Genomic DNA, 230,686 nt, shown 5'->3' on the forward strand with positions numbered 1-230,686 from the left:
AGATCTCGGCTTCAAGCTCGACAAGGTCACCCTCGAGCAACTCGGCACGGCAACGCGCATCGTCGTCGACAAGGACACGACGACGATCATCGGTGGCGGCGGCACGCCACAGGCCATCAAGGGACGCAGCGACCAGATCCGCAACGAGATTGAAACGACGACCAGCGACTACGACAAGGAAAAACTGCAGGAACGGCTTGCCAAGCTTTCCGGCGGGGTGGCCGTGATTCGTGTCGGCGCTCCATCGGAAGCGGAGGTGAAAGCCAAGAAAGATGCCTTCGACGATGCGATCAATGCCACCAAGGCCGCGGTCGAGGAAGGCATCGTCCCCGGTGGCGGGCTCGCGCTGCTGCGATGCATAAAAGCTATAAGCCAGGAAGAGGAAGCCTGCGAAGGGGATGAGCGAACAGGCGTTCAGATCCTGAAGCGTTCGCTCGAAGTTCCGGCGCGGCAGATCGCCGAAAACTCGGCCGTGGACGGCGGAGTCGTTGTTGCCAGGATGCTCGAAAGCGAGGGAGTCGTGGGCTTTGATGCCGCCCGCAATCGCTACGTCGACCTCCTGCAGGAAGGCATTATCGATCCAACCAAAGTTATACGCGTCGCACTTGAGAACGCAGTCTCTGTTGCCAGCATATTGCTGCTGACCGAGGCGACGATGACGGAGATCCCCGAGCCACTCCCACAGCCGGCTCCGCCACCGATGGAGATATAGACCCAGGGGTCGCCGATAGTGTCCCTTTCGTCTGCGTGCTTGTGTCCGGCTGTCAGGCGAGCGCGTCGTGACGGCACATCCGCATGACACCCTTGTCACAATGTGGACAGAACGATTGAGCGCCGTTCGCTAGCGAGAAAGTTCGATGCCGGTTTTCTTCGATAAATTAAAGCATGAAAGCTGAATATTTGACTCAGCTCAAATAACGCCAATAGCCGATGCATTAGGATGGCATAGTTCTAGCAATGGAGACTACAATGAATGAACCACGTTGGCAGAACTGGCTAAGTCTTATCCTTGGAATCTATATAGTCGCAGCGCCTTGGGTCGTTCCCATTTTTCTACCTCAGACTTCGGCGTCGACGATGATAGAGGTTGCCGGATCGATCGCCGGACTGGCACTTGCGATCGTCTCAATGTCCGGAATTTTTGATCCGGAGATCTGGACTGATTGGGTGAAGGTCTTGTTAGGCATGGTGCTCCTTGTAATTCCGTGGGTCGCTGATTTCAGTGACAACATTACCTTCACCTACAACTTTGTGCTGGCCGGTATGGTTCTCATCATAATAAGTGGATTGGCCTTTGCCTCAAGGCGCCCGAAGATTGGACGCGACTGGCAAGAATGATGGCTTCGAGCATAGATCGCGCCAAATAGGCCGGACATATGACTGCACCGTGGCTGCAGTGATCATGTCGTTGACTCGACGGCGAGCCGCCCGAGCAAGGCCTCCTCGGGTGGGCTGGATCAGCTCATGGCTGGTACGGTCTAACAAGCGGGCCGCGATACGATGAATTCCCGATTCGAGCAGCAGTGAATCGTCCGGCTCGCCGCGTGTCGCTGCAACGAAGATTTGCATCGCCGCCGCCTGTAGTTCGCTATCATGAGAATTGAACAACGCCCGACAGGAAAATTGCCCTTCCACCGCCCCATCTAGAAATGATTCACGAAGAAATAGTTGCAAGAAGTCTGTCTTGCCTCGCACGGCAATCTGGGTGCGTTGGTGTACTGGCACTACTGAGACGTTGCCGACCGCCGCAATATTGGAACGGGGCGGAACGTTGCCCGTATCATGGTGGACGGGGACGCCATCTTGTAGATTGATCGTAACCCGCACGATATCGGATGCAGCAATGTCGAGGTCACCGCCGTTGTGACAAAATCGAGCAACCACCGCTTTCGGTGAGGGCACTTCTCTCACGGAATGTAAGAATATTGGTTTGCCTACTGCAGCAATCGTCTCGCTCAGCGGTCTCATAATTCGTCTCCAAATGCAGGTAAGATAAAATCCCTCCGCAGTTGGCAAACACTTTCAAAGGCCGGCAACACTATCAATTTTCTGATAAACTGCATGCCGCTGACTCTGCTGCATTTCCCGCGATTTAAATATTTTCTCCAAAATAATATGCCGGACGAATTGGGCCTTACGCGGGGGAGGTGCGCCGAAAATCCGCGCTGCCAGCTGGCCTGTGGGTAGGTTTCGCGCAGCTAAGCAACAGAACTTGGCGATGCTCTACGGGTGTCCAATGATGGGCTTGAGATTGTTCGGGCCGATAAGATTACTTTCTCGCGTTTCGAGAAGGCCTTCCGCCCAGTCCTTACCGGCCGTCTTTGCGGATCGAGCGTTTGTCGAGGCCCATCCAGGTTCTAGGTTGGAGCGCGACCTTCCAGCAAAGCCATGCACCGATATTCTGTTGGGGTCGACAGCAGCAGTATGCCATCACCGTTCGAGATGGCAAGCTGACGAAAATCCGTGAGTATATCGATACGCAGGCACTGGCACGGGCCTCCGAGACGGCCGCGAGCCCCAGATCCTGAGCCTCAGGATGGCGAGGCAGCACAACCGGCAGCGGCTGCTGATGCGCAGCGCGCTGTTGCCTATCTCCACAATCTCCAGTCGCAGTTATTTTGCTCTCAACAACATTCACAGGAGGCGCGTGTCGGCCGGCTCGTGCTCATAGTCATCGTGGCGGCCATCGACATGTTTTATCGACTTGGCAATTTGGTCGGTGTCCTGCCCGATATCGTCCAACGCGGCGATAGACACTGCGTAGAATCTGCCGAGTGATTCCTTGTCTCCCTGTCCAAATGTGCGGACACCACAGGTCTCGCAGAACCGATAGTGAAGATTTGCCTTCGATTTGCCGGGCGGAATCCACGTGTAGTCGGACAGGTTATCCTCGCCCTTTTCTATTTTGAAGTCATCGGCCTGCAGGATCGCGAACCAGAATCGTGCCTTGCTGCATATTGAGCAGTTGCAGCGCGTCGTTCCTTTTTCGAAATCAATCGCGGCTTCAAATGCGACGGCACCGCAATGACAGGAGCCGTGGTAGGTCTTCTTGGTCATCATATTCTCCTCAGTACGCGTTGAGTAGTCTCCACGGCTGGAACAAAGGTAGATCTTCTACGGTTGCGCAGCGGGCGGCCTGTTCCCGTTTGGCTGAGGGCGAGCATCGACCGTTAGATGCGGACGTTGTTCAATACACTGCCTTCTCAACATCGTTGCTCGAAGGATTTGCCAGGATGGCGCTCGCGACAATGTGAGTGAGATGGTCGGCCCGAGGCGCAAATGAAGGTAAGTCGACGAGCCATCCGAGCGCCGACATCAAGCCAAACAGATCGTCCCCATTCATGTCGGCGCGCGCCCTGCCTTCTCCCTGAGCACGGGCCAGTAATCGCGCGCTCGCTGAGTGCACCGCAGCGCATGAAGCATAAAGGGCGGAATCCGGGTTCGTATGTGCGGCCGCCATCATTGCGACAACGCCCTTCTGGCCTTGGGCGAATGCTATCCATTCGCGAAACCAAGACAGGAGTGCTTCGTCAGGCCGGGCTGACGTTTCGAGCTCGTCTGCCTTCTGCGTCAGTGCGTCCAGCTTCGTACACACCAACGCTTCAAACAAGGCTTCCCGCGTCGGGAAATGACGAAGCAGCGTGGCCAGCCCGACGCCGGCGCGGCGGGCAATATCGCGCATGGACGCGTTGACACCGTGCTCTGCGACGACGTCCCGCGCGACCGCGAGAATATGGTCGTAATTTTTCCTAGCGTCGGCTCGCATATCTCGCCCTGATAAAAGGATCGGTGATCCCTATATTTGGATCAGTGATCCGATAGATATAGTGGATGTTTGCAAATGGCAACAGAGGCGCTGTTCGAAAGCGTGGAAGTGGAAGCCACGGGAAGCACCAACCGGCCGCCTGCGCACTAGTGACCCGAGCGCGTCGTATTGCTGAAGAAGCGGGAGCGTTCCGCGAACAAGCACGCGGCCTAGCCAGCGGCCTGGAGGCCGAGTTGAGAATCGTGCTCGACGCGCTTTATCCGATTCCTCAGATATTTGATGCGCTTCGGGCCTTCACCGAACAATTTCCGACAGTACCGCCGCGCCTCTACGTCGCGTCACTGGGTGCCGCTGCGAACCTGGTGACCGACGGGGGATGCACCATTTAGCCGGCAGATTAATCTTCTACCTCACGCATTCTGCAGACTGATCGCGGTTCGTCGGTGGCTATCGAGTTTGGACGATTGATCCTGGCGAGACGTGTCGCCTGCAAGAACACCTGCGTGGGCACGCAGTCTCTCTGATATGAACTCCGTGAACAGGCGGACACGCTTGGTCTTTCGCGTTTCGCCCTGTGTCAGCACCCACAGCGTTCCATGAGGGCCGAGACGTGTGCCGGGAACTCGGACGAGCAACGGTTCAGCATCTCCGACGAAGCTTGGAAGCGCCGATATCCCCAGGCCCAGCCGCATCGCCTCGAGATGGGCTGCATCTTCCGGGACCCGGAACGGGGCTCCGGTAATTTCGACGACATCGCCCTGGGCCCACTCCGGCACGCCCTCTATGTTTTTCGATATCCATCTGATGTTGCCAGACTTGCCGTCTTTCCAAGCCGCAAGAAGGTCCTGAGACATATAGACACCCACGGAAAGGTCGGGACCTTTCACGCCGTGAAGGTTTTGCGGCAAAGAGTTGCGATCAAAAACGACTCTCAAGGCCACGTCGGCTTCGCGATTTGTCAGGTTGGCATTTTCTAAAGAAGAGTGGATCTCCATTTCGATCTCTGGGTGCTGTCGTGTAAAGGCGGCAAAGTCAGGCATCAACAGGTGGGTCGCCAGGGTGGGCGCCATTGTGACTCGCAGGGGACCACGCACGGCCTGATCACGGCCGGACACGCGGCTCACCAGCAAATTAGACGAAGCCTCCATCTGTTCTGCCAGTTCCTGGACCTGTTCGCCAGCTTCGGTGAGGCGATAGCCTGCGGGCAACTTTTCGAACAACTGCGAATGGAGCTGGGCCTCCAGCTGCGCGATGCGCCTCAGGACCGTCGTGTGATTGACTTCAAGCTGGGCCGCGGCCGCACGGACGGAACCATGTCGGGCCACGGCGAGAAAATATCGAACATCATCCCAGTCGATCGTCATTGTGTTCCTGGCCAAATCGCAATGCTGATGTCTTGAAGCGGTGCTTTAGCACAATTCCCCGCGATGCAGGCGGTGTGATTATGCACCACGCTTGTGCAATTTTCCACACTGATAGCGTGGAGCGCGGCCTCCTACCTCAATGGAGCAAACAAAGCGGGTCGGCGCGCTGACCCTAAACGTTTCTTTATTCCGCGCAACCCCAACGAAGGATGCATGACATGACTAGACTGAATGGAAAGACCGCCGTGATCACCGGTGGTGCTACCGGTATCGGCCGCGCCGCTGCAAAACGCTTCATCGAGGAGGGCGCCTTCGTCTTCATCTACGGCCGCCGGCAGGAAGCGCTCGACGCCGCGGTGGCCGAGCTCGGACCCAATGCCCGCGCGGTGAAGGGCTCGGTCTCGGATGAGGCTGACCTTGATCGCCTCTACGCGGCGGTGAAGGCAGAGCGCGGAACGCTCGACATCGTCTTCGCCAATGCCGGCGCGGGAAGCCCGCTTCCGCTCGGTAAGATCACCGCCAAGCACATAGACGAAACTTTCGACACCAATGTGAAGGGTACGATCTTCACGGTCCAGAAGGCGCTGCCGCTGATGGGCAACGGCGGTTCGATCATCCTGACCGGATCGAGCGCCGGCACCACGGGCGCTCCGGGATTCACTGCCTACAGCGCAAGCAAGGCGGCGGTGCGCAACCTCGCGCGGACCTGGGCCGAGGATCTGAAGGGCACCGGCATCCGGATAAACGTGCTGTCGCCCGGGGCGACGGCGACCGAACTCGCGAAGGAGGCGCTGGGCGAGGAGGGTCAGAAGGCCTACGGCGCGATGACTCCGCTCCAGCGCATGGCCGATCCGGCGGAGATCGGGGCCGTGGCCGCCTTTCTCGCGTCGTCGGACAGCAGCTTCATGACCGCCAGCGAAGTCGCCGTCGACGGCGGCCTGGCACAGCTCTGACGCACCACGCCACGACCTTCGGCGCTCCATTCGATCATTCGGGGCGCCTTGGGCGCACGGTAAACCAAAGGAGATATTATGAGCTACGCAATTATCGGCTTCGGCAATATCGGCCAGGCCCTGGCCAAGGCGTTTGCCCGCAAGGGCATCGAAGTATCCGTCGCAACCACGCGCGACCCGGAGAGCTTTGCATCTGCCGCGGCAGCGATCGGCCCCACAATCATTCCCAAGACACTCGCTGAAGCCGTCGAGGCGGACGTCGTCTTCTTGGCTGTCCGTTTCGAGTCGCTTCCGGATGTCGCGAAGGCGCTTCCCACCTGGAAGGGGAAGACGATCATCGATGTGACCAACGCCTACGGCGTGCCCCCTGAGGAACTGGGGGGACAACCTTCGTCCAAGTTCGTCGCGCACGCCTTCACTGGCGCGAGACTGGTCAAGGGCTTTAACCATTTGGGTGCTGCCTCCCTTGCCCAAGATCCAGCCGTGCATGGCGGCAGGAGAGTCGTGTTTCTGGCGAGCGACGATGACGCTGCCGCAGACGAGATTGGTGCGCTCGCGGAAAATCTCGGTTTCGCGCCGATCAAACTTGGCGGGCTTTCGGAAGGTGGGCTGCTGGTCCAGGCGCGCGGAAAAAGCTGGGGGCAGCTGATCTTCAAGGACTTGGTCAAGTTCGACTGATGGGCGGGACGCAAATATCGATATGATCCCGCCTCGTGGAACCCCAACGTGTCCGACTAGATCGGGCACGATCTGCTGGTCTTGGTTGCAGACGATATTAAGTGGATCATTCCGGGCGGGGACTGGCCGTTGGCAGACACCCACCGCGGGCGTGGGGAATTGGCAGCAGTGCTTAAAAGGGCGGTCGAAGAGGTGGAAATAACATACCCGAAGCCCCGAACTCGTGGCGCAGGGGTATCGGGTAGTGGTGGTAGGCGTCGCTACGGGAAAAATCGACGCGACGAACAAACCTTACAAGGACGATTGGGTCTTCGCCATTACCGTTCGAGATGGCAAAGTGACGAAGATCCGGGAGTATTTCGACATACAAGCACTGGCGCGGGCCTCCGAAATGGCCGTGAGCCTCAGACCCTGGGCTTCGCGATAGAGCGAGGCCAATTGCAGCACAACCAGCGGATCGACTGCCTCGTGATCGGCGGCGGTTCCGCGGGGATTGACGGCCGCGCTCTACCTGGCGCGGTTCCGCCTGACCGTTCAGGTGGTCGACCGAGGCGCGGGGCGGGCCGCATCGATCCCGCTAACGAGGATCTATCCGGACTTCCCCGATGGCATCACCGGCCGCGACCTCGTCCAACGCATCGGAGAGATCGCGGGCTCGTGAGGACGTGGTGTCGGTGATTCAGCCGATATCGACGGTCATGGCGAAGTCCCAGGTGCCGGCGCCATTTTTGGCGAGGCCAATCATCATCAGGCCAAGTGCCTCGAGCGTCTGGGCCATGTGCAGGCCGCCGACATCGAACGGACGCAGCCTGAGGCTCTCGAGGAAGGCCGAGACGCGCCTCTTCGCCTCCGCGTCATCGGCTGCGATGAACGCGTCGAGGCGTCCACCCTTCGCAAGGACGTGACCGAAGATCGTGTTGAAGGCCTTCACGACATGCGCGCCTGCGGGCAGGCCGTTGGCGGTCTCCTGTGCGCCTGAACTGCCATGGGGCGTTACGAGGCCGGAGAGGTCGGGTGCGACGGGGTTGGCGATGTCGATGATCACCTTGCCGTCCAGCGCTGGCCCGAAGTCGGCCACCGCTCCCGCCGCACCGGCGTATGGCACGGCGAGGATGACGATGTCGCCCGCAGGTGCTGCGCCGTAAGTTCCTGTGGTGGCTCCGGCTCCAAGTTGGTCGGCAAGCGCCTGCGCGTTTGCCACGGTACGGCTGATTACCTCGACGGTGTGTCCAGCCTTTGCGGTGCGGCCGGCGATTGCCGCCGCCATTTTTCCTGAGCCGATGATGCTGATAGTGCTCATGTGCAGTCTCCTTTTGAATCGTGGGGTATTGCTCGTCTTCCCTGGACGGATCACGCCATCACGACGTTGCTGTCCTCCAGGCGCGGCATGACTAGCCGGCCTGTCGTCACCTCATCGGTCGGCGGGGAAGTAATGGCCGTCGTCCAAGTCGGCGAACAGGCCGGGCTGAGTTGGTTCCCAGCCAAGGGTCCGGCGGGTGATGGCGTTTGAGGTCGGCGTGTCGAGCGTGACCAGATTCGCAAGGAACCCAAAATATCCCGGCAGCATCAGCACGTCTGCAGGAATTGGCATAGCCGGCAGCTTCAAACGCTCGCCAATGGCCTCGGCGATCTGGCGGTACGGAACGGCCTCGTCGGCAACCGCGTGCCAGTTGCATCCGGCAGGCCCCTTCTCCAGCGCCAAGCGAAATACGGTGGCAAGGTCGCGGGCGTGCACGGCCCCCCACCGGTTCGTACCGTCTCCGGGATAACCGACGACACCCTTTTCCTTCGCCAGCCCGATCAGCAGCGGAAGGAAGCCGGCCTTGTCGGTCGAACTGTGCATGATTTCAGGAATCCGCACGATTGAAGACCGCACGCCCTTCTCGGCGAGGCCAATCACCGTGGTTTCCACGATGTTACGAACCCGCAGGGTGCCCTTGTAGGGATCGCCGCCAGGAAGGGGCGGATCCTTCTCGGTGGCTGGCCGGCCCAAGCCTTCCCACCCAGGTGAGCCAATACTTCCTGACGCGACCAGCGGCTTTCCGCTTCCCGCCAGTGCCTCGCCATAGGCGAGCATGATCTGGAGTTCGGCGGCGGCTACAGCGTTGATCCCACCTGTTGGAATCAGGTCTTGCCGGTGCGCGACATGGATGACGCCGTCCGAGGCCGCGGCCGCCTCCATGAGACCGTCGATATCCTCGAGGCTGCCGCGACGCACCTTGGCGCCGAGCGCGGACACTGCCGCTGCGGCCGCGTCAGAGCGTGCCAAGGCGGTGACCGCGTGGCCAGCGGCGATGAGATCGGAAATGATGTACGGACCGGAATGGCCGGTGCCGCCAGTAACAAATACGTGCATGTAACTGCTCCTTGTGAGCGATTTGAGGTGAGGGCGTTGGTGCGAGTGCACTCAGCCGAGAAGGCTGATGCCGATTGCGATGTTGGTGTGCTTGATGAGGAGAGGCTCACATCAACTCAAGCGGCAGGGAAGTAATGGCCGTTGTCCATGTCCTCGATCAGGCCGGGCTGGACAGGCGCCCAGCCGAGTGCCTGTCGCGTGATGGCGCTCGATGCCACGAAGTCACCGGTGACCACCGCCGACAGGCCGCCGAAATATCTCGGCACCATCATCTCATCGGCGGGAACGCTCTTGGCGGGCAGGCCGATGCGCTTGGCGACGGCCTCGGCGATCTCCCGGAACGGGACGCCCTCGTTGCCCACCGCGTGCCAGGTCTTTCCCGCAGCGCCCTTTTCGAGTGCAAGATGGAACAAGGATGCCAGGTCGCGCGCATGTACGGCAGGCCATCGGTTCGCGCCGGCTCCAGGATAGGCGACGAAGCCTTTCTGCTTCGCGAGCCCCGTCAGCCCGACGAGAAAGCCCGCACGATCGGTTGGGCTGTGCACGATGAGAGAAATCCGGACGACCGAAGACCGCACCCCCTTCTCGGCAAAGCTTAGCACGATGGTTTCCACGATATTGCGAGACACCAGAGTGCCTTCGTCCAAGGGGCCGCTCGGCAAAGCAGGGTCATCCTCCGTCGCAGGTCGGCCGAGGCTGATCGGCGCACCGATGCGGCCAGCACGGCCTGCGTTCGAGGGCGCGCCGATGCTGCCCGCCACGATCAGCGGCTTATTCGTGCCGGCCAGCGCATCGCCCAATGCCAGCACGATCGCGAGCTCAGAATCGCGCAGGGCGGTTAGCCCTCCGGACCGGAGGAGGTCGGCCCTGTAGCCGAGGTGGATGACGCCATCGGACTCCGCTGCTGCCACCTTCAGCACATCGAGATCGGCGAGGTCGCCACGACGCACCTTGGCACCGAGCGCGGACACTGCGGCGGCCGACTCGTCCGATCGCGCCAGACCGGTGACCTCGTGGCCGGCCGCGATAAGTTCCGGGACGACGTACGAGCCGGCGTGGCCGGAGGGGCCGGTGACGAAGACGTGCATGGCAATGCTCCTTGCGAAAAATGGGATATTAGGGCGCTCAGTCGAGGAGTTTGACGCCGATCGAGAAGTTGGTGTGTTTGACGGCATGGGTAACGAGCCCGAGCACAAGCATGCAGGCGTGTTCCAGCGCCCGCGCCATGGATAGCGGCCCGGCATCCATCGAGCGCAGTCCGAGGCTCTCGACGAAGACCGAGACGCGGGCCTTCGCCTGCACGCCGTCTCCAGCAATGAACACGTCCAACGGGTGGCCCTCGACTGGGCCAGCGGCGAGGACGTGGGCATTCAGGGTGTTGAACGCCTTTACGATTTCCGTATCGGCAGGCGCGGCCTTGGCGATCTCCTGCGCGCCAAAGCTGTCGTCAGGGGTCAAGAAGCCCGAGAAATCGGATTTAATGGGGTTGGTGATGTCGATGAGGATTTTGTCAGAAAGCTTCTCGCCATAGTGCTTCACGATGTCCAGAACCGTCGTGTAGGGAACGGCGAGGATGACGATGTCCCCGGCCGGGATGGCGGCGAACGTTCCTGTCGTTGCACCGGCGCCGAGCGCATCGGCCAACGTCCGCGCTTTGGCGGTGTCGCGAGCCATCAATTCGACCGTGTGTCCGGCTTTGACGGCAAGGCTCGCGATCGCTGCAGCCATGCCGCCTGAGCCGATTATACTGACAGTGCTCATGTTCGTGTTCCTTGCCGGTTTTCTTAATGACATCTCGTTACGCGTCGGGCGGGTGTCTGTTGCCGTTCACGCGCAAGCGTTGCGTCTACTGGATCGCCGATCCATTTATTATTCGGATCACTGATCCAAATATACGGACCGCCGATCCATTTATCAAGGTGCTTCATGAGGGCCGACGCAAAAAAATTACAGCCACCCCCTCGCAGTCGCGCGTGACGTCGTTGCCGAGCACGGGACCGATGTATCGATGCGCGGCTCAGGCCGAGGGGACGGCGCGCATCGATATGACAGGTGGAAGGAGAAGTTTGCCCCCTTTTCGACAGGGCGCAACTTATTGATTTTCATTCGTAAATTGATGTAGCGTCGGCCACGACCGGCGTAAGTCTTGACCCCCGCTACTTTTTCAATATCTTCAACGTTTTCAGATCGTTGTCGCGGATTCCAGCGGGGTCGATCTTCGGCTCCGGGTCACACACTAAAGGACCATTGGACCAACCGGAGTATTTGACGATGACAGCCGTACTTCAATCGATCGATGTTGCTGTCGGGCCAATGCCGGACCGACGTTCCATTCTCCTGCGAATGTCCGCGGACGCGATCTCCAGCGCAGCATGGGGTGCGCCTAGCTCCGCGCCAACGCTGGTGTCGCGCATTTTCAATACGCCGCGTCACACAACGCACTACCTCGAGTGCGGACCGGCCGACGGACCGTTGATGTTCTTCCTGCATGGGTTCCCGAGCATCAGTTTGATATGGCGGGCCCAGATGGAGGCGTTCGCCGGCGGCGGCTGGCGCTGCGTCGCTCCCGATCTGCGCGGCTTCGGCGGCTCTTCTGCCCCGGCAGCCAAAGACGCTTACTCCATAAAGGAAATCGTGGCGGATATGACGGAGCTTCACGACCACCTTGGCGGCAAACCTGCGATCTGGGTTGGCCACGACTGGGGCAGTATCGTGGCTGGGGCATTGGCCGCGCATGAGCCTGAGCGCAGCCGTGGCGTTGTGCTGGCGTCGTGGGCGTATTTTCCTGAGGCGAACAGCCTGCCCACGCTCGTGTCGCTGGTTGATCGAACGATCTATCCGGCTGACCAGTATCCGGATGGCCAGTGGGACTACGTCCGCTACTACATGACGAACTTTGATGGGGCAGTCGCTGATCTTGAAGCAGACCATGCAGCATATCTTGCCTCGGCCTATCAACCCGGCAGTCCTGACGTCGTTGGAAAGGTTTCGCCGATGTCGATCGTAACGCGCAACGGAGGACGCTTCGGCGCTGCACATCGTGCCCCGCCGACTAAACCAAATCCCGCGCTGTGGCTCCCAGCGGACTTCGAGGTGCTGGTACAGTCGTTCAAGGCTCATGGCTTCCGCGGCCCCTGCGCGCTGTATACAAACGATGACGCCAACATCGCCTACGCCCGCGAAGCGGCCAATGGCGGGCGCCTCTCGCAGCCGATCCTTTTCGTTAACGGTGATTTTGATCAAATCTGCACCATCGCTGGAAATCGCCAAGGCGACCCGATGCGCGCGGCCTGCACAGACCTTACCGTGACGAGCCTGCCCGCCGGACATTGGCTCCCGCTTGAATGCAAGGCGGAACTCATCCAGGTCATCCGCAGCTGGCTTCAGAGCAAGAAGCTCTGATGACGGGATGGGAAAGTGGAGTCTCCAACGTGGAGCGGTCGGCCTACGATGGGTCAACCACGCCAGGTTTCGCGTTGAACAGGCCAATCAAGATGCAGTGCGACTTTAACCACCTATAAAGTCTATCCTGTGTTGGATACGAACCTTCATCGAGACTGACCGCCGATGAGCTGACCCACCGAGAGTTTTCGAAGCCTCGCGGATTCAGGCGTTCCAATAACACGCCATACGGCGTCAGAACTCAAAGAGGTGACGCGACCTTGGGCAATGCCCCTGCAAGTGCGTCGATAGCGGACCGCACGCGGGTGGGCAGATGAGGTCCCTCGGGCCAGACGGCCCACACTTCCGATGCGTGAGAAGACATCTGGCGCATTACTCTTACGAGTTCTCCGGACTCGATACGTTTCCGAACGAGCCAATGGGGCGACCAGGCCATCAATCGCGCAGCCAAATCCGATTTATCCGTTGCGCCTCTTAATCCGCTTCGCTGTCACCGATCCCATTACGGCTGCCGCGATGGCAGCAGCGTCACGATCTGATGCCGATCGTCTTGATCGACGATATCCAACGCCACCAAGGTCCCATCATCTTCCCTGATGGAAATCGCCTTGGGGCAATTGATGATGTGTTCGAGGCCGTCCAAGGAGATCTCAAGCGTATTCTTCTTCGGTTCGTAGGTCATTCCCAACAGTGGCGATGACGAGGTAAGGACCTGATCGCCCAAGGTAATCCCGACCACTTCAACCCGAACGTGCTTACCGCTGAGGGTCTTTACAAGGCTTTTGAAATAGGCTTGCCATTCTGCTGGAGCGATGGTCTTGCTCATCATGGTCTTCGTCCTTTTGAAAGCATTAAACTAAGACCAGGTATCGCTGGAATGATATGATCTGAATCAAGGATATCCTTATTTCTTGAGAAATGGTCAGAACCACGAGATTGTTGCATGGCTGCCGTCGTAAGTGCGCAGTAGAAAACACGCGAATTCCGCGCGATCATTCCGGAGTTCTCCCTCTAACCGGCCCCTCGTCGCAAATAGATCGGGGAAAATAACCGGTCCCCATTTTTAGCTTCCAACAGCCGATCCAATGCGGCCATGAACTGTGATCTAGTTGCCGTTCTATATGCGGCCATAGCGAGGATTTGATCTGCATCAATGTGGCAGATCACTGACTAGACATAGTGTTTTTATGGTCAAATCATATTACCAGTTTAGCGACAGGTCCGATGCAGGCCGTCAGTTGGCGGCCAGATTGGTCACGCTCGCCCCTGATCGTCCGGTCGTTTACGCCTTGCCGCGCGGTGGCGTGCCGGTGGCGCTGGAAATCGCACGCGCGCTTCGTGCGCCGCTCGATCTCGTTTTAGTGCGCAAGATCGGTGCGCCGGGCGCTCCCGAAGTGGCGCTCGGTGCCGTTGTCGAAGGCGAAAGCCCTCAGACAGTCATCAACGAGGACGTGCGACTGGCGACCGGTGTCGATGACGCCTATCTCGAGCGCGCGCGGCAGCGGGAACTCACCGAACTCGAGCGCCGCCGCGCACTCTACCTTGGTAACCGCGCGCGACTGGAGCCGACCGGACATACCGCTATCATCGTCGATGATGGACTTGCCACAGGGGCTACAGCCAAAGCCGCGCTCATCGCGATTAAGAGCCAAGGTGCGGCCAAGACCATCCTCGCCATCCCCGTCGCACCGGAAGAAACGCTGGCCGAAATGCGTCAGCACGCCGACGTTGTCGTGTGTCTGAATCCCGCCAGGAATTTTCAAGGGGTAGGCGGATTCTATCGCGATTTCCACCAGCTCACCGATGAAGAGACGATCGGGCTGCTGAGACAAGGGTGGGCCGAAGGCGCTGACGCTGCGCCCGATCACTCCAGGCGCCGGATCGCAGTTCCCCCGCTCGGTCTGGTCGGCGATCTAAGCGTACCGCCGGATCCACGAGGCATCATCCTTTTCGCCCATGGCAGCGGGTCGAGCCGACTCAGTCCGCGCAACATTGCCGTTGCCGACCGGCTGAATGCCGAGGGCTTCGCGACACTTCTTCTGGATCTGCTGACGGTGGATGAGGCGAGAGACCGCCGCAATGTCTTCGACATTCCATTGCTCGCGGAGCGTTTGCTTGAGGCCGCGATCTGGATCGGGGCGGAGCCGGACATCGCCGATCTGCCGCTTGGCCTGTTTGGCGCGAGCACCGGGGCCGGGGCAGCAATGCTGGCGGCAGCGGAGCTTCGGGGCCGCGTGGCGGCGGTGGTCTCGCGTGGTGGTCGCCCCGATCTGGCCAGCCCACGGCTGGGCGACGTGGAAGCGCCGACCCTGTTCATTGTCGGCGGCGACGATCAGCAGGTTCTTGCACTGAACCGCAAGGCACTGGCTGCCCTCACATGTGACAAGCTGCTGAGGATCGTCCCCAACGCCACCCATCTGTTCGAGGAGCCTGGCGCACTTGAGACAGTGACCGAAATGGCAAGCGCCTGGTTCCAGCATTATCTGTCTCCGCCGGTGCAAAGCCACGTGCCGGCGCCCGCAGGAGTTCAGCCAATGTCGCCGGTGTCGGTGGCGGCCTTGCTGCGGGCCGCGGCTGAACCGTTGCCTTCGCTGGATGATCCTGCCTTCCCCGCTGCCTTCGACCGGTTTGCTGATGCACGCGTGGTGTTGCTTGGCGAGGCCTCTCACGGCACCTCGGAATTTTACCAGGCCCGCGCCGCCATCACGCGTCGGCTGATTGAGAAACATGGTTTCACGATCGTTGCAGTCGAGGCCGATTGGCCAGATGCCGCCGCGGTTGACCGTTATGTGCGACAAAGCCCACATCAGCCGATGAATTCAACGCCGTTCGCCCGATTCCCGACCTGGATGTGGCGCAACAAGGACGTCGATGCATTCGTCAGCTTCCTGCGCAATCACAACGCCACAAAATTGCCCAACGACAAGGTCGGCTTCTACGGCCTCGACCTCTACAACATGACGGCATCGATCGCCGCGGTGCTCGCCTACCTTGACCGCGTCGATCCAGAGGCTGCGGCGGTGGCGCGCGGGCGCTATGCCTGTTTGTCGCCGTGGTCGCGGGAGCCGGCGGCCTATGGTCGTGCATCACTGACTGAAGGTTATGCGCTATGCGAGCGGCCGGTGACGCGCATTCTCGTCGATCTCCTGCAAAAGGAGTTCCAATACGCCAAAACGGATGGCGCTGAGTTCTTCGACGCCATGCAGAATGCTCGTCTTGTGGCCGATGCGGAACGCTACTATCGGGCCATGTATTACGGCGCTCACGAATCGTGGAATCAGCGTGACCAGCATATGTTCGATACCCTCCGGAATATCCTCGCATGGGCAGGTCCAAAGACAAAGGCTGTCGTCTGGGCTCACAATTCCCATATCGGGGACGCGCGATTCACCGATATGGGCATGGAGCACGGCGAACTGAACATTGGCCAGTTGTGCAGACAGGCCTATGGACACGACGCTGCCCTGGTCGGCTTCGGCACCCATACCGGGACCGTTGCGGCGGCCTCGGAATGGGACGCGCCAATGGAGATCAAGGCGGTGCGGCCATCTCGTCCCGATAGTTACGAGGCCTTATGCCACGACGTCGGTACTGAACGTTTCCTGTTGGACCTTCGCGCCGGACAGCACGAGGATCTCCGTCGCGGCATGGCTGAGCCGCGACTCGAGCGCTACATTGGCGTCGTCTATCGCCCGGAAACAGAGCGCTGGAGCCATTACAGCTACGCATCGCTGGCCGATCAGTACGATGCTTTCGTCTGGTTCGACAAAACAAGTGCCGTGGTCCCCTTGCCGACGCAGGTGGCTATCGGCGAGGATGAGACTTATCCATTCGGCCTCTGATCCAGAAGCACGCAACCGTTGTCCAAGTTGTTCCGCATGTCAGAATAGGTCAGCGGTCATTGCCATCTTGCATCAACGAGCGCTGATCATCACCTGCACCCGTTCGCGCAGTACGATGGACATCATTCTCCAGGACTGATCGACAAGTTTCAGGCGGTACAGCAATGGGCGGCAATGTCGTCGCAGTCCTTAAGGTGCGGTTTGACAGCCAGTTGCCCTCATAAGCCGCCAGCCATTCTCGACCGGGTTCAATTCCGGCGATCTCGGCGGAAGGATGATCGGGTCGCCTGATCGAGAATGAGCACAACGTGAGAACCTTTATCGACCGCATGGCTGATTTTCTCGCCGAATCCGGCTACCGTGGCGGACTTACGGCTCCATAGCTGCCCAGCAGCAAAGCCGATCATCTCGCGCAACAAATCTGCATACACGCCGTTCTCAACAAGCGAGCGCAGGTTCATGATGTCATTGTTCACCGGCGATCTTTCCATCAGCTTGGTCTTCGACAACACGACCCTACTGGAAAGCACTGAAGGCCTCCCGCAAAGCCGACCACCCGCTCTTCACCATGAAACGCGCGGGCATTCAGCGTTGCTGTCTGCCGTCGCGTACAGCACCTGCCGGGCGCACAGTCGGGCGGAATTTTTTTGCCCTTTTGCCGCTCATATTGATTTGCCTCAATGCGCTAACGCCACAGCAGAACTATCGTAAGATTGTTCGATAATGTATGCTCATTCAGGAGCGATGCTATGCTGAGAGTAAAGCGCGATAGTTTCGGAGGCCCGGCTGGTAACGCTGTGCCGTCGTTGGGTGAAATTGGGGGGCGAGTCTTCGTTCTTGAAGCTGTGGCGACCACCGCTCTAACAAGGCTTTTGAGGCACTGTGCTGCAGATGGTCAAACCGAACACATAGAAGCACTCCGGCGCGCAATCGAAAGGAAATGTCGCGAGGCAAACCTGCCCGAAGCTCAGATTGCGGCTGCGTCGGAATATGCTCAAGAGTTGTTTAAAGACGCAATGGAGCGGGCGGGGAAAACTCCAGTTATAGGGCAATGAGATCCAGAACGACGGTCCTTCGCCGTGGGAACTATTTGCATTCGCAGCGGCGTGCCTTCGTGATCTTTATGCGCGCATTCGATTGCCGAAATGGAAGGTGCGGCGACGTTATCGTGTTGTTGATGGAAGATTCGCTATACCAGTGAGGAGTAGCAATGAACATCCAAGAGATGGCATACGAGGATTGTATTGCCCTCGTAAAAAAACAATGGCTTGCGAGATTGGCCTGCGCGAACGCAAATATCCCGTATGTCGTCCCTGTTCAATATGCGTGCGCCGGTGACAGGTTATACGCATTTACTTTGCCAGGTAAGAAGCTGGATATCATGAGAGGGAACCCCAATGTATGCGTTCAAATTGACCAGCTTAAAAGCAAGCACTCTTGGAAAAGTGTAATTATCGATGCGAGATTCGTCGAGCTTGATGGCGATGAAAGTCGCGAAGAAAAGCATCGGGCCTGGTCCCTGCTAGCGCAACACCTTGATTGGTGGGAGCCTGGTGCTTTGAAACCATCCTCCAGATTGGCGGATGCAACCCCAAAAACACACACTTTCTTTGCTCTCGATATGATTGACGTAAGTGGGCGCGCCACGGCGAGCTAGGAAACGAGGAACTTCCAAGGTGCGAGGAGAGCAAAAAGTCGCTTTCGTCTCCTCATAAGGATTTTCGCCATGCCAAAAATCGACGGTAAAAATTCAAGTGACAAAGGCAATGCAGTAGCGCCAACGATTGGGGAAATTGAAGGTCGTTTTCTTGTTCTTGAGCTTGTCGCTTTGAGTTCCATGACAAGATTGCTTCGTCTCCACGACGAACAGGAAAAAGCAGACCTAATTGCAGAGATACGGCACGATATCGAAATTAAAGGCCGCGATTGTGGACTTCATTTTCGAGATATAATCGACGCGCAAAGCTACGCCGAAGATTTATTGAGGGACGCTCAAGCTCAAGCGGACGGTCTCGATGACATTAAGCATGCATTCCTGAAATCAGATAGGGATGAGTAAATGCTAGCGGGTAGTGGGCTCCCCATCGCTTTATGGTGAGTCCGGCATCACATTCAGGTCGATGTTTTGCGGGCATTGATGCCAGCAGATGGTCAAACAAGCACGAAGCGGGCGGATTGCTATCCAGGTGGTTCACACACTCATCACAACTTGCATGATTGTCGGACCGATTGGAGGAATATGTGTGCTGACCAGCTGCGTTGTTGAGCCTTGACACCTACCCGCGCGCCATCCTCAGCCATTCCGCTTCAGACAGAACCGTGACCCCGAGCCTTTTTGCCTCGGCAAGCTTCGACCCGGCGCCTGGGCCGGCAACGACAAAGTCGGTTTTCCCCGAGACCGAAGTTGCGGCTCTGGCGCCAAGCCGTTCCGCCTGCTCTTCCGCCTCTTCGCGCGTCATCGATGTCAGCGATCCTGTAAAGACGACGATCCGTCCTGCCACGGGCGACAGAATGTCGGATCGCGGCATGTCAAGGATAACTACTTGCCCGATGAGGCGCCGGACGATGTCGAGATTGTGAGTCTCACCAAAATAGGACGCGATGCTGTCGATGACGGTGTCGCCGATTTTGTCGAGCGCATTCATTTCCTGTCTCGCTCCCGCATCGCCCGCCGCGATTTTCAAACATGCGGCTTCAAATTGGCTCCATGAGCGATAGGTTCTGGCCAGGACCAAGGCTGTCGTCTCGCCCACATGGCGAATGCCCAGCGCATAGATGAAGCGATCAAGGGCAATACGGCGGCGCATCTCAATCGCGCGAAACAGATTTTGAGCGGACTTTTTACCGAAACCCTGCTGGCCTGCGAGGCCGATGTCGCTGGCGCGCCCTGCCAATGTGAAGATATCGGCGGGCTCGCAAATCCAACCATGTTTGAAGAGGAATTCTATTTTCTGTTCTCCGAGACCTTCGATATTGAAGGCGTGACGGGATGCCAGCAGCTTGAGATGTTCGATCTTTTGGTAGGGGCAGGCCAATTCTCCCGAACAGCGCAGATGGGCGCCTTGCTCCCCGGAATGTGTCAACTCTCGCACGACCTCCGTCCGCAGGAAGCACGGGCATGTCGTTGGAAAATCGTAGGGTTGGGAGGTTTTTGATCGCTTTTCCGGTAAGACGTCAACAACTTGCGGGATCACGTCACCGGCGCGTTCGATGACGACTGTATCATTGATGCGAATGTCGCGTCCCCCACGAATAACCTGTCGGTTTGCGCTGATGCCTGCGATGTAATCCTTGTTATGAAGCGTGGCCCTTCTAACGACGACGCCCCCAATATTGATTGGCTCAAGCTTAGCAACTGGCGTCAGGACGCCCGTGCGCCCCACCTGCATCTCTATATCCGTCAGGACGGTTACGGCGCGTTCCGGTGGAAATTTGTGAGCGATCGCCCAGCGTGGGCTACGTGCGATCGAACCGAGCTTGTTTTGCCAGTCGATCCTGTCCACCTTATAGACGACGCCGTCGACATCGTAGTCGAGTTTCGCCCGAATCTCCTCGACTTCTTGATGAAACGCGAGCAATTCTCGATCCGAATGACAAGTCCTGGCCAGAGGGTTCGTTTTAAATCCGCAGGAAGCAAACCAGCGCATCATGTCGGATTGAGTAGCCGCCGGCATCCGGCTCATTTCGCCCCAGGCATATGCGAAGAAACCGAGGGGACGAGAGGCGGTAATCCGCGGATCCCTCTGGCGCAAGGAGCCGGCTGCCGAATTGCGCGGATTGGCGAAGGTTTGCTTGCCGGCCGCCACCTGAGCTGCGTTGAGTTTCAGGAAATCGGTCTTGGTCATATAAACCTCTCCCCGCACCTCACAAATATCCGGCACGTTGCCGCCACGCAGCCGCTGGGGTATTTCTGTCACCGTTTTGATGTTGGCAGTAACGTCTTCACCTTCGGCGCCGTCACCACGTGTGGCGCCAGTGACAAGGGCACCCTTCTCGTATCGCAACGATATCGAAAGACCATCGATCTTTGGTTCCGCGCTGAAGGCGATGGCTTCCGTTCCCCGAATTTTGAGCGACCTGCAGATCCGGTCGAAGAAATCGCTGACTTCTTCATCGGACATGGCATTTTCAAGGGAAAGAACCGGCACGACATGGTGGACTTTGCGGAATTCGGTCGCCGATGCGGCGCCAACCCTCAGGGACGGGGAGTCGGCGCGTAGCAATTGTGGAAATCGTTGTTCGATCGCAGCGTTGCGGGCGCGAAGCGCGTCGTATTCCGCGTCGGTGATTGTTGGCCGATCCTCTTGATAATAGCGCTGATCGTGAGCGGCGATTTCCTTTGCAAGCCGTTCGAGTTCAGCAGCGGCTTGTGCGGTGGTGAGATCGTCAGCAGCAATGTCGTTGGTGTTTTTCACTGTCGAACTCAGCCCTGGTGTTGCCGGAGGTAAGCATGTCAGACCCAATCCGAATCCCGGTTGTGGATGCCGCCGAGGCATCGACTCTTGCCTTCAGGCTTGAATCGGCGAAGGCATCGAGGGCTCCAGGCCGCATCTCATTTGTAACAGCTGGAGCAATCGACACGATGATCTTGATCAATCACAGTCGATCTGGCGCCAAATTCGCCGTCTTCGCAGTTTGATTGCGCGCAATGCGCTGCCAAGGCTGCTCGTTCAGAATGCATTCGTGTGGAGCGGTCGATTTCGCGCGAGAATCCGCCAATGTCGAAAGAAATGTCATTTGAACCGCGCTTTATGGCGGGCGACCAGCGGCGATTTTGCGTTTATTCTCAGCGACTTCGCCCTCTCCAGCCCTGCCGATTCTTTAAGGAGAATGACGTCGATGCCTTACAATTCGATAGGAGAATTGCCTCCTTCCGTTGGCAATCATCTGCCGATCCATGCTCAGGAAATTTATCGGGCAGCGTTCAACAATGCATGGGAGGAATATGCCGACCGCGGCAGGGTGCGGGAACAGATTGCACACCGTGTTGCTTGGGCAGCCGTCAAACGGCTTTACGTCAAACAGCGGGACGAGTGGATCTCCCGAGCCTGATGGGTATCTCTCCCATCATTCGTCTCCGGTTCCCTGGTCTTCCTCAAAGTAAACCGATCCCTCATGTGGTCGCGGCAACAATGAGACAGTTCGGCCTCCGTGCAGAAACGAACCATGGTCACGCGTTTTGATCCACATCAATGAAGGAGTGCTTAGAAGAGCGTTCTCTAAAATTCCTGCGGGATCGAGCCAGATTAGGTGACGCGACGCAAGATGAAGCGTCCCTGACGCATCGACAGAGTCATGAACCTGTATTGGCAGTGACATCCGGCAGGCAGGATTTGCCGCCCTTTTGCTTTTGCGCCTTCGGGAGAACTTAAGGCGGAAGAGCAAGGATTGGCGGTGCCTGTAGGGATTTGTCCAACTCCAGGAGATGAGCCATGGCTGACGCCGTTACAAAACTGCCTATCCAGAAATCCTCTGTGCCTGCAAAGGCTGAACAATGGGCACCGTTTGAGACCCTGCGTCGAGAAATCGACCGCGTGTTCGACGGCTTCCGTCCGTTCGATTGGCGTCTGCCGTCGAAAATGCTCGATTTCGAAGTGCCCCGTATCTCCCGCGCCGAATGGCAGATCGCTCCAGCCATCGATCTCGTCGAGAAAGATGGCGGCTACGAGATCACGGCGGAGCTTCCCGGCCTTGATGAAAAAAACGTCGAGGTCAAACTTTCCAATCACACATTGACGATCACGGGAGAGAAGAGCGAGGAAAAGGAAGACAAGCGGAAGGATTACTATCTGTCCGAACGCCGCTACGGTTCCTTCCAGCGCAGTTTCCAACTTCCTGAGGGCGTCGATGCCGACAAGATCGACGCCCAGTTCGCCAAGGGCGTGCTGACGGTCAAATTGCCAAAGACCGCCGAAGCAAAGAAGGCGGAAAAGAAGATTACCGTCAAGACGGCCTGATGTCCCGCGAGTCGCCTTCGGTGCGCCATCCGTTGTGGCGCACCATCGGTATGTCGGTTTCAGCATGTTCTGCGTATGCAGAAAGCGACCCGGATGAAACGCTATCAAAAAAGGCGCTGATGGGAGCCCTCACGCTCTATCTCGATTTTATCAATCTGTTCGTGATGCTCTTGCGGTTCACCGGTCAACGACGGGCATAGCGATTGATTTGGCGCCAGGAGTGAGCCACCGGGCAACTGCTTCTGTTGCGCTGATGGCCGGCGACCGAGCCGTTGGCGCCGGCGCCGCAGCCAGCCTGCACTTCATGCAGTTTCCGGGCAAGAACAAGTCAGGAAATCCGTATTGGAAGAGCAATAATTTGATTCAAATCAACGTCGTAGTATTCTGATTTTGCTTACTATTTGCAAAAATCAATCTGAAGAGCCCTCAGGTTTCCGCGGGGTGCTTGGTGTTTTTGCGAACGCCCTTTCTTTATTTCTGATGGAGAGTAAAGATGAAGATATTAACGGCAATTGCGGTCTCTTCTATGGGCCTCGTCGGCCTGATGACCGGTAATAATGGCAGCGATGCGGTTACCAAGGGCCCGCGAATTACACACCTGGCCGTTATCTCCGCAGAGCGAATCCGAATTCAGCAATCGCGTGCACGGCTAGATGCCTTGCGTGGGGCTTTGCTCCAGCAGAAAGCCCGACTGCGCGCGAAATCCGCAAACGACGGCGTCGTGCTTCCGGTTTAAACGGGGGCGCCTTTCGTCGATTGCTTACAAGTCCAGAAGAGCTGAAAGGAGCAAGTCATGGACGATATCACCCTGAGACAAAACATTCTCGATGAACTTGAATTCGAACCGAGCATCGACGCCGCGAGTATCGGCGTCGCTGTCGACAATGGCATCGCAACCCTCACTGGCCATGTCAGCTCGTATTCCCAAAAGGAAACCGCCGAACGGGTCGTGAAGCGAGTGAAGGGCGTTCGCGGCATTGCCGAGGAGATCGAAATCAGGGTTTTCGGCACTTATGAAACGGAAGACGAAGACATCGCCAGCCGGGCCGTGAAAATGCTCGACTGGAATGTGTCCGTTCCGAAGGGCGCTGTCCAGGTCAAGGTCCAAAAGGGCTGGGTCACGCTCACAGGTAAAGTCGAATGGCAGTATCAGAAGAACGCTGCGGCTGATACCGTTCGCGACCTTGCTGGGGTGGTTGGTCTATCCAACATGGTGGAGATCACCCCACGCGTCAGTGCCAATGATGTGAAGAAGCGGATCGAGGACGCATTCAAACGGGACGCGGGACTCGAATCCCAACGCATCAGCGTTGAAGTTTCCGGCGGCAGCGTCACTCTTAAGGGTAAGGTTCATACCTGGTCGGAACGGACAGCGGCGGACCGTGCGGCCTGGTCCGTTCCGGGGATCAAGAACGTGATTGATCAAATCGCGGTCGGGTGATCTCATTCGACGAAGAAAGGGATTTGGTGCGACGTCAAACGTGTCGCACCAAATCTTCGATTCAAGTCCGTGGGCCTGCACAGACACCAGATACGAGCTGCGCCACCGATCCGGGCCGTCCTGGTCTACCACCGATCTTAACGGCCCATTGCTGCTCGTTGCGGATGAGGTTCCGTCCGCCAATTTTGACGCGGATCAATGTAGTTCTCTGCAATGCTGTTAGGTTTGGTTCGCTAGTTCAATAGGCGTTTGTATCGGCGTGCTCTGCTCGATCGCAGATTTGCAATATCTGGGCGATCGACAAAAGCCGTATTCCAATGAAGCGCGAGGCGAGCCCGAGGAGGCGACCCATGTCTCTACTATTGATAGTCCTGAGATAGTCCTGATCCTCTTCTTGCTGTTCGGCGGCGGCGGATACTATGGCTATAGTAGATATGGCGGAAGGGGATTGGGCGGTGTCGGTCTTCTGCTTATCGTCGTCCTGGTTATTTTGTTGTTTGGTGGACACATGGGACGCTTCTAAAGCAGCGATTTGTCCGGTTACGCGCCGTTTGCAAGTCGTGCCACGAATTGTCGGAGTGTCAGCTCACGGGCAAGAGAAGATCAGGCTGGATGCATCCCCACTGTTGCAGAAGCGGCTACATACCACCAGGGAGCCTCTGCGTTGCAAAAGCACAACCCGCCTCCACCAAGAAATGTCGAAGCGTCGGTCCGAGAGACGGCCCCAACAGCAGGTTTTCCGGTGGATCGCCGACGCGCGTTGGTCAGCCGCTTCTGGCGGAGTGCGTCGGGCTTCTGGCGAGGCCCAAAGGCCTTAACGGCATGGTTGCCGACTGCGGCTCTCTTAGCAAGCGTGTTGCTGCAATTGCTGATCCAATATCGCCTGAACTATTGGGGGCGCGATTTTTTTGACGCTTTTGGGCGTCGTGACAGCGCCGTCCTGAGAGCCCAGGCACTGCTTTTCTTGCCGCTTGCCGGTGCAAGCATTCTTGTTGCGGTTCTTGGTGTCTGGTCGCAGATGACGACGCAGCGACGATGGCGTGCATGGCTGACACAGCATTTGATTGATCGTTGGCTCGCCAATGACCTGTTCCGAAAACTTCCATTTGCCGTCGGCGAGGATCAGAACGCTGAATATCGGATCGCGGAAGATGCCCGCGTTGCAACTGATGCCCCAGTCAGCATGGCAGTAGGCTTGCTGAAGGCGGTACTCAGTGCGGGAATCTTTATCGGCATACTTTGGAATGTCGGTGGCGACCTCGTCATCGGCGTCGTCGGACATGAATTGACGGTGCCCAAATATTTGGTCATCGCAGTTGCGACCTATTCGGCGCTTATGACTCTCGCAATGACCATCATCGGTCGTCGTATGGTGAAAATTATTGCCGGCAAGAACGCTGCCGAGGCGCAGTTTCGTTCGATTGGCTCGAATTTGCGTGAACGCGACACGGCGGCGGCGAGATCGCAAGGAGAGATTCAACAGCAGCACTCGCTCAGTCTAGCGCTAGATGACGTAATAAATCGTTGGCGTGAGCTGTGCGCCCAGCTGATGCGTACGACCCTCGTATCTCAGGGAAACGTATTGCTCGCCCCGGTCATCGGCTGGGTCCTATGCGCTCCGAAGTATTTGGTTGGGACGATGTCACTGGGTGAGGTCGCCCAGGTGACCGCAGCGTTCGTTATTGTCCAGGCGGCGCTCAATTGGCTGGTCGACAACTATGCGAGTTTGGCGGACTGCCTTTCCTCGATCAATCGCGTCGCTTCGTTGCTCATGGTGCTTGATCAGCTTGATAGCGAAGGGCGCGATTAAGTTCGCCACGCAGTCGGCGTCACAGAAAGTCGGGTCAAGGCTCGGAAGCAACCCATTCCAACCATGTGTGGGCAATGGACTTTGTCCACGCCCAGTTGGCCACGGCTCCGTCCCGTGTCCATTTTTTAACGGCGATGCTCAGGCATGTCCTTAAGCTGGTCCTTGGTCCAGGTCGTGACCGCATGGACCTCGCAATCCTCATCACCCATGAAGTCAAGGTCCGTCAACGGAACCGCAACCGGCTTGGCGCCTATTCTGAGAAACCCGCCGACGTCGATGATCGCCTGGCTGCCGGCATCGTGGACGTGCGTGCAGCTTGCGGCCTTGTGCAGGATTTGAGGCTTCTTATCTTTTAACTAGTTCTACAGGCAATTCTGCAATGGATCGAATGGTGCCCAATATGCTGTCCGAAAGCTCAGTCGAGATACTGCCGCCTGTGCGCGAAGACACGCCCGGACCGGATAGGGTTACGTGCCTTTGCTGTCATAAAGCCCGATCGTTATCCAGCATGGATGACGATGGTTGCGGGATATGCGACGAGTGCCTCGCTCCATGACCGACGAAGTACTAGAGAACACTCCCGCGCCGGCCTCGACGCTCGCACGTTCTCTCGCCAAGTTGCCACACGGCTGTCTCGAGTCGCGACGATCGAAAGCATTGGATCGTCGATCCGTATTGAGGGCGCCAAATGAAGGGACCGCGACGTCGAACGACTGCTCTCGAACCTCCGTCTCGGCTCGTTCACCAGCCGAGACGAACGGGAGGTCGCAGGCTATGCCGAGGTGATGGAAACGATCCTCTCCTCCTTCGACGCGATCCCGCTTAACGAAAATCACATCCGCCAACTCCATCTGCTCGCTCACTCGAGCCAAGACTGATTGCATCGAAGGCCCCGCCGAAAGGCGAGCCTTCCCTTTTGAGGATCATTTGTTCAGTGCATCCTTGAGCGCCTCCGCAGGCGCAAATATCAGCTTCTTCGAAGCCCGGGATGGAGGTCTCAGCGTCGGAGCCGGCAGCTTCTGCAATTGCCTTGAACACGGCTTCGACGATGCCTTTGGCCTGGACCTTCGTCAGGCTGTTGTCGGCCGCGATCTTGTCGGCAATTTCATTGGTGGTGGTCATGGAATTCCCTCGCATAATTTATGAAGACGGAATCCCTGTCAGCTTGCGATGAGTTTATCATTGACGCGCTGCGAGGACGAATGCCGGATAGTCCGGATTTCCACAGCTGGTTTTGGTTTGTAGCCTCGATTTCGTTTTTTGCGGAGAAGCTCGAGGAACAGCTCAACAGCATGCTTCTCTTCATTAAAGACGTGCACCTTCTGCTGGCCGTGTGTCCCGATCCTCCCCCAACTGCGCACCAGCGACACTTCTCCAAAGAGTGTCGGTTGGACGGCAAGCGCATAGAACCGTGCCATATTCTTCTCAGGCTCGATACGCTCGATATAAAGGTGATAGGGTTGAACGATCATCTACGCAGAATCGCGCGTTCGGATTCCGGCGTCCAATCAGAGTTTTGAATCGTTCGATGCGCACGGATTCATTTTCGTGATCTCAGGTTGCCGCCGACGCTGACTTGCCGCTGGTGGTGACGAAGACGGTATCTGGTGGGGCGCTAGTCATCGTCACTCACGTCGTTTCATACGTTCGACGTTCCTGTAAAATCGGCTCTCGCCGACAGATGCTTTCATGTCGTCGCCCCGGAACTAGATAGCCCGCCCGCACCTGAGCGGCGGGTTGCCGGCGGTGAACACGATTTGTTCGTCGCCGCGCATGCGCAGAACCTCATGCGGAAGGATCAGTGGCCGACGCGTGAGCCGCTTCGAGCGTATCCGCGATGATCCCGACATCTGCGACGAACGGGGAGGCCCAAAGGTTTTCGTACAATCACGATATGCAGCCGTTATAGCGTTCCGCAGTGAACCAACTCGTTCTTCTGCTTGGCGCTGACTGGGCCGCGCTCGAGACAAGGCAATGAAAGACTTTACCTTTCATGACAGTCGCAGGGTCACGACCAAAATGGCAAACTTGGTGGATTTTGCGCTGAACTCCATAATGTGCGTCGGTCAAGGCACGGCTAGATGCTCTGAAGATCTCTCCGACTGGTCGAAGCTACGAACTGGAACAATCTGCCATGCTGTCGGATTGGAATCGAAAGTCATCGTGGGCTCCTCAGGCGGGTTTCACCATGTCACGGGCATAGTCGAGCCCAATGCCATAACCGCCGCCGTGGTCAACAACGATGCTTCGTGCGGCCTCGTACGTGTCGTGCCTTGTCCAGTCCCGCTGCATCTCAAGCAGAAACTGCAGCCACGAAGTTATGATCGCGCCTGCCTGCTCCAATCGTCGAAGCGCTGCATCGTGGCTGGACGACGTCAGGCCGCCGCATGCGTCGGCGACGACGTAAACCTTGTAGCCATCGGCGAGCGCCGACAGCACGGGAAAGCTGACACAGGCCTCGGTCAGCAGCCCTGCGAAGACAAGCGTCTCGCGGCCTGTGGCGACGATTGCCGCCTTGGCCGCTTCGTCTTCCCAAAGATTCATATTGCGTCGCTCGATTGGGGTTATATCGGCTAATACGGCCCGCAGAGGCGGCATGAGCGGCCCGCTGTAGACCTTGGATGCAGACGTGCTGACGACGACGGGTATCGAAAAGGCTGTTGCCGTTCGCGCCAGGGCCACGGCGTTGCTGCGCAAAAGCTGCCGGTCCGCTGAACCGGCTGCAAAGGCAAGGCCTGCCTGTTCATCAACCAGGACCAGAGCGCAATCAGCGGGGGTGAGAAGCGGAATTTTGGCCATGACGGATCTCCGTGGGATTGTAAGGCATGATGTCGAGCGGAGAATAAGATCAGAGCGTCTGCATTATCTTGTCGATTGCACTCGAACTTGTCGGAATGCCCTCAGATCGGCCACGAACATGGTTGCGACCTGGTTGCTTGCGCGGTCGGTTTGGCCGGAGGTGGGAAGGAGCGCTCTCGTATCGGATCGCATCAGATGGTGATTGCGAGCGTGCCAGGAATGAACACTCGCAGAATGGCTGCCGGACGCTCGCGACAGCCTGATTGGAGAGGCTGGAGAGTAAATAGGGTTTCGCGCTCGATGGGCGAAATCGGCAGTGCTTTTCTCCAACGCCAGCGCAATCGTCCAATCTCGCTGCCAGTATTTTCTTTACGTCTTGCACCATGCGACTTGGCCCGGCTGAAGTTGCTTGGACGAATTTCCGGTGCCGTAGCTAAAGGCTAAGTCAAACTCGAGCCCACATGTCAGTTGAATCAACATACGAATTTCTAGTTCTTCTGCTGATGGCGACGATCGTGCTCGAGCTTATCGCTCGCCGTTTGCGTTTGCCGCCAGCGGCAGCGCTCATCGTCGGCGGCGTGGTTCTTGCGCTAATGCCAGGCGTTCCAACGATCAAGATCGATCCAGAAATGATCATGCTGATCTTCTTGCCGCCTCTCTTGATGAGCGGCGCCTATTTCACGGTCTGGCACGAGTTCAAGAAGCATTTCGCGGAGATTGCCTCACTGGCACTGGGCGCCGTTGTATTCACGACACTGACCGTCGGAACCGTCTTCCATCTCCTTTTACCCCAATTGCCATGGGCCGTGGGGTTCTCATTGGGCGCAATCGTCTCGCCACCGGACGCCGTTGCCGCCGGAGCAGTTCTCGAGAGGCTCCGCCTTCCTAGCCGGATTTCCGCACTTCTCGAAGGCGAGAGCTTGGTCAACGACGCCAGCGGCCTCGTCCTGCTGCGGTTTGCCGTGGCCGCGGCCCTGACCGGGAGCTTCAGCATTCCCGAAGCCATCGGCGCCTTCACGTGGGTAACGGCCGGAGGGGTGATCATCGGCCTTGTTGTTGGTTTGGTAGGGGTTTGGGTAATCCGCAGGCTACGCGACAGCGAGCTGATCATTACGGCAACGCTTCTCCTGGCCGCGCTCTCTTATATCGGGGCTGAACGCCTTGATAGTTCGGGTGTTCTGTCGACCGTTACGACTGGGCTGATTCTGGGATTTCATCAGCATGAAACCTTTTCGGCTTCGACCCGGGTGCGAGCTCAAGCGTTCTGGAAGGCGCTGGTCTTTCTGCTGGAGTCCCTGCTTTTCATCCTGGTAGGCCTGTCGTTGCGAGGTGTGCTTGACCGAATAGGTGGTGCAGAGAAGGGGATCGGCGATCTAATCCTTCCGGTTTCCGCCGTCGTTCTGACAGTGATACTCGCGCGGTTTGCATGGTTACTCGCAACAGGGACACTGAAACGCCTTTTGCTGCTTAGAGGTCACACGCGCGAAAAACCGTCCTCGCTGGCAACGGCCACGATTATCAGTTGGGCTGGGATGCGCGGTGTGGTGACGCTTACCGGGGCTTTGTCGCTTCCAGAACATATGCCCGGGAGAGACGTCGTCCTCATAGCGGCGTTTGCGGTCATCATAGTGACAGTGCTCGTGCAAGGCTCGACCCTTGCCCCTCTTGCAGCCTTGTTGCGAGTGGCTAGTCCCGACGAAGAGCAGCATTTTCGGGAGAACGAAGCTTCGGCATGGAGGCGCGTGGCGGAATCTCAGTATCACGCCATCCAAGAGTGCTCACGGAAAGAGGATGGTGGCGAAAAACATCCTCGGCTACTCGAACAATACCGGCATCGGGCTGAGGTTGCCGCTCAGTACGAAGCTGACCGTGACACACACGAAAGCATCAAAGTGGCCCACTTCAAGGCGGTTCTCGTCGCGCTTCAAGCTGGCCGTGCCGAAATTCTGCATATGCATAGGGCAGGCGAAATCCAAGACCGCGTAATGCGCGATCTCGAACATGAGCTGGATCTGCAGGAAATAGCCGCCGAGAACCGATTGCGATCCGTAGCGCTGCCGGTCGGTTATAAATCCGGGTCCCCGCTGCGTTCCCTGGGATGAGAGACATGCATTGATGCGGGCCGCTATTCCTCGGTGTTGGACAGTTATTAAAGCCACTTTTGCGGATTCGAGACCTTTGCGACCGTGGGCGTAAGATTGTACAAGATAATTTCATTGGTTGCGGTGAGGCTGGTTCTCACCGAGGTTGAAATCTGAGTTTCGGTGGGATGACCGTTGCGTACCTATGCGGTAGAGAATTATATGGTCTGTGGGGGCAATTGTTTTTTCGCGGGTCTCGCGAACACGTGAAAGCGTCTTGGAGGAGCGGGATTGAGCCTGGCCTATCTTGAATTGAACACGCTAGGTCCGTATTTCGGCCTTCCAGAGGCCGCCTCGCTGAACACCGTGCCTGTCAGGTCTTCATCTATTTGCGTGACGAGAATCGCCAAGGATGTCGCTGACGGCGAGAGGCCGATTGTCTGCCTTCCCGTTTGCGATGCCTACTTCCTGATGGTGTACACCAAGGAAGCGCATCATTGCGATATCTTGCCGGATGGAACCAGGACGCTGCCCCGCAGATTTGAGCGAGGATCGGTCTGCCTTGTTGACCTCTCCGAAGGAGCATCCATCGTCTTACACGCAGACCTTCATTCCGCTACTTTTTTTCTGCCAAAGACACTTATCCAAGAGGTCGGGGAATTATCCAGAGCGAGCACGACAATCCAGCTGCGGTGTCGAAGGGGCGAGAGGGATCCGGTCTTAAGCAATCTCACCGACATCGTTCTCTCGCTCTTTGATCGACAGACTGCGTCGTGGGAGTCACTCCTGAAACACCTGGCAATTGCGATATGCTCTCATCTGATCGAGGACCTCATTGGGGAGACGGAGGCTGGCCTGGACGACGCGATCCTTCCCTATAATCGCGAAGCCGCGGCAAAAGAATTCATGAGGAAAAACCTTGCGCGTGAATTGTCCGTCGCGGAAATCGCTGCCGCGGCTGGCCTCTCCGCTAATCATTTCTCACAGGGATTTAAGAAGGTGACCGGCGTCACGCCCCATCAATGGCTGATGCATGCGCGCGTGGAGGCCGCAAAGGAGCTGCTGCGCGGAAGCGAGGCATCACTGAAAATGATCGCTGACGCGTGTGGCTTCGTGGATCAAAGTCATTTTACCAAGGTATTTTCCCGTGAAACCGGCGTAACGCCGGCAGTTTGGCGAGCCGGCTACATCAACTAGGGCTAACCAACCGGAACCGTTTTTTCGTAAAAAAATCGTTGGATTTTACCAGAGAAATACCGTAGCGTCGCGGTCGGTGAGGGTGGGTTTGCCGGAGTGGACATTGGAAAGAGAATCCGAAGGCGTAGATTCGCCTCGAATACCAGCTCCCAATCGATGGACGATGAAAGCGTCGGCCATCACCGTAACGCGCTTGAGTTACGACCGAGACGATCTCCCGATTGCTCCACCGAGCAAACGTGATGAAGCGGTGTCTGTCATTATCCAATTGACCGATTTCAAGATGCATCGGCTTTGGAAAAATAATGTGCTTATTTTCGAAGGCGGTCATCCGAAGGGCGCGATCGCGATCACCGATCTCAGAGACGAGTGGCAATGCCATCATCTCTCGCCATTCGATAACTTGCGATTCAACATACCCTTGTCATTTGTTCGCTCGTTCCTGGAGGATATCGGCCGTCCGCAATTCGACGGGTTCGATTGCAGGCCCGGCACGAAGGACGATGTTATTCTTGGCCTTGCCCAGGCTGTTTTGCCCTATCTGGTGCGCCGCCATCAGGCCAATCAACTATTTTTCGAGCAGATCAGTTTAGTGTTGTTGACGCATCTGACGCAGACCTATGGCAGCCAGTATTTTTCGACGAAGAAGAACGGTGTTCTCGCGCCGTGGCAAGAGAAGAGAGTACTCGAATTCCTGACCACAAACGCCTTTGCACAAGTTTCGGTCACCGATCTTGCTCAGATATGCGGCTTGTCACGCAGCTATTTCATCAGGGCTTTTAAGGAAACATTCGGCAGAACGCCGTATCGCTGGGTGATGGAGTATCGCATTTCGAAGGCGAAAGACCTCCTGCTCTCCGATCTGTCAATTCCAGAGGTGGCAGTTGCATGCGGCTTTGCCGACCAGAGCCATATGACGCGTGCTTTTTCCGATATTGCCGGCCATCCGCCTGCAACGTGGCGGCGGCAGCACCGACCGAAATCAGTTGATAAGCCATCGTAAAAATTTCTGAATACGTTCGAGGCGGCGCCTCTGAATAGGCGCGAACGCTTTTGCGCCCGAGATTTTACTGGCCCCCGCCAGCTTTTCAGTGTCGGGATCCGTGGACTCCGAAACAGTCCGAACATCCAAATCGTCCTTCTAAGCGACAAGAAGATTGTTGCGGCAGCGGGCATCATCCTCTCCGTCAACGCAATTTTGCTGAATGCCGACGCAGTTCAGCTCAACGCTTTTGAGGAAATACGATGACTGTAAATGCGACACCGACGCCGGGCTCGAAGCTTCTCACTCCGAAGGATCACACGCTGATCATGATCGATTTTCAGTCGCAGATGTCTTTTGCGACGAAAAGCATCGATGCTATCAATCTGCGGAATAACGCGGCTCTCGTTGCCCACGGCGCCAAGGGCTTTGGCGTCCCCACAATTCTGACGACGGTCGCCGAAAAGAGCTTTTCTGGCCCAATGTTCTCCGAGATCACCGATGCTTTTCCCGAGCAGAAGCTCTTCGACCGCACGTCGATGAACACCTGGGAAGACGCTGAGGTTATTAGAGAAGTCAACCGTATCGGCAAGAAGCGCATCGTCCTCTGCGGCCTGTGGACCGGCGTCTGCATCGTCGGACCTGCACTGTCGGCTATCGAACAGGGCTTCGAAGTTTTCGTACTGGCGGATGCCTGCGGCGACGTATCCGACGAAGCTCACAATCGGGCCATGGACCGTATCGTTCAGGCAGGCGCACAGCCGATGACGTCGCTTCAGTATCTGCTCGAGCTGCAGCGCGACTGGGCACGCACCGAGACCTACGACATGACCACGGGTATTGCCAAGAAGTTCGGCGGTTCCTACGGCCTCGGCATCATCTACGCCAAGACCATGTTCGGCGCCTCCGAAGCTCATTGAGCGGAGCAACCTGCCGCGACTTCCGAAAAATAACGTCGTCGCGGCCAAATCCCTGCCTTGCTCCGTGGTGCGATTTTTCTGCACCACGGTACGCCCAATCCGTTGTGACTCAAACGCAAGGAGCGAACCATGAACGCTTCACCGTCGAATCGCGCCACTGTCGTCCTCGTGCATGGGGCATGGGCAGACGCATCCAGTTGGCGATCCGTCATTTCCCGCCTGCAGAAGCAGGGTGCCTCTGTCGTTGCCGTCCAAAATCCGACGACGTCTCTATCGGCCGATGTCCAGGTCGTCCGCCATGCCTTGAACGGGATCGACGGACCCGTCGTTCTCGTCGGGCATAGCTGGGGAGGGACGGTCATTACCGAAGCGGGCAACGATCCCAAGGTGAAGGCTTTGGTCTATGTCGCCGCTTTCGCGCCGGATGTCGGCCAGTCGACGGGCGATCAGGTCGCTGCCTATCCGTCGCCTCCCGGCCTGGGGAAGATAAGTCTCGACCGTGGCGGCAGCTACATGATGAGCGTGGATGGCTGGATCAATGACGTCGCCCAGGATTTGCCCGAAGAAGAGGCGCGTGTCCTGGCTGCTGTCCAGCCGCCGCTTGGCGCTGGAACGTTTTCCGACAAGGTGACCGAGGCGGCCTGGTCCGATCGCAGGAACTGGTACGCTGTCTCGACCGAAGACCGCGCCGTCAGCGTCGAGCTTCAACGGGCATTAGCCAAAAAGCTGAAAGCCCGCACAACAGAACTCAAAGCCAGCCATATGTCGTTGCTCTCTCAACCGGACGCGGTTGCCTCCGTCATTCTCGAGGCGGTTTCCGAGACATCCGCACGCTAGACGCCAACGCGCTAACCCCACAGGACAGATACTCGTGAAAATTTACCTTCTCTCACTCGGGGCGGGCTTGCTCGTCGGTATCGTTTATAGCCTGCTGAACGTCCGTTCGCCGGCTCCGCCCGTCATCGCCCTCGTCGGTCTCCTCGGTATCCTCGTCGGAGAGCAAATCATTCCCTTCGCCAAGACCCTGATCAACAAGGAGCCGGCCGCCGTCTCCTGGATGCATCAGATCAAGCCGCACGTGTTCGGCCACCTGCCGAAAGGCGATCGGCCCGCCGATACGACGCCTTCCGATAAGGCCTGATGCCCTTTCCAACCGAGGACGAAGACAATGGAAAATACGACCGCCGACCTCATCCTGCATCATGGCCTGATCAAGACGCTTGATCGCACAAATCCAAGTGCTAGCGCCGTTGCAATCAAGGACGGCAAGTTTCTCGCCGTCGGCCACGACGCCGAGGTCATGGCGCTGGCCGGTCCGGCGACGCGGGTGATAGACCTCAAGGGCAAGCGCGTCTTGCCGGGCCTGATCGACAACCACACGCACGTCGTTCGCGGCGGCCTGAACTTCAACATGGAACTGCGCTGGGACGGCGTGCGCTCGCTTGCCGACGCGATGAACATGCTGAAGCGGCAGGTGGCGATCACACCGCCGCCGCAATGGGTTCGCGTCGTCGGCGGCTTCACCGAGCACCAGTTTGCCGAAAAGCGCCTGCCGACCATCGACGAGATCAACGCGATCGCACCCGATACCCCGGTCTTCATCCTGCATCTCTATGATCGCGCGATCCTGAATGCCGCGGCTCTGCGTGTTGTCGGCTACACCAGGGACACGCCGAACCCGCCTGGCGGCGAGATTACGCGCGATGCCAATGGCAATCCGACTGGCTTGCTGCTCGCCAAACCCAATGCCGGCATCTTATATTCCACGCTCGCCAAGGGGCCGAAGCTACCCTTCGACTATCAGGTCAACTCGACCCGTCATTTCATGCGCGAGTTGAACCGTCTCGGTGTGACCGGTGTCATCGATGCAGGCGGTGGCTTCCAGAACTATCCCGACGACTATGCCGTCATCCAGAAACTCGCCGACGAAGATCAGATGACGGTGCGGCTGGCTTACAACCTCTTCACCCAGAAGCCGAAGCAGGAGAAGGAAGATTTCCTCAACTGGACGAGCTCCGTAAAGTACAAGCAGGGCGATGACTATTTCCGCCACAACGGCGCCGGCGAGATGCTGGTCCTTTCCGCGGCTGACTTCGAGGATTTCCGTGAGCCGCGTCCCGACATGCCGCCGGAGATGGAAGGCGAACTGGAGGAGGTCGTCCGCGTTCTTGCCGAGAACCGCTGGCCTTGGCGCATGCATGCCACTTACGACGAAACCATCAGCCGTGCCCTCGACGTCTTCGAGAAAGTCAACCAGGACATCCCTCTCGAAGGTCTGAACTGGTTCTTCGACCATGCCGAGACGATCTCCGATCAGTCGATCGATCGCATTGCCGCTCTGGGCGGTGGCATCGCCGTCCAGCACCGCATGGCCTATCAGGGCGAATATTTCGTCGAACGCTATGGTCATGGCGCAGCAGAAGCAACGCCACCGATCGCCCGCATGCTGGATAAAGGCGTGAAGGTTTCTGCCGGCACCGATGCCACCCGCGTCGCCTCCTACAACCCCTGGGTGTCGCTTTCCTGGATGATCACCGGCAAGACGATTGGCGGCATGCAACTTTATCCTCGTGCCAACTGCCTCGATCGCGAGGCGGCGCTGCGAATGTGGACGGAGAACGTCACCTGGTTCTCCAACGAGGAAGGCAAGAAAGGCCGCATCGAGAAAGGCCAGTTCGCCGATCTCATCGTGCCGGACAAGGATTTCTTTGCCTGCGCCGAGGACGAGATTTCCTTCCTCTCCTCCGAACTCACCATGGTTGGCGGAAAGATCGTCTACGGCGCTGGCCCCTTCGCCGAGCTTGATGAAAACCCCGTTCCGCCCGCCATGCCCGACTGGTCGCCGGTGCGCAGCTTCAAGGGCTATGCCGCCTGGGGTGAGCCGGAGGGTGCGGGAAGAAATTCGCTGCATCGCCGCCTGATCGCCTCCTGCGGCTGCGCCAACGACTGCAACGTCCACGGTCATGCCCACGCCAATGCCTGGACGTCGAAGTTGCCGATCTCTGATCTCAAGGGCTTCTTCGGAGCCCTCGGTTGCGCCTGCTGGGCAGTATGAGGAGGAACGAGATGCACGCTCTTGAAAGCAAATTTGCTGGGATAGCGCGCCCCGTTTTCGGGGCGCCATGGATGCGCTTTGTCGCCTATCTCGGCCTCTGTGCCGCCTATCTGCAGGGGGGTCTCGACAAGCTCACCGACTTCAATAGCGCGATCGGCGAAATGAACCATTTCGGCCTGTCTCCTGCACCCGTTCTCGCGGTTCTGGTCATCATCCTTGAACTTGTCGCCTCGGCAATGATCCTCACCGGGTTCTTTCGCTGGCTGGGTGCGCTTGCGCTCGCCGCCTTTACGCTTCTGGCCACTTTCCTGGCGCTTCGCTTCTGGGAGCTACCTCCCGGAATGGAGCGCTTCATGGCGGCCAATTCTTTTTTCGAACATCTTGGTCTTGTCGGTGGCTTCCTGCTAGTAGCCTGGCTCGATCTCGGTCGGGATATCTCAATGACTATGGAGGCTTAAGACATGCTTACCCGTTATGCTTACACGATCGGACTTCTGACCGCCCTTGTCTTGATGCCGACTGGTGCCGTGCTTGCCCGGGCCACACACCCGCAGCTTGGCGTCGGTTCGCAATATGACACCTCGCATGTCTACGTCGATCCAGACAAAGTGGACAGCTTCGTCAGCAGCTTTCTTGGTACCTTTGGTGGCACCAGCACCAAGCAGGTCGTCGCCACGGTGACGCCGACACCGAGCAGCACGAGCTCGCAGCTCCTGCAGACGCCGGTCGGAACCGTGTCGCTCTTCGGCTTCAAGACGCCGATCCCTTATCCGTTCGGCTATGAGCGAACCGGATATCTGGTTACAGACATGGATCAGGCGATCGCTGCCGCCCGCGCCGCCGGTGCTTCGGTCGTTGTCGGCGTCTTCCCCGATCCGATCGGCCGCGATGTGGTCGTTCAATGGCCGGGCGGGGTCAACATGCAGCTGTATTGGCACACGAGCAAACCGGCTTATGCCGCCTTCGAGACGATTCCGGAAAACCGGGTCTATGTGTCTCCGGATGTCGTCAGCAATTTCGTCAAGGCATTCCTTGCTTTCTCTCAAGGCAAGGTCGTCTCGGACGACAAGAAAGCCTCGGGCATCGAAATCGGCCGCCCCGACGACACGTTCCGCCGTATTCGCATCGAGTCTGTTTTCGGCAAGATGACCGTGCTTGTCACGGACGGGCATCTGCCGTTCCCCTACGGTCATGAGACGACGGGATACCAAGTATCGGATCTCGCAGCGACGCTCGACAAGGCCAAGGCGAACGGAGCGACGGTCCTGATCAATGCCTACAGCTCCGACAAGCGCCAGGCCGCGATGGTCGAGTTCCCGGGCGGCTATGTTGCCGAGATTCATTCGCTTTCATCGCAGTAATCTCTAAAGGGGGTCGTCACGATCCCGGTGCATCTCGGTTTCGGAGTTTGATATGCGCGCGCAATGCGTCTTGATCTTGATTGCGGCGGCTGCCTCGTGCGTGTCGTCGGCAGCGTCTGCTGCCGACAAGCCGGAAAAGCAGAAGCGCCCTTCGATCCAATCCAATCGCTGGCAGGAGAATTGGTCGGTGCTGGTAGATCCGACGCTCAGAACGGCACCGCTTGATGCACTCAAGTATGTTCCGCTGTCGGGAAGCCAGTCTGGGACCTATGTTTCGTTCGGGGCCAACCTGCGCGAACGTTTCGAGAGCAATCGCTCGCCGGCCTTTGGAATAGGCGGTGTCGAGCGCGACAATTATGTCATTCAGCGTGCACAGTTCCACATCGACCTGCATCTTTTTGACGATTGGCAGGTTTTCACGCAGTTCGAAGACGATCGCGCCTTTGGCAAGAAGGACCTCGGTCCGGCTGATGCCGACAAGGTAGATCTTCGTCTCGCGTTCGTCAGTTACTCTCATACATTCGACGCAGGAACCTTCAAGGCCCGGGTCGGCCGGCAGGATTTCGCGTTCGATCTGCAGCGTTTCGTCTCGTCGCGTGACGGCCCAAACGTCCGCCAATCCTTCGATGCGGTGTGGGCCGATTGGGAGTCGGACCCCTGGCGCTTCATCGGCTTCGTCAGCCAGCCCGTGCAATACAGGAATGAGAGGCCGTTCGACGACACGTCCAATGGCGATTTCCGTTTCAGCACCCTACGCATCGAGCGTCAGGTGTTCGACGGCAACGAGCTGAGCGCCTATTATTCGCTCTACCAGCGCCGGAATGCGCATTATCTCGACGCTTCAGGCGATGAGGATCGGCACATAGTCGATGCCCGCTTTGCCGGCAACCACAGCGCGGTCGACTGGGATATTGAAGGCATGGGGCAGTTCGGTACGGTCGGCGACAAGGACATAAGAGCTTGGGCATTCGGCGCCCGCGGCGGCTATACCTTTGAAGATGTTGCTTGGACGCCCCGCATAGGCCTCCAGTTCGATATCGCCTCCGGCGACCGTCATCCCGGCGATAACACCGTCGGCACATTCAATCCGCTGTTTCCAAACGGCTATTACTTCTCGCTTGCCGGTTACACAGGTTATGCCAACCTCATTCACCTCAAGCCTTCGGTCACCGTGAAGCCGAACGACAAGCTGACGCTTACCGGCGCGGTCGGTTTGCTATGGCGGCAAACGACGGCAGACGCGATCTATGTCCAGCCCAGCCAGCCGCTGCTCGGAACCGCCGGTCGAGGCGGCGCTTGGACGGGAGCCTACGGGCAGATCAGGCTGGACTACACGTTCACGACCAACCTCACCGGTGCGATCGAAGCGGTTCACTATGACATCGGCAATGCCATCCGCCATGCCGGCGGCCGCGACGGCAACTATCTCGGAGCGCAGCTGAGTTTCGCCTGGTGACACCGGGTCGAGGGGTTGAGAAAAGTCGTGAATGCCAAGCTCTCGTCACCTTAGCTTCGTCCAAACAACGCGACTATCAGACAAGAGTGGGGCGCTCTTCACAGGCTACTTCATGGGTGTGTAATCGAAGAGGAACGCCTATGTCTCACGACCCGGAAGTGATGATGTTTTCCCGCCGGCAGACACTGCTTGCCGGTGCAACGCTTTCCGCCGCAATGGTGATGCCATCGCTCGCCCTTTCCAAAACCAACTCCGCACAGAAAGAAGGACTTCCGCCAATGACCACCAGTTTCATCGAAACGAAAGACGGCGTGCAGATCTACTACAAGGACTGGGGTCCGAAGGACGCCCAGCCGATCCATTTCCACCACGGCTGGCCGCTCTCCTCCGACGACTGGGACACCCAGATGATCTACTTCCTGCAGCACGGCTTCCGTGTCGTTGCACACGACCGCCGCGGCCACGGCCGTTCGTCGCAGGTCGCAGAAGGCCATGACATGGATCACTACGCTGCCGACGCCTCCGCCGTCGTCGAGCACCTGAACCTGAAGAATGCCGTTCATATCGGCCACTCCACCGGCGGCGGCGAGGTTGCCCGCTACGTCGCGAAGTTCGGCCAGCCGCAGGGGCGTGTCGCCAAGGCTGTTCTCGTCAGCGCGGTTCCGCCGCTGATGCTGAAGACTGAATCCAATCCGGGCGGCCTGCCGATGGAAGTCTTCGATGGCATCCGCAAAGGCGTCGCAGAAAACCGCGCACAGCTCTTCGTCGATTTCCCCACAGGTCCGTTCTATGGTTTCAACCGTGAAGGCGCCAAGATCTATCCCGGCGTGATCCAGAATTGGTGGCGCCAGGGCATGATGGGCAGCGTCAAGGCCCACTATGACGGCATCAAGGCCTTCTCCGAAACCGATCAGACCGAAGACCTCAAGAAGATCACCGTGCCGACGCTCGTGATGCATGGCGATGACGACCAGGTCGTTCCGATCGCCGACTCCGGTGAGCTTTCCGTCAAGCTCGTCAAGAACGGTACGCTCAAGGTCTACAAGGGTTATCCGCACGGCATGCTGACCACTCATGCAGACGTCATCAACCCGGATTTGCTCGCCTTTATCAAGGCCTGACGGTCTGAAGCCGGCCTGCGGCTACGCCTTTGCGCAGCCGCAGGTCTCCCGATCGAAGCACTGCTCAGAGCGCCAGATCACAGGCTGGATTTCCAACAGGGCTCAGTTAATGAAAAATATCCCTCTTCCCCTTCTCCTCAGCTTCAATGGCGGCTATGTCGACACTGTCGGCTTTCTGGCGCTTGGCGGATTGTTTACCGCCCACGTAACCGGCAATTTCGTGACCTTGGGCGCATCGATAGCGCTGGGCACGGGTGGCGTGCTGTCAAAGCTTCTCGCTCTTCCTGTCTTTTGTGTCGTCGTCTTTGCATCTCGGATAATCGGAATTGTGTTGAGGCGAAGCGGGCGGCCAGTGCTGCGGTCCCTGCTTTTGGGCAAGCTGGTTCTGCTTCTCGCCGCGTTTGCCGTCGCCCTAATCTATGGGCCGTTCAACGATCCAAACAGCCCGGCAGCCTTCGCTATGGGCATGGTCCTCGTCGCCGCCATGGCGGTGCAAAACGGCATCCATCGGGCTCACCTCCCAAAGTCTCCGCCTTCGACCCTCATGACCGGAACGACGACGCAGATCATGCTCGATCTTGCAGACATCGCCGCAGGGGGCAAATCGGAGAACACGACGGTTGCTTATTCGCGTCTCAAGCGGATGGTTCTGGCAGTTGTCATTTTTGCGCTGGGCTGTGGGACGGGAGCACTGGCATACATCCTCGCCCCCATATGGTGCTTTGTCGTCCCCGCCATTCTCGCCGTCTGTGCTCCCCTTGCCCAGATTGAAACGCCAGAGGGCGATTAACTCGTCTCTGATTGGCCCTGCATATCGAGCGATGCTCCGGCAAATGCGGGGGCGGCAAAATCCGACTCGCGTCAATTCCGGGAAGTCGATTTCAAAGCGACTTCCGCCCATCTCGTCAAAGGAGATTGAAATGTCTGATCGTCAAATGTCGGATTCCAGCTACACCCATGTCATCGACGTTGGAATCGAGAATGTCGATATAGCCGAGTGGCTGTTCAGCCTGCCCGATGCGGAATATCAGCGTTGCTCCCCCGACCATATTGCCGCCGGCGCCACCTGGGCGGATGATGGCCGTCGGATGTCGATTAATGTTGAAACAATCGGCGGTAGCCTGGTGATCCAGCACTACATTGCCGAGGTTGCCCGGCCCGACTATTGCAAGATGGTCTCCATTTCGGACGTCATGACCGCTTACGGTCGGACCAAGGTGCAGGTCATTTGGGAATTGAGCGCCAAGGCGATCGACGCCGGTCGTTGCGAATACACCAACCATGTACGGGCATTCGCCACGGACGAATTTCTTGCATTCTGCGAGAAGAACAACATCAATTTCGCCGATGCCGCGAAAGCCCGCCAGGAAGCATCGTCGGCGCACAATAAAGGCGAGACGCCGCTGTTTGCGGAGAGCATTGCGAGGCGTGCAAGGGAAAAGCATAATGTCGCAGCCTAGGGATTTCCCTGCGCCGAACTACACAGATTATCTCTGAGCAGCCCCTCCAGCGTTGGTAGCGATGGAGGGACGGTTTTTTTTACTTAACTTTCACGACCCGGCGGCACTAACGATTTCATCAACAATGGAACCTCACTGGCAATGGGGCGTTCAATCATGTTCGATCCATTTCGCTATCCGCAGTTCGCCGTTTTGATGCGGGCTGCATGTTCAAGTCTGAATGCAGATATTCAAGACGTTCGGATCGGGCGAAAGGATGATTGGCGAAAGGATCGAATTTTGAAAAAGGACGTCTGAATGGTCGAAAAGAAGAGGATCGCCGATGCCCATGTTCGCGACGGTATTGCGAGCCTGCCGGAAATGGAAGACCTTTCGCTCGAGGTTCCCGTTACGAAGACATCGACCGAAGACAACGGTCTGGACGGAGCGCTTCCCAAGGGCGACGCGCCGGCCTCTGGCCGATTGGACTGATGTTGCAGCCATGTCGATGGACCCGTAGCCAGCCCTGAAGGCATCGATCAAGCCGTCGCTGAATGCGGCAGCTGGAAGAGATGGCGGATCCGGTTGGCCAATGTTTGCGCATGCTGCGCATGCATGTCGCCGACGCCCTGAAGACGCCTTTCCTGCTCAAGGCGATCGGCAAGCGTCAAGCCGATATCTTCCGCAAGAGCCGGACGATCCCGCAAGATTTCGCAAAGCTGATCTCGGCCTATCTGACGGGTGACGACCGGTGTGAGCGCGACGATGCGGCCGGGCTCCTCCGCCCCGATCAATAGACCGCGCTCGCCGAAGAAATCGCCAGGCGAAAGCCGATTGAGCTCGATGTCCCCTCCATCCTCCTGCCGCACCACCATCACCACTCCGCTCTCGACGAGCATCAATGCCGGCGAGCGTTCCCCCTGAGACAGGATCTCGGCACTCTTTGCATAGGTTCGCCGAACGGCCGCGTTCGAGAGGGTTTCGCGCTCCTTTTCGGTCAGTGCCAAAAACAACGGCAGCGTCTTGATGAGTTGCGATGACGTCTCAGGCGGTGCCTCTGATGCCGTCGCGAGCTGCAAGAGGGAGGGTGCAACGAGCGTGTTGTCACTGGCAAGCGATATCCCCGCCGCCTGTGCGTGCCGGAACACCAGATCGTAGATCTCGTTCTTTGCGGTGAGTGTCTCAGATATGCTGCCGAGACGAAACGCCAGTTCAAATTCTATGGCCTCCTTGCTGAGGTTGACGATCGAAACCGTCGGTGCCGGAGCGCGCAAAATATGGTTGCTTGCCAACATGACCGTATCGAGCAATTGCGCCATGGCTGCTGGCGGTCGTATCGGCGCAAGCCTGATCGACAGCGTAATCCCATGGGTTTCGTCGGGACTGTTGAGATTGACCAGTTGCGATTTTGCTAGCGCGCTGTTCGGGATGACCACGAGGTCGTTTGCCGCGTTGGACAGATGGGTGGCTCGCCAATTGGTCTCGATCACGCGACCTTGGACCCCGTTTTCGAGAATGATCCAGTGACCGACGCTATATGGGCGTCCGAGGTTGAGTGCGATGCCGGAAAAGACATCGGATAGCGAGCTTTGCAGCGCAAAGCCGAGGACGATCGCAAAGGCCCCTGATGTTGCGATCAGCGTGCCAACCGGCACGCTGAACACATAGGCCACCACGGAAAGGACTGCCCCCACATAGATGATCCCGGCGATCAAGTCCTGGACGAATCGGGCTTCGCGGGGGCGACGCTCGAAGATCAGGAATAATCTGATGCAACTGACGAGCATCATCGCGCCACCGAGCCACCAGATCGTCTTTGCGAGACCATAAAACAGCCGGTGCCACAAATCGGAAGCGTTGACCACCGCCGAATAGGGAGCAACCCCATTCGCCAAAAGAACAGCAGTCAGGGTTGCGAAGAAAGCGACATCGACGGCGAAGCGTACCGCCTTGTGCCGTGGCAGGGCAGAATGCGCCACTGTCAGCATGGCGACGAGAAACACAAATTGTACAATGGGATCAGATAGATATTGCATGGCGCGTTCCAGACTGCAGCCCACCAGCGGTAGACCATTGCCTAGGCGATGTCTTGGCGATTCCAATTGAATTTGGCGCCCCATCGTTCAGCGATAGTGAACAATGCTTAGCCTCTGTAGCCAATTTCAATCTCGATCGAATTCGCCGACATCTGGTTCATGGAAACATAGGAGTTTGGCAAATGAATAAACCAATGACATTTCACAGCTTCAAGCATGGTCTCTTTGATGTCACGGTGCTGTCCGACGGACCGATCGTGCTCGACGGTGAAATTTTTGCGCCCCAGGCGACCGATGGTGAACGAGAGGAAATCGTCGTCCGGCTTGCCGGAGCCGACAACGTCGCGGAAGCGCAGTCCAACATTCCCCTGATCATCGCGGCAAACGATGTCATTCTTGTCGATGTCGGTGCAGGGTCGCTTTTCCAGCCGGGCGAGGGGCAACTCGAAGGCAATCTGAACTCCGTTGGTGTAAAGGCAGGGGATGTTACAAAGATCATCCTCTCGCATGCCCATCCCGATCATATATGGGGCATGATACGTGAGGACGGAACGCTGCGTTTCTCCAACGCGCGCTATTACATCACGCGCTCGGAATGGGAATTCTGGATGGGAGAAGAGGCAAGCGCCTTGCCAGAGGCAATTCAGCCTTTTGTCACCGGCGCTCGCCGCGACCTTCAAGCCATCGCGGATCGCGTGACATTCGTCGAAGATGGCGACGAGATTATACCCGGTCTCAGGGTTCTCTCGACGCCTGGCCACACGGCGGGACACATCTCGCTCGTGCTGGACGGCGACGTGCCGTTGATCATCACCGTCGATGCGACCGCCAGCCAGATCGTTTCCGTTGAACATCCCGACTGGAGCTTCGGCTTTGACATGCATCCCGAAACGGCGAGAACCACGCGCCGCGCATTGCTGGAACGAGCCGCACGAGACAGTGCCATTCTTCTTGGCTACCACTGGACCTATCCCGGTGTCGGAAGTGTCAGCAAGGAGGGCGAGACCTTCAAATTCAGTCCTATGACGGAGGCACGATCATGAGGCGTAAGGTTCTCGGAAGAAAGGCGAGCTTCCTGACGGCTGCGGCCGTCGTTGCTCATACGATCTGGACCAGTGCCGCTCCTGCCCTGACGTATCCGCTCTATGCGCAGGAATGGCATCTGACGACCTTCACGACCACGGCGATCTTCGCCGTCTATCCGGTCTTTGTCGTCCTCATGCTCGTAGTCTTCGGCAATGTGTCGGACTATATCGGGCGCAGGGAGGCAATGCTGCTAGGTCTTGCGGCGTCCCTGACGGGCACGATCATGTTTGCGCTTGCGCCGGATGTGGACTGGATCTTCATCGGCAGGGCCTTCATGGGCGTCGGCGTGGGTCTGTCCGCTGGGCCGTCTGCTGCAGCGGTGGTCGAGTTCAGCGCGCCCGGCCGGACCGCCCAAGCCGGTAGTGCGACGGCAGCCGCCCAGGCGTTTGGCATGATCGGCGCAGCTCTGGCCGGCGGCGCATTGATCGAATATGCGCCTCTGCCGACGCGATTGAATTTCGTTGTCCTGACTGCGGTTCTTGTCGTCGTTATGGTTGCAACCTGGATGCTGCCGAACCATACGGCGTCGCGGCCAGCCGGCCGCTGGCGGCCGAGGTTGCCTTCCATCCCAAACGGCGTATTTGCGACGTTCGTGACGGCAACGGCCGCCGTGACGGCCTCTTATGTGCTCGGAGCCATGACGCTTTCTCTTGGCGCGCAGGTGGCGCGGGATATCATTGCGTCGCAGAACGCGCTCGTCAACGGCGGCACGATCGCTCTCTTTGCGATTTCCTCCGCCATTGCCACTCTTCCGGCGCGAGGCGCCAAGCCTGGCAGGGTCATGCTCGCGGGTAGTGTTATCGCCATCGTTTCCTCGGGATTGCTGGCGCTCGCCGGGGCCCTGCACTCGCTGGTCTTCTATACAATTGCCCAGATCGGCAGCGGGATGGCCTACAGCCTGCTCCTTCTTGGGGGGCTTTCGTTGGTCAACGCCGCAGCTCCCGTAATGCACAGAGGCGCAACGCTCTCGGCGCTGTTCCTCGTTGCTTATCTGGCCCAGGCCGTCGTCGCACTGTTGCTGGGTAAGATCGCGACCTGGGCGAGCCTCTCGTTCGCGGTGGATATCGGGGTGGCGACCGTCGCAGTGCTGGCATTGGTGACGCTCCTTCTCGACGCCGTCAGAAGTGCCGTCGCTAGCCGCAGCACTCGTAAGGTCCGCGGACACTGACCCCTTTCGCATGGGTGCAATGCAGAGCGGACCGTAAGGCGCGCCCTGCCATTGTTCTTGAACAGGGGAAGGGTTTGAGGATCAATCGATTTATCCAAAACGCCGGGCGTCGCGACAAGACGCGGCAGAGGCCGAGGCCGATGAATGAAATAAAAGCAACGTTTACCAGAGCGAACCGCCCTCATGAAATTTTCGAAGCGATATCTGGCAATCGGAGCCGCGTTCGTGTCGGCTGCGATCGTTACCGGACTCGGACTGGCGGCATGGCTCGTCTACGAGCCGCCAATTGCCAAAATCCGCCGCCCGTCGGCATCAGACTTCGATCGCAACCTTGTGGTCAGGGGTGAGCAGCTTGCCACCGTCGGTGATTGCATCGTCTGTCACACCGCGCCGAACGGCGCTCCCTTCGCTGGCGCGCGCGCCCTGCCGACGCCCTTTGGGACGCTTTTTTCGAACAATATCACTCCTGACGAGAAGACGGGGATCGGCACCTGGTCGCTTGCTGCCTTCAGCCGCGCCATGAGGCAGGGCGTCGCTCGGGACGGAAGCCATCTCTATCCGGCTTTGCCCTACGAGCATTTTACCCATGTGAGCGACGACGACCTCGAAGCCATCTATGCGTTTCTGATGACCCGCCAGCCGGTCGCGCGGCAGGCGCCGGAAAACCAATTGCTTCCGGGCCTTGGGTTTCGGCCGTTACTGGCCGGCTGGAAGCTGCTCTTCCTGAGGCAGACGGAATTCCAGCCTCTGGCGAGCGAAAGCGCCAGTTGGAACCGCGGCAAGTATCTGGTGGACGGCCTTGCCCATTGTGGCGGCTGCCATACGCCGCGCAATCTCGCCGGCGGCGAGGAGAGCGGACGGGAATTCGCCGGCGGCGTGGCGGAGGGCTGGAATGCGCCCGCGTTGGACGAGACAAACCCTTCCGCGGCCAGATGGAACGTTGCCTCCCTTTTCGCATATCTCAAGAGGGGGTCCGATAGCGGCCATGGCGCGGCAGGCGGACCGATGGGGCCGGTAGTCGAAGGGCTCTCCCGCCTCAACGACGCGGATGTCGAGGCGATCGCCGTCTATATCGATTCCCGGATGCATCCCGCTCCGATATCCGGTGAGCGGGCGGTTGATGCGGAACCCGCCATGGATAACCGTTCCGCTGCTGCCGCGGCGCATCCCGATGCCGATCTTCTTTTTGATGGTGCATGCTCAGGCTGTCATGCGCCGCGTGCGCCGATGAACCTCAACGGGCGACCGCTGCTTTCATTTACGACCGACCTGAAGGCCGACGATCCGCGAAACTCCGTGCAGGCATTGCTGCAGGGTATCGCGGCGCCTGGGGAAACGGGGCCCTACATGCCGTCCTTTTCCGGCACCGTGACCGATCGGCAGCTAGCGGACCTGCTCGCCTATGCTCGCGCCCGCTTCACCGATAAGCCGGCATGGCGGGACCTGGAAGCGACCGTTGCCGACATTCGAAAGGAGAACGCGGAATGACCATCTCGATCAATGTCAATGGCAAGGACCACGTCGTGGAAGCCGAGCCGGATACGCCGCTTCTCTACGTGCTGCGCGACGATCTGGAGCTGAACGGCGCCAAATACGGATGTGGCCTCGGACAATGCGGCGCCTGCACGGTGCATATTGACGGCAAACCCATTTTTTCCTGCCTGACGCCCGTTGGCCTCCTTGACGGCAGGAAGGTGCGGACCATCGAGGGACTGGGCTCGGTCGAGAAGCCAAACATTGTCCAGAAGGCGTTCCAGGACGAACAGGCTGCCCAGTGCGGCTATTGCATCGCCGGCATGATCATGCGCGCGCAGGCTCTTCTTGACCGAAATCCTTCGCCGAGCGAGGAGCAAATTCGCGTGCACATGCAGCCCAATCTCTGCCGTTGTGGAACGCACGCACGAATATTGAGGGCGGTACATCGGGCGAGCCGTGAGATCTCCTCTGCCACTATGGACGGAGGTGCGCAATGAACGCCAGGCAGAACATGGGGTTGACCCGGCGCTCCTTTCTCGGTGCGAGCGGCATCGCAGTTGCATTTGCGCTTACTCGGCCGGCATTTGGGCAGCTTGCTGGCGGGGGCGAAGGAGGTGCCGGTCCGGAAGTCGTCGCTCCCGGACTTCCAGGAAGCCTGAAGTCGTGGCCGTATCTCGACTCCTGGATCCAGCTCGATAGTAAGGGACATGCGACTGTCTTCACCGGCAAGGCTGAACTTGGCCAGGGCATCAAGACCGCACTGTTGCAGGTTGCTGCGGAAGAGCTCGATCTGCCACCCGCGTCGGTAGCGCTCGTAACGGTCGATACGGCGAGAACGCCCGATGAGGGGCTGACCGCGGGTAGCCATTCGATGCAGGATAGCGGCACCGCGATCCGCAACGCATCGGCCAATGTCCGTATGCTGCTTCTGCAAATGGCAGCGGAGCGATTGCAGGTCGAAGCCGGACAATTGTCCACGAGCGGCGACGGCAGCATCCTCGCGCCCGATGGTCGCAGCGTCTCATACGGCGAGGTCGCGGCTACGCTCTCACTTCATGTCGAGGCGATCGCCGACGCGCCGTTGCGGAAGAAGGCCCAGTTCCGCACGATGGGCACGAACCTTCCTCGACTCGATATTCCCGCCAAGACAACCGGTGGGCAGGCATTCATTCACGACATGCGGCTGCCGGGTATGCTGCATGCTCGCATGCTGCGCGGGCCGAGCGAACGGACGCGTTTGAAGTTGCCGCCAGCCGCCGAAATCGAAGCGATGCCGAAGGTCTTCAAGTTCGTCCAGAACGGCGATTTCGCCGCTGTCGTCACTGAGAGGGAATGGGACGCGATCAAGTTGATGCGAAAGCTCCAGGCGTCCGACTATGAGCCAGCCGGAGCGCCGTTCCCGACAGGCGATGTGACCGACACGTTGAAGGCGCTTCCGGCCCGCGACATCGTCATCCTCGATGTGGCCCATCCCGTTGCCGCGCCCGTCAAGACGGTATCGGCGCGCTACACGCGCAGATGGATCAGTCACGGTTCCATCGGCCCCTCCTGTGCGATCGCCTTGTTCAAGGACGATCTCCTGACAATTTGGACCCATAGCCAGGGTACCTATGACGTGCGCCGCGTCGCTTCGGAGTTGCTCGGACGGCCGATCGGCAAAATCCGCGCGATCCACGTGGAGGGTGCAGGCTGCTATGGTCAGAACGGCGCGGATGATGTCGCCGCCGAGGCTGCCTATATCGCCATGTCCGTTCCCGGCCGGCCGGTCCGTCTGCAATGGATGCGGGAGCAGGAGTTCGGATGGGAGCCGCTCGGTCCAGGCATGGTCACGGAGGTCGATGCCGGCCTGGATGCCTCCAACCGCATCGTGGCGTGGAAATACGATGTCTGGAGCAATCCCCATAATAACCGCCCGGTCGGCGCCGGCGGTGTGCTCGTCGGCAACGAGGTCGTGCCCGGATTTCCGCAGCCGGAGGGCAAACCGATCCCGATGCCGGAGGGAGACGGAAGCCGCAACTCCAACCCGCTTTACGATCTGCCGAACATGAATGTGCTTTATCACTTCATCAAGGACATGCCGATCAGGGTCTCGGCGTTGCGTTCGCTGGGGGCGCATCTCAACGTCTTCTCGATCGAAAGCATGTTCGACGAGCTGGCGCTTGCCGGCAATATCGATCCTCTCGAGCTGCGGATGAACCATATGGCCGATACTCGCGCACGGCAGGTCATGCAAACCGCGACCGATGCCTTCGGGTGGCGCAAACGGCAGAAGAGGGGACCTTTCCACGGTTTCGGCATGGCCTTCGCACGATACAAGAATCTGGGCGCCTACTGCGCGGTCTGCCTGGAAATCAGCGTCGACCAGAATACCGGCCGCATCACCGTCCACCGAGTGCAGGCCGCCGCCGACTGCGGCGAGGTCGTCAGTCCGAACGGTGTTCAGAACCAGATCGAGGGTGCCATCATCCAATCCCTCAGTTGGTGCACGCGCGAGGAGGTGACGAATAACGAAACGATCCGTACGAGCTTCGATTGGAGCGCCTATCCGATCCTGCGTTTCGTCGATATCCCGGAAAAGATCGATGTGATCGTCGAAGAACAGCCGGGTCAACCGTTTCTGGGCGTGGCCGAATGCGGGCAGGGACCGACCTCGGCGGCACTTGCCAATGCGTTGGCTGACGCGACCGGCATACGCTTCCGGGACATGCCCATGACGCCGGAAAGGGTGAGGGCGGCGATCGTCACTCTGTAGTTCCTTCAATACCGGCCTCCGCCAGCGCGGTACGCAAAGCTGCAATGAAGACACGGACCTTCGGCAGCACCAAACGTGTCGTCGGATAGACGGCCCAGATGTTGATCGGCTCTGGTTGTGCGCCTGGAAAATCGATCGGCACCAGGCGGCCGGCTTTGATGTCGTCGGCGGCATACCAGGTCGACAACAGGGCAATACCGGCTCCGCCAAGGCATGCCGTGTAACAGCCTGCGATGCTGCTGCAAGAAAAGCGTCCATTCAGTCTGGCATGCCGCTCATCGCCGTGTTCCCGGAACGTCCAGTGGGTGGCGCCGGCAAGCGACAGGCAATCGTGATTGGCGAGGTCGTCGAGAGACAATGGCACGCCGCGACGGGCAAGGTAGCGGGGGCTGGCGACGATGACCCGAGGATTGTCAGCGAGCTTGCGGGCGATAAGGCTGCTGTCCCTGAGGCGGGCGATCCGGATTGCGAGGTCCGTACCGGTCGTCAAGAGATCGGGCAGGCTGTCGGTCATATCGACGGAGATTCTCAGATCAGGATTGTCTTCCAGGAGCCGTGGCACGATCGGCATGATGAACTTCAAGCCGAATGAAATTGGCACGGACATGCGCAGCAGCCCCGAGGCGCTTTCCGTTCCGGAATGCAGGAGCGCCATCGCCGCCGCCTCGTTGTCGACGAGAGCCTGGGCGAACGGCAGGAAGCTTTCGCCCTCCGGCGTCAGCGAGAGCGATCGCGTGGTGCGATGTAACAGCCTCACGCCGAGCTCAGCTTCCAGCCCGGCCAGTCTGCGGGTCGCGACCATGGGGGTGACGCCAAGGCGCCGGGCCGCGGCGGCGAGGCTGCCGCTGGAAACCGCGGAGGTGAAGACCAGAACGTCATTCGTGTCCATTATATCGAAAACCGTTACACAGGCCAATCATTCAAGATGACTAAAACGGTTTTCGATAAAAAGCTAGATATCTGCATACTTCTTCAGCCAGAAAGGCAAGGACCATGGACACGATAAGTCAACACCGGCCGGCAGGTTCAAAACAGCTTTCGAAGCCGGCCCTATTCGCGATGGCAGCAGCCAGTGGCATCGCCGTGGCGAATATCTATTATAACCAGCCAATGCTCGGGATCATCGAAAACGAGTTCCAGCACCAGCCGATCACGGGCTTCATCCCGACAGCTACTCAACTGGGCTATGCGCTGGGTCTATTCTTCCTGCTCCCGCTCGGCGACCTCGTGCACCGGCGCAAGTTGATCATCAGCCAGTTCATCGTTCTTGCCGTGGCTCTCGCGCTTGCAGCCGTCGCGCCTTCGGCCTGGTCGCTCGTCGCGGCGTCACTCGTTGTTGGCGCCAGCTCCACGGTCGCCCAGCAAATCGTTCCCTTCGCCGCCTCGCTCGCCTCCCCCGACAGGCGCGGATCCACGATCGGCACTGTCATGGCCGGCGTCCTGTCCGGAATTCTGTTCAGCAGGACCCTGTCCGGATTCGTTGGCGAGCATGCGGGCTGGCGTCAGATGTTCTGGATCGGCGTGCCGTTGGCGCTTGCCGCGGCGGCTCTAATGTTTTTTGCGCTGCCTCACCACCGGCCAACATCCCGGATGGCCTATCATAATGCCATCAAGTCCCTTGCCCATCTGTGGAGGCGGGAACGCGCGCTGCGCACGGCGGCGCTGATGCAGGCCGCGCTCTTCGGCTCCTTTACGGCCTTCTGGACGATTCTTGCACTCTACCTGGCAACACCGCGTTTCCATCTCGGCGCAGACGTGGCTGGTCTCTTCGGCATCGTTGGCGCGGCCGGTATCTTTGCGGCGCCGCTTGCCGGTAAGATCGCCGACCGTCGCGGACCCGATTTCGTCGTCTGGATGGGCGCCTTGCTCACTCTGGTCGCTTGGGTCATCTTCGGTCTTTGGGCTTCGCTTACGGCACTCGTGATTGGCGTGGTCATTCTTGATTTCGGCATCCAGAGTGCGCTCGTATCGAACCAGCATATCGTCTATGCGCTTGATGCCGACGCTCGCAGCCGTCTGAACACGATCTTCATGACCGCGATGTTCCTTGGTGGGGCGGTCGGTGCTGCCCTGGCGACCGCTGCCTGGAGTTATGCCGGCTGGTTCGGCGTCAGTGCTCTCGGCGCCCTGCTTGCTCTTCTCGCCTTGGTGGTTCGCGCCGCTGGACATCGTACCCGTTCGACAACCGCCGCTCAGGCTCGATAGGAGAATATCATGAAGCGGTTGCGTATTCGGATCGTCGGAGGATCGCTTGCCGGCTTGTTCGCCGGCATCCTCCTCCAGCGCGATGGCCACGACGTCAGAATTTACGAACGCTCTTCGTCCGGTCTTGCCGGGCGGGGAGCAGGGCTCGTTGGCCAACGGGATCTTTTCCGTATCCTGCGTGTGATTGGATGCGAACATGTAGCTCGCGTCGGCGTGGTCGCCGACGAGCGGATCTACTTCAACCGGGATGGAAGCATTGCCGAACGTCTCGCGACGCCGCAAATGCAGATTTCCTGGGATTTTCTGTATTCGACCGTCGCATCACATATGACCGCCGATAGCTATATGATCGGACATCCCATAGACAGCGTGGTCGAGAGCCCTGAGGGAGCGCAGATCATTTTCGCCGATGGCGGGCGTGAGGAAGCTGATTTGGTCATAGGCGCCGATGGACTTGGTTCGGTCGTTCGCCCTCTTCTGAACCGGGACGCTAGCAATCGTTTCGCCGGTTACGTCGCCTGGCGCGGTCTCGTTCCCGAGACAGCATTGCCACAGGAGGCCGCGATCCTGCTGGACCGTTTTGCCTTCTATATCACCGGCGGGATCCACGTGCTTGGCTATCTGGTGCCTGGCCCACATGGCGAAACCGGGCGCGGCGAGCGCAGGTACAACTGGGTCTGGTATCGACCAGTGGCGGGGAACGATCTGCGGGCGGAATTCACCGCCGCGGATGGCAGGATATTTGATTATTCGCTCCCGCGCGGTGCCCTGTCCGACGAGCGCCTGCAAATCCTGCAAAAGGATGCTCTTTCGATGCTGCCGCCGCAGCTTGCCATGGCCGTCGAAGCGGAACCCCAGCCCTCCATCCAGGGTATCTTCGACTTCGAAGCTGCGAAGATGGTATCTGCCCATATGGCCTTGGTCGGCGACGCGGCCTTTGTCGTTCGGCCGCACACGGCCATGGGTGTCTCGAAGGCCGCGGGCGATGTCCTCGCACTTCGAGAGGCCTTGATGCGCTCAGATGATCTGCCGGAAGCACTTGCTCGATACGAGCAAGAGCGCCTGCCTGTGGGCAAATATATCGCGGATTATGGCCGCCAGCTAGGCGCCTCCGCCCTTTGAATCAAACGCGCCAACTCTGAGCACGTCCTGGAAAGAGACCGCCTGTTGTTTGCCGTTTTGATCCCTTGGAATGCTGCAGCTCCCGCCGACATAGGCCAAAGGCGAAACGTCCATGGAGCATAGAAACAGACAATACTGATCGGCTGGCCTCTCCTACAATAACCGCATACCTTAGCATCAACCCATGGAATGACGATGAAAGAAGAAAGCGCACCGATGCATCTGACTTATCACATTGGCCGGCATGACGGCGGCTGGGCCTATCGACTTGGCGACGTCTGGTCCGAGCCATATGCCAGCCACTCCGATGCGCGAGCCGCGGCCCATCGTGCTGCCCGCAGGCAACAACTCGAAGGCCGGGACGCCGAGATCCTCTTTCAATCCGAGGATGGCTCCTGGCACCGGGAACATGTCGAAGCAGGGGATCGTCCGGAAGTCGGTGTGGCCGATGAGTAGCATGCGGCTGGTGAGGGATATGTTCCCTCACCGGATGCACCCGAACGGACGGGCTTAGCAGTACGACTCCGCCAATTGACGCCTCAGATCCCGGTTCTGAACAAACGGCGACGCTGCGCAAGTTTGCACAGCGCAACGAACCGACATGTCCTCTTGCACAAGGAGAAACGTATGAAACGTAGACTTTTCCTCGGCGGTCCCGATGGGCGATCGCGATGGGCCGCGCGCCGAGCCTTGAATGTGGTTTTTCTTGTTGCCTGCTCGATTTTTACGGCAATGTTGTTTGCCGGACACGCTCTTGCCGCAGCCCCTCAAGTTGGTACCCAGGCGCCCGGCTTCTATCGCATGATGCTCGGCAACTTCGAAATCACGGCCCTGTCCGACGGCACGCATCCTTTCCCGGTCCACAAGGTTTTCACGAAGTCGTCGTTGGCCGATGGGCAGAGTGTGCCGCTCGATCAATCATCACCGGGAGAAGCAGATGCACTGCTTGCCGAAAGCAAACTTTCCGTTCCTGTTGCGGGATCGATCAACGCGTTTCTGATCAACACCGGATCAAAACTCATCCTGATCGATAGCGGTGCAGGGAGCCTTTATGGTGACTGTTGCGGCCATCTCATCGCGAATATGCGGGCAGCCGGTTACGCTCCGGAGCAGGTCGATGAAATCTATTTGACCCATTTGCACGCCGATCATGTCGGGGGCATTGCCCCCAATGGGAAAATGGCGTTTCCAAACGCCGTGGTAAGGGTAAGCCAAGCCGATGCCGACTACTGGCTCAAGGACGCCAACGAGGCTGCGGCACCGAGCCTGTTGAAATCGATGTTCGAAGGCGACAAGGCATCCTTGAAGCCCTATATCGACGCCGGGCGTTTCAAGCCGTTTTCCTACGGCGACGAGCTGGCACCTGGTATCAAGCCTATCGCCGGCCCCGGTCATCCCCCTGGTCACAGTTTCTTCGAGGTTGAAAGCAACGGCGCGAAGCTGTTGCTGTGGGGGGATGTTGTCCACGTCGCTCCGATGCAGTTTCCCGACCCGGCGATAACGGTTGCCTATGACAGCGATGCCGGCATGGCTGAAAGCGTGCGGCTCGCCGTCTTCGCTGACGCGGCGCAAAAGGGTTACTGGATTGGCGCGGCGCATATCTCGTTTCCTGGACTTGGGCATGTCAGCGCGAAGGATGGGCATTTCTTTTGGGTTCCCGCCAACTACGACGCAGCGCCTGGAACAGGGAACTGAACCGGATCGTGTCCAGCATGAAGCTCAGAAAATCTGCGCGCGGGCTCTTCAAGCGAGGCAGGATGTTGTAGGCCTACAACATCCTGCCTTTTGGCCGGGGAGTCTGCTTTTTCTGGGCACCCTTGCGGCCTCTTCCGCGTGTTCCAATTCCCCAGCAATAATACTTTGGTATGGTCTGCTAGCACGCACGTGTACCGGAACCGGATCAGTGTACGATTCCGCGAAGATAGCATCGGTCTCAAAATGGACCCCATGAAAGAATTCAGGGTCACTTGGAGATAGACGATGCCTGCAACCGCTGCTGTTCCCGCCCGCGATACGTCCCCCATCGCTTTCAAGAATGTCACGACGGAAACTGCAGAAGAGGTATCCTCGCTTCTACTTTGCGCGATCCGCTGTGTCGAAAATGACGAGACAATCGCCATCGATCTCATGAAGCAGGCTTCCAATTTGCTGAAGCCTTTCTCCGTTCATGCCGAGCCGATAGAGCGCCAGAGGAGCAGTTCGGGAGGCCTTGCGCCCTGGCAGATCAATCGCGTGAAGAGTTACATCGAAGATCGCATATCCTATTCCATTGCGCTCGATGAACTTGCCGAGGTTGCCAAGCTTAGCACGAGTTATTTCTCGGCGGCATTTAAGGTCACCTTCGGTATTTCACCCCATAATTACGTCGTCGAACGGAGGGTGGAATTTGCCAAGTATCGAATGCTGAACAGTGACGCTCCTCTGTGCGAAATCGCACTCGATTGCGGATTGGCTGATCAAGCTCATCTCTCGCGAATTTTCCGTCGCGTTACGGGGACGACCCCCAGTGCCTGGCGTCGATATATGGCGACCCCCGGCAGCCGATCAGCTGCCGCCTGAAGAGCGAATTATGTCGACTGAGGCTAATTTGATGCGAATCAAGGGCGAAATGAATGGACGAGCTATGGAACCTTTGCTTTCTTGCCTTGTGATTGCCTCGCTGCCGGGCAGTCTGGAACTTATGACTAGATGAATTAAGGATACGAATGTCCCGTGATGCTTAGCCGAGAGGCATCCTAGATCGACGCACATGAAACAAACTGAGATGCCGCCAACCGCACTTATTGGAATTGTCGATGATGACGCAGAGTTCTTGGCCGCTTTGAGCAGCCTGGTTCGCTCGTTTGGGTGCAAAGTTGAGAGCTTCAGTTCCGCCGAACGATTGATCAACCGAGCGAACCTTTTGGACTTTGCCTGCGTCATAAGCGACATCAACATGCCCGAGATGAATGGCCTTGAGCTGACGAGTATTCTCCGACGTACTCACACGGATCACCAATTGCCGATCATTCTGATGACCGGGCGTGATGCGCCGGAATTGGAGAGGAAGGCTCACAATTTCGGTGCATCCGTCATTGTTGCCAAACCATTTGGCTTTGATGAGTTGGCCACGAGCCTAAAGCAAATTGGGGTCTTGCCCCGGTGATGCCGGCTCATTTCTCGTTTAATTTGAGTGCTTCCGACATCTTGATGAGGTCGGCCAGAGTACGGGCATTCATCTTGCGCATCGCGGACCCGCGGTGGATTTTTACCGTAACTTCGCTGAGGGATAGCCGGCCGGCTATCTGCTTGTTCATAAACCCCGATGCAACGAGTGTCATCACTTCCTTTTCGCGCACGCTGAGCTCCTCATAGCGGGCCCTCAGAGAGGAAACTTCCAATTCCCTGGACCTTTTTTGGCGATCGATTTCCAAGGCCCGAGAGACAGCGTCTAACAAATCCTGGTCTCGAAACGGCTTGGGAAGGAAATCGACTGCTCCAGCCTTCATCGCCCGAACCGTCATTGGAATATCGCCGAAGCCAGTCATGAAGATCAGCGGGATGGACTTTTCGCTCATTATGAGCTGGTCCTGGAAATCGAGCCCGCTGAAGCCCGGAAGGCGCACGTCGACCAGTGCACAACGCGGGCCATCCGAGGTCGTGAAAACAGCGAAATCCGGAACTGTCTCGTGAAGCACGGTTTTCAAGCCGACGGACCGAAGTAAGCTATCAAGCGAAAGACGTAGATCCAGGTCATCATCAATGACATGCACAATGGGTGTCGAATTCATATTCATATCAAAACCGAATTGAGATGTAGGTCGATTTGCCGCGAGTACCGTCCTGGGAGCGGTTCATCACCTTATCCATCGGTCTGCACCTGTTCTGTCGGCAAGGCAAAGCTGAATCGCGCGCCCAAATGAGGGGTCGACTGGAGCTCGATTTGGCTACCATGTGCTTCTATAATCGAACGGCAAATGGCAAGGCCCATGCCGATGCCGGTTTCCTTCGTTGAAAAGAAGCTTTCAAAAAGCCGTTCGCGAACATGGGCGTCAATGCCAGGTCCACTATCCTCGACCTCCACGGCGACATCTGCGATACCGCGCCGGGTGCGAATGCATAAGGTCCTATTCCACGCATGCCCGTCCGACATGGCTTGCGCAGCATTCAATGCGAGATTTACGATAACCTGCAATATCTGCGTTTTGTCGGCTTTTACCGACGGCAGGTTCGACGAAAGATCAAGGCGTAGCGTGATCTGACGTTTGGCAAGATCGGTTCGCAACAGAAGGATCGCTTCCTCGACAACAGAATTGATGTCTGCCGGCAGGCGCTCTGACTTTTTGTTGCTCGCCAACGCCCGCATTGTCGTTATGACGCCGGCTGCTCGCTTGCCATTTTTCGCAATGCGCTCAAGCAGCTGCTGAACTTCAGCAATGTCGGGTTCATCTCTGGAGAGCCATCGCAATCCGGCCTCAGCACTCGCAACAATGGTGCCAAGCGGTTGATTGACTTCATGAGCGATCGAGGCTGTCATCTCTCCTAGCAAGGAGATACGGGCAGAACGGGCGAGGTCGCTTTGGAGACCATCCTTGGTTTGCTCGAGGGATATTCTCTCGCTGATACTCCAAAAGCTGAGATAGACGTCGTCCGGCGAGACATCGCTTTCGCCCTGCCAAAGGTTAAAGGCAACCTGGTGCTCACCTCCGCCGGCGATGGTTAAGCTGCCGTCATAAGCAATCGCCTTTTGCCCCTGAAAGAGTCGATATAGACCATCTGCAAACAGCCTGAGCGTGTCTTCCGGGAAGACAGATGCAACGGGAGCCATTGCGATGGTAGCTGGATTTTCGATGCGCAGCAGCGCACAAGCACTTGGGTTTGCATCTGTAATCAGGCAGGCGTTGCCGAGCGTACAACTGACGTTCTGGCTCAGCTCGATCGCCTCACCATGGCTTTCCGAAGGAGTAAGTTCGGCAATGAGCTCCCATGCCCCTTTGACGGAAAGACGGAAAATTCCCATCGGCAAGGAGCGGAACAGATTTTGATCGCCGGTGTAACCCAAGGACGCACCGTCGCTCATTGCTGCAGAAAGCCAAGCAAGTCTTCGTTCAGCCTGTCCTTATGCGTAAACAAAAGCCCATGCGGAGCGCCTCCGTAAACCTTGAGCACCGCATCGGGCATCAGCCGAATTGCTTGTTCGGCGGTTGCCTTGAATGGGACGAATGCGTCGTCTTCTCCGTGAATGATCAACACGGGAACGTCGAACTTCTCGATGTCGCCGCGATAATCCGTCGCTGCGCAGGCGGTAATCGCGTCGTGTGCCGCCTTCAGCGACCCTTGCATAGCGATCTGGTGCAACTGAATCATGCTTCCTTCGGAAACCGACGAGCCGTCCCGGTCCGCTCCAAAAAACAATCTTGCGAAACCGCGCATGAATTCCGCCCTGTCGGCTCTCAAACCAGCACGGACCCCTTCGAAGACAGGCTCCGGAACGCCACACGGATAGTCCGCGCTTTGCGCAAGCTTCGGAGTGGTTGCGCCGATGAGGACAACGCGGGAAACTCTTTCGGTTCCGTGCCGGCCGATATAACGGGCGATTTCGCCACCACCCATAGCGTAGCCGACAAGCGTGACATCCCTTAGATTGAGCACTCGAATAAGCTCGTCCAAGTCGTCTGCGAAAGTATCGTGGTCGTAGCCATGCCAGGGTTGATCCGACCGGCCAAAGCCCCGCCGATCGTGCGCCACAACGCGATAGCCCTGGGATGCCAGGAACATCATCTGATTTTCCCACATATCGCTGCTAAGAGGCCATCCGTGGCTGAAGACCACCACCGGCCCGGTGCCCCAATCCTTGTAGTAAAGACGCGTGTCATCTCGGACAGTCAGCATAGGCATCCGTCTAAACTCCATTGAAAAAAGCTAAGAATTTCGAATTTATCGGACGGTAGCACAGCGATTTCTGCCGTACCATAGTTGGATTTTACAAGACGGAGCTATGAGGCAAAGGGCGCGCCTTTCGTTCAAAAGGGTCTGGAATTTCCTGAAGGATTATCCGACAGCGAACGATTTAAGACGGCTTGGCCATGGAGGGATTGGAATTTCGGGGCCGCCTGTTTGTGGACCTAGGCGGCCTGTTTCATACGTTGAAATCAGCGAAGCTTGTTGGTGGCTCGTTTAATCCTTTCTTGCTCCAGCAGGATAATGTGCTCGCGCTTCGATGAAGGTTCGCCAGCAGATCTTGAGCGTTTGGGAATAGTCGATGAGGTGGCAGGCCACGAACGTGATCGAGTTTTCGGCCGTAGGCGATATCTAGCGATTCTTGCTCAAGGCACCCATCGAGCTATTTACGTGTCTACAATTCAAATTCTTTCAAAGCGAGCGCTGTCGGCCTGTGTAATTTACTCCTCGGAACAAATTCGAGCGAATGCACTTCATCCCCGTTGAAATCCGGATTGATGGGCGGTGAGAAGTTGACGGGCGGTTGCAGTCAGCCGTCTGCCGCCCTCTGGCGTCACCACGACCGTCTCGCTGAAACCCAGCCGGGCAGCTGTTGCATAGACGTGGAAAACCATGCCTTCTTCAAGCGGCCAATCAGCGTCGGGCAAGAAAGCCCGGGAGAAATCGCTGGTGCGCGGCGTGCGAGTGTAAAGGCCGAGTGTGTAGGCCGTCACATTGTCATAGCGCGGCCTCAAGCCGGACGCGATCAGACCCTGGCGCGTGATGGCATCGACGTCGCGAGCCAAGGCGCCGGGTTTCATGGCCTCGATCTGTTCGTCCTGCACGGCGATGATGCGCGCGGCGATATCCCGAAGCTTGACGGTCGTGTCGCCGATGGCGATGGGCCGCATCAGGCGGGCCCCATAGCCGTCGACCCGTGGAATAAGCTCAACATGCAGAATATCACCGACACCGAGCAGGTCGCCTTTGAAGGCGCCGTGCAGAAATTCATGGTTGCCACTGGCTTTGACGATCGGGCCGGTCTCGCCGCTATCAGCGCCCTCGAGCAGGAAAGTCGCCGCAGCAGTCGCTGCGGCAGCGCGCGTCGAAGAGCCGACGCGGACGTTCTGCGCAATTGCCCGCATGGCCTTGTCGGCGATGGCAGATGCATCCTTCAGAACCATGATTTCACGCGGCGATTTGATCCAGCGCAAGCTGTCGCTGATGCCGGGAAGGGCGATGAATTCCGCCCGCGGCAGGCATGCCTTGAGGCGGGCCGCCGTATGGGCGCTGAAGCTGTAGGCGTTGACATCGGCGCCGATGCGGGCGTCAGCGAAGCCATGGGCGCGAATGCTGTCCGCGACGGCCTGATGTGGATCATCGATATCTGCAAAGCCGATCACATCCGCGATCCAGGTCTTTTTTCGGCAAGGCGCCTCGTCGAGTTCGCGAAGTACGAACCACGGCTGTCCTTGGCGTGGAAGCAGGGCGGCGCGGTACATGGTTTCGGAAACGGTATAGCCCGTCAGCCAAGCCAGCAGCTCGCCGCTGTCGATCAGAAGGAGATCGATGGCTGCGGCATCCATTGCGGCATGTGCCTTGGCGATCCGCCAGTCATATTCGTCACGAGGAAACATGCGGCCTCAGATCATCTCGCAGATGTCAAGAATGGTGAGCATGTAGACGCGGATCATGTCGAGATAGTCGACGATATCGACCCGCTCGTCCGGCATGGTGTTGTAGCGCCCGCCGGGACCGCAGACGATGCCTTCCATACCGAGCTCGTGATAGAGGTGACCGGCATCCGTCCCGTAAAAGCGGGTCGGGGTGATCGCACCGGTCGGCTGCTTTTCGCCGCGCACGGCCTCATAGGCCGCATTGATCGATGTGACGATGCGGGAGGTCGGCGACACCTCGAAAGGAGGCATCAGCGGCCGCCCCTCGATCATCTCGGGAACCAGCTTGGCCTTGAGCCCCGGAAAACGCTTCTCAAGTTCGACGAGTTCGCCGGCGAGATCGGCAAGAACGCCTTCCTGCGTCTGGCCGGGCGCGTAGCGGGCCGAGCCCCGGATGCGGACGAAATCGGAGACTTGTGGCGGCCGCCATTCCTGGAGATCGCGACCGAGAGCGCCATGGACGACGCCGACATGGCCGCGATTGATGGAGCGATGCACCTCACTTTTCGCGCCGCTGAAGGTCATCGCGTTGATGCGCGGAATGATGTCGCAGGCGGCAGCGATGGCATCGACGGATTGCTCGCGCTTGGAAAGATGTCGGGTGTCGCCGGTAAGCTCGATGACAAAACTCAGCGCTGCCGCATGCATCGTCACGGCTGCAAGGTCGCTCGGCTCGCTATTGATGAAATAGTCGGCCTTGATGCCGCCGCGGATCGCGGCGAGCGTGCCGACGCCGCCCTGCAGCTCACCCACGACATAGGTCAGGATGATATCGCCCTTGAGTTTCACACCGGCATCCAGCAGCGTTTTGACGGCGCAGAAATAGGCCGCGTCGCCCGCCTTCATGTTGGAGACGCCGATGCCATAGATGAACTTGTCATCGACGAGGCCGCCCCAGGGATCGACGGTCCAGCCTTCTGTTACCGGATTGGTGTCGAGATGGCCGTTGAACAGCAGGCTCTTGCCGCCGCCCGATCCCTTCAACCGTCCGATGGCATTGAAGCGCTGGCCGTCCTCGAAAGGCTGCAGCTCGGACTGGAGACCGATCGCTGCCATCTCGCGGGCCATGATGCGGGCGAGTTCGCGCTCGCCATCGGTCTGGGAGTGGCTCTTCTGGCGTACCATGTTCGACAGGAAGTCGAGGCAGCTCTTCTCGTCGATCGTGCCGACGAGCGATTTCGGGTCCATTGTATGCTCCTTGCTCTGCAATTCTAGAAGGATGTGCCCGCGAGCGCCGGAACCGCCGCGATCAGCTGGCGGGTATAGTCGGCGCGGTCAGGGCTGGCGATTTCGTCTGATGGTGCGACCTCGACAAGGTCGCCGCGGTACATCACGGCGATACGATGGGCGATCTGGCGAACGAGATTGAGGTCGTGGGTGATGAAGAGAAAGGCCGTGCCGTGCTTGCGGTGCAGTTCCAGCAGCAGCTGCACGATCGAGGCCTGCACGGAGACATCCAGCGCCGAGGTGATCTCGTCGCAGATGACGAGCTTCGGTTTCGAGGCGAAGGCGCGGGCAATGGCGACGCGCTGCTTCTCCCCGCCCGACAGCTGGTGCGGATAGCGGTCTGCATGGGTGCGCGGCAGGCGAACCTGTTCCAGCAGGTCGCCGATCCGGTGCGACAGGGATCCGCCGTCACCCGCGCCGTAGAGTTTCAGCGGCCGCGCCAGGATTTCATGAATCTTCTGCCGCGGATTGAGCGAGGCGTCGGGATGCTGGAAGATAAGCTGGACATCCTTGCGATAGGACCTATCCATATCGGCAAGTCCGGCGATCGTCCGTCCGGCGAAGGTCATCCTTCCCTCGAACGGGTTGAGCCCGGTCATCGCCTTGGCCAGCGTCGACTTGCCCGAGCCGGACTCCCCGACGATGCCGAGGATTTCGCCCGGCTGCACAGTGAGGCTGATGGCGCGATTGCCGGTGAAGCGCTTGAAGGCGCGGCCCGTCAGCGCCGAGAGAAACGGCTTGCGGCCGTAATGCACGCTGACGTTCTCGACCTCCATCAGCGGCTTGGCCTGATAGGAGGGGCGCGTCTCGACCAGCCGTTTGGCGGGTTGCGGCACGGCGGAAAGTAGCTCCCTCGTATAATCCTGGCGCGGCGCTCGGAAGATATCGTCGATCGTGCCTTGCTCGACGATCTCGCCGCGCCGCATCACCGCCACGCGCTTGGCCGTCCGGGAGAGCAGCGCCAGATCGTGCGAGATATAGAGCGAGGCGACGCCGGTCTCGGCCTGAAGATCGAGAAACAGATCGAGGATCTGCCGTGAGGTGATCACGTCCAGCGCCGTGGTCGGTTCATCGAAGATGATGCATTGCGGATTGCAGGCAAAGGCGGTCGCGATGACGACGCGCTGCTTCTCGCCGCCCGATGCCTCATGCGGCATGCGCTGCATCATCTGGGTCGGGTTCTTTAAGCCCACGCGGGCAAGCATGGCTTCCCCTTCGCCCCATGCCTGCCTTTTCGTCAGGCCGCGATGGCGTCTCAGCGCCTCCGTCAGCTGCGTGCCAAGCGAAAGGGTAGGGTTGAGCGAAGTGCCGGGGTCCTGGAACACCATGCTGATCTGCTTGCCGCGCATGCGGCCGACTTCGGCCGGCGATTTCGCCGCGAGATCTTCGCCCCGCAGCCGGATGGCGCCGCCGACCTCGCGGGCATTGTCGGGCAGGTAACGCATGATCGACCAGGCAAGCGAGGTCTTGCCAGAACCGGATTCGCCGACGAGACCGAGGATTTCCCCGGCCGCGATCTCCAAGTCGATATTTCTCAATGCGTGGAAGACGCCGTTCACTGTCAGATAGTCGAGCGAATAATTGCGGATCTGTAGAACACTGTTTTGGGCGGGTTCGCTCATCTCATCCTCCCGTGCGCGGGTTGAGGGCATCGCGCAGGCCATCGCCGAGCAGATTGAAGCCGACAGCGACGATCGCGATCGCCAGGCTCGGCCAGATGAGGATGCCGGCGCTGATATGCATGTATTGGCGCGCTTCGGAGATCATCAGTCCCCATTCCGTTGCAGGGGGTTGTGCACCGAGCCCGAGGAAGCTGAGCGTCGCGAAGAGCATCACCGCGAAGGAGATGCGGATGGTGGTCTCGACGACGATCGGGGCGATGACGTTGGGCAGCATTTCGCGCAGGATGATGTAGGACGAGCTTTCGCCGCGGGCTATGGCGGCACTGACATAGTCCTGCTTGCGGATGGAAAGAGCGACGCTGCGGGTAATGCGCGCCATGCCGGGCGCGAAGGCGACGGCGACCGCCACCAGCGCATTGACGCTGCCGGAGCCGAGCAGATTGACGATCAGAAGCGCGAACAGAAGGTTCGGGATCGACATGATGGCATCGATCGTTCGCATGATCATCTCATCGGCGCGACCTCCGAGATAGGCCGACACCGTACCGATGAGGGCGCCGGCAAGGGTTCCGGCGAGCGTCGCGACGACCGCCGTGATGACGGTCGCACGGGCACCGATCAGCAGCCGGCTTAGGATGTCGCGGCCATATTGATCCGTTCCGAGCAGGAAGGTCATGCTCGGCCCCTTGTAGCGAGCAAGGATCGACATGGCTTCGGGATCGCGGGGGGCGAGCCACGGGCCGAATGCGACGACAATGAACACCAGAGTGATGAGGATCAGGCCGGTGGCGCCCTGCGGCGTACGCAACAGCCGCTTGAGAAGATCAACCATATTGGATCCTCTTGTCGAGCCAGGCATAGAGAAGGTCGGCCGCGAAATTGACGATGGAATAGGTGGCCGCCATGAGGAGGACGCCGGCCTGGATGGAGGGTAGGTCGCGCGTCTGGATGGCGACGATGAGCTGACGCCCGATTCCGGGAATGGCGAAGATTTCTTCGACGACGATGATACCGCCGAGCAGATAACCGACATCCAGCGCAACGACAGTGATGGTTGGCAGCAACGCGTTGCGAAGGGCATGGCCGAACAGAACGCGTGAACCGGAGAGGCCCTTCAGCCGTGCCGCGCGGATATAGTCGGTATGCAGCACATCGACGAGTTCCGAGCGGACCATGCGCGAGACATGGGCGATGAGGATGATGGAGATGACGCAGACCGGCAGCGCCAGATGTGCGAGGCCGTCGTGGAAATTCTCGGTGAGCGGCACGTAGCCGGTCGCGGGAAGCCATTTGAGCCAATCGGAGACGACCAGCACCGCCACCGTCGCCGTCACGAATTCAGGTAGCGAAACGCCCGCATAGGATACGAGGCTCACCAGCATATCGGTCAGGCGGCCGCGCCGCATCGCAGCGATAACGCCGAGCGGAATGGCGAGGACCAGCATCAGGCCGATCGACAGGCAGGCGAGCAGTAGCGACCGTCCCAACGCTTCGAACAGCACCGGGCCGACGGGTTGGCCCGTGCGCAGCGACTGGCCGAAATCGCCGTGCAGAATGCCGGTAAGCCAGTGCAGATATTGCATCCACACAGGGTCGTTCAGCCCCATTTGCTGGCGCAGAGCGTCCAGGGCCTGCGCGGTGGCGTTTTCCCCCAGCATCATCACCGCGGCGTCGGCCGGCAGGACCTGGGTAATGGCGAAGACGACGAGCGACACGACGAAGAGCGTGTAGACGATCATCAGCAGTCGCTTGATGAGATAGTGCGGTGACAAAGACTTGTTCCCCGGCGTTCCTGCGGCCGGCTGCGGATGGCGCGGCCGGCCTTTGGGCTGCGTTGCGCGTCCAAAGACGACGCGCAACGCCTATGTCGACTTGACCGAGAGGTCAGCTCCGCTTCGGCGCCTTGTCGGTCAAGGCGGTGTAATCGAGGCGGAAGACGGATGCGCGGGGATGGACCTCATAGCCCGAGACCCAGTCGCGTTTAGCCGCGAGCACGTCGAAGAAGGCGGGGATGATCGAGGGGACTTCCTCGTTCATCAGCTTTTGCGCCTCCGCATACAGTGCCTTGCGCTTGGCCTCGTCGGTGATCCCGCGTGCTTCGTTGACGACCTTGTCGAAGGCCGCGTTGTTCCAGCGCGTCTCGTTCCAGGCCGCGTCGGACGTGTAGAGAAGCTTGAAGATGGCGTCGGCCGTCGGCTGCATATTGTAGAAGCCGACATAGAAGCTGCCCTTCTTCCAAACCTGATCGAGATAGGTGGCATGCGGCATCGTTTGGACGTTGATCCTGATGCCGGCTTCCTTGGCCATTTCGCGAAGCGCCACGGCAAGCTGCGTCCGCTGGCTCGGCTTGTCGGAAGCGATCAGAGTGGCCTCGAACCCGTCGGGATAGCCTGCCTCGCTCAGCAGCTTCTTTGCTTCCTCGATATTGGCCTGGCGCAGCGGCAGGTCCGTGTAGAAATGGTAGGAGGAGTTCAGCGGCGTGTCGTTGCCCGGTGTTCCGAAGCCTTCGGTCACGAAGTCGACCATGGCCTGCCGGTCGACGGTCAGCGCCAGGGCGCGCCGGACGCGAGGATCGTTGAAGGGCTTGGTGTCGCAGCCGAAGTTGATGTTGCAGAACTGGCCGGAGGGAACGCGCAATACGTTGACACCCTGGGCGTCCTTCATGCGCAGATATTCGGTGGGCTGGACGGTGGAGACGACGTCGATGTCGCCGGCCAGAAGTGCGGAGGTTTGCGCCGAGATATCCGGGAAGATCTGGATTTCCACGCGGTCGAGATAGGGACGCTTCGGGTCGTAATAGTCCGGATTGCGCTCGACGACGATCAGGCGGTCGGGCTCATAGGACACGAGCTTGAAGGGGCCGGTGCCGTTCGCTGTCGTCGAAAGCTTCTTGAAATCGCCGGTCGCGATCGAGGCGGGAATGATGCGGGCCACCGTATACGCCATGGCGACCGGGAAGTCGGCATAGGGACCGGAGAGCTTGAAGACGGCGGTCAGAGGGTCGGCGGCCATGACATCGGCGATCGGGCCGACATTGTTGCGGGCCGGAGACGCATTGCTCGGGTTGAGGATCGCCTTGAAGGTCTCGACGACATCCGTCGCGGTGAAGGGCGAGCCGTCATGGAATTTCACACCTGCGCGAAGCTTGAACGTCCATTCGGTCAGCGCATCGTTTGCGCTCCAGGATTCGGCAAGGTCCGGCTCGATGGTCATGTCAACCTTCAGCCGCGTCAGATTGCTGTAGAGCAGCTCGGTGACCATATATTCGGGATTGACGCGGGTCAGAAGCGGATGGATCACGCTTGCCGCCTGGTCGACGGAGATCCGCAATGTCCCGCCCTTGGCGGGCGCGGCGGTCTGGGCAAGGCTGAGAGACGGCGCGGTCAGGAGCGCCGCCGTTCCGGCGAGAAAATGACGTCGGTTCAACTTCAGCATCTGGTGTTCCCCTTATTTTGACACGGAATAATCTGGAATGAGATCGGCGGAAAAATCGCGCGCGAGATAGGCGAGAATGCTTTTCGCCAGGGCGATGATATCCGTCGTTGTCGTGTGTTCTTCCGGGCTGTGAATGCAGCTTTCGGGGCGCCCGAGCCCGCCAAGCAATATCTCCCGCATCACGCCTGCCTGCTGGACGTAGCCGAAATCCGAGCAGCTGGCGGCGCCCCACTTGCTGAAATCATCAGGCTGGTAGCCGAAGCCGAGGCTCAATGCCTTCTGCCAGCGCGGCCAATGGGGGCCATCAGGATCTGCCGTCGGGATCAGGTGGCCGACGAGGTCGATCTCGAAGCTGAGGCCGGGCGTTTGCGCCACGCATGCGCGTACCAGATCCTCGAGTGTGGTACGCGCGGCTTCATAGCTCTCTTCCGGAGCATAGCGACGGCTGACGAGGATCTTGATCTCGGCTGCAACCTGCCCGCCTGAGGTGCCGCCATTGACGGCGGATATGGACAGCTGCGGCCGCAGTGGACCGCTCGCATGGGGCGGTGGCGGCAGTTTGGACTCGAAAGCAGCGATCTTCGGCTTCAGCGCATGAAGCGCATTGAGGAGGGGAAGGGCGCCCTCGATGGCGTTGACGCCCGAGCCGGTACGATTGCCTTCGCCCGCATGAACGGCGTGCCCCCTGATGGTGATCTGCAGATGAAAGACGCCGAAGCAGCCGGCCCAGATGCGCGGCGCGGCCGAACCGTTGAAATTGACGATGTGCCCCTTGAGCATGCCCTGTTCGGCAAGATAGCGGATACCGGGATAAAGCCCGCCTTCCTCGTCTGTGCACAGCAGCAGCATTGGATCGTAGCCAAGCTCGACGCCGTGCTCCTCCGCAGCGCGCAGCGCAAGCAATGTTGCGGCAATCGTCCCCTTCATGTCGGCGGCGCCCAACCCGAAAAGCTGGTCTCCCTCGCGCGTCAGGCGCAGCGGATGACGCTGCCAGCCGGGAGACACAGGAACGGTATCCACATGGTAATAAAGGCCGCAGACCGGCTTGTTTGCCGGACGCTCGGCGATGAGATTGACGCGCTCTCCACAAGCCGGGCCATTGGCGACACGCCACAGCGCATCCGGTACCGTGACGCGTCTGGTATCAAAGCCCAACGGCTTCAACAGCTCTTCCATCAGCTCCGCGAAGGCAGGATAACCTGTGCCCGGGGGGAAGGAGGTGTCGATGGCGATCATGCGCGCCAGATCCTCGACCGCTTTTTCGACATCGCGTTCGACTGCTTCCAAGGCATTTGCAAATGATATCGCCTGGGGTGATAAGGCTTGATTGCTCACGTTGAGTTCCGAAAAGATGTGCGAAATGGAGGTTTGCTCTGCTGTCTTATTCATATAAACTATATAGTAATGATGCTTCCTCGCCTTCCGCGAGTCAACTCCAAATAAGAGGCAATTAATTGCGCGAAATGCCCAATTTTTTAGCGGATACATCGCGAGCGGCGGAGTTTTCCCTGCCGCTCTACGAGGTGGTCAAACGACAGATCACGGAAGCGATCATGATGGGCAAATGGCCCGCTGGAACCGTTTTGCCGAGCGAGATCGCGCTATCGCAGATGTTCGGAGTGGCGGTCGGCACCGTCCGACGGGCCTTGGCGGATTTGACCAATGAGGGATTGTTGAGCCGCCGGCGCAAGACGGGGACGGTGGTGACGGGGCGTACGCCGCAACACAGCTTGCGCTTCTTCTTTCAGTATTTCCGTCTTCATGGCCTCGACGGCTCGCTGCAGAATTCCACCTCGGAAATCCTGTCCCTTGAGAAGCGCCAGGCGAGCCAGGACGAGAGCACGAGCCTGCAACTGGAAAGTCCGACGGAGGTGATCAGCTTTCATCGCCTGCGCAGCGTTGGCGGGGTGCCGGTCATGCATGAGATCATCACGCTTCCGGCGCACTTGCTTCCGGGGTTCCCCGAGAAGAAAGAGGACATTCCAGCGCTGCTCTATCTGTTTCTTCTCGATCGCTATGGCATCCGCATTTCAGCGGTTCGCGAACAGATCGCGGCGACGCTTGCGACGGAAGACGATGCCCGCCTGCTGAAACTCACTTTGCCGGACGCCGTGCTGACGATCGATGAGGTGTCCTACGATCAGTCCGCCGCCCCGGTCCTCGTCGCGCGTCATCGGGCCACAACGAGAAGCCACCGCTATGTGCATGAGGTGCAATAGCGCTCCGGACAAAAATCTCTCCGACACTCCGGATTTGGCGAACTTGTCAACGTGTCGAATACAAGAATTTCTCTCGGTCAATATGACGCCGGCGAAACTGCGCCTTGCTCAAGCCTCAATGAGTTTACGCACAGCGATCACGCATGCGGGTGCTGTGGCGACCAGCGCGAAGACTTGGCCTTCTTGTCGACTTTAGGAATTTTGGAAACGCGCCTATAGCAGGCGAGCAGCCCTGCCGCTTCGGCGCGTGGCACTATTGTAATATGCCGATGCCTGCTGCACGGAGCGATGTCGTGATTGCTCCATCGCCTCAGGGAGGGGAATGCCACGAGCAGCGAAGTGCCCTAAGAGGACTTGGTTCGCCGGTAGGCTGGGTAAGCATCTACAACGAATTAATGTCGGGTTTCTATAGCTAGCTACGGCAGCAGCTAGTTTTGGTTGATCACTCAGTTATTCCCGCGTGTATCCGCCAATCTAAACGAGAATGCGAACACAGCAGCCGCCATCGCAGAAGCAAGTCCGGCCGTAACGACCAAGTGGCTCGACCCTTGAGCATAGAGAAATCCAGCTGCAACGGGACCACAAGCGAGCCCCAGTTTTGAAGCTAAGCCGCCCAGGACGGTACCACGCCCGCCTTTGTCGTCCGTCGCGCAGGCTGCAAGCACATAGGGTAGCGCTACCGCCATGGTAAAGTAGATGGAAGATACCGAAAGCGCGAAGGCGGCAGGAGTCGTTCCAACGAGCACGAGTGTCTTAGCCACGCCGGCGATGAGCAATGCGGGGGCCACGGGCCGCCATCCCAACTTTCGACTCAAGAGGATCATTAGCAGCGATCCCGGAATTCCGGCAGTCAAGCCCAAGCCCACCACAAGGCCTGCGAAGGCGCGAGATTGCCCAAGATCCGCAGCAATCCCGATCATAAAAGCGCCGAGCCCGAGGTTGGCTGCTTGAAAAAGAAAAATCCCGCAAACCTTCAATATGAGCGGTAGTGTCAACCACTCCGTCAAGGCGGCAGAGCGAGATCGTGATGAAGGACCCGGCTGTCGAAATTGGGGGAGCAGGGGCACTATTACGGCGGCGATCATTCCGAAGGCCGCCAGAATACCGAAGACGATACCACTGTGCATCTTGCCGGCGAAGAACGACGACATGGCTATACCAATACCACCAAAGCCAAAGTGGAAGACGAACAGCACGCCAAAGCTACGCCGGGTGTCAGCGGTCCGAGACATCAGCGCGTAGGCAACGCTCGCAAGCAGGCCGCCGGCAAGTCCGTGGATGAAGCGAATGCTGAGCATCCAATAATAGTCGTAGACTGCCATCGTCGCCAGATCGGCAACGATCAACGTCGCGAGAAGCCCGATCAGAAACGCGCGCCATGGGACGCGTGATACGAGAAACAAGGCCAGCAACGCGCCAAGCATCGAGCCATAGCCATTCGCACCGGCCACGAAGCCTGCCTGATCCGGGCGCAGGCAGTATTCCGAACGAAGGGTCGCGATGATGGCCGGCATGATATCGACATAGAGCGGGCCGGCCATTGCAACCAGGGCCAGAATGATGTCGACCGAAAATGTGCCGCGCCGGACTGTTGTACTCGCGGCGTTCAGCGAAGCGGTTGCAGAGGATTGTTCGGTCACGGCATCTCCTCTATGGGACTTGTCCGGCAGGGCGGCCTTCAGGGGTGAGCGACATCAGCGATGTCGTCTCCTCACAGCGCGTTTGCCACGCGACCATCATGTTTTGCTGCGCGATCAATTTTGCTTGCTGCAGTAATGTGAACGCCGCTTCAGGGGACACCCGGTGCAATAGCTCGGCCTTCACCCGCAAAAGTTCGGGCAGGTGCCAAGCCTCGCCGCTTGCAGCGCACATCGCAAGGGCATCCTCAATGCATCGACCCCCTTCATCAAAGCGACCATGACTATTGAGCGCCTGAGCAAGAATGCTCAAAAAAAATGTCCGTCGGACCGGCCATCTGGTGCGGGTCAGTTCCTCGAGCCCAATCGAAAGCTGCTCGATTGCCGCCTCCAACCTGCCTCGCCCGAATGAGAGAGCGCCACGGAAACAACCGCCCCATGCTCGCCAGGGTCCAAAGGTCTGTCTTCCGGCAATCGATTGAAGCAGGTCCACTCGCTCTTCCATAATCTCAAGGGCGCCGCTGTAGTACGGCACAGGACACCCGGCTTCGACCAGGACAAGAGAAAGGGAGGTCGTATGCCCGCGCAACCGGGCATCCTCGACGCAGCTGGCAGCTGATGCTAAGGCTGCGTCTTGTCGGCCAAGTAGCCACATCGTCATGGCGTGGTAGGCCCGTGCGCTTGCGCTTTGATCGTATTGCATCCTTACGATTGGGCTCAGCGGCGGGGACTGGCTATCAATATAGGCTTCCAGGCTTTCACAAGCATCGGAAACTTGCCCGACGTAGAGTCGCGAAACACCCAGCAATCGATCCCCGATCCGAACTGCTGCTCCCGGGATATTTTCGGCCTTGGCGTGGGCCAAGACCCGGAACGTTTCGGCCGTTGCAAGCGATCTGCGATACTCACCCCCAGCTATCTCAGAAAGCCATGTGCCGTAAAATGCATCGAGCATGAGTGAGGGGTCACTGGACGCTTCAGCAATCCGCGCGGCCTTGGCCCAAAGTCGGTCCACTTCGGGTCCGGGGCCGATCGTGTAGATCAGGGCCGTACCCAATGAACTTAACAGCGATATCACCCGGGCGGGGTCGGTCTGGCTGGTTGGCTCGAGTGCGGCGATCGCCTGCTCGAAATAAATGCGGGCCTCGCTGACAAGCGATAGCTCAAACCAGACGGTCGAGGAGGCGATCGCAAGCTCGACACCCAGTTCTGTGTCGCCATTCGGGCCAAAGCACCAAGCCAGGCAAACACGAAGATCATCGACCAATGTGGCGAAGGCACTTATACGATCAGGGCTTGCTGTATGGCCCTTGTCTCGACCGATTTTCTCTAGCCTCGCCTGAACCAATATTGCATGGCGTTTGCTGAGACGGTCGAACTCGCCACGCTTTCGAAGTTTGGCCCGGGCATAAACTCGCGTCGTTTCCAGGAGACGGTAATGCGGCATTTCTTGCGTGAAGTCCGCGTTCACCAGCGACTTCATGACCAGGCTCGCGATGTCGTCGGTCGTGCTCCAAATCGGTTCCGCGATCGATGCGAGCTCAGCGCCGGCATCAAGAGAGAAAAGGCCCGGGAAAACCGAAATTCTCGCAAGGGTCGTCTTCTCGCTGTCCGAAAGCTGATCAAAGCTCCAATTCAGCGTCGCCTGCAGGGTCTGATGGCGAGGAAGAGCTGTGCGCCGACCGGTCGTGAGCAACTGAAACGCGTCATCGAGGCGCTGACCAAGGCCTTTGATCCCATAGGCGTCGACACGGCCGGCAGCAAGTTCGATCGCCAGTGGCATTCCTTCAAATCGCCTGCACAGCTCAATAATGATCGGAATGTCCGGCGGCTGGGGAACATAGTTTCCAAGGACCGATGCAGCGCGCTCTACGAAAAGACGAACCGCCGCAAAACTAAGCGGGTCCACCAATGAGCTGCCATCGTCGACAGGCGGCACCTTTAGACCGGAAAGGCGAAAGACCAGTTCGCCGGCAGCGCGCAGTGGTTCGCGACTGGTCGCCAGGATTTTTGCTTCCGGTGAATTGCGCAGAAGCTCTTCCGCAGCCTCCGCTGTTGCTTTCAGGAGATGCTCGCAATTGTCGAGGATGATTAGAGAGGAGGGGATTGGCAGCGGCTCCGATAATGGCTGCTGCTGGATCATTAGAGTTGAGGATATTGCGGCTTTGATAGTGCTGGCGACATGTGAGGCGTCGGTGACGCGGGCGAGGTCTACGACGATGACGGCGTCGTGCTCGTGAAGCAGGGCCCGTCCAACTTCAATCGCAGCTGTCGTCTTCCCAACACCACCAGTCCCCGCAATCGTCACGAGGCGCCTTCCGGCCAAATGCATGACCAACTGAGCGACGACTGTTTCACGGCCGATTACGGATTGCAGCGGGCTGGGGAGGTTATGAAATGTCGAAAGTCCTGGCTGCTCCTGCGCATCTCCCCCAGTCTCTGATCCGGAGAACTGAATTCGGCCGGAAAAGACATAGCCTTGCCTTGCAACGTTTTGGATAAAGGCCTGACCGTCGTTGCCGTCGCCCAGAATGCGCCGAAGAGCAGTCACCTGCACCCGAAGGTTAGCCTCCTCGACGAAGACCTTGGGCCATGCGCTCGCGATCAGATCCTGTTTCGAAACAACCTCGCCAGCGCGCTCCACCAGCGCGATCAGGATCTCGAGCGCGCGGCCACCCATCGTGACTGGGGCCCCTGATTTCGTAAGCTGTCTGTTCGTTAGCGATAAACGGAAAGGGCCAAAGGACGCTACCGAGCGATCGCCATTGTCGTCTGGGAAAGGGGGCACTTGGGCGTCGCATCCTGATTTTTTGTATCCTTGTCAGATATGATATCGGGGCGGCACTATACGTAAGTATAGGTTCCTGGATGTATGGAGGCCGCAGCTAGGCCGTTGAAGGGGCGCAGCGCCGACCGCCGAGGTGTCGGAATTGGAGGTTTCGAACTTTTCAAAAGCAGGGGCAAGCGATCTATCGCCTGAGTGATTGCATGTTATGCGGGAGTGCATTGGCCGCCGATCGCCCATGGGATGTGAAAAATTTACAGTTTTTTGCACCTTTGTCCGACGCACCCGAGCTATTCTCTCCTCCAGCCAGCTCTGACGGAGATTGCCATGAGTGAGACGGATTGCAATCAGTTGATCCAGAAGTTGCAAGATCAAGATGGAAGTTGCGCAACGATCGATGTGCGGGGATACCGGTTAATCCGGCAAGCTCTTAGAGAGGTGGCTTCCTTAGGAACTGACTGCGAGATTGAACAAATGGTGCGGGCACGAAACGTTCCTGCAAGCCGCCAGCGCGTGCAAATTCAGCTTGAGCATGATGCGTCTGGTGCGATTACAGCGGTGCGGGTGACATTCGAGGAGGACGGCGAAATCCTTCGCAACTGGTCGACACTTCAGCACAGCGAAATTTTCAAACTACTCGCGGACAATCAAGGAACAGATATCGGCGAACTCACAGATCGCTTTACCGCGCTTTACATAAATTTGCATACGGCCCGCCAATACATCTGCCTGCAGGATATCGCGGAAGCCAAGAAGATATTCGACAGAACGATTCCCCAGATGTTGGCGTTCTGGCATCAATCGAGAGACTACAATCTAGTCCGGGCCACCGCAAATCCAAATCCGGCAATTGACCAATAGGCCGCAAAGCGCTGGTCTGTCCCGGAATTCACTTATTTCTTCGGCGCCCTTCGTCATCGAAAAGCTTGCGGCATCTCATTTTGCGGCGGGCTTTTTTGTCAGGCTGCTTCAATTCTCGCAAAGCCTTTAGAGACAATCGAAATCTTCAAGCCTACTGGCCGACGATCAGTGGTTCTTCGCCAAGTGACATTCTGGCCAGTGACCTTTCAGCAGTCGCTTCTCAATGACACTTCGAGAAATGATACGGAGACCAATACCCATGAAGCGACTTTTCTTTCTGGTAACTTCCGTTGCTGCGATCGCAGCATCGACCTCGGCCTTCGCGGCCGATGCCGTGGACCAGATTCCTACCGCTCCTGTGGCTGTCGATGCAGCCACACCCTTCGACTGGAGTGGCGCATATATCGGCGCCCACACCGGCTATGGCTGGGGTACAGGCAAGACCAAGGGTCTCGGCTCCGACAGCTTCGATGGTTGGCGGCGAGGGTAAAATCCGGTGCAGTGCTTTCTGCCGGCAAAGGTTTGGATTTTGTCGCGGTCATGGCGGTCTCTTTTGATATCGGGATAAATTGGGCAATGGGCGCATTTTTGAGATGCGCAGAATTTGCTGCTCGTACCGCAACGTTCCACCATGCGCGTGCGAGCCGCACTATACCTAAGTGTTGCTCAGCAATACCTCAGGACAGTGTGTGCGGTTCGGCACCGATCTGGAAATGAGAGGATCAACGATTGCGACGCGCGATAGCCCAGGAGACAGCCGTAGTAATGACTACCACGGCGAGAATCATGAGGAGGTCAAGAAAGCTGACCCGGTCGAAGCCATCATTTCGGGAGAGAACGAAGCCGGCAATTGTCAAGGCGAAACAGACAAGCCCGGTGTAGGCGACGCCGGCGGCAGAAAACACCAGGATGGAAAGCAGGATGAGTGGCACGTAAAGGGCGCTCGAGAACGGCGACATCGGCCCGAGAATATCGAGTAGGAAGATAGCCGATGCGCAAAGCGGCGTGATGAGCAGGAGTATGCTGGGTGCGCGTTCGTTGATGATCATGATCGCATTCCTTCTGGCATGCCGGTCGTTCCGCATCAGGCCTTGCATCGGCAGCAGGGAAGACCGGATTGGGTTCAAACATGCTCTGAAGCTGAAAGCGGTTCGGCGATTGGTGGCCTTGTTTGGGCCTCCGACGGATCACTGCTTCAGAACTGTTCGCTTCGCCGTGAAAGATACGATTTGGATGGTGTCGGCGGAATCGCCCGATGGTGTAACGCTATGGCACCTTAGTATAGGCCGATCTGACGCGGCCGTGTTCAGGGCGAACGGTCGCCCGTGCATCGTGCCCCGTCGAAAGGGAAGTCTTGACACGCCAATCTGCCCCAAATGCCGGACCGGTCGATGCGCGTGCCTGAGAAAGTCTCTGAACCACTCGCTCGGCGGATCGGTCAACAAGGCTTTCGGATCGCCGTCATGGATCACACGAATTCAGAGCTGACTTGAGGGGAGGACCAAGCGCTTGCGGTGAGCGTAAGGAGGCTTCAGTTCGGACGGGCCGAACGCCCGTATTGATGGGCAATATGGGCACAAAAGGCCAAGGCGATATGGGGCAGTGAATGTCTTTCCGCCCCGCCGCTCGAGTGACAAAGGGGGATTAGCGCGGCTCCAAGGTCTGCAATCGTCTGGTCTTCGATCCCCCTGCAAGTCGCCAAGTCGTCGACAGGGGGCTGGCCGGCTCGCTCAGTCAGTTCGATGAGGTTCTGGCGGGGAATGTGGAACACGATAGCTTCAAACCGTCCTCGGATCGCGATCGCGGCCCCCTGTTTGAGACTGATCAAGCATATTGAATCCTTCGGATACCGTTTCAAAGGCGCGGCCGGACGATCTGGAAAAAGATCGCGATGCTCAACATCTATGAGGTAAAGGACGACGAGAAATGCGTCATCGGAAGGCAAGACGACCGGCGGATCATCTTCGTCGTAGTCACGCGATAGATGCGTGATGGCAAGTTCTGCGCCCTGCAACGGCCTAGTCACAAGAGAGCGGGCATTGTTTGCACCGAAACAATCGGCGACTTCTTCACCTGTTGCCAAAGTTCTTCTCACTAAAATCCCGTGGCCATCATTCCAATTCGCAACAGTCTGTCCAGCGCCGATTTGTATATTATTGCCGCGTTTTTCGCCTTATCCCTTTGTCGCTATGGCGTCGAAGAGCGAAATCGGCCAACATATAGCGGTTGGCCGTTCCTATCGGACGATATCTGATCGGCCCCGTCCTAGAACAAAGAGAGCTAAGCGATTTGGACCATAATCCCGCCATTGGGCCAAAGGCGCAGGCCGATCAGGTCAAGGACAGCTTCGGTTGCCCCTTCGACAAGCTTTACAAGAACCAGACCGTTCAGGGCGCCGATATAAGATTCTTCCGCAAGGGTACGAAGGAGCTAACCCTTGATCAGGTGACGACCGCAGCCAGCGATCGTGGTTTCGTCATCGGGATTTCGACAACTGGTGGCCATTCCCGTCGGATTTTCCACGAGCACCATGCCACGACTTACGAATTTGCGGAAAATTCGATGTATATCCGCAATCTTGCCGACCCTTACAAGGCCGACCTCTGGGGACCCTTCGACTTCCTGTTGCTCGAGATTTCGCCAGCCTCGTTGCAACGCATCGCCCAGGAGAGCGACCTCTCCGGCGTCTTTTCTCTCGATGTCAAGACGGCATACAGCGATCCAGTCCTTGCCAATCTGGTCAAGACTTTGATCCCTGCGCTGGAGCGGCCGGAACGGGCCAGCCAACTCTTTGTCGATCAATTGGCTTCCGCGATCGGCACGCACATAGTGCAGGAGTATGGTGGGAAACTGTCGTCCGTGAAGAGCATCCGGAAGCTATCCCGTGCCCATGAGGCCCTGGCGAAAAATATCCTGCTCGAAAATCTGAAGGGGGATATCTCGATCCTGGACGTTGCCGAGGCTTGCAATCTCTCGCGCGGATATTTCATCCACGCGTTTCGCGAGACGACCGGGATGACGCCCTACAAATGGCTGCAGAGCGAGCGGATTTCGCGTGCGTGCGAATTGCTTCGTACCACCGAACTGCCGTTGTTGGACGTCGCGACAGCATGTGGTTTTGCCGATCAGAGCCACTTCACGCGCGCTTTCACGACTGCCGTCGGTGTGTCACCTGGGACGTGGCGTCGCAATTCCTGACCGAAGGCTATCGGTCTCTGCTTGGCACCTTGTGACCCCTCGATTGCCGGTTATTCGGGTCGGCTGATTGTCGCGCGCTACCGCAATGGCCCCTGCGAACCCTACCATACTTAGGTATCACTGCCTCACATTGAGAGCTACCTGACATGTATCTCAGTTGAGTTTCGATGCATCTGCGTGACCGGCACTATCGCTCCCATCAAGTGCTTCATCAGTTGCATCGGAGATCGATATGCCGTTCCAGACCATCATCGCTGAGCGCGTCTTAAACTTTTCCAACGTCGGCGGAATTTCCGCGAAGGGCGCATTCCCGGAGGCAGTGCCGTATGTATCTGAGATAAGGCCGGAGCAGGTCACCAAGCCGACGCCGGGTGGGCTGGCGCCCTGGCAGGTCAAGCGCGTGACCGCCCATATCGATACGCGTCTGTCTGAAAAGCTTTGCCTCGACGGGCTTGCGGAACTGGCCAAGTTAAGCACCAGCTATTTCTCTGCAGCCTTCAGGTGTAGCGTTGGCACCTCCCCACACGTGTATATCACTACTCGTCGTGTTGAGCGGGCAAAGCAACTGATCGCAGACGGCATGCCGCTTTGCGAAGTCGCACTCGAATGCGGCCTTGCCGATCAGGCGCACCTGTCGCGCGTATTTCGCAGGGTGGCAGCGACAACGCCGACAGCCTGGCGTCAAAAGCAGAAGCGTCTGGCTGCGGCGCGCATCGCAGCTTGATGGATGTCCGGGAAGGCTGCGGTGTGTCCGGACGCGTTAGCGGCGGATCACCGGCCAGTCGATGGCCTGGGGCGCCCTTTCGAAAAGCGCGAGAATATCTGGCAGGAACTGGCGCTGGCGTCGCATTTCGGAGAAGACGGTCAGGTGGCGGTCATCAAGGACACCCTCGCGCAATTCGGTCAGTTTCTTCGCGCCTGCGCCATTTTCTTTCTCTTCGACATATTCGCGGAGGCGCGCCCGAAACCCGGTGTAGGCGCTCTTGCGGGCTACGCGCATGATCTCCCGATTCAACGTCAAGACATCGATCGTGAATTCTGCCCTGGCCAGATCTGCCGGAGCGAGAGTGTCAACTGCCAGGAAATTGAACGTGCCTTCGAGCACGGTTCCGTCTGGCGTCGTCCCGCCAAGGTCAAGCTCGGGATATACGGTTGGATCTTCCTGTCGTGGATCAATGCATCCTGCAGGACCGGCGGGAGGAGGAACGACCGGCTCCAAGGCCGCGTCCGAAATTGTTATGTGCTTCGGCCTAGGAAGCGGTGGCGACAGCCGTGCCGGCGATCGTCAAGGCGACGAGACCTACGGTGACAAACTGACGAGTGCTCATCATCATGGTCGTGATCCTTTCGAACGGTCAGCTGCTATGTCTGATATGCATGACCGTGGGTGGGACATAAGCTCTGGGTTGATTGCCGCAAATTTTCCAAACAGTTAAACGTTGTTAACTTTTGGACAATCCGCTTGTGATTGCAACCTTAGTGCGCGTAATTGCTTGCTTTCCGGAAAGTTGTGTAGACAGTCGCTGGACGAGTATCGTGATCTAATTGCGGCGCTGCAAACCTGGCTACTTTGCGGCCGTCTCTCCACCTGGAGACGGCTGCATTTGCTGTAACTGATCGATCAGGCGCCGGCCAAGCCGCTGCCAATCATGTTTCCGGGAACGATAACCTTCTCATACTGCTCTTCGGTCACGAAACCGGATGAAAGCGCGGCCGCCTTGAGGGTCGAGCCGGTCGCGACGGCATTTTCGGCAATATGGGCGGCCTTCTGATAGCCGATAACCGGAGACAGCGCGGTGACCAACATCAGATTATTATCGACATAGGACTGGATCCGATCCCGGTCGATCTCCGTGCCTTCGACCGAATAGGTGCGGAATTTCTCGCAGCCGTCGGCCAGAATTGCCGCCGAGTGCAGGAAATTATTGATGATGATCGGCCGCATGGCGTTGAGCTCAAAATTGCCCTGACTGCCGGCGAATGCGGTCGCGGTGTCGTCGCCGATCACCTGGATCGAGATCATTACCATCGCTTCGCATTGTGTCGGGTTGACCTTGCCGGGCATGATGGAAGAGCCCGGTTCATTGGCCGGCAGTTTCAGTTCGCCAAAGCCGCAGCGCGGGCCGGAGGCGAGCCAGCGCATGTCATTGGCGATCTTCATGAGGGAGACAGCGACACCGCGCAGCGCGGCCGAGGCGCGAACCATGGGATCGAGCGAACCCTGCGCCATGAACTTGTTGGGTGCAGTTACGAACGGCTTTCCGGTGAGTTCTGCAATCTTGTTCGCGACATTGACCGAAAAGCCCGCCGGCGCATTGAGGCCGGTACCGACGGCCGTACCACCGAGTGCAAGCTCAAGCAGGCCCTCGCGTGCATGCTGGATTTCGGCGATGACTGCGCGGATTTGGGCGGCCCAGCCGGACCATTCCTGCCCGACCGACAGCGGTGTCGCGTCTTCGAGATGGGTGCGGCCAACCTTGACCACGTCCATCCATCCAGCTGCCTTCTTCTCGATCGTCGATGCCAGCTTCTCGAGTTCGGGGATGAGCCGATCGTCGATCGCGGTCACTGCGGCGATATGCATAGCCGTCGGAAAGCTGTCATTGGAAGACTGGCCCATATTGACGTCGTCGTTCGGACCGACCGGATGCTGCGAGCCGAGGGTTCCGCCGAGCAGCTGGATCGCTCGGTTCGACAGGACTTCGTTGACGTTCATGTTGGACTGAGTTCCGGAACCGGTCTGCCATACGAAGAGGGGGAAGTGCGCATCGAGATCACCGGCGATTGCCTCGTCGGCGGCCTTTACGATGGCGTACATCTTCCAGCCGGGGAGCTTGCCGGATTGGCCGTTGACGAGAGCCGCCGCCTTCTTGACGACACCGTAGGCATGGTAAACGGCCTTCGGCATCCGATCGCCACCGATATTGAAGTGAAGCAGGGACCGTTGCGTCTGAGCCCCCCAGTAACGATCAGCAGGGACCGTTACTTCGCCCATGCTGTCGAACTCGGTGCGTTCGCCCGTTGCAGCGAGGCCGATCGGAATGTCCTTCATCACCGGATGGCTGCTTGTGGTGTCATTCATGGTCTTGGTCCTTTCGTGAGTTCGCAGGTGAAGACTCGTTCGGGAAGCCCGAGAGCGGCAACGCCAGGCCGATGGCAATGGCGATGGTGGTGATTGTCGTGATGATGGCGAGCGAGAATGTGTTGGCGACGAGGTCAAGCGGAGCTTTGGCGCCCAGAGACATAATCTAGAGGCCGCCGATACCAGCGCGGAAGCCGAATGATCCGGGGATCATTGCGACGACGCCTGGAAAGGCAAACACCACGGCGGGCACCTGGTGAATGGATGCCGCCAATCTCGCGATCAGTGCGGCAACTATGGCACCAATCAGCGAGGCGATCGGGAGGTTTATGCCCAGTTCCTCCGGGCCGGTGCGCAGTCCGTGGCTTGCCATTCCTGCGATGACGCAGAAGGCGATGCCCCGAACAGGAACGTTGAAGAGCAAGGCAAAGCCGATGGCTGCGAGTGCGGAGAACAAGAGATCTTCGGGGACCGGGAGCATGCCCGGCCCCACATCGACCGGCAACTTGGCGCCCGTGACAACACCCACCACATAGAGCGCGAAGCCGATCGTTAGGACGAGGGTTATCCCCGTTGTCAGCCGGGCAATGCCGTTTCCGGCGTGGCCCGTGGCAATTTCTCGAATGCCGTTGATGAGGGGGACACCCGGAACGAGGATCATCCCGGCTGCCGTCAGCGCAAGGATCGGCGATTCCTCCGGCCGCAGCCGTAATGCAAAGACTGCGACAAGGCCGCTGATGATGGCCACAGCGAAAGTGACCGCGAAGGGGTTCGGTAGAAGCTCCGGCAGGCGCCGCCTTAGAAGGGTGCTGACCAAGCCTGTTACAAAAGATGCCAGCGCCACCGTCCAGGAAGAACCGAACAACATGGCCAGGGAGCCGGTCGTCACCGCTACACCCAGGATGACCACATACTCGGGATAGCCATGACTATTTCGTTCGGCGTCATCGATCCGACGCTCGATCTCGAATGAGCCATCTCGGCGCAGGAGGATATCATCGGCGATTTGCTGGATCTCCAGCAACTTGCCCATGTTCACACCGGTCGTGGCTACTTCGTGGCCGAGTTTGGTGCTGAACTGCTCCTCGGTTCCAACGGTAACGAGGATGCCCTCCGGGGTGACCAGGGCGTGGGCAGGATGCCCAAGGTGTCGGGCAATCTCGGTGACGTTATGTGCGACATGCCGCGTATCGGCCCCATTCATGTAGAGAAGGCGGCCGATACGCGCGGCAAGGTGGGCCGCGCGAGCCGCCGGGACAGAGGCCCGGGGCTCTACGGCTTGTTTGTCCCGGGCCATATCCATATCAGATCAAACGAATTCCAGACCGAGCACGGAGGCGGTCTCTGATCTGATCTTGCGGCAGGCATCAGCGTCCGTCTTGAGGTCGATGCCGTAAGTCGGGATGACTTCACTCAGGCGTGGCAGCCAGGCGTCTTCGGTCAGCCTGTCGGCAAAGCACTTTTCGAGGACTTCGATCGCGATGAAAGCCGCCGTTGAAGCACCAGGGGAGGCACCGAGGAGTACGACGAGGGAGTTATCGGCGGCAGCAATCAGCTGCGTGCCGAATTCCAGTTCGCCACCCACATGTCCCTTCGGCTTGATGATCTGGACGCGCTGACCGGCGACGGCTTCGGTCCAGTCTTCTTCCTTTGCCAACGGGAAGAAATGCTGCAGCGTTTCGAACTTTGCGCGGTCAGTCGCGACGACCTGGCCGACGAGATATTCCTCGAGCTGCAAGCTGTGGAATGCCACATCCAGCATCGGCAGAATGTTGGCCGGACGGATCGAACCGAAGAGATCAAGATATGATCCCTCCTTCAGAAACTTGGTCGAGAAGCCGGCATAGGGGCCGAACAGGACCGAGCGCTTGCCGCCGATGATGCGAGTGTCGAGGTGAGGCACCGACATGGGCGGAGAGCCGTGTGCCGCCTTACCGTAGACCTTGACATGATGGCGGCTTGCAACGGCATCGTCGTCACACCGAAGCCAGATCCCGCTAACTGGGAAACCGCTATAACCGTGACCTTCGGGAATGCCGGATTTCTGGAGGAGCTCGATGGACGCGCCGCCGGCGCCGATGAATACGAAGCCAGCAACGGTCGAGGACCTGTCACCGCTTGTGACATCCTCCACCTCGACGCGCCATTTTCCGTCCTCGGTCCGCGACAGGTCCGTGACGCGGTGCTTAAAAAACACCGAGAAGCCGCTCTGCGCCGAAAGCTGGGCTATCAGAAGATGGGTGAGGGCACCATAGTCGACATCCGCACCGCTGACGATGCGGGTAGCTGCAACCGCTTCGCCATTGGCGCGACCTTCCATGACGAGCGGCGCCCACTCTTCGATCCTGGCCGAAGCGTCCGAGAACTCCATGCCATGGTAGCAATGGCTTTTCGTCATGGCAGCGAAGCGTTTGCGAAGAAACGCGACATTGGCGTCCCCGGTCACGAAGCTCATATGGGGGCAGGCATGCAAGAAGGCGCCCGGATCCTGGATCGCGCCCTTGCGGACGAGATGTGACCAAAGCTGCCGCGAGACGTCGAATTCGACGTTGACTTCGAGGGCCTTGTGGATATCGACGGTGCCGTCTGCGAGCTGGGGCGTGTAGTTCAGTTCGCAATTGGCCGCGTGGCCCGTACCGGCGTTGTTCCAGCCATGGGAGCTTTCGAGCGCGCAGTCCTCAAGCACTTCGAAAGCAACCATGGACAGCCCAGGTTCAAGCTCCTTGAGCATGGTCGCCACGGTCGCGCTCATGATGCCGGCGCCGATGAGAACGATGTCGGCTTTCTCGTTGACGTTAGCCATGCACCTGCTCCTTGCTCTGCGACGACGTGGTTGCGACGAACCCGGCGCTGGCAGCGTTTGCCAGGATCACATATGCGCGACGCCACGGATCTTCCCCGAGCAGCCGCCAACGATGGCCTGTGCCCGTTGTGTCCTCGGCAAGTAGAATGTCGCCCGGATGAATGGTGAAGCGCTTGCCGCTTTTGGTTTCGAACTCGAGCGTGCCGCTCAAGGTGAGAACGAACTGGCGGATGGGGGCAGGATGCCAGGCATATTCTCCGCCAGGCCCGGTCTCGCGAAACGAGATGGAAGTGCTCTTGAACACCGCACTTAATGTGTCTCCGCGTTCACCCTTCGGGAGATCGATGACCCCCTCCTCGAACTTGGAATTGCCCTCGCTGTCGGTCCAGATTCGGACGCATCGAAACATGTCTTTCACCTCACTTTGGCTCAGACACCCGTTGCATTTTCGGGCCTGATCTGTTTGCAGTGAGGTGCAGCCTAAGCTGCTGGCGATCGGCGGCGATACCACGCTTAGGTATAGATTTGACCAGACTTTAGCCTATCGAGGATTGGTCTTGTCAGGCGTAAGCTATTGAAAATCAATAAATTTAAATAATATAACCCTGTTCCCCTCCAAAGCACTAGCGCGCATCCTGTACTGCCCAAGGCAACGGATGGGATAGACCTCCACGTAGCGGTTTAGATTGCTGTCAGTCTTTCGGAAGAAACGATCTGAGACCACGTAAGGAAAACTTGGAGCTCCATTCCGACAACGCGCGTAATCTCGTTTACGGTCCGGTTGGCGAGAAGTTGCCGCACGCCGCAGTAGATCATCATGGCGTGGAGTCGCCGGATCGCTTCGGCTTATATCGGCAAGGCTTGACCGTTCGTCGGGTCTTCTATTCATCAGGCCGCGAAAGAGGGCCCAGCATTTCTGTAAGCTTTTCGTCAAGCGCTTCTATGAATGCTCTTACTTTGGGCAGAAGCATGCGTGTCGTGGGATAGACAGCCCCGACAGCGAGTGGCTCGGGTTCCACCCCTTGGATCTTGATTTGGACGAGGCGGCCCGCACGCACGTCATCGGCCACATTCCACCGGGCAACAAGACCTGCAATAGACATTTACCGGGCAATCCGGACGGTCTTCTCGGTTCTCACTTGCACGAGGCGAACTTTCCGACCTGCGACGCAGGCTGTTGCGTGAGGATGCAGCAAGGCTTCTTCCGCCACAGTTCATCGTGGCGATCGATGCGGAGGAGGCCCCGTCCGTCCAGGGCATTTTCGATTATGAGGCGGACCGGATCAGCGGGACTTCAACCGCTCTGATCGGAGATGCGGCGTTCGTGGTTCGCCCCCATACAGCAATGGGCGTGGCCAAGGCGGCCGGCGACGTCCTGTCGCTTCGTGCGCATCTTCGGCGGGCAACAAACCTTGTGGCGGCATTGCGTGGTTTTGAAGCGGAGAGGATCGTGGTCGGCCGCGAGATTGCCGCATACGGGCAGCAACTCGGCCGTTCGTCCATGCGATAACGATGTTCACCTTGCCGGACTAGCCTGCGGAGCACGCAGAAAACGATACCATAGGGCTGGTCCCCTAAACGTACGTATGGTTCAGCCATGGTGCGATGAGGGCTACGGTTCGACAACTCAAATGTTACGCCCGGATGGGCGCGAGAGGTCGAACGATGTACGAAGATTCCGTCAACAGTTTCGCGGAAGCTGGCGTCCACAAGGCGCAAGTCGTTAAAACCCAGTTTTTTGCTTTCGTGATCGGCGCAGCAATGGCCGGAGCCTATATCGGCTTCGGCGATGTTCTAATGTTCACCGCCGGTGCTCACGTCGATCCTGCTTGGGCCCATCTGGTCATGGGCATCGTCTTTTCGTCTGCTTTGACGATCGTCGTTTTTGCTGGCTCCGAATTGTTTACGGGAACAGCCATGTACATGACGCTCGCGGTTCTGACCCGGCGGGCGACAATCGGTGATGTCATTCTGGTTTGGTGTGCGGCGTGGATCGGCAATCTGGTCGGCGCAGTTATTCTTGCGGCGCTCATCCATCTTGCAGGTGGCGGCGTCATCCTTGGTGATGGCAGCCAGACATTCTTCAGTATCGTCTCTGCAAAGATGTCGGCTGGCTCTGCAGCACTTCTGGCGCGAGGGATCCTCTGCAACTGGCTTGTATGTCTGGCTATCTGGATGGCCGGCAGAACCGACAACGCCGCGGCAAAGGTCATGCTGATCTTCTGGCCAATCACGATTTTTGTCGCCGCCGGCTTTGAGCATTCGGTGGCAAACATGTTTACCTTTGCGGTCGCGCTCATCGGTGATCATCCACCAAGCGTGACGTTCGCTGGGGCCATCCACAACCTCGTCTGGGTGACGCTCGGCAATCTGATTGGCGGCGCCGTCTTCATGGCGCTTGGATACTGGGCCCAGTTCTATAGCAGTGGCCGCGTTTCCTTTGCGCCATCAGCTGTCCCCTCTCAATCACGTATCAAGGCAACGTGGGGTGACCAGTGATGTCTCCGCCAACCGAACCCGGCGAGAACAATGGCGCCGCACTCCAGTTGGCGTTCCCCAGTGTCCGGCCCGATGATGCCGGCGCCCAGATGAAGCATCTCAAATCCATGACCGCTCATGCGCGCCATGGCATCGTCATAGGCCTTTGTGCCAAGCTCGAAGAAATGTCGCTTGTGGCAAGGGCGAGGGCAATGGCAGACCTAGAGGTGATGCTGGCAGACCTATCGCAATCAATACGGCTTTCCGCCGCCGAGATCTCTGACGCCACCTTTGGGCTCGCATTAATAGGAAAAATGTCCGCTTCAGTCAGCCGGATCGAACAGAATTTCACTGGATGACGCTCGCGAGATCGGATGCTTTGAGGCGCCGCTTTTCTGGCGCCAATTCTAGAATCGCCAGGACGCGAAGCCCGCGACACAATCGTGGGAATGTCCTCAAATGCCGTGGGCGCGTGCGCGAACGTATATGGTCGGCGACACCTAAGTATAGTTACGTTCATTCGAACAGCCCGCTAATCTGGCACTCGTTACCTCGATCGCCGCCCGTCGACGAGGCCGGCAGCGCCAAGGCGCTGCAAGGTCCGAGCAACCCTCCCCTCGGACCGACTGCGGACCACCGCGATCCGCAAAGGCCGCCTTCCACTGCCGGGAAGGTGGCCTCTTTTATTTGGCGACTCTGCCTCGAATTCCCTCGTTTCGAAGGGTTCCCGTAATGAGCAACTAGACCATTGTATAGGTCCGGCGGACGCCGCGAAAAGCTATCCTTCATCTCAAAGATATGGAACCGCCCATGACACAGGTGCTGGAATTGAGATTGGCAAGGTTGGAAGCAGGTCGATACGATCTGATCTTTGGTAGTACAGCCCTGCTCGTGGCTGCGGCGGTTTTTGCCGTCGATATGTTCTCCCAGATCGAGGGTGCGATAGCCGTTCTATATGTGATTGCGCTTCTGCTGGCAGCTGAGTCCGTAAACAGGCTTGGTCTGATCATCGTCACGGCGCTCTTCATGGTAGGCGCGTTGACTTCATTTTTCGTGACACACGCGTCGGATCCTGACTTTCCGACTTTCCTGCGCCTTTGTGTAGCACTTGCCGCTCTAGCAGTGACAGCAGCGTTGCTGTTGCGAACAGACCAAGCCAGAACGGCGCTTCTTCAGACAAACTCTGCGTTGCGCGCTAGTGAAGCCCGCTATCGTGCGATTTTTGATCGCACTCGGGTCGCCTTGTGGGAGTGGGATTATTCGAAATTGCGCGAATTCCTGATGAGTCTAAAATCTCGCGGCGTGACCGACGCGAAGGCCTATGCGCAGTCGAACCCCGGCTTTTTGAAGGATTGCGTCTATAAGATTGAAATCGTTGATGCCAACGAGGCGGCGGTTGAGCTCCTTGGTGCATTTGCTGCCGATGTTCCAGGTGGCATCATGCACCGGATCATCCCGAAGGATAGCGATACGTTCACGGCCCTGCTGCAGGCTATCATGGATGAAGCAACCTATTTCGAAGACAATGCAGAGGTGTTCAACGAAGATGGCGAACCGAGAATCGTTCTTCTCGACATCAGCTTTCCGAAAGATCCATCGGCGTTCAGTCGTGTGATCGTCAGCATGGTTGATGTGACGCAGCGAGAGGAAGCACGCAAGGCGCTTGCCGATGCACAGGCTGAACTGAGCCGTGCTTCGAAAGCGGCGACGGTCGGTGCGTTGTCGGCGTCGCTCGCCCATGAGCTCAATCAGCCACTTGGAGCAATCGCAGTCGCTTCGCAGACCCTTATTCGCTGGCTTGATCGGACACCGCCGGACATTGAATCGGCAAAGCGATCTGCAGAACGGATCCTACGCGACAGTAATCGGGCGAGTGACATTTTCAAGAACACACGTGTCATGATGCTGCCGACACCAAAGGAGAATGAGACCGTTGATCTGGCGAGTTTGGTCAACGACACACTCACGCTGATGGACCACGATCTGCAGCGCGAACAAACGGATGTGGAGGTCGTCCAAAAGACGAAACTTCCAGAGGTTGCCGGCATTCGCGTCGAGATGCAGCAGGTCCTGATAAATCTGATTTCCAACGCGGCGCAGGCCATGACGGGATCGGATGCCTCCAAGAAACTGGTGACCATCACGCTGGATGCGCCAGCCGACGCAACTCACGTCTCAATCACGGTTCGGGATACAGGGCGAGGACTTGATGCCGATGCTCAGCAGAACCTGTTCAAGCCTTTCTTCACGACCAAGGAAAACGGCATGGGGATCGGCCTTTCTATTTGCAGAAGTACCATTGAAGCCATAGGCGGCTCGCTTGATGGGCACAATCATCCCGATGGCGGCGCGATTTTTGAGATCAAATTACCGAAGGAGAAAGCCGATGCTTGAAATGAAGACCAGCAAGCGGAACCCGGACTCCCCCGTCATCTATATTCTCGATGACGATCTTTCGATGAGGGAGTCCCTGATCGACCTCTTTCGCTCCATGCAGTTCGAGGCTGAGGCCTACGCAAACCCGAACGAGTTTATGGGGATGGCCGATCTCAATCGCGCGGGTTGCATCGTTCTTGACGTTCGCTTGCCTGGCATCAACGGCCTGGACTTCCAGACCCATCTCGAGCGTGCCGGTAGCCTTCTCCCCATCGTCTTCATGACCGGATACGGCGATATCTCCATGAGCGTCCGTGCCATGAAAGCGGGCGCCGTGGATTTCCTGGCCAAGCCATTTCGCGATCAGGATATTCTGGATGCCGTCCTTGCTGCAGTCGAACGCGATGCAACCCGCCGACGCGAAATGCGCCGCCACCAAGACGTCGCAACCCGCTTCGAGACCTTGACAGTTCGAGAGCGTGAGGTGATGGAGGCAGTTGTCGAAGGTCTAATGAACAAGCAAATCGCCTTCAGGCTCGGTATAAGCGAGATCACCGTAAAACTGCATCGAGGAAACGTCATGAAGAAGATGCAGGTGAAGTCGGTCGCAGAATTGGTTCGCGCGACTGAGCATGCCACTGAACATCTGGCACGATCGGCAAGTCCCACGCTCGTCCGCGTTGCCTAAGACCAATAAGAAAACAATGAGAGTCGGAATAAGTGTCCCAATCTTCCCTAATCGCCGTTGTCGATGACGATCTGGCAATCCGCGAAGCGCTCGATGACCTGATCAAATCGCTCGGATATCAAAGCAAGCTGTTCGAGTCTGCTGAGGCCTTCCTCGCATTCAAGCAGCGCTCTACCGTGGACTGCATGGTCGTTGATGTGAAAATGCCCGGTCTGAACGGTATCGAACTTCAAAGTCGTCTGAATCAGGACGGAGACCGTCCTCCCATGATCTTCATGACGTCTTATCACGACGAATATACCCGAAGCGCAGCGCTTGACGGTGGTGCGCTAGCCTTTCTCGGCAAGCCGGTTGATCTGACCAAACTGATCGAATTTATCGATGTGGCGCTGGCTTTACCCAAGCGCGCCTGACCAAAGATCCGTCGTTCAACGACCGTCATTATCCAAATGCCAGGGAGACGGAGAAGGCCTCGCACAGCGGCTTTCCCAGAAGCTGTCAGTTAAGGCGATGGAGCACCGGAGGAGGTCGTCGTTGTTGAACGCGACTGATAGATCCTTTTACCAAACGTGGCTCAACCACCGGTCATGCTCATATGCCGGGCGACGCTCGGACGATTGTTCGAGCGGTCGATGATAAAATCATGGCCTTTCGGCTTGCGACTGATCGCTTCCGAAATTGCTGTATCGATGGCCGTGGCGCTTCCATCAGTGCGCAGTACAGACCGAAGGTCCGCGGCGTCGTTCTGGCCGAGACATAGGTAAAGCGTACCTGTGCAGGTCAGCCGAACGCGATTGCAGCTTTCGCAGAAATTATGGGTCATGGGCGTGATAAAGCCCACACGACCACCTGTCTCCGCAACCTTCACGAAGCGCGCCGGACCACCGGTGCGATACGTCAAATCGTGAAACGTGAATTGTTGCTCCAGATCGGAGCGCAACTTTGAAAGCGGCAAATATTGCTCAGTGCGGTCTTCGTCGATCTCTCCCATCGGCATCGTTTCGATAACGGTGAGGTCCATTCCGCGACCGTGAGCGAACTGGATGAGAGCTGGCATCTCGCTGTCGTTAAAGTCCTTGAGGGCAACGGTATTGAGCTTGATCGCGATCCCGGCCTTCTGCGCAGCGTCCAGCCCTTCCATGACACGGTTGAAATCACCCCACCGAGTGATCTTACGGAATTTCTCCGGGTCGAGCGTGTCAAGCGAGACGTTGATCCGCCGCACGCCGCAGTCGGCGAGTTCTGAAGCGTACCGCGCCAGCTGGGAGCCGTTGGTTGTCAATGTCAGCTCGTCGAGCCCCTGACCGATATGTCGGCCCAGCTGGCGGACCAGATACATTATGTTCTTACGAACCAGTGGCTCTCCGCCCGTCAACCGAAGTTTGCGGACACCTCGCTCAATGAAGGCAGAGCAAAGCCGATCGAGCTCGTCGAGTGACAACAGATCCTTTTTTGGAAGGAACGACATGTTTTCTGCCATGCAATAGGTGCAACGGAAATCACACCGGTCTGTCACGGAGACGCGCAGGTAAGTAACAGCTCTGCCGAACGGATCGATCAATCCGTTTTCGACTGGGGTTTCAAAGCTCTGCGCAGTCTGAAGAACTGTCATCTGTCTCACGGTTCCTTCCGATTTCGCATGAAAATCCAGCACACGAAGCGCCAGGACAACCATACTTATGTATAGGCTAATGTCCTGCGCGTGTATCACGCAGTGGACGTCACTCGTCCGCGACGAGGTCGCTCGGAAAGTTGATTAAGACGTCGGTTCCCAGTGTGGGGCGTTCCAATCGACGCCATAAGCGCTTTCGTGAAGGCGACAACCTTGGCACTTGGGCTCTGAAGGGTCCGTAGAAGGTAAATACCGGGCGGATCGTCGTTCCAACAGCCGACGGCGTGACGGCACGTTTGCGGGCTGTTCCGGAGAAGCTTCCTTCCTGGACGACACCCACGAATGTGGGAAGAAACTCAGCTTTCATCTTTGCATTCCCGGCAAAACCGTTCTGAGGAGATTTGGGCTCATACCTGCGGCCTGTAGGGTCCAATTTCCTGCTTGCCAGAAAACCTCAGAAACAAGCGTTTTCGCTGTATTTCCCTGCATTCTGCGCAAAAAAACCGGACTTTCCTCCAACACCTTTGCCGGTGGCGAAGGCGAGAAGCCAAGACCAAAGGATAGGGTCGAGACTAATCAGTATAATTGAGGCCAAGCCCGTCGAATGCCAATTTCACCCCAGAGCAGACAACGGGTTGCTCGAAAAGATCACCGCAAGAGCGCCAGGAACTTTGCCGGAAAGGCCTTGGGTTCGGGTGCAAAAAACAGACCGAAAGGATAGAACCATGAAAGTCATCACCGACAAGCTGCTTTCGCTCTCCGCTTACTCGCACGAGATCGACGTCCCGCTCGACCAGATCGATATCGCCGATTGGCTCTTCAACCTGCCGGAAGCGGAATATCAGCGTTGCTGCGTGCCGGATCACGTCTCGTGCGGCGCCACCTTCACCGATGATGGCCGCAAGATGTCTATCAACGTCGAGAAGATCGGCACGGGCCTGGTCATCCAGCACTATGTCGCCGACGAGGCCACGCCGTCCTATTGCCGCATGAATTCCATCTCCGACGTCTTCACGCCCACCGGCGAGCGCACGCAGGTCAATGTCATCTGGGAGCTGATCGCGGAAGCGATCGATGGCAACCGCACCCGTTACACCAACAAGGTTACCTGCCACCCGACCGACGCCTTCATGGCCTTCATCGAGCAGCACGGCCAGTCGTTCGAAGATGCTGCAGCTGCCCGCCAGGCTGCCGGTGGTGACCACAACCATCGCGAAACGCCGTTCTTCGCCGAAAGCATTGCCCGCAAGGCTCGCGCTCGCGCCGCCGCCAAGGTCGCTGCAGAGTGAAGGCGATCGTCTATGACAACTTCGGCAAGGCAGATGTTCTCCGCCTTGACGAGGTTCCCAAACCGGAGCCGCGCCCAGGCGACCTCCTTGTCGAGGTCAAGGCACTCGGTGTTAACCGCGCCGACCTGCTGCAGCGCCAAGGCTATTACGGCACCCAAACCTATGGAGAAAGTGCCTTGCTGGGATTAGAGCTGTCGGGCAGAGTTGTTGCCGTCGGATCCGACGTGACGGACGTGGAGCCTGGCGATCACGTCATGGCTATCGTCGGCGGTGGCGCCTATGCCGAGTATGCGCGTGTCGACCGAGGCATGGCAGTGGCCATTCCTGAAGGTTTCGGCTTCGTCGAGGCCGCAGCAATCATGGAATCCTTCGTCACCGCCTGGGAGGCGCTCGTTCATCTTGGCGAGATCGCGCCTGGCAGTTCCATCCTCATTCATGCGGCAGCTGGTGGTATCGGCTCGGCGGCAGTCCAGATCGGCAGTGCTCTGGGAACACGCGTCTTCGCGACCGCGTCTGCGTCGCGACGGGCGGAAGTCGAGGCACTCGGTGCGGAGCGTGTCTTCGACTACAACTCCGAGGACTTCGAGCTCGGCATCCGTGATGCCACTGATGGCCAGGGCGTCGATGTGATCGTCGATTTCGTAGGTGGCCCTTATCTCGGGCGCAACCTTCGCAGTCTGCGTCCCGGCGGCCGGCTGGTCCAGGTTGGGCTACTTAGTGGCCAGGACAACACAGACATTTCATTGGGCCTCGTCCTCCACAACCACCTGAAGATCATCGGCACGGTGATGAAATCGCGCAGCGCTGAAGAAAAGCGCGAAATGGTCCGCCGGTTTACCGAAGACGGTCTTCCCATGTTCCGCGATGGCCGATTGCGGCCAGTGATCGGGCAGACTTTCCCGCTTGCTCGCGCCTCTGCTGCCCACAGTGCAATGGAAACAGGTGGCGGCTTCGGGAAGATCGTTCTCACGATCGATAACGAGGACTGATTCCCACGGTTACCGCCGCTTGGCGGTGACCGCCGATTTTTGAGACCGCAATCGCGGCGAAAGCCGTTCACAAGCGAGCGTAGCGATGGACTACTATAAAAATTATGCCGTGAAATACGGTCGCCCTGTCGCTGATGCCGTTGCGGATCGATATGGTGACGCAGATAGCCTCGTCCGATCCGGCAATCCCATCATCGATCATATGTTGATGCATCGAAGCATTCGCCGGTTTACATCCGATTCGGTGGCCGAAGGCGATGTGAGGACTGCGATTGCCGCCGCCCAGTCGGCAGCGACGTCGTCCAACCTTCAGAGCTGGAGTGTAATCAAGGTGTCGGACCCGTCGCATAAGCAGGAGGTCAATCGCCTTTGCGGCAACCAGGGCCAGATCGACGATGCGCCCCTGATGCTCGTATGGCTAGCCGATCAGAGCCGCAACTATGCGATCGGTGAGGCTTACGACACACAGCTTGAGGCCTTCGACTATCTCGAATCAACGATGCTCGGCATGGTCGACACCTGCATTGCCGCTCAAAATGCAGCATTGGCATTCGAAGCGCTTGGCTACGGCACCTGCTTTATCGGAGCCGTGCGGAATAACGCCGAGGCGCTGGCGGCGCTCCTGCAACTTCCCGCACGGTGCGTTCCGGTCATCGGTCTCGCCGTCGGGCGGCCGCATCCCCGGCACGACAGCGACATCAAGCCGCGCTTGAGTCAGGACATCGTGGTGCATGACGAGGTCTATCGCGTTGCTGAAGGCCAGGAGATCACGGCCTACGATCGCGTCATGACAGAATTCCAGGGCAAACAGGGAATGGCTCCTCACGGATGGTCAGGGGCTGTTGCCGTCCGGCTGGGCACAAGAAGTGCGCTCCATGGCCGAGATCGGTACATGGAATTCCTTCGTGTAGCCTATATGGGGACGCGGTAACGCCTCCTCAGCCGGCGCCACAGACACGAGCAGAACGCAACATTTGTGCCGGTTCGCGACGAGCCATCTGATCGGCAGGCCGGCTCTCGCGACGAGAGAGTTCTGCCCTGGCGTAAGCGTCAAACCGGTTGGTTTCTGGGTCGATCGCGCCGGTCATACGCAGCTGAAATAGGTCCAAAAGGTCCTACGAACACGACCCGTGGTGCCGGCCTCGCTGGCGCATCCTGATCTGCGAGCCTGCCGACATGTCTATCGAACTCGACTACGAATTTCTTGTCGGTCTGCTGATGGCGGTGCTCGTTTTGGCGTTCGCCGCCAAACACCTTCACTTACCCTCTGCTGCCGCCCTGATTGGCGGCGGAATCGCGCTTGCCTTCATCCCCGGAATTCCTGTCGTCGCGATGGATCCCAATCTCGTGATGGTCGTGTTTCTGCCGCCGCTTCTTCTCAGCAGCGCGTATCAGACCGTCTGGCTCGACTTCAAACAGTATTTTGCGGCGATCTCGTCGCTGGCCGTGGGCGCCGTGGCGTTCACGACACTATCTGTGGGGGCGATGGTCCATTGGCTGCGCCCGGATATTCCCTGGTCTGCTGCGTTTGCATTGGGTGCCATCGTATCGCCCCCGGACGCAGTTGCCGCGCGCGCCGTGCTCGATAAATTGCGACTACCCACCCGTGTGACGACGGTCCTGACTGGCGAGAGCCTGGTCAACGATGCGAGCGGCCTTGTCCTCTTCCATTTTGCCGTCTCTGCAGCGGTGAGTGGCACTTTCGACGCGCCGGTGGGAGCCGCGACTTTCTTCGTGGTGTCGCTTGGCGGCGTGATGGTCGGTGCGACGCTCGGTTGGGTGGCCCTGCGGCTTTTGCGACATTTCCAAAGCAGCGAGTTGATCGTCACAGCCACGCTGCTGCTTGCAGCCGTATCCTATATGATCTCCGATCGACTGGGCTTTTCCGGTGTCCTTGCCACGGTGACGACCGGCCTGATGTTGGGATGGCAACAGCACGAGATCTTTTCCGCAGCGACACGCATCAGGACGCAGGCATTCTGGCGTGTCCTCGTGTTTCTGTTGGAATCTCTACTGTTTGTGCTGATAGGTCTGTCTCTGCGCCAGGCACTCAATCACTTTGAGAGCGTCGGTGACGGCATTCAAACATTGGGGATTCCTGTTGCGGCCGTCGTCGTCACCGTGATCGTGACGCGTTTCGTGTGGCTTGTCGGATCGGATATGATTTGGACAGGGCTATCGCGGTTCGGAATACACCCCAAGCATCTTCCATCGCTCCCCGCGACCGTTATCCTAAGTTGGGCTGGTATGAGGGGTGCGGTGACACTGGCAGCCGCGCTGTCGCTGCCGATGGAATTCCCGGGACGCGACCTGATATTGGCATCCGCCTTCGGAGTGATACTGGTCACCGTGCTGTTGCAGGGCACGACACTGCCGCTCGTCATCAAACTGTTTCCTTCGATCACGCCGAAAAGCAATGCTCAACTGGCAAGGGATGAGACTGGAATACGCAAGAAGATTGCCGATATTCAGTATCAGGCAATGCTCGAATACCTCCATACGAGTCGGGCGCGGGGCCTGCCCCATATGTCGGATCGCTACCTCTTCAGTGTCTTATCAGCCCCGCATTTCAACATAGCGCCAGAGAGAAAGAAGTCGCTGTCTGCCGAGCATTTCGAGGCAATCCTGGCGGCAATTCGAGCGGGACGCGCTGAAGTTCTGAAATTGTATAGGACTGGTCACGTCACTGACCGGGTCATGCGGAATATCGAGCAGGATCTGGACTTGCAAGAGCTCGCCACGCTTAGGCGACGCGACGAGCGCGTCGTCTGACATTCATACCTGATCTGTGCCAGGACGCGACCCACCGCGGATCCACCCAAAATGAACTTTCAAGATGCAAGGGTAACTCGTTTGGGATAGTGGCGGAGCTTGTGGACCACTCCGTCTCAGTCGATTGCCGCAAAGTCGTTATCGGTCGCTTCGAGGACCTCAACTCGGGCGGGATCTCTCAGAATCTTTGCGAACTTGGATTTGAAGGCGCCACTGGAAAGTCGCGCCCGATCTCAGTGCCTACTGAGGGAAGCGCTCAGCCAACGCGGCAAGGGTAGATTCGCGGTTCGGCGCCCGGTCCGCTGGCTGCGAAGAATAGGCCGACACCACCGGATTTATCATCATCTCCGACACGCCGAGATCGGCAGCAAGATTTGCAACTCCTTCGGCGGCACGGTCCGGCGATCCGATGATCCAGGATCGACGAAACATCTGCACGAGACTTTCGTGGCGAGATGGAAACTCCTTTCCATCGGCTTCCTCGACCAGCATTTGCGACTGCACGGGCTCGCCCGATCGGAATGATGACATGAAGAACAACTGCGGGCGAGCCAGCCGCTCTGCTTCTTCGTCGGTTTCTCCGATCACCACGATCGCCGAAACGAGGACCTTCGGCTCCGCCAGATAGGCGCTGGGTTTGAAGCGTTCCCGGTAGAGCGCGATCGCTTCCTTGGCGCCTTCAGCTCGGATGTGATAGCCGAAGGCATAGGGCAAACCGAGCTCCGCGGCGAGCTGCGCTGAATACCAGGATGTCCCCAATATCCAAGGCGCCGGCGCACTTGAAGCGTTGGGGACCGCCCTGAAGGTGAATTCGCGGTCATCCTGCGAGACAGTGAGACCTTCTGGCCGATTGAGGGCAAGCAGATTGCGCAGGTCGCCGATCATCGCTTCATCGGATTTCATCTCGGTGCCGCCACGCAGAAGCGAGCTCGTCGCCCAGTCGGCGCCGGTCGAGCGGCCGATGCCAAGGTCGACGCGGCCGGGATAGCAGGCCTCCAGCAGACCCATCTGTTCTGCGACGAGCAGCGGCGGGTAATGCGCCAGAAGCACGCATCCACCGATCCGGATGCGCGCCGTATGCGCTCCAATGACTGGCGCAAACGCGGCCGTATGGCTGGCTGCGACGGCCGCGACGTTGTGATGTTCCGCCAACCAGTAGCGGTGATAGCCGAGCTTCTCTCCAAACTTAGCCAGTTCAATCATGGAATTGAAGCAATCCGTCGCCGTCTGGTTCGAGCGGATCGGGCCGATGTCGAGGATGGATAGGGTCAGCTTCTCGCTCATGTCGGTCAGCTCACAATTCTGTCGGCGATCTGGTGGAAGGCGCGGATCTTGTCCTCGATGTCGAAGCACATCATGGTCAGCATGATTTCATCAGCATCATAGGCGGCGCCCCGCGCCGAGATTTCCGCCACGGCATCATCGATCAATCCGATGACTTCGCGGTTGGCGATCTGATCGAGATAGGCTTTCTGACTTGCGGAGAAGTCGATGCGATCGAGCGTGTCCGGTGATGGGACGGCCTTCGGATAGTTGCCGCTATCGCGCATCAGCCTGAAATAGTCGGAGGCCTTCTTCAGTTCCGCCAGTTTCGCCGGCGTATCCGCGCCGACGAAGTTAAGCGCGATCAGGACGCGCGGCTCGGGGAATTCAGGCGAAGGTCTGAAATTGCGTCGATACAGATTGACGGCTTCTCGCGTCGCCGCCGGATTGATGAAGAGCGCGATGGCAAGGCCCATTCCCTTTTCGGCCGCCATGCGCCCGCTCTCCGGATGAGAGCCGGCAGAGAGGAGCCAAAGCGACGGGGCACCGTCCACCTTGGGCATTGCAATCGCCTTCTGGTGCTCGTCGTGGAAGAAGCGCTCGAGCTGACCGACTTGCTGGGGAAAGTCGATCCCTTCGGGAGGGTTGAGGAGAGTGGTGGAATAGGGATCTCCGCCACTCGCACGTCCGATACCGCAATCGATACGGCCGGGAAACAGGGCTTCCAGAACCCGGAAATTCTCAGCCACCTTGTACGCGGAATGGTTCGGCAGCATAATCCCACCCGAACCAAGCCGAATACGGTCAGTCTTGGAGCCGACGGCGGCCAACAAAACCTCCGGGGACGAGCCCTGTAGAATGCTCATGTTGTGATGTTCTGAAAGCCACAGCCGCTCGTAGCCGGGATAGTCTGCCTCCCGCGCCAACCACACCGTGTTCTGGATCGCATCTGCCGGAGAGCTATTTTCCGAAAGGGTCGACTGTTCGAGGATGGAGATTTTCACCGCTGTTCCTTTGATGAAGGGTGGCTACCCTTCTCATGCTGTCGGTTCGCATGCCGGCAGGGACATTTTGAGAGAGTACGCCTGCGTGAGTATTCGCGAGCTAGATTGTCCGGGCGAGCCGTTTAAGCCGATTACCGCCGGTTGACCGTGGGTACGCTAGACGAAGGTGTGTGGGCCCGTAACTATACGAGAGTGTAGGGACGGTTATTCCTAGATCCAGTGGCTGAGACGGCCTGCATTCCGGGGGTGGAATGCCAGGGGAGGATCGCGCGCGGTGTCTCAAATGCACGCTTGGGCATCAGACTGGGCTACCGCTCGTATGGGCTAACCTAGCCCTACGTATAGTTCAGACGCGTTGCCGATCGCCGTAATCTGCAGTTGGCTCGAGATCTGGAAGGTGGACATGGCAGAAGGACGTTTGGAGAAAGATTTCCCTGGCCGACCGGTTCGCCGATCGGTGCTGATCGCAGATCCAGTGCTGGCCCTCGACGCCGAGATCGCTCAACGCCTCGTTCGCGAAGGCTTTGACGTCATGGTGGCGAGACGCGTATCGGACGCCGCAAGCCAGATGGCCGCAGCGGAAATCTCATACTGCATGACTGAACTGAGGTTCTCTGACGGCACGGGCTTCGACATCTTGCGCATGATCGCTGGACATCATCCATCCTGCAGAACCATTGTTCACAGCGGCCACTGCGATATCGCCACCGCGGTTGCGGTCGCGCGCGCTGGCGCAGCTGACGTCTTGCCGAAGCCGATGACAACCGATTTCCTTCTGGCGGTCTTGCTCGACCGGGACTTGAGACACTCGGGCTGTATGGAAACCTTGCAAGGCCCAAACGTGGTCCGCGAGGAGCATATCCGGCAGGTTCTGATATCTTGTGGGGCCAATGTATCACGCACCGCTCACCGATTGTCGATGCATCGGCGCACCCTTCAACGGATGCTGGAAAAATCGCCATCTCTTCGGGCGCTGGTCCGATGACCCTTCTTCGACCGACACTGCAATCGACGCCAAGCCGCTCCGTCAAAAATACCCATTTCGAGCGAAGCACCGTCCGCCTCGTACCTGAGGAGGTCCCGGTCGCGATCTCTTATGCTGGCTCCTCGCATGCCGTTTTGATGGCCACGCCGGATGATCTCGTCGACTTTGCGATCGGCTTCAGTCTGACGGAAGGGATCGTCCAGAGTGCTTCGCAAATCCGTTCGGTTGACGTCGTCGAAGGCGAGCTCGGGATCGACGTGCAGGTCTTTCTCGCCGACGATGTGTCAGACCGGCTGCGCGCAAGAAAGCGCAGCATGGCCGGCCCCGTAGGCTGTGGGCTTTGCGGTATTGAGTCGATCGATCAGGCGATGCGTACCCTACCTGACCTGTCTGCGGTCGAACTCCGGATGTCGCATGCCACTATTGTGGCGGCGACGGCGGAGCTGGCCAGGGCACAGGACCTTCATCGCCAAACCAGGGCAGTTCATGCAGCTGGTCTCTATGTTGAGGGGAGGGGCCTCGTCGGAGCGCGCGAGGATGTCGGTCGCCACAACGCTCTGGATAAACTCTGTGGCTTCGTGTTCAGGTCATCCATTGCGGCGGAAAAGGGCGCTGTCGTCGTTACCAGCCGCATATCGGTCGAGATGGTGCAAAAGACCGCCATGCTGGGCTGTGCGATGCTGATTGCAGTATCTGCTCCGACTGCGCTCGCCATCCGAACGGCTGAAGCGGCCGGCATCACCCTGATTGCGCTTGCGCGTGGTGAAGACTTCGAAATCTTCTCGAATCCCCATCGTGTTGGCCCATAACGGGGTTATTTCCTCGTCACCAAGCCTACCAACCAGCGCTTGCGAATTCAGGGCTGCTTTCCGTAGCCGAGCGCCTCGCCGACCCGCACAAGATCGGCAAGTGAGCGCACATCCATTTTGCGCATCACGTTTCCCCGGTGGAGTTTGACGGTTACCTCAGTAATACCGAGTTCGAAGGCGATCTGTTTGTTCATCAAACCGCGCACCACAAGCTGCATGACCTCCTGTTCCCGCGGCGTAAGTGTCTCATAAAGGGCCGCCGCCGCATCGATTGCCGTGTCGCCCTGACGGATCTCATCGTCACGGGCCAGCGCGACGTTCACGGCCTCGATCAGCGCCGCCTGATCGAAGGGTTTGGTGAGGAAGTCGGATGCACCGGCTTTGATCGCCTTCACGCTCATTGGGATATCGCCATACCCCGTCATGAAAATTATCGGCATCTTGTTGCCTTTGGCGTTCAGATGCGCCTGCAGTGCCAGACCGTCAAGATCTGGTAACCTGACGTCGAGCAGGATGCAGCCTGCTCCAGGCCTCGCGGCGGCCAGGAACGTTTCCGTATTTTCAAAGGCAACGGCGTCGATTGAAAGGGAATGGAAGAGGTCGACGAGCGATTCTCGCATGGAGAGGTCGTCGTCGACGATATAGACGACCGGACCGGGCGGACGGGCAGGGGGCTTTCGAGAGGCGATCATGAGATCAGTCTTTCCAACTCCTGCTCAAGCCATGTCAATGCCTGGGATCGCCGTCATGCCGCCTCTGCGCGGACAATCTTCACCGGAACGCCCTTATAGGCCGGCGTGCCGGACTTTCGGTCGTAATGGCTGAGTGCCACGATGGCATTCATCTCCGGATAATAGCCGCCGACTGAACCCTGCGGAAGATCATATGCGACGGCAGTATAGCCACGGACCGAGCGCTCGAGACCGTTTTCCGCCACGGCATGCACATCAATCCGGTCGCCTTCCTTCAGACCGCGGGAGGCAAGGTCCGCGGCGCTGATGAAGATGACATCGCGCCGCCCGAAAACGCCGCGGTATCGATCATCCAGACCGTAGACGGTGGTGTTGTACTGGTCATGACTGCGCATCGTGGCCAGCACGAGCGTATCCGGATCTTTCAGTCTCGGGTCCTCGTCGAGACCGCAGGCAATCAGAAAATTCGCCTTTCCGGTCGATGTCCGCCATTCGCGATGGGAGGCCGGGACATTCAGCCGGAAGCCGCCGCGCACCCTGACCCGCTTGTTGAAGTCGGCGAAATCGGGGAAGACGATCTCGATCTTGTCGCGAATGCGGTCATAATTCTCGATCATGCCGAGCCAGTCGATCCCATGCCTGTTGCCGACCGTGGCATGGGCAATGCCGGCGAGGATGGCCGGCTCCGACTTTAGGAACGGGCTCGGCGGATTGAGGAATCCGCGCGAGGCGTGAACCATCGACATGGAATCCTCGACCGTGACCGATTGCGGTCCGGATGCCTGCGTATCGAGGTCGGTGCGACCGAGACAGGGCAATACGATGCAGGTCTTGCCGGTCAGAAGGTGCGAGCGATTGAGCTTGGTCGAAATGTGGACGGCGAGATCGAGCTTGCGCATGCCGGCGAAGGTAATCGTCGGGTCAGACATTGCCACGGCCAGATTGCCGCCGAGGCAGATAAGTGCCTTGGAGCGCCCTTCGGCGATGGCCTCGATCGCTTCGATCGCATTGTGACCCTTGTCGCCCGTCGGGCGGAAGCCGAAGGCACGTTCCATACCGTCGAGAAGGGCGGTATTGGGGATTTCGGTGATGCCGACCGTGCGATCGCCCTGGACGTTGGAGTGGCCGCGAACCGGGCAGATGCCGGCGCCCTCGCGTCCGATATTGCCGCGAAGCAGGAGTAGATTTGTGGCCTGCTGGACATTGTGGGTGCCGTTGGCATGCTGGGTTAGACCCATGCCGTAGCAGAGAATGACATTCTTGGCCTTGAGATAGACGTCGACGGCGCTTTCAATCGATGCGCGCGACAGGCCGGAATAGTGGAGGATATTGTCCCAGCTGGTCGCTTCCACGTCGCGGCGCAGGTCTTCAATGCCGACCGTGTGTTGCTCGATAAAGGCCCGGTCGAGGACACCGCTGCCGCCATTGGCCAGATCCAGCGCATCCCTTTCGAAGATCAACTTCATCATGCCCTTGATCGCAGCCAGATCGCCGCCGGTGCGGACCTGATGGTAGGCCGAGGCAATCTCGGTCGAGGAGAATGTCGCCATCTCGATCGGGTCCTGCGGCGCCGCGAACTTTTCCAGCGCCCGCTCCTTGAACGGATTGAAGACAACGATCGGCGTACCCCGGCGCGACGCTTCGTGCAGCGTGGTCATCATGCGCGGATGATTGGTGCCGGGATTATGGCCGAAGCTGAAGATCGCATCGCAATGATCGAAATCTTCAAGCGTGACCGTGCCCTTGCCCACGCCGATCGATTCCGGCAGCCCGACGCTCGTCGCCTCGTGGCACATGTTCGAGCAGTCCGGAAAGTTGTTGGTGCCGAAGGCGCGCACGAATGCCTGATAAAGGAAGGCGGATTCATTGGAGGCGCGGCCGGACGTGTAGAATTCCGCCTGATGCGGACTTTCCAGTGCGTTGAGCTCCTTGCCGATAACGGCGAAGGCGTCGTCCCATTCGATTGGCTGATAGCGGTCGCTTGCCGCGTCATAGATCATCGGATGGGTGAGGCGCCCCTCGTTTTCCAGCTCGTGATCCGTCCAGGTCCACAGTTCGGAAACGGTATGGGTGGCGAAGAATTCCGGGCTGACGCGTTTGGCGGTCGATTCCCAGGTGATTGCCTTGGCGCCGTTCTCGCAGAATTCGAAGGACGATGTGTGCTTTGGATCGGGCCAGGCACAGCCAGGACAATCAAAGCCTTCCGGCTGGTTCGCCTTCAGAAGCGTCGCCGTCCCTTGGGCGACAACCTGCTGCCGGGCGAGTGTTTCGGCAACCGCCTTGAGGGCTCCCCAGCCGCCAGCTGGTTCGTTATACGCCTTGATGCCATCGGGCCGCTTCTTTGTCATCGGGGTCTCCACGGTTCGTATGCGGATAGCCTAGCAGCGAAAGGAGATGGCCGAAGCTATACAGAAGCATAGGTCGGCTCCTAAAAAACGAGATGCTGGAAATCGACGCCGGATAACATCGAGACATTTCGCCGAATGAGGCGTGCTGCTTCCCGCCAATCACCTCGCTCGTGAGGCAGGGCGGACCAAGACCCTCGTTTGGCCGACCTATATTCATGGATGATAGCCGGGTGAACCTTCGCGGCGTTACGACTTCATGGAAGCGCGCCGGCATCGGTCCGCAATCCAGCAGCGCGACAGCGGAGAAAGCTATGAATTGTATTTCGAAGATCGCAGTGGTGACCTTGTCCACGATGGTGGTCCCGCAATTGGGCCATGCCCAAGCTGCGTCAGGACCTTCAGCCGGAATGCTCGTCTGTGTGGTCGATACCCGAAAAGATGAAATGAGCGACCCTGATCAGGATGTCGTTTGCGATTTCATTTCGGCAAGTGACGGAAGCCAGACCCGCTACTATGGGACGATCAAGGACTTGGGAATCGACGTTGCCGAAATAGATGGCGGGCATATGACCTGGCTCGTGCGTAATCCTGCATCCATCGCCACAATCGCGGGTGCTTACGGGGCATCGCCTGCCGCATCAAATCTTCAGCTCCCTCCACATGCGATGGTTTTGTCCGGCGAAGGTGGGACGGGGATCGTGCTGCAACCCGCAATGCTCGAAGGCTATGGCCTGAATTTCGCAGTCGGCGTAAAGGCTCTCACACTCACCAAGTCATGAAGTTTAGCTCGCCCCATACGAACGCATAGGGCGGATGTCTACCCGTATGATTTTCGAACGGACGAGAACTGACGAAACTCCCCTCGTCAAATCCCCAATGGAGAGTGGAAAATGCCCTTCAAGAAACTTGCACCAAGCAATCGGCGTCTCGGTTTTGCAATCATCACCATGGCCGGCCTATCACTGGCGCTGGCATCCTGCGAAACGGTATCGCAGACCGTTCAGTCTAAAGAAGATAACCTCTCTGCCGCCGGCTTCGTTGTCCGCCCCGCAAACACGCCGGCTCGCGTTGCAATGCTGAAGCGCTTGCCTGCGAACAAATTCCTCATGCGCAGCCGGGGCAACACGGTGAGCTACGTCTATGCCGATCCGATCAACTGCAACTGCCTGTATGTCGGAACACAGAAGGCCTACAGCCAGTACCGCCAGACGCAGGCTCAGGAACGGATCGCCAATAGGCAACTGCTGGCGGCTCAGACCTACGCCGACGCGAAATGGGATTGGTCCGGCTGGGGACCTGACTTTCCGGAATTCTATGGTCCCTTCGGTGCAGGCTACGGCTGGTGATCAATCGGTATTCTGACACGCGCTGTGGCAGCAACGACATAGGCTCATCACCAGAGAACGTTGCATAAGGCTGCTTGATTGGGCCTGACCTCGGCGTGCCGAATGAATGCGCGGTTCCAGAAATGGAGCCGCGCATTTTTAGTTCCTGAATGACCTCGGTCCTGTTCCCACTTCCGATTGCCCTCTCGACCGAAAACGGAGACCTCAGCATAGCCCGTCCATACCTTCGTGTAGGGTTCAGGTTCCATGAGTATGATTTTCCCAGGCCGATCAAGTCCGTAACTTTCGGGTCGTCGCCAAAGAGCGGCGATAGGGGAGCGCTTTCGCATCGGCGTCTCGTCCCCAATGTCTACCGAAAGGAATATCTCATGAACCGCGTTTCGAAACTTGCCAGCGCTGCAATCCTGCCCTCCATGTCGTTTGCCGGCGCAAGCTATGCCGCCGATAGCCTGAAGATGAACTGGGAGCCCGAGCTCGAAAAGACCCTCACGACGTTCAAGGCGCCGTTCAACGTCGACTACACCGATGATTACAATCGCGGCGATGACGATACGAAGCCGGGCCGCTGATGGCAGCGTGACTTTCTGGTTGTAGTAATCGACCGGCCCGGGCCGGTCTCCGGCCCACCCATTCCCTTCTACGGTTCGTGGTTGTCCAGCACTCCTATCCACCCGCTGGCACGACGGCCGCCACGCGCTCCTTTCCAAGGATCGCCCTCCCTCGAATGATCCTTAGCTTGAAAGGACCCAAACTATGCGCAAACAACTTCTCTTCTCCGCAGCAATTGCCGCCCTGTCTTTCATCGGGGCTCAGTCCGCCTCAGCTGTCGAGCATGTCGAAGCCGGCCGCCTCGACTGTGACGTCTCTGCCGGTCTTGGCGTGATTGTCGGATCGCAGCAGGACATGAGTTGCGTTTTCACGCCCAGCGACGGTGGTGCGAAGGAAGACTATACCGGCAAGATTACTGAGTTCGGGATCGATATCGGTGAAGTCAGCAAGGCCAAACTGGCATGGCTGGTCTTCGCGCCGGCCTCCCGTGAGACCTCCGCGCTATCCGGCACGTATACCGGCATCACCGCTGATGCGGCGCTCGGCGTCGGTGTCGGCGCCAAGGTTCTCGGTGGCGGCCTGCATGGCACCATCGCCTTGCAGCCGATCGCGCTTCAGGCCGAAGAAGGCGTCAACGTCGCGGCCGGTATTACCGCCTTGACACTTCACACCAAGAACTAAGCGGAAAGCCCCGGCATGTGCGGCACCATGCGTGGCGCACATGCCGATCGTCGAGACATGAGGGGCATGTTTGCTCCTGGCATATGAGTATTGGGGATCAGTCGCGTGAACGCGCCCGTAACACATACCGCAAGAGCCAGCACAGGACGATCGCCGAAGGGAAGCAACCTGATTGCCAACCGGCCGATTGATGCCGTAAGTGGCGTGCTGTTGAGACCAGGCCACGAATGCCGCATCGATGAGCTACGGCCCGGGCTTGCCGACTACCTGCGCCGCCGGTACCCCTCGCTGAGACCTGATGACTATATCGATAAGGCCAGCATCGAAGAGTTGCGACGTCAGTCCATCCTTGATTTGCTACGAGAAGATCGCGGCGAACTGACGTCGATCGAGAACGAAGTCGCCGAAAGCATTGCGTCACGCGAAACTCTAACGGAAAACCCCGAAACCGAGTTTGACGATCGCGAGAGCCTCGGCAGCCGGGTTGCCGATCTCGTCGCAGACTTCGGCGGCAGCTGGCCGTTCATCATCGGCTTTGGCGGCTTCCTTGCGCTTTGGATGATATTCAACACGCTGGCCGGCCCCCGCGACATCTTCGATGCCTATCCATTCGTTCTTCTCAATCTCGTTCTATCGACGATCGCCGCTTTCCAGGCGCCGGTGATCATGATGAGCCAGCGTCGGCAGGAGGCCAAGGACCGCCTTCGCTCCACGAACGACTACAAGGTCAACCTTAAGGCGGAACTCGAAATCCGGCGGCTTCACGAGAAGGTCGATCATCTCATTCGGAAACAGCGCCGCTCGCTAGACCTGGCAGAGCGCCGAGAGACCAGATCGAACGTCGGGGCCGCCGGCAAAGTCCATCGGGTCAAGCCGGCCCGAATGACATCGTCGAAGGCGCGCTCGCCGTCGCTACGAAGGTCGATCACCGTAAGCCGAACTGAACTTACCCAATAACCCAAAGACCAGCAGCACCACAGTCGAGACCAGACCGACGTGATGAGCCCTTCCGATTTACCACCCTGTTTAGGAGCCGAACATGACCACCATCACCGCAAATTCCAATTTGAGCGCTGCGCTGAAGACCGGCCGCACCAGTTGGGTATGGTATGTGATCCTCGGAGTTGCCCTCATCGCCGTCGGCTTATTGGCCAGCATCAATCTCTTCGCCACAACCATCGTCTCGGTCATATATATCGCAGCCATGATGCTCGTCGGGGCTGTCTTCCAGATCGCTCACGCCTTCGCTGCCAGGAACTGGCGCCGACGCACGTTTGACCTGATCAGCGGCCTCTTCTACGGGGCGGCCAGTGCCATGTTGATCTTCGATCCCATCTTGTCAGCCGTCGATATCGCGCTTGTCATCGGAGCGCTGCTGATCGCGGCGGGCATCTTCCGGATCGCGACGGCTCTCCGAGATCGTTCCAGAACGGGGTGGGGTTGGGTGCTCTCGAGCGGGATCGCCACAGTCGTTGTCGGTTTGCTGATCGTTCTGACATGGCCAGCGGTCGGATTGGGCTTGCTCGGCGCCATGTTGACGATCGACCTATTGTTCCAAGGGTTCGGATTTCTCGCGTTCGGTATCGTCTTGCGGCACCTGGCCAGCTGATCTCCCAACGGCGCCGGGCGGCGGAGAACGACTGTCCGGCATGCCAGCGACGCGCAAAGAGGAGCGATCGATGTCATCCCAGGACTGCATCAGGGATTTGGGGGATGGGGGTAGGCCGGCTGGTCGAGGCATTGCTGAGCTTTTGCGAGTCTACATGCCGGGGACCTTGATGCCTCACCTGCGCTTGCTTTTCTATGCACTGCTCTGCGGGTTGCTATCGGGCCTTGGCGGCCTGTCCCTGGCGCTTCTACTTCATGCCATCCAGCATATAGCTTTCACCTACAGTCCTGGTGAAATCATCGGGTCCGAGAGCTTCCTGCAGGGCGTGTCAGCTGCCACGGCCGAGAGACGTATCCTGATCCTTTGCATTTGCGGGCTCGTCGCCGGTCTAGGGTGGTACAGTCTTGCCAGGTATGGTCGGCCGCTCCGTTCGGTCAATGCCGTGGCGAAGGGGGCAAGGTTGCCGCTGCTCGAAACCGCAGTCCACGCATTACTGCAGGTCGTCACGGTTGCCCTTGGCTCACCCTTGGGGCGTGAGGTGGCTCCGAGAGAAGTCGGCGCGCTCCTTGCCCAGCGGCTATTATCAGGCGCTGCCCTTGCCCCTGAGCAATGCCGCCTCCTGTTGTCGTGCGGGGCAGGCGCCGGTCTCGCCGCGGTTTACGATGTCCCCGTCGCGGGGACGGTATTCATCCTCGAAGTGGTGATGAAGCAGGCGCGTATTGCCGTCATATGGCCTGCCGCCGTCGCGAGTTTCACAGCGGCGATCGTCGCACGCTCGGCTTTGGGTGACGCGCCTCAATATCTGATACCCGACCATCACGTGACGTTGACGCTGGTGGTCGTCAGTGCTTTGCTGGGGCCGTTCTTCTCCGGCCTTGGCGCGGCCTTCAGGCGCCTGACAGCCTCCGTCACGCGAGACGCATCGCCGAGCCTTCGCGGGATATTTTACGCGCTTGCAGCCTTCGCCTTTATCGGGCTGTTGGCGGCCAAGGTGCCGGCACTTCTGGGAAACGGAAGAGGGCCGGCCGAACTCGCGTTTTCCCAGGAGATTTCCTTGCAAGCGGTTGCATGTCTAGTCGTCATGAAACTCGTGGCGATCGGGCTAGCCTTGAGGGTCGGTGCGAAGGGCGGGCTGCTAACGCCAGGATTTGCTATCGGGGCACTTATCGGTCTTCTTGCGGGCGGATCGCTCGCGGTTTGGTTTCCAGCTGTCGAGCCTGGAGCACTGGCGCTGATCGGTGGAACGTCATTTCTTGCCGCATCAATGCTGATGCCGATAACAGCTGTCTGCCTGGTGATGGAGTTTACCAATGCTCCTCTTGATATGGTGATCCCGATCGCAGCCGCGACAATCATGGGAGAGCTGTGCAGGCCTTGGATCAGGCGCGGAATTGCGCCGTTGCGAATCAAGTTCGCCGTGACCTGATACGTGTCACGGTTAGGACGACCTCGATAAATCCATGGGATTTCCGGCTGTGTTTGGCCGCACTGAGTTCTTCGGGGCGGCGAAAACGCGGTATTGATCATCGCGCGTAAGGCTCGGATTGCCGCGAAAATCCCGAGGCCACCTATACGAAGGTGCAGGCCGTCCGATACTTCAATCGGATATGAAGAGTCAGACAGTTTTCGTAGCTTCAGTCAGGTTTTCCGCAAGAGCGGCAACCAGTATTCATCCTGGAGATTGTCATGACCAGTCCGTCACTCGCCACACGGCGCCTTTCGCCGCTCACCACTCCCACCGACCTTGGTGCGATCGCTCGCCAGGAAATCTCGGCATCTCTGACCGCTCTGCTAGCGGATGTCTTCGCGCTCTATCTGAAGACGAAAAATTTCCACTGGCATATGTCCGGTCGCAACTTCCGTGACTATCACCTCCTTCTCGACGAGCACGGCGCAGAGCTCTTCGCGCTCACCGACGTGATCGCCGAGCGGGCCAGAAAGGTCGGCGGCACCACCTTGCGCTCGCTCGGTCATGCAACACGGCTTCAGCGGATCGCCGACAACGATGCCGACTTCGTCACGCCTGACGACATGCTGGCAGAGCTTCGCGAAGACAACACGCAGCTGGTTTCCATCCTGCGTGCGCTGCACGGCACGACCTCCGAGCATAACGATGTCGCAACGACGAGCCTGATCGAGGGCTGGATCGACGAAGCCGAACGCCGAGTCTGGTTCCTGTTCGAAATCTCCCGCAACGTCTGATGCGGTCGCCCTCCATGATCAGCAACTCTCTCCCGATCAATCGCCGCAACGTCCTGATTACAGGCGCCGCGACGGCCGCCGCAATGGCCCTTCCCTTTTCGTCCGCAGCGCAGGCGGCCACGAAGAAGCACCTGAAACAAGGAAATATGACAATGAGCTACGTTACCACCAAGGATGGCGTCGAGATCTTCTACAAGGACTGGGGTCCGAAGGATGCACAGCCGATCCACTTCCACCATGGCTGGCCGCTGTCGTCTGACGACTGGGACACCCAGATGCTGTTCTTCCTCTCCAAGGGCTATCGCGTCGTAGCACATGACCGCCGTGGCCACGGCCGTTCGAGCCAGGTCTCGGAAGGTCACGACATGGATCACTATGCCGCCGATGCCAATGCCGTCGTCGAACACCTGAACCTGAAGAACGCAGTCCATATCGGTCATTCGACCGGCGGCGGTGAAGTCGCCCGCTATGTCGCGAAATACGGCCAGCCGCAGGGTCGTGTGGCGAAGGCGATCCTGGTTTCCGCTGTTCCGCCACTGATGGTCAAAACGGCCTCCAATCCAGGCGGTACGCCGATTGAAGTCTTCGACGGCTTCCGCGCTGCGCTTGCCGCCAACCGCGCCCAGTTCTTCCTCGATGTCGCCTCCGGCCCGTTCTATGGTTTCAACCGTGCCGACGCGAAGGTCTCTCAGGGTGTTATCGACAATTGGTGGCGCCAAGGCATGATGGGCGCAGCCAAGGCTCACTATGACGGCATCAAGGCCTTCTCGGAGACAGATCAGACCGACGACCTAAAGAAGATCACCGTTCCCACGCTGGTCACGCAGGGCGATGATGATCAGATCGTGCCGTATCAGGATGCTTCCGAACTGCAGATCAAGCTGCTGAAGAACGGCACGCTGAAGATCTACAAGGGCTATCCGCACGGCATGCTCACGACCCATGCGGACGTGATCAATCCGGACCTCCTGGCGTTCATCAAGGGTTGATCGAGAGCAACAGTATGGCCGGCTGATTGGGCCAGGCTCTACCTCTTCACCCATACACATGGCGACCCGATGGTCGCCATGTGCGGAGCCTTCTTCGTGATAGATACAAGTGGGATCGAACAACGGAAGGGAGGGCCGAATTTCAACTTGCCTATATCTTCGTATGATAACCCGGAGCCGCGCCTGCAGCTAGAAGGTCATACACCACAGTCATCCCGACACGACCTTGGAGGCAAACGACGATGGACGAAGAGCTCACAATGTCCGAGATCCTGACCGATCCGCTCATCCGCGTGATGCTCACGGCCGACGGGATATCACTCACGGACTTTGCCGACTTCCTTCATGAAGCCGCGTTGAGGCTGCAGGCTGACACGTATGTATCTGCAGCGAAGGCGCATTCGCTTGAAGCTGACCCTATCAAGATTACGCCCACAAACCCTTGTGGCGCCGTAGCTTCCTTCCCGCGTTGTACGGTCCAGAGAGGTATTGGATTGGCATTCGCGTAGATTGGGGCGGTGCTCAATTCGAGCCTTCGGTGACATGACCCACCGTAGCTGCCGCCATTGCAGTGTCGCGGAAATCTTACAGACTGTCCGATTAACGCGATAGTTGTTTTGCCGATTTTGCGATGTTGTAGAATATGATGTTCTGCAGCAACCACTGGAATCGCAAACTGCGCCTTCCGCGACGAGGGGCTGCTGGTTTAGCCGCTACACGTCCCATAACTGGACCACATCGACGATATCACCCTGCTGCACGTCACCGCGGTTGCTGTTCAAGACGATCAACACTGTCGCATTTGAGATCGACTGGAGACTCGCAGATCCGCGCTCGTCATGCTTCTGACAGGGTCGATGACAAGCCGGCCGGGAAGGATTTGAGTGCGCCCCAGTGGTTTTGAAAAGGAGCGTGAAATCGGCAGCCTCAGGCGGTCGCTCTCAACGATCTAGCAGCCCGCCAACCGATAGACGAGTGTGCGACCCAGAATTGCGCATCCTGCAACTGCCGCGAGCGGGTTGCCGGGAAGGATGAGGATCGGGCAATGATCGACATCGCCGAAGCCGATTGGCTTGCCCGGCCGCATGTCGAGCCTCCAGAATTCCAGATGCCCGCGCTGAGAGACCGCTTGCGTCAGATGATCGGCAAAGCCGGCCGAGGCTCCCCCCGACGTGACGATCAGATCGTGGTCGCCTGCGGCGCCGACGAGGGCCGCGAGGAGCTGATCCATGCCGGTACGCCGGATATGAGGCTTATCGCTGGCTGATGTGAAAACGCGAACTCGATCGCCATTCATCCGAGCATTTTCCTGAACGACAACGCGATCTGCGCCCTTCGGAATCATCGCCCCAGTCATGATGCGCGCTGCTTGACCGGGTCCGATCTCATGGAAGCCTATTTCACCTGCAGCGATTACCGCCGTGACCTTGAGATCCGAACCGGTCTCGCCGGCGGTAAGATCTGCTGAGCGAACGGCGAAACCATCCATGGCGGCGTTGTCGAAACGGGGTAGCCCTGCCGGTGCTGTCGCATCACGTGCAAGAACGCTGCCGATTGCGTCACCCAATGGCATTTCCTGGGATCTCGGGAAGACCTCGAGATAGCTGGCAATGAACTCGCACGCCTCTGACAGGGTCTTGGGTATGGGATTATCAGTGCTCATGCTTTGCTCGTTGGCTGCCAATCCGCAGATACGCGGCCTGAATATCGCGACGAACCGGTGCGCCGTCGTCTGCTCAGTGACAGGGAACGCACGCAGCGATCAGCTTTTGGGCGCCTCAGGTGGGGGCGGCTTGAAATCCGGATGGAGAGGACCATAAGGCATCGATACCATAACCGCTGCAATAGCAAGACCAGCAATAGCCGCCCAGAATGACAGGACGAAAAGATCGCTGTAGGCAAGCACGGTTGCCTGGCTCCTGATCTGGGTTGCGACAACGGATAGGCTTTCAAGGTGGGCGCGTGTACCGGCGCCGAAAACATGCTGTAGCTTGCCAAGAAGCACATGTAATTGCTGCGACGTGGCCGAGATCGGGCTATTCAGGATGTCCGAATGATACTGTTCTCGGTGCCTCTGCAGTGTTGCGAGAATGCTCGTGGCGATTTCGACGCTGCCAAGCCGGACGACCTGAATATAGGCTGATACTGCTGTCGAGCGTGACGGATCTGAATTGCCGATGAGATAGACTATCGTGGCGAAGAAGGCGAAGGACTGGCCGGCTGTATGAAGGATGACTGTCGGGAAGAAGTTCCACGGCGCCCAGGATATCGTCAGTTGCGATCCAAACTGTGAGCCGAGAGCCATCAGTCCCAGGCCGAGCACGATGCACAATCGGGCGTCGAAGCGCCGCAGAAGCAGGCCGGCGAGTGTAATGAATAGAAAGACCGGGATGACCGCTCCGGTGAGATAGAGGCCTGCGATAGATATAGGCCTCAAGCCAACGACGTTTTGCAGGAAGCCTGGAATGGCAATCGATGCACCGGCGCTCGAAAGCGCGTAACAGATAATGATCGCATATCCGAGGCCGATATTACGGGTCATGATCACGCTGAAATGCGCCCAAGGATGCGTGACCAGGCTCTCGTTAATCAGAAACCCGATCGCCAGGATAAAACTGCCGGCGAGAAGCGCGATGATCGTGCCGGACTGCAGCCAGTCAAGGCGGTTGCCCTGGTCGAGCGCGACGTAGAGCATGGTCATGGATGATCCGAGCAGCATCATGCCACCCCAGTCAGCATTTTCCAGCAGGTTGACGTTGATCTGCTCCTTTGGCGCCGCGATGCACAGCAGAAGCGCGATCAGCGGCGCAACGATGACGTCCTGCCAGTACATCCATTGCCAGCCAAGATAGTCGCCGTAAAAACCGACCAGCACGAAGCCGAGGTTCTGCGACAGAGGGACCCGAAGAGAGTAGATGGCGATGCCGATCAGCCAGTATTTCTTGTCGAGGTTGCGAAAGATGACCATGATTGTCGCCGGAATGAACACCCCGAGCAGCAGGCCCCTGATCGCATGAAGGGCAAAGAGCAGCGGCCCGTCATTGACGAGCGGGATTTCCAGCGAGACGACGGAATAGACGAGCGCCGTCGGGATCATGATCCTGCGGACGCCAAAGACCGTCGCAAGCCAGGCGACGCCTGAGGCGATCAGGATCTGCGGTGCATTGGCGATGGTGCTGAGCCAGGATGCTTCATCGACACTCAACGAATAGGCCGCGCGCAAGTCCGGCAGACCCACCACGAGGACGCGTGTGTCAAACCCGACGACAAAGGAGGCGAGCATCAGGGCGGCGACGATCAGGATCGGTCGCGTGACCGTGGTGCCGCTGGTGATCGGACCGAACGAGCGAATAACCGTCGTCATGGACGTGCGCTGTCGGGCGTTTCGACTGTGACGGTAGCAGACATGCCGGGCCGAAGGCGGTCCATCAATGACTGGCCTCCGTCAATCGCAATCTTGACTGGAAGACGCTGGACGACCTTTGTGTAATTTCCCGTCGCATTGTCGGGGGGAAGAAGTGCGAAGATCGATCCGCTGGCTGGAGAGAGATCGATAACGGTGCCGCGCAGCAGCTCTCCCGGAAAAGTGTCGATCCGGATTTCGACCTTGTTGCCGGCGGACATGCGTGACAGCTGTGTTTCCTTGAAGTTTGCGGTGATATAGACGTTTGGTAGCGGGACCTCGGCCAAGATCCCCGCTCCGGCGCTGACAAAATCGCCCTCATGAACGAGCTTTCTGCCAAGCATCCCGTCGAAAGGCGCATAAATCCGCGTATAGCCCTCGTTGATCTTCGCCGTATCAAGATTGCCCTTGGCGGCATCGACCTGAGCCCTGAGCAATGGTTCCTGACCCTGCAGAACTTTCAATTGGGCCTGCTGTTGCGCAATCGCGGCGGCCGTCGATCGAACGGACGCGGTCGCCTGAAGCGCGGCAGCCTGTGCTTGTTGCAGAGCCTGTTGTGTCGTTGCGCCGCCGAGGTCGCTTTGGCGTTGATACTCTTCGACCGTCTGCGTCTGCTGGGCGAGGGCCGAGGTGTGCTGTGCTTCTGCCGCATCGATCGCGGCCTTCTGCAGCTCGATCTGGTTTGCCAGGTTTGCAAGCGTGGCATTTGCGGAAGCGAGATTGGCTGTGGAGACGGCGACCGCGGCTTCGTAGCTACGGGGGTCGATCTGCGCGAGCAGCTGCCCTTTCGTTACTCTCTGATAGTCGGCCACCGGCATGCTGCTTATCGTACCGCTGATCTGGGCACTCAGCGTCGAGATATCAGCGTTGACGATCGCGTCGTCGGTTGTCTGGCGAGAGGCACCAGCAACCCAGCTGTTCCAATCCAGCATGGTCGATGTCACTGCACAGGCAATGACGACGACTGCGAGAGCGGGGATTGCGACACGCTTGATTGTTGCCAAGACAGGTGAGGGGGCTAGCGCTGCGGAACTGCCTGTCCCTGTTGTGGTCTGATCAGTCATCTGTAGTGGAGCCTGTCCTGCGAGGTGTGACGAAAATTCTCGCGCGCAGGGTAACAAGTGGCAACGAGGCCGGACACTATACGCATGAATAGGTTCAGTGACCGTCGGTAGGGGGCAAATAGTTGCAGCTTGCGATCAGGCGGACTTCCGCAACGCGCCCAACGGAGCCGCCTCGACCGATGTCCCGATTGCGATCGTGCCGTCGACCGGCTGGGTTGATCCCCTATCCCTTCGCCAGATGGAGGGGGGAACGCCTTTGGTATTTCGAAACACCCGGGCGAAGTGTGCTTGATCTGCAAAGCCGCATTGTGCAGCGATTTCGCTGAGCGGAAGCAGCGTGCTTGTCAGAGTTTGCGATGCTTTCTCTATCCGGTGCTGGGCAAGCCACCTGTAGGGAGAAAGCCCGGTGGAAACTTTGAATGCCCTGGCAAAATATGTCGAGGATAGGCCGCACTCGATTGCGATCTGCGACAGGCTCATGCGGTTGGTCACGCTGCTTTCGAGAAGGGCGATGGCACGGCTAAGTCGCAGTGGCGTCAATCCGCCACGGTTAATTTCCGACATTTGCCTTGCGCTGCCTTATTTCGGTTGATCGTCATATTCGAGACGATGACAACTGCAGCGAAACCAGTCGGGCAATAAGCCATTATTTGGTCGAAACCGTTTTGCGTAAAAAGCAAAGGCAAAGCAGGTGCTTACTTTGGCTCTCGCCATTGTCGAGTTGTTGCGTCGCCGTTGTCGCACAGGGGTGCATGGTCTGCACGCCGCATATCCCATCGGCGTTGATCACGGGCGTGGTACGCGGACGGTCAAGAACCGACCGTCAGTCAGGGCGGAATTTCGGAGAGACCTGATGCATGCTAAAGGAAGGCGTGAGGATGATGTTGCGTCGCCAGGCGGCGGGCGGCATCCCTTTGGCCTTACTGAAAGTCCTGGAAAAATGCGCCTGATCGGAAAAACCGCAGGCGATCGCGATTTCCTTCAAGGTTAGCGAGGAATTTCTCAGCAGATCTGACGCCTTGTCCAGCCGCCGCTGAGCAAGCCACCGATGTGGTGTTCCGCCGGTGGAGACCTTGAACGCTCGCGCGAAATAGGAGGATGAGAGGCCGGATTCTCGCGCAATATCGGACAGATTCAGCCGACCATGCAGGTTGCCATCGAGTAGCGCGGTCGCGCGGTTGAGCTGCATCGGAGTTAGCCCGCCGCGACGGATATGTGATTGGCGGTGAATACTGCCGTAAGTCGATGCAAGGTGGACCAGAAGACCGGTGCCGACATAATCCAAGAGCAGCTGGTTGGTGTCAAAGCGTCCGTCGAATATCGGGATCAATGCGTTGACGATGTTATGGACGACCGGGTCGTCGATATCTGCCCCCGGCGCAACGTTGAACCCTTCAAGTGGCTTGGTGCCGATCTCCTCCTCCAAAGAGTACAGTGCTCGTCTGGAGATGTAGAAGTTCGTGCAATCAAACGGTGACTGCAGGTCCGCTCGCCAAACTCTCGAGTAATCGTAAAGAGTGAAATTTCCCTGCCTGCTCCCGCGAAAATCGACCTTTTTCCCGTCGACCCACATCGCACCCTGGTAGTCGCGCTTCTGGAGAGAAAGCATGAACGCGTCTTCCAGTACGTGATCGTCGGTCATGCCGTGACCTGGCGTATCCCGCTTGATCCTGGATGCTGAAAGTAGCCCACCCGTTAAAGACGACGCAACGATATGCGGTGTCCGCAGTACCCGTAGATATTCCATGTTGCGGTTGTCTGACGTGTGGTCTTTCGACAATCGAGCCTCTCCATCCGCGCTGCGGCAAGTAGCAATTCAAAGTCTGTGTCACATATTTTCAGCATGTGCCACGGATCGACAAGCGTTAAAAGTATCCTGGCGAGCGGTCTGGCCTTAGCGGCAATTTGAAGAGCATCGTGGTTCCTCGATCGTCAGACCGGGCGATTTCGAGGTTTCCGCCATGAAGCTGAGCGATGGTACGTGCGATCGCGAGCTTGATGCCACGGCCGCCCTGCTTCGAGGAATAGGACGGGTCAAAGATCGCGTCCCGTGCCTCAAGCGGAATGGATTGGCCACTATCAGAGAGCGAAATGACCAGTTCATTGTCAAGCATCGTGCTTGAGATGTTCAATCGGCGTGGCCCTTGAACCTTCTTCATGGAGTCCAGGGCGACGCTGACCAGAGTGGTGATAGCTTGTTCGATCTGCTTAGCTTCAGCCAAGACGGCGGCTCCTTGTGAAAAATCGCATTCACTCTTGACATCCGCCTCAATCAGGTCGTCGGCAAGAATTTCGAGTGCGGCCTGTACACATGAGCTGACATCAATCAATTCTAACGCGGATCCGCCGGATCCTGTGGCAGAGCGATAACTCCCCATGACGCTTCCGACCGAGAAAGTCGATGCTGCGATCTTGCGCAACGACCGCCGAGCCTTCTCGACTTTCGGTGGGTCTTGGTTGAGCCAATGCAGGCCGGCACTGGCATGGGCGACCACCGCGGAAAGCGAATCGTTGATTTTGTGCGCGATTGTTTCCGCAACGCCAGCCAACGTGATTGGATTAATGTTTTCAAACATCGGATAGGGAATAGTCCGGACGGCCGAGCCTGTTTCGGGAAGGCTACGGGCGACCTGCGCCGATCCAACGGCAGCTTCCTGCAATCTCAAAACCTGCTCAAAAGCTGACGCGTAAAGCTCGATAGCCTGAACGGTGGATGCGGAGAACCCGTTCACATCGTCGGCCATTTCCAGATAGAGTATCGATGAAACAAGACTTGTCTGGCCCATCGGAACAGCGAGACAAGCTGTCGCGACTGCGGGCGCCTCACCCTGATGAGCGCACACGACGCTCGCGCCCAGTGAGGTAGCCTCCATAGCTGCCTTGGTTTGATGTGGCATGGGCATGGACGAAGGTATTCCGATGAAAGGCGCCTCGTTGCTGCCGCCCACAGACGTATGAATGAACAAGCCTTTATCGCCTGGGCAAAGTAGAAGCCCTCTGGCAGCACCGGAAAACTGGACGGCCGCATCCAGCAGTGCGACGATGCTCCCATCTGTCCTTCGGAGTCCGCCCATTGGTTCTACTCCCAAGCCAGAAAATGCGTCGACCATACCCAACACCGTGTCTAAATGTTCGTGCAGCGGGCATCAAAGCCGTTGACGCGCATGCTCGTCAACTTGGGATCGCTGCAGGCCCCCTTTTAGGGCGAGACTATTCAAATTGAGCCGACTTGAACGCCGTATTGTTCAAAATCACAGATCGGTGGCAGGAGGTTAAACGTGGCCGTAATCACGAGCCGCTGCAAAATGCGGCCTGGATGAGGGCCAGCCAGCATTCTTAACCGAGGGCGCTGCAGCAGTTTCGGGCTGTCAGTTTGCCAACATGCTCACGGCCATGTCTACAAAGGCACGTAGACGTGCTGATCGCCTCACGTCACGATGATAGCCCATCCAGATCTCTCTTAGGGGAGGGTCCTCACCGAGATCGACCCGCTTCAGTCGCGATTGCTGGTCGCCGACCGGACGGGGCAAGACCACTATTCCGACACCGGCACAACTCATTTGCGCCTGGACGTTCCGATTGTTCGATTTCAGAGCCACTTTCGCACCCGGCAGCTTCTGCTTCAGCCAATCGATATCGGGGAAGGCGCCGAGCGACGTGTCCATTGTTACAAGGGAGAACCCTTCGCCTTTTCCAGGTTCAGGCGTGTCGAGGTCCCTGTTGATGTAAACGCCATACGGCATCTGTATCAGCCGCCGCTGGACAATATCGGCTTCCGCGAAGGGCAGAATTCGGAAGGCGACGTCGGCTTCTCGCTGCGCCAGGCTGAAGAGGCGGGTTCCGGTCAGGACTTCGATATCGACATCAGGATGGGCCTTCGAAAATCTCGCCATGACCGGTGGTAGCACCCAGGCGCCGAACCAGTCGGGAGAAGAGATGCGTAGCGTCCCTTCAAGCTTCTGGACGTCACCGGCAAGCCTGCGCTCCATCGCAAGCGCCGATTCTTCCATGTGCTCCGCCATGGTCAATACCGCAGCACCTTCCTCTGTAAGGACATAGCCGTCGGCGGTGCGTTGAAAAAGTGTTTGACCAGTAGCCTCTTCAAGCGCCTGCAGCCGGCGACTGACCGTGGGGTGGCTGATCTTCAAAAGCCTGCCGGCGGCACCGAGCGTGCCACTACGCGCGACTGCCAGGAAAATACGAACGTCACTCCAGTCCATCTTCACCCCGTTCAAAACCGTACCGTGACTGTGCAACATCGTCGATTGAGGAACAAGGTCGTTCGGAAGATAAGACTTTCCATTCTTCCACGAAAGGAGGTCAGAGATGGCTTTCACCACTCAATCCACAGCGGTTGCCCCGAGAATGACGACACCGCTGACTTTCGCGATGGCACTTGCCACAGGCGTCGCTGTCGCGAACATCTATTACAACCAACCGATGCTGAAGATCATGGCGCACGAGTTTCCTGGCGCTGCCAGCCTCGTGTCTCCCGTCACCCAGCTCGGATACGCCGCCGGCCTCTTTTTACTGGTTCCGCTCGGCGACATTGTTGAGCGTAAGCGTCTGATCGTCGGGCAGTTTGCTGTTCTCGCGGTCGCACTGCTGGCGCTTGCATTCGCTTCGGGCACGGCAACTGTGCTGATCGCTTCCGTGTTCGTCGGTTTTACGGCGACGGTGGCACAGCAGATTATCCCGTTTGCTGCTCATCTCGCTTCTCCCGATCGGCGCGGCGCAACGGTTGGCACGCTGATGTCCGGATTGCTGGGTGGGATCCTGTTGAGCCGAACCGTTGCCGGCTATATCGGCGGCGGCCTCGGCTGGCGCGAGATGTATATGATCGCCGTGCCGGTGGCGATCCTCGGTGCCATCGGCATGTGGGCGGTTCTGCCGTCAGCGGCGCCATCGAGCCAGCTTCGCTATCCGGCGCTTCTCGCATCGATCCGCACGCTTTGGAAGGAGTTGCCGGAATTGCGTCGGGCGGCTTTCACTCAGGCGCTGTTGTTCGCAGGGTTCTCCGCCTTCTGGACTGTTTTGCCCTTCCGTCTGGCTGAACCGCAGTTTGGAATGGGGGCCGGCATGGCTGGCCTGTTCGGTATCGTCGGAGCGGTTGGTGTGATCGCGGCGCCGCTGGCAGGCAAGATCTCCGACCGACGCGGCCCTGCCATCGTCGTGAAGCTCGGGGCGATCATCTGCCTTCTGTCCTGGGTTCTGTTTGCGGCTTCGCCTACCATCACTGCTCTCGTCATCGGCGTCATAACCCTCGACTTCGGCATCCAGTCGGCGATGGTTTCGAACCAGTCGATTGTTTATTCTCTGCGTCCCGAGGCTCGCGCAAGGCTCAACACCGTCTTCATGGGTTCGATGTTCCTTGGTGGTGCTGCAGGTTCGGCGATCGGCACGGCTGCCTATAATCATTCCGGTTGGACGGCCGCGACGCTCGTCGCCTGCGCAGCCAGCGCGGTTGCCGTCGGTCTTCAGTTGAGCAGGCGGGCTCCTGAATGACCAAAGCGATGCGGCGGAGATGATCTCCGCCGCATCGTATCCTGCAAGTCGCCGCGATCGCGGATGCCCCGCCGCCTCGCGGCAGAGCCGGGTTGGCACCTACACCTTGGTATAGGGGCGCTACGCTTAGGTCTCAGTTCTTCGAGACTGTATTCATTCTAAAATAATGCGGTCATTCACCGCTCATTTCCGTATCAGACATCCGATACGAACATCGAAAGCTCCCCCTCATGGCGATATCTGCAACCGTGAACGGCAGGGCCGTTCAACTCGACGGCCCTCCGGACATGCCGCTTCTATGGGCCCTGCGAGATCTTCTTGGCATGACCGGAACAAAATTTGGCTGCGGTATCGGCCAATGCGGTGCCTGCACGGTGCAGGTCGACGGCAAACCGGTCAGGTCCTGCGTGCTGCCGATCGGCGAGCTGGACGGCGCGATTACGACAATCGAAGGGATTGGCGAGACCGAGGAGGGGCGCAGAATCCAGAAAGCATGGCTTTCACTCGAAGTCGTGCAATGCGGATACTGTCAGTGCGGTCAGATCATGGCAGCATCGGCGCTGCTTGCGCGCGACCCGAAGCCGGATGATGCGGCAATCGATGCGGCCATGTCAGGCAATATCTGTCGTTGCTGCACCTATCCGCGCATCCGCGACGCGATCAAGGAGGCTTGATATGGGGCTCTTTGGATTGCTCGACGACAATCGTCTCCCGACTCTCGGTCGCCGGAAGTTTCTCGCTGGCAGTGCGCTGGTCATAGGTTTCGCCTTCGCCAACTCTGCGCGCGCGCTTGTACCCACAACAGGCCTCGGTCGCGCGGGTGCTCTCGATGCTGCGGCAACCGGGTTCGATGGTTTCGTACCGGATGGGTTCATACGCATCGGCACGGACGGGCAGATCGTTCTTGTCGTCCCGAGCGCGGAAATGGGCCAGGGGATTGCAACAACCGAAGCGATGCTGCTTGCCGAAGAACTGGAAGTCGGGTTGGATCAGGTGGAAGTCGCTCTCGCACCGGCCGATCCGACCGCGTACAATCAGTCTATTCTGAAAGGCCAGATTACCGGCGGATCGACCTCCGTGCGGGCATTCTACCTGCCTTTGAGACAAGCGGGCGCCGCCGCGCGCACCATGCTCGTCAATGCTGCCGCAGGTCTCTGGCAGGTTCCGGCCGCCGAATGCAGCGCAGCAAGAGCGGTCATCACCCATAACCCGACGAGGCGGGCAGCCTCTTATGCTTCGGTTGCCGAAGCCGCCCGTTCGCAGCCCGTCCCTAAGGATGTTCAGCTGAAGAATCCGGGCGAGTTCAAGCTGATCGGCAAACCGCTGAAGCGGGTCGATACACCGGAGAAAGTCACCGGTGCGGCAAAGTTCGGCATCGATGTCATGGTCGAGGGTATGCGTTACGCCGCGATCACGATCTGTCCCACCATTGGCGGGAAGGTGAAATCCGTTGACGATACTGCGTCGCGGGCCTCGCCAGGCGTTGTTGATATTCTGCGGATCGAAGACGCCGTTGCGGTTGTCGGCGAGACCTATTGGGCCGCCAGGAAGGGCCTTGATCTGCTCGCGGTCGAATGGGACCTGGGACCGAACGCGGATATGTCCTCCGATGATTTGTGGGACGGGTTGCGCAATGCCAAGGCCACGCCGATCGTCGGCAAGGTGGTCGGAGATCCCGACATCGCCCTTGCTTCAGGCGTTCGGATCGAATCCACCTATGAGCTTCCCTACCTGGCACATGCTGCTCTGGAGCCGATCAACACGACCATTCACATGCAAGGAGATCGCTGCGACATCTGGGTGAGCACCCAGGTGCCCGAAATCGCCAGGGTCGTTGCCGCGGAGATCCTCGGATTACCGATCGAAAAGGTGACGGTGCATCCGCATCTGATCGGCGGCGGCTTCGGTCGCCGTCTTGCCGTCGACACGATCCAGCAGGCAGCCCGGTTCGGCAAACTCGCAAATTATCCAGTGAAGATCATCTGGACCCGCGAGCAGGATATCATGCACGACTATTTCCGGCCCGCCTATTTCGACAGGGTCACGGCAACGCTTGATCCGAAAACGCGCCTTCCTTCTGCGTTCCATCATCGCACGACCGGCTCGACCGTCAGAACCTATTACGATCGAAAGCCCTGGCCGGAAGGCAAGCTCGATCCCGATACGCTCGGAGGGTCGGTCGACATGCCCTATGCAATCCCGAACGGGAAGTGGGAATGGGTTCGTCAGGACAGTCCGGTTTCGTTGAACTGGTGGCGCGGCGTGGGTGAGGGTCACAACGTCTTCGTCATCGAAAGCTTCATCGATGAGCTCGCGCTGGCGGCGGGCAAGGATCCGATCGAATATCGGCTTGCCATGCTGCAGAACAACCCGCGTGCCATTGCGGTGCTGAAGAAGGTCGCCGACGCCTCTGGCTGGGGGGGAAAGCTTTCGGCTCGGCGCGGCCGCGGGGTTTCCTTGCACCACAGTTTCGGAACGTTCGCTGCCCTGGTGATGGAAGTTGAAGTCGATCGCTACGGCGAGGTCTATCTCAGGAACGGGACGATCGCCGTCGATTGCGGTCAGCCGATCAATCCGGACGGCGTCGTTGCCCAGATGACCGGTGGCACGCTGTTTGGCCTGTCGGCGGCGCTCCACAACGGGGTGACCTTCAAGGATGGCCGCGTTCAGGAAAGCAATTTTCATGACTACCGGCAGATCCGCATGAACGAGGTGCCGCCTTTCCAGGTCTTTGTCATGCCCAGCACCGAAAACCCCGGCGGCCTTGGTGAAGTCGGGACCGTCTCGGCGCCGGCAGCGCTCACCAATGCGATTTACGCCGCGACCGGTGTGCGGCTGCGTTCGCTGCCGATCGACCGCAAACTCTTGATGGAGAAAGGGCATGGCGATGAGGTCGCCGGTGCCAGCTACCAGTCGAAGACGATCACCAGTCAGCGGGGAGTGGCACAATGAGATACTTGCCCAAATTCCTCTTCGTCATTTCTGGCTTGGTCGTCGTCGTCGGGCTCGCGGCACTCGCCTTCTTTTTCTGGCCGCATCGACTGCCACAGGTGACCGCAAGTGCCTCTCAGCCGCATGGTTCGGAACTGATTGCACGCGGGAAATATCTGACCACCGCTGCCGACTGCGAAGCCTGTCACACCGCCCCCGGAGGCAAACCCTTCACCGGTGGGCTCGCCTTCAAGCTTCCCTTCGGAACCATCTATTCGCCCAACATCACACCCGACACGAAGGATGGTGTCGGCTCCTGGTCGGATGCCGAGTTCGTCCGCGCGGTTCGCTCAGGTGTCGGTAGGCATGGTGAAGATCTCTACCCTGCCTTCCCCTACACATCCTACGCACTCCTCTCGACCGACGACATCCTTGCCATCAAGGCCTATATCGAAACGCTCAAGCCCGTGTCCGGTTCGGCGCCTCAGAATGAGCTGGCCTTCCCGTTCAATCAACGCTGGACGCTGCGGTCGTGGAAGCTGCTCTTCATGCCTTTGGGGCCTTTCGAGCAGGATACCTCAAAGAGCGAGCAGTGGAACCAGGGCGCCTATCTCGTCGAGGCTTTGGCACATTGCGGCGAATGCCACACGCCGCGCGGCCTGATGTTCCAGCGCGAGCAGGGCGAAGCCCTGTCTGGCAGCCTCGTTGACGGCTGGAAGGCCTGGAACATCACCTCCGACAAGGAGACGGGTCTCGGCAAATGGTCGGACGAGGCGCTCGCCGCCTACCTGTCGAGGGGCTACGCGGCAGATCATGGTCCGGCTGCCGGGCCGATGCGGCAGGCAATAGATTTGAGCCTGAGCAAGCTGCCACAGTCTGATATCCAGGCGATTGTCACCTACCTGCGCACCGTTCCGGCGAAACCAGCAAGTTACGAAGGTCCGCCGGTCAACCCGGTCGCCCCTGCTGCCCAAGCGTCGAAACCATGGACACCGGACGAAGGCGGCAACGCTGTTGGCAAACGAATATTCGAAGGTACCTGCGCCAGCTGCCACGGCTTTGATGGCTCAGGCCAGAATATCGCCCGCGCAGCCTTGTCCGGCTCTCATTCCGTCAATGACCCGAGTGGTTCAAACCTTGTCAGGGTCATCCTGCAGGGGACCGTGGATCAAAGCGGAACGTCGACGACGGCGATGCCGGCATTCGCAAAAGGATACTCCGATGCAGAGATTGCTGCGCTGGCGAATTATGTGATCGGTCATTTCGGTGGCATGAAGGGACAGGTCACACCTAACGTCGTCTCGGCCGCTCGATAACAGCCTACCGATGCGCGTGGCGAGCAGGCGCCCGGTTTCCAGAAGGGAACCGGGCGTTTTGCCATGGCTATCAATGAGGCCGGCTCGCCTTTGCCTCGGTCGCTCAAACGCACTTCGAATTTGAATATTGCAACACAAAACGCCCTATCCATTGGCATATCTATGCATAGCCCAATCTATACCTACGTTTAGTTGCGACCAAGTCTCCCAACCGCGAATGTCATGGCAGACGCTCCGACTACGAGTGTCACGCAATCGAGCAAGCATTGCTCGCCATCGAACCATTCACGCGAAGGAGAGCCTCGATGCTGGGTTTCAGCGCATTGGAACTTGCGCGACTACAATTCGCTTTCACCGTCTCGTTCCACATTATCTTCCCTGCCATCACGATCGGCCTAGCCAGCTATCTGGCCGTGCTTGAGGCACTGTGGCTGATCCGTCGAAATCCGGTTTACGTAGAGCTCTATCACTTCTGGTCGAAGATTTTCGCCGTCAATTTCGGCATGGGCGTCGTCTCGGGCCTCGTCATGGCTTATGAGTTCGGCACCAACTGGAGCGGCTTTTCGCAATTCGCCGGCGGCGTCACAGGCCCGCTCCTCACCTATGAAGTGCTGACGGCCTTCTTTCTTGAGGCGGGCTTTCTCGGCGTCATGCTTTTCGGCTGGAACAAAGTCGGCCCCGGCCTGCATATGTTCGCGACGGCTATGGTTGCCATCGGCACGCTGATCTCCACGACCTGGATCCTGGCGTCGAACAGCTGGATGCAGACCCCTCAGGGTTTCGAGATCATCGATGGCAGGGTCGTGCCGACCGACTGGCTGGCGGTGATCTTCAATCCTTCCTTCCCCTTTCGGCTGGCTCATATGACGCTGGCAGCCTACCTCTCGACAGCACTGTTCGTCGCTGCTGCTGCAGCATGGCACCTGCTGCGGGGCCGCTCCACGCCGGCGATCCGGAAGATGTTTTCAATGGCGCTCTGGATGCTGCTTTTCGTTGCGCCGGTGCAGATGTTCGTCGGCGACGCCCATGGCCTCAACACACTCGAACACCAGCCCGCCAAGATCGCTGCGATCGAGGGGCATTGGGAGAATGATCCGAACGCCACCAGCCTCCCGCTGATCGCCTTCGGTATTCCCGACATGAAGGCCGAGGAGACGAAATACGCGATCGAGATCCCGTTCCTTGGAAGTTTGATCCTGACCCACAGCCTGCATGGCAAGATTCCCGGCTTGAAGGAATTCGCGCCTCAGGATCGCCCGAACTCGACGATCATCTTCTTCACCTTCCGCATCATGGTCGGTCTTGGCATGGCGATGCTCCTGCTCGGCGTCTGGGGTGCTTACCAGCGTTGGCGCGGCAAGCTGTTCGAAACCCGGCTCTTCCTGCTCTTCGCCCTCTGTATGGGGCCGACTGGGTTGATCGCGGTGCTGGCCGGCTGGATCACCACCGAGGTCGGGCGTCAGCCCTGGGTCGTCTACGGAATCCTGCGCACTCAGGATGCGGTCTCCAACCATTCGGTCCTGGCCCTCAGCGTTACGCTGGTCATGTTCATCGTCATGTATTTCCTCCTCTTTGGAACAGGCATCGGCTTCATGTTGAGGATGGTTGGCCAAGGTCCGGAAGAAGGCCGCGGCAGCATGGCGCCATCCCAGGATGGTCAGGTCCGTAGACCCGCAAGACCTTTTTCCGCCGCTCCCGACAATATCAATTCAACGCCGCTGCGCGAAACCACGGAGGTTTAAGATGGGTATCGATCTTCCCCTCATCTGGGCTGTCATCATCGCCTTCGGTGTTATGATGTATGTGATCATGGATGGTTTCGATCTCGGGATCGGCATCCTCTTCCCGTTCGTGTCCGATCGGCAGGAGCGGGACGCCATGGTCAACACCGTGGCGCCGGTCTGGGACGGCAACGAGACTTGGCTTGTTCTTGGCGGAGCCGCCATGTTTGCGGCCTTTCCGCTTGCCTACGGCTTCCTGCTCAGCGCGCTTTATTTGCCGCTGATGTTCATGCTCGCCGGCCTGATCTGGCGTGGCGTTTCCTTCGAGTTCCGCTTCAAAGCGGCCGATCGCCACAAGCCTTTCTGGGATAAGGCCTTTGCCGGTGGTTCTTATGTCGCGACCTTCTCGCAGGGCGTGGCGCTCGGCGCATTCATCAACGGTTTCGAGCTTGACGGTACGACATTCACCGGCACGGCGCTGGATTGTTTCACGCCATTCAGCATTTTCACCGGCTTTGCCCTCATGGTCGCCTATGCGCTTCTCGGCTCGACCTGGCTCATCATGAAGACGACCGATGACCTGCAGCGCCGCATGCGCGATCTGGCCCAATGGATCTCGATTGCCCTGCTCGTGGCCATCATCATCGTCAGCATCTGGACCCCGATCATGCATCCGCAGGTGGCGGCACGCTGGCTGAGCTTCCCCAACCTCTTTTTCTTTGCGCCTGTGCCGCTTCTGGTTTTGGGGGTGACCTGGCTTCATCTGCGTGTCCTGCGCAGCCGCGCGGTCCATGTTGCCCCCTTCATTCTCGCGCTGATCATGATCTTCCTTGGCTACACCGGCCTCGCAATCAGCATGTGGCCCTACGTGATACCGCCCTCGATCACGATCTGGGCGGCAGCGTCGACGCCGGAAAGCATGGGCTTCGCGCTGGTCGGAACGCTGCTGATCATTCCAATCATCCTCGTCTACACGTCCTGGTCCTATTACGTGTTTCGCGGCAGGCAGGCTGTGGGTGAGGGGTATCACTGATGGCGTTCCGGAGCCTCGCTCACGGTCCCGCCAAACGGGTCGGATGGTTGGTCGCCATCTGGTGCCTGTCGGTGATCGGTCTCGGCGTCTTCGCCATGATCTTCCGCTTCATCATGTCCCTGGCGGGACTGACCGAATAGGCCCGCCAGCTTCATTCAATCAAACCAATTCCAGCTTTGAACACTGCCATTGAGGCTGTTCGCCTTCGCAACTGACGCAGTCAGCGATCCATCAAGGAGAGTACCATGAGCAAGAAAGCAGCAGACGTCATCACCGAGATCCTTCACGCCGCCGGCGTGCGCCGCATCTATGGCGTCGTTGGCGACAGTCTGAACGGGCTGACCGAATCTCTGCGCGTTCGCAAGGATATCGAATGGGTCCACACAAGGCATGAAGAGACCGCAGCCTTTGCCGCCGGCGCCGAAGCGCATCTGACCGGCGAGCTTGCCGTCTGCGCCGGTAGCTGCGGACCGGGCAACCTGCACCTCATCAATGGTCTCTTCGATTGCCACCGTTCTCGTGTTCCGGTGCTTGCCATCGCCGCTCAGATCCCTTCGGCGGAGGTCGGACGCGGCTATTTCCAGGAAACCCATCCGGATCAGCTATTCCGTGAGTGCAGCCATTTCTGCGAGATGGTGAGCCACCCGGATCAGCTTCCCGGTGTTCTGGAATCGGCGATCCGCGCAGCCGTCGGCAAGCGTGGCGTGGCGGTGATCGTCATTCCAGGCGATGTGGCGCTGTCCGAGTTCACGGGCAAGATCTCCCAACCGGCGGCATTCGCTCTGCCGCAGCCGACAGTCACGCCCCAGCCCAGCGAGATCGTCCAGTTTGCCGACATTCTCAACAGCAGCTCCAAGACGACGCTGTTTTGCGGCCGCGGTTGCCAGGGCGCCCATGCCGAGCTGCTGAAGCTGGCCGAGAAACTTAAGGCTCCGATCGTCCATGCACTTGGCGGCAAGGAACATGTCGAATGGGACAATCCCTTTGATGTCGGCATGACCGGCCTTATCGGCTTTTCTTCCGGCTACGCCGCGATGCAGGATTGCGATACGCTCGTCATGCTGGGTACCGACTTTCCCTATCGTCAGTTCTTCCCCTCACATGCCAAGGTCGTCCAGGTTGATCTGCGTCCGGAAAATCTCGGGCGCCGTGTCCCCCTCGACCTCGCCCTTGTCGGCGACGTCAAGTCGACGATCGAGGCCGTTCTTCCGTTGGTCGAGGCCAACCCGAACACGTCGTATCTCGACTTCTGCAAGAAGCGGTATGTGAAGGCGCGGGCCGGACTCGATGAGCTGGCCACCGGCAAGGCGGGTCGGACGATCCATCCGCAATATCTGGCCAAGCTCGTCAGCGACCATGCAAGCGAAGACGCCGTCTTCACCTTCGACGTCGGCACGCCAACCATCTGGGCCGCGCGCTATCTGAAGATGAACGGCAAGCGCCGGATCATCGGTTCTCTCGCCCACGGTTCCATGGCCAACGCCATGCCGCAGGCAATCGGCGCGCAGTCCGCTTATCCCGGCCGTCAGATCATTAGCCTGTCCGGCGATGGCGGCTTCTCCATGCTGATGGGCGATTTCCTGACACTGGTGCAGCAGGATCTGCCGGTCAAGGTCATCATCTTCAACAACTCGACCCTCGGCTTCGTGGCCATGGAAATGAAGGCGTCCGGCTTCCTTGAAACGGGGACCACGCTGAAGAACCCGAACTTTGCCGATTTCGCCCGGTCGGTCGGAGTCCATGCGCTTCGGGTCGAGGATCCTTCGGAGCTTGAAGGGGCGATCAAGGACATCCTGGCGCATGATGGACCGGCGCTGCTCGACGTCGTCACCAATACCCAGGAACTGTCCATGCCGCCGCAGATCAAGGCGGAACAAGTGAAGGGCTTCAGTCTCTGGGCCCTGAAGACGGTGATGAACGGTCGCGGCGACGAACTGGTCGACTTGACGCTGTCGAACTTCCTAGAGCGCTGACATGATCCTTGAAGCTGCACTTGAACGCCTGGTCAAGATCGGACCGTTGACCGTGACCTTTCCCGATGGATCGGTGAAAGCCTTCGGCACGGGAGAGGAGCCGCGTGCCTCTCTTGCAATCCGGAGCACATTGGCCCAGCGCCGGCTGGCAAGAAACCCGGCGCTTGCGCTCGGCGAGGCCTATATGGACGGAGAAATCGAGTTCGGAGACGGCGACCTCTTCGGCACGCTCGATTTCCTCGCCATGAACTCGATGGAGGGCGGCAGCCATCCCTTCGACAAGCTGATGGAGAAGGTCCGCCGGCTGCGTCGCAATCTCGACCAGTTCAACACGACCGGGCGCTCCAGGCGCAATGTCGCCCACCATTACGACCTCGACGATCGCCTCTATTCGGTCATGCTCGATCATGATCGGCAATATTCCTGCGCCTATTTCCCCGACGGGGACGCGACGCTGGAAGACGCCCAGCTGAAGAAAAAGGTTCACATCGCCTCCAAGCTGATGCTGGACCGGCCGGGTCTTGAGGTTCTGGATATAGGTTGCGGTTGGGGCGGCATGGCCCTGTTCCTGGCAAGGGAATACGGCGCCCGCGTAACGGGGCTGACCCTTTCCCAGGAACAGCTTTCCGTGGCTCGTCGACGGGCCTTCGAGGAGGGTTTGAGCGATCTCGTCTCCTTCGAACTGATTGACTACCGCAACTGGGATCACAAGGTCGACCGGATCGTGTCAGTCGGCATGTTCGAACATGTCGGCATCAATCACTACAAGACCTTTTTCGACAAGGTGAAGTCGCTTCTGCGCGACGACGGTGTGGCGGTGATCCATGCGATCGGGCGGGCAGACGGGCCGGGTAGCACCAACCCCTGGATCGCCAAATACATCTTCCCCGGCGGTTACTCGCCGGCAGTGTCGGAAGTCATGTCGGTGGTGGAGAAGTCGGGCCTATGGGCAACGGATATTGAAATCCTGCGCCTGCATTATGCCAGGACGCTTGAGCTGTGGCGCGAGCGTTTTGACCGGCATCGTGCCGCCCTGACGACGGTTTATGATGAACGGTTCTGCCGGATGTTCGAGTTCTATCTCGTCGGATCGGAACTTGCTTTCCGCCGCTGGGGTCACATGAACTGGCAGATTCAGCTGACGAAAGATGTTGCAACCGTGCCTTTGGCTCGCGACTATATGGCGGCAGCGGAACGGCGAAAACTAGCGTCCATGACATCACGGGATGCGACGCCGATACATGCGGTGCCATTGAGAGCCAGCCATGGGCGCTCAGAGCAGATAGCTCAATAAACGAAACAGGGGAAGGAAGCCTATTTGGATTCATTCCTTGCGACCCTTGGCCGGTGGCATTTTGGCGACCGCCAAAGGTCTTTACCGCGGAAGAAGGGCGCTCGTTCCCGAACACAGCTCGATCGTCTCCAGCCGACCCGAAATAGAATGACGTGAGAAGCAGGCAATCCACCCCACCTTCAATGTCGGGTCCAGAACCAAATTCGTGTTTACCTGCCCCTGCTGACTTGGATCCGCCTATTCGGCAGCTGTCTGGCCGCCGTTGGGGGGGGCTTGTGTCAAAGGAAGGCGGAAGATCATAGTTGTGCCTGCAGCATTCGAGTTTCCGATGCCAAGGCTGCCGCCGTGGACTTCTGCGATCGTCTTGCAAATTGCAAGACCCATGCCCAGACCCTTGTCCTTGGTCGTAAAGAACGGGTCGAATATTGACTCACGTGCGGAAGCCGGAATTCCGGTACCCGTATCTGTGACAGCTAGAACAACGAATGCATCGCGTATCTCGCTTTCAATCTTCAGTCGGCGCCCGTCCGCGCGAGGGTCCATTGCGTCGATTGCGTTGGTCATCAGGTTGAGAACTACCTGCTGGATCTGGATCGGGTCGGCAAAAAGCTGCCCGCCTTCAATCAGGTTGCAGTCAATCTCGACGCCTTTTGTTCGCTCGTCTGTCTCTACAACCGACAACACGTCGTTTACCACGTCTTTGATGTCGATAAACTCGAGGTTGGCGGGGGCCTGTTTTACCAGAGCACGCAGGGCCGATATGATATTGCTCGCCCGTACACCTGATTGTTCGATTTTACTAAAATTCGTTATCGCATTTTCGATCTGTGGGGTCGGCTGCTTCAGCCAGCGAATGCCCGAGTGCGCGAACGTTACGATGGCTGACAGCGGTTGGTTCACCTCATGAACGATCGAAGCCGCCATGCTGCCAAGAACTGTAACATGTGAGTTTTTAATCAATTCTGCGCGCGCGCTGACAAGCTCGGTTTCGCGGAATTTCCGGGCGGTATTGCCACGCAATTGTTCGTGCAATTGTGCTTTGAGACGAAGAGATTCGGTCGTTGCGATAGCGAAGAGTTCGATCGCCTGTTCGATCTCGAGCGAGAACGCATCGCTCATGGCGTTGTTCTCGAGATACAGTACCCCTATCACTCTGTCCTTATCCATCAACGGAACGCAGAGTAATGAACGCGCAGGGCATTCGCGCAGGCTCTCGGCGTGGATATCGCCAGCTTCGGTCACCGCGTTGCCGTAGCGCAGACTATGTGCAGATTTCACGACCATGTTGATGATGGATACCGGGGCCATCTCGCCAGTCATGAGGCAGGGCTCGGTGGTGAAGCTCGTCATGCCGTCGCGAAACCGTGTGCTGGCAACAATAGACAACTGAACCCCATCCACGGCGATCAGTTGTCCGCGCATTGCGCCGGAATAGTCTATGGCTGCGGCAACCAGGTCGTTGATCAGCGAATCGGCACGCTCGATTGGTGGAATGCTCTGTTCGGGCAGTTCGACATCGACGGGCACGGAGAATATGTTTGCGAATTCGATGCGCAGCCGATCTGCCTGTTGCTCTGCACCCCACTTATGGAAATTCTCCTGGGCGTGGCGGATATGGCCAAATGCGGAGAAGGAGAGGCCGATCTCAAGAGCCAGGCGACCTACACGCTCGTGGACGAGGGCAAGCTCGTGCAGAAAGCCTGCCGCCTTTGCGGCATTGATGGATAGCTCGTACTGACGCAACGCCTCAATCGTGTCGCCCGAGGCACGGGCTGCTTCTGCATTGATGAAGGCAAGCTTGTTGGCGAAGGTGGTCGGGTTCTGCTCTGCGAGGAGGCGAAGAATATCCAGCCCTGCTGAATTGGGTGTTCCGCTTCCGAGCATCTGCTCGCACAATGCCGTGTAGAAATGAAGGTCCGCAAGGTGGATATGTGCCGGCGTTGTCCATTTCCATGTGCGCGCCTCTGAAAATGACTCCGCAGCAGCTGCCAACTTCCCGTTGTAGAATTGGGAAATCCCTTCAAACAAATGACCCCAGAAGATCAGCGGCGACATCTGAGAAGCGGCGTCTGCCGTCGCGATTGCCAAGATCGTTCCAGGCTCTACGGCGCAGTCTTTCAAACTGTCTACAAGGGCGAGCTGAACCCGAAGGATTCGCACGACCTCCTCGAACCCGACGCTTCTCGCCATAGCAATCCCGCGATTGGCCTCGTTGCTGACCACAGACAGCGGCGCTCCCATGGCGAGCAGATCTGACACGATATGGTTCGTCGCGTAGCAGGCCATGCTGATATCGCCGCTGTTCTTGCCATGCTCAAACGCTTCCTTGGCGCGCGAAAGCGCATAAGAAAGTGGCTTCAGCCACACGGAAACCTGGTCCAAAGCAACAAGGGCCGAGGTTCGATATGCCTGGAAAGAATGAGCATGAGAAAGCGTCACAGCAGCTTCGGCCATGGCCAGAGCGCTGTCGAAGTCGCGGTAGTCACTGGCGATGCATACGCCGCACCATGCCAGACCGTAGCATGTCGCTTCGCTCACACCGTGAGCAGCGGATAGCTCGACAATCTTTGCGGTATGAAGGAATTTGAGGCCATCGTCGGAGAAAAATGAAGACTGCAACGTCGCGAGGAGATCCATGGCGACGATGATGGTTTCCTCCGTTAGGGGAGGCTGCGCAGAAATCGCGGGGAAATTGAGCGCCTCGATCGCAGAATAAACAGCGCTGCGGGCACATTCCAGCTCTGAAGGGGACGGTTTCCTTGTAAGTTTGATATCGAGTAGATCCAAACCGACCAGTGCAACGTCCATTGCCTGCTCGAATTGCCCGCGCAGGATCAATACCGCCGCGCGCAGACGCGCGGCTCGAGCGCGCTCATGCGTCGAGTTCGCATGGGCGATCAGTCGCTCCAATTCGCTGTCGTCAATCGCGGCACCATCACGCTCAACTAGGATGGCGCAGCGCAGCTCTGCGAATTCCCAATGATACCGATCCGAGGCATCCAGGAGCGAAACGAGTTCTATCCCCTTTTCCGCATAACGAAGTGCGCCTTCGAGCGACCCCACTGCCTTGGCAATCTTGGCGGCCTTGTCGAGAGCGGCAAGAGCTGGGCCGAGGCCTTCAAGGAGGAGCGGGTGATGTTTTGCCTTGACGATCTGCTCCGCTGCAGCCAGCTGCTGGTCGGTCGCAGATGCATTGAGTGTGAACATTGCTCTGGCAATCTTGGCATGCCGCTCGGTACGTTCATCTTTGTTCAAGCTTGCGCGAATGTGCTCGCGAACCGCATCGTGCGAAAACTGCCATCCGTCGCCCTCCGTCTTGAAAAGGCCGAGCAGTAAGGCAGGTTCGATCAAACGGTGAAGGTCTTCGAGGTCGATGGAGGTCGTCGAGGTCAAAAGGGCGTTTGCGCCTGTGAACCCAATACAGGCGGCAGATTGCAGGACATTTCGTGTCGCGTCCGGCAACTCCGTGATGATGCGGGTCAAAAGCGCGTCGAGGCTCCAGTTTTTCTGGTGAGAAACGAACTGGGCGAGGTCAGGAGCTGTTTCGGCGCGATCCAGGACATTCAATATCAACTGGATGTGAAAGGGATTGCCGGCGGCGACCGATTGGACCAAACGGGCGAGCGGACCCGTCGTTTCTCCGAAGCGCTTCGAAGACACCAGTCCTTCCACAGCTTCATACGCTAATGTCTTAAGGACTATGTCCGTGACGCGCACAGCGGTGTCGCCGAGGAAGCTCGCCAGACCCGTGTCGCCGAAGTCAGTCCGGTCGTCGTTTCGATAGGTACCGATCACCAGAATGTCACGGAATCCACGTTCCGAAAGCGCGCGCATCAATTGCATCGAGCTTTCGTCGAGCCAGTGGAGATCGTCTATCAGAAGGACCAGTGGAGATTTGGGGGATGTGCTGGATTGTATGGCTTCAATGAGCCGGTCTTTGACCCGATTTACGGGACCAGGTGTGCTTGCATCACGAACCGATGCGATCTCTTCGAGTTCTCGGGGCGAAAGTAGCCGAGCGAGAGCCTTGAGGATAGCGCTATATGGTACATGCCGAAACGCCTCGTCCGCCTTGCCGATAGCATGCCTAATCGTGTGTTGAGCGGTAAGAAATGCATTGACCACCGAGGTCTTGCCGTAACCGGCGGCACCGCCGATCAAGACGATCTCGCCATATCCGCTCTGGATCACGCGTTCATAGGCCTGGCGAAGGAGTTCGAGTTCAGCTTCCCGACCAAAAATCTGTCGGTTTCCAAAAGCGTAGTTCATGATGTACCGCCGAGGGTTCGCTTGCGAACGACACGAAGAGCATCGGGGTCAGGCGCTGTCAAAACGATTCTGCAGTGCAGCAAATCTTTAGGTGATCAATATTCAAAATACATGCATTTTAGACAATACGGAGGGATTTTAGTGGGTTAGCCTGCGGAGGTCGATCAAGGGTCGCTCTGCAGCTGCACGGTTGGCGTCTTCGATAGTATCAATATCGAATGTGGCGGCGCTTGCTATGTCGCACAACTGCTGTGCGACTGAGGATTGACGCAAGATATTCTGCGCGCCCACGTCGCCGTCAAGATCTTTCATATTCGAGAAAAGTGATTTAGGTACAATCACTGGATGACCAGGCCTTTTGCCATTGCTCGCGCGAGTGATCACCCTCGCCGTTTTCCCGAATGTCGCGAGTCTGGCTGCGCTCACGTCTGCAAGGACCGACAGTTCCAAGGATTTGGCATCCTTGGTCGGCCCAAACAACCCGATGGGTGCTTTGATCTTACCAATAGCTTCGTCAGAGAAGCCTTCCGCCAGCAGCCACTCGCGACGCTTCTTATGGGTTCTGCTGCTTCCGAGTGCGCCAAGATAAAAAGCCTGTGAGGCGAGCGCTTTCGTCAGGATGGGCATTTCAGCATCGAGGTCGTGATGTAGAAGTGCCACAGCGGTATGAGCGTCAATCAGGCTGTCGAGCTTATAATACTGGGTAGGTTGGAGCAGCACCACATCGAGCTCCGCTGCTGCGGCCAAACGGCTGACCGTTAGCGCCTCGATTGAGTAGCTTGAGATGATTAGCCTCAATGCTGGGCGATATATGGTGACGAAGTCGTTTCCGATCCATCCCGACCGTGTTGGGGACTCACAAACAAGGAGTTGTTATGTCGCGGGAATGTAGCGTATCGCCACCTCTCTGCGATCAGCCAAACTATCGAGCGCGTATCGCAACGGGGTTACGTCGCGCAATATGTGAATCGAGACGCTTATGCCTCCCCCACAAGGAAGTACGATATCGAAGAATGGAGATCCCATGCCGAGGCGCACGTTGCGGTCTTCTCCCCGAGCCATGGCATCCAGGGCCTCAACTGCGACAGCTGCCTCGATGCATCCACCCGAGACATAGCCGCAAAAGCTACCATCCTCGCAAATGGCAATCTGCGCGCCGAGAGCGCGCGCAGCGCCACCCCCGATCTCCACGGGGGTTGCAAGGGCTACTCGGCAGACGGCAAATGCCTCAACCGCGAACCTCAGTATTTCGACAGGATCGTCGCTCAGCTTCGAACGGTGCGGGGTTGCAAGCAAGCTGTCGTTGTTCATCAGCACAGAGCTTCACCCTTCATGGGTCATGGCGGGCACGAGAGTGGTTCGCTCGCATTGTTCGAATACGCACTGCGTCGAGCAGCAATGTGATGACAGCCAGTACCGCTATGAGGGCCACCCCTGTAACAACAGCGTTTGCCAGCCCTGCAGTAGTCGCGATACGCCCGAGTGAAAGGGCGACTACCGCTTGGGCGAGATATGCGACAAGGAATAATGCAGACAGGGTCGCTGCTCGATGCGTTTTCGAGGCTCCTTCATTGATCAAGGACAGCCCTCCCAAGAGCAGAAGGCTATAGGCCACTCCAGCCCCAATTTGAGCGGATGCGAAGACAATGAGGAGTTGCTCCTCTGCGGCGATAGCCAGACAGCCCACCGAAAGCAGCCCGATGACAGCTCCGATCCGCAATACGCTGCCTGGAGACCTACCGCGGACGGGAGCGGTTGCAAAGGCAGACGATACCGCAAAGATCGTGATAATCCCTCCGTTCATCAACGCGTTTGTCGAAGCGACCACGTCATGTGCAACCTGAGCACCAAGGGAGAGCGTCATTGCGCCCAACACATAGGCGGTTGTGACCGCAGCAGTGGCCGATACAAACGGTGCAAAGAACCCATTGGGGATAGACGGAATGCCTGGTCGCCACTTTCCATGAGGTCGCGATGCTGTGCGATTTGGCAAATGCCAGGTTGCGATCGTAACAAGCACCAGGATGCCGGTCAGGACTGCAAAGTTCAGCCGGGAAGGGAAGGGGGCGTATTGGATCAAGGCGCCGCCGACGAGCGCCGCGCCCGACATGCCGATCGCTTGCGCGACCGCCGTGACGCTTCCTGCCTGCTTGAGCTTGTCGGGGGCGCTGAACTCTAGAACAGCCGCGGCCGAGGGGCCGGCCGATAGACCGACACCTATCCCCATGAACGCTCGCCCAACAAAGATCCAGTAGATGTCAGGCGCGATCGCAAAGATCAACGATCCGATCGTCGACGCAAAGAGACCAATCAACATGGTTTCTCGGCGACCGATATAGTCCGAGAGATTGCCGAAAAGCACGAGGACCAAAACGACGAACACCGGATAGACCGCGAAAATTGCGGTCGTCGAAAAGGTCGAGAGGCCCCACTCATGCGCGTATATCGGATATGTCAAAACCGGAGCGGCGCTCGTCCAGATCGTGTGGGCGACAACGGCAGCAGCGGTCAGGAAACTTGCCTGCCGCCCAAATATCTTACGTCTCATCGGGTGACCTCCGGCACACGGCGAAGCCGGAAAGCAGAGCCTAGGCGCTCGGCGCGCCCGACCCCGGGATATCGCCATCGAAATCCGAGGAGCTTTGCCCGCTCTTCTTCCGCCTGATTAAGGATTTGGCGTCGCGTGGTAGCCGCCTGTCCCGCATCAATGTCAAAGCCAAAGCTCCAATCGGGATGTTCGAATGAAACAACGTCGCTGGCCACCGCATCGCCTGTCACGATGAGCGGCACGTCGCTTTCGAGAATCACCGCGATGTGACCTGGAGTATGGCCGCATGAGCTGAGAACCCGCAATCCGGGTATGATCTCGTCACCATTTTCAACCAGCGTCACGCGCCCGAGGATCGCGGAAAGAGTTTTTCGCGTGTGGGACCGGCTCATACGCTCATATTCTGTTGTCGGTTCATCGTTGTCCGTCATCCAGAATGACCACTCGGCTTCGCTCATCACATAGCGCGCATTTGCATACCGCAGTGACCCGTCCGGCCGCACAAGGCCCCAGATGTGACAAGGATGGGCATGCGTAAGAACGACAAGGCTGATGTCGGCCGCATGGACGCCAATCGCTTCCAGATTGGCTTCCAGAAACCCTGTTTTCTCGCTTTTTCTTTCGCCGGCACCGACGTCGACGAGGATCATCTCATCCGCGGTCACAAGGAAGGGTATGTTTGATGGCGCAAGACAAATCTCGTCGGAGCCACTGTCCTCACATTGAGATCCGTCCGAAGCTGTATGAACGTTTTCCCCCAAAGGTCCGAAATCGGAGCTTTCAGCTGGTGCGTCCGAGAGGACGGTGACGTCAAATGCACCATGGCGGAAGCTGTAAAAATCTCTCATCGATGTCATGACTATTCCAATCTGTTCGATAAGGCACAGATCGGGTGTCTGAAGTGCGAATGGAACTGACGATTCCGGACAGTCAAAGTTCAAAAGTGAACCGGACATCCTGTGCGATGATCGGTGGAGCGTCATTCACCGTCAAGCGTCCCGAGAGCCTCATTGGCGATCGCCGAGGCACTGATTGCGGCAGGGAAGCCGCCATAGAAGGCGAGATGGGTGATTGCTTCACTGATTTCCTTCTTGCTCAGTCCGTTTTCGACGGCGCGGCGAAGATGCGGGGCGAGCTCGTTCGGCCGGTACATCACCACAAGGGCAGCGACAGTGATCAAGCTGCGGTCACGCTTTGAAAGGCCGTCACGTTCCCAAACTTTGGAAAACAGAGGGTCATCGACAAAATCGGCGAGCGCTGGCGTGAAGGCTCTGGCCCTATCACGGGGGCAGATTTGGTCGGGCATCTGATTGTCTCCAGGGGATTGAGGCATTCCATGACAATACTGATCGCCATCCCGATGGCCCATCGCGCAAAAGTCTGGTCTGACCAGACCTTTGTATAGGTGACGGCCGCAGCTGAGGCCGCTAACCTAGCTCCACAGTCGCTGATCTGCGATGGCGTTGGCGGCATGGCGGACAGACGGGACAATTGGATGGGCTTCGCGCAGGCAGAATTTCAGACGGCACGTCATGGAGAAATCCCGACGCCCCGGCTTCCGACCCCAGTTGCAAAGGCCGGCCCGCTCTTTTTCAGCCTTAACAGCTATACCAAGATGCGAGGCTTCTCTAACGCGACGCTGGCGCAGGCGGGAATGTTGCTGCTCCCCATGAAGTTCAATGATGCATCGGATCGGTTCGATGCCATTGAATGGGGGCATTGCTTTCATCTGATCGCGCAAAAGCTGCACGCGCGCGAGTCTTCGCCTTTCGAATTGGGAATGTCACCGGGCATATCGTTTGTATTCGACGCTTGTGGTGATGTGGAAATCATAGACAAGCCCCCCGTGGCAGCCGCATCTGACAAGCTGAAACGCCAAGCCAGACACAATGCCGGCAGCAAGCCGGAGCTTGTGGTCCATCTTGTGTCGTCGCTTCGTCGCGAACATCTCGTCCTCGGAAAGGACACACTTTTGCTTCCTTGCCTCGAACCAGCGCAGGGTCGCGGCGGCTCAGTGGCGGATTTCCTTCGCGCCGACGGATGCTGGGCGCTTCCCTCTACGGTCCTGTGCCGAGAAATCGCCTCGCGAATACAGGCGTTCTGCTGACGGGCCTTGGGGTAGGCTAGAGGGAAGGGCGGTAGCTCGTCGCCACCGCCCCGCGGCAATCAATCCCAGGGGAGGTTCTGTCGCAAACTTTTGGAAAGGTTGCGGCGAATTGCTGAAATACGGATTGGCCACTTGTTGGAAATTGCCGCTTGCGGATCATATGCGCCACTTCGATGCCATCCAGTGTTGCTGACGCAGACTGATAGGATTTGAAGCCTTTCATCGGACGTGTCAGCTTCTTAATAAACCGGTGGTCTTGCTCGATCATGTTGTCGAGGTATTTGACCTGCAGGATCTCGATCAGCCAGAACCATCCCTGCAACAGCAGCAGCCAGTTAATGTTTTGCAAACCTGCCAGGTTCGCACCGCTCTTGTCGATGACGACCTTTTCAGGCCAGCCGTTGTTCTCGATCGTGCGGGCGAAGAAGGCGCTGGCCGCAGCCTCATCGCGGTGTTCAGACAGCATGAAATCAAGGGTTTTGCCGAATTTGTCGACAGCCCGATAGAAATAGGTCCATTTGCCTTTGACCTGGATATAGGTCTCGTCCATCCGCCAGGAACTGCTGGTAGCGGATTTCTGGCGCTGGGCCCGGCCGGCAATCAAGGGCGAATATTTCACAACCCATCTGTTCAGCGTCGCGTCGTCAACGACAACACCACGCTCAGCCATGATCTCTTCCAAATCACGATAGGAGACCGCATATCTGATGTAGAAAAACACCGCGTATAAGATCACGTCTTTCGGGTAGTGACCGCCTTTGAAATCGATCATGATCGGGGAACCCAACAATGCCTGCTCATCTTCAACCCAGATCTATGGCATGACCATACAGGTTGCAAATCCGGTGAAAAGTTTGCGACAGAACCTCTCACAAAGGGCTGAACAATCGGGCGGAGAATTCCCATCAACCCATCAGACGGCGTGAGCGGATCATGAAACGCTTCAAATCATCACGACAGCTTCAACGCTTCGTTTCCATCCACGACCCGATCGCCAACCTATTTCTTGTTCCGCGCCAAGACACTCCTTCTGCCCATTGTCGCGAGCTGCCAGCGGCCGCGATGCAGATGTGGAGCGAGATCGCCCATCTGCAGGTCGCTTGATCACAGACCTCGTGCCGCACTTTAACCCAAGGCCGATAACTTTACAGTGCCCGGCATCGCCCATTCCTCAAGACAGCATGGAACCGGTCTCGATGAACCGCTGGTGCCAGGACAGTGCTTCGCCCAGTAACGACGGCGACTGCTGGCCATAGGAATGTTCCTTGGCTCGCCGGAAATAATCGAGCAGTGCCGGTTTGTAGTCGGGGTGCGAGCAGTTCCTGATGATCACTTCGGCACGCTGCTTGGGCGAAAGGCCGCGCAGGTCGGCCAGCCCCTGCTCGGTGACGATTACCTGCACGTCCTGGGTGATGTGATCCACGTGGCTTGCCTGCGGCACGATTGCGGAAATCTTCCCGCCCTTGGCCGTCGAGGGCGTCATGAAGATGGAAACATAGGCGTTGCGTGCAAAATCGCCTGACCCGCCGATGCCATTCTGGATCCGCGACCCCATGATGTGCGTGGAATTGACATTGCCGTAAATGTCGGCCTCGATCAGCCCATTCATCGCGATACAGCCCAGACGCCGGATCAGCTCCGGATGATTGCTGATTTCCTGGGGGCGAAGGATCATCTTGTCGCGGAAGCGCGCCATGTCGCCATTGAGCCGTGCTGCAGCCTCGGGGCTCAGCGAAAACGCCGTGGCGGAAGCCATGCGAAGTTTGCCCGCCTCTAGCAGGTCCAGCATGCCGTCCTGGATCACTTCCGTGTAGGCGGTCATCTCCTCAAACGGCGCGTCAACAAGACCGCCGAGCACGGCGTTGGCAATGTTGCCGACACCCGACTGGATTGGAAGCAGGGAGGCGGGAAGCCTCCCCTTTGCCACCTCATGACGAAAGAATTCCAGCAGATGCCCGGCGATGGACCGCGCCGCCTCGTCCGGCAGCGCGAAAGGAAGGTTACGGTCCGGCGCGTGGGTCTCGACGATTGCGACGATCTTTTGAGGGTCGCAGCGGAAATACGGCTCGCCGATGCGCTGGTCGGGGCGAACGAGTGGGATGGGGCGGCGGTCGGGCGGCAATGCGGTGCCGTAGTAAATGTCGTGCATGCCTTCGAGGGCCGCATTCTGCCAGTTGTTGACCTCGAGGATCACCTGGTGCGCGCGATCGAGCCAAGTCTTATTATTGCCAACCGAGGAAGACGGGATAAGCGAGCCGTCGGGCCTGATCCCAGTTATTTCGATCACGGCCGTATCGAGCGGTCCGAGAAAACCTTGCCACGCCATGGGTGCGACCTGGCTCAGGTGCATGTCAAAATACTCCATCTCGCCGCGATTGATCATTTCACGGGCGACCGGATCGGAATTATATGGCAAGCGAAACTCTATGCCGTCGGCCGTGGCAAGGGCGCCGTCCAGTTCTGGTCCGGTTGAAGCGCCGGTCCAGACGCGTACCCGGAAAGGGTTGCCGGCTGCATGCTCGGCTTCGATCCGCCTGGCCAATGCGAGGGGGACGGCTTTGGGATAACCGGAGCCCGTAAAGCCACTCATTCCCACGGTACTTCCCGAAGTGATGAATGAAGCTGCGTGCTCGGCACTCGTGATCTTGGCGCGCAATCTGTCGCAGCCGATGCGTTGGCGATCCACCGTTCCTATCTCCCTTTTCATATCAATTCGCTCGTCGTCGCTTGCCGGCCGCAACTGGCCGAACGATTGTCGGCCAGTTGATAGGCCTTTACTGCAATGAGCATGACCTGTTAGCGACCCAATCACAGATCAAATACCATCTCTCTAGCGGCGTCACCTTGTTCCACGTCAAGGCAGATTGGTTGACGGTGTTTCCAGCCTGATGACTTTCGGTATTGAGGGTGCGCTCGACGGTCTTCTCCAACGCTTTCGTCAAGGTCAGCTCCAGCGTCCGGATCGCAAGGTCCGCCGCCGATCGCCAACACGACTGTCGTGGTTCGTTCATCGGAATAATTTATAAGGACGGTGTCAACCGTGGGGGTGCCATGCAAGTTGATATGTCCGACCTCGACCAACTTCAAAGCGCGTACAAAGCAGCCGTAGGGGAGTGGATCGCGGCGATAATGCAGGAGGAGGAACTGGCCTCGGTCAATCACTCTGTCGCAGACGTCGACAAATGGGAGGCGGCGCATTTCAAGGAGGATGACGTGCGCGGCAAGGCGCTTCCCTCGAATCTCAAGATTGCGACCGCTCCGAAAGATGTCGATGTTCAAAATGAAGTCGGCTTTTACACGGCCAGGTACGAGAAAGAAGACGACCGCCTTGTCGTTCGCCGCCGCCTGGTCCTGAAAGCCAGAGAACTGAAAGCCGCGGACTATATGGATCTTGAGAGGCTAATCTACGCGGCGCAGAACGACTTTACCGCGATAGTGACGACGAGCACTACGCAGACCGAAGCGCAGCCGGCACATGTGGACGTCGACATGGGCAAAAGCCATTCGTGAGACGCGCGCTCGCCGATGAAGGTGCGGAGCTCGCGGTGGCTTCGCCGTGACAGGCAGAGCGGGGATGGCGGTAGATGCAGCAACCGAGCTTTGAAATTCAGCGAAAATTAAGAGATCAGATGGGGCCATCCGCGCACGATCGTAACCTACCTTGTAGCGGGATTGCGTAATCGGATCAATACGTTGAATTTCATCTACAGGGGGCGAATCTGAATGAGCCAGAATAGTGTTGATTTGGCTGTGGCTAACATGGCGGTCGTCGGTGATCAGGTGACTGGCCGTCTGAGCACCAACGTCGATTGGACTGCTCGACGGCGACGCGTCATCGTGGCGGCGGGTATCGATTGCGCCTGTATAGCGCTGAAGAAGCATGCCATGCACCTTCATCACCCGATAGACACGTTTAGCGTTTGGCCACGAGCGGCTTTCACTGCAAGCGTTACGGCGCAGGATGGCGTGAACCCGGCGATATCCGTAGGTTGGCATATCGGCGATGATCGCTTTGATCTTGTGCCGTCGTAAGCAGCGATGTAGGGACGAGGGGGTCAAATGCGGGATCGTAGCCTGCAGGACGTAGAGGCAGTCATCCAGCGGCAGCAGTGTGTGTCGGCGGAAGGCAACGATGATCGCCTCTTCCTCGATTGAAAGTGTCGCCGCGCCCTCAGCTATCATCTATTGACGAGGAAGGGGTTTTGGCAACGGCACTTCAGTGCGCCCCAGCCACCTGCTGACGATGCGTAGCGCTCGATCCCATCCGGTCCTTCTCGCTCATCGCAATTTCCCTTCGTCGTATTCGCTGGATCTAGCATGGAACCCATCGATGCGAACCTAGATCGATGTATAGGTCTGGGTAGACGTCCATTCGATGTGCGTGCAACGCCGTTGGACATACCTTGCTCAGATCAATTGGCGATGGAGCAGGATGATGGAAGACACAGGACAGATACAGGCCGGGGCGGCAAGGGCCGCCCATGATGATGCGATCGGACAACCAGCACTGCTGGCCATGGCCGTCGCGGGCGGCATTGCCGTCGCGAACATCTATTACAATCAGCCGATGCTCGGTCTTATCGAGGCGGATTTCAGCCAGCAGCCGATCACCGGCATGGTGCCCACGGCGACCCAGCTCGGCTATGCGCTCGGGTTGTTCTTGCTGCTGCCGCTCGGCGACCTCGTTAATCGCCGCCGCATGATTATCGGTCAGTTGGTGGTTCTGGCGGCAGCGCTGGCGCTCGCGGCACTTGCGCCGACCGCCTGGATGCTGGTCGTAGCCTCCGTCATCGTCGGCGCGTGTTCCACCGTCGCCCAGCAGATCGTACCCTTTGCCGCATCTCTGGCAGCGCCGGAAAAGCGCGGCGCCACGATCGGAACGGTCATGGCAGGGGTACTGTCGGGTATATTGTTCAGCCGCACCCTCTCCGGTTTTGTCGGTGTGCATGCAGGCTGGCGCGAGATGTTCTGGATCGGGGTGCCGCTTGCCCTTTTCGCCGCAGGTCTCATGTTTGCTGTCCTGCCCCATCACCGGCCGATATCGACTTTGCGCTATCATCGGGCTATCCGGTCGCTCGGCCAGCTGTGGAAACGGCATCCGGCATTGAGGGCTGCAACGATCATTCAGGCATTCCTGTTTGCGTCCTTCACGGCCTTCTGGACCATTCTGGCGCTCTATCTCGCCGGGTCAAAGTTCCAGCTGGGGGCGGACGTTGCAGGTCTGTTCGGTATCGTGGGTGCAGTCGGCATATTTGCGGCGCCTCTCGCAGGCCGGATCGCCGACAGACGGGGACCACACTTTGTGGTCTGGATGGGCGCGGGCCTATCGATCGCCGCCTGGCTGATCTTCGGCGTCTGGGCATCGGTCGTTGCCTTGGTTGTCGGCGTCATCGTGCTCGATTTCGGAACACAAAGTGCGCTCATTTCCAACCAGCACATTATCTATGCGCTCGATGCGGATGCCCGCAGCCGGCTCAACACGGTCTTCATGACCGGTATGTTTCTCGGTGGGGCGGCAGGCTCTGCACTGGCGACGTTGGCATGGGGCGAGGGCGGCTGGCTCTTCGTTAGCCTGCTTGGCGCGGCACTTGGCATCGCAGCGTTCTCTGTGAAAATCTTTCATCATCGCCGGCATTCGCCAACGGTTGTCGGACACTGAGGTCGGGACCATGAAACAGCTTCGTATCAGAATCGTCGGCGGTTCGCTCGCCGGCCTCTTCGCCGGCATTTTGTTACAGCAGGCCGGCCATGATGTTCGCATCTACGAGCGATCGAAGAACGGTCTTGCCGGCCGGGGAGCGGGCCTGGTCGGTCAGAGCGACCTGCTGCACATTCTCCGGCTGATCGGGTGTGAACATGTTGCCCGTATCGGCGTGGTGGCGAAGGAACGCATCTATCTCAATCAGGATGGTAGTATCGCCCAGACCGTTAACATGCCACAGACGCAAATCTCCTGGGATTTCCTGTTTGAAACCGTCGCGTCGCGTATCGCGCCCGAAACCTATTTCTTGGGCCGGGACGTCGTCGAGGTGCTGGACGGCGGGAGCGGTGCGGAACTGATTTTTGGTGACGGTGCGCGGGAGAGAGCCGATCTTGTGATCGGCGCCGATGGCCTCGGTTCCGTGGTGCGCGGGGCGGTCAATGCCAGGGATAATCAAAATCGCTATTCCGGCTATGTCGCTTGGCGTGGGTTGATTCCGGAAACGAGCGTGCCAGCGGCCGCCGCGCTGCTTCTCGACCGGTTTGCCTTCCATGTCCGCCCAGGCGTGCACGCTCTCGGCTATCTTGTTCCAGGTTCGAAAGGCGAGTTGAGCAGGGGCGACCGTCGATACAACTGGGTCTGGTACCGCAAGGTGCAGCCAAGCGCACTTGCCGGCACGTTCACCGATCTCGATCAGCGGACGCATCCGTTTTCGCTACCGCGTGGCGGCTTGTCGAACGACCGCCGGGAAACTTTTCGCGCCGATGCCAGGCAGATGCTTCCGCCGCAATTCGCGCTGGCGGTGGAAGCGGAGCTCAGCCCGTCGATACAAGGGATTTTCGACTACGAGGCACCCCGCATGATCGGCCGATCCATCGTTCTGATCGGTGACGCCGCATTCGTCGCGCGACCGCACACCGCGATGGGCGTGTCGAAAGCAGCCGGCGATGTCATGGCGTTGAGCAACTGCCTGGCGTCTGCGGTTGACCTTCATGCCGCCCTGCAGCGGTTCGAGACTGATCGCATCTCCGTTGGCCGGGAAATCGTTGCTTATGGCCGGCAGCTTGGTGCATCGGCAATTTGAGCGTCGACTGATCGTCTATCACGTCAGAGAATGACATTTCGACCCGTTGGTATCCGCCAGCGGGTCGTTTGATTTGGAATATTGGCGGGCGTTTCAGTGCGAGGTCTTCATCAGGCTGAGCGCAGCGTGGATCTGGGAGACAACGGCGGCACCTTCTCCGACTGCGGCGGCCACCCGCTTGGTCGATCCGGCCCTGACATCGCCGATGGCGAAGACATTCGGTAGGCTGGTTTCCAGCGGCAGGGGACTGCGGGTGAAACTGCACAGTGCATCGAAGGATTGTCCGGTGACGATGAAGCCCTTGTCATCGGTATGGACGCGGTCGCTGATCCAGCCGGCATTCGGATCAGCGCCGATGAAGAGGAAAAGATGATGAAGTGACAGCTGTCGTTCGCTGCCATCAAGCCGATTGCGCAGGGTCGCGGATTTCAAGCCGCCTGTGGGATCGCCGTCGATCGCATCCACTTCGCAGTGCATGTGCAGTTCGACATTGGGAAAAGCCCTGATGCGGTCGATCAGATATTGCGACATCGTCTCTTCGAGCGCGCGCCGGACGACGAGATGCAGTTTCCTGACCTGAGGTGCGAGAAAGGCAATGGCCTGGCCGGCCGAATTGCCGCCCCCAACCAGGGCGATCTCTTCACCGGTGCAGAGTTTTGCCTCGATTGGCGAGGCCCAATAGGAGATGCCATTGCCCTCGAAGCGTTCGATGTTGGCGATATCTGGGCGCCGGTAGTGCGCACCGGAAGCAATGACGATCGTACGCGACGTCACGTCTTTACCGCCGGCAAGATTCAATGTCAGCACACCGGCATCGCGCGCGGGCGCGATCAGGCCTTCGACCGCGACCGGCAAGACCATTTCCGCGCCGAATTTGAGTGCCTGGTTATAGGCGCGCCCGGCCAGCGCCTGGCCGGATATGCCGGTCGGGAAGCCGAGATAGTTTTCGATCCTCGACGACGCGCCCGCCTGTCCTCCTACCGAACGTTCGTCGATGACGATGACGTCGAGCCCTTCGGAGGCGGCATATACGGCGGTGGCGAGGCCAGCCGGCCCAGCGCCAACAACGGCAACGTCATAAAGCTTGCCGGGTGTGAGTTCCGGCGTCATGCCAAGGCAAGCGGCGGCTTCCATGTCGGTCGGGTTTTTTAACACCGTTCCATTGGGGCAGACCATCAGCGGCAGTTCGGACGCGAGGATGCCCAAGCGTTCGGTCAGAGCACGGCCTTCGCCTTCGCTGGCAGAATCGAGCACGATATAGGGAAAGGCGCTGCGGGCAAGAAATCCTTGCAGGCGTGACAGCGCTGCATTCCCCGGAACCCCGATCAGAACAGAACCCGCGCCGGAATCGATCAGACCAACGCGACGCAGGATAAAAGCCCGCATGATAATCTCGCCGACATCCGCCGAGCCGATCACCAGGGCGCGAAGATGGGCTGCATCGAAGGCAACCGCGGTGCAGCCGTCGGAGCCAGCCCGTGCCCCGGCCAGTGTCGGACGGCCTGAAAGTTGATTGACTTCACCCGACAACTGACCGGCACCATGGGTGGTGATTGGCGCCTCATGCGACAGGCCTTCATGGCGAAAGACATCCATCGAACCTTCAAGCACGAGCCAGGCAGGTGCCGCGTGATCGCCGACCTTGTAGATAAATTCCCCGGGTTCAAAATGCTGCGGCTCGCCACTGGCAAAACGTTTGGCCGTCTCGACCTGACGAGGGCTCAGCTCCGGAAACATCTGGTGCTGTCTTGCACTGAGATCCGCCACCAATTTTTCTCCTGGCTTGAAACGTGTCGGAAATGGCGTCGAGGATTTGTGGTGGTCTAGTAATAGCGAGGTATGGGGCCACGCTGCGGGGTCTGGTCCGGCAGTTCAACCATGGTCTCGTCGACAAAACACCATCCCCACCCTTCCGGCGGATCGTAACCTTCTATGATCGGATGCTGTGTGGCATGGAAATGTGCGGTGGCGTGGCGACCGGGGGACTGGTCGCAGCACCCGACGTGGCCACACTCGCGGCAGAGCCTCAGGTGAAACCAAGCCTGTCCGGTTTCAAGACATTCCTCGCAGCCCAGCGTTTTTGGGGGAACCGAGCGGATCGTCGATGTGTGCGAACAACCGTGCGACATGGATTTACTCCTCGTTGGCGTGGATCAGTGCTTCAGCGCCTGTTCGAGACACTGGAGCAGTTGGTTAAGATTCACGGGCTTGCCGAGAAAGGCAAAAGCGCCGCCGCTCATCGCCGCCGCCCTTGTTATACTGTCGCTATAGGATGTCATGAAGATCATCGGCGGTTTCAGCGTATCCTGTTTGTTCAGCACAGCCTGTAGCTCGATTCCCGTGAGACCGGACATTTTGACATCCACGAGCATGCAGTCGATTGAGGCGCGATCCTGGTCGGCAAGATACTCTTCCGCGGACGCGAACAGGCGGCTCTGGTAGCCGCAGGACAAAATGAGATCGTCAAGCGCTTCGCGGATCGACCGATCATCGTCGACGATGGCTATGACTGGTGTTTTGTACAATTTCTTTGGGCCTTGCCGTATTGGATCAACAACCCGGTATATGCTCCTTCCAGGCCGGTCCTTGTACCATACAAGGGTCTAGGTTTTGCCTCTCACAGCCCAAGCAGCTCGGCTTTACGGACCAGATCTGCTACCGAGCGTGCCTCCATTTTGCGCATGACATTGCCGCGATGGAGTTTGACGGTGATCTCGCTGATGCCAAGGTTGAAGGCGATCTGTTTGTTCATGAGGCCCTGGACGACAGCCGCCATGACCTCGTGTTCGCGGCGGGTCAATGTCTTGGCCAGTTCCGTAACGGCGCCACTGGCCGCAGACTGTTGGCGCAGGTCCCGGTCTTTCTGAAACGCCACGGAGACAGCATCGAGGATATCCTGATCCCGGAACGGTTTTGCCAGGAAATCCACCGCGCCGGCCTTCATCGCCCGCACGGTCATCGGTATATCGCCATGGCCGGTCATGAAGATGATCGGCATCTGGTTGCCGAGTCTTTCCAGATGAAGCTGGAAGTCCAGGCCATTGGCGCCGGGCAGCCTTACGTCGAGCAGTATGCAGCCTGGCCGCTTGAGATCGGCATTGTCCAGGAAATCCTGAGCGCTTTCGAAGGCTTGCGCTTGCGTTCGGATCGATAGGAAGAGATCGACAAGCGCCTCTCGGATCGATGGATCGTCATCCACGACGTAAACGACGGGCGTATTGTTGCTCGTGGTTTTGGCGAGTTTTCTGACATCATTCATTGGATAGCCTCCATCGGCACGATCATTTCGAACAGCGCGCCGCCTTCGATGTGATTACTGGCGGTCAGGGAGCCACCACGGGCTTCGAGCATGCTGCGGCAGATTGCTAGCCCCATGCCGAGGCCGGTTTCCTTGGTGGTGCAAAACGGCTTGAACAATTTTTCGAGAATGCCGGCGCTCAGGCCAGGCCCACTGTCACAGACACCGACCCGGACGCTCCGTCCATCCGCCGGATTGATCGATACCGAGATCCGTCGAAGATCTTCCGGCGTCGCGGCCATTGCCTGAATGGCGTTGGTTATTAGGTTGATCAGCACCTGCTGCAGTTCGATGCGGACAGCACGGACGCTGGTGATGCCGGAAGTCTCGCTCGTTTCGAATATAATCCGGTTCCGGGAAAGTTCGCTCTCCATCAATGTTTGTGTCTCGCTGACGAGATCGGCCAGTGACACTGGCTCAATGACTGGCGAGCGCTCGGTCAGCATCGACCGGGTGCTCTGAATGATGTCGCTGGCACGCTGGCTGTCGCGGACGATGCGTTCAGCAGACCGGGAGACCGCAGCCAGATCCGGAGGGTCACGGTCTAGCCAGCGCTGAAGGGTTTGTGCATTGACGACAATTGCGCCGAGTGGCTGGTTGAGTTCGTGGGCCAGCGATGCAGACAGGGCGCCGACGGTGGCCGCGCGTGAGGCCAGTGCGAGTTCAGCCTGGGCCTCGAACAACGCCTTCTGGGCCAGTTCCCGCTCGGTGATATCGAACATGCCGACAATGACGCGGTTGAAATTGGCCACGTCCGCTGGAAAGCCGACCGTCAGCAACACCAGCTTGGTGGTACCATCGCTGGTGATGATCGTGCCCTTTCCCTCGAAATAGCTTTGGTTTTCGAATATTGCCGCCATTAGCCCGAGAAAGGTGGCGTCATCCTGCGCGATGTAGCGGCGCATCGAGCCGCCGTTCTGTGCACTGACATTGCCGAGAAGCTCCAGTGCCGCGGCATTGGCGGCGACCGTGGGGACGCTCGCAATACAGTTTGAGATGAAGTCCGGATTGTCTCGCGCGTAGGCACGCAGATCGACGACACCCTGCGTCTTCAGTTTCATCAACAACGCGCGCACCTCAGAATAATCACGCTCCCACAGGGCGACGCGGCTCTGCTCGAAAATCGTCCGGTAGCGTTCCTCGCTACTCTGCAAGGCGACATTGGATTTTATCAGATCATGACGCGCACGGTGGTTCCTTATGATCAGCGCACAGGTAATCAATATGGCCGCAACGGCCACAGCCAGGCGCAATATTGCTGCAAGGTCGGTGTCTGTGCCGTGGGCAGCCACGTAAGATAACATTGAAAGACCAACACAGACCGCCGTCAGCAGCAACGTTCCCTTTTCCGTCAGCGTTTCCGCCGACAGTAGGAGTGTGATGACATAGAGCGTGGCGAGCGCGCTGTGAATGTCGGTGAATGTATCAAGATAGAAGACTGTTGCCGCAAGAGCGAATGCGAACGACAGAATGCAAGTTTCGTAGCGTGCTGATAGCCGTCGTTTTGGGTTCACAAGTTCAAGCGAAGGCATGCCGGTTCCCACCTGGATGTCGATCGCGTCATCAAGCCATCCCGTTGGAGAAAACGCAATTCCAAAATCCGCTATTCGCGTGTGAACTCAATCTGATAGGCGGTAAAAAAGAAAGGCCATCCCAGGGCGGCTGGGATGGCCTCGATCGGATCGCGACATCCGCAGGTTCAGGGGGAGGGGCCGCCTGAACCGTCAGGGCCTCGGTGCCCAGCATGTCTTCTTGGGAGGAGGTTGAAGACATTCGATATCTAACCTCAGCCGCAGCGCTGCGAAACTATACCAAAGTGTGGGTTCGACTAGCCAAGCATTGGATGTTGCGGGCGCGGGGCCTGGTCTAAAAAGTCTCCAGCAACCCGCTCAACCCAATGGAGATCATGATGGACCGCACACTCGCTGAAAAACACCGCAAGTCGCCGCTTGCAACACAGACAACGCTTGGCACAAACGCGACTGCCGATATATCCGGCGCACTGACGGCGCTTCTGGCCGATGTCTTTGCCCTTTACCTCAAGACCAAGAATTTCCATTGGCACATGAGCGGGCCGCATTTCCGCGACTATCACCTGATGCTCGACGAACAGGGCGAGCAGATTTTTGCGATGACGGACGATGTCGCCGAGAGAGCCCGCAAGATCGGCGGCACGACGATCCGCTCAATCAGCCATATTTCCAGGCTGCAGCGCCTGCTCGACAACGATGCTGATTTCGTCACGCCGGCCGACATGCTGGCCGAACTTCGCGACGACAATCTCACGCTGGTGTCGTTGATGAAGGAGACCCACAATCTCTGCGACGAGCACGGCGATATCGCGACCGCCAGCCTGATCGAGAACTGGGTCGACGAGGCCGAGCGCCGCGCCTGGTTCCTGTTCGAAAGCACTCGAAGCGCCGAGTAAGCATATCGGCCCGTCGATGGTCATGTCGGCCAATATGGACTTGGCCGGCTCAAAATCTCGGAGATATCTCATGACCAGCGAATTTTCCCTTTCCCGTCGGCAGGTTCTACTGACCGGCACTACTATTTCATTGGCTCTGGCTATTCCGGCTTTCGCTTCTGAAAAGAAAATTTCCCCACATCAGCGAGGAATTGAACCGATGACCCATAGTTACGTGACCACCAAGGACGGCGTTGAAATCTTCTATAAGGACTGGGGTCCAAAGGATGCGCAACCGATCGTATTCCACCATGGTTGGCCATTGTCGTCCGACGACTGGGATGCGCAAATGCTATTCTTCGTCAGCAAGGGCTACCGCGTCGTCGCACATGATCGCCGCGGTCATGGCCGCTCGTCACAGGTGAGCGACGGTCACGACATGGATCATTACGCCGCCGATGCCTCCGCCGTGGCTGAGCACCTGAGCTTGCGCAACGCCGTCCATATCGGCCATTCGACAGGCGGCGGCGAAGTCGCTCGTTACGTCGCCAAATATGGGCAGCCGCAGGGCCGTGTCGCCAAGGCTATTCTTGTCAGCGCCGTTCCGCCGCTGATGGTCAAGACCGCAGCCAATCCTGATGGCACACCGATCGAAGTATTCGATGGTTTCCGTAACGCACTCGCAGCCAATCGCGCGCAGTTCTTCCTCGACGTTGCCTCTGGCCCATTCTACGGCTTCAACCGCGAAGGCGCGAAGGTTTCGCAGGGCGTGATCGACAATTGGTGGCGCCAGGGCATGATGGGCAGTGCCAAAGCCCACTATGACGGCATCAAGGCCTTCTCGGAGACCGACCAGACAGAAGACCTTAAGGCAATCACCGTACCGATGCTGGTCACACAGGGCGATGACGACCAGATCGTTCCCTACAAGGACGCCGCGGAACTTCAGGCGAAGCTGCTGAAGAACAGCACCCTAAAAATCTACAAGGGCTTCCCGCACGGCATGCTGACCACGCATGCCGACGTGATCAATCCGGATCTGTTGGCGTTCATCAACGCCTGATTGTTCCCTATCCGAAGGCGTATGCAGCGTCCACCTCATGGCCGGAGCATACGCCATTCCCCACGGGGCGGCCCAATTCACGCAACTCGCGATCCAGTAGCTGCAATGTTAGTTCCAAGTCGCGCGAGGAACAGAGCCGCATTGTGCGGGAGAGCGACATGAGGTTACAGGGCTTCCTAGATGTCCACGCGCTTGGAATAGCAGGGTCAGTGGTTCGGATCCGTTCAAGAGCCACGACAAGTCATATCGTTTTCCAGCTCACAGATCTCCATGCCGGGCGGTGGGCTTAGTCTCCGCTCTCAGCTGAAGGTAATGCGCTTTCAGGCGATCCAGGCTGAAAGCTCTGTTGAGCCCGCTGGGGTTAGGCAGTACCCAGGTTTGTGCTCCGGCAAAAAAGTCGCTTTGCTTGCCCCAGTCGCAGTCGGGCTTGGATGTGATTGCTGCAAAGGCCGCTTTGCCGAGAAAGGCGAGGTTCGCGGGCGCGAACTTCCTCATCTTTGCTTCAAAGAGAGGTGCTGCCTCTTTGTAGTCGCTCGTCGTTATCTCAATGGCACTCCTGGTCGCGCGGGAGACAACGGCGGTAATGCCGCATCCGTACTGGAGAAGCTCCTGCTCTTCTTCGGCCTGCAGGAGTCGCGGCGTGAAGCCGGAAAGATGTAGCACCTTCCAAAATCGGTTACTCGGAGACGAGAAGTTGCGCCCGTCCCGGACAGCCGTCAAGGCGGGGTTCAGGCCGCAGAAGACGACCGAAAGACGGAAGTCAAGAACGTCAGACAGCCCGACTGCCGCCTGCTCCGCATTCTGATGACGAACCATATCCGAGGACATCGGTTACGTTCTCCTGTCGATTGGTTACGCCGATTAATGCCGATCATTGCTTCGGGCGGCTGGAAAGGCCGGCAATCTGCATCATGACGGGGCTTATAACCTCCTCCTTATGGAGTTCGCCAATCAGCAGTTTGAGCCAGCTGAAGCCGACCCATAACGAAATCTTGTCATCAACCTCGTGCGCCTGCAGTTCGCCCCGGTTTGCCGCGTCAGTCAAAATTCGTCTGACGTCGGCCGTCCGTTCGGGAAGGAACCTGTCACGCAAGGCGCTGAGGGCTTCCGGAGTGCCTTGCGCCTCGGCGATCAGTCCGCGCAGCGCGGCTCCTGCCGGATGCGCTGCCCAGAAACGCCAGAGGCTTGTCGTGTATTGCACGAGATCAGCAACGAGGTTTCCGGTGTCGGGAACAGGCACGGAAGCCGACCGTTCGGTCGTATAGATGGCGATGAAGAGGTCGGCCTTCGTTGGATACCAGCGATAGATGGTGGTTTTTCCGGCACCGGCGCGTCGTGCGACCTCATCGACCGAAAATCCCGCATAACCCCTCTCCGAAATCAGGTCTCGGGCGGCGGCAAGCACCGCCGCTTCGGCGTCGGGGCTGCGGCGCGATCCGATCGAGGTTCGTTTCTTTGCTGTCGAGGTCTTTGTCTTCGTGGTCATCACCAGCACCTATCCCGACTCGCCACCACCGATCAATGGCGCGTGTTCTATCTTTCAACCAAACGTGCCCAGGAGGGCGAGGGGGCGAACTGCTCAGTGAAGTATTGCGTCTCTCTAGCGACGAGCCTGTTGTGAAATTCCATGATGCTCACCGCATAAGAGGGTTTGCCGTCATAGGTCAGAACGAATTCTGTGACCCATAGGCTACTGCTGCCGGTAATCCGGCGAACGCTAAACCGCTTCTTGTTGGGCTGGGCGAAGCAGCTTTCCCGGTTCTTGCGGCGACATGGATCCGATCGCCGGACTGCGGATATTCAAGCAATGCATCGTCGTGATAGATTTCATGCTCGACGTCAAAATCGCCGGCGTCTGATGCGGCCCAATGCCGTTCGAGCGCCAATCTCACTCTCTGGTCTTCCATCTTGGCCTCCTATAACTGCCGTCGTACGAACTGAAACTGAAGCTCCGAGGGCGATCGAAGCCTGGCGGCGCGCCGGAGAAGCATTGACGGTGGCCTTGCCCCTCCGGGAGAGCTTAACTTGCGATCTACGTCGATTTCACCCGAGGGATGAAACCGGGAACGCCTGTCTCGACGACGCTGTTGAACCGAACGCTCGTCGATATGTCGGAACGGATCCGTACCATTTCCTGATCTGGAAGCGCCGAGATTGCGAAATTTTCCTCGATGCGAAGCGGTTTGATCGACGTCGTCAGGAAGCCGGTGCCGCGCTGTACGGCCCAGGCAAGGGCCACCTGCGCCGGCGTCTTATTGACGCGGTCGGCGATCCCGGTGATGACAGGGTCTGTAAGCAAGTTGGGCTCCATCGCGTGACCCAATGGCGCAAATGCCAGCAGCACGATCCCATTGGCCTGACAATAGTCGAGCAGCTCCCATTCGGGCAAGTAGGGATGGGATTCCACCTGTACGATGGCGGGCGTGACGCGCGCGTTCGCGACGATCTCCTTCAGCTTGTCCAAGGTGATGTCAGATAAGCCTATCGACCGACAACGACCGCTTTCCACGAGCGCCTCGAGCGCGTGCCAGGTTTCGATCAAGCTGATCCCGGCATCATAGATGACCTGACCGTTCTCGTCTCGCGGATCCAGTTCGTCGCCCGGAAGAAAAGCATAAGGCGTATGGACAAGATAGGCGTCCAGGTAGTCGAGCTTAAGGCGTCGAAGGCTTGCTTCAAGCGCCGCTTTCACCCGTTCCGGGCGGTGGTTTGTATTCCATAGCTTCGTTGTGACGAACAGATCCTCGCGCTGAACCGACCCATCCGCGATCGCCTCGGCAATTGCCTCGCCGACTGCCTCTTCGTTGCGATATCGTTCAGCGCAGTCGAAATGGCGAAACCCAACAGATAGGGCCTTTGCAACGGCCCGCTTCGTCGTAACCGGGTCGGGGATGAGGGTACCGAACCCAACGGCAGGCATTTCTTTGCCGCCTGTGGCAAGGGGGATTGTCCTGTGGCGCAGCATATAGGGGGCTTCCATCGGCCTACTCCTTTGACTTGAGAACAAAATTGAATGGCTGTGATCGTTTGCCGCTCTGCAAGAGCTGATCAAATAACGATCGCATGTTGAGATCCTTTGATTGGAGAGCGATCGGCTATTGGCCAACTGTAACACGATATCGACGGGTCTTGACGTCACGTTCGAAACCGAGGCGCTACGCGCCGCGATCGGCAAATTGTCGTGACCTTACATCACGCGGTCAGCGGATGCGCAGGGGAGGGCTTCATGAGGGCAACTACGATCAATCCAGCGACCGCGGCCGCGAACGTAATCCAGTACCCGTCGATATAGGCCGCGACATTGGCTTCGCGCTGCACGATCGTGGTTAGAACGCCGATCCCGCGCTTGGCAACGTCTGCTTTCGATTCCATCCCCATGCTGGACGCAAGTTGCGACAGCGTGGTTCCCCATCCGGGCGTCGTCCCGGTGACGTGGAGGCCGATAAGATAGGAATGCAATTGCTCGCGCTGTCTGATCCAGGTCACCATGATTGCCGCCACGGTTTCCGAACAGATCAATCTCATAACCTGCACGTAGGCCGTCAACGATATGGCTCGCGCGGGGTCTACGTTGCTGAAGAGGGTTGCGACGGCTGCAAGGAAGACGATTTCCTCTCCGAATGTCTGGAGGATCGTGATCAGTCGAAATTCGGGCAGTGACCACTGGCTCGTCAACTGGGTTCCAATCCAGGCGGACAGCAGGAAACATGTAAAGCCTATCGTTAGGGCGGCGCGCTGCTTGAGTTTCCGCACGAGCGCCACGGCAGTGAAGGTCGCGCCTGCAAGCAGAAGGATCGCATACGGCGCCTCGAAATCCCCAATCTGCTCAGGCCGCAATCGCGCCACCGAAGCAAGGAAGTTCGGCTCGATCAGCGAACTGCCGAGGCTTGTTGTCATGAAACACGCAATGGCGGCGAACCCGAGCGCTATGTTTCGCGTGCGAAGAACCGAGACATGGGCCCAGGGATGTTCGACCCGAGACTCGTGCCACAGAAACGCGCATATCAGAAAAACAGCCGAGGCAAGCAAGGACACGATGAGGCCAGACTGAAACCAATCAAGCCGATTGCCCTGATCAAGCGCGAAATACAGCGTCGTGAGCGCCGAGCCGAACAGTGCCATACCGCCCCAATCAGCACGCCTGAGAAGGGCATGGTCGATTCCAGCCGGTTTGGTCCCATACCAGAAGAGAATGCCGATCATCGGGGAGACAATAGCACCTTGCCAGTACAGCCATTGCCAGCCGATCGTCTGGGAATAGCTGCCGGCCGTATAGAGGCCGAGATTTTGCGCGAACGGGATCCGCAGGACGTAGAAGGAAAGAGCGATGATCCAATACCTGCGGTCAAGATTGCGGAAAGCAGTTAGCAGCGTTGCGCCGACGAACATGCCGAGGAAAACGGCCCTTAAAGCATGCAGCGCGACCAGGACATTGAATCCGTGGACGAACGGGATGACCACGGAGATCGCCGAATAGAGTATGGTCGGAGCGACCATGACCCGCTTCACCCCGAACACCGCAATCAACCAGCCGATCGACGGGGCCACAAGGATCTGTGGCGCGGTTGCGAAGGTGCTCAGCCACGCGCCCTCATCGAAGCCGAGCCCGAAGGCGCCACGCAGATCCGAGAGCCCAATGCCGGCAGTGCGGACGTCGAACGCTGTCAATATCGATGCCATGATCATCGCCACGGCGATGTAGCCCTGACGAGAGAGGTCGCGCCGATGTAAGTTCTCAGACATGGTCTTCGCCCTTGGTGGCGATGCGCGTCGTGACCGACATACCAGGCCGCAGCCGATCGAAATTTGGCTGATCCGAGTCGAGTTCGATCCGAACGGTGAGACGCTGCGCGACCTTTGTGAAGTTGCCGGTCGCGTTGTCAGCGGGCAGCAGAGCAAAGGTTGACCCAGCCGCAGGGGATATTTTCGATACCGTTCCATGGAGTGCCGTACCCGGCAGCAAATCGACAGAGATATCGACCGACTGCCCTTCGTGAACCATGGACAGCTGGTTCTCCTTGTAATTCGCCAGGATGTAGATCTTCGGGAGCGGGACGATCGAGATCAGGGGCGTGCCCGCGGCAACATAGTTCCCGACCTGCGCGTTTCGTCTGGCGACGATGCCATCGACTGGCGCCCGTACGTTCGTGTATCCGAGCTCCAGTTCGCGGGCGGCAAGATCTGATGCTGCGGTATCGAGATTTGCTTTCAGTATGTCGCGCTGTCTGGCGAGGACGTCGAGCTTGACCCTCTGAGCGGCGACGTTGGCACGCGCTACATCCAGGTTTGCAAGCGCCCGCTCGTGAGCGGCGGTCGCCTTTTCGAAGCTCTGAACCGTACTTACCCTCCCGTCGATGCCTAGCCTCGTCTGTCGCTGGAGCTCCTTCTCCGCCTCGACCTCTTCAGCGGCAGCCGCCTGTTGCTGGGCAACGGCCACGTCGATCTGCGTCAGTTGAAACGTGTGCTGGGTGTCGTTATCGCCAAGTTGAGCGTTGACGGCAGCGAGCCTCGCTTTCGCGCCACGAAGTGCGACCTCATAGGGCTTTCGGTCGATGGTGAATATCGGATCGCCCGCCTTGACCCGGGCGTAATCTTCGACCGAGATGGTCTCGACAGTGCCGCTGACGCGGGCGCTGACGGCGGAAATATCCGAGTAGACCGCAGCGTCGTCTGTGGATTGAACGCTTCTTGTCGCCACCCATGTATCCCAGCGCGTCGACGAAGCACCGACCGCAACGAACGCAATGATAATAGCGGTTGCCGGGACAATTAACGCCCGCAAATTTGCCGTTTCCTGCGGAGCGGACCGCGGTGCGCTCGCTTGCGAGTTGGCCGGTGCCGTCATGACACGCTCTTCCGGCCGTTCATCTCTTTGGGTCCTATTCAGTAACCTGATCATGTTCTCCACCATACCCCCGGCTCATCGTCCGCTATAAAAACGTCGCTGCATGCTTAGTCATTGCGCCTCCAGGCGACTGACGTGTGAGTGCTATATAAACGATACGTATCGTTTATACAAGCGGCACGTCGGATATTGGTGTTGGGTAGGCGGACCAATATAACGCTGATCCGACGCAGCGGACCTAGGTCCGTGGCATAATCTCATTGATGCCGCAAAAGCGTTTGGCAGCCGGGGACTGTGGAGCTTCGCTGCGATGCGAACCACACCACGCGGCGTCAGTTCGCGGAGAATCGCGGGGACCTTTGCCGCTTAAAGGCTCCGTAGAAAAGTTGGTCGCGACCAACTCTGCTAAACCTTTGTAGTCGTTAGGTTTTTGAATTTCGATATTTTTGAGCGAAATCACCAGCTGGAGGAACGATATTCGAGTGGACCGAGGTGATCTCCGATAGGCAGCAGCGCCGGTCGGTGGGAGAGGCGAGCCAGTCGTCGGATCATCGATCCTGCGGATCGGCCAAAGGCGCATCATCGTGTGAAGAGGCGCTCGATCTCCCCACGCTGTTTGGCGTGTTTGACCGGATTGTCGTTCCTTAGTTTTTGCAGGTTGAGGATCTTCCAGCGGACGGCCGGCAAGGCGAGGGCGTGCGTCAGGCCGATAACCTCGAAGTCGGGATCGCCATCGTGAAGGGACAGAAGAAACGTCCGGGGCCGGCAAGAAGACTTTATAAAAGTGGAGAAATGTCCGTTTCAAACGGACTTTCACACCCGATCATGCCGCGGCGCAACCTACCCGTCATCGTTCGTCTTGAAGCCATTTTGCCCAAAGCTGCAGGAAAGCGCGGTAGTTCTTCATGCCCGCGCGCAGAAAATGCAGGCTTTCGACCTCGCCGCTTTTCACGTTCGTACTCAGCCTCAAATGCAAGTCCAGGTCAAAGCGCTGTGAAACGGAACACCTCTGGCGCCTTGCAGCGGTTCAGGGCATCCTATGAAGGCTGAAAATTATGTTTATGGCAGTTGGAGGAATGCCTATGCGCTGCTTTACCGTGCTTGGACCCTCGCAGACCGGAAAATCAACAGTCGTGGAAAAGCTCGGCTCCCTGGAGGGGGCGCCGAGAAAATCCAGCTCCCCTTATGGATTGAACCTCACAGAATTCACCTTTGGAAACGAGGCGTGGTGTGCGCTGGATGCGCCAGGATCCAGCGAAGCGTTGGTGCATGCACAGCACGCGCTTCTTGCCAGCGACGCCTGCATCCTGTGCGTTTCATCGGCACCCGAGGAGGCTGTGCTCGCCGCGCCCTATCTGCGCGTAATCGAGGCCTCGGAGACGCCGTGCATCCTCTTCGTCAACCGGATGGACGAACCGGGAGGGCGGCTGAGGGACGTGATCGCCGCGCTTCAAGACTACGCCAACCACACGCTTTTGCTTCGCCAGATCCCGATCCGCGAGGGGGACAGGATCATAGGCAGTTGCGATCTGATTTCGGAACGGGCGTGGCGCTATCGGGAAGGCCAGACTTCGGCGCTGATCGCAATCCCCGAAAGCGCGGCCGAGCGCGAGCACGAAGCGCGCAGCGAGCTCCTGGAACACCTGTCCGAATTCGATGACCGGCTTCTCGAAGAACTGATCGAAGATCGCGAGCCGCCCAGCAACGCGCTCTATGCCATTTCATCGCGGGTTCTCAGGGAAAACAGGATTATTCCAGTCCTGATCGGTGCCGCAAGTCACGGCAACGGCATGATGAGGCTGATGAAGGCGCTGCGCCACGAGGCGCCGCCGGTGGGGGTTCTTCGACAGCGCCTGGCTCGTGCAGGCAATGTCGATGAAAACAAGCTGACCGCCGTGAGCTTCCATGCCTATCATCGCCAGAATGTCGGTAAGACAGTGCTCGTGCGCGCGCTTGGCGAGGGACTGCGGCAGGGCGCATCACTGGGCGGCTCCAGCCTCGGCGCCGTACAGCATCTCGCAAACGGGAAGTCCAATTCGGCGGTTGTGCCTGCGCTGGGGGACGTCTTCGCGACGGTCAAGTCCGACCACTTGCCCGTCCCTTCGCTGTTGACATCAGACGCGGTGGCCGCCCCGCCTGAGTGGACGGAGCCGACCACCCCGATGCTTGAAAGGATCCTAGTCCCGGGCAGCGAGCGCGATGAAAACAAGCTCTCCGAAACACTGGCAAAACTTTCCGAGACGGATCGCGGCCTAACGGTCTTGCAGGAGGAAAGCACTGGCGCCCATCTCGTCTGCGTCCAGGGGCCGGTGCATCTGCGCGATCTCTGCCGAACCCTGTCCGACGTGTTCCATATCGACGTAACTGATCGAACGCCCAGCCCGATCTACCGCGAAACAATTGCGAAACCATCTGAGGTTCATTATCGTCACCGCAAACAGACCGGCGGTGCCGGACAGTTTGCGGATGTGAAGCTGAGCATTCGCCCCAATGAGCGCGGCCGGGGCTTCACCTTTAGCGAAATCGTCAAGGGTGGCGTCGTTCCGCGCAACTACATCCCTGCTGTCGAAGCAGGCGCGCGCGAAGCGATGGAGAAAGGGCCGCTAGGCTTCAAGGTCATCGATGTCGGCGTAACGCTGTACGATGGTCAGCACCATGCCGTCGACAGTTCGGAACACGCCTTCCGAACTGCGTCGAAAATGGGAGTACGACAGGCGCTTTCCCAAGGGGCGGCCGTTTTAATGCAACCGGTCTTCCGCAGCGAAATTCACATTCCTTCGATCTATTCCGGCAGCCTCGTCCAGATCGTCTCCGCTCTCAAAGGTCAGGTCCTCGGCTTCGAACGGGATGAAACCGCCAAGGGATGGGACATCTTCCGAGCACTCATTCCGGGCGTCGCACTTGACGATCTGGCACGGGCGCTGCGCTCGGCGACGCAGGGCATTGGTTATTTTTCCAAGACCTTCGATCACTTCGAGGAGCTATACGGCAAGGAAGCGGACGCCATCGTGAGGGCACACGAGGAACCAGGCGTGGCACACTGAAACGTTCGCACCATGTCATGCTCGTTCGCAGAATGGGGCTCATGTCGTTTGGCAGTCCGCCCGACTAGGCGCGCGGTGGCTTTCGGAAAACGCAAATAAAAGTTGCGCAGATAGCTATCCAAGTGTTGTGATTTTTCTCTATGAATGAGGTACCGGATGAGTTGAACGAGCAGGATTTCTTACGCCGCGAACCGCTAGATTTTTGACACCTCAGGCAGTAGTCCGACCGCTGAGCAGTACGTGGCGCTATGCCAAGCGTGTGCTCAGCGGATTTCGAAATCAAGCTTTGAGCGTCAGCAAGTCGTCCACGCCGAATGCCCCGTAGATGCCGCTTGTCACCTGGGCGAGCTGGTCGTTCATCTTTTGCACCTCTTCTCCCATCCCGATGAAATCGACGACCGTCCGGTTCGGACGCGAACCCGCCGGGATCTGGACCAGGTTGACGATCGCCTCGCTGACCTTGTTGACGTCCTGCTCGGGTTTGGAAGCGAGGAACTGCTCGTAGCCAGCGAGGGCATGATCCGGAACCTTGGCGAATTGGCCGTAGCCCTCGAGACGCGCCTCGTCGTGCGGATGGACGAGATTGCCGATCCATGACGTCTTGAATCCGCCTGGCTCGACGAGGACCACGTCGACGCCGAACTGCGAAAGTTCGACACGGTAGCTGTCGCTCAGGGTTTCGACGGCGAACTTCGTTGCGCTATAGGGTCCATAGAACGGCATGCTCAGGCGACCAAGCAAGCTGGAGACGTTGATGACGAGACCGGAGCCCTGTCCGCGGAAGGTCGGCAGGACGGCACGCGTCATGCGATGGACGCCAACGACGTTGATGTCGAAGAGGCGCAGCATCTGCTCGGAGGTGAAGCCCTCCGTCAGGCCGTGCGTTCCGGTTCCGGCGACGTTAATCAAGACATCGAGACCGCCCACTGCCGAGATTGCGGCTTCGACGCCTTTCGAGACGCTGCCGTCGTCGGTCACGTCAATATCCACGACATTCGCTCCGGCGGCACGAAGTTCGGCTGCGACAGCGGCGTTGCGCCCGTCCGGGTCACGCATGGTCGCAACCAGATCGTGACCGTTTTTCAGCAACGCACGGGCGGCCAACGCGCCGAATGCGCCGTTCGCTCCGGTGATCAAAACTTTCTTTCCCATCATCGTCTCCTTTGGATGGCTCGAGGATGGGGGAAAAATTATCAGTTGTGAGAAATGAAACAATGTGGTTTAACGCAACACATGGTTCAGGAAAATAGAACGATCGATCTGGGGGAGCTTCGGGTGTTCGCGGCCATCGCGCACTATGGCGGACTGACGTCTGCGGCGGCTGCCCTCGGGGTCTCCAAGTCTACGATATCGCATTCGCTGACACGGCTCGAGGAAGGGCTCGGGGGGCGCTTGTTCGAGAGAAGCTCCCGGCGGGTAGCGCTTACCCGCGAGGGAGAGCAGATGCTTCCGCGGGTGCAATCGCTTCTGGCTGAGGCCGACAATCTGTTGGAAGAAGCCGCACGCACTTACACCACGCCGCGCGGGACAGTGAAGATTGCAGTACCACCCGCATTGGGGAGCGCCGTCCTCGAACGGCTCGTTCCTGAGCTACAGGAGCGCTATCCCGACATCGTGCTTGTCGTGTCTCCGAACTACGGGATGGACGATTTACAAGACCCCGTGTTCGACTTCGCGATCCGCGCCGGGCATGTCCATGACGATAGCCTCGTCGCCAACAGACTGGGGTCGTTCTCGCGCATCTTGGTTTGTGCGCCGACACATCCAGCCGCAAAGATCGGATCGACTGCGGATTTGAACGGTCTGCCGCTGCTTGCATTCTCGGGACGAGCACCCCGCGTGGAGTGGCGATTACAGTCCATATCGCAGCCGAAAAACGAGGTGTTGATCGACAGGCAAGCCAAATTTGCCGCCCAGGATTTCGACATGCTGGTGCGGCTGGCGCGGACGGGCCACGGGGTCGCCGAGGTGCCCGCGTTCATGGTACAGACCGAGGTGAGGGATGGAAAGCTGGCCCACGTCCTGCCGGACTGGCGATCACCGCCGGTAGATGTAATGCTCGCCTACAGGGTCGGCGCAGCGCGGGTCAGTCGGGTCGCGGCGGCAATCGAGGTCGCTCGCGATTCCGTTGTTCAAGTCCTCGGAAAGAGCATTTGATCGGTCCTTGGAACCATGCATTTACGAGCGTCGAATGCAATCCAAGCTGACAAAGGGCCACGGTCTCGACATAGCGCCCTGCAGATGGCATCAATAGTTTCGCGGCGGGCGTGTTGCAAATTTTCAGCGAGGCCAAAGGGACCGCACTGCGCGATTGATTTTCTTGCTTTGTTAACCTTTTAGAGCCCGAAGAGGCGTGCGAGTAGATCGTTTTGATCGTTGACGGTCCATTCGCCGTGAAGCCAAACCCCTTCCGCAGTCAGAGCATGGCTTCGAACGCAGCGATCGTTCGACGCGCGGTTTTGAAGGATCGGAACCAACGGGTCGTAGGTCCCGATCGGTACAAGCGCAAGAAGGGACAACGTATGGCCCGTCTCCACTTGAAATTTTTCCTGCTTCGGGCAGGACGTTAGCCGTCAACCCAGCAAGCGAAATCGTGAGGGCCCACAACTTCGCTGCCGATCTGAAACAGTATCCCTCCGAAAGGCACTGTCCACGGCATTGGGCCGTAATTAAAGGCAAACGTCAAGGCACCTCGTTTACGCAACCTGATATGATCAGGCAGTTCGATCATGGCGACGCCCTCAGCCTTCAGGTAGTCCGCAAAGATCTGCCTGAGAAAATCACCGTCAATCCAGGCACCCAGATAGGAGCAGTTGCGTTGAGTGACCATTGCCGCCGAGCCGTCCTCATAGGTAAGATCGGCGGGAAGATCGGTCTCCAGACGCTCGGCCCAGTGGGTTGCCACGCCCGACGCCTTGCTACCGGTGAGGGAGAGCGAAACACCTGGTCGCAGCGACGAAACCTCGCTAACTTTTACTGAGACGAGCGATTGGAGCGCTCCGGGCGGCAATTCCCAGGGAACCGCATGAGATGTTGTCTTCGATCCTGTTCGCGGACCGAAAATGATATGAGCGGTCGCCGCCTTGAAAGCAGCTAGGCTGCGGTCATCGATGATCGGCAAACACGGCACGAGCACAAGCTTGTAGCCCGCCAACGATTGTCCAGGTGCGACCACGTCTACGTCGACACCGAGCCGCCGGGCTGCCTCATACCACGCATGCAGCAGTAGCTTGTAGTTGAAGTCGTCACCCTGGGGCTGGATCCGGGTGATCCATGACGCTTCATAATCGAGGACGATCGCCACCTCCGCTCGCTCGACCGGGGGCAGATCGCCCATTACCTCTATTTCTCGCGCTACCTGCGCCACCTCCAGGCCACCCGGAGACGGCTGTCGGTCGGGGCGCTGCAGGCCGGCGTGCATCTGTTCCTGCGCATACGGCAACTGCCGCCAGCGGAAATAGCTGACGACTTCGGCCCCATGCGCGAAGGCCTCCCAGGTCCACAGACGCACCATGCCATTGGCAGGCGCCGGATTCCAGTGGGCCCAGTTCACGGGGCCGGGCTGCTGCTCCATGATCCAGAAGCGATCGTTGCGGATGCCGCGGTAGAGATCGTGATGAAACGCCGAGAAATCCGGATGGGAGGTGTTGTACCAGCGCACCCGCTCGGCTTCGGGCAGTGGGAAATGCTCGACCTTGCCCAGGGGATAAGAATCCCAGCTGCAGAAATCTAGCGATTCAGCAAGCTTGAAATGATCGAAATTGTGAAAGAAGCCCATGAAGTTATGGGTTATGAAACGGTCGGGTGAATGCTTGCGGATGATCGCCGCCTGAAGCGCACAATACTCCGCCAGGCTGTCCGAGGCGTAGCGCCAGAAATCCAAGCGGGCCGCCGGGTTGGTCTCGGAGACTGCGCCGACCGGTGGAATGACCTCGTCAAAGGAATTGACTTCCATGGACCAAAAGACGTTTCCCCAGTCCTCGTTGAGCCTCTGCGGCGACTGATAGCGCTGGCTGAGCCAGTTGCGGAATCCGGCGGCATCTTCCGGTCCGTAGGAGAGGACGGTATCGTCACCGCCGAACTCGTTGTCGATCTGCCAGCCGACGACGGCCGGATGTCGGCCATAGCGTGCGGCCACTACCTCGACGATCCGTCGCGTTTCGCTCAGCCATTGCTCGCTGGCCGGCGTGTAGTGCCGCCGCGATCCGAACAGCCGCGCCTTACCGTCCTCGCCGACGGGCAGGACATCCGGATAGAGATCGACCAGCCATTTCGGCGCCGCAGCCGTCGGCGTGCCGAGAACGATCTTCAGACCTTCGGCGGCCAAAATCTCTATAGCCCGATCAAGCCAGTCCCAGTCGTAGCGTCCCTGTTCCGGCTCCATGCGGCTCCATGCGAACTCGCCGATGCGCACGTAGCGGATGCCAATTTCGCGCATTTGCCGCGCGTCCTCCGGCCACCATTCCTCATTCCAATGTTCTGGGTAGTAACAAACGCCTAGCATGGACAAATTCCTGGGTGGTAAACGCGTTATTGTATGGAGTTGCGGACCAGCGCCGTGCCGCTGCTGTCGAATATCTGACAGTTGCCCGGTGTCAATCCGATTGCCATCGTTTCTCCGGTCCGGATCCGGTTGACGCCGTTGGTGCGCACCGTGATCGGCGTGCCCTCGACTGTCCTCAGGCTGAGCAAGGTATCGGATCCCAGATGCTCGACTAGTTCGACAACGCCCTGCATGACGGCGCTGGCTGCGCTGGCCTCGACGAAGTGCTCCGGACGCACGGCAAACGTCACCGCATCGCCGGCGGCAGCCAGTGCCCCGTTCAGCGGCATGGCCATCAAGACCTCCGAGGGTAACCGAACGTAGGCAACATCGGCTTCTATTCTTTCGATCACCGTCGGAAAGCTGTTGATCTTGGGCGAGCCGAGAAATTGTGCCACGAACAGGTTGTCGGGGTTGAGATAGAGATCGAGCGGCGAACCGACCTGCTCGATCTGGCCGCGATTGAGCACGACGATCTTGTCAGCCATCGTCATCGCCTCGACCTGGTCGTGGGTGACATAGATCATCGTCGAGCCGAGCTCCTTGTGCAGCCGCAGAATCTCGATGCGCATCTCATGCCTTAGCGCCGCATCGAGGTTGGAGAGCGGCTCGTCGAACAGGAAGACGCTCGGATCGCGGACGATCGCCCGGCCGATGGCGACGCGCTGGCGCTGGCCGCCGGAAAGCTGGGCGGGCTTGCGGTCGAGCAGCGGCTCCAGATGCAGCATTCTGGCCGCCCGGGAAAGCTTGTCGGCGATCTCCGCCTTAGCAACCTTGGCCATCCGCATCCCGAAGGTGATGTTCTCTGCCACCGTCATATGCGGATAGAGCGCATAGGACTGGAAGACCATGGCGATGCCGCGATTGGCAGAGTCGACATCGGTCATATTCACGCCATCGATCGTCAGGCTTCCGCCCGTCATGGTTTCGAGACCCGCGACCAGACGTAGCAGCGTAGACTTGCCGCAGCCGGAAGGGCCGACGAAAACGACGAACTCGCCATTATCGATGGTAAGATCGATGGCATCGATGACGCGGGTCTTGCCAAAGTCCTTGGAGACCTTCTCCAGTGTCACATAGGCCATTGCGTTGGTGTTCCTCAAAATTAGCCCTTGGTCGCGCCGAATGTCAGGCCTGCTATGAACTGGCGCTGCATCAGGAAAAAGACGATGACGGGTGGCATCGCTGCCAGCAGCGAACCGGCCGAGACCAGATGCCAGGTGGTTGTCCAGGTTTCGCGCAACGCCTGCAGGCCTGCTGTCACCGGCCGGGCGGAATCCGATTGCACGAGCACCAGCGACCAGAAGAAATCGTTCCAGACGAAAGTGAAGACCAATACGAATAAGGCGGCCATGGCCGGGCGCACCAGCGGCACGATGACATGCCAGAAGATCTTGAATTCGCCGACGCCCTCGACCCGCGCCGCCTCGATCAATTCATCGGGCAGTTCGGCGATGAAGTTGCGCATAAACAGAGTGCAGAAGCCCGTCTGGAAGGCGATATGGAACAGGATCAGTGCCCATATGGTGTCATAGACGGGGATGATATGGATCGACAGATCTCGGACAGGGATCATTAACATCTGAAACGGCACGAAGTTGCCGGTGATGAAAAGCGCTAGCAACGCCGTGCTGCCAGGAAAGCGATATTTGCTGAGCGCGAAGCCTGCCATCGTCGCCAGTGCGATGGCACCGCAGACGGATACCAGCGTGATGACGGTGCTGTTCAAGAGAAAGCGCAGCATTGGCGATGAAGTGAAGACCTTGCGGTAATTCTCGACGAACATCGTCTCGGTCGGCCAGCCCCAATAATTGCCGGCGTTGAGATCCTGGACGGAGCGTATTGATGTCAATGCCACGGCGATGATCGGCAGAATCCAGATGATCAGGCCGATCCACACAGCGATGTGGTAGCCGGCCCGTGCCTTGGCCGACGCGTTGGTGATGGGAGCAGGAAACATCGGCGCTACCTCTTGTTGCTGGGCAGTGAGCGCAGCAGATAGATGACGACGCAGACATCCATCAGCAGAAAAAGGCAGGTGGCGATAGCCGCACCATAACCGATGCGCATCGCCCCGAATGTCTGCTCATACATGTAATAGGCGAGCACCGTCGAGGAATCGTATGGTCCGCCGCCGGTCATCACCGAGACCAGATCGAAGGATCGTAGCGCGCCGACGACCGAGACGATGACGGCGATCGAGGTCGCCGGCAGCAATTGCGGCAAGACGATATGCCACAACAGCTTCCAGCCCTTGACGCCTTCCATTCGCGCCGCCTCGATCAATTCCGGATTGATGGCCGTCAGGCCCGTGAGATAGAGGATCATGCAATAGGCGACCTGCGGCCAGAGACCGGCCGCGATGATGGCGAAGGTCGAGAACCTCTCGTCTTCGAGCAGGGCGATCTTCGGCAGGTCGAGGGCGGTCAGGATATGGTTCAGCAGGCCGAATTCGGCATTGAAGAACCAGCCGAACATCAGGCCGACGACGACCTGGCTGATGACGAACGGCATGAAGTATAGCGACTTGACGAAGCGCATTGCCAGCCCCGCCTGGTTCAGAAACAGCGCCAGAGCCAGGCCAAAGGCAGGTGCGAACAGAAAGGCGACGAGCCAGTAGATATTGTTCTTCAGCGCCGTCCAGAAGACCGGATCGTCGCGGAACAACTCGAAGTAATTGTCCAGCCCGACAAAGCGGTTCTCGCCGATCCCGTCCCAGTCATGCAGGCTTAGCCACAGGCTTTCCAGCACTGGCCAGATGACGAAAATCCCGAACATGATCAAGGCAGGGGCGACGAACAGCGGCGGAGCGAGCCGTCGCTGATAGCGCTTCCATAGGCTTGGTGCGAAGGTGTTCGTGGACACATTGCTTACCATCGCAGGCTTATTCCTCGCATGCTCAGTTCGGGTATGCGCGTTTGGCGGCACGATCTATGTTCTGCAGGATGCGGCCAAGACGATCCGGGTGGACCAGAAACTCCTGGAAGCCGGTCATCGCGATCGTGGAGACGGCATCGGCGGTGTCTCGGTCGATGAACTGGGCATAGGACTGCGCGCCGGAAGCCAGCGACGCGCTTTCCTGCAGCAGGCGGTTTTCCGGCGGTTTTGCCTTCGGGTTGGCAGGGAGGATGTGATAGGCTTGCGTCATCTGCATCTGGACGTCGGCCTGGCCGAGATAGGCCAGGAATTTCTTGGCGTCCGGGATGTTCTTTGCCTTGGCTGGAATATGGTAGGTCTCGATCGGCGCATCCTCGGCGCGCGGCACGGTCGGGTCGATCGTTGGGAAACTCATCGCTTCCGTCACCGGCTCTGATTCGGGCGTCAGGCTGTCGATCAGATAGTTGCCCATCAGCATCATCGCTGCCTGGCCCTGGTTCATCATTGCCAGCCCTTCGCGCCAGGCGAGATTGGTGTGATTTTCAGCAAAGCAGTTGGCATCGACCATCTTCTTCCAGTCAGCAAACACCGTCTTGACCTTGTCGTCGGTCCAGCTGACCTTGCCGTTCATCAGATCCATATGAAAGGCGTAACCGTTTTGCCTGAGGTCGATATAGTCGAACCAGCCGGCGAGCGGCCAGGGGGCTTTCGATCCCAGCGCCACCGGCGTAATGCCCTTGGCACGAAAGACCTTGCAGCTGGCGACGAGGTCGTCGAAGGTCTTGAACGGGGCGACTCCAGCGGCGGCAAATACATCCTTGCGGTAGTAGATGGCCCAGGTCGAATAGGAAGTCGGCATGCCGTACTGCTTGCCATCGACACTGATCGAATCCACCATGCCCGGACCAAATTCCGCCTTCACCTGTGGCGTCCAGATATCGCTGACATCGGCGAGCAGGCCGGGCTTCACGAACTGGGCCATCTTGTTTCCGGCATACCACTTGATGATGTCCGGCGGACTTGTCGTCAGCCAGTTGCGGATGGCGGTCTTGTTGCTTTCCTCATCGTAGAAGTTCACCTCCACCTTGATGTCCGGATTGGCCTTCTCGAAGGAAGCGACAGCGCCGTTGACGGCATCGCGATCGGGAGCGCTGGCAACAGACGCATTGAGGACGACCGTTCCGGCAAAGGCAGAGGATGCCGCCAGAGCGCTCGTACCGAGAAGCAGGCAAGCCAAGGAATGGGAAAGCTTCATGAATCGGTCTCGCTGGTTAGGACGATGAAGTGGTGAAAAAAACATCACACTTCACCTCTATATAAATTTTGTGCATATGGTCGTCGCGGTTTGGTATAATTTATTCTTGGATAGTTGGATCTCCATATATGACAGTGAGGCGCAAGGCTCCATTCGGCGTTGCCGAAGATCGATTTTCGGCCGATCGGCGGGAATTGGTGCTACCCATGGCAAAGCCGCACGCCCACAATCAAATCGAGATCAATTATCTCTACGCTGGTGCAGTTACCTATCTCTACAACGGCAAGATGGTGGAGGTGACGGAAGATGATTTCGTCTTTTTCTGGGGCGCGATTCCGCACCAGGCCATTGCTGTGAAGCCGCACAGTCGCTTCGTATGCATTTATGTGCCACTCGAAATGTTCATGTTCGCTCCGTTCAGTCCGGAGTTGAAATCAGCCATTCTGGCCGGTGGCTTCATCAAGATCGGCGAACGCCTGCCCATGGATGACGCCCTGATGCGGCAAATTCGCTTTGAACTGCAGACCAGCGATCCGTTCTTGTCCGAGCTTAACTATCGTCACCTGGAATTGCGCCTCAGACGCGCCGATACAAAAGGGTGGATCAACCTGGTTGACATCTCGCCTTCGCACGCCTCGTCGCCGGGCAACACGCACCGGAAGATCATCGAAATGACCCGTTACATCAGCGAGCGATCCGATTCTGCATTGACGGTGGCCGCGATTGCCGAGGCGGTGTCGCTGCATCCGAAATATGCCATGACCTTGTTTCATAAATCGCTTGGGATGACGATCACACAATACCTCACCCGGCGAAGGCTTGTAACAGCACAAAGACTGCTGGTTACTAGCGAGAAGAACGCCGCAGCAATTGCCTATGAGTCGGGCTTCGGGTCCGTCAGCCGTTTCTATGCTGTTTTTCGCGACCAGATCGGGATGTCCCCGCGGGAATTCCAGGATGTTTATGATCAGAAGGGGGTATCGTCGTGATAGTGAGCAATTTCACCGCCCCATAGGGGATTACTACCCGTCTTCTCTGGAAACGCGTGTCATGCCCTCGCGATGGCAACCAATTGGTTAAATGTCCGTGTTTGACGCTTCAATCTCTACCCCGCGACGCTGAACAGATGGGTTGTGAAATATTCACCGCTTATTGCCTGTAAGGCTCAGCGCCGGAAATCTGCAACCAGCAGCTCCTGGCGGATGGACGAGACCTGTATCCAGGTCAAAGGCCGGTGGACCTATTTCTATAGTGCTGTCGACAAATTCGGAAAAACCCTCGATTTTATGCTGTCTGAGCACCGTGACGAGGTTGCGGCCAGCGCCTTCTTCGCTCGCATGATCGAGAACAACGGCTGGCCCGAAAAGGTTGTCATCGATAAGAGCGGGACCAATCTGGCAGGCTTGCAAAACATGAACTGGATGCTGCTGTTGCCGGGATGGTTCTGGCTGATCGAGCAAGACCACCGGTTTATCAAGAAGCTGACCCGCCCGATGAAGGGCTTCAAATTTTTTCAGTCTGCGTCAGCGACACTGGATGGTATCGAGGTGGCCCGCATGATCCGCAAGCGGCAATTTTCAACCAATGGCCAATTCGCACTTAAGCAATTCACCGCGCTCGCTGCATGACTGTGCCCAGCGATAGCGTTTCTACGATCTTCCCAAAAGTTTGCGACAAAACCCACAAGCATGCTCTTCAACATCGAAGGCGACGGACAAAAATCCGTTGGCGCAAAAGTCGCGGCATCCAAGAAGTTTTGAGGAGGATTGTGACTGAAGTGGGAGACTGGATGTCGGGTCCATCAGACCCTCTTGAACGACGTTCCTTAATGAGGCGGTAAGTGCCGCGGCGATTCTGGAGAATGTTCCATAAATCGCATTACCTATTTGGCGCAACTCGCTGATATCGCTTCTTTAATTAGGACTAATATTGAAATTTCAATCGCGGGATCATCGGTTCGACTCCCATCAAGAGCTAAAAGCTCGGAACATCTTCCCTGCGAATTTCCACAAGCATCACAGCCCAGCCGGCTCGGCACAGCCGAACAGGATTGCTTGGCTCATCTGCCGGTAGCGTGCGGTGATATCCTCAGGCGATGGTGCGAAAAAGCTTTGATTGGTTCCACGGGCGCCGTCGCAGAGCAGTTGCACCACGGTCTCGACCGATATTGGGGGCCGAAGCGTCAATTGGCCATTTGCCATGATCTGTTGGAGTAATGCAGCGAAATCGGCCTGGAAAACTGTTGCAGCTTCGACCATCTCCGGACGACATAGGCGAAACGCGTAGTCATTGACTTCGAGCGCGAAGGGTGAAAGCACCAACTTTCTTCTCGTATCGCCATATCGAACATCAAGTACCGCTGTGACGATATCAAGCACATCGGCGCCAGCCGAAAACAGCCTTGTGCCTTCGCTAAGACTGCCTTGCCGGGTCCGTTGGTTGTTTTGGCGAACCATTGCCTGGAAGGCTTCTTCCTTGCTGCTGAAGTGATGATAGAGGCCTCGGCGCGTAATATTACAATATTTTGCCAGTTTGCTCATTGTCATGGCTTCATAGCCATGATCGAGAAAACTCTGGGTAATATTGGAAACCAGGACTTCGTAGGCCGACATGCAACGCGCTTTCAACGATTCTCTCGGGTCAATCTATAAGATGCGTCGTGAATATGGAGCAAGAACAGCGAGCATTCCGTACGCGGCTGACGGTCCCTTTGAGGATTGTTGATAGTCATACAAAGTTCTCGTCGCAGCAATCGAGTGAGCAGCCTGACGATCCTGATCTTCAAACTTTGTCTCAATAGGGTCGATTTTCATGCCGCGCGTGCTGCTGTGTTGTCCAGCTCAAGCTTGTAGTTGAAGATGGCTACCAGCGCCAAAGCCGACGAGACGATAAGAGCGGCAGTCGATACGACGCTGAGTGCGACGCCGATCTTGCTCGGATCCCCAAGCATGTCCTGGCTGAGAAACCCGACCAATGTGGGGCCGACGCCCATACCGACAAGCGTCACAATCAGGATGCCGACTGCGCTTGAAATGCCACGCATGCGGGACGGTGTGATGTCCTGAAGTGCGGGAGGACCGTTCGCAACAATGATTGTGGATAGGAATGTTGCGATGGCTATCAGGACAAGCGCGGCGTTGAGGGTCGAAGCAAAGGGCATTGCCGCGGTGAACAGCGCCGCAATCAGCGCCGCGCCGCACATAAGGATGGGGCGAGCGGCTGCAAAGCCGCGTCGAACCAGGCCATCGCCGAGTATAGCGCCAAAAATCAGCCCCGATACACTCGAGGCAATGAAGAGTGGCCCAAGGCTAAAGCCGACGGCGATGGGCGGCATGTGAAAGGTGCGGATCAACACAGTGGGAACCCATGAGCTGTAGCTATAGGCTTGGGTCGCCGCAAAGGCCAGGCAGAAATAAAGGCTCGCGAGTTCTACCCGATTATCCAAGAAATAGGCGCGGATCTCGACCGTGCCCGCTATAGGGCCCGGAGTAGCTCCGGAATGCTTGCGGGGTTCTTTAAGGCTTGCAGCCCAAAGGGCGACAGCGATGCCCGGCAGTCCGATGAAGACGAATACCATCTGCCATATGTGCTGCATGCCGGGCAGTACGAAGACGTTTCCTGCGCTCGACAATTCATGAAGAACCGTCGCTGCCAAAACGAGGGATAGGCCGGCTCCGATGAACGCGCCTGTGCTGTAAATGCTTATTGCGAGTCCGCGCCGCCGGGTGGGGAATAAATCGCTGATCAGGGAATAGGCGGCGGGTGTGAGGGCCGCTTCTCCCAATGCGACGCCCGTCCGGCACAGCAAAAGAGCTCCGAAACTGCCTGCAAAGCCACAAGCGGCTGTCATGATGCTCCAGAGTGCTATTCCAACGGCGGCAATCCGCACACGGTTTCCGGTATCAACCCAGCGACCCAGCGGCAATCCGGCGGTTGCCAGAACAATGGCGAAGGTGAAACCCTGCAGGAGGCCGATCTGCAGATCTGTCAGATGAAGGTCCTGTCTCAGCGGCTCCGCCAGGAGACCAAGTATTTGCCGGTCGAGATAAGACAAGGTGGAGGCGATGGTCAGAACACCCAAGGTGTAGGACGGATTAATCGGTCTTGGTAAGGGCATTCGCTCAGGTCCTCTCGGCAAACCGGTGGTTTGGCGACGACGTGAAGCGCGCTTTAGAATTCTCCGCCTCAGCGCGCGAGCACCATTCGACACCGGTCGATTTCTCAGATTGCAATAATATGAGAAACATTCTCGTTGACAAGTGACGGGCGATCCGGCATTTACTTCTCATATTTCGATAATGTGAGAAGTTTTTTAATCGTCGCCAAAGAATTGCGGGTCGGCGCAGCGCTCCTGGTCAGCAAGTGGACCGGAACGATCTGACGAGGGCTTTTGGTGGTTTCGTTGGCGGATGCGCTAGCCGGAGATCGCATTCTTGGGGCAGATAGTAGAATTTCCGGAGGCATTTCCACCTCTTGCAGGCGAGGGAACAAACGATCTGCCGTGGGACAGCGTGAGCGACATGATTTCGCGCGTTGCCTTCCCGTCTGCGGTTTTTTTCCTGGCTTCGGCGATGTTCGAGGCTCATAAGCAATCACCACGAGCCGCAGCGCTGTTCGCAACACAGCAGCGTTGGCTCCTAAGCCACGCCGCAGTCGCCCACTTTTTTCGCCCCATCGGCGATGTAGAGCCGGGCCTCAGCCGTAGAAGTCTTGGCCTTCTGGCAACCTTCCTTGGTCTTGCGAGCCGCAATACAGCCTATACCTTCTTTGATGAATCGATGAAGTATGGCGTCATTCAAGCGATCGACAGTCAGGTAGCTGGGCATCGTCGAGAGGCCAAACCATCGCTTGATTCCCTCTCTCTCCTCGCCCTCTGGTACAATCTGCATTTCCAGGCGCTCGATCTGCTCGATGGCGGACAAAGACAGGTGCGATTCTCCACACAATGGGAGAGCTTGCTTCCGTTGATCCAGCCCGTTGTGGCGAATGCTCTGTTCTTCACTCCCGAAGTGCGCACGCCAGGACCGCTCTACAGGATCTTCAGCTGGATCGATTCGGGTGGCTGGGTGATGGACCGGCTGATCGCAGGTGTCGATCGGCAAAGCTTCCCGGGACCGGAACGATATCTCACGGACGTCAACTCCATTGCATATCTGGCCCGAGCGACCGGTCTTTCGAGCGCGCATACAAGCCGCAAGATCTCGGAAGCTCAAGCAATCGGAGGACTTGGCTGGGCTGGACGGCCGGGACATTCGCCGATGTGGATTTCGCGCGGCTTCTACGACGAATATGCGGCGTTTCAGGCGCAAAAGCTGCTGATCCTCGATGGCGCGTTCGCGAACGCTTTAGGCAGTGGCTCAACGGTTTCTCGAGGAGCCCACAATTGCGAATAAGACGGTCTGTCTTCCTTGGCGTCTGCCGACATTCGCCTGCGGAAACTCCTCAAGATCTCCCAAGTCAAAAATGGATGCTGACCTCCACAGCCAACTTTATTAGTCCTGCTGCGGGAAGGGGTTGTGCTGGAAATTTTCGACCATTCCTTGCGGAATTCCTTCGAACAAGCCTGCGTACGCTGAGATTGAGGTTCATTTTGACTTTCGGATACCGTTTTTCTCGATACTGGGGACTGGCCGCGAGCGTTGCAGTGATGGCGCCGGCATGCCTTGCCTTTGCGCAGACGGCCTCGCAGGTGACGCCGCAAAGCTTCGAGCCGCAGTTGCAGAAGCAGAACAGCGGCATCGTCATTCCCGAAGCGTCCGGTCCGGTCGCGCCCAAGGGGGCGGAGAAGCTCACCGTCCGGCTGAAGGCCGTCAAGGTCGAAGGCGGGCTTCCAGGCTTTGCCGAGGATGAAGCGCGCCTGAAGAAGAACCTGACTGGCAGCCCTGTGACGGCGGCCGCCCTCTTCGAGGCGGCGGGTCAGCTCGAGCGGGCCTATGGCGCCAAGGGATACGGCCTGGTGCGTGTGGTGCTGCCGGCGCAGCGCCTGATCGATGGCGCGACCTTGCGCATCGTTGTCATCAACGGCTTCGTCGAAAGCATCGACACCTCGCATCTTCCCGACAATATCCGCGAACGCATTGCGAAAATGCTGTCGCCGCTGGTGGGCGAGAAGGGGATGTCCAACGATGAGATCGCGCGTCGGCTGCTTTTGGCGGGCGATCTGCCGGGCACGGTGCTGCGTTCGACGCTGTCGCGCGGCACGAAGCCCGGCGGCAGCGTGCTGACGATCGAGGCTCGCTACAAGCCGGTCACGGGCTTCGTCTCGGGCGACAACAATTCCACCGACGCGCTCGGCAAATACAACACCGGCGTCGGTCTGGACTTCAATTCCGTGTTCGGCTTCGGCGAGCTCTTCTATCTGAGAGCCTCTGGTGCGCCGCGTTTCGGCGGTGACGAAGGCTATTTCACCGGCGCGCCGCGCAACCGGTCCTTGGCCGGCGGTGTAACCCTGCCGATCGGCATCGACGGGCTGACGCTGAACCTTGAAGCCACCGGCTCGCGCACGACGCCGGAGGCGAGCGCATCCGGGCTGCAGTTCATGTCGGACTTCACCCGCTATTCGGCACGGCTTGCCTACCCGTTGATCCGCTCGCGCGAGTTCACATTCAACCTCAATGGCGGCTTCGATGCGCAGGACGAAGAACTGCAGCTTCTCAACGGCGGCGGCGCAACACTGTCGAAGGATCGGCTGCGCATCCTGCGCACGGGCGCGGATTTTTCCTGGTATGTATCCGGCGATGCGCTTGTCAGCGCCAGCCTGACTGGGTCTTTCGGCATCAACGGGCTTGGCGCACGCAGCGCGGCCGACGCCAATGGCAGCGGCACACCCTTGTCGCGCCAAGGCGCGGACGCCGATTTCCAGAAGGCCGAGGTCAATCTCGGCTATCGCCAGCCGATCGCCGAGCATCTGGTCCTCGATCTCCGCGCAAAGGCGCAGACCTCCTTCGGCCAGCCGCTGCTCAATTCCGAGCAGATCGGCCTCGTCTCCTCCTCGGGTCTGTCGAGCTTCCCGACCGGCTCGATGCAGGGCGATTCAGGCTTCGTGCTGCGCGCCGAGGCGCAGTTCCCTTTCATTGCCAGCTTCACCTTGCCGTTCGGCTGGCCGGAATTCCCGGCGCAGCAGGGAACCAGTCTGCCGGATGGAACGACCACGGCCGGCGGCGTGGTGGTTTCGCCTTACCTGTTCGGCGCCTATGGCGGCGTCAAGTTCTACCAGCCGACGGCGCTGGAAAGTGGCTTCTCGCGCGGCGCGGCCTATGGCCTCGGCCTGCGGCTGGCGGCGGCCGAGCAGGCGAGCTTCAACAGCACCAACGTCAATCTTGAATACGGCCGTGTCGAGCACTTCGGCGATGGCTCCAACGACAACCGCTTCACCGTTTCGGCGGCGTTTCAGTTTTAGGATAGCAGCGATGACCCCACAGACGAACCGCCGGACGTTTAGCAATGGAGTGCTTTCGCACAGAACCCGGACGCACAAGGTCCGGCTCGTCGCGCTTCTGGCGTCGACGGCGCTTGCCCACGCGACGGTGGCGCCGGCTCAGTCCCTGCCTTCAGGCGGGCAGGTGGCAGCAGGTAGTGCCACGATCGGGACGCCATCGGCCGGCGCCTTGACCATCAACCAGACGAGCGGCAGCGCCGTCGTCAATTGGAAGAGCTTCAATGTCGGCAAGGCCAATCGCGTCACCTTCGTCCAGCCCGATGCCAATGCCGCCATCCTCAATCGCGTGACCGGTGAGACAAGCTCGACCATATCAGGCCAGATCAATGCTAATGGCCAGGTCTATCTGATCAATCCGAACGGCATTGCGATCACCAGTTCAGGCACGGTCAAGGCAGGCGCCTTCGTCGCCTCGACGCTCGGCATCTCCGATGACGACTTCATGGGCGGCAAGAGGAGCTTTACTGGTAATGGCGCCTCTGCCCCGGTGACGAATGCCGGTGCCATCACCATCAATCGCGGCGGCTACATGGCGCTCATCGGCGGCACGGTCGCCAATGCCGGTGTCATCACCGTGCCGATGGGCAAGGCGGCCTTGGGATCCGGCGAACAGGCAACGCTTGATCTGTCCGGCGACGGCTTCCTGCAGGTGGCGGTGCCGACCAAGGCCGGCGGCAGTGGGGCGCTGGTCGACAACAGCGGCAAGATTTCTGCCAGAGGCGGCACGGTGCAGCTCACCGCCGCCGCGGCCAAGGACATGGCGCGGCAGGCGGTCAACATGTCGGGCACGATCGAGGCCAACGGCGTTTCCGGCAAGAGCGGCGATATCACGCTCACCGGCGGCGACGGCGAAGTGGCGGTTTCGGGTATGCTCGATGCCGGCAATGCCGCCGGTAAGGGCGGCAAAGTCACCGTGACGGGCCGGTCGATCAAGCTTGCCTCCGCCAGGGTCAACGCGTCCGGCAAGACCGGCGGCGGTACGGTCAATATCGGCGGCAACCGTCAGGGGAAGGGCCCGCTGCAGCAGGCCGAGACGCTTGATGTCGACGCCCATACCGTCATCAATGCCGATGCAGTCACCATGGGCAATGGCGGCGATGTCGTGCTGTGGTCGGACGACCTGACGAACTTTGCCGGCACGATCACGGCCAAGGGTGGCGCAATCTCGGGCAATGGCGGCGAGGCCGAGGTATCGGGCAAGGCGAAGCTTTCCTATACCGGTCTTACCGATCTGACGGCGGCGCATGGTTCCGTCGGCAATCTGCTGCTCGACCCCTACAATGTGACGATCTCGACGGGAACAGGCAGCAACACGGATGGCGGCTTTAACGCCACAGGCAACGACAGCGTCATCAATGTCAACACGCTGACCAACGCGCTCGCGACCGCCAACGTCACGGTCACGACCGGATCGTCGTCGGATGCCACCAATCCGCAGGCCGGCACGATCACCGTCGCAGCGCCGATCAACTGGAGCGCGCTCACCACGCTGACGCTTGCGGCGGCATCGGACATCAACATCAACAGCGCGATCACGGCGAATGGCGGCCTCATTGTCTCTTCCGGCGGTACGATTTCTGCTCCGGCGGACGTCAATGTCGGCGCCTTCGTGCTGGCAGCGGGCAACTGGGTGCAGAACAGCGGAACGCTGCCCGCCTTCTCGGCCAAGGACTTCCGCATCACCGACGGCGCCTCGTTCCTGCGCGTCACCGGCGGCGACGGAACCAGCGCCACACCCTATACGGTCGCGGATGTCTATGGCCTTCAAGGCATTGGCTCATCCAGCGACTATCTCTCCGCCAACTGGAAGCTTGCAGGTGATATCGACGCGTCGGGCACGGCCATCTGGAACAATGGTGCGGGGCTCAAGCCCATCGGCGATGATAACATCACTTTCACAGGGCGTCTCGACGGCGCGAGCCATACGATCACCGGGCTGACCATAAACAGGCCGAACACCAACACCGTTGGCCTGTTCGGCATTATCGGCCAGGGCGGTGGGGTCTCTGGTCTTGGCCTGGTTAACGCCAGTGTTTCGGGCCGATCGATGACCGGCGGGCTCGCGGGCTCGAACGCCGGCGGGATCGTCCAGTCCTATATCAGCGGCAGCGTTTCAGGGGTGACTCATACCGGTGGCCTCGTTGGTTATAATACAGGTGCGATCAACCTATCCTACTCGACTGCCTCGGTCTCGGGAGCCTCGAATGTTGGCGGCCTGCTCGGCATGAACTTCGGTACGATGAACCAGGTTTATGCATCCGGCGCGGTCTCAGGGATCGGCAATTTAGGTGGCCTTGTCGGTGGGAACATCGGCACGGTCGTGGCGTCTTACTTCGATATGAGCACGACCCTGCAGTCGTCAGGTGTTGGTAATGGTTCCACCTCCGGCATCAGCGGCTTGAATTCGGCGCAGGCGCGCAACGCATCGAACTATTCGGGCTGGGATTTCAACGCCTACTGGTACCAGTCCGGAGACCTGCGCCCGATCCTGCGTTCGGAAGCGGCGGCAGCCGACGCAAACGGCGTCGTCACCATCTCCAACCTGCACCAGCTTGCGCTGATGGGCGCGAACCTGGCGGGTAACTACAAACTCGCGGTCGATATCGACGCGGGCGCCGCGGTTGGCACCAATGCTGCCGACATCTGGTCGACCGGCGGCTGGGTGCCCGTCGGCACCTACGGCGCCGCCTTTACCGGCGTCTTCGACGGTGCGGGCCACACTATTACCGGCCTGACTGTCAACCGAGCGGCCAGTTTTCTCGGACTGTTCGGCAACGCGGCGGGGACCATCGAAAACATCGGACTGACTGGCGAGTTTATCAATGGCTACTCCTATACGGGCGGACTGGTCGGAAACAATACCGGCACGATCAGTAACGCTTACATGACCGGCACGGTCAACGGCATGCAATATGTCGGAGGGCTGACCGGCTGGAATTCCGGTTCGGTCAGCAACAGCTACGCCACCGCTGCCACCTCCGGCAGCCAGGATGTTGGCGGATTGGTCGGTCATAACCATGGATCGATCAGCAATAGTTACGCTACCGGTGCAATCCACGGCTCGAATACTTATGCCGGTGGTCTGGCCGGCTTCAATGACAGCACAATCAAATTTGCCTATGCCACTGGCTCCGTATCCGGCAATACATATGTTGGCGGACTGGTGGGGTATAATGATTCCGGAAGCTCTATAGACAATGCCTACGCCTCCGGCGCGGTTGGCGGGGGTGTCGCCGTCGGCGGCCTGGTAGGCCGAAATTACTTTAGCACGATCACCAACAGCTTCTGGGATGTCTCCACAACCGGCCGATCCAGTGGTTACGGCCAGTCCTTTTCGGGCACGTTTTCGGCGACCGGCCTCACCACCGGACAGGCGCGTAGCGCGTCGAACTATTCCGGCTGGGATTTCGGGGGCGTCTGGTATCAGGTCGGAGATATGCGCCCAATTCTGCGTTCGGAGGCCGCGACGGCGGATTCGAACGGTGTGGCCAGCATCTGGAATCTCCATCAGCTGGCGCTGATCGGCGCGAACCTTAACGGCACCTACACGCTCGCCAACAATATCGACGCCAGCGAGACGTCGGGCGCCAACGCCTCCGGCATCTGGTCGACAGGCGGCTGGGTGCCGCTCGGAAACACCAACACGATGTTCAGAGGCAGCTTCGACGGCAACAACCACACCATCAACGCCCTCACTGTGACCGGCTACGACCAAGTTGGTTTGTTCTCAGTCTCGGCAGGCTCGATCAGCAATCTTGGGCTCGTTGGCGGATCGGTCGCTGGTGTCCGCACCGACGTCGGCGCGCTGGCCGGCTGGAACTACGGCACGATCAGCAATTCCTACAGCACCGCTACGGTCTCCGGCAATTTTGACGTTGGCGGGCTGGTCGGCATAAACTACGGCACGATCAGCAGCTCCCATGCCGCCGGAGCCGTCAGCGGTGTTACCGGCTTTATGGGTGGGCTGGTAGCCTACAACTACGGCACGATCACAAACGCCTATGCCAACGGTGTCGTCAGCGGCAGCGCTACCGGTGCGGGTGGGCTGGTGGGCCTCAACGCCGCTATGGGCGTGATCAGCGGCGCCTATGCGACCGGCTCGGTCAGCAGCAGTAGCTATGCTGTGGGTGGACTGGCGGGCTCCAACCTCGGCACGATCACCAACACCTATGCCAGCGGCGCTGTCAGTGGCTCTGACAAGGTGGGTGGGCTCGTAGGCGGGAACTACGGCAGTGCTACGATCAGCAACAGCTACGCCATTGGTGCGGTCAGCAGCGGCGGCGGGCTGATCGGCGAGAATAACGCGACTGTCACGGCTTCGTTCTGGGACACGGCCACGACCGGACAAGCCTCGGGCATCAATACCGGCTCCTCCGCCGGCATGACCGGCCTTACCACCGCACAGATGCAGAATCCCTTCAGCTTCATCAATGTCGGCTGGGATTTTGCCGGCATCTGGGGCAAATCGACGAGCGGCGCGAATGATGGCTACATGATGCTGCGCTCGCTCAGCACAGGGCTTTATGATGACTATGTCGCGATCGGCAACGGTACCCGTACCTATGGCGACTCGAATGCCACGATCACCGGCGCGACGCTGACGGGAGTCGGCACAGGCAATGTTTCACTCACCTGGGGCAACGCCATCGCGTCTACGACGAACGCCGGAACCTATAATTATTCGGACCCCGACATCGTCTCGGTGACGGAGATCGGTCCCCGCACGGCCTATGTCGATTATAGCGGCGCACTGACGATTTCGCAGCGCGTGCTGAGCCTGACGGGCGGTCGCACCTATGACGGCAGCACCGATGTCGCGGCTGGCAATCTGACGCTCGGTAATCTCGCCAACGGCGAGACCCTGACGCTAACAGGTGCGGGCTCCATGGCCGACAAGAATGTCGGCACCGGCAAGGCACTGTCGCTTGGGACCCTGCTGTTCGGTGATGATACCGGCCTGGCCTCGAACTATGTTCTGGGCACGGGTACGGTCGATATCACCAAGGCTAGCATTGCCTCGATTACCGGCATCACCGCCGACAACAAGACCTATGACGGCAATGCGAACGCGACGCTCAACACTTCGAGTGTGGTCTTCAATGGCATGGCGGCGGGCGATAGCTTGAGCCTCGGCAATGGCGTCACCGGCGCCTTCTCCGGCAGGAATGCCGGCACCGGCAAGACTGTGACGATCTCCGGCCTCATGCTCGATGGTACGGATGCCGGCAACTATACGCTTGCCCTGGATACGGCGACGACGACAGCCGATATCACCAAGGCGACGATCTCTTCGATCACCGGCATCACCGCCGCGGGTAAGATCTATGACGGCAACACGAGTGTCGTCCTGAACACCTCTGGTGCGGGCTTCTCCGGCATGGTGGGTGGAGACGTGCTGACGGTTGCGACCTCGACCGGCGCCTTCTCCGACAAGAATGCCGGCACTAAGGTGGTCAACATCTCCGGCTTGACGCTTGGCGGCGCCGACGCAGGCAACTATACGCTCGCTTTGGATACTGCGACGACGACGGCCGACATCGCCAGGGCGACGATCTCCTCGATCACCGGCATTACGGCGAACAACAAGACCTATAATGGCAACACGACTGCCGTGCTGAACACGTCGGGTGCGGGTTTCACCGGCATGATTGCGGGTGACACGCTGACGGTTGCGACCTCCACCGGCGCCTTCTCCGACAAGAATGCCGGCACCGGCAAGACGGTCGGTATCACCAGTTTGACGCTCGGCGGTACTGATGCGAGCAACTACACGCTCACCTCCGACATCGCAACGACGACTGCGGATATCGCCAAGGCCTATGTGGCTTTCGGCGGCACCAGCGTCAACACCAAGACCTATGACGGGACGACCGCAGCCACCGTCAATATCTACACGATACCGATCAGCGGCGATGACATGCATGTTGGCTACACCAGCGCCAACTTCTCCGACAAGAATGCCGGCATGTCCAAGACGGTCGCCATCGATGGACTTTATATAACCGGCGCCGACGCCAACAATTACCAACTTGGCATCACCAACACGACCAGCTACGGCACCATAACCCCTGCCATCATCTCTGCGATCACCGGCATCACCGCCGGCAACAAGACCTATGACGGCACGACCAATGTGGCGCTGAACACTGCGGGCGCCGTCTTCAATGGCATGATCGCAGGCGATAGCCTGACGGTCGGCACCGCGCTCGGCGCCTTTTCCAATGCCAATGCCGGTACCGGCAAAACGGTCGGCATCTCCGGACTGACGCTTGGCGGAGCCGACGCGCAGAACTACAGGCTGGATACGAGTACGGCCACGACGCTCGCCGATATCGGCCAGCGTGTCGTCAACCTCTCGGGCAGCCGCACCTATAACGGTTCGACGGATCTCGATGCCTCGATCTTCACGCTGTCGAACCTGGTCGGCGGCGAAACGCTGACGCTGTCCGGCACCGGCACCATGGCCGACAAGAATGCCGGTTCGGGCAAAGGCGTGACGCTTGCGTCGCTGGCTCTGGGCGATGGCACGAATGGCGGCCTTGCCTCGAACTACACGCTGGCGGGCGGTACGGACGCGGTCGATATCGCCAGGGCTATGATCTCATCGATCGGCGGGATCACCGCCAACGGCAAGATCTATGACGGTACGACGGACGCGACGCTGAACACGGCGGGCGCTGTCTTCAACGGCATGGTGTCGGGGGACGCGCTTTCACTGGGCAATGGCTTCAGCGGCGCCTTTTCCGACAAGAATGCCGGCACGGGCAAGACGGTCACCATCTCCGGCCTGTCGCTCGCCGGCGCGGATGCCGGCAACTATACGCTTGCTTACAACACGGCCACGACACTTGCCGACATCGCCAAGCGCGCCATCACGGTCACGGCCGACGGCGCACACCGTACCTATGGCGATGCCAATCCGGGCTTCACCTATACCGTCGGCGGGAGCGGCCTCGTCAATGGCGATACGCTCTCAGGGGCGCTGGCCACCTCCGCGACGACGGCGTCGGGGATCGGCAACTATGGCATCACGCTCGGCACGCTTGCTAACTCGAACTACGACATCAGCTTTACCGGTGCCAACCTGACGGTCACTCCGCGTGCGATAACGGTGACGGCGGATGCCAAGTCGAAGATCTATGGCGATACCAACCCGGCGCTGACCTATACAACCTCGGGCTTGGTCAACAACGACACGCTCTCCGGATCGCTTGTGACGTCAGCAGGACAATATTCCGGCGTGGGCGGCTACGGGATCACTCTCGGCAGCCTCGGCAACGCCAATTACGCGATCACCTATAATGCGGCCAATCTGACGGTCACTCCGCGTGCGATAACGGTGACGGCGGATGCCAAGTCGAAGATCTATGGCGATGCAAACCCGGCGCTGACTTATACAACCTCGGGCCTGGTCAACGGCGACATGCTCTCCGGATCGCTTTCGACCGCGGCTGGGCAATATTCGAATGTGGGCGGCTACGGGATCACTCTCGGTGGCCTCGGCAACGCCAATTACGCGATCACCTATAATGCGGCTAATCTGACGGTCACTCCGCGGGTGATGACGGTAACGGCGGATGCGAAGTCGAAGACCTATGGCGATGCAAACCCGACGCTGACTTATACAACCGCGGGTCTGGTCAATGGCGACATGCTCTCCGGTTCGCTATCGACCGAGGCTGGGCAATATTCGAATGTGGGCGGCTACGGGATCACTCTCGGTGGCCTCGGCAATGCCAATTACGCGATCACTTATAATGCCGCCAACCTGACGATCACTCCGCGTGCGCTGACCGTTACGGCGGATGCGCTGTCGAGAGCCTATGGTGATGCCAATCCGACGCTGACCTACACGACCTCGGGTCTGGTCAATGGCGACATGCTCTCCGGCTCGCTTTCGACGTCAGCAGGGCAATATTCCGATGTCGGCGCCTATGCGATTGCCCAGGGTACTCTGGCCAATGCAAACTACGCCATCAGCTATACGGGTGCCAATCTCACCGTAAACCCGCGGGCACTGACAGTGACGGCGGGCGCGCTGTCGAAGATCTATGGCGATGCCAATCCGATGTTGACCTATACCGCGAACGGTCTGGTCAATGGTGACACGCTGTCCGGATCACTCGCGACCACGGCGGGGCAATATGCAAATGTCGGCAGCTTCGCCATCACCGGCTCCTTCTCGGCGTCAAGCAACTACGCGCTGACCTATGTTGGAGCCAATCTGAGCGTGAACCGACGCGCGATCACGGTCACGGCGGATACGCTGTCGAAGACTTATGGCGATGCAAATCCGGCGCTGACCTACACAGTCGGAGGAGCGGGCCTGGTCAATGGCGACATGCTGTCCGGATCACTTTCGACCATGGCGGGGCAGTATTCTAACGTCGGTAGCTACGCCATCACCGGCTCCTTCTCGGCGTCAAGCAATTACGCGCTAACCTATGTCGGAGCCAACCTCAGCGTGAACCGACGCGCGATCACGGTGACGGCGGATACGCTGTCGAAGACCTATGGCGATGCCAATCCGATGCTGACCTATGCTGCGACAGGCCTGCTGAATGGTGACACGCTCTCCGGTTCGCTTTCGACCACGGCGGGGCAATATTCCGATGTCGGTGCCTACGCGATCACGCAAGGGTCGCTGGCCAACGCCAATTACGCAATCAGCTACATGGGCGCAGACCTCACGGTGAACCAGCGTGCCATTGCGGTCGCCGCCGACTCACTTAGCCGCCGCTATGGCCTCGCCAATCCGGCACTGACCTATACAGTCGGGGGTGCGGGCCTAGTCAACGGCGACAGGCTTTCGGGAGGGCTCGCCACGTCCGCGACCGGTCTCAGCGAGCCGGGTGCCTATGCGATCACCCAGGGCACGCTGCTGGCGTCCGCCAATTATCGCATGAACTTCGTTCCAGGCGTGCTGACCGTGGAAAAGGCCGCCAACCCCGAACCAGGCACACAGGCAAGCTCCGTGATGCCGAGCTTCGATGCCGGCCGCTTTGCGCCGATCCGGCCGGTCTCCGACAACGCCGAAACCGCGGATGGCAGCCACGACGTGATCACCGATCCACGCTTCGAGGGCACGTTCGTCTGCCTCGACAATGGCAACGGCTGCGTCTCGCTTCCGGGCCAGGCGACGCCGTAGCCACGATATACAATCCGCCGGACGCTGGCCGTCCGGCGGACTGAGCCGTCATGCACGGTCTGATCCCAACCATATGAAAGGAACCTATTCCAATGACCTCATCCCGCTATTTGCCGAAGGCTTCAGTACTGGCGGCAATGCTCGCTCTCGTCGGCGGTACCGCCACCGCCGCTCCGCTGCCGGGCGGGGCCAGCTCGCTGGTCGAGACCTATGACGATTGGGGCGTCGTGTGCCAGATGCAGGCCAACGCTCCATCCTGCCTCGCCCGACAGGTCCAAACCAGCAATCAGACGAAGCAGACCGTCCTGGCTGTCGAGATCGGCAGGGCCTCCGACGGCAAGTTTCGGGGCACGCTGGTGCTGCCGCTCGGACTTGCGCTGCCCCAGGGTGCTCAGTTGAAGATCGACGACGCCGTTCTTGGCAATACTCTGCCGTTCTCGACCTGCCTGCCAGAAGGCTGCCTTGTGCCGCTGACCTTCGAAGCAGACACGATTGCAAAGCTCAGGACCGGCAAGGCGCTCAACGTCACCGTTTCCGCTGCCAGCCCGGCCCAACCGCTGGCCTTGGCCGTCTCGCTAAAGGGCCTTGCCGGCGCGCTCAATCGCATCGCCGACCTTACCAAATAGCGCTCCCACCCTCCGATGGCTGCAAGCATCTGGAAGTTCAGAATCATGGGAAGTCTGCTGCAGCTGCCGGCGATAATCTCTAAAACGCCATCACGGATGCCGACGCATGGGGAGGGTATCAGACAAGATTGTATTGACTTTCAATTGCCTGACTGAGGACTCAGGGGGCGGAAAATGTGGGTCTTCGGTTCACCCGCCTTCAAGAGCGCAATTCTGTTCTAGCGCTCATGCATTGCGCTCTCTGCCACTTCGACCAAAGGCGAAAAAACATGCTCCAGAATGCGCCGTCTACCCGTCCTAATTTCGCCCGTAACAGCCATGCCAGGCGGTAGGTCGATCGTCTGGCCGTCGGCGACGATCCGAATGCGTCAGCCCGCGCCCGCCCTCGGTAACCAGATAGGTTTCGGCTGGCTTCAATCCGTGGACATTCGCTAGCGTGGCGCCCGCTTCTGACCAGGCTGAGACGAAGAGGAAAGCTTGGTCGCGCTCGTGTTCGAGGATGAGCCCTGCCCAGGCAGAGCATAGAACATAGTCCGTGTCGAAAATGATGATGCTGTCTTCGTCTCGGTCACGACTCTATGTTGCTATTCGCAAATCACCTTTTCCATCTGGACCGCTCCTTGAGCAAGACCCACTAATTCTGTTGGGTCCCAAAGCTTCTCAGACCACCCAGCCTTCAGATAAAAGCCTACTGCGCCAGGGGCAGCGTTAACGCGGAGAATGCGGATCCCGCGTCTTTTGGCTCTGCCTCAATGAAATTGTTTAGCCTGAGACCGTATCCCTTTCGTTGTTTGTGCTGAACGATAGCAACAAGTCTCACTATGCCAGTTTCGCCCCGTTCATCCAGCCGCGCCACCCCGAGCGGCTCTTAGTTCTCAAACAGAAGGAAGGGTGTATTTCCATCGGCGCGATCATCTGGGTGGTTCTCATCGTAAGAGATCGAATGCCGACCCGGCGCAAACAGCACCTTTTGCCGAATGTCGTGCATCGCGCGCCAGTCGTCTGGTATGGTAACGGCTCTCAATTCATACGACATCGATCGCGCATCTCCCTTATCTTTCTCGGACCGTACCCAGTCAGCGCCTTTCTTGATGGATCATGGACCGGCAAAGCCACTGAGCAGCTTCAGCGGGTGGCGTGTTCCTCTCGACGTAGAGAATTCCGTGCCTTTGTTTGCATAGCCAGATCCCACGGGAAATCGCCCAAGAATGCATTGTACTCTCACCCGCCCCCGGCGCTGGCGGGGCACCAGTCGGCCTGCTTATCACACGTGAATGTACTCCGCAGGTCACGCATGCTGCCACTCAATCAGCTTCACCACCACACAAAGGGAGGAGCACCCGATTAAATACAAAACGACAGCCGCTACATCCGCTGGATCGGCAGCGCGTCGTCCGCACCGATGCGTTGGTAGTTAACAGCTTGAATCGCCTGAGTTCGCGATTGCATCGTTTCCACGCAAGATTTCTATTTTCATATCTATGAAATTAAGTTAGTGATTTTCAGGTTATTGCCGGAGATCAAAATGCCGTTGCCTCTTGAACTTCAGTCCGCTTGGCGAGCCAATGCGCGAAGCACAGCCATCGTCGTGCCGCTTTCCCCGGCAGAAAGTGTAGACGTCGTCATCGTCGGAGCAGGCTTTTTGGGGTTGTCGGCTGCGCTTGATCTGGCGCGGCAGGGCAAGAGAGTGAGGGTGCTCGAGGCGAAGGCCGTGGGCGAAGGTGCGTCCGGCTTGAACGGCGGCCAGGTCATTCCAGGATTGAAATATGATCCGGATTGGCTGCTTGAGAATTTTGGGGAGGCGCGGGGACAGACTTTGATCGCGTTTGCGGCTTCGACGGCGGATTGTGTCTTCGATCTCATTAGTCGAGAGCTTCTCGACGTTCCCCGGGTTCGAAATGGTTGGATCCAGGCCGCCCACACCGAAAAGGCACTTGCAGCTGCGCGACGGCGCGATGCGCAATGGCGCGCCCGAGGAGCCGATGTGCGCATGTTGGACGCACGCGAGATCGAATCCCTGACTGGTGCACGCGGCTATCTCGGCGGCTGGCTCGATGGTCGCGCTGGCATCATCAATCCGCTATCCTTCGTCAGCGAGTTGGCGGTGACCGCTGCTAAGGCAGGTGTTCAGATCGCCGAACGCACGAAGGTGCGGTCAGTCAGGCAGGAAAATGGCGGCTGGGTCGTTCAGGTGGCCGATGGCCGATCCGTAAGATCGCGATTCGTCATCATCGCCACCAATGCCTATAGCGACCAACTTGTGCCGGGCCTTGCCCGTTCCATCGTGCCGCTGCACTCATTTCAGATCGCGACGGACCCGCTGCCGGACCATTTGCGACGGATCATTTTGCCCGACGAACAAGCCGTCTCCGATTCCCGCAGAATCCTCGTCTACTATCGCAAGAGTACGGACGGGAGGCTTGTGCTCGGCGGCAGGGGGCGCATGGCGGAGCCAAAAAGCAAGAGCGATTGGAAGCATCTGGAGCGTGCGATGCGGCGTCTCTATCCCGAGCTTGCCGACATTCCGATTGCCAGGCGCTGGTTTGGCCGGGTTGCGATGACGCCCGATCACTTGCCGCACATCCATGAGCCGGAGCCCGGATTGCTGACCGTCGTCGGTTGCCAGGGGCGCGGCGTCGGCGTGATGACAGCGCTCGGCCAGAGGTTTGCCCGCTACATCGACACCGGAGATCGCGCCGTGCTGCCTTTTCCCGTCACCCCCATCCGGCCTATCCCTCTTCACGCGTTCCGGCAGGTCGGTGTCGCCGCGACGATTGCCTGGTATCGGCTACTGGATGCTCTCGAAAAATGAGCATGGAATATCACGCTTGACATTTTTCATAAAAATGAAAAATATAAACTGAATTTCATTTTATTGCAGGCCGCACCATGATCAATGAAGGCGTTCCGTCTCGAATATTCGACAGGACACGGATCTTCCGCGGCGCCATGCTATCGCCAGGCGCGATCGTAACCTTCGTGTTGGTGCTCTTTGCCGTGAGCCTTGTGGTGTTCCTGTCGTTTCGTATCAATGATGGTTCGTTGTTGGGCGCCGGCATCTCTGTGCAGAACTTCGCCACTGTCATTTCGGATCCGCTCTACGGGCTCGTAGTGTTGCGGTCGTTGACGATCGCTGGGCTCGTGACGCTTGCAACGGTCGTGACAGCCTATCCGGTCGCCTATTATCTCGCGTTTCATGCCGGCCAGCGCCGCAGCCTGATCCTCTTCCTCGTTACGCTGCCGTTCTGGACGAGTTATCTGCTGCGCGTGTTCGCCTGGAAAATCGTGCTCGCCTACAATGGTGTGCTGAATTCGGCGTTGATGCTCTCCGGTCTTTCGTCCGAGCCGTCAACATTGTTTCTGAATACCCCGTCGGCCGTGGTGCTGACGCTTGCCCACGCCTATGCCCCCTTTGCCATCCTGCCGATCTTCGTTGCGCTCGAGACCATCCCGAGATCGTTAGTGGAGGCGGCGGCCGATCTCGGAGCGCGGCCCTTCACGACATTTCGGCGAGTCATATTGCCCAATTCCATGCCGGGGGTACTGTCGGCGGCCGTCGTCGTCTTTGTGCCGACAGTCGGGGACTACGTCACGCCGGCTCTGATCGGCGGGCCGACAAGCACGATGATCGGCTCTTTGGTGCAGGCGCAGTTCGGGAAGGCCAATGACTGGCCGTTCGGCGCCGCTCTGGCGGTTATGGTCATGCTGGTCATTCTTGCCGTGGTTCTCGTTGTCCGCCAGGCGGACCGCCTATTTGGGAGCCGGACATGAAGCGCCGGCAAATGAACGCTGCAAGAGGGGGATGGCTACGTTGGTATGTCGGGCTTTACCTGGTCTTCCTATATTTGCCGGTCGCGCTGATACCGCTCTTTTCTTTCAACGATTCCATACAGGCCGCCTTTCCGCTGAAGGGTTTCACCTTCGCCTGGTATGAAACATTGATCGGAAACGAGACACTGACTGGCGCGCTCATGACCAGCATCTCGATCGGTCTGGCGGCGGCAGTTATCGCTACTCTTTGCGGCATCACCATCTCCTATATGGATACGCAGGTTCGTTCTCCCTCCGCCAAGCTTATCTCCGGTATCGCTCGCCTGCCGATCCTCATTCCCGGCGTGGTGGTCGGCATTTCGCTGCTGATCCTCGTGAACCTGCTGGGCTTTGGTCCCTCGCGGCTCGCGATCGTGCTCGGCCATGTTCTCGTCTGCCTGCCGACCACGGTCATCATCATGCGCGGCCGTTTCGCGTCCATTCCGCGCAGCATTCCCGAGGCCGCCGAGGATCTCGGGGCAGGGGAGTTGATCATTTTCCGGCGCATCATGCTGCCTCTGGCGCTACCAGCCATCGGCTCGGCCTTTATGCTCGCCTTTCTCACCTCGTTCGACGAATTCATCGTGGCTTTTTTTCTGGCCGGCACGCAGCCGACCCTTCCACTCTACATCTGGAGCCAACTGCGGTTTCCAAAATCGCTTCCGACAGTGATGGCTCTCGGAACGGTCATTCTCGCGGTGTCGATCATCATTGCCGGATGCGCCGAGCTTTTGCGGCAGCGCGGGCTTTCGCGTTCTACGTCTTCCAGTGCCTGAAATGAGAAAAATCACAAGAGGAACTGCCATGAAACATGATCATCGAGGAAGTTTCGCCAGAGGTGCATCGCGCGCCCTCACGGCTGTGGCCCTTTCGCTGTCGCTTGGCCTGCCGGCCTCGGCTGCCGATAAACTCACCTACTTCACCTGGTCGGGCTATGAGCTTCCCGACTTTCACAAGACATTCACTGCGGCCCATCCCGACGGCGTCGACATCTCCGTCTTCGGCGACGACGACGATGCCTTTACCAAGGTGAAGGCCGGGTTCCACCCGGATCTTGCACATCCTTGCTATGACAAGATTGCCCGCTGGAACAAGGAAGGCTTGCTGCAGCCGATCGATACCGCCAAGATCAAGAATTGGGACAAGATCTTCCCGGTCTTCCGCAACCTGCCGGATATTCAGGCCGGCGCGGGCAAGGTCTGGATGGTTCCTTGGGATTGGGGCAACACTTCTGTGCTCTATCGCACCGACCTCGTGAAGAACCCTGAACAGAGCTGGAACCTGTTGTGGGACAAGCAGTATGCCGGCCGCATCGCAACGATCGATGCCGTGCACGATACGCCGGTCGTCGCCGCGCTCTTGGCCGGCGTCAGCCCCTTCGATATGACGCAGGAACAACTGGGCAAGGTTGCAGACAAGCTGCGTGAGCAGCGTCCGCTCGTCTCGGCCTATACGACCGACATGACCTCCGTCGAACAATCGCTCGCAAGCGGCCAGTTAGTTGCGGCGATGACCTGGAACGCATCCGCAGTCGCATTGAAGAAGCAGGGCGTGCCGGTGGAATTCATGAAGCCGAAGGAAGGCATGCTCACCTGGGCCTGCGGCTTCGTCATGCTCAAGGACGCGAAGAATACCGATCTTGCCTATGACTTCATCAATAGCCGACTTGAGGCGGAATCGGGCAAGGCACTCATCGAAAATTACGGCTATGGTGCGTCGACTACATCCGCCTTTGCTGCTGTTCCAAAGGACGAGTTGGAGAACTTGCAGCTCCCGCCGGATCCTGAAACCATGCTGAAATCGACCGTCTTTACCGGCCCGATGAAGCAGAACGACGATCTTGCCAAAATGTTTGAGAAGGTTAAGGCAGGCGGCTGAGCCTGCTATTCTTGGCCCGGATGCGATTGTCCGGGCCATTTCCAATATTTGAATATGGAGAGCCGATGGACGCGGACGAATTGACGAGCAGGGCGGAGCGTGAGGCGGATGAGGCCGATGTCCGCGTAGGCCGGCGCGTGCGGGCCTTGCGGCTCGAAAAGAACCTGTCGCTGGCGGATCTTGCGTCCAGAGCAGGAATATCGATCGGAGCGCTTAGCCAGATCGAACGCGGTATGTCATCGCTGCGCGTGCGTGTCATCTGGCCGCTGGCCGCAGCACTCGACGTGGAGCCGTCAGCGCTGATCGCCGACGGCAATGAGCCCGTGAACGACCTCTACTGCGTGCGGGCAACCAGCCGTCGTCCCTTGCCGGTCCATTCGGAAGGGATTACCAAGGATCTTCTGTCGCCTCCCGGTGCATCCCTGACCGGCATGGTCGTCACCGTCGAGCCCGGTGGCGGCACGGATGCCTATGCCCACAGCGGCCACGAATTCGGTATCGTCACGACCGGCGAGGCCGAACTGGTAGTTGATTCCACGCGATATCTGCTGAAGACCGGCGACAGTTTCGCTTTCAAGAGCACCTTGCTGCATTCTTTCCGCAATCCCGGCACGGAACGCTGCACCATCGTATGGGTGAATACGACGAAGCCTTCGGAGGCGCGTGATGGCGACTGATGCCTTGCTTCGCCTGGAGAAGGTCTCCAAGCATTTCGCAGGCGGCATTGTCGGCCTGAATAATATCGACCTTTCGATTGCCGAAGGAGAGTTCCTGAGCCTTCTCGGTCCTTCGGGCTGCGGCAAGACCACCACGCTGCGTGTCATCGCGGGCTTCGAAGCTCCGACCGAGGGAGAGGTTCGGCTCGACGGAAGAGACATTACGCTCCTTCGCGCGTTCGACCGTCCGGTCAACACGGTGTTCCAGGACTATGCGCTTTTCCCGCACATGTCTGTTGCCGAAAATGTCGGCTTCGGCCTATCGCTCCGAAAGATTGCCGGCCCCGAGCGCCGTAAGCGCGTTTCCGCAGCGCTCGACATGGTTGGCCTGGCCGACAAGATCAATCAGCGCGTTCAGGCGCTTTCCGGCGGTCAGCGTCAGCGCGTAGCGCTTGCAAGAGCGATCGTCTGCGAACCACGCGTTCTTCTTCTCGACGAGCCTCTTTCCGCGCTCGACGCGCATCTGCGTGAGCAAATGCAGGTGGAGTTGAAACGGTTGCAGCGGGAGCTGGGCACGACATTCGTGATGGTCACGCATGACCAGACCGAGGCTCTGTCGATATCCGATCGCATCGTCGTCATGAACAAGGCTGCTATTGAGCAGATCGCCTCGCCATCAGTGCTTTATGATCAGCCGGCGACGACCTTCGTTGCAGGATTCATCGGGACGATGAACCTGCTGAATGCACGCCTGGTCAGCCGCGAAACGGGGACACTGCGCTTCGCCGCCGGCGCTCTCTCCCTCGATATGCCGGCAACCGGAGCCATCGAGCTGCGGTCGGGCGATGGCGTGATCATAGGTGTTCGTCCTGAGGATATTCTGGTCTCGCACGAACGCAGCGAAGGTTCAGTCGGCGTCGCTGTGGAAGGCGTCGTTTTCCATGGGCGCAGTTTGCGAGTCCATCTTCTCGCCGAAGACAAATATAGCCTGACGGCCGACATACCCAGGCAATCAGCGCATGCCGCCTTGGCGACCGGCGACCGCTTCTTTGCCTCGCTCCGACCAGGCGCCTCTTGCCCGATACTTCCGGCCTGAGCCCACCAACGACAATGGAGAACACATGAACAATCACCTGAAATTCTTCATCGACGGTTCCTGGGTCGATCCCGTTGCCCCCAAGACGATTGAGGTCATCGATCCATCGACGGAGGAAGTCTATACCGCAATATCCGCCGGCTCGGCTGCAGACGTCGATAAAGCGGTCGCGGCGGCAAAGAGCGCCTTTGCGAGCTTTTCATTGACGTCCAAGGAAGAGCGTCTGGTGCTCCTAAAACGGATTCTCGAATGCTACAACGAGCGCTTCGAGGATATCGCTCAGGCAGTCAGCCAGGAAATGGGCGCGCCTCTTCCGTTCGCGCGGGATTCCCAGGCATGGGCCGGACGCGGACACATGGAAGCGACCATCGCCGCTTTCGAGGACTATCAGTTCACTGAAAAGCGCGGCTCAACCACTGTCATCAAGGAGCCGATCGGAGTCTGCGCGCTGATCACGCCGTGGAACTGGCCGCTGAACCAGATCGTTTGCAAGGTTGCGCCGGCGATCGCGGCAGGATGCACCGTGGTTTTGAAGCCCTCGGAAATCGCGCCGATCAGCGGCATCATCTTTGGTGAAGTGATGGCGGCGGCTGGAACGCCGAAGGGCGTCTTCAATCTGGTGAACGGCACCGGTCCCGATGTCGGGCAGGTCATGGCGGGGCATCCGGATGTTGACATGGTCTCGTTCACGGGTTCTACGCGTGCCGGTATCATCGTCGCCAAAACTGCCGCCGACACAGTCAAGCGTGTCGCTCAGGAACTTGGCGGCAAGTCGGCCAATATCATCCTGCCCGACGCGGATTTCGAGACAGCTGTGACCAAGGGCGTCCAGGGTTGCTTCAGCAATACCGGCCAGTCTTGCGATGCGCCGACCCGTATGCTGGTGCCGGCCGACCGTCATGAGGACGCTTTGGCAATCGCCGGGAAGGCTGCCGAGGCCTTCAAGACAGGCGATCCGCGCGCCGATGGCGTCGATCTTGGGCCAGTCGTCAGCCAGATCCAGTACGACAAGATCCAGCGGTTGATCGAAAGCGGCATCAGCGAGGGTGCGACCTTGGTAACGGGCGGCCTGGGCCGGCCGGAGGGATTGAACCGTGGCTATTATATCCGCCCGACGGTTTTCGGACACGTGACGCCCGAAATGACGATTTCGCGCGAGGAGATCTTCGGCCCGGTTCTGTCGATCATCTCCTACAAGGACGAGGAGGATGCCGTGCGCATTGCAAATGACACCGTGTACGGCCTTGCTGCCTATGTTCAATCGACGAACATCGATAACGCACGCGCCATCGCGAAACGCATGCGCGCCGGCTCGGTCTATCTCAACTATCCAGCCTGGGACACGTTCGCACCTTTCGGCGGCTACAAACAATCGGGAAATGGGCGTGAATATGCCGACTGGGCAATCCACGATTTCCTGGAAATAAAGGGTGTCGTCGGTTGGGCCTAACCGGGTGGCAGTCAGCGCGAGGCGCTGGATATCCTTCCGTCAAAGGTGATCGAGACGCAAATGCTTGCATTGCGCTTGCCCCCTTCGGACGTGGATTGTCCACATCATTCATCATATCAACGACGGTAGGCGGGCTTCAGCCAGGCATTGCTCGCGAATAGGCAGCCAGAATGAAGCGTTCGGCCTGGAATAGGTATTTTTCCAACGCGTCGGAAGCACTCGCCGGCGCCCCCTCCTCCAGATGCGCGAGAATAGTCGCGTTCTGGCCGACATAGGGAGCGTGCAGATATTCGGGATCGCGGATCAGCCCGAAGACGAGACGCAGCTCAAGCGAGATCTGCGCATAGAAGGCCGAAAGCCTGGGACTGTCGGCAAGCTCGACGATCGCGGCATGAAAGGCGATATCGGCGCTACCGACCTCCAGCCATTCGCCACGTTCACGATGCTGAACGGCAGCATTGATGGCGGCACGCATCTTGGCAACGCTGGGGTGACGGTGATGCGCATTGGCGAGTGCCGAACACTCGATCAGACGACGAATTTGGAAAATATCCATGATCGTCGAGATGCTCGGCGTGGAGACGAAGACGCCGCGATTGGCCTCATGGCGCAGCACACCCTCTTTCGTCAGCAGCCGGAAAACCTCGCGCAGCGTATTGCGCGAGACCTGCAACTCCTCGCAAAGAGCCGCCTCGGATAGATGGCTGCCAGGCGAGAGCGTGCCGCTGATCACGCGCTCGCGGATGCGGGCGGCGGTCAGTTCCGCAACCGTCTGCCCTGTCTCCGCGACAATCGTCGGCTCGATGCTGGCAAGATTTGTCTGCTTCATTCGCTCTCCCGGCATCTGCACTCAATCGTCTTCGACGCCCGCTATATCAGGCACTTGCTGGAAACCGAGTGGGTATTCCGCGTGTCTGCGGCTATCGGCCTGTCAACGGCAAGGTCATAAGGACGATTTTGCGCAGATTTGCCCCCATTTTTGATTGGCAACATGAAAATTGTTGAACAATATAGACCATATTGTCGTTTGATGCTATCTCACGTCCTCACAAATATAACGGGAACGCAGATACAGATGTTCATGAGACGCCTGTTTTGTAGAAAAACATCGCCTGCCTTTGTCAGGCTGCAACGGGTGTCGGCATGAGCATGCAGCGGTCCGATCTCTGCGAATGCTCCTGCATCATCGATGCAAGGAACAACACGGCTATCATCTCGGATGCCATGACCGATCTTCCCAATGCCGAGGTAAGCGCATGACCACGCCCGCAGACGACAACAAACCGCTTCTGTCCGTAACGGATCTGACTGTTCGGTTCGGCGAAAATCGCGTGGTCGAAGGGCTTTCCTTTTCGGTCGAGCCGGGGCGAACGCTCGCAGTCGTCGGTGAATCCGGCTCCGGCAAATCGGTGACATCGCTTTCCATCATGCGCCTTGGCGACATGATGGGCGCGCGCTTCGAGACAGGCACTATCCTCTTCAACGGCAAGGACATTCTGAAACTCTCGCAGAAGGAGATGCGCGCCGTTCGCGGCAAGGAGATCGCCATGATCTTCCAGGAGCCGATGACCTCGCTCAATCCGGTCTTCACTATCGGCGACCAGATCTGCGAGATCCTTCTCCTTCATGAGAAGATCGGCAAATCCGCTGCCATGGCGGCGGCGCAGCGCCTGCTGGAAATGGTGCGCCTGCCGGATGCGCAGGCGCTCTTGAACCGCTATCCGCACCAGCTTTCCGGCGGCATGCGCCAGCGCGTCATGATCGCCATGGCGCTTGCCTGCCGCCCGAAGCTGCTGATCGCCGACGAGCCGACAACAGCGCTCGACGTGACGATCCAGGCACAGATCCTCAACATCATGCGGGACCTGCAGAAGGATCTCGGCATGGGCATGATCTTCATCACTCACGACATGGGCGTGGTTGCCGAAATGGCTGATGATGTCGTGGTCATGTGGAAGGGCAAGAAGGTCGAGGAAGGCCCGGTTCGTGAGATATTCGCCAATCCCAAGCACCCCTATACGAAGGCGCTTCTCGCCGCAGTGCCGAAGCTTGGCAGCATGACCGGCCAGGATTTTCCGAAGCGCATGCCGCTGACCGTTCTCGACGGCGGCGAGTCGAAGATCGTTGGTGAGGAACGGATCCAGAATACCGCCCGCTACGACCAGCAGCCGCTCCTGTCCGTGCGCGACCTCTTCGTGCGCTTCGATATCAAAAAGAATATATTCGGCAAGGTCACGCATCGCTGTAGTGCCGTCCAAAAGGTCGCTTTCGATATTCATCCCGGTGAAACCTTGGCCCTTGTCGGCGAATCCGGCTCCGGCAAGTCGACGATTGGCCGCACCATCCAGCAGTTGCAGAAAGCGCGCTCGGGCGAAATCACCTTCAACGGCAAGAGTTTTGCCGCCATGTCGGCGCTGGAGCGATTCCGGCTTCGCCGTGACGTGCAGTATATTTTCCAGGATCCCTTTGCTTCGCTCGACCCGCGCAAGACAGTTGGCTTCTCGATTGCGGAACCGATCAACACCCATGGCATCATATCTGGATCAAAGGCGGTACGCCGCAGGGTAGACGAGCTTCTGGAGCGCGTCAGCCTGACGTCAGCCCATGCCGATCGCTATCCGCATGAGTTTTCCGGCGGCCAGCGGCAGCGCGTCTGCATTGCCCGTGCGCTTGCCTCCGATCCGAAGCTCATCATTGCCGATGAGGCGCTTTCTGCCCTCGACGTATCGATCCAAGCCCAGATTATCAACCTGCTTATGGACCTGCAGGCCGAACGCGGGCTCGCCTATCTGTTTATCAGCCATGATATGGCCGTCGTGGAGAAGATCAGCCACCGCGTCGCCGTTCTCTATCTCGGCCAGATCATGGAAATAGGCAGCCGCCGGCAGGTCTTCGAAACCCCCATGCATGCCTATACGCAACGCCTGATTTCAGCCGTGCCGATCGCCGATCCGACGCAGGAGCGCCGAACCGCCCTGTTGGAAGGCGAGATCCCCAATCCCGTCCGCCGGGTCGGCGACGAGCCGCCGATCCTGGCTCACGAGGAAATCACCTCAGGCCATTTTATCGCCAAGAGCGCCTGAACGACCGCAAACCGCAATATCGATCTGAAGAGGAAACAGGTTCAATGAAAAAAATGAAATGGGGACTGAAGACCGCTCTGACAGCACTTGTCATGTCGGGTGTCGCGATCAGCGCTGCTCCGGCTTTCGCGGCGGGCAAGCTGACGGTTTCGTCGTCGCAGGATCCGGGCAGCTGGGATCCGATCGACACCTTCCTGGTGGCATGGGCCGCCGTTTCGACCAACATTTTCGACGGGCTCACCTATCGCGGCCCCGATCTCAAGCTGGTGCCCGGTCTTGCCGAATCCTGGGAGGAATTGGATCAAGGCAAGCGCATCCGCTTCAAGCTGCGTCATAACGTCAAGTTCCATGACGGCGAGCCCTTCAATGCCGAAGCGGTGAAGTTCACCTTCGACCGCCTGCTGGGCGAACAGGGCGCCAAGGGACCGCAGCGCTCGAATTACACCGCGATCGAAAGCGTTGACATCATCGACGACTATACAGTCGACATGAAGCTGAAGACGCCCGATCCGGTGCTTTTGACGAAGCTTGCCGGCTACGGCGCGATGATCGTTCCGCCGAAATACATCAAGGAAAAGGGTGAGGATTACTTCAACCTCAATCCGGTCGGCACCGGCGCCTTCAAGTTCGCCTCCTATACGCCGAAGGTGAACATCAAGCTCGAAGCCAATCCTGATTACTGGGGCGGTGCGCCGAAGCTTTCGGAGCTCGAATACCGCTTCATCAGCGAGCCGGCGACGGCCGTTGCCGAGCTTCAGGCAGGCCGCGTCGATATCGTCATTCCGCCGACCATCCCAATCGGCATGCTGCCGGTCATTCAGGGCGATTCCAAGCTCGAAATCGCCAGCGTTCCCGGCCCGACGGTTGATGCGCTGCGCTTCAACACCCGCGATGGCATCACCGCCGATCCGCGCGTGCGCAAGGCGATCATCATGGCAGTCGACCGCGACACGATCGTCAAGTCGATCCTCGCAGGCCAGGGGACCGAGATCGTCAGCTTCCAGAACTCACTGTCCTTCGGCTACGATCCCGACCTGAAGCCGCTTCCCTATGATCCCGCAGGCGCCAAGAAGCTGCTTGCCGAAGCCGGCGTGAAGCCGGGCGCTGCATTGCAGATCGACATTCGGGGCAATGACGCGACGATGAACGAGGTGGCGCAGGTCGTCGCAAGCTATCTGCAGATGGTCGGCCTCACCGCAACCATCAAGCCGTATGAAACCAACGTTCTGCTGAACGACATTATCCCGCAGGGCAAGACCGGCGCGATGTTCCAGCAGAAGTGGGGCGGCTGGACCTTCGACTACGACAACACCGCCTATTCGATGTATCACTCCGGCGAAAAGTGGAATCCGTATGAAAAGGATGCCGCTCTGGACAAGCTGTTGGAATCGCAACGCCCGCTCACCGATCGCGCCGAGCGCGAAAAGGTGCTGAAGGACATCGGCAAGTATGTCGCCGACAAGGCGCTCGAACTGCCGCTCTACAACAGCAATGCAATCTACGGCGTAAGCAAGCGGGTCAAGGGCTTCGTGCCCGCACCCGATACCCGCATCAAGCTGAACGAAGTCACCGTCGACTAATCATCAAGCAGACGCCGCCGGCCCGGCCGGCGGCGTCATCCGAAAGCTCTCGGGGTAAGAACGTGGCCGGTTTTCTCATCAAGCGATTGCTGCAGGCGATTTTCGTTGTAATCGCCATCACTCTTCTCGTCTCCTTCGCTATCCGCCTCACCGGTGACCCTGCCGTGATGATGTTTCAGGGCGGTGGCAGCATGACCGAGGACGACCTGGCCCGTATCCGCACAGCCCTTGGCACGGATCAACCTTTCCTTGTGCAGTATTTCACTTTTCTGAAGGGGCTGCTGACGCTCAATTTCGGCCGCAGCTTCACCGGCGGCACGCCGGTTTCCCAGCTGATTGCCAATGCCTTGCCCGCGACGCTGCTGCTTGCTTTCATCTCCATGGTCGTGTCGATCGCGCTCTCCATCCCGCTCGGCATCAAGGCGGCGACGGCACGCGGCAAGACGGCGGATCAGATCATCCGCGTTCTCTCGCTGCTCGGCCTCTCCTTCCCGAACTTCTGGCTGGCGCTGATGATGGTGCTGTTGTTTTCCATCACGCTAGGCTGGCTGCCGCCAAGCGGCATGGTCGGGATTTCGAGCTACGTCATGCCGGCCGTGACGATGGGCGTTATCCTAACGGCAACGAATGTGCGCCTGGTGCGTACCGCCATGCTGGAGACGCTGCAGTCGCAATATATCATGGTCGCGCGGGCCAAGGGTCTTAGCGAAAGCAAGGTGCTGTACAAGCATGCGCTGCGCAATTGCGCGATACCACTCATCACCTATTTCGGCATCCAGTTCGGTGGGCTGCTCGGCGGCATCGTCGTCATCGAGCGCGTCTTCAACTGGCCCGGTCTCGGCACGCTGGCATTCGACGCCGTCGGTGCCCGCGACTACCCCGTCTTGCAAGGCGTGATCACCGTGCTGGCGCTGTTCATCGTCGGCGTCAATCTTCTCGTCGACATCGCCTATGGCCTCGTCGACCCACGTATCCGCACGGAGTAATGCTGATGGCCGCCACGATTTCACGCCGGTCGCGTTTCTACAGCTTCGAATTCATCGCTGGAGCCCTGATCACCGTCATCATCTGCCTTGCCGTGCTTCTCTCCGATATGCTCTTTCCCGGCGGCGCCGAAAAAATCGATCTGATGGCAAGGCTTGCAAAACCCTTCGCCAGCCTCGCCCATCCCTTCGGCACAGACCCGCTCGGGCGCGATGTGCTGGCTCGCGTCGTCGCAGGTGGCAAGATATCGCTGACCGTCGGCCTCACCTCCGTGATCGGCGGCGTGGTTCTCGGAGTGCTGGTCGGCCTTGCCGCGGGTTACTATCGCGGCATCTGGGACATGCTGCTGATGCGCTTTGCCGATATTCAGCTCGCCATGCCCTTCATTCTGCTGGCAATCACCTTCATCGCCATCGTCGGCGGCAGTCTCACCAATACGATCATCCTCTTGATCGTCTCGCAATGGGTGCAATATGCACGCCTCGTGCGCGGTTCGGTGCTGAGCTTGCGCGAGCGGGAATTCATCCTCTCGGCACGGGCGATCGGCGTCAAAGACTGGCGCATCATCTTCCAGCATCTGCTGCCGAACCTCGTCGGCCCGGTGATCGTGCTGATGACGCTGAACATTGCCAACAACATCCTTCTGGAAAGCAGCCTCACCTTCCTTGGCATGGGTGTCGACCCGACAATTCCGAGCTGGGGCGGCATGCTGGCCGACGGACGAACCTATCTGCAGACAGCGTGGTGGGTCAGCCTCTTCCCTGGCCTTGCAATCCTTTTGACCGTGCTCGGTTTCAATCTCCTCGGCGACTGGCTGCGCGACAGCCTCGATCCGACTGGCAGAACGGCAAGGTAGGATATCATGACTATGATTTTCGAGAGACGTTTTGAGCGCACGCTGTCGCGCCTTGTTGCCGATGCCAAGCCTGGCCAGAACTTCGAGGCCTGGACCTTCGATGACAGAGAAAGCCGCCAGCAGGCAGAGCGCGAACTCAGGGAAAAGGGCGTGCAGGCCCGCATCCGCAGCGCCTACAAGCCGCTGGTCAATGCCTTCATCGAGGAAATCGACCTGCATGATGTGAATGCGATCGAGATCCGCTATCCGGTTCATCCCAACGCACCGGATAACCGCTTTCGCCTTGAAGCCTATCCGCTCGCTGCAATGGTGGGAAATCGCGAAATCACCTTTGTCGCAAGAGCCGACAGCGACTTTCATTATGACGTTCTGCTGAAAGGCAATGCCGGCCAGGAACGTCGATCGAAGGTGCTGGCGCCCAATCGCGTGCATGTCGATGCGGCCGAGGAAACCAGCGTTTCTCCGACCGGCTGGCTGATCCGAGATGGCGATGCGGCAGGCGAACGGCTCGCGACGGACTATGAGCAGCTCTTCGAGGAGGCGATCGACGCGGTCACGCACTTCGACTGGGGCGCAAGCGAACCCTATTTCGAGGAACTGAATATTCGCGTTGCCCTGCCGGCGCTGGACGAGGCCTTGCCCATCGGCGACGAAGTCATGAGCCTTCGCGAGGCGCTGCATGAGGACTTCTATTTTTCGCTGCTCGAATTCTTTCAGAAAAAATCCGGCCGCCCGCTCGGCGACCGCGGCTTGAAGCCGGGTCAGATCGTTCCGCAGATCCTGCTCTCCTCCGGCGAGATTTCCGTCCGAATAGGAACGCAGCCGCTGACGTCTCGCTATTGGGATGGAGCCGGACAGCAAATCGAGACGGCAACGGAACCTCTGGCCGTGCAGCAGATCGAGGCCGAGCTTGACGAGATTGGCGGCGAGGCATTTGAGGCCGTTACTCGCTCTGGCCGCACAATCAGAGCCCGCTATATCAAGGGCCGCAACGCGGCCGTGATGATCAGCGGCGGTCAGCATGCCAACGAGACGACCGGTGGGGCGGGAGCCCTGCGTGCGGCGCGTCGGCTTGCCAAGCTCGAAGGCGCGCATTTCACCATCTCGCCGCTGGAAAACCCGGATGGCTACGCCCTTCATCAGCGCCTGCGCCAGGACAGCCCGCGCCACATGTATCATGCCGCCCGCTACACCGCGCTCGGCGACGATCTCGAATATCGGACCGAAGAGACCGCCGGCCCCTATCTCTTTGAAAAGAAAATCCGCTTCCAGGCGGAAAGGCTGAGCGGAGCGGAGCTGCACGTCAACCTGCACGGCTACCCAGCCCATGAATGGACGCGCCCGCTTTCCGGCTACGTTCCGCGCAATTTCGCCATGTGGACGCTGCCGAAAGGCTTTTTCCTGATTGCCCGTTATTATTCCGGCTGGGCGGCTCAGGCCGAGCAGCTTCTCGACAAGGTCACCAGGCACCTCGGCGCCATACCGGGTCTGCTGGATTACAACGACCGCCAGATCGCACTCTATGAAATCCATGCAGGCGAAACAGGCTTCCGCATCATCAATGGCTTCCCCTGCCTCGCCAACATCGACGATCGCCATACGGTGCCTATGACCTTGATCACCGAATATCCGGACGAGACCATTTATGGCGACGCATTCATCGCCGGCCATACCGCACAGATGGAAACGGTGCTTTCCGCCTACAGCGCCTGGCAGGAAATCATGGCTTCGAGCTAGTCCGTACGCGTCGAACGGAGCATATCGAGAAGCGCGGTCATGGCGCTCGTCGTATAGGCGTCCGATCGGCGTACGAAGAGTGTATCCACCATCGACCGTTCCGGCGAAAGCTCGTGGATCGCAACCCGGCCATCCCCGCAGGCGGCGGCGACAACACCCTTTGGCAGCAGCGTGACACCGACGCCCGCCGACACGCAGCTGATGATCGTGTCGAGGGAGCCGAATTCCAGCGGCTTCGATGTGATTATGCCCATATCGGCCAGAAGCGCCTCCAGCCGCTGCCGATAGGAACATCCGATCTGGAAGACGATGGTCTTCAGATCGACAATGCCGGCCAGATCTTCTACTCCACGAATGGCGGGCGTTGTCACGAGAACAAGCTCCTCTTGAAAGATCACCTCGTGATCGAGATCGGGGTGGTTGACGGGACCCGCCACGAAGGCACCCTCGACCCGGCATGAAACGACATCGTCGATCAGCCGGCGGGTCGTGCCTGTTGTCACGACAAGACGTACCTGTGGATAGGTCTTGGCGAATTGGCCGAGAAGCGGCGACAATCGCAATGCCGTGGTTGTCTCCAGGCTGCCGAGGGAAAGCGTTCCGCCCGGCTCACCATCATCCTTGGCGGCGGTGCGGGCATCGGCCAGAAGCTTGGTGATGCGACCGACAAATGGCAGAATTCGTTGTCCCGCCGGCGTGGTCGACACGCCCCTTGCATGCCGCTGGAACAGGCTGACACCCAGCTCTTCTTCCAGCGCCCGGATCCGCGCCGTCACATTCGATTGAACCGTATGCAGCTCCTGCGCCGCCCGGTTCATGCTGCCGTGCCGCGATACCGCTTCGAATACCCTAAGATCGGATACGTCCATACTTATCACCAATAGAGATAGCTGCTCTCATAATAATTCAGTTTTTATGATATAACGCGTGGCGTATTCTCTCAAGCACTGATCGCTGAGAGATTTCCCATGACCGACGCTGCTACGCACGAAACCGATCGGAACCATCATGATGCCCGGATGGCATGGCGTGCCATCCTGTCGGCATTCTGCGCTTGCCTGATCGGCATCGGCCTTGCCCGTTTCGCCTATACGCCGCTTCTGCCTGCCATCGTCGATGCCCACTGGTTCGAAGCTTCGGCAGCCGCCTATCTCGGTGCCGCAAATCTTTCCGGTTATCTGGTCGGCGCTCTACTCGGACGCCCGGTTGCTGCTCGTATTTCCAGTGTCCTGACGCTCAGGATCATGATGCTTGCCGCAACGGCAGCCTTCTTTGCCTGCGCCTTTCCTGTCAGCTTTCCATGGTTCTTCGCATGGCGTTTCACAGCCGGCATTGCCGGTGGCGCCCTGATGGTACTCGCAGCGCCGACCGTCCTGCCGCTGATCGCACCATCTCGCCGAGGGCTTGCCAGCGGGGTGATCTTCATGGGCATCGGCGCCGGTGTTGCCCTATCGGGCACATTGGTTCCGCTGCTGCTGCAACAGGGGCTGCGCGAGACATGGCTTGGCCTCGGCGCCCTATCGCTGCTGCTCACCATCATTGCCTGGGCCGGATGGCCACACGCCGTCTCCGATCACCCCACCGCGTCCCACCATGCCACACATGTGCCAAAACGTTGGACGCTGCGCGCGCTCTACATTGAATATGCGCTGAACGCCGCCGGCTGGGTTCCGCACATGATCTTCCTCGTGGATTTCGTTGCCCGCGGATTGGGAGAGGGCTTGCAGGTCGGCGCCGAATACTGGGTGCTGTTTGGCCTCGGCGCCACCATCGGCCCGCTCCTTGCCGGCCATCTGGCTGATCGCACGGGTTTTGCCGCAGCGCTGCGGTTCGCCTTTCTTCTCGAGGCTGTCGCAGTCGCCACTCCCGCCTCTGGGCTTGGACAGGCTTGGCTCATCGCCTCGAGCCTGATCGTCGGCGCCTTCGTGACCGGCACGGTTCCCCTGATGCTCGGCAGGATCGCAGAACTGCTGCCGCACCATCCGGCGCAACAGAGAGTCGCCTGGAGCCTGGCAACCGTATTCTTCGCACTGTTTCAGGCGGCCGCCGCCTATGGACTTTCCTTCGTCTTCGCCCGAACCGGCGGAAACTACGGCATGCTCTTCTTGATCGGAGCCGGCGCCATAGTTCTTGCCCTGGCGATCGACCTCTCCGTCGCAGTGTTTATCCGCACCCCGCGGGAGCACGCCCAGGATCATGATTCATAACAGCAGGAGAATTAGACATGGCAGAACTTTTGACTGAGATTACCGGCAGCGAAAACATGGTGGGAGATGGCAGCGCCCTTGATGCGCTCATCCGCTTTTATCGCGCCTTCAATGCCGGCGACCTGGAAGCACTTGCCGCCAACTGGGCTGATGGCGACAGGCCAAGCATGGACAATCCGATCGGAGGCATCCGGCGCGGATGGCCGTCGATCCGCGAGGGCTATGCGAAGCTGTTTGGTGGGAAGGCGAAAGTCCGGGTCGCATTCCACGATTTTACCAGCCAGGGCGGCGATGACTGGCACTTGTTCGTCGGTCGAGAGAGAGGAAGCTGCGTCACGGCCGGCAGGAGTATCGAGCTTCGCATTCGCACCACGCGCTGGTTCACCCGGATCGACGGCGTCTGGCGTCAGCTTCACCATCACGGCTCCATAGAGGAACCTGCCCTGCTTGCCGCCTATCAGGAAATCATCTTCGGCGCGCCATTGGAGCGACCGGCGTAGAGATTGTCACGAGATTTGGCCTACGTTCCAGAATCGGTTGCTCGGTGTCGAAAAGCTGTGGCCCGACGATTGCGTGCTAATGCCCGGGTTCAGGCCGCAAAAGACAACCTTCAGCCCGTTCTCGAGTATGTCGGGCTCATAATCGGCCATGTCGATCCGGCTCGAAAGATCGTCGATGCATCCGAGGAAATAAGTTTCGATCTCTTCGAGGACCTCGGCGGGCAAGGCGCCCGTTTCGGCAGATGATGGCACCTAATTTGAGATTTTTCAGCGCGACTTTGGCGCTTGGCGCCTTCCGGTTTGGCGATAACCATTTGTTATAATTTGTATTTTCGGATGAAGATTGGCCGTAGGCAGCCATCCTTCCTACGGCGGCGAATCTCACATTAAGTGCCAAAATCGAAGCCAGAATCTCAAATTAAGTGCGGCGCTGTCTCGTTGAAATTATTGCATGCGGAGTCTTGCGATTAAATGCAAAACGACACCTTGCATGATCGTCAACGATTGCGCTTCGACAGTGCCATCCCAACGCGACAACAACCTCTCAGGCTTTGGAAAACATCTTTCCGAAGCCTTTGACATGCGAGCAGTCGTAACCGATCGTCGCCAGCGCACCGTAGATGGCCGTCGCAACGCTGTCGTGGATTGCGATACCGTAAGCGGCTTCCAGCTTATCGACGAGGGGCGCTCCAGCCAGGTTGGTGCAGAAGACAGCGACCGAGTCCGGCTGCGAAGGAACGAGTTCGGCAACCATCCCAGCGATCGTTTCGGGACCAACCTGGCTAAAGCTGAAATTGTCCCGGATGCCCTGATGCCTTTCGCAGATGACCTCGATCCCCTCATTCGCGAATGATTCGATGATGGCAGCCTGCACATCGGACGTATAGGGCGAGGCGAGACCGATCCGGCTCTCCTTCCTCTGGTGCATGACATCGAACAGTGCAAGGACCGACGTCGACGCCTTTATGCCGGTCACCTCGGTAATACGCTCGCAAAGCCGACGATCGCTGTCCAGACCCAGCCATCCGGCACTGGTGCCATTCCAGACGATGACATCGACCTTCGCGTCGGCAAGCAGCTCTGCCGCCGTCATCATCGGGCGGTCGTCGAACTGGTTCAGCAGTGCGGCGTCAAGGCCGATTGCGGTAACCCGGAACCTCGAAAAATGCGCAGTCACGTCGGGCAGGTCCTTGAGCATCTGCGTGGTGACCGGTTCGAGGACCGTGTTGGATGAAGGGGTGAGCATTCCGATGCGAAGCGGGTTCACTGACGTGTCCTGAAGATGAGATGGGTCAAGCATGAATGGGTGGCCGGCCGAGCTTCGGCAAAACAGCCTCGAAGGCTGCGGCTGCGGACAGCACCTTGGCGTCACCGAGATGCTGGCCGACGATCTGCAGCCCGATGGGCAAGCCACCGACCAGGCCGCACGGCACGCTGGCCGCCGGCTGTCCCGTCAGATTGAAGGGTGATGTGAACGGGCACCATTCGTAAGGCGCTATGGTTTTGCCATCAATTGTCGAGGGACCATCCTGGTCCTTGGCGAAGGCGGTGACTGAAAGGGTTGGCGTCAAGATGAAATCATAATGGCTCATGACCTTGGCAATTTCGTCGGCAAAGGCCTTGCGCGCGGTAATCGCGTCTGTCGCGTCCTCGAACGGGCGTGATTCAGCCAGAAGAGCGGTCACCGCCTGCGAGACCGCTACCGGCTTGTCTTTTAGCAGCTTGCGCAAGCCGGTGAGGTCGGTCTCCAACGCCACCATTGCCTTGAATGTCGCATGCACGTCGATTTCGGGTGGAGCGCCAACGGTCAGTTGGAGACCACAGGCTTCAGCCAAAAGAGCGACGGCCTTGTCTGTCGCGTCCTTGAGGCCCTGCTCGATTGTCTGATCATGCCATGTTCGCCAGTAGAGAACCTTGGTGCCAGGGGGCAGCGGAGCAATATCGGTCCATGAAAGGTCTGCGCAGGGGATCGACCAGCGATCGCGCGGATCGGGACCAGCGATGACAGATAGCATGAGGGCGGCATCAGCGACATCGCGCGCGATCGGTCCGATATGCTCGATCGACTCCCAGCCGGAGACCCCCGGAAGTGATACGTCGCGGCATCCCGGCCACAGCGGAACGCGCCCCATTGCGGCCTTGACACCGACAAGCCCCGAGAGGGCGGCCGGTAGTCGGACAGAACCGCCACCATCGCTTCCGATTGCGATGGGGCACACGCCGGCCGCGACAGCGGCGGCCGAACCTGCGCTGGAGCCGCCAGGAGAGCGATCCGTGTTCCATGGGTTTCCGGTTGCCGGAAACAGGAGATTATTGCCATGTGCCCCGAAGCCGAATTCGGAAACATTCGTCTTGCCGAGGATGATGGCATCGGCCGCCTTCAGTCGCTCGACGACGATGTCGTCTTCATCGGGAATATAGTCTGCATAGAGGTTGGAGCCGAACGTCGTCCTGAGACCCTTCGTCAGAACGAGGTCCTTGATGGCGACGGGTACACCCGCCAGCGGGCCGACCGGCTCGCCACGCACGATCCGCTGGTCCAACGCATCGGCGGTTTTATAGGCTTCCTCGCGGGCCAACGTTGCAAAGGCGTGGATAACAGGCTCGACCTTGTCGAGCGCCGCAAACGCAGCATCAAGGACGGCGCGTGCCGATAGCGCTCCGGATGCGACCTGTTCAGCGATATGACGCGCCGTCATGGTTGGGTATTCATCGATAAGCATGGAACCCTCCTTGTGGGGAAATATTCATGGTGATGGCGCTTTTTCGGCCGGCTCAGCCAGCAGCAACCGCTCAAGCGCAGGGGAGAGGCCGAGCGAGGCTTTTGGATCGGGGCGTCTGAACGTGCCAGCGGATGCCTTTTTCGGATTGAGCGCGGCCAGCAATTCTGCTTGCTTCACGGCCGCGACGATGGATTCGACGACGGGGACGGAAACCCGTTCGCGTACACGCGATGCGAGGCCTGCCAGAGGGGCGCCAGCGAGAATGATGACATCGGCACCATCTTCGTCGATAGCTTTTCTGGACAAGTCGATCAGAAGCTCTTCCTTTTCGTCCTGTACATTCGCCAGCGATGCAAACGGCTCGTCGAGCAACCTGATGCTTGCCAATCTTTCCACAAGCCCGTGCATTGCAGCACATTCGCGGAACCAAGGACCCAGTGCCCGCGAAAAAGAAACGATCGAGAAGCGTTGACCAAGCATGCAGGCGCTGAGCATTGCAGCTTCGGCAAGTCCAATGACCGGGACGGACATCAGCTCCCGGGCGCCTCCGAGGCCCGGATCGCCGAAGGCAGCGATGATCGCAATATCAAAACTGCCTTCCCGCTCAGCAAGGACATCGAGCACAATGCCGGACGCGATCGCGGCTTCAGCCCGCGTGGCAATATAGGACACGCCCCGCGGAGCCGTAACTGGGACGAGTGTCGATCCCGGCGAAAGGAAGGGCTTTGCCACACGAACGAGCAGGTCGGTGACTTCTATCGAGGTGTTGGGATTGAAGAGCAGTATGCGGGTCATCAGGGATTTCCTCCGGTCGCGCGGTGACACGCGACGAGGCTGCCAACTCCATGAGATGTGAGAGGTGGCATTGCCGTGGTGCATATGGGTAGCTCTACAGGGCACCTTCCGGCGAAGCGGCAGGCGTTCTGATCGGGATCGATGGGACTCGATGCAGAGCCTTCGAGCTTGGTTCGATCGTCACTTTTACGCTCCGGATCCGGGATCGCGTCAATGAGCGCGCGTGTGTAAGGGTGACGGGGTTCATGGAAGACCGACTTCGACGGGCCAAACTCGACAATGCGGCCGAGATACATCACCGCTATCTTGTCGCAGAGCAGGCGCACGACATTGAGGTCATGCGAGACAAACAGATAGCTCATGCCGCGTTGCTTCTGCAGCTTGGCGAGAAGGTGCAGGATCAAAGACTGCACCGAGACATCAAGGGCCGAGGTCGGCTCATCCAGCACAAGCAGCTTGGGCTTGACTGCTATGGCGCGCGCAATACCGACGCGTGCTTTCTGACCACCGGACAGTTGATGCGGATAGCGACTGCCGTACTCCCGTGGAAGGCCGACATCGTCCAGTGCGGCAAGCACCATTGCGGAAATGTCTTCCTTTGAACCGCCCACAAGCCGCCTCAAAGGATCAGCTATGGCCTGGAATACGGTGAAGCCGGGATTGAGGCTCTCGGTCGGATCCTGGAAGACGACCTGAATATCGCGTCTGAGCGAGGAGGCGCCAAAGTTCCTGGCGGGGATCTTGCCGATTTCGACGCCTGAGAGCTCTATCTCGCCGACGGTCGGATCGACCAGGCGCGCCAGGACGCGCGCCAGGGTCGACTTTCCGCATCCGGATTCGCCGACCAGGCCGAGGCACTCACCTTCGCCGATCGTCAGATCGACCTCGTCGACCGCGTGCAACATCTTGCGCCTTAGTGTCCCGACGGGAAAGCGCTTCGAAAGGCCACGAACCTTCATCAAGGGAGTATGGGAAACTGTCATAGCGGGTGCCTGCAGCGGACTGAGTGATCATTGCCCAGGGGCGCGAGCGCGACATGCCCGGTTTCGCAATCGGGCTGGCGCCTGTCGCAGCGATGGAGAAACCGGCAGGAAGGGAGGTCGCGCGTGAGGTCGGGGAGACTGCCGGGTATCGAAGACAGGTCCTCAAGCTCGGTATGAGCAGTCGGCGTGGCGGCGAAAAGCCCTTTTGTGTAGGGGTGCGCAAAATGTGCCCGAAGCTCATTGGCGGGTGCCATCTCAACCATATGGCCAGCATGCATAACGACGATGCGGTCACAATATTCTCCGGCGAGAGCCAGATCGTGGGTGATCAGGATGGAGGACATCCTTGTCTCTCGGACAAGATCGCGCATGAGATCCATGACGACGGCCTGGGTCGTGACATCGAGGCCTGTGGTCGGCTCATCTGCGATCAGAAGGGACGGCGAGCAGGACAGCGCCATTGCGATCATCACCCGCTGGCACATTCCGCCCGAGAGCTCGAAGGGATAGGCATTGTAACGTCTTTCCGGGTCGGGAATGCGCACCTTTTCCAGTGCCGCGATGGCAGCCGCCCGGGCATTCGAGCGGGTCACGGGGCCGTGCCGCCTCAACACGTCCTCGATCTGCCTGCCGACCTTCATGATCGGATTGAGGGCCGTGCGCGGGCTCTGGAAGATCATCGACAGTTCGCGCCCGCGGATGGAGGCAAGCGGCGAGTTCGGTCCGGCAAGGTCGATACCACCGAATTCGATGGCATCGGCCTTGATTTCGGCATTCTCGTCGAGAAGTCCCATCAGTGCGTAGGAAAGGACGGATTTCCCGGAACCGCTTTCACCCACGATGCCGAGCACTTCACCCTTGCCGAGAGAGAAGCTGACGTCGTCGAGCACCTTGACCGTGCCGGATCGCGTTTTGAAGCTGACACTGAGGTTTTTGACTGAGAGCAAAGGGACGGTCATGTGCGTCTCCTTGGATCGATGATATCCCGGAGGCCATCACCGATGAGGTTGAAGCAGAAAACGGTGATGACGAGGGCCGCGCCCGGAAAGACAAAGGTCCACCACTCGCCCGAGAAAATGTAGGACGCGCCTTCAGACACCATGATCCCCCATTCTGGCGTCGGCGGGCGCACGCCGAGGCCGATGAAGGAAAGGCCTGCCGCATTCAGGATCGCCCAGCCGAGATTGAGAGAACCCTGGACCATCATTGTCGGCAGAATGTTCGGCACGATGTGAAAGGTCAGCAGCCGTAACGAGCGGTTGCCACCCATTCGGGCTGCCTCGACGAATGTCATATCGCGCCGGACATTGACCTCGCTGCGCGCAAAGCGCGAGTAAAAGGGCAGGTTGATGATCGCCGTTGCCAGCACGATGTTCTCGACGCTGTTGCCGAGCGCAGCAACGATACCCATCGCCAGGACAAACAGCGGGAATGCCATGATCGTGTCCATAACGCGCCCGATGATTGCGTCGATCCAGCCGCCGAAATAGCCGGCGATTGCCCCTGTCCCCGTTCCGATGATGAAGGAAAGCGCAACGGCACCGATTGCCATCCCGATATCCAGTCGCGTGGCGATGGCGACGCGGCTGAGGATGTCACGGCCGAGCGCGTCCGTGCCGAACAGGTGCGTCAGGGTCGGCGACTTCAACGCCGCAGATGTGTCGACGGCCAGTGGATCATATGGAATGAGCCATGGAGCGAGGATCGAGATAATGACAAAGAGCAGCAGGATGATCGCCGCGGCCAGCGTCAGCTTGTTTTCCGCGGCCATATGGCGGGCATCACGCCAGAAGGTGCCGGCATGGGTGTTCGAAGAGACTGCGTCAACCATCGTAGCGAACCCTCGGATCGATAGCGGCAGCCGCGAGGTCGACCACCAGATTAAGCAGGATGTAAAGGATGGCCATCATCAGCACGAAGCCTTGGACCGCGGCGTAATCCGAGGTGATGACTGCATTGACTGCATAGGCGCCGATGCCCGGCCAGGCGAAGACCTGCTCGACGAGCACGTTGGCGCCGAGCAGAAAGGAAAAGACCATGCCAAGGATGTTGATGACGGGGAGCATGGCGTTGCGCAGGCCGTGTCCATAAATCACCTTTGTGCGTGAGAGGCCCATCGCACGTGCGGTACGGCAGAAATCACTCGAGAGCGAGGCCAGCATCGATGCGCGGGCGATGCGCGCAATCGGTGCCAGCGCAAACAGGCCAAGCGAAATCGAAGGCAGCACCAGTTGTGAAAGGGATGCGCAGAAGGCAGAAACGTCGCCGGCAAGCAGTGTATCGATGAGATAGAGCCCGGTGATGGTCGGCGGCACTGTAAAATAGGTGTCGTTCAGCCGTCCGAGCGGCTCAGGTGCGATGCCAAGTTTGAAATAGAAGACATAGACAAGGCCGAGCGCAACGAAAAACGTCGGGAAGGCAGCGCCGACGGAGACAATGATGCGACAGAGGTGGTCGATCATCTTTCCGGGCCTTGTTGCAGCGGCGATGCCAAGCGGCAAGCCGATGAGCATTGCGAAGATGAGTGCACAGAGCGTCAGTTCGATCGAGGCGGGAAGCCGCGTTACGAGGTCCTGGAAAACAGGCTGGCCGCTGGATAGCGACATCCCAAGGTCACCATGCAGCACGCGGCTGACATAGTCACCGAACTGAAACCAGAGCGGTCTGTCCAGTCCGAGTGCCGTGCGGATCTGCGCTATGCTTTCCGGCGTTGCCGAAGAACCCGCATAGTAGGCCGCTGGATCGCCCGGCAATGCGCGCGCCAGCACGAAGGTCACGATCACGACACCGATGACGCTTGGAATTGCCGTGGCAATTCGCTTTGCAAAACTGAGGACTATCTTCAAGGGCTCAATCTCCGCGCCGGTTCGGGCGCATGGTCGATCCGGGAATTCGGTCGGGAGCCGAACCGGAATTCGGCTCCCTCGTTGCGTTCTATTCTTTCGAGATCGACTTCAGGTCGAGATGCGTGTGGAACCAATAGACATAGCCCTTCACGTTCTTCTGCATCGCGATGTCAGAGTAGAGGTGGGCAACCGGAACACGCGGCACATCATCCATTGCTATGCCGTTCATCTTGGTGATGATCGCATCATAGGCTTTCGGATCGCTCTCGAAGCGCGCCTGGTCGATCAACTTGTCCAACTCCGGGTTCGAATAGTTGGCGGTGTTGAAGACGCTGTTATTCTTGCCGTCATAGGTCCAGAAGTAGAAGTACTCCGGATAGTCGAGCCAGCCGTAGAAGTAGTTTATGTCCATGGGCATGCTCTTTGAGCCCATCTTGGCGAACCATTCGGAGCCCGGTACCTTGTGGATCTCGATGCTGATGCCGATCTTTTTGAGCTGTTCCTGAATGAGCAGTGCCATCGGCTCCTGAACAGTCGTCTGGCTCATGTCGATGTAAAGATCCGTTTTGAAGCCGTCGGCATAGCCGGCCTCCTTCAGAAGTGCCTTGGCCTTATCGAGATCGGTGTTGTATTTCGACGCCACCGGCCACTTCGGCGCGTATGGGGCTGACGGATCGGCGCCGAAGAGCGGTTCGCCGCGCTGATAGAGCGCCTGCTTCATGATGCTGTCGTAGGGGAGGGCGTAGGCAATCGCCTGGCGTACGCGCTTGTCGTCGAATGGCTTCATCGTCACGTTAAGGTCAACGTTGAACTGTTCGTTCTGCATCAGCGTGCCGATGACGTTGACCTTTCCTGCGGCTGCAAGCTCGGCATAATCTTTCGGAGGCAGTCCGACCGATACGTCCACATCGCCCTTCTCAAGCAGGGCGCGGCGAGTGCCCGGCGATGCGATCTCGCGCAGGACGACACGCTTCAGCGCCGGCGTCGGGCCAGACTTCCAGTTGTCGAAGCGGTCGAAAACGATCCGGTCGCCGCTTTTCCAGCTTCCTACCTTGAATGGGCCGCCGCCGGCATCGTTCAACGAAGTCCACTTCAACGCCCAGGGATCGTCGGTCGTCGCATGCTGCAGGGCAAGTTTCTTGTTGACGACGTAGGGAACGGGGACAGCCAGATCCGGCAGGGTCAGCTTGTCGGCGACGGGGAGGGTAATCTTGAAGGTATGGGTATCAACGACGGAGAACTGCTTCGGATCGGTCAGCGAGCCGGCCGCCATCTGAACCGTCGGAAAGCCGCCGACCGAAACGGCACGGTCAAAGGACCATTTCACATCATCGGCGGTAACGGGTGAACCGTCGTGAAAGCTTGCATCTTCGCGGAGATGGAAGATCAGGGTCTTGCCGCCGTCCTGGATTTCCCAGCTTTTGGCAAGCTCCGGCTGGATCTTGGTGGCATCATACATCACCTTCCCATCGGGCAGGGTTTTCGTACCGTGGGTGATCAGGCGATCGTAAAGCTGCCAGGATGCCATCTGCGCGAATTCGTTTGCAGCGGGAGCCATGGCGTCGAGGGAGTTCGGGCCGTGTTCGGCGACCTCGATCAGGACGTCCTTCGGGGTTTCGGCATGGGCAATGCCATGGAGCAGACCGAGCGACAGGGTCGCTGCAATCCAGAGTGACGTATGGGAGCGGTAGGCTTGCATGCGAGCGATCGCGAATTTGCTTATGGCCATGGAGGCGACACCTTCTGCTAATGTGGCGGACATGACAGGCTTTGCAAGCAATATGCCAATTTCTAATTCATTGATTATATTATATATCTTTACAAAGTGCATTATTTATGTAATTATATGCATGCTTTCAATATGGCCAGAATGCTTGATTTTTGAGCATGCAAAATGCTTGCTCGATGACCAGTCAGTTCGATATCAGTGAGACGGATACGGGTGAGAACATTCGGGGAAACAGTCATGGATGACGACGATGATACGCCTTCGCCAGCACCTTATGCGGTGGCGATAAAGCGCGCGTCCCTCCATCATCACGTCGTCGACAAGCTTCGCGAAATGGTCAGTCGTGGCGACTTGCCTGCTGGCGAGCGGCTGAACGAAGTTGCCCTTGCCCAGGCGATCGGCGTTTCGCGCACGCCCATGCGCGAGGCGGTGAAGCTCCTTGCGTCAGAGGGGCTGCTTGAGTTGCTGCCGGGTCGCGGAGCACGCGTGCGCCAGTTTTCTGCCGAAGAACTGTTCGACGTGTTTGATGTGCTTGGCGCTCTCGAAAGGCATGCCATCGAAATCGCTGTTTCGAAGCTGACGCCCAAGGCGTTGACCGAAATCGAGCGTCTGCACAATCAGATGGGCGAGGCCTACGCGAAGCGGAACCAGAAGAGCTATTTCAAGGCTAACCAGAAGCTTCATGCTCTTATTGTCGATCTTGCGGGCAATCCGGCCTTGTCGAACACCCACATGACGTTGACGAAGCACTCGGTCCATAATCGCCACGAGACACTGATCTCGGAACAGCGCTGGAAAGAGTCTGTTGCCGAGCATCAGGCGATATTCGAGGCGATCGTCAAGGCCGACGCTACCCTTGCAGGCCTGCTGATGCTTGATCATAGCCGAAAGACCGGGGCGGCTGTCGTCGACGCCGCCCGTGCTGCCAATGAAATCCGGGCGAGTAACAGAAAATGAGCGAATTCGACTTGATCATTGCCGATGGCACGGTCGCGACGGCGGCTAACGTTTTTGCAGCCGACATCGCCGTCAAGGATGGCAAGATCGTTCAGATCGGCCAAAACCTTACCGGCAGCAAGCGCCGCATCGATGCTTCAGGCAAGTTCGTGCTGCCCGGAGGCATCGACAGCCATGTACATATTTCCCAGCCTTCCGGGGAAGGGATTGTCATGGCAGATGATTTCGAGAGCGGCACGCTATCCGCTCTATTCGGGGGCAACACAACGATCATGCCATTCTGTTTGCAAGAGAATGGACAGTCAATGCGGGAAGCGTTGACGGCCTATCACGCTCTTGCCGACGGCCAATGCTATACGGATGTCAGCTTTCATCTGATCATCTCGGATCCGACCGCATCGGTTCTCGGTCAGGAACTGCCGGCGCTTGTTGCCGATGGATACACTTCCCTCAAGGTCTTCATGACCTACGAGGGTCTGCGCCTGAACGATGCTGAGATTCTAAAGGTGCTGGACGTCTCGCGCGAGACGGGCGCCACCGTCATGGTCCATTGCGAAAACGAGGACGCGATCCTGTTCCTGATCGCAAAGCACGAGCTTGCCGGCGACGTGGCACCCCGCGCGCATGCCTCGACGCGTCCGATTGCCGTCGAGTGTGAAGCGACACATCGCGCGCTGTCACTGGCGGAGGTCGTCGATGTGCCGATCGTCATCGTCCACGTATCCAACGGCGAAGCCATGGACGAGATCGCAAGGGCGCGTGCGCGAGGCGTGAAGGTGGTAGGGGAACCGTGCCCGCAATATCTGGTGCTAACTGCCAAGGATCTTGATGGCATGGATTGGGAAGGCGCCAAGATGGTCTGTTCGCCGCCGCCGAGAGATGAGGCTGCACAGGCGGACTGCTGGCGGGGGATTGAGACGGGTCTATTCGATCTCTTTTCGTCGGATCACTGCCCGTTTCGTTATGATGACCCGCAAGGCAAGCGCAATCCAAAGGGCTCTGTCAATTTCCGGCATATTCCAAACGGAATTCTGGTCGGCAAGAAGGGGCAGGGCAAATATCGCCCAGCAACCACGCGCCCCGTTGGAATTCGCGGCCAGGCATAAAGCGACATGACAATGAAACTGAAAATCATCGCCGGCCCCTTCACCTTCGATGCAAAGCTTGAAACCGAGAAGGCGCCGAAAACCTGCGAGGCATTCCTTAAACAGATGCCGCTCAGCGGAAAGATCGTGCACGTCCGCTGGTCAGGTGAAGGTGTGGATACCGTTGGGCAATTACGAATTTGGCGTGAGCTATGAGAACCACACCAACCATCCGGCACCTGGCCACATCATCCTTTATCCCGGTGGCATCAGTGAAACCGAAATCCTGATTGCCTATGGCGGTGTCGGTTTCTCGTCCAAGATGGGCCAACTTGCCGGCAATCACTTTATTACGATTACCTCGAATTTGGATCAGCCTGCAGAACTTGGGAAGATGACACTATGGCAAGGGGCGCAAAGGATAAAGTTCGAAGTAGCTTAATCTTCTGCGCTTATTTACGGGGTCGGTAGTTCGGTTCCCTTCAATCAGAACTTAGGCCAAGTGGCGTGGACCTCCAAGGATAGGTTACTCGCTTAAGATTACGTGACTACTCTCGTGAAAAGAGGCAAATGAACATCAAGATCGTGCGCGGCTAAATCAATGATTTTATTGATAAAATACAAGAAAAGCGATCGAAGACAATCGTAGAGTCTGCTGCTCGCGGGGGAAAATAGCAGAGCGTCGGGAGTCTGTCACAATCAGCGCGTCCGGCAGACGCTCGTCTGCAACGCGCACGGTTTCATAGTACATCCGACTCAGCTCCCGGTAAAATTCACGATGCTCTCACTATCCATGAAAGCCGGCAACCTGCTTCGGTATGAGGAAGCGTGCGGTCAGGCCGCACAGGAGAACTGTGAACAGCAGGACGAGCGCGACCAGCGCGTTGATGTCAGGCGAAAAACCGAGACGCATCATCGCCCAGAGCCGCACAGGCAGTGTGCTCTGGGTGCCGGTTACGAGGATCGTGATCATCGTCTCGTCGAATGACAGCGCGAAGGCGAGGATCGCACCGCCGGCCATGGCGCTGGAGAGATTGGGCAGGATCACGCGCCAGAACGTCTGCCAGCCGTTTGCGCCCAGATCATAGGAGGCTTCCACCAAAGTCCGGCTCACGGACTGCAGGCGGGTCAGGATCGTCCGGTAGACGATTGCCAGAACGAAAATGGTGTGCCCGATGACGATGGTCACCAGCGATCGATCGAAATTTATCTCGCGAAAGAAGATCAGCAGCGCCAGGCCGCTGATGACGGGCGGCATCAGGAATGGGAGGAAGACGATGAACTGCAAGGCACCGCCACCTGCACGATGACTGTGATAGTAGAGCGCCAGAAGCGTGCCGCAGACAACGGAAAGCACGACGGTGCACAGGCCGACTATCAGGGTGGCACGCAGGGCGGCCAATACGTCGGTGTTTTCAGTCAGTGCGATGTAGGCGGAAAGCGTCGGCGTCGACCAGTCCGCCTGCCCGTGGTTTATGACAAAGAACGACGAAACGATAGGCACGAACAGCGGGCTGTAAAGCAATATGGCGACCAGCGCGGTGATGGCTGCGAGCAGAATGGTGGAAAGGCGCATGCTGTTCATCGGGGCAGTCCCTTCTGGCGGCCGAAGCGCTCGCCGGCCAGGATCGCGGCGATGACGACCACGGCGAGTGCGACAGAAAGGGCTGCGCCAAACGGCCAGTTGAACGCCGTTCCGAACTGGCTGTAGAGAATGCGGCCGAAGGTGAAGCCATTGACGCCACCAACCATCTGCGGTGTGAGGAAGTCGCCGATGGCAAGGACGAAGACGAAACTCGTAGCTGAGGCGACGCCGGGAACGCTTAAGGGAAGCGTGATACGCATGAATGTCTGGATACTGCTTGCGCCCAGATCAGCGGAGGCGCGCAGCAGCACCTGCGGAATTCGCTCAAGCGCCAGGAAGATCGGCAGAATGGCGAAGGGGATCAGGAGCAGCGTCAGGGTGAGGAGGATGGCGTTCATGTTGAATACGAAGAGTGACGAAGGCTTTTCCAGGATGCCCAGTCCCACGAGCATGGTATTGAGAAAGCCGCTCTGTCCGAGGATGCTGCGGATGGCGTAGATCTTGATGACGTAGCTCATGAGAAGCGGCACCATGAGCATCATCAGCATGATGTATCGCCAGCGCCCATGCAGGGTCGTCAGGAAATAGGCGGCGGGATAGCCGAGCAGCACGCAGATGACCGACACGGAAAGGCACAGCACGCAGGTGCTCCAGAATATCGGCAGGAACACCGGCTCGGTGAAGAAGCGGACGTAGTTGGCGACGGTCAGGGTGTAGTTGATCTCCCCGTGGTCGACGCTGAAAAAGCTGTAGGCGAGGAACATCAGCAACGGCGCGACGATAAAGAAGACCGGCAGCGCGAAAGCGAGCAGCGTGACAAGCGCCTGATATCGGCCTGAGCGCCCGTTCATGCCAGCACCAGATGGGATTCGCGCGCGGAAAAGGACAGCGCCATCGTTTCTCCCTGCCGAAACTGGCTTCCTGTGGCGCGGCTGGGGACGCGCAGCCGGAGATGCTGTCCGGCTGCATCGATATGGGCGACGGTTGATGAGCCGCTAAAGGCGCAGTCTCTCACCGAGCCGGAAAAGCGATTGACGCTATCTTCCGCACCTGCAGGGCTCAGCGCTTCGGGACGGAAGACGGCAAAGGCCGCCTGGCCTTCGGCAGCCGCCCGCAGATCCGGCTGGTTTCCGATGCAACAGCTGAGCCGCCCGAGCGGCGTATCAATCGCACGGAAGTCACCGTCGACGACGCCCAGCTTTCCTGGCACCAGGTTGTTCTCGCCGAAGAAGCGGGCGACGAACTCGCAGCTGGGCCTGTAGTAGAGTTCATGCGGGGTTCCAAGCTGGCGGATGCGGCCGGACTCCATGACGCAGATCCGGTCGGCCATGCCTATGGCCTCCTCCTGGTCATGGGTGACAAAAAGGAAGGTCGTCTTGATTTCGCGCTGGATCGATTTCAGGAATTCCTGCATCTGGCGGCGCAATTCCAAATCGAGCGCGGCAAGCGGCTCATCGAGCAGGACGAGGCGTGGCTCGCATATGAGTGCGCGCGCCAGGGCCACGCGCTGCCGCTGGCCGCCGGAGAGCTGCGCCGGATAGCGGTCAGCGAATTTGCCGAGCTGGACCAGATCCAGGGCCTCCGTCACACGGCGCTTTATCTCGGGCCGAGGCCTGCGGCGAATGGAGAGACCATAGCCGATATTGGCAGCAACGGTCATGTGCGGGAAAAGCGCGTAGTCCTGAAAGACGGTGTTGAATGGCCGACGATTGATCGCCACGCGGCTGATATCGCGGTCATCAAGATAGATTGCCCCCGATGTTACCGATTCAAGGCCGCCAATCAGGCGCAATACCGTTGTCTTGCCGGAGCCGGAAGGTCCGAGAACCGTGAGAAACTCGCCATCCCGGATAGCAAGATCGATCTCGTGCAGCACCGGTACCGGGCCATAGCTTTTCGAAACGGCCCGCAGACTGAGCAGGTCCAGAGATTGTGTCATCTTATACTCTCGGTCTGAAGGAAGCGGTGGCCTGGAAGGAGCCGGGCCACCTTATTCAAGAAGAGTCCGTGTTGAGGATCAAGGCGTTGCCTTGACCTCGTTCCAGATATCCGAACGCTTGAGCGGATCTTCGACATTGTCGAGCCAGATCAGCTTGTCATTACCGCCGGCGCTTGCCGTTGCAGTGACCGTGTTGCCGAAGCCGGTCCGTTCCGAGAGCTGCGAGCTGACCGTCTTGGAGATCATGAAGTTGATCCACTTCTCGGCCGCAGACTTGTCGTGGACGCCCTTTGAAATGACCCAGTTGTCGAGCCAGGCCAGCGCGCCTTCGCTCGCATTGATGTAGGCAACATGGGCACCGATGGCCTGGAGGGCCTTGAGCTGCTGCTGGCCGTAGTTGGCCCAGATCAACGCGACGTCGTTGTCCTTGTAGATCTGCTGGGCCTCGTCAGCCGTCGTGTAGAAGCTCAGCACATTGTGCTTAAGGTCAATCAGCTTGGCCTGGACGGCCGCCAGCTGCTTCGCGTCGAGATGGAACGGATCCTGGTAGCCGAGGGTGAGGGCGGTGAAGGACACATTGTGCTCGCCGTTGTCATAGGCGAGCACCTTGCCCTGGTAGGCCGGGTCCCACAGGACCGACATCGATGTCGGCGCCGGCTTGACCTTGTCGGTGTCGTAAATCAGGCCGATCGAGTCGAAGCAGAAGGGAATGCCGTAGACCTTGCCGTCCTTGGTGTCGCCATGCACGGTGGTCAGATCGCGAAAGCGCGGCAGCACTTCCTTCTGGTTCGGCAGCGCATCGACGTCGATCGGCGTTACCAGGTCGGCTGCGATATAGCGCTGGAGCTGGGCGGTATTGACGGCGAAGACGTCGAAATCCTTGCCTTCGCTGCCCTTCATCTTTGCCCATGCTTCATCATCGCTGCCGATGAAGACGACATCGACGCCGATGCCCGTCTCTGCGGTAAATTCCTTCACCCAGTCCTTGTCGGCATAGCCATCCCAGGCCATGACGCGGAGATTTTCGGCAAAGGCGGTCGATGCCATCATCGACACGGCAAGGCTGGCGGCGGCCATCCCTGTAAAAAGCGTCTTGAATCCCATTGTCGTTCCCTTTTTTGTTTGGTGTTCAAATGCGATCGGTAAGTGAATTATCGCAGTGGTCGTGTGACGGTCACCAGACCGGCTGGGGACCTCCGTTCGACCCGGTTGTGAAACGGCTTTCCGAATAGGTTTCCCTCGATCTCATACCCAGCCCCCATCGACGATGAACTGTTGGCTGGTGCACATGGCGCTGTCGTCGGCGGCGAGAAACAGGGCCATGCGCGCGATGTCGGAAGGCTGCAGGCGATCGGGAAGGCATTGCCGTTCCTCGATTTGGCGTTCGCCGGCTGGCGTCAGCCAAAGGCGCATCTGCCGCTCGGTCATGACCCAGCCCGGCACCATGCAATTGACGCGGATCCGCTCCGGCCCCAGTTCCCGCGCCAGGGCACGCGTCATGCCGTAGACAGCGGCCTTGGCCGTGACATAGGCCGGGCAATCAGGGTCACCGACCATCCATGTGATGGAGCCGAAATTGATGATCGAACCGCCGCCAAGGGCCTTCATATAGGGACGCACGGTCTGCGCGGCGAAAAACTGATGGCGCAGGTTTACGGCCATGCGATCATCCCAATAGGCGACGGTCACGTCTTCCGTCTGGTGGCGATCATCGCTGCCGGCATTGTTGCAGAGCACCTGGATCGGGCCGCTCCGCTCGGCGGCCTCGGCAACCGCTGCCTTCAGGGCCTCGATATCCCTGATGTCGCAGGGGATGAAAAGCGGTGGGCGATCCCCATCAGCCGCGATCGCGTCGACAAGCTTGCGCGACGGTTCCTCGGCGATGTCGACGAACGCCACATGGCTGGCCTGGGCACAAAAGTGCCTGACCAGGCTTTCGCCGATGCCGCCGCCGCCGCCGGTGATAAAGATGCTTTTGCCCTTGAGGCTTGGATAGCTGGCAAAATTGATCGGCTGGTTGCTCATCATGCGTTCCGCCTAATGGGAGTTACGGGGGATGCCGGCATCGCGGCGGCCGACAAGGAAATCGAAATCGCAGCCGGTATCGGCCTGCGTGACCTGTTCGACATAGAGGCTTTGGCAGCCTCCACCTGTCCTTTCGGAACAGCGACAATCCCGGCCCTGTAAACCTCGGACAGATAGGCCGAGTAGTTGATTGAAAGGCCGATGACGCCGGCCATGAAAGGGTTTAGGCGGATGCCGAAAGCCTGAAGAACGAAATAGATATAAAACAGCTGCAGAAGCGCCGGAGTGCCGCGGATGATTTCGATGTAGGCGGAAGCAAGGACCCGCAGCAGCTTCGAACGCCCGACCTTGGCCAGAGGCTGCAGAAGCCCGCAAGGCAGGCTGATGGGCATGACGCACATCGTCAAGTTCAAGGCTGGTGCTCGTTCCCCGCACGAGATCGGGCAGGTAGTCACTGAAGCCATCGAAATTGAACATGTCCGAGAATGTCGTCACGTAAAAGCTTTCTGAAAAGCCGGGCGACTGAAAGGTGCACCCGTTCCCCAGGATGCCCTCAGTTCTTTTCCGGGATGTCTGTCAAAATTGTTCTGTTATACGGAACGCCGTTCGGTTATACGGATGATAGGGGTGTCTTCGTGGGTTTGTCAACTGTCGTCGTTGCAGGTCGGCGTGCGTCTTGCTGTGCCGTCAGCGGCCGTGCCGCTCGCTCAATCAAGCGTCAGGAATGTTCGCGCCAAGCAATCGGCTGATCTTGTCGGCACACGCCCGTACGGCGCGGCCGAGATCATGCATGTCCTCCAGGCTGCGCCCGCCCTTCATGCTGGTGACGCTGATGGCCGCAACGCCATCGCCGCTGCGGTCGGTGACGGCAGCTGCCACGCATATGACGCCGAGATTGTCTTCCTCGTCGTCGAATGCATAACCGCGGTCGGCGACGTCAACGAGGTTCTTCACAAGCTCGGCAGGTTCGGTGATCGTATGTTCGGTGCGGCTCGGCATGCCTATCCGCTTCAGGATCTGAAAGACGCGGGCCGGTGGCAGCAAGGCCAGCAAGGCCTTGCCGACACCCGAGCAATGCGGCAATTCCCGGGTGCCCAGCGAGCCGGCCAGCCGGAATATACCCGGCGCATCGACACGGCTGATGGCAACCGCGTAGCCATCGTCAAGGACGGCAAGGCGAGATGTGAGCCCGGTTTCCTGGGTCAGCTGCTGCAGCAGCGGCATGGCGATCTGCGTGATGCCGGTGTTGGCGGCGGCGCGATCACCCAGATGCACCAGCGCCAGTCCGAGCCGGTAACGTCGTGAACCCCCGAGCCGTTCATCGGTGATGAAACCGCGCGCGAGCAAGGTCTGCAGCAGGGTAAATGCGGTGCTTTTCGACACCCCGATACTGTCGGCCAGTTCTGCGACAGTCATTCCCTCGGCGCTGTGTTCACCCAGGACATGGAGGATATCGAGCGCGCGGCTGACGCTGCGAAGTGCGTATTTGTCGTCGGTCTTGGCCGTTTCTTCTTTCACGGAAGCCTCGTTGAACGGGTGGGATGCAGGCCAGTCGGCCCTGCAGTTGACAGGTCCGCTCCAGCGCTCTATCGTTTGTATAACAGAACGTCGTTCGGTACAACAGAACAATTTGGGTGTGAGCTTAAAATGTTCGCTTATTTCCGCGGCTGATGTCCTGCGCGTTGAGGCTTCCGGCTTCATCACTAATCAATTGCCTGCCGTCTCATCGGGCTGGTGCCCGTCCCAAAACCTTTGAGATCCGCCGCCTTCCTCGAGAAGGCGATAGTGATCGACCAAACCACGGAGAGCCCAAATGCGCCTCGTTCAGTTCACCAATAGACGCGGCGAGCGGCGTGTCGGCGCCGTCGGTGCTGATGGCGAACTTCGTCTGACCACACGCGAGCACACCGTTTACGATCTGGCGCAGACAGCCATCTCCTCGGGTATCAGTCTGGACGAGGTCGTCTCCGGCCAACTCGGCGACGAACGCGAAGACTACGACGCCATTGTCGCAGAAGGGCGGATCCTGCCACCGCTTGACCACCCGGAACCGGCGCGCTTCCTGATCACGGGTACCGGTCTCACCCATCTCGGCAGCGCTGATGCCAGGGACCGGATGCATGACCTTGCTCACGGCCCCGAAGCCGAGATGACTGACTCTATGAAGATCTTTCAGATGGGTCTCGACGGCGGAAAGCCGGCGGAAGGCGAGATCGGCGTGCAGCCGGAGTGGTTTTTCAAGGGGGTTGGCACCTGTGTTGTGCCGCCGGAAGCGCCGTTGCCCTTGCCATCCTTTGCCCTGGCCGGTGGCGAGGAAGCCGAGATCGTCGGTCTTTATCTGATCGGCCCGGATGGTACGCCCTGGCGCCTCGGTTTTGCGATCGGCAACGAGTTCTCGGACCAAGTGACGGAAGCGCAGAATTATCTTTATCTGGCGCATTCCAAGCTCAGGGCTTGCTCCTTTGGTCCTGAAATGCTTGTTGGCACCTTGCCGCAAAATGTTGAGGGCCGGATCCAGATTCTGCGCGACGGCGCATCGATCTGGCAAGGTGAGTTCTTGAGCGGCGAAGCGAATATGTCGCATTCGATCCAGAATCTGGAACATTATCATTTTCGTTATGAGATGTTTCGCCGCCCAGGCGACCTGCATGCCTATTTCTTCGGCGCAGCGATCCTCAGTTGCGCCAATGGCGTGACAACGGTGGCAGGGGATGTCTTTGAGATAGACGTTCCTGTCTTTGGTCGGCCGTTGCGCAACGCTATGATATCGTCAGAGCCTGTCACGGTCAAAGTACGACAACTCTGAGGAAGAGCTTCGAGCGGTTAAGAGTTTCTACGATTGGCCGCTTGAGACAATGGTGATTTCCAAGGGCGATGTCATGTCATCTGCCCTTAGGGATATTGAGCCTGACATGTAGGAGGTTGCGACCGGCGAAACTGCCAGAGTTTATGAGCAAAGGCTCGCGGGTGGGTAAATGAAACAATGCGACATCGCCGAACGCCGCAATGTCCGGCGGAAAATTCTATCATAGTTGACAGCGTTAGCGTGCCACGTCTCACTTGAAACTGGATGCCTTTCCCAGCAGTCATCAGCTGGTTCCAATCAAACAATTTGACTGATCGAAAGATAACGCCATTGCTCGACGAGGCCCATTTCGAGATTTGGATTTTAGTCGTGTCATCGACCGCGCTAAAACGCATTGGGTTATCAGGCTAATCTTGAGCTAGGCTTCCGTCGCAACAACTATCTAACTGCGACCGCACGGGTGAGGCGTCAAGTGCCTTAAGGAAATCAAGTATCCAAGGTACTTACGAAAGCAAGGCCCCCGGTTTAATTCCCATCAAGGCGATTGGTCGGACTTACCGTGTGCCTGCGTTATTCAGGAAAATCCGTCAGAATGACCTTCCCAGACAACCCGCCCGCCTCCATCCGGCGATGGGCGTCCGATGTAGCCGTGAGCGGATATACCGCTCCTATGACCGGCTTGAGCACTTGTCCTACCGGTATTGCCAAGTTGTTTGAGGCTGGTCGCGTGCCATTACGGGGCGGCTATTTTACGCCGCCATTCAGCGGTGTACTCGGCCCACAGGCCGAATGCGTCAATCCGCGCATAGCGGTATGAAATGGCGGTAAGACTGTCGCGGCGAGCGCGGAAGATCGTATTGATTTGGTCATGGGCTGACAGGAAGCGTTGCACCTGACGAGGCGATTTGAACCGCCCCATGATCTTCTCGCGTTTTCGGGTCAACCGGTGCGAGTTTTCAATTCTGTTGTTCACGCCCTTATGCGCCCGATGATCGGCATCCGGCGCCAGGGTCTGTATAAGCTTGACATAGCTGCCAAGCTTGTCCGTCACGACGACGCGCGGCTCGCCAAATTGCCTGACCAGTCCGGAGAAGAAACGCTTGGCCGCCTTGGTGTTGCGGCGCCGCTGAACCAAGATGTCGAGCATATCGCCATCCGCATCGATCGCCCGCCAGAGCCAGAACTTCTGTCCGCCGATTGCAATGACGGACTCATCCATATGCCACTTGTCATTTGGCTTGGGGCGGTCCCTGCGAATGCAGGTGGCAAAATGGCGGTCAAAGCGATTAATCCATAATCGGACAGTTTCCCGGCTGACGATCACGCCGCGTTCAGCAAGCAGGTCTTCCACATCCGCCGTGCTCAGCGAAAACCGGTAATAGGCCCCCACCGCATAAGCAACAATCTCACGCGGAAAGCGAAACCCCTTCAGCCGGGGAAAAAGGCGCGGCAATTTCATTGCGCGTCGATACCTGACACGCCAGCCTCAAACAACTTGGCAGTACCGCAGCAACATCGTCATGCTCGTTTGGGGCGTGTGGAGGTCAAATCGATGCCTTTTGCAGTCTGTGCTCGATCTCTTCTAAGAAGCCGGGCAGAGGGTACCAGCTGGAATGGACGAGATGGAGCGCGCCGTTGACGGTCGAGAGGCCAATGGTTTGCTCGCCATCATGGCCTCGAAGGACGACAGGAGCCCAAAGAGCCTCGATCGTCAGATTTCCGATCGATGAGGAATAAGGAAGCTGCCCAAGATTGGAGACAAGCATGGTTTCGGAGAAGGCGTCTGCGTTGAAACGAGCGCCTTCAGCTTCATCCATGTCAGTCGACATTGCATCATAGACCGCACTGAATACGGGCGCTCCGCCTTCTAGCGTCTTAAGCGGAAGTAAGGAAGCAGTGACGGACCTAGCCATCTCCCACGCATCGTCAGGCGCGTTGGGTTCGATCAACGTTGTAGCTTTGGCTATTGCAACAACGCACTCGTCGTTTAGCTCCAGTAGCTTGCGAAGGTCCACCGGAGAGAAGATGCTTACCGCACCGTCGCGCCACGTTGGGTCAATACTGCGCCCTGCCAAAGTTGCTGTGGCACAAACGATACCGTGTATGGTGGTCCGTTCAAGACGAGCACGCTCGCGAAGTAGGCTAGTCGTTTCGGGTTTGAGGATGAGGCTTGTGACGTGCACAGGCTTTTTCAGGCATTCGACAGCCAGCGTGTGCGAGAATTTCTTGCCAGGCGCCGATGATGGCCGTGTAGGAACACCCAATTTCTGGTCGATCGAGCGCGGGAATTCATAGGGATCCAGTCGCTGCCCCGAAATTGCCGAAAGTAAATCGCGCAGCATAAAGATTGATGACAAGCCATCAGCAATCGCGTGATGGGTGACCAGCAGAATGAACGACTTCTCAAGCTCATGGATCAACACCACGCGAGCAAGCGGCCCCTTCGTCGGATCAAACAGCGTACTGATCTCACGTTCCGCTTCTCTCTCCCATGTTGTTCCAGAAGGCGCGACGCGCAGCGGGATGGGGCGTCGGGAGCATCTGTGGAAATGGGGTACTCGCTGTCGCGTGGAATCGATCGAAACAGATAGCATTGGATGACGTGCCTGCAATGCATCCACAGCCGCCCTCCAATCAGTCACGAGAGTTCGTCCCTTTATCTCTGCGACGATACAGAAATGCTTGGGACAACTATGATCGAAGAGCCAGAAGAACTCCTCAATGACGCCCAGCGGTCGCACCACGTCGAAATCAGTATCCAAAACGCTATCCTTTTCATTCTAATCATTTGATTTTATCGGCTGTCAGGAACTACTTGGATCGAAGTTGACCCAGTGAAGCCTCTTCGCCGAAAGGCGACCACGTTTGGGACATGGCGCCTGATACAGCGCCGCCCTCCATCGGGTGCGCGAT

Annotated in this window: 197 protein-coding genes and 20 pseudogenes (1 of these 217 only partly in view); 115 read left to right on the top strand and 102 right to left on the bottom strand. The window is 58.6% G+C overall.

The genetic code is table 11. The annotated features are described in order from the left end of the window. Both groL and AB8B29_RS30120 read left to right on the top strand, forming a co-directional pair. Positions 1–712 carry the final stretch of a chaperonin GroEL gene (gene groL / locus AB8B29_RS30115; RefSeq protein WP_113102334.1) on the top strand. 908 nt of this gene lie to the left of the window's left edge, so only the last 712 of its 1,620 coding nucleotides appear in the window; its start codon lies beyond the left edge, outside the window; it ends in the stop codon at positions 710–712. A gap of 257 nt (positions 713–969) precedes the next feature. Further along, the gene (locus AB8B29_RS30120; protein ID WP_037200560.1) at positions 970–1,338 is read left to right on the top strand and encodes an SPW repeat domain-containing protein; all 369 of its coding nucleotides are present in this window, start codon (positions 970–972) and stop codon (positions 1,336–1,338) included. Here AB8B29_RS30120 and AB8B29_RS30125 read toward each other — a convergent pair. Continuing rightward, positions 1,300–1,968, bottom strand: a complete 669-nt coding sequence (locus tag AB8B29_RS30125) for a hypothetical protein (RefSeq protein ID WP_145676115.1) — start codon at positions 1,966–1,968, stop codon at positions 1,300–1,302. The two genes, AB8B29_RS30120 and AB8B29_RS30125, sit on opposite strands and share 39 nt — an antisense overlap. 455 nt (positions 1,969–2,423) lie before the next feature. Here AB8B29_RS30125 and AB8B29_RS30130 point away from each other — a divergent pair. Further along, a pseudogene (locus tag AB8B29_RS30130) lies at positions 2,424–2,528 on the top strand (nuclear transport factor 2 family protein); the annotation flags it as partial. Positions 2,529–2,634: 106 nt separating this feature from the next. Here AB8B29_RS30130 and AB8B29_RS30135 read toward each other — a convergent pair. Both AB8B29_RS30135 and AB8B29_RS30140 read right to left on the bottom strand, forming a co-directional pair. Further along, positions 2,635–3,057, bottom strand: a complete 423-nt coding sequence (locus AB8B29_RS30135; protein WP_047640304.1) for a GFA family protein — start codon at positions 3,055–3,057, stop codon at positions 2,635–2,637. Positions 3,058–3,187: 130 nt separating this feature from the next. Further along, complete coding sequence (locus AB8B29_RS30140) at positions 3,188–3,766, bottom strand: TetR/AcrR family transcriptional regulator (RefSeq protein ID WP_047557521.1); 579 nt, start codon at positions 3,764–3,766, stop codon at positions 3,188–3,190. 233 nt (positions 3,767–3,999) lie between these two features. Here AB8B29_RS30140 and AB8B29_RS30145 point away from each other — a divergent pair, with 233 nt between their 5' ends. Beyond that, positions 4,000–4,155, top strand: coding sequence for a hypothetical protein (locus AB8B29_RS30145; RefSeq protein WP_156151556.1), 156 nt, complete (start codon positions 4,000–4,002; stop codon positions 4,153–4,155). A 21-nt stretch (positions 4,156–4,176) separates the two neighbouring features. On the opposite strand, the gene AB8B29_RS30150 is transcribed toward AB8B29_RS30145, so the two are convergent. Next, on the bottom strand, positions 4,177–5,130 hold the full coding sequence (locus AB8B29_RS30150) for a LysR family transcriptional regulator (RefSeq protein ID WP_047640284.1): 954 nt from the start codon (positions 5,128–5,130) through the stop codon (positions 4,177–4,179). Positions 5,131–5,348: 218 nt separating this feature from the next. On the opposite strand from AB8B29_RS30150, the gene AB8B29_RS30155 reads away from it, so the two are divergent. The 4 genes and pseudogenes from AB8B29_RS30155 to AB8B29_RS30170 all read left to right on the top strand — a co-directional run bounded on the left by AB8B29_RS30155 (position 5,349) and on the right by AB8B29_RS30170 (position 7,422). Next, positions 5,349–6,083, top strand: a complete 735-nt coding sequence (locus AB8B29_RS30155; protein ID WP_047640303.1) for an SDR family NAD(P)-dependent oxidoreductase — start codon at positions 5,349–5,351, stop codon at positions 6,081–6,083. A gap of 78 nt (positions 6,084–6,161) precedes the next feature. Further along, positions 6,162–6,761 (top strand): NADPH-dependent F420 reductase, encoded by a 600-nt coding sequence (locus AB8B29_RS30160; protein WP_047640283.1) that lies wholly within the window; start codon positions 6,162–6,164, stop codon positions 6,759–6,761. 72 nt (positions 6,762–6,833) lie between these two features. Next, positions 6,834–7,188: pseudogene (locus tag AB8B29_RS30165) on the top strand (nuclear transport factor 2 family protein); the annotation flags it as partial. A gap of 66 nt (positions 7,189–7,254) precedes the next feature. Then, positions 7,255–7,422, top strand: coding sequence for a hypothetical protein (locus tag AB8B29_RS30170; RefSeq protein ID WP_156151555.1), 168 nt, complete (start codon positions 7,255–7,257; stop codon positions 7,420–7,422). A gap of 18 nt (positions 7,423–7,440) precedes the next feature. On the opposite strand, the gene AB8B29_RS30175 is transcribed toward AB8B29_RS30170, so the two are convergent. From AB8B29_RS30175 to AB8B29_RS30190, 4 genes are all read right to left on the bottom strand, one after another. Continuing rightward, positions 7,441–8,061 (bottom strand): NADPH-dependent F420 reductase, encoded by a 621-nt coding sequence (locus AB8B29_RS30175; RefSeq protein WP_092576732.1) that lies wholly within the window; start codon positions 8,059–8,061, stop codon positions 7,441–7,443. Between the two features lie 111 nt (positions 8,062–8,172). Next, a complete protein-coding gene (locus tag AB8B29_RS30180) occupies positions 8,173–9,117 on the bottom strand; it encodes an SDR family oxidoreductase (RefSeq protein WP_047640281.1) in 945 nt (314 codons plus the stop codon). Positions 9,118–9,233: 116 nt separating this feature from the next. Then, entirely contained in the window at positions 9,234–10,205 is a 972-nt protein-coding gene (locus tag AB8B29_RS30185; RefSeq protein WP_047640280.1) for an SDR family oxidoreductase, read from the bottom strand. Positions 10,206–10,242: 37 nt separating this feature from the next. After that, a complete protein-coding gene (locus tag AB8B29_RS30190) occupies positions 10,243–10,878 on the bottom strand; it encodes an NADPH-dependent F420 reductase (protein ID WP_037200544.1) in 636 nt (211 codons plus the stop codon). 510 nt (positions 10,879–11,388) lie between these two features. Here AB8B29_RS30190 and AB8B29_RS30195 point away from each other — a divergent pair. After that, a complete protein-coding gene (locus tag AB8B29_RS30195) occupies positions 11,389–12,519 on the top strand; it encodes an alpha/beta fold hydrolase (protein WP_244655240.1) in 1,131 nt (376 codons plus the stop codon). A 502-nt stretch (positions 12,520–13,021) separates the two neighbouring features. Here the strand turns inward: AB8B29_RS30195 and AB8B29_RS30200 are convergent. After that, positions 13,022–13,348, bottom strand: a complete 327-nt coding sequence (locus tag AB8B29_RS30200) for a DUF5335 family protein (RefSeq protein ID WP_113102332.1) — start codon at positions 13,346–13,348, stop codon at positions 13,022–13,024. A 358-nt stretch (positions 13,349–13,706) separates the two neighbouring features. Here AB8B29_RS30200 and AB8B29_RS30205 point away from each other — a divergent pair, with 358 nt between their 5' ends. Then, positions 13,707–16,361 (top strand): erythromycin esterase family protein, encoded by a 2,655-nt coding sequence (locus AB8B29_RS30205; protein ID WP_113134182.1) that lies wholly within the window; start codon positions 13,707–13,709, stop codon positions 16,359–16,361. Between the two features lie 72 nt (positions 16,362–16,433). On the opposite strand, the pseudogene AB8B29_RS30210 reads toward AB8B29_RS30205, so the two are convergent. After that, positions 16,434–16,705, bottom strand: a pseudogene (locus AB8B29_RS30210) (transposase); the annotation flags it as partial. Continuing rightward, positions 16,700–16,837 (bottom strand): annotated as a pseudogene (locus tag AB8B29_RS30215) (IS256 family transposase); the annotation flags it as partial. The pseudogenes AB8B29_RS30215 and AB8B29_RS30210, both read right to left, overlap by 6 nt. A 734-nt stretch (positions 16,838–17,571) precedes the next feature. On the opposite strand from AB8B29_RS30215, the gene AB8B29_RS30220 reads away from it, so the two are divergent. After that, positions 17,572–18,018 carry a pyridoxamine 5'-phosphate oxidase family protein gene (locus tag AB8B29_RS30220; protein ID WP_113102329.1) on the top strand — a complete coding sequence of 149 codons (447 nt, stop codon included), beginning with the start codon at positions 17,572–17,574 and terminating at the stop codon, positions 18,016–18,018. A 69-nt stretch (positions 18,019–18,087) separates the two neighbouring features. Beyond that, complete coding sequence (locus AB8B29_RS30225; RefSeq protein WP_113102328.1) at positions 18,088–18,420, top strand: hypothetical protein; 333 nt, start codon at positions 18,088–18,090, stop codon at positions 18,418–18,420. 217 nt (positions 18,421–18,637) lie between these two features. Here the strand turns inward: AB8B29_RS30225 and ligA are convergent, their stop codons facing one another. Then, complete coding sequence (ligA, locus tag AB8B29_RS30230) at positions 18,638–20,776, bottom strand: NAD-dependent DNA ligase LigA (protein ID WP_312865289.1); 2,139 nt, start codon at positions 20,774–20,776, stop codon at positions 18,638–18,640. A gap of 322 nt (positions 20,777–21,098) precedes the next feature. Here ligA and AB8B29_RS30235 point away from each other — a divergent pair, with 322 nt between their 5' ends. The 8 genes and pseudogenes from AB8B29_RS30235 to AB8B29_RS30270 all read left to right on the top strand — a co-directional run bounded on the left by AB8B29_RS30235 (position 21,099) and on the right by AB8B29_RS30270 (position 25,569). Next, positions 21,099–21,413, top strand: coding sequence for a ChaB family protein (locus tag AB8B29_RS30235; RefSeq protein ID WP_376774255.1), 315 nt, complete (start codon positions 21,099–21,101; stop codon positions 21,411–21,413). Positions 21,414–21,793: 380 nt separating this feature from the next. Next, positions 21,794–22,318: an Hsp20/alpha crystallin family protein gene (locus AB8B29_RS30240; RefSeq protein WP_037200533.1), complete on the top strand. Its 525-nt coding sequence runs from the start codon at positions 21,794–21,796 to the stop codon at positions 22,316–22,318. Between the two features lie 74 nt (positions 22,319–22,392). Then, positions 22,393–22,518 (top strand): annotated as a pseudogene (locus AB8B29_RS30245) (BAX inhibitor (BI)-1/YccA family protein); the annotation flags it as partial. A gap of 20 nt (positions 22,519–22,538) precedes the next feature. Then, positions 22,539–22,706 (top strand): hypothetical protein, encoded by a 168-nt coding sequence (locus AB8B29_RS30250; protein WP_162734460.1) that lies wholly within the window; start codon positions 22,539–22,541, stop codon positions 22,704–22,706. Positions 22,707–22,811: 105 nt separating this feature from the next. Next, positions 22,812–23,054 (top strand): hypothetical protein, encoded by a 243-nt coding sequence (locus tag AB8B29_RS30255; protein ID WP_092576817.1) that lies wholly within the window; start codon positions 22,812–22,814, stop codon positions 23,052–23,054. A gap of 57 nt (positions 23,055–23,111) precedes the next feature. Beyond that, complete coding sequence (locus AB8B29_RS30260) at positions 23,112–23,759, top strand: BON domain-containing protein (protein ID WP_037200529.1); 648 nt, start codon at positions 23,112–23,114, stop codon at positions 23,757–23,759. Between the two features lie 259 nt (positions 23,760–24,018). Then, entirely contained in the window at positions 24,019–24,282 is a 264-nt protein-coding gene (locus AB8B29_RS30265) for a DUF3309 family protein (RefSeq protein WP_439006970.1), read from the top strand. A gap of 141 nt (positions 24,283–24,423) precedes the next feature. Then, positions 24,424–25,569 (top strand): SbmA/BacA-like family transporter, encoded by a 1,146-nt coding sequence (locus tag AB8B29_RS30270; RefSeq protein WP_092576812.1) that lies wholly within the window; start codon positions 24,424–24,426, stop codon positions 25,567–25,569. A 125-nt stretch (positions 25,570–25,694) separates the two neighbouring features. Here the strand turns inward: AB8B29_RS30270 and AB8B29_RS30275 are convergent. The 5 genes and pseudogenes from AB8B29_RS30275 to AB8B29_RS30295 all read right to left on the bottom strand — a co-directional run. Beyond that, positions 25,695–25,880 (bottom strand): annotated as a pseudogene (locus tag AB8B29_RS30275) (PRC-barrel domain containing protein); the annotation flags it as partial. 612 nt (positions 25,881–26,492) lie between these two features. Continuing rightward, positions 26,493–26,691 (bottom strand): annotated as a pseudogene (locus AB8B29_RS30280) (HU family DNA-binding protein). Positions 26,692–26,729: 38 nt separating this feature from the next. Beyond that, positions 26,730–27,041: a WGR domain-containing protein gene (locus AB8B29_RS30285; RefSeq protein ID WP_092576810.1), complete on the bottom strand. Its 312-nt coding sequence runs from the start codon at positions 27,039–27,041 to the stop codon at positions 26,730–26,732. Positions 27,042–27,278: 237 nt separating this feature from the next. Beyond that, a pseudogene (locus tag AB8B29_RS30290) lies at positions 27,279–27,539 on the bottom strand (type IV secretory system conjugative DNA transfer family protein); the annotation flags it as partial. A 202-nt stretch (positions 27,540–27,741) separates the two neighbouring features. Then, positions 27,742–28,368, bottom strand: coding sequence for a hydrolase (locus AB8B29_RS30295; RefSeq protein WP_113102325.1), 627 nt, complete (start codon positions 28,366–28,368; stop codon positions 27,742–27,744). A gap of 461 nt (positions 28,369–28,829) precedes the next feature. On the opposite strand from AB8B29_RS30295, the gene AB8B29_RS30300 reads away from it, so the two are divergent. The 14 genes from AB8B29_RS30300 (at position 28,830) to AB8B29_RS30365 (ending at position 42,472) form a co-directional block, all read left to right on the top strand. Further along, a complete protein-coding gene (locus AB8B29_RS30300) occupies positions 28,830–30,470 on the top strand; it encodes a Na+/H+ antiporter (protein ID WP_113102324.1) in 1,641 nt (546 codons plus the stop codon). Positions 30,471–30,740: 270 nt separating this feature from the next. Continuing rightward, positions 30,741–31,646 carry an AraC family transcriptional regulator gene (locus tag AB8B29_RS30305; RefSeq protein WP_439006971.1) on the top strand — a complete coding sequence of 302 codons (906 nt, stop codon included), beginning with the start codon at positions 30,741–30,743 and terminating at the stop codon, positions 31,644–31,646. A gap of 103 nt (positions 31,647–31,749) precedes the next feature. Continuing rightward, entirely contained in the window at positions 31,750–32,649 is a 900-nt protein-coding gene (locus AB8B29_RS30310; protein WP_037198731.1) for a helix-turn-helix domain-containing protein, read from the top strand. A gap of 242 nt (positions 32,650–32,891) precedes the next feature. Next, entirely contained in the window at positions 32,892–33,548 is a 657-nt protein-coding gene (locus AB8B29_RS30315) for a hydrolase (RefSeq protein WP_037198730.1), read from the top strand. 129 nt (positions 33,549–33,677) lie between these two features. Beyond that, entirely contained in the window at positions 33,678–34,385 is a 708-nt protein-coding gene (locus AB8B29_RS30320; protein ID WP_113102323.1) for an alpha/beta fold hydrolase, read from the top strand. Positions 34,386–34,419: 34 nt separating this feature from the next. Further along, positions 34,420–34,689 carry a XapX domain-containing protein gene (locus AB8B29_RS30325; RefSeq protein WP_037198727.1) on the top strand — a complete coding sequence of 90 codons (270 nt, stop codon included), beginning with the start codon at positions 34,420–34,422 and terminating at the stop codon, positions 34,687–34,689. Positions 34,690–34,716: 27 nt separating this feature from the next. Beyond that, positions 34,717–36,603, top strand: a complete 1,887-nt coding sequence (locus AB8B29_RS30330) for an amidohydrolase (protein ID WP_113102322.1) — start codon at positions 34,717–34,719, stop codon at positions 36,601–36,603. An 11-nt stretch (positions 36,604–36,614) separates the two neighbouring features. After that, positions 36,615–37,061, top strand: coding sequence for a DoxX family protein (locus AB8B29_RS30335; protein WP_080760561.1), 447 nt, complete (start codon positions 36,615–36,617; stop codon positions 37,059–37,061). A gap of 54 nt (positions 37,062–37,115) precedes the next feature. Next, a complete protein-coding gene (locus AB8B29_RS30340) occupies positions 37,116–37,964 on the top strand; it encodes a glyoxalase (protein WP_113102348.1) in 849 nt (282 codons plus the stop codon). A 52-nt stretch (positions 37,965–38,016) separates the two neighbouring features. Then, a complete protein-coding gene (locus AB8B29_RS30345; protein WP_113102321.1) occupies positions 38,017–39,420 on the top strand; it encodes an alginate export family protein in 1,404 nt (467 codons plus the stop codon). A gap of 140 nt (positions 39,421–39,560) precedes the next feature. Next, positions 39,561–40,541 (top strand): alpha/beta fold hydrolase, encoded by a 981-nt coding sequence (locus tag AB8B29_RS30350; RefSeq protein ID WP_037198721.1) that lies wholly within the window; start codon positions 39,561–39,563, stop codon positions 40,539–40,541. Between the two features lie 109 nt (positions 40,542–40,650). Beyond that, positions 40,651–41,331: a YoaK family protein gene (locus AB8B29_RS30355; protein WP_037198720.1), complete on the top strand. Its 681-nt coding sequence runs from the start codon at positions 40,651–40,653 to the stop codon at positions 41,329–41,331. Between the two features lie 130 nt (positions 41,332–41,461). Then, positions 41,462–42,001 carry a hypothetical protein gene (locus AB8B29_RS30360; protein WP_037198718.1) on the top strand — a complete coding sequence of 180 codons (540 nt, stop codon included), beginning with the start codon at positions 41,462–41,464 and terminating at the stop codon, positions 41,999–42,001. A 297-nt stretch (positions 42,002–42,298) separates the two neighbouring features. Continuing rightward, positions 42,299–42,472 (top strand): hypothetical protein, encoded by a 174-nt coding sequence (locus tag AB8B29_RS30365; protein WP_174157136.1) that lies wholly within the window; start codon positions 42,299–42,301, stop codon positions 42,470–42,472. A gap of 47 nt (positions 42,473–42,519) precedes the next feature. On the opposite strand, the gene AB8B29_RS30370 is transcribed toward AB8B29_RS30365, so the two are convergent. Further along, positions 42,520–44,016 (bottom strand): mechanosensitive ion channel domain-containing protein, encoded by a 1,497-nt coding sequence (locus AB8B29_RS30370; RefSeq protein ID WP_037198717.1) that lies wholly within the window; start codon positions 44,014–44,016, stop codon positions 42,520–42,522. 182 nt (positions 44,017–44,198) lie between these two features. On the opposite strand from AB8B29_RS30370, the gene AB8B29_RS30375 reads away from it, so the two are divergent. From AB8B29_RS30375 to AB8B29_RS30395, 5 genes are all read left to right on the top strand, one after another. Next, positions 44,199–45,059 carry an MBL fold metallo-hydrolase gene (locus tag AB8B29_RS30375; protein WP_037198716.1) on the top strand — a complete coding sequence of 287 codons (861 nt, stop codon included), beginning with the start codon at positions 44,199–44,201 and terminating at the stop codon, positions 45,057–45,059. Then, positions 45,056–46,270: an MFS transporter gene (locus AB8B29_RS30380; protein WP_439006972.1), complete on the top strand. Its 1,215-nt coding sequence runs from the start codon at positions 45,056–45,058 to the stop codon at positions 46,268–46,270. Before AB8B29_RS30375 ends, AB8B29_RS30380 begins: the two co-directional genes overlap by 4 nt. 183 nt (positions 46,271–46,453) lie before the next feature. Then, entirely contained in the window at positions 46,454–47,758 is a 1,305-nt protein-coding gene (locus AB8B29_RS30385) for a c-type cytochrome (protein WP_037198714.1), read from the top strand. Continuing rightward, positions 47,755–48,243: a (2Fe-2S)-binding protein gene (locus AB8B29_RS30390; protein ID WP_037198713.1), complete on the top strand. Its 489-nt coding sequence runs from the start codon at positions 47,755–47,757 to the stop codon at positions 48,241–48,243. The genes AB8B29_RS30385 and AB8B29_RS30390 overlap by 4 nt, the downstream gene beginning before the upstream one ends. After that, the gene (locus AB8B29_RS30395) at positions 48,240–50,498 is read left to right on the top strand and encodes a xanthine dehydrogenase family protein molybdopterin-binding subunit (RefSeq protein WP_037198712.1); all 2,259 of its coding nucleotides are present in this window, start codon (positions 48,240–48,242) and stop codon (positions 50,496–50,498) included. The genes AB8B29_RS30390 and AB8B29_RS30395 overlap by 4 nt, the downstream gene beginning before the upstream one ends. Here the strand turns inward: AB8B29_RS30395 and AB8B29_RS30400 are convergent. Continuing rightward, a complete protein-coding gene (locus AB8B29_RS30400; RefSeq protein ID WP_439006973.1) occupies positions 50,488–51,387 on the bottom strand; it encodes a LysR family transcriptional regulator in 900 nt (299 codons plus the stop codon). The two genes, AB8B29_RS30395 and AB8B29_RS30400, sit on opposite strands and share 11 nt — an antisense overlap. Positions 51,388–51,491: 104 nt before the next feature. Between AB8B29_RS30400 and AB8B29_RS30405 the strand changes: the two genes are divergently transcribed. The 6 genes from AB8B29_RS30405 to AB8B29_RS30430 all read left to right on the top strand — a co-directional run bounded on the left by AB8B29_RS30405 (position 51,492) and on the right by AB8B29_RS30430 (position 56,970). After that, positions 51,492–52,703, top strand: coding sequence for an MFS transporter (locus tag AB8B29_RS30405; RefSeq protein ID WP_051963914.1), 1,212 nt, complete (start codon positions 51,492–51,494; stop codon positions 52,701–52,703). A gap of 9 nt (positions 52,704–52,712) precedes the next feature. Next, positions 52,713–53,825, top strand: a complete 1,113-nt coding sequence (locus AB8B29_RS30410) for an FAD binding domain-containing protein (protein ID WP_037198708.1) — start codon at positions 52,713–52,715, stop codon at positions 53,823–53,825. 195 nt (positions 53,826–54,020) lie between these two features. Continuing rightward, positions 54,021–54,281, top strand: coding sequence for a DUF2188 domain-containing protein (locus AB8B29_RS30415; protein WP_376774256.1), 261 nt, complete (start codon positions 54,021–54,023; stop codon positions 54,279–54,281). Between the two features lie 171 nt (positions 54,282–54,452). Then, on the top strand, positions 54,453–55,520 hold the full coding sequence (locus AB8B29_RS30420) for an MBL fold metallo-hydrolase (RefSeq protein WP_439006974.1): 1,068 nt from the start codon (positions 54,453–54,455) through the stop codon (positions 55,518–55,520). Positions 55,521–55,805: 285 nt separating this feature from the next. Further along, positions 55,806–56,384 (top strand): helix-turn-helix domain-containing protein, encoded by a 579-nt coding sequence (locus AB8B29_RS30425; protein WP_037198707.1) that lies wholly within the window; start codon positions 55,806–55,808, stop codon positions 56,382–56,384. 190 nt (positions 56,385–56,574) lie between these two features. After that, positions 56,575–56,970 carry a response regulator gene (locus tag AB8B29_RS30430; protein ID WP_051963909.1) on the top strand — a complete coding sequence of 132 codons (396 nt, stop codon included), beginning with the start codon at positions 56,575–56,577 and terminating at the stop codon, positions 56,968–56,970. 7 nt (positions 56,971–56,977) lie between these two features. Here AB8B29_RS30430 and AB8B29_RS30435 read toward each other — a convergent pair whose 3' ends face one another. From AB8B29_RS30435 to AB8B29_RS30480, 10 genes are all read right to left on the bottom strand, one after another. Further along, on the bottom strand, positions 56,978–57,595 hold the full coding sequence (locus tag AB8B29_RS30435) for a response regulator transcription factor (protein WP_051963925.1): 618 nt from the start codon (positions 57,593–57,595) through the stop codon (positions 56,978–56,980). A gap of 71 nt (positions 57,596–57,666) precedes the next feature. Further along, on the bottom strand, positions 57,667–58,866 hold the full coding sequence (locus tag AB8B29_RS30440; RefSeq protein WP_162734458.1) for a sensor histidine kinase: 1,200 nt from the start codon (positions 58,864–58,866) through the stop codon (positions 57,667–57,669). Positions 58,867–58,880: 14 nt separating this feature from the next. Next, complete coding sequence (locus AB8B29_RS30445) at positions 58,881–59,702, bottom strand: alpha/beta fold hydrolase (protein ID WP_037198704.1); 822 nt, start codon at positions 59,700–59,702, stop codon at positions 58,881–58,883. A 536-nt stretch (positions 59,703–60,238) separates the two neighbouring features. Beyond that, positions 60,239–61,381 (bottom strand): M24 family metallopeptidase, encoded by a 1,143-nt coding sequence (locus tag AB8B29_RS30450; protein WP_037198702.1) that lies wholly within the window; start codon positions 61,379–61,381, stop codon positions 60,239–60,241. 6 nt (positions 61,382–61,387) lie between these two features. Continuing rightward, positions 61,388–62,608, bottom strand: a complete 1,221-nt coding sequence (locus AB8B29_RS30455; protein ID WP_037198701.1) for a M20 family metallopeptidase — start codon at positions 62,606–62,608, stop codon at positions 61,388–61,390. Between the two features lie 23 nt (positions 62,609–62,631). Further along, on the bottom strand, positions 62,632–64,269 hold the full coding sequence (locus AB8B29_RS30460; protein ID WP_037198699.1) for a dipeptide ABC transporter ATP-binding protein: 1,638 nt from the start codon (positions 64,267–64,269) through the stop codon (positions 62,632–62,634). A gap of 1 nt (position 64,270) precedes the next feature. Then, positions 64,271–65,101 carry an ABC transporter permease gene (locus AB8B29_RS30465; protein WP_037198698.1) on the bottom strand — a complete coding sequence of 277 codons (831 nt, stop codon included), beginning with the start codon at positions 65,099–65,101 and terminating at the stop codon, positions 64,271–64,273. Next, complete coding sequence (locus tag AB8B29_RS30470; RefSeq protein ID WP_037198768.1) at positions 65,094–66,041, bottom strand: ABC transporter permease; 948 nt, start codon at positions 66,039–66,041, stop codon at positions 65,094–65,096. Before AB8B29_RS30470 ends, AB8B29_RS30465 begins: the two co-directional genes overlap by 8 nt. Before the next feature lie 112 nt (positions 66,042–66,153). Then, a complete protein-coding gene (locus AB8B29_RS30475) occupies positions 66,154–67,704 on the bottom strand; it encodes an ABC transporter substrate-binding protein (RefSeq protein ID WP_037198696.1) in 1,551 nt (516 codons plus the stop codon). A gap of 12 nt (positions 67,705–67,716) precedes the next feature. Continuing rightward, on the bottom strand, positions 67,717–69,039 hold the full coding sequence (locus tag AB8B29_RS30480; RefSeq protein WP_037198767.1) for a M20/M25/M40 family metallo-hydrolase: 1,323 nt from the start codon (positions 69,037–69,039) through the stop codon (positions 67,717–67,719). Between the two features lie 128 nt (positions 69,040–69,167). On the opposite strand from AB8B29_RS30480, the gene AB8B29_RS30485 reads away from it, so the two are divergent. After that, entirely contained in the window at positions 69,168–69,923 is a 756-nt protein-coding gene (locus AB8B29_RS30485; RefSeq protein ID WP_037198765.1) for a GntR family transcriptional regulator, read from the top strand. Between the two features lie 213 nt (positions 69,924–70,136). Here AB8B29_RS30485 and AB8B29_RS30490 read toward each other — a convergent pair. The 3 genes and pseudogenes from AB8B29_RS30490 to AB8B29_RS30500 form a co-directional block, all read right to left on the bottom strand. After that, a pseudogene (locus AB8B29_RS30490) lies at positions 70,137–70,259 on the bottom strand (integrase); the annotation flags it as partial. Positions 70,260–70,369: 110 nt separating this feature from the next. After that, on the bottom strand, positions 70,370–71,563 hold the full coding sequence (locus AB8B29_RS30495) for an MFS transporter (protein ID WP_037198695.1): 1,194 nt from the start codon (positions 71,561–71,563) through the stop codon (positions 70,370–70,372). Between the two features lie 10 nt (positions 71,564–71,573). Next, entirely contained in the window at positions 71,574–74,240 is a 2,667-nt protein-coding gene (locus AB8B29_RS30500) for an ATP-binding protein (RefSeq protein WP_113084721.1), read from the bottom strand. A gap of 432 nt (positions 74,241–74,672) precedes the next feature. Here AB8B29_RS30500 and AB8B29_RS30505 point away from each other — a divergent pair, with 432 nt between their 5' ends. Both AB8B29_RS30505 and AB8B29_RS30510 read left to right on the top strand, forming a co-directional pair. Continuing rightward, entirely contained in the window at positions 74,673–75,206 is a 534-nt protein-coding gene (locus AB8B29_RS30505) for a hypothetical protein (protein WP_037198694.1), read from the top strand. A 259-nt stretch (positions 75,207–75,465) separates the two neighbouring features. Beyond that, entirely contained in the window at positions 75,466–75,696 is a 231-nt protein-coding gene (locus AB8B29_RS30510; protein ID WP_037198763.1) for a hypothetical protein, read from the top strand. Between the two features lie 232 nt (positions 75,697–75,928). On the opposite strand, the gene AB8B29_RS30515 is transcribed toward AB8B29_RS30510, so the two are convergent. Further along, complete coding sequence (locus tag AB8B29_RS30515) at positions 75,929–76,255, bottom strand: hypothetical protein (RefSeq protein ID WP_145676120.1); 327 nt, start codon at positions 76,253–76,255, stop codon at positions 75,929–75,931. 482 nt (positions 76,256–76,737) lie between these two features. Continuing rightward, on the bottom strand, positions 76,738–77,289 hold the full coding sequence (locus AB8B29_RS30520; RefSeq protein WP_051963900.1) for a hypothetical protein: 552 nt from the start codon (positions 77,287–77,289) through the stop codon (positions 76,738–76,740). A 206-nt stretch (positions 77,290–77,495) separates the two neighbouring features. Here AB8B29_RS30520 and AB8B29_RS30525 point away from each other — a divergent pair, with 206 nt between their 5' ends. Together AB8B29_RS30525 and AB8B29_RS30530 are read left to right on the top strand one after the other, a co-directional pair. Next, positions 77,496–78,404, top strand: coding sequence for a helix-turn-helix domain-containing protein (locus AB8B29_RS30525; protein WP_202032793.1), 909 nt, complete (start codon positions 77,496–77,498; stop codon positions 78,402–78,404). Between the two features lie 232 nt (positions 78,405–78,636). Further along, positions 78,637–79,128, top strand: a complete 492-nt coding sequence (locus AB8B29_RS30530; protein ID WP_051963897.1) for a helix-turn-helix domain-containing protein — start codon at positions 78,637–78,639, stop codon at positions 79,126–79,128. A 36-nt stretch (positions 79,129–79,164) separates the two neighbouring features. Here AB8B29_RS30530 and AB8B29_RS30535 read toward each other — a convergent pair whose 3' ends face one another. The 7 genes from AB8B29_RS30535 to AB8B29_RS30565 all read right to left on the bottom strand — a co-directional run bounded on the left by AB8B29_RS30535 (position 79,165) and on the right by AB8B29_RS30565 (position 85,392). Beyond that, the gene (locus tag AB8B29_RS30535) at positions 79,165–79,623 is read right to left on the bottom strand and encodes a hypothetical protein (protein ID WP_052224363.1); all 459 of its coding nucleotides are present in this window, start codon (positions 79,621–79,623) and stop codon (positions 79,165–79,167) included. A 402-nt stretch (positions 79,624–80,025) separates the two neighbouring features. Next, on the bottom strand, positions 80,026–81,486 hold the full coding sequence (gene fumC, locus AB8B29_RS30540; RefSeq protein WP_439006975.1) for a class II fumarate hydratase: 1,461 nt from the start codon (positions 81,484–81,486) through the stop codon (positions 80,026–80,028). Continuing rightward, positions 81,479–81,649, bottom strand: a complete 171-nt coding sequence (locus AB8B29_RS30545) for a hypothetical protein (protein ID WP_156143663.1) — start codon at positions 81,647–81,649, stop codon at positions 81,479–81,481. Before AB8B29_RS30545 ends, fumC begins: the two co-directional genes overlap by 8 nt. Before the next feature lie 3 nt (positions 81,650–81,652). After that, the gene (locus AB8B29_RS30550) at positions 81,653–82,783 is read right to left on the bottom strand and encodes a threonine/serine ThrE exporter family protein (protein ID WP_162734457.1); all 1,131 of its coding nucleotides are present in this window, start codon (positions 82,781–82,783) and stop codon (positions 81,653–81,655) included. Positions 82,784–82,795: 12 nt separating this feature from the next. Then, positions 82,796–84,289 (bottom strand): malate dehydrogenase (quinone), encoded by a 1,494-nt coding sequence (gene mqo, locus AB8B29_RS30555; RefSeq protein WP_037198689.1) that lies wholly within the window; start codon positions 84,287–84,289, stop codon positions 82,796–82,798. Then, positions 84,282–84,698 carry a cupin domain-containing protein gene (locus AB8B29_RS30560; protein ID WP_037198688.1) on the bottom strand — a complete coding sequence of 139 codons (417 nt, stop codon included), beginning with the start codon at positions 84,696–84,698 and terminating at the stop codon, positions 84,282–84,284. Before AB8B29_RS30560 ends, mqo begins: the two co-directional genes overlap by 8 nt. Positions 84,699–85,170: 472 nt before the next feature. Then, positions 85,171–85,392: a LysR substrate-binding domain-containing protein gene (locus tag AB8B29_RS30565; protein WP_037198687.1), complete on the bottom strand. Its 222-nt coding sequence runs from the start codon at positions 85,390–85,392 to the stop codon at positions 85,171–85,173. A 74-nt stretch (positions 85,393–85,466) separates the two neighbouring features. On the opposite strand from AB8B29_RS30565, the gene AB8B29_RS30570 reads away from it, so the two are divergent. The 6 genes from AB8B29_RS30570 to AB8B29_RS30595 all read left to right on the top strand — a co-directional run bounded on the left by AB8B29_RS30570 (position 85,467) and on the right by AB8B29_RS30595 (position 90,244). Next, positions 85,467–85,799: a hypothetical protein gene (locus tag AB8B29_RS30570; protein ID WP_051963891.1), complete on the top strand. Its 333-nt coding sequence runs from the start codon at positions 85,467–85,469 to the stop codon at positions 85,797–85,799. A 155-nt stretch (positions 85,800–85,954) separates the two neighbouring features. Then, positions 85,955–86,788, top strand: coding sequence for a formate/nitrite transporter family protein (locus AB8B29_RS30575; protein WP_037198686.1), 834 nt, complete (start codon positions 85,955–85,957; stop codon positions 86,786–86,788). Between the two features lie 89 nt (positions 86,789–86,877). Then, on the top strand, positions 86,878–87,126 hold the full coding sequence (locus tag AB8B29_RS30580; protein WP_131512035.1) for a hypothetical protein: 249 nt from the start codon (positions 86,878–86,880) through the stop codon (positions 87,124–87,126). A 451-nt stretch (positions 87,127–87,577) separates the two neighbouring features. After that, positions 87,578–89,161 (top strand): sensor histidine kinase, encoded by a 1,584-nt coding sequence (locus tag AB8B29_RS30585; protein WP_037198753.1) that lies wholly within the window; start codon positions 87,578–87,580, stop codon positions 89,159–89,161. Beyond that, entirely contained in the window at positions 89,154–89,831 is a 678-nt protein-coding gene (locus tag AB8B29_RS30590) for a response regulator transcription factor (protein ID WP_037198683.1), read from the top strand. Before AB8B29_RS30585 ends, AB8B29_RS30590 begins: the two co-directional genes overlap by 8 nt. A gap of 32 nt (positions 89,832–89,863) precedes the next feature. Beyond that, positions 89,864–90,244 carry a response regulator transcription factor gene (locus AB8B29_RS30595; protein WP_037198682.1) on the top strand — a complete coding sequence of 127 codons (381 nt, stop codon included), beginning with the start codon at positions 89,864–89,866 and terminating at the stop codon, positions 90,242–90,244. A gap of 161 nt (positions 90,245–90,405) precedes the next feature. Here AB8B29_RS30595 and moaA read toward each other — a convergent pair whose 3' ends face one another. Beyond that, a complete protein-coding gene (moaA, locus tag AB8B29_RS30600; protein ID WP_439007141.1) occupies positions 90,406–91,443 on the bottom strand; it encodes a GTP 3',8-cyclase MoaA in 1,038 nt (345 codons plus the stop codon). Between the two features lie 725 nt (positions 91,444–92,168). On the opposite strand from moaA, the gene AB8B29_RS30605 reads away from it, so the two are divergent. From AB8B29_RS30605 to AB8B29_RS30620, 4 genes are all read left to right on the top strand, one after another. Beyond that, a complete protein-coding gene (locus AB8B29_RS30605; protein WP_037198680.1) occupies positions 92,169–92,732 on the top strand; it encodes a hypothetical protein in 564 nt (187 codons plus the stop codon). Then, a complete protein-coding gene (locus AB8B29_RS30610) occupies positions 92,729–93,721 on the top strand; it encodes an NAD(P)H-quinone oxidoreductase (RefSeq protein WP_037198679.1) in 993 nt (330 codons plus the stop codon). The genes AB8B29_RS30605 and AB8B29_RS30610 overlap by 4 nt, the downstream gene beginning before the upstream one ends. A gap of 85 nt (positions 93,722–93,806) precedes the next feature. Further along, complete coding sequence (locus tag AB8B29_RS30615; protein WP_051963890.1) at positions 93,807–94,652, top strand: nitroreductase family protein; 846 nt, start codon at positions 93,807–93,809, stop codon at positions 94,650–94,652. A 245-nt stretch (positions 94,653–94,897) separates the two neighbouring features. Beyond that, a complete protein-coding gene (locus AB8B29_RS30620; protein ID WP_037198678.1) occupies positions 94,898–96,493 on the top strand; it encodes a Na+/H+ antiporter in 1,596 nt (531 codons plus the stop codon). Positions 96,494–96,733: 240 nt separating this feature from the next. On the opposite strand, the gene AB8B29_RS30625 is transcribed toward AB8B29_RS30620, so the two are convergent. Beyond that, a complete protein-coding gene (locus AB8B29_RS30625; protein ID WP_051963888.1) occupies positions 96,734–97,777 on the bottom strand; it encodes an MsnO8 family LLM class oxidoreductase in 1,044 nt (347 codons plus the stop codon). Between the two features lie 5 nt (positions 97,778–97,782). Further along, positions 97,783–98,760, bottom strand: coding sequence for an MsnO8 family LLM class oxidoreductase (locus AB8B29_RS30630; protein WP_439006976.1), 978 nt, complete (start codon positions 98,758–98,760; stop codon positions 97,783–97,785). Between the two features lie 403 nt (positions 98,761–99,163). Between AB8B29_RS30630 and AB8B29_RS30635 the strand changes: the two genes are divergently transcribed. Next, the gene (locus AB8B29_RS30635) at positions 99,164–99,745 is read left to right on the top strand and encodes a response regulator transcription factor (RefSeq protein ID WP_051963887.1); all 582 of its coding nucleotides are present in this window, start codon (positions 99,164–99,166) and stop codon (positions 99,743–99,745) included. Continuing rightward, on the top strand, positions 99,742–100,554 hold the full coding sequence (gene fdhD / locus AB8B29_RS30640; RefSeq protein WP_037198675.1) for a formate dehydrogenase accessory sulfurtransferase FdhD: 813 nt from the start codon (positions 99,742–99,744) through the stop codon (positions 100,552–100,554). The genes AB8B29_RS30635 and fdhD overlap by 4 nt, the downstream gene beginning before the upstream one ends. 47 nt (positions 100,555–100,601) lie before the next feature. Here fdhD and AB8B29_RS30645 read toward each other — a convergent pair whose 3' ends face one another. Together AB8B29_RS30645 and AB8B29_RS30650 are read right to left on the bottom strand one after the other, a co-directional pair. Beyond that, on the bottom strand, positions 100,602–101,246 hold the full coding sequence (locus tag AB8B29_RS30645) for a response regulator transcription factor (protein ID WP_037198673.1): 645 nt from the start codon (positions 101,244–101,246) through the stop codon (positions 100,602–100,604). 53 nt (positions 101,247–101,299) lie between these two features. Next, entirely contained in the window at positions 101,300–103,594 is a 2,295-nt protein-coding gene (locus AB8B29_RS30650) for an FdhF/YdeP family oxidoreductase (RefSeq protein ID WP_037198671.1), read from the bottom strand. 230 nt (positions 103,595–103,824) lie between these two features. Between AB8B29_RS30650 and AB8B29_RS30655 the strand changes: the two genes are divergently transcribed. The 10 genes from AB8B29_RS30655 to AB8B29_RS30700 all read left to right on the top strand — a co-directional run bounded on the left by AB8B29_RS30655 (position 103,825) and on the right by AB8B29_RS30700 (position 111,479). After that, entirely contained in the window at positions 103,825–104,373 is a 549-nt protein-coding gene (locus AB8B29_RS30655) for a DUF992 domain-containing protein (RefSeq protein WP_162740579.1), read from the top strand. Positions 104,374–104,484: 111 nt separating this feature from the next. Next, positions 104,485–104,940, top strand: a complete 456-nt coding sequence (locus AB8B29_RS30660; protein WP_052212275.1) for a hypothetical protein — start codon at positions 104,485–104,487, stop codon at positions 104,938–104,940. 368 nt (positions 104,941–105,308) lie between these two features. Next, complete coding sequence (locus AB8B29_RS30665) at positions 105,309–105,509, top strand: hypothetical protein (RefSeq protein WP_037198668.1); 201 nt, start codon at positions 105,309–105,311, stop codon at positions 105,507–105,509. 184 nt (positions 105,510–105,693) lie between these two features. Beyond that, positions 105,694–106,170 carry a DUF992 domain-containing protein gene (locus AB8B29_RS30670; protein WP_037198666.1) on the top strand — a complete coding sequence of 159 codons (477 nt, stop codon included), beginning with the start codon at positions 105,694–105,696 and terminating at the stop codon, positions 106,168–106,170. 105 nt (positions 106,171–106,275) lie between these two features. Continuing rightward, positions 106,276–107,127: a DUF1003 domain-containing protein gene (locus AB8B29_RS30675; RefSeq protein WP_051963884.1), complete on the top strand. Its 852-nt coding sequence runs from the start codon at positions 106,276–106,278 to the stop codon at positions 107,125–107,127. An 82-nt stretch (positions 107,128–107,209) separates the two neighbouring features. Further along, entirely contained in the window at positions 107,210–107,779 is a 570-nt protein-coding gene (locus tag AB8B29_RS30680; RefSeq protein ID WP_037198665.1) for an HdeD family acid-resistance protein, read from the top strand. Positions 107,780–107,948: 169 nt separating this feature from the next. Then, positions 107,949–109,205 carry a chloride channel protein gene (locus AB8B29_RS30685; protein WP_162734455.1) on the top strand — a complete coding sequence of 419 codons (1,257 nt, stop codon included), beginning with the start codon at positions 107,949–107,951 and terminating at the stop codon, positions 109,203–109,205. Between the two features lie 260 nt (positions 109,206–109,465). Next, entirely contained in the window at positions 109,466–109,981 is a 516-nt protein-coding gene (locus AB8B29_RS30690; RefSeq protein WP_037198664.1) for a Dps family protein, read from the top strand. A 14-nt stretch (positions 109,982–109,995) separates the two neighbouring features. After that, complete coding sequence (locus tag AB8B29_RS30695) at positions 109,996–110,970, top strand: alpha/beta fold hydrolase (RefSeq protein ID WP_037198741.1); 975 nt, start codon at positions 109,996–109,998, stop codon at positions 110,968–110,970. A 242-nt stretch (positions 110,971–111,212) separates the two neighbouring features. Further along, on the top strand, positions 111,213–111,479 hold the full coding sequence (locus AB8B29_RS30700; protein ID WP_037198663.1) for a hypothetical protein: 267 nt from the start codon (positions 111,213–111,215) through the stop codon (positions 111,477–111,479). A 204-nt stretch (positions 111,480–111,683) separates the two neighbouring features. Here the strand turns inward: AB8B29_RS30700 and AB8B29_RS30705 are convergent. The 8 genes and pseudogenes from AB8B29_RS30705 to AB8B29_RS30740 form a co-directional block, all read right to left on the bottom strand. Continuing rightward, a pseudogene (locus AB8B29_RS30705) lies at positions 111,684–111,794 on the bottom strand (hypothetical protein); the annotation flags it as partial. 125 nt (positions 111,795–111,919) lie between these two features. Beyond that, positions 111,920–112,633 carry a molybdopterin-binding protein gene (locus AB8B29_RS30710; RefSeq protein ID WP_081938793.1) on the bottom strand — a complete coding sequence of 238 codons (714 nt, stop codon included), beginning with the start codon at positions 112,631–112,633 and terminating at the stop codon, positions 111,920–111,922. Positions 112,634–112,732: 99 nt separating this feature from the next. Next, positions 112,733–114,334, bottom strand: coding sequence for an MFS transporter (locus AB8B29_RS30715; RefSeq protein WP_439006977.1), 1,602 nt, complete (start codon positions 114,332–114,334; stop codon positions 112,733–112,735). Then, the gene (locus AB8B29_RS30720) at positions 114,331–115,437 is read right to left on the bottom strand and encodes an HlyD family secretion protein (RefSeq protein ID WP_037198660.1); all 1,107 of its coding nucleotides are present in this window, start codon (positions 115,435–115,437) and stop codon (positions 114,331–114,333) included. Before AB8B29_RS30720 ends, AB8B29_RS30715 begins: the two co-directional genes overlap by 4 nt. Before the next feature lie 135 nt (positions 115,438–115,572). Beyond that, entirely contained in the window at positions 115,573–116,001 is a 429-nt protein-coding gene (locus AB8B29_RS30725) for a helix-turn-helix domain-containing protein (RefSeq protein ID WP_051963879.1), read from the bottom strand. A gap of 259 nt (positions 116,002–116,260) precedes the next feature. Next, on the bottom strand, positions 116,261–117,217 hold the full coding sequence (locus AB8B29_RS30730; RefSeq protein WP_439006978.1) for a helix-turn-helix domain-containing protein: 957 nt from the start codon (positions 117,215–117,217) through the stop codon (positions 116,261–116,263). Between the two features lie 85 nt (positions 117,218–117,302). After that, positions 117,303–118,511 (bottom strand): sensor histidine kinase, encoded by a 1,209-nt coding sequence (locus AB8B29_RS30735; protein ID WP_037198659.1) that lies wholly within the window; start codon positions 118,509–118,511, stop codon positions 117,303–117,305. 294 nt (positions 118,512–118,805) lie between these two features. After that, positions 118,806–119,657 carry a LysR family transcriptional regulator gene (locus tag AB8B29_RS30740; protein ID WP_037198737.1) on the bottom strand — a complete coding sequence of 284 codons (852 nt, stop codon included), beginning with the start codon at positions 119,655–119,657 and terminating at the stop codon, positions 118,806–118,808. A gap of 106 nt (positions 119,658–119,763) precedes the next feature. On the opposite strand from AB8B29_RS30740, the gene AB8B29_RS30745 reads away from it, so the two are divergent. The 9 genes from AB8B29_RS30745 (at position 119,764) to AB8B29_RS30785 (ending at position 131,210) form a co-directional block, all read left to right on the top strand. Further along, positions 119,764–120,942 carry an MFS transporter gene (locus AB8B29_RS30745; protein ID WP_037198658.1) on the top strand — a complete coding sequence of 393 codons (1,179 nt, stop codon included), beginning with the start codon at positions 119,764–119,766 and terminating at the stop codon, positions 120,940–120,942. Positions 120,943–121,172: 230 nt separating this feature from the next. Next, entirely contained in the window at positions 121,173–121,616 is a 444-nt protein-coding gene (locus AB8B29_RS30750; RefSeq protein WP_037198656.1) for a (2Fe-2S)-binding protein, read from the top strand. Between the two features lies 1 nt (position 121,617). Beyond that, positions 121,618–123,894 carry a xanthine dehydrogenase family protein molybdopterin-binding subunit gene (locus AB8B29_RS30755; protein ID WP_037198654.1) on the top strand — a complete coding sequence of 759 codons (2,277 nt, stop codon included), beginning with the start codon at positions 121,618–121,620 and terminating at the stop codon, positions 123,892–123,894. After that, the gene (locus AB8B29_RS30760; RefSeq protein ID WP_439006979.1) at positions 123,891–125,189 is read left to right on the top strand and encodes a c-type cytochrome; all 1,299 of its coding nucleotides are present in this window, start codon (positions 123,891–123,893) and stop codon (positions 125,187–125,189) included. Before AB8B29_RS30755 ends, AB8B29_RS30760 begins: the two co-directional genes overlap by 4 nt. Before the next feature lie 305 nt (positions 125,190–125,494). Continuing rightward, positions 125,495–126,931 (top strand): cytochrome ubiquinol oxidase subunit I, encoded by a 1,437-nt coding sequence (locus AB8B29_RS30765; protein ID WP_037198650.1) that lies wholly within the window; start codon positions 125,495–125,497, stop codon positions 126,929–126,931. A 1-nt stretch (position 126,932) separates the two neighbouring features. After that, positions 126,933–127,943, top strand: coding sequence for a cytochrome d ubiquinol oxidase subunit II (gene cydB, locus AB8B29_RS30770; RefSeq protein ID WP_113134667.1), 1,011 nt, complete (start codon positions 126,933–126,935; stop codon positions 127,941–127,943). Beyond that, on the top strand, positions 127,943–128,083 hold the full coding sequence (locus tag AB8B29_RS30775; RefSeq protein ID WP_080760542.1) for a DUF2474 domain-containing protein: 141 nt from the start codon (positions 127,943–127,945) through the stop codon (positions 128,081–128,083). Before cydB ends, AB8B29_RS30775 begins: the two co-directional genes overlap by 1 nt. A 105-nt stretch (positions 128,084–128,188) precedes the next feature. Next, on the top strand, positions 128,189–129,916 hold the full coding sequence (poxB, locus tag AB8B29_RS30780) for a ubiquinone-dependent pyruvate dehydrogenase (RefSeq protein ID WP_037198646.1): 1,728 nt from the start codon (positions 128,189–128,191) through the stop codon (positions 129,914–129,916). Between the two features lies 1 nt (position 129,917). After that, a complete protein-coding gene (locus tag AB8B29_RS30785) occupies positions 129,918–131,210 on the top strand; it encodes an SAM-dependent methyltransferase (RefSeq protein ID WP_037198645.1) in 1,293 nt (430 codons plus the stop codon). A gap of 237 nt (positions 131,211–131,447) precedes the next feature. Here AB8B29_RS30785 and AB8B29_RS30790 read toward each other — a convergent pair whose 3' ends face one another. From AB8B29_RS30790 to AB8B29_RS30810, 5 genes and pseudogenes are all read right to left on the bottom strand, one after another. Continuing rightward, positions 131,448–135,479, bottom strand: coding sequence for an AAA family ATPase (locus AB8B29_RS30790; RefSeq protein ID WP_037198644.1), 4,032 nt, complete (start codon positions 135,477–135,479; stop codon positions 131,448–131,450). A gap of 399 nt (positions 135,480–135,878) precedes the next feature. After that, positions 135,879–136,790, bottom strand: a pseudogene (locus AB8B29_RS30795) (XdhC family protein); the annotation flags it as partial. Positions 136,791–136,809: 19 nt separating this feature from the next. Then, entirely contained in the window at positions 136,810–138,027 is a 1,218-nt protein-coding gene (locus AB8B29_RS30800; protein ID WP_037198643.1) for an MFS transporter, read from the bottom strand. Next, entirely contained in the window at positions 138,024–138,884 is an 861-nt protein-coding gene (locus tag AB8B29_RS30805) for an MBL fold metallo-hydrolase (protein WP_037198642.1), read from the bottom strand. Before AB8B29_RS30805 ends, AB8B29_RS30800 begins: the two co-directional genes overlap by 4 nt. A 122-nt stretch (positions 138,885–139,006) precedes the next feature. Then, positions 139,007–139,333 (bottom strand): carboxymuconolactone decarboxylase family protein, encoded by a 327-nt coding sequence (locus AB8B29_RS30810; RefSeq protein ID WP_113102315.1) that lies wholly within the window; start codon positions 139,331–139,333, stop codon positions 139,007–139,009. 189 nt (positions 139,334–139,522) lie between these two features. Here AB8B29_RS30810 and AB8B29_RS30815 point away from each other — a divergent pair, with 189 nt between their 5' ends. Next, on the top strand, positions 139,523–140,134 hold the full coding sequence (locus AB8B29_RS30815) for a hypothetical protein (protein WP_037198640.1): 612 nt from the start codon (positions 139,523–139,525) through the stop codon (positions 140,132–140,134). A 103-nt stretch (positions 140,135–140,237) separates the two neighbouring features. On the opposite strand, the pseudogene AB8B29_RS30820 reads toward AB8B29_RS30815, so the two are convergent. Next, positions 140,238–140,906, bottom strand: a pseudogene (locus tag AB8B29_RS30820) (IS6 family transposase); the annotation flags it as partial. An 86-nt stretch (positions 140,907–140,992) separates the two neighbouring features. Here AB8B29_RS30820 and AB8B29_RS30825 point away from each other — a divergent pair. After that, positions 140,993–141,238: pseudogene (locus AB8B29_RS30825) on the top strand (DDE-type integrase/transposase/recombinase); the annotation flags it as partial. Positions 141,239–141,305: 67 nt separating this feature from the next. Here AB8B29_RS30825 and AB8B29_RS30830 read toward each other — a convergent pair. After that, on the bottom strand, positions 141,306–142,841 hold the full coding sequence (locus AB8B29_RS30830; RefSeq protein ID WP_113102314.1) for an acetyl-CoA hydrolase/transferase family protein: 1,536 nt from the start codon (positions 142,839–142,841) through the stop codon (positions 141,306–141,308). A gap of 344 nt (positions 142,842–143,185) precedes the next feature. Between AB8B29_RS30830 and AB8B29_RS30835 the strand changes: the two genes are divergently transcribed. Beyond that, a complete protein-coding gene (locus AB8B29_RS30835; protein ID WP_162734453.1) occupies positions 143,186–143,644 on the top strand; it encodes a DUF3858 domain-containing protein in 459 nt (152 codons plus the stop codon). A 277-nt stretch (positions 143,645–143,921) separates the two neighbouring features. Here AB8B29_RS30835 and AB8B29_RS30840 read toward each other — a convergent pair. Continuing rightward, positions 143,922–144,292: pseudogene (locus AB8B29_RS30840) on the bottom strand (IS3 family transposase); the annotation flags it as partial. Between the two features lie 277 nt (positions 144,293–144,569). Here AB8B29_RS30840 and AB8B29_RS30845 point away from each other — a divergent pair. Continuing rightward, positions 144,570–145,793 carry an MFS transporter gene (locus AB8B29_RS30845; RefSeq protein ID WP_113102312.1) on the top strand — a complete coding sequence of 408 codons (1,224 nt, stop codon included), beginning with the start codon at positions 144,570–144,572 and terminating at the stop codon, positions 145,791–145,793. Between the two features lie 10 nt (positions 145,794–145,803). Next, the gene (locus tag AB8B29_RS30850) at positions 145,804–146,919 is read left to right on the top strand and encodes an FAD binding domain-containing protein (RefSeq protein ID WP_113102311.1); all 1,116 of its coding nucleotides are present in this window, start codon (positions 145,804–145,806) and stop codon (positions 146,917–146,919) included. A 93-nt stretch (positions 146,920–147,012) separates the two neighbouring features. Here AB8B29_RS30850 and AB8B29_RS30855 read toward each other — a convergent pair whose 3' ends face one another. From AB8B29_RS30855 to AB8B29_RS30875, 5 genes are all read right to left on the bottom strand, one after another. Next, a complete protein-coding gene (locus AB8B29_RS30855; protein ID WP_113102310.1) occupies positions 147,013–148,686 on the bottom strand; it encodes an FAD-dependent oxidoreductase in 1,674 nt (557 codons plus the stop codon). Positions 148,687–148,742: 56 nt separating this feature from the next. Further along, complete coding sequence (locus AB8B29_RS30860; RefSeq protein WP_113102309.1) at positions 148,743–149,048, bottom strand: UBP-type zinc finger domain-containing protein; 306 nt, start codon at positions 149,046–149,048, stop codon at positions 148,743–148,745. Between the two features lie 24 nt (positions 149,049–149,072). Next, positions 149,073–149,444, bottom strand: coding sequence for a response regulator transcription factor (locus AB8B29_RS30865; protein ID WP_113102308.1), 372 nt, complete (start codon positions 149,442–149,444; stop codon positions 149,073–149,075). A gap of 92 nt (positions 149,445–149,536) precedes the next feature. Next, a complete protein-coding gene (locus AB8B29_RS30870; protein ID WP_113102307.1) occupies positions 149,537–150,178 on the bottom strand; it encodes a response regulator transcription factor in 642 nt (213 codons plus the stop codon). Continuing rightward, the gene (locus tag AB8B29_RS30875; protein WP_113102306.1) at positions 150,175–151,749 is read right to left on the bottom strand and encodes an ATP-binding protein; all 1,575 of its coding nucleotides are present in this window, start codon (positions 151,747–151,749) and stop codon (positions 150,175–150,177) included. The genes AB8B29_RS30870 and AB8B29_RS30875 overlap by 4 nt, the downstream gene beginning before the upstream one ends. Before the next feature lie 377 nt (positions 151,750–152,126). Here AB8B29_RS30875 and AB8B29_RS30880 point away from each other — a divergent pair, with 377 nt between their 5' ends. After that, entirely contained in the window at positions 152,127–152,645 is a 519-nt protein-coding gene (locus AB8B29_RS30880) for a Dps family protein (RefSeq protein ID WP_112442397.1), read from the top strand. Positions 152,646–152,715: 70 nt separating this feature from the next. Continuing rightward, entirely contained in the window at positions 152,716–153,687 is a 972-nt protein-coding gene (locus tag AB8B29_RS30885; RefSeq protein ID WP_112442399.1) for an alpha/beta fold hydrolase, read from the top strand. A gap of 258 nt (positions 153,688–153,945) precedes the next feature. Here AB8B29_RS30885 and mug read toward each other — a convergent pair whose 3' ends face one another. The 6 genes and pseudogenes from mug to AB8B29_RS30915 form a co-directional block, all read right to left on the bottom strand. Then, the gene (gene mug, locus AB8B29_RS30890; protein ID WP_112442401.1) at positions 153,946–154,515 is read right to left on the bottom strand and encodes a G/U mismatch-specific DNA glycosylase; all 570 of its coding nucleotides are present in this window, start codon (positions 154,513–154,515) and stop codon (positions 153,946–153,948) included. Between the two features lie 43 nt (positions 154,516–154,558). Beyond that, the gene (locus AB8B29_RS30895; RefSeq protein ID WP_047640070.1) at positions 154,559–155,173 is read right to left on the bottom strand and encodes a TetR/AcrR family transcriptional regulator; all 615 of its coding nucleotides are present in this window, start codon (positions 155,171–155,173) and stop codon (positions 154,559–154,561) included. A gap of 47 nt (positions 155,174–155,220) precedes the next feature. Then, positions 155,221–155,594 (bottom strand): annotated as a pseudogene (locus AB8B29_RS30900) (nuclear transport factor 2 family protein). A 125-nt stretch (positions 155,595–155,719) separates the two neighbouring features. Beyond that, positions 155,720–156,667, bottom strand: coding sequence for an aldo/keto reductase (locus AB8B29_RS30905; RefSeq protein ID WP_244655245.1), 948 nt, complete (start codon positions 156,665–156,667; stop codon positions 155,720–155,722). A 212-nt stretch (positions 156,668–156,879) separates the two neighbouring features. After that, positions 156,880–158,430: an MFS transporter gene (locus AB8B29_RS30910; protein WP_047640067.1), complete on the bottom strand. Its 1,551-nt coding sequence runs from the start codon at positions 158,428–158,430 to the stop codon at positions 156,880–156,882. After that, on the bottom strand, positions 158,423–159,598 hold the full coding sequence (locus AB8B29_RS30915; protein WP_081999625.1) for an HlyD family secretion protein: 1,176 nt from the start codon (positions 159,596–159,598) through the stop codon (positions 158,423–158,425). The genes AB8B29_RS30910 and AB8B29_RS30915 overlap by 8 nt, the downstream gene beginning before the upstream one ends. 1,016 nt (positions 159,599–160,614) lie before the next feature. On the opposite strand from AB8B29_RS30915, the gene AB8B29_RS30920 reads away from it, so the two are divergent. Further along, on the top strand, positions 160,615–162,576 hold the full coding sequence (locus tag AB8B29_RS30920; protein ID WP_047640065.1) for an elongation factor G: 1,962 nt from the start codon (positions 160,615–160,617) through the stop codon (positions 162,574–162,576). A 279-nt stretch (positions 162,577–162,855) separates the two neighbouring features. Here the strand turns inward: AB8B29_RS30920 and AB8B29_RS30925 are convergent, their stop codons facing one another. Continuing rightward, on the bottom strand, positions 162,856–163,728 hold the full coding sequence (locus tag AB8B29_RS30925; RefSeq protein WP_162734485.1) for an SDR family NAD(P)-dependent oxidoreductase: 873 nt from the start codon (positions 163,726–163,728) through the stop codon (positions 162,856–162,858). A gap of 81 nt (positions 163,729–163,809) precedes the next feature. On the opposite strand from AB8B29_RS30925, the pseudogene AB8B29_RS30930 reads away from it, so the two are divergent. Next, positions 163,810–164,004 (top strand): annotated as a pseudogene (locus tag AB8B29_RS30930) (LysR family transcriptional regulator); the annotation flags it as partial. A 15-nt stretch (positions 164,005–164,019) separates the two neighbouring features. Continuing rightward, on the top strand, positions 164,020–164,733 hold the full coding sequence (locus AB8B29_RS30935) for a substrate binding domain-containing protein (RefSeq protein WP_244655246.1): 714 nt from the start codon (positions 164,020–164,022) through the stop codon (positions 164,731–164,733). A gap of 179 nt (positions 164,734–164,912) precedes the next feature. Here the strand turns inward: AB8B29_RS30935 and AB8B29_RS30940 are convergent. The 6 genes and pseudogenes from AB8B29_RS30940 to AB8B29_RS30965 all read right to left on the bottom strand — a co-directional run. Then, positions 164,913–165,055 (bottom strand): annotated as a pseudogene (locus AB8B29_RS30940) (IS6 family transposase); the annotation flags it as partial. 87 nt (positions 165,056–165,142) lie between these two features. Beyond that, on the bottom strand, positions 165,143–167,080 hold the full coding sequence (locus tag AB8B29_RS30945) for a beta-galactosidase (protein ID WP_113102539.1): 1,938 nt from the start codon (positions 167,078–167,080) through the stop codon (positions 165,143–165,145). 26 nt (positions 167,081–167,106) lie between these two features. Continuing rightward, positions 167,107–168,204 (bottom strand): ABC transporter ATP-binding protein, encoded by a 1,098-nt coding sequence (locus AB8B29_RS30950; RefSeq protein ID WP_092576783.1) that lies wholly within the window; start codon positions 168,202–168,204, stop codon positions 167,107–167,109. A 20-nt stretch (positions 168,205–168,224) separates the two neighbouring features. Beyond that, positions 168,225–169,079, bottom strand: coding sequence for a carbohydrate ABC transporter permease (locus AB8B29_RS30955; protein WP_092576781.1), 855 nt, complete (start codon positions 169,077–169,079; stop codon positions 168,225–168,227). Between the two features lie 5 nt (positions 169,080–169,084). Continuing rightward, positions 169,085–169,996 (bottom strand): carbohydrate ABC transporter permease, encoded by a 912-nt coding sequence (locus AB8B29_RS30960; protein WP_439006980.1) that lies wholly within the window; start codon positions 169,994–169,996, stop codon positions 169,085–169,087. 22 nt (positions 169,997–170,018) lie between these two features. Then, positions 170,019–171,251 (bottom strand): ABC transporter substrate-binding protein, encoded by a 1,233-nt coding sequence (locus AB8B29_RS30965; RefSeq protein ID WP_047557255.1) that lies wholly within the window; start codon positions 171,249–171,251, stop codon positions 170,019–170,021. 128 nt (positions 171,252–171,379) lie between these two features. On the opposite strand from AB8B29_RS30965, the gene AB8B29_RS30970 reads away from it, so the two are divergent. Both AB8B29_RS30970 and AB8B29_RS30975 read left to right on the top strand, forming a co-directional pair. Further along, positions 171,380–172,240, top strand: a complete 861-nt coding sequence (locus AB8B29_RS30970) for a helix-turn-helix domain-containing protein (RefSeq protein WP_047640055.1) — start codon at positions 171,380–171,382, stop codon at positions 172,238–172,240. Between the two features lie 123 nt (positions 172,241–172,363). After that, positions 172,364–172,879: pseudogene (locus tag AB8B29_RS30975) on the top strand (IS6 family transposase); the annotation flags it as partial. A 387-nt stretch (positions 172,880–173,266) separates the two neighbouring features. On the opposite strand, the gene AB8B29_RS30980 reads toward AB8B29_RS30975, so the two are convergent. Continuing rightward, a complete protein-coding gene (locus AB8B29_RS30980; RefSeq protein WP_047557250.1) occupies positions 173,267–173,863 on the bottom strand; it encodes a TetR/AcrR family transcriptional regulator in 597 nt (198 codons plus the stop codon). 197 nt (positions 173,864–174,060) lie between these two features. Further along, positions 174,061–175,368 (bottom strand): MFS transporter, encoded by a 1,308-nt coding sequence (locus AB8B29_RS30985; protein WP_244655248.1) that lies wholly within the window; start codon positions 175,366–175,368, stop codon positions 174,061–174,063. Between the two features lie 316 nt (positions 175,369–175,684). On the opposite strand from AB8B29_RS30985, the gene AB8B29_RS30990 reads away from it, so the two are divergent. The 11 genes from AB8B29_RS30990 to AB8B29_RS31040 all read left to right on the top strand — a co-directional run bounded on the left by AB8B29_RS30990 (position 175,685) and on the right by AB8B29_RS31040 (position 197,353). Further along, entirely contained in the window at positions 175,685–176,644 is a 960-nt protein-coding gene (locus tag AB8B29_RS30990) for a hypothetical protein (RefSeq protein WP_080760537.1), read from the top strand. A gap of 254 nt (positions 176,645–176,898) precedes the next feature. Beyond that, positions 176,899–178,650, top strand: coding sequence for a ShlB/FhaC/HecB family hemolysin secretion/activation protein (locus AB8B29_RS30995; RefSeq protein WP_244655249.1), 1,752 nt, complete (start codon positions 176,899–176,901; stop codon positions 178,648–178,650). A 10-nt stretch (positions 178,651–178,660) separates the two neighbouring features. Next, entirely contained in the window at positions 178,661–187,837 is a 9,177-nt protein-coding gene (locus AB8B29_RS31000) for a beta strand repeat-containing protein (protein WP_113102541.1), read from the top strand. A 92-nt stretch (positions 187,838–187,929) separates the two neighbouring features. After that, positions 187,930–188,463: an invasion associated locus B family protein gene (locus AB8B29_RS31005; protein WP_113102542.1), complete on the top strand. Its 534-nt coding sequence runs from the start codon at positions 187,930–187,932 to the stop codon at positions 188,461–188,463. Positions 188,464–189,988: 1,525 nt separating this feature from the next. Continuing rightward, complete coding sequence (locus tag AB8B29_RS31010; RefSeq protein WP_047640109.1) at positions 189,989–191,275, top strand: NAD(P)/FAD-dependent oxidoreductase; 1,287 nt, start codon at positions 189,989–189,991, stop codon at positions 191,273–191,275. A 77-nt stretch (positions 191,276–191,352) separates the two neighbouring features. Next, positions 191,353–192,234, top strand: coding sequence for an ABC transporter permease (locus AB8B29_RS31015; RefSeq protein ID WP_113084783.1), 882 nt, complete (start codon positions 191,353–191,355; stop codon positions 192,232–192,234). Next, positions 192,231–193,049, top strand: a complete 819-nt coding sequence (locus AB8B29_RS31020) for an ABC transporter permease (protein WP_052224333.1) — start codon at positions 192,231–192,233, stop codon at positions 193,047–193,049. Before AB8B29_RS31015 ends, AB8B29_RS31020 begins: the two co-directional genes overlap by 4 nt. 28 nt (positions 193,050–193,077) lie before the next feature. Next, on the top strand, positions 193,078–194,151 hold the full coding sequence (locus AB8B29_RS31025; RefSeq protein WP_052224332.1) for an ABC transporter substrate-binding protein: 1,074 nt from the start codon (positions 193,078–193,080) through the stop codon (positions 194,149–194,151). 65 nt (positions 194,152–194,216) lie between these two features. Next, on the top strand, positions 194,217–194,828 hold the full coding sequence (locus tag AB8B29_RS31030) for a helix-turn-helix domain-containing protein (protein ID WP_047640047.1): 612 nt from the start codon (positions 194,217–194,219) through the stop codon (positions 194,826–194,828). After that, positions 194,818–195,903 (top strand): ABC transporter ATP-binding protein, encoded by a 1,086-nt coding sequence (locus AB8B29_RS31035; RefSeq protein ID WP_113102543.1) that lies wholly within the window; start codon positions 194,818–194,820, stop codon positions 195,901–195,903. The genes AB8B29_RS31030 and AB8B29_RS31035 overlap by 11 nt, the downstream gene beginning before the upstream one ends. Before the next feature lie 25 nt (positions 195,904–195,928). After that, positions 195,929–197,353, top strand: coding sequence for an aldehyde dehydrogenase family protein (locus tag AB8B29_RS31040; protein ID WP_113102544.1), 1,425 nt, complete (start codon positions 195,929–195,931; stop codon positions 197,351–197,353). A gap of 136 nt (positions 197,354–197,489) precedes the next feature. Here the strand turns inward: AB8B29_RS31040 and AB8B29_RS31045 are convergent, their stop codons facing one another. After that, positions 197,490–198,182, bottom strand: coding sequence for a GntR family transcriptional regulator (locus tag AB8B29_RS31045; RefSeq protein ID WP_167669613.1), 693 nt, complete (start codon positions 198,180–198,182; stop codon positions 197,490–197,492). A gap of 427 nt (positions 198,183–198,609) precedes the next feature. Between AB8B29_RS31045 and AB8B29_RS31050 the strand changes: the two genes are divergently transcribed. The 5 genes from AB8B29_RS31050 to AB8B29_RS31070 all read left to right on the top strand — a co-directional run bounded on the left by AB8B29_RS31050 (position 198,610) and on the right by AB8B29_RS31070 (position 205,593). Next, on the top strand, positions 198,610–200,436 hold the full coding sequence (locus tag AB8B29_RS31050; RefSeq protein WP_113102545.1) for an ABC transporter ATP-binding protein: 1,827 nt from the start codon (positions 198,610–198,612) through the stop codon (positions 200,434–200,436). Between the two features lie 44 nt (positions 200,437–200,480). Continuing rightward, positions 200,481–202,016 (top strand): ABC transporter substrate-binding protein, encoded by a 1,536-nt coding sequence (locus AB8B29_RS31055; protein WP_113084784.1) that lies wholly within the window; start codon positions 200,481–200,483, stop codon positions 202,014–202,016. A gap of 62 nt (positions 202,017–202,078) precedes the next feature. Then, positions 202,079–203,002, top strand: coding sequence for an ABC transporter permease (locus tag AB8B29_RS31060; RefSeq protein WP_092576360.1), 924 nt, complete (start codon positions 202,079–202,081; stop codon positions 203,000–203,002). A 5-nt stretch (positions 203,003–203,007) separates the two neighbouring features. Beyond that, entirely contained in the window at positions 203,008–203,856 is an 849-nt protein-coding gene (locus AB8B29_RS31065) for an ABC transporter permease (RefSeq protein WP_113102577.1), read from the top strand. Between the two features lie 6 nt (positions 203,857–203,862). After that, positions 203,863–205,593 carry a M14 family metallopeptidase gene (locus AB8B29_RS31070; protein ID WP_439006981.1) on the top strand — a complete coding sequence of 577 codons (1,731 nt, stop codon included), beginning with the start codon at positions 203,863–203,865 and terminating at the stop codon, positions 205,591–205,593. Here the strand turns inward: AB8B29_RS31070 and AB8B29_RS31075 are convergent. Continuing rightward, positions 205,590–206,462 carry a LysR family transcriptional regulator gene (locus AB8B29_RS31075; RefSeq protein ID WP_047557215.1) on the bottom strand — a complete coding sequence of 291 codons (873 nt, stop codon included), beginning with the start codon at positions 206,460–206,462 and terminating at the stop codon, positions 205,590–205,592. The genes AB8B29_RS31070 and AB8B29_RS31075 overlap by 4 nt on opposite strands. 99 nt (positions 206,463–206,561) lie before the next feature. Between AB8B29_RS31075 and AB8B29_RS31080 the strand changes: the two genes are divergently transcribed. Continuing rightward, complete coding sequence (locus AB8B29_RS31080) at positions 206,562–207,800, top strand: YbfB/YjiJ family MFS transporter (protein ID WP_439006982.1); 1,239 nt, start codon at positions 206,562–206,564, stop codon at positions 207,798–207,800. 17 nt (positions 207,801–207,817) lie between these two features. Then, the gene (locus AB8B29_RS31085; RefSeq protein ID WP_113102547.1) at positions 207,818–208,300 is read left to right on the top strand and encodes a YybH family protein; all 483 of its coding nucleotides are present in this window, start codon (positions 207,818–207,820) and stop codon (positions 208,298–208,300) included. Positions 208,301–208,844: 544 nt separating this feature from the next. Here the strand turns inward: AB8B29_RS31085 and AB8B29_RS31090 are convergent. From AB8B29_RS31090 to AB8B29_RS31125, 8 genes are all read right to left on the bottom strand, one after another. Further along, entirely contained in the window at positions 208,845–209,546 is a 702-nt protein-coding gene (locus AB8B29_RS31090; RefSeq protein ID WP_047557569.1) for a maleate cis-trans isomerase family protein, read from the bottom strand. 46 nt (positions 209,547–209,592) lie between these two features. Continuing rightward, entirely contained in the window at positions 209,593–211,023 is a 1,431-nt protein-coding gene (locus tag AB8B29_RS31095; RefSeq protein WP_113102548.1) for an amidase, read from the bottom strand. A 24-nt stretch (positions 211,024–211,047) separates the two neighbouring features. Beyond that, entirely contained in the window at positions 211,048–211,818 is a 771-nt protein-coding gene (locus AB8B29_RS31100) for an aspartate/glutamate racemase family protein (RefSeq protein ID WP_047640029.1), read from the bottom strand. Further along, positions 211,818–212,801, bottom strand: coding sequence for an oligopeptide/dipeptide ABC transporter ATP-binding protein (locus AB8B29_RS31105; RefSeq protein WP_113102549.1), 984 nt, complete (start codon positions 212,799–212,801; stop codon positions 211,818–211,820). Before AB8B29_RS31105 ends, AB8B29_RS31100 begins: the two co-directional genes overlap by 1 nt. Beyond that, positions 212,798–213,760 (bottom strand): ABC transporter ATP-binding protein, encoded by a 963-nt coding sequence (locus AB8B29_RS31110; RefSeq protein WP_113102550.1) that lies wholly within the window; start codon positions 213,758–213,760, stop codon positions 212,798–212,800. Before AB8B29_RS31110 ends, AB8B29_RS31105 begins: the two co-directional genes overlap by 4 nt. After that, on the bottom strand, positions 213,757–214,632 hold the full coding sequence (locus tag AB8B29_RS31115) for an ABC transporter permease (RefSeq protein WP_113102551.1): 876 nt from the start codon (positions 214,630–214,632) through the stop codon (positions 213,757–213,759). Before AB8B29_RS31115 ends, AB8B29_RS31110 begins: the two co-directional genes overlap by 4 nt. Beyond that, a complete protein-coding gene (locus AB8B29_RS31120) occupies positions 214,625–215,641 on the bottom strand; it encodes an ABC transporter permease (RefSeq protein WP_162734490.1) in 1,017 nt (338 codons plus the stop codon). The genes AB8B29_RS31115 and AB8B29_RS31120 overlap by 8 nt, the downstream gene beginning before the upstream one ends. A gap of 94 nt (positions 215,642–215,735) precedes the next feature. Continuing rightward, positions 215,736–217,376: an ABC transporter substrate-binding protein gene (locus AB8B29_RS31125; protein ID WP_113102553.1), complete on the bottom strand. Its 1,641-nt coding sequence runs from the start codon at positions 217,374–217,376 to the stop codon at positions 215,736–215,738. A 237-nt stretch (positions 217,377–217,613) separates the two neighbouring features. Here AB8B29_RS31125 and AB8B29_RS31130 point away from each other — a divergent pair, with 237 nt between their 5' ends. The 3 genes and pseudogenes from AB8B29_RS31130 to AB8B29_RS31140 all read left to right on the top strand — a co-directional run bounded on the left by AB8B29_RS31130 (position 217,614) and on the right by AB8B29_RS31140 (position 219,860). Continuing rightward, positions 217,614–218,333 (top strand): GntR family transcriptional regulator, encoded by a 720-nt coding sequence (locus AB8B29_RS31130; RefSeq protein ID WP_439006983.1) that lies wholly within the window; start codon positions 217,614–217,616, stop codon positions 218,331–218,333. Next, positions 218,330–219,364, top strand: a pseudogene (locus AB8B29_RS31135) (amidohydrolase family protein); the annotation flags it as partial. The gene AB8B29_RS31130 and the pseudogene AB8B29_RS31135, both read left to right, overlap by 4 nt. An 87-nt stretch (positions 219,365–219,451) precedes the next feature. Further along, a pseudogene (locus AB8B29_RS31140) lies at positions 219,452–219,860 on the top strand (DUF3830 family protein). A 345-nt stretch (positions 219,861–220,205) separates the two neighbouring features. Here the strand turns inward: AB8B29_RS31140 and AB8B29_RS31145 are convergent. The 7 genes from AB8B29_RS31145 to AB8B29_RS31175 all read right to left on the bottom strand — a co-directional run bounded on the left by AB8B29_RS31145 (position 220,206) and on the right by AB8B29_RS31175 (position 226,485). Beyond that, positions 220,206–221,003: an ABC transporter permease gene (locus tag AB8B29_RS31145; RefSeq protein WP_113102554.1), complete on the bottom strand. Its 798-nt coding sequence runs from the start codon at positions 221,001–221,003 to the stop codon at positions 220,206–220,208. After that, positions 221,000–221,854 (bottom strand): ABC transporter permease, encoded by an 855-nt coding sequence (locus AB8B29_RS31150; RefSeq protein WP_113102555.1) that lies wholly within the window; start codon positions 221,852–221,854, stop codon positions 221,000–221,002. The genes AB8B29_RS31145 and AB8B29_RS31150 overlap by 4 nt, the downstream gene beginning before the upstream one ends. Next, the gene (locus AB8B29_RS31155; RefSeq protein ID WP_047557180.1) at positions 221,851–222,942 is read right to left on the bottom strand and encodes an ABC transporter ATP-binding protein; all 1,092 of its coding nucleotides are present in this window, start codon (positions 222,940–222,942) and stop codon (positions 221,851–221,853) included. Before AB8B29_RS31155 ends, AB8B29_RS31150 begins: the two co-directional genes overlap by 4 nt. A 78-nt stretch (positions 222,943–223,020) precedes the next feature. After that, on the bottom strand, positions 223,021–224,046 hold the full coding sequence (locus tag AB8B29_RS31160; RefSeq protein ID WP_113102556.1) for an ABC transporter substrate-binding protein: 1,026 nt from the start codon (positions 224,044–224,046) through the stop codon (positions 223,021–223,023). Positions 224,047–224,187: 141 nt separating this feature from the next. After that, complete coding sequence (locus AB8B29_RS31165; protein ID WP_376774260.1) at positions 224,188–224,970, bottom strand: SDR family NAD(P)-dependent oxidoreductase; 783 nt, start codon at positions 224,968–224,970, stop codon at positions 224,188–224,190. Continuing rightward, entirely contained in the window at positions 224,967–225,359 is a 393-nt protein-coding gene (locus AB8B29_RS31170; protein WP_376774261.1) for an ABC transporter permease subunit, read from the bottom strand. The genes AB8B29_RS31165 and AB8B29_RS31170 overlap by 4 nt, the downstream gene beginning before the upstream one ends. A gap of 319 nt (positions 225,360–225,678) precedes the next feature. Beyond that, complete coding sequence (locus AB8B29_RS31175) at positions 225,679–226,485, bottom strand: IclR family transcriptional regulator (protein ID WP_162734487.1); 807 nt, start codon at positions 226,483–226,485, stop codon at positions 225,679–225,681. A 295-nt stretch (positions 226,486–226,780) separates the two neighbouring features. Here AB8B29_RS31175 and araD1 point away from each other — a divergent pair, with 295 nt between their 5' ends. After that, positions 226,781–227,773 carry an AraD1 family protein gene (gene araD1, locus AB8B29_RS31180; protein WP_113102559.1) on the top strand — a complete coding sequence of 331 codons (993 nt, stop codon included), beginning with the start codon at positions 226,781–226,783 and terminating at the stop codon, positions 227,771–227,773. 570 nt (positions 227,774–228,343) lie between these two features. Here the strand turns inward: araD1 and AB8B29_RS31185 are convergent. The 3 genes from AB8B29_RS31185 to AB8B29_RS31195 all read right to left on the bottom strand — a co-directional run bounded on the left by AB8B29_RS31185 (position 228,344) and on the right by AB8B29_RS31195 (position 230,535). Next, entirely contained in the window at positions 228,344–228,460 is a 117-nt protein-coding gene (locus AB8B29_RS31185) for a zinc-binding dehydrogenase (protein ID WP_312865292.1), read from the bottom strand. A gap of 46 nt (positions 228,461–228,506) precedes the next feature. Next, positions 228,507–229,232, bottom strand: a complete 726-nt coding sequence (locus tag AB8B29_RS31190) for an IS6 family transposase (RefSeq protein ID WP_113102561.1) — start codon at positions 229,230–229,232, stop codon at positions 228,507–228,509. An 85-nt stretch (positions 229,233–229,317) separates the two neighbouring features. Next, positions 229,318–230,535 carry a phthiocerol/phthiodiolone dimycocerosyl transferase family protein gene (locus AB8B29_RS31195; protein ID WP_113102562.1) on the bottom strand — a complete coding sequence of 406 codons (1,218 nt, stop codon included), beginning with the start codon at positions 230,533–230,535 and terminating at the stop codon, positions 229,318–229,320. Between the last annotated feature and the right edge of the window lie 151 nt (positions 230,536–230,686).

The sequence above is a fragment of the Rhizobium sp. 11_C7_N12_5 genome, from assembly GCF_051811145.1.
Taxonomy (GTDB): domain Bacteria; phylum Pseudomonadota; class Alphaproteobacteria; order Rhizobiales; family Rhizobiaceae; genus Rhizobium; species Rhizobium lusitanum.

Coding starts and splice junctions, on each gene's coding strand:
- AB8B29_RS30850 (WP_113102311.1), top strand. CDS start 145,804: ATGAAACAGCTTCGTATCAGAATCGTCGGCGGTTCGCTCGCCGGCCTC.
- AB8B29_RS30985 (WP_244655248.1), bottom strand. CDS start 175,368: ATGCCCTTACCAAGACCGATTAATCCGTCCTACACCTTGGGTGTTCTG.
- AB8B29_RS30625 (WP_051963888.1), bottom strand. CDS start 97,777: ATGAGCGAGAAGCTGACCCTATCCATCCTCGACATCGGCCCGATCCGC.
- AB8B29_RS30390 (WP_037198713.1), top strand. CDS start 47,755: ATGACCATCTCGATCAATGTCAATGGCAAGGACCACGTCGTGGAAGCC.
- fumC (WP_439006975.1), bottom strand. CDS start 81,486: ATGAATGACACCACAAGCAGCCATCCGGTGATGAAGGACATTCCGATC.
- mug (WP_112442401.1), bottom strand. CDS start 154,515: ATGTCCTCGGATATGGTTCGTCATCAGAATGCGGAGCAGGCGGCAGTC.
- AB8B29_RS30925 (WP_162734485.1), bottom strand. CDS start 163,728: ATGGGAAAGAAAGTTTTGATCACCGGAGCGAACGGCGCATTCGGCGCG.
- AB8B29_RS30545 (WP_156143663.1), bottom strand. CDS start 81,649: ATGTCTCTGGGCGCCAAAGCTCCGCTTGACCTCGTCGCCAACACATTC.
- AB8B29_RS30945 (WP_113102539.1), bottom strand. CDS start 167,080: ATGCTAGGCGTTTGTTACTACCCAGAACATTGGAATGAGGAATGGTGG.
- AB8B29_RS30615 (WP_051963890.1), top strand. CDS start 93,807: ATGGACTACTATAAAAATTATGCCGTGAAATACGGTCGCCCTGTCGCT.
- AB8B29_RS30845 (WP_113102312.1), top strand. CDS start 144,570: ATGGAAGACACAGGACAGATACAGGCCGGGGCGGCAAGGGCCGCCCAT.
- AB8B29_RS30220 (WP_113102329.1), top strand. CDS start 17,572: ATGAACATCCAAGAGATGGCATACGAGGATTGTATTGCCCTCGTAAAA.
- AB8B29_RS30140 (WP_047557521.1), bottom strand. CDS start 3,766: ATGCGAGCCGACGCTAGGAAAAATTACGACCATATTCTCGCGGTCGCG.
- AB8B29_RS30160 (WP_047640283.1), top strand. CDS start 6,162: ATGAGCTACGCAATTATCGGCTTCGGCAATATCGGCCAGGCCCTGGCC.
- AB8B29_RS30765 (WP_037198650.1), top strand. CDS start 125,495: ATGCTGGGTTTCAGCGCATTGGAACTTGCGCGACTACAATTCGCTTTC.
- AB8B29_RS30760 (WP_439006979.1), top strand. CDS start 123,891: ATGAGATACTTGCCCAAATTCCTCTTCGTCATTTCTGGCTTGGTCGTC.
- AB8B29_RS30195 (WP_244655240.1), top strand. CDS start 11,389: ATGACAGCCGTACTTCAATCGATCGATGTTGCTGTCGGGCCAATGCCG.
- AB8B29_RS30225 (WP_113102328.1), top strand. CDS start 18,088: ATGCCAAAAATCGACGGTAAAAATTCAAGTGACAAAGGCAATGCAGTA.
- AB8B29_RS30360 (WP_037198718.1), top strand. CDS start 41,462: ATGTCTGATCGTCAAATGTCGGATTCCAGCTACACCCATGTCATCGAC.
- AB8B29_RS31000 (WP_113102541.1), top strand. CDS start 178,661: ATGACCCCACAGACGAACCGCCGGACGTTTAGCAATGGAGTGCTTTCG.
- AB8B29_RS30465 (WP_037198698.1), bottom strand. CDS start 65,101: ATGGTTGATCTTCTCAAGCGGCTGTTGCGTACGCCGCAGGGCGCCACC.
- AB8B29_RS30255 (WP_092576817.1), top strand. CDS start 22,812: ATGAAGATATTAACGGCAATTGCGGTCTCTTCTATGGGCCTCGTCGGC.
- AB8B29_RS30400 (WP_439006973.1), bottom strand. CDS start 51,387: ATGGACACGAATGACGTTCTGGTCTTCACCTCCGCGGTTTCCAGCGGC.
- AB8B29_RS31100 (WP_047640029.1), bottom strand. CDS start 211,818: ATGACCCGCATACTGCTCTTCAATCCCAACACCTCGATAGAAGTCACC.
- AB8B29_RS30910 (WP_047640067.1), bottom strand. CDS start 158,430: ATGTCTGAGAACTTACATCGGCGCGACCTCTCTCGTCAGGGCTACATC.
- AB8B29_RS30700 (WP_037198663.1), top strand. CDS start 111,213: ATGGACGAAGAGCTCACAATGTCCGAGATCCTGACCGATCCGCTCATC.
- AB8B29_RS30585 (WP_037198753.1), top strand. CDS start 87,578: ATGACACAGGTGCTGGAATTGAGATTGGCAAGGTTGGAAGCAGGTCGA.
- AB8B29_RS30860 (WP_113102309.1), bottom strand. CDS start 149,048: ATGTCGCACGGTTGTTCGCACACATCGACGATCCGCTCGGTTCCCCCA.
- AB8B29_RS30710 (WP_081938793.1), bottom strand. CDS start 112,633: ATGAGCACTGATAATCCCATACCCAAGACCCTGTCAGAGGCGTGCGAG.
- AB8B29_RS30460 (WP_037198699.1), bottom strand. CDS start 64,269: ATGAGCGAACCCGCCCAAAACAGTGTTCTACAGATCCGCAATTATTCG.
- AB8B29_RS30340 (WP_113102348.1), top strand. CDS start 37,116: ATGCCGACTGGTGCCGTGCTTGCCCGGGCCACACACCCGCAGCTTGGC.
- AB8B29_RS30690 (WP_037198664.1), top strand. CDS start 109,466: ATGACCAGTCCGTCACTCGCCACACGGCGCCTTTCGCCGCTCACCACT.
- AB8B29_RS30405 (WP_051963914.1), top strand. CDS start 51,492: ATGGACACGATAAGTCAACACCGGCCGGCAGGTTCAAAACAGCTTTCG.
- AB8B29_RS31150 (WP_113102555.1), bottom strand. CDS start 221,854: ATGAACGGGCGCTCAGGCCGATATCAGGCGCTTGTCACGCTGCTCGCT.
- AB8B29_RS31070 (WP_439006981.1), top strand. CDS start 203,863: ATGACTATGATTTTCGAGAGACGTTTTGAGCGCACGCTGTCGCGCCTT.
- fdhD (WP_037198675.1), top strand. CDS start 99,742: ATGACCCTTCTTCGACCGACACTGCAATCGACGCCAAGCCGCTCCGTC.
- AB8B29_RS30970 (WP_047640055.1), top strand. CDS start 171,380: ATGACAGTGAGGCGCAAGGCTCCATTCGGCGTTGCCGAAGATCGATTT.
- AB8B29_RS31160 (WP_113102556.1), bottom strand. CDS start 224,046: ATGGGATTCAAGACGCTTTTTACAGGGATGGCCGCCGCCAGCCTTGCC.
- AB8B29_RS30980 (WP_047557250.1), bottom strand. CDS start 173,863: ATGTCGGCCTACGAAGTCCTGGTTTCCAATATTACCCAGAGTTTTCTC.
- AB8B29_RS30665 (WP_037198668.1), top strand. CDS start 105,309: ATGAACCGCGTTTCGAAACTTGCCAGCGCTGCAATCCTGCCCTCCATG.
- AB8B29_RS30415 (WP_376774256.1), top strand. CDS start 54,021: ATGAAAGAAGAAAGCGCACCGATGCATCTGACTTATCACATTGGCCGG.
- AB8B29_RS30720 (WP_037198660.1), bottom strand. CDS start 115,437: ATGACTGATCAGACCACAACAGGGACAGGCAGTTCCGCAGCGCTAGCC.
- AB8B29_RS30645 (WP_037198673.1), bottom strand. CDS start 101,246: ATGATCGCCTCTCGAAAGCCCCCTGCCCGTCCGCCCGGTCCGGTCGTC.
- AB8B29_RS30560 (WP_037198688.1), bottom strand. CDS start 84,698: ATGTTTCGATGCGTCCGAATCTGGACCGACAGCGAGGGCAATTCCAAG.
- AB8B29_RS31095 (WP_113102548.1), bottom strand. CDS start 211,023: ATGCTTATCGATGAATACCCAACCATGACGGCGCGTCATATCGCTGAA.
- AB8B29_RS31020 (WP_052224333.1), top strand. CDS start 192,231: ATGAAGCGCCGGCAAATGAACGCTGCAAGAGGGGGATGGCTACGTTGG.
- AB8B29_RS30200 (WP_113102332.1), bottom strand. CDS start 13,348: ATGATGAGCAAGACCATCGCTCCAGCAGAATGGCAAGCCTATTTCAAA.
- AB8B29_RS31125 (WP_113102553.1), bottom strand. CDS start 217,376: ATGGCCATAAGCAAATTCGCGATCGCTCGCATGCAAGCCTACCGCTCC.
- poxB (WP_037198646.1), top strand. CDS start 128,189: ATGAGCAAGAAAGCAGCAGACGTCATCACCGAGATCCTTCACGCCGCC.
- AB8B29_RS30380 (WP_439006972.1), top strand. CDS start 45,056: ATGAGGCGTAAGGTTCTCGGAAGAAAGGCGAGCTTCCTGACGGCTGCG.
- AB8B29_RS30750 (WP_037198656.1), top strand. CDS start 121,173: ATGGCGATATCTGCAACCGTGAACGGCAGGGCCGTTCAACTCGACGGC.
- AB8B29_RS30355 (WP_037198720.1), top strand. CDS start 40,651: ATGAAAAATATCCCTCTTCCCCTTCTCCTCAGCTTCAATGGCGGCTAT.
- AB8B29_RS30885 (WP_112442399.1), top strand. CDS start 152,716: ATGACCAGCGAATTTTCCCTTTCCCGTCGGCAGGTTCTACTGACCGGC.
- AB8B29_RS30800 (WP_037198643.1), bottom strand. CDS start 138,027: ATGAGACGTAAGATATTTGGGCGGCAGGCAAGTTTCCTGACCGCTGCT.
- AB8B29_RS30785 (WP_037198645.1), top strand. CDS start 129,918: ATGATCCTTGAAGCTGCACTTGAACGCCTGGTCAAGATCGGACCGTTG.
- AB8B29_RS30370 (WP_037198717.1), bottom strand. CDS start 44,016: ATGCAATATCTATCTGATCCCATTGTACAATTTGTGTTTCTCGTCGCC.
- AB8B29_RS30300 (WP_113102324.1), top strand. CDS start 28,830: ATGTCAGTTGAATCAACATACGAATTTCTAGTTCTTCTGCTGATGGCG.
- AB8B29_RS30175 (WP_092576732.1), bottom strand. CDS start 8,061: ATGAGCACTATCAGCATCATCGGCTCAGGAAAAATGGCGGCGGCAATC.
- AB8B29_RS31065 (WP_113102577.1), top strand. CDS start 203,008: ATGGCCGCCACGATTTCACGCCGGTCGCGTTTCTACAGCTTCGAATTC.
- AB8B29_RS30695 (WP_037198741.1), top strand. CDS start 109,996: ATGATCAGCAACTCTCTCCCGATCAATCGCCGCAACGTCCTGATTACA.
- AB8B29_RS30445 (WP_037198704.1), bottom strand. CDS start 59,702: ATGCCTATGCTGACTGTCCGAGATGACACGCGTCTTTACTACAAGGAT.
- AB8B29_RS30500 (WP_113084721.1), bottom strand. CDS start 74,240: ATGGGTGGCCGCGCGCTCGAGATCCTGATCGCGCTGGTGGAGCGCGCT.
- AB8B29_RS30935 (WP_244655246.1), top strand. CDS start 164,020: ATGCTTCCGCGGGTGCAATCGCTTCTGGCTGAGGCCGACAATCTGTTG.
- AB8B29_RS30335 (WP_080760561.1), top strand. CDS start 36,615: ATGCACGCTCTTGAAAGCAAATTTGCTGGGATAGCGCGCCCCGTTTTC.
- AB8B29_RS31110 (WP_113102550.1), bottom strand. CDS start 213,760: ATGACCGTCCCTTTGCTCTCAGTCAAAAACCTCAGTGTCAGCTTCAAA.
- AB8B29_RS30185 (WP_047640280.1), bottom strand. CDS start 10,205: ATGCACGTCTTCGTCACCGGCCCCTCCGGCCACGCCGGCTCGTACGTC.
- AB8B29_RS30430 (WP_051963909.1), top strand. CDS start 56,575: ATGAAACAAACTGAGATGCCGCCAACCGCACTTATTGGAATTGTCGAT.
- AB8B29_RS30755 (WP_037198654.1), top strand. CDS start 121,618: ATGGGGCTCTTTGGATTGCTCGACGACAATCGTCTCCCGACTCTCGGT.
- AB8B29_RS30450 (WP_037198702.1), bottom strand. CDS start 61,381: ATGTTTCCTCGTGACGAATATGACTGGCGGATCGCCAAGGCACATGCC.
- AB8B29_RS30190 (WP_037200544.1), bottom strand. CDS start 10,878: ATGAGCACTGTCAGTATAATCGGCTCAGGCGGCATGGCTGCAGCGATC.
- AB8B29_RS30420 (WP_439006974.1), top strand. CDS start 54,453: ATGAAACGTAGACTTTTCCTCGGCGGTCCCGATGGGCGATCGCGATGG.
- AB8B29_RS31170 (WP_376774261.1), bottom strand. CDS start 225,359: ATGCCCATCAGCCTGCCTTGCGGGCTTCTGCAGCCTCTGGCCAAGGTC.
- AB8B29_RS30320 (WP_113102323.1), top strand. CDS start 33,678: ATGAACGCTTCACCGTCGAATCGCGCCACTGTCGTCCTCGTGCATGGG.
- AB8B29_RS30870 (WP_113102307.1), bottom strand. CDS start 150,178: ATGAATGATGTCAGAAAACTCGCCAAAACCACGAGCAACAATACGCCC.
- AB8B29_RS30455 (WP_037198701.1), bottom strand. CDS start 62,608: ATGGACCCGAAATCGCTCGTCGGCACGATCGACGAGAAGAGCTGCCTC.
- AB8B29_RS31190 (WP_113102561.1), bottom strand. CDS start 229,232: ATGAAATTGCCGCGCCTTTTTCCCCGGCTGAAGGGGTTTCGCTTTCCG.
- AB8B29_RS30510 (WP_037198763.1), top strand. CDS start 75,466: ATGAAGCGACTTTTCTTTCTGGTAACTTCCGTTGCTGCGATCGCAGCA.
- AB8B29_RS30285 (WP_092576810.1), bottom strand. CDS start 27,041: ATGATCGTTCAACCCTATCACCTTTATATCGAGCGTATCGAGCCTGAG.
- AB8B29_RS30875 (WP_113102306.1), bottom strand. CDS start 151,749: ATGCCTTCGCTTGAACTTGTGAACCCAAAACGACGGCTATCAGCACGC.
- AB8B29_RS31055 (WP_113084784.1), top strand. CDS start 200,481: ATGAAAAAAATGAAATGGGGACTGAAGACCGCTCTGACAGCACTTGTC.
- AB8B29_RS30805 (WP_037198642.1), bottom strand. CDS start 138,884: ATGACATCGATGAGAGATTTTTACAGCTTCCGCCATGGTGCATTTGAC.
- AB8B29_RS30620 (WP_037198678.1), top strand. CDS start 94,898: ATGTCTATCGAACTCGACTACGAATTTCTTGTCGGTCTGCTGATGGCG.
- AB8B29_RS30905 (WP_244655245.1), bottom strand. CDS start 156,667: ATGGAAGCCCCCTATATGCTGCGCCACAGGACAATCCCCCTTGCCACA.
- araD1 (WP_113102559.1), top strand. CDS start 226,781: ATGCGCCTCGTTCAGTTCACCAATAGACGCGGCGAGCGGCGTGTCGGC.
- AB8B29_RS30960 (WP_439006980.1), bottom strand. CDS start 169,996: ATGGTAAGCAATGTGTCCACGAACACCTTCGCACCAAGCCTATGGAAG.
- AB8B29_RS31050 (WP_113102545.1), top strand. CDS start 198,610: ATGACCACGCCCGCAGACGACAACAAACCGCTTCTGTCCGTAACGGAT.
- AB8B29_RS30125 (WP_145676115.1), bottom strand. CDS start 1,968: ATGAGACCGCTGAGCGAGACGATTGCTGCAGTAGGCAAACCAATATTC.
- AB8B29_RS30330 (WP_113102322.1), top strand. CDS start 34,717: ATGGAAAATACGACCGCCGACCTCATCCTGCATCATGGCCTGATCAAG.
- AB8B29_RS30385 (WP_037198714.1), top strand. CDS start 46,454: ATGAAATTTTCGAAGCGATATCTGGCAATCGGAGCCGCGTTCGTGTCG.
- AB8B29_RS30155 (WP_047640303.1), top strand. CDS start 5,349: ATGACTAGACTGAATGGAAAGACCGCCGTGATCACCGGTGGTGCTACC.
- AB8B29_RS31090 (WP_047557569.1), bottom strand. CDS start 209,546: ATGCTCACCCCTTCATCCAACACGGTCCTCGAACCGGTCACCACGCAG.
- AB8B29_RS30365 (WP_174157136.1), top strand. CDS start 42,299: ATGGTCGAAAAGAAGAGGATCGCCGATGCCCATGTTCGCGACGGTATT.
- AB8B29_RS31025 (WP_052224332.1), top strand. CDS start 193,078: ATGAAACATGATCATCGAGGAAGTTTCGCCAGAGGTGCATCGCGCGCC.
- AB8B29_RS30745 (WP_037198658.1), top strand. CDS start 119,764: ATGGCTTTCACCACTCAATCCACAGCGGTTGCCCCGAGAATGACGACA.
- AB8B29_RS31145 (WP_113102554.1), bottom strand. CDS start 221,003: ATGAACAGCATGCGCCTTTCCACCATTCTGCTCGCAGCCATCACCGCG.
- AB8B29_RS30505 (WP_037198694.1), top strand. CDS start 74,673: ATGAGTGAGACGGATTGCAATCAGTTGATCCAGAAGTTGCAAGATCAA.
- AB8B29_RS30605 (WP_037198680.1), top strand. CDS start 92,169: ATGAAAGTCATCACCGACAAGCTGCTTTCGCTCTCCGCTTACTCGCAC.
- AB8B29_RS30485 (WP_037198765.1), top strand. CDS start 69,168: ATGCCCAATTTTTTAGCGGATACATCGCGAGCGGCGGAGTTTTCCCTG.
- AB8B29_RS30715 (WP_439006977.1), bottom strand. CDS start 114,334: ATGACGACGGTTATTCGCTCGTTCGGTCCGATCACCAGCGGCACCACG.
- AB8B29_RS30790 (WP_037198644.1), bottom strand. CDS start 135,479: ATGAACTACGCTTTTGGAAACCGACAGATTTTTGGTCGGGAAGCTGAA.
- AB8B29_RS31035 (WP_113102543.1), top strand. CDS start 194,818: ATGGCGACTGATGCCTTGCTTCGCCTGGAGAAGGTCTCCAAGCATTTC.
- moaA (WP_439007141.1), bottom strand. CDS start 91,443: ATGACAGTTCTTCAGACTGCGCAGAGCTTTGAAACCCCAGTCGAAAAC.
- AB8B29_RS30345 (WP_113102321.1), top strand. CDS start 38,017: ATGCGCGCGCAATGCGTCTTGATCTTGATTGCGGCGGCTGCCTCGTGC.
- AB8B29_RS30180 (WP_047640281.1), bottom strand. CDS start 9,117: ATGCACGTATTTGTTACTGGCGGCACCGGCCATTCCGGTCCGTACATC.
- AB8B29_RS30965 (WP_047557255.1), bottom strand. CDS start 171,251: ATGAAGCTTTCCCATTCCTTGGCTTGCCTGCTTCTCGGTACGAGCGCT.
- AB8B29_RS30650 (WP_037198671.1), bottom strand. CDS start 103,594: ATGACAAAGAAGCGGCCCGATGGCATCAAGGCGTATAACGAACCAGCT.
- AB8B29_RS30135 (WP_047640304.1), bottom strand. CDS start 3,057: ATGACCAAGAAGACCTACCACGGCTCCTGTCATTGCGGTGCCGTCGCA.
- AB8B29_RS30435 (WP_051963925.1), bottom strand. CDS start 57,595: ATGAATTCGACACCCATTGTGCATGTCATTGATGATGACCTGGATCTA.
- AB8B29_RS30830 (WP_113102314.1), bottom strand. CDS start 142,841: ATGAAAAGGGAGATAGGAACGGTGGATCGCCAACGCATCGGCTGCGAC.
- AB8B29_RS30530 (WP_051963897.1), top strand. CDS start 78,637: ATGCCGTTCCAGACCATCATCGCTGAGCGCGTCTTAAACTTTTCCAAC.
- AB8B29_RS30670 (WP_037198666.1), top strand. CDS start 105,694: ATGCGCAAACAACTTCTCTTCTCCGCAGCAATTGCCGCCCTGTCTTTC.
- AB8B29_RS31165 (WP_376774260.1), bottom strand. CDS start 224,970: ATGATGAGCAACCAGCCGATCAATTTTGCCAGCTATCCAAGCCTCAAG.
- AB8B29_RS30815 (WP_037198640.1), top strand. CDS start 139,523: ATGGGCTTCGCGCAGGCAGAATTTCAGACGGCACGTCATGGAGAAATC.
- AB8B29_RS30315 (WP_037198730.1), top strand. CDS start 32,892: ATGACTGTAAATGCGACACCGACGCCGGGCTCGAAGCTTCTCACTCCG.
- AB8B29_RS30295 (WP_113102325.1), bottom strand. CDS start 28,368: ATGGCCAAAATTCCGCTTCTCACCCCCGCTGATTGCGCTCTGGTCCTG.
- AB8B29_RS30350 (WP_037198721.1), top strand. CDS start 39,561: ATGTCTCACGACCCGGAAGTGATGATGTTTTCCCGCCGGCAGACACTG.
- AB8B29_RS30995 (WP_244655249.1), top strand. CDS start 176,899: ATGGCGCCGGCATGCCTTGCCTTTGCGCAGACGGCCTCGCAGGTGACG.
- AB8B29_RS30685 (WP_162734455.1), top strand. CDS start 107,949: ATGCCTCACCTGCGCTTGCTTTTCTATGCACTGCTCTGCGGGTTGCTA.
- AB8B29_RS30550 (WP_162734457.1), bottom strand. CDS start 82,783: ATGGCCCGGGACAAACAAGCCGTAGAGCCCCGGGCCTCTGTCCCGGCG.
- AB8B29_RS31130 (WP_439006983.1), top strand. CDS start 217,614: ATGGATGACGACGATGATACGCCTTCGCCAGCACCTTATGCGGTGGCG.
- AB8B29_RS31085 (WP_113102547.1), top strand. CDS start 207,818: ATGGCAGAACTTTTGACTGAGATTACCGGCAGCGAAAACATGGTGGGA.
- AB8B29_RS30735 (WP_037198659.1), bottom strand. CDS start 118,511: ATGGGCGGACTCCGAAGGACAGATGGGAGCATCGTCGCACTGCTGGAT.
- AB8B29_RS30580 (WP_131512035.1), top strand. CDS start 86,878: ATGAAGCATCTCAAATCCATGACCGCTCATGCGCGCCATGGCATCGTC.
- AB8B29_RS30565 (WP_037198687.1), bottom strand. CDS start 85,392: ATGTCTATTGCAGGTCTTGTTGCCCGGTGGAATGTGGCCGATGACGTG.
- AB8B29_RS31080 (WP_439006982.1), top strand. CDS start 206,562: ATGACCGACGCTGCTACGCACGAAACCGATCGGAACCATCATGATGCC.
- AB8B29_RS30475 (WP_037198696.1), bottom strand. CDS start 67,704: ATGCTGAAGTTGAACCGACGTCATTTTCTCGCCGGAACGGCGGCGCTC.
- mqo (WP_037198689.1), bottom strand. CDS start 84,289: ATGGCTAACGTCAACGAGAAAGCCGACATCGTTCTCATCGGCGCCGGC.
- AB8B29_RS30740 (WP_037198737.1), bottom strand. CDS start 119,657: ATGGACTGGAGTGACGTTCGTATTTTCCTGGCAGTCGCGCGTAGTGGC.
- AB8B29_RS30635 (WP_051963887.1), top strand. CDS start 99,164: ATGGCAGAAGGACGTTTGGAGAAAGATTTCCCTGGCCGACCGGTTCGC.
- AB8B29_RS30915 (WP_081999625.1), bottom strand. CDS start 159,598: ATGGTGGAGAACATGATCAGGTTACTGAATAGGACCCAAAGAGATGAA.
- AB8B29_RS31155 (WP_047557180.1), bottom strand. CDS start 222,942: ATGACACAATCTCTGGACCTGCTCAGTCTGCGGGCCGTTTCGAAAAGC.
- AB8B29_RS31045 (WP_167669613.1), bottom strand. CDS start 198,182: ATGAAGCAGACAAATCTTGCCAGCATCGAGCCGACGATTGTCGCGGAG.
- AB8B29_RS30955 (WP_092576781.1), bottom strand. CDS start 169,079: ATGTTTCCTGCTCCCATCACCAACGCGTCGGCCAAGGCACGGGCCGGC.
- AB8B29_RS31040 (WP_113102544.1), top strand. CDS start 195,929: ATGAACAATCACCTGAAATTCTTCATCGACGGTTCCTGGGTCGATCCC.
- AB8B29_RS30725 (WP_051963879.1), bottom strand. CDS start 116,001: ATGTCGGAAATTAACCGTGGCGGATTGACGCCACTGCGACTTAGCCGT.
- AB8B29_RS30920 (WP_047640065.1), top strand. CDS start 160,615: ATGCGCTGCTTTACCGTGCTTGGACCCTCGCAGACCGGAAAATCAACA.
- AB8B29_RS30260 (WP_037200529.1), top strand. CDS start 23,112: ATGGACGATATCACCCTGAGACAAAACATTCTCGATGAACTTGAATTC.
- AB8B29_RS31015 (WP_113084783.1), top strand. CDS start 191,353: ATGATCAATGAAGGCGTTCCGTCTCGAATATTCGACAGGACACGGATC.
- AB8B29_RS31030 (WP_047640047.1), top strand. CDS start 194,217: ATGGACGCGGACGAATTGACGAGCAGGGCGGAGCGTGAGGCGGATGAG.
- AB8B29_RS30410 (WP_037198708.1), top strand. CDS start 52,713: ATGAAGCGGTTGCGTATTCGGATCGTCGGAGGATCGCTTGCCGGCTTG.
- AB8B29_RS30395 (WP_037198712.1), top strand. CDS start 48,240: ATGAACGCCAGGCAGAACATGGGGTTGACCCGGCGCTCCTTTCTCGGT.
- cydB (WP_113134667.1), top strand. CDS start 126,933: ATGGGTATCGATCTTCCCCTCATCTGGGCTGTCATCATCGCCTTCGGT.
- AB8B29_RS30950 (WP_092576783.1), bottom strand. CDS start 168,204: ATGGCCTATGTGACACTGGAGAAGGTCTCCAAGGACTTTGGCAAGACC.
- AB8B29_RS30120 (WP_037200560.1), top strand. CDS start 970: ATGAATGAACCACGTTGGCAGAACTGGCTAAGTCTTATCCTTGGAATC.
- AB8B29_RS30575 (WP_037198686.1), top strand. CDS start 85,955: ATGTACGAAGATTCCGTCAACAGTTTCGCGGAAGCTGGCGTCCACAAG.
- AB8B29_RS31075 (WP_047557215.1), bottom strand. CDS start 206,462: ATGGACGTATCCGATCTTAGGGTATTCGAAGCGGTATCGCGGCACGGC.
- AB8B29_RS30425 (WP_037198707.1), top strand. CDS start 55,806: ATGCCTGCAACCGCTGCTGTTCCCGCCCGCGATACGTCCCCCATCGCT.
- AB8B29_RS31005 (WP_113102542.1), top strand. CDS start 187,930: ATGACCTCATCCCGCTATTTGCCGAAGGCTTCAGTACTGGCGGCAATG.
- AB8B29_RS30150 (WP_047640284.1), bottom strand. CDS start 5,130: ATGACGATCGACTGGGATGATGTTCGATATTTTCTCGCCGTGGCCCGA.
- AB8B29_RS30775 (WP_080760542.1), top strand. CDS start 127,943: ATGGCGTTCCGGAGCCTCGCTCACGGTCCCGCCAAACGGGTCGGATGG.
- AB8B29_RS30240 (WP_037200533.1), top strand. CDS start 21,794: ATGGCTGACGCCGTTACAAAACTGCCTATCCAGAAATCCTCTGTGCCT.
- AB8B29_RS31115 (WP_113102551.1), bottom strand. CDS start 214,632: ATGGTTGACGCAGTCTCTTCGAACACCCATGCCGGCACCTTCTGGCGT.
- AB8B29_RS30880 (WP_112442397.1), top strand. CDS start 152,127: ATGGACCGCACACTCGCTGAAAAACACCGCAAGTCGCCGCTTGCAACA.
- AB8B29_RS30590 (WP_037198683.1), top strand. CDS start 89,154: ATGCTTGAAATGAAGACCAGCAAGCGGAACCCGGACTCCCCCGTCATC.
- AB8B29_RS30375 (WP_037198716.1), top strand. CDS start 44,199: ATGAATAAACCAATGACATTTCACAGCTTCAAGCATGGTCTCTTTGAT.
- AB8B29_RS31010 (WP_047640109.1), top strand. CDS start 189,989: ATGCCGTTGCCTCTTGAACTTCAGTCCGCTTGGCGAGCCAATGCGCGA.
- AB8B29_RS30680 (WP_037198665.1), top strand. CDS start 107,210: ATGACCACCATCACCGCAAATTCCAATTTGAGCGCTGCGCTGAAGACC.
- AB8B29_RS30660 (WP_052212275.1), top strand. CDS start 104,485: ATGCCCTTCAAGAAACTTGCACCAAGCAATCGGCGTCTCGGTTTTGCA.
- AB8B29_RS30205 (WP_113134182.1), top strand. CDS start 13,707: ATGGTCAAATCATATTACCAGTTTAGCGACAGGTCCGATGCAGGCCGT.
- AB8B29_RS30895 (WP_047640070.1), bottom strand. CDS start 155,173: ATGACCACGAAGACAAAGACCTCGACAGCAAAGAAACGAACCTCGATC.
- AB8B29_RS30835 (WP_162734453.1), top strand. CDS start 143,186: ATGCAAGTTGATATGTCCGACCTCGACCAACTTCAAAGCGCGTACAAA.
- AB8B29_RS30810 (WP_113102315.1), bottom strand. CDS start 139,333: ATGCCCGACCAAATCTGCCCCCGTGATAGGGCCAGAGCCTTCACGCCA.
- AB8B29_RS30515 (WP_145676120.1), bottom strand. CDS start 76,255: ATGATCATCAACGAACGCGCACCCAGCATACTCCTGCTCATCACGCCG.
- AB8B29_RS31105 (WP_113102549.1), bottom strand. CDS start 212,801: ATGACAGTTTCCCATACTCCCTTGATGAAGGTTCGTGGCCTTTCGAAG.